The 225,420-nt window shown below is 59.1% G+C and carries 209 protein-coding genes, 4 tRNA genes and 1 pseudogene (1 of these 214 only partly in view); 105 read left to right on the top strand and 109 right to left on the bottom strand.

Translation table 11 applies throughout. The features are described from left to right. From ispA to exaC, 12 genes are all read right to left on the bottom strand, one after another. Nucleotides 1-834: the 5' portion of a (2E,6E)-farnesyl diphosphate synthase gene (ispA, locus tag ACZ3HH_RS19500; protein ID WP_465806849.1), read on the bottom strand. 54 nt of this gene lie to the left of the window's left edge; 834 of the gene's 888 nt are visible here — the first part of the coding sequence; it begins with the start codon at nucleotides 832-834; the stop codon falls past the left edge of the window. Then, nucleotides 831-1,073 carry an exodeoxyribonuclease VII small subunit gene (locus ACZ3HH_RS19495; RefSeq protein WP_007894317.1) on the bottom strand — a complete coding sequence of 81 codons (243 nt, stop codon included), beginning with the start codon at nucleotides 1,071-1,073 and terminating at the stop codon, nucleotides 831-833. The genes ispA and ACZ3HH_RS19495 overlap by 4 nt, the downstream gene beginning before the upstream one ends. Before the next feature lie 125 nt (nucleotides 1,074-1,198). Further along, nucleotides 1,199-2,338: a Fic family protein gene (locus tag ACZ3HH_RS19490; RefSeq protein ID WP_465806846.1), complete on the bottom strand. Its 1,140-nt coding sequence runs from the start codon at nucleotides 2,336-2,338 to the stop codon at nucleotides 1,199-1,201. A 537-nt stretch (nucleotides 2,339-2,875) separates the two neighbouring features. Continuing rightward, nucleotides 2,876-3,622 carry a S24 family peptidase gene (locus tag ACZ3HH_RS19485; protein WP_367373102.1) on the bottom strand — a complete coding sequence of 249 codons (747 nt, stop codon included), beginning with the start codon at nucleotides 3,620-3,622 and terminating at the stop codon, nucleotides 2,876-2,878. A 237-nt stretch (nucleotides 3,623-3,859) separates the two neighbouring features. Further along, a complete protein-coding gene (gene ppa, locus ACZ3HH_RS19480) occupies nucleotides 3,860-4,387 on the bottom strand; it encodes an inorganic diphosphatase (protein ID WP_007894323.1) in 528 nt (175 codons plus the stop codon). Nucleotides 4,388-4,510: 123 nt separating this feature from the next. Continuing rightward, on the bottom strand, nucleotides 4,511-5,323 hold the full coding sequence (locus ACZ3HH_RS19475; RefSeq protein ID WP_465806843.1) for a M90 family metallopeptidase: 813 nt from the start codon (nucleotides 5,321-5,323) through the stop codon (nucleotides 4,511-4,513). A 6-nt stretch (nucleotides 5,324-5,329) separates the two neighbouring features. Then, entirely contained in the window at nucleotides 5,330-5,986 is a 657-nt protein-coding gene (locus tag ACZ3HH_RS19470; RefSeq protein WP_367373100.1) for a DedA family protein, read from the bottom strand. A 352-nt stretch (nucleotides 5,987-6,338) separates the two neighbouring features. Then, nucleotides 6,339-6,800, bottom strand: a complete 462-nt coding sequence (locus ACZ3HH_RS19465) for a GNAT family N-acetyltransferase (protein ID WP_465806840.1) — start codon at nucleotides 6,798-6,800, stop codon at nucleotides 6,339-6,341. A 112-nt stretch (nucleotides 6,801-6,912) separates the two neighbouring features. Next, a complete protein-coding gene (gene eutC, locus ACZ3HH_RS19460) occupies nucleotides 6,913-7,737 on the bottom strand; it encodes an ethanolamine ammonia-lyase subunit EutC (protein WP_465806838.1) in 825 nt (274 codons plus the stop codon). Nucleotides 7,738-7,745: 8 nt separating this feature from the next. Then, nucleotides 7,746-9,140, bottom strand: a complete 1,395-nt coding sequence (locus tag ACZ3HH_RS19455) for an ethanolamine ammonia-lyase subunit EutB (RefSeq protein ID WP_465806836.1) — start codon at nucleotides 9,138-9,140, stop codon at nucleotides 7,746-7,748. A gap of 192 nt (nucleotides 9,141-9,332) precedes the next feature. Continuing rightward, entirely contained in the window at nucleotides 9,333-10,703 is a 1,371-nt protein-coding gene (gene eat, locus ACZ3HH_RS19450) for an ethanolamine permease (RefSeq protein WP_465806834.1), read from the bottom strand. A 266-nt stretch (nucleotides 10,704-10,969) separates the two neighbouring features. Then, entirely contained in the window at nucleotides 10,970-12,490 is a 1,521-nt protein-coding gene (gene exaC, locus ACZ3HH_RS19445) for an acetaldehyde dehydrogenase ExaC (protein ID WP_030129557.1), read from the bottom strand. A 482-nt stretch (nucleotides 12,491-12,972) separates the two neighbouring features. Here exaC and ACZ3HH_RS19440 point away from each other — a divergent pair, with 482 nt between their 5' ends. The 4 genes from ACZ3HH_RS19440 to ACZ3HH_RS19425 all read left to right on the top strand — a co-directional run bounded on the left by ACZ3HH_RS19440 (nucleotide 12,973) and on the right by ACZ3HH_RS19425 (nucleotide 17,300). Continuing rightward, complete coding sequence (locus ACZ3HH_RS19440) at nucleotides 12,973-14,886, top strand: sigma-54-dependent Fis family transcriptional regulator (RefSeq protein WP_465806831.1); 1,914 nt, start codon at nucleotides 12,973-12,975, stop codon at nucleotides 14,884-14,886. 158 nt (nucleotides 14,887-15,044) lie between these two features. Further along, nucleotides 15,045-16,394, top strand: coding sequence for a UDP-N-acetylmuramate:L-alanyl-gamma-D-glutamyl-meso-diaminopimelate ligase (gene mpl / locus ACZ3HH_RS19435; RefSeq protein WP_008009026.1), 1,350 nt, complete (start codon nucleotides 15,045-15,047; stop codon nucleotides 16,392-16,394). Beyond that, on the top strand, nucleotides 16,391-17,023 hold the full coding sequence (ubiX, locus tag ACZ3HH_RS19430) for a flavin prenyltransferase UbiX (RefSeq protein ID WP_030129554.1): 633 nt from the start codon (nucleotides 16,391-16,393) through the stop codon (nucleotides 17,021-17,023). The genes mpl and ubiX overlap by 4 nt, the downstream gene beginning before the upstream one ends. Then, a complete protein-coding gene (locus ACZ3HH_RS19425) occupies nucleotides 17,016-17,300 on the top strand; it encodes a YceK/YidQ family lipoprotein (RefSeq protein WP_465806828.1) in 285 nt (94 codons plus the stop codon). The genes ubiX and ACZ3HH_RS19425 overlap by 8 nt, the downstream gene beginning before the upstream one ends. Before the next feature lie 146 nt (nucleotides 17,301-17,446). Here ACZ3HH_RS19425 and ACZ3HH_RS19420 read toward each other — a convergent pair whose 3' ends face one another. The 3 genes from ACZ3HH_RS19420 to ACZ3HH_RS19410 form a co-directional block, all read right to left on the bottom strand. Further along, nucleotides 17,447-18,088: an oxidoreductase gene (locus ACZ3HH_RS19420; RefSeq protein ID WP_465806826.1), complete on the bottom strand. Its 642-nt coding sequence runs from the start codon at nucleotides 18,086-18,088 to the stop codon at nucleotides 17,447-17,449. A gap of 27 nt (nucleotides 18,089-18,115) precedes the next feature. Further along, entirely contained in the window at nucleotides 18,116-19,831 is a 1,716-nt protein-coding gene (locus ACZ3HH_RS19415; protein WP_465806824.1) for a C13 family peptidase, read from the bottom strand. A gap of 114 nt (nucleotides 19,832-19,945) precedes the next feature. Further along, on the bottom strand, nucleotides 19,946-20,401 hold the full coding sequence (locus tag ACZ3HH_RS19410) for a MaoC family dehydratase (protein ID WP_258617326.1): 456 nt from the start codon (nucleotides 20,399-20,401) through the stop codon (nucleotides 19,946-19,948). A gap of 196 nt (nucleotides 20,402-20,597) precedes the next feature. Between ACZ3HH_RS19410 and ACZ3HH_RS19405 the strand changes: the two genes are divergently transcribed. Genes ACZ3HH_RS19405 through ACZ3HH_RS19395 form a run of 3 tightly spaced genes read left to right on the top strand, consistent with a single transcriptional unit; the run spans nucleotide 20,598 to nucleotide 22,274 of the window. Continuing rightward, nucleotides 20,598-20,960: a CidA/LrgA family protein gene (locus ACZ3HH_RS19405; protein ID WP_465806822.1), complete on the top strand. Its 363-nt coding sequence runs from the start codon at nucleotides 20,598-20,600 to the stop codon at nucleotides 20,958-20,960. After that, nucleotides 20,957-21,673, top strand: coding sequence for an LrgB family protein (locus ACZ3HH_RS19400; RefSeq protein ID WP_465806820.1), 717 nt, complete (start codon nucleotides 20,957-20,959; stop codon nucleotides 21,671-21,673). Before ACZ3HH_RS19405 ends, ACZ3HH_RS19400 begins: the two co-directional genes overlap by 4 nt. 10 nt (nucleotides 21,674-21,683) lie before the next feature. Continuing rightward, nucleotides 21,684-22,274 carry an LON peptidase substrate-binding domain-containing protein gene (locus tag ACZ3HH_RS19395; protein ID WP_052967100.1) on the top strand — a complete coding sequence of 197 codons (591 nt, stop codon included), beginning with the start codon at nucleotides 21,684-21,686 and terminating at the stop codon, nucleotides 22,272-22,274. Between the two features lie 93 nt (nucleotides 22,275-22,367). On the opposite strand, the gene ACZ3HH_RS19390 is transcribed toward ACZ3HH_RS19395, so the two are convergent. Beyond that, nucleotides 22,368-23,684, bottom strand: a complete 1,317-nt coding sequence (locus ACZ3HH_RS19390; RefSeq protein WP_465806817.1) for a bifunctional DedA family/phosphatase PAP2 family protein — start codon at nucleotides 23,682-23,684, stop codon at nucleotides 22,368-22,370. Between the two features lie 207 nt (nucleotides 23,685-23,891). Beyond that, a complete protein-coding gene (locus tag ACZ3HH_RS19385) occupies nucleotides 23,892-24,590 on the bottom strand; it encodes a DNA-3-methyladenine glycosylase (protein WP_465806815.1) in 699 nt (232 codons plus the stop codon). Nucleotides 24,591-24,779: 189 nt separating this feature from the next. On the opposite strand from ACZ3HH_RS19385, the gene ACZ3HH_RS19380 reads away from it, so the two are divergent. From ACZ3HH_RS19380 to ACZ3HH_RS19320, 13 genes are all read left to right on the top strand, one after another. Continuing rightward, nucleotides 24,780-26,051 (top strand): glutamate-5-semialdehyde dehydrogenase, encoded by a 1,272-nt coding sequence (locus ACZ3HH_RS19380; RefSeq protein ID WP_465806813.1) that lies wholly within the window; start codon nucleotides 24,780-24,782, stop codon nucleotides 26,049-26,051. A gap of 1 nt (nucleotide 26,052) precedes the next feature. Next, entirely contained in the window at nucleotides 26,053-26,742 is a 690-nt protein-coding gene (gene nadD, locus ACZ3HH_RS19375; protein ID WP_465806811.1) for a nicotinate-nucleotide adenylyltransferase, read from the top strand. Nucleotides 26,743-26,814: 72 nt separating this feature from the next. Beyond that, nucleotides 26,815-27,309, top strand: coding sequence for a ribosome silencing factor (gene rsfS, locus ACZ3HH_RS19370; protein WP_367373085.1), 495 nt, complete (start codon nucleotides 26,815-26,817; stop codon nucleotides 27,307-27,309). Between the two features lie 9 nt (nucleotides 27,310-27,318). Then, nucleotides 27,319-27,786 (top strand): 23S rRNA (pseudouridine(1915)-N(3))-methyltransferase RlmH, encoded by a 468-nt coding sequence (rlmH, locus tag ACZ3HH_RS19365; RefSeq protein ID WP_003185785.1) that lies wholly within the window; start codon nucleotides 27,319-27,321, stop codon nucleotides 27,784-27,786. Between the two features lie 10 nt (nucleotides 27,787-27,796). Further along, complete coding sequence (gene mrdA / locus ACZ3HH_RS19360) at nucleotides 27,797-29,692, top strand: penicillin-binding protein 2 (RefSeq protein ID WP_123359090.1); 1,896 nt, start codon at nucleotides 27,797-27,799, stop codon at nucleotides 29,690-29,692. Between the two features lie 31 nt (nucleotides 29,693-29,723). Next, nucleotides 29,724-30,827 (top strand): rod shape-determining protein RodA, encoded by a 1,104-nt coding sequence (gene rodA, locus ACZ3HH_RS19355; protein ID WP_465806963.1) that lies wholly within the window; start codon nucleotides 29,724-29,726, stop codon nucleotides 30,825-30,827. A 17-nt stretch (nucleotides 30,828-30,844) separates the two neighbouring features. Next, on the top strand, nucleotides 30,845-31,855 hold the full coding sequence (gene mltB, locus ACZ3HH_RS19350; RefSeq protein WP_465806806.1) for a lytic murein transglycosylase B: 1,011 nt from the start codon (nucleotides 30,845-30,847) through the stop codon (nucleotides 31,853-31,855). Then, nucleotides 31,855-32,865 (top strand): septal ring lytic transglycosylase RlpA family protein, encoded by a 1,011-nt coding sequence (locus ACZ3HH_RS19345; RefSeq protein ID WP_465806804.1) that lies wholly within the window; start codon nucleotides 31,855-31,857, stop codon nucleotides 32,863-32,865. The genes mltB and ACZ3HH_RS19345 overlap by 1 nt, the downstream gene beginning before the upstream one ends. Before the next feature lie 182 nt (nucleotides 32,866-33,047). Further along, nucleotides 33,048-34,205 (top strand): D-alanyl-D-alanine carboxypeptidase family protein, encoded by a 1,158-nt coding sequence (locus tag ACZ3HH_RS19340; RefSeq protein ID WP_465806802.1) that lies wholly within the window; start codon nucleotides 33,048-33,050, stop codon nucleotides 34,203-34,205. Between the two features lie 80 nt (nucleotides 34,206-34,285). Further along, entirely contained in the window at nucleotides 34,286-34,561 is a 276-nt protein-coding gene (locus tag ACZ3HH_RS19335) for a DUF493 domain-containing protein (protein ID WP_465806800.1), read from the top strand. Continuing rightward, nucleotides 34,561-35,208, top strand: coding sequence for a lipoyl(octanoyl) transferase LipB (gene lipB, locus ACZ3HH_RS19330; protein ID WP_038981384.1), 648 nt, complete (start codon nucleotides 34,561-34,563; stop codon nucleotides 35,206-35,208). Before ACZ3HH_RS19335 ends, lipB begins: the two co-directional genes overlap by 1 nt. 1 nt (nucleotide 35,209) lies before the next feature. Further along, a complete protein-coding gene (lipA, locus tag ACZ3HH_RS19325) occupies nucleotides 35,210-36,232 on the top strand; it encodes a lipoyl synthase (RefSeq protein WP_007946663.1) in 1,023 nt (340 codons plus the stop codon). A 171-nt stretch (nucleotides 36,233-36,403) separates the two neighbouring features. Then, nucleotides 36,404-37,354 carry a S66 peptidase family protein gene (locus ACZ3HH_RS19320; protein ID WP_465806797.1) on the top strand — a complete coding sequence of 317 codons (951 nt, stop codon included), beginning with the start codon at nucleotides 36,404-36,406 and terminating at the stop codon, nucleotides 37,352-37,354. A 116-nt stretch (nucleotides 37,355-37,470) separates the two neighbouring features. On the opposite strand, the gene ACZ3HH_RS19315 is transcribed toward ACZ3HH_RS19320, so the two are convergent. The 5 genes from ACZ3HH_RS19315 to leuS all read right to left on the bottom strand — a co-directional run bounded on the left by ACZ3HH_RS19315 (nucleotide 37,471) and on the right by leuS (nucleotide 43,656). Further along, nucleotides 37,471-38,793 (bottom strand): lytic murein transglycosylase, encoded by a 1,323-nt coding sequence (locus ACZ3HH_RS19315; protein WP_465806795.1) that lies wholly within the window; start codon nucleotides 38,791-38,793, stop codon nucleotides 37,471-37,473. Nucleotides 38,794-38,855: 62 nt separating this feature from the next. Further along, nucleotides 38,856-39,020 (bottom strand): alternative ribosome rescue factor ArfA, encoded by a 165-nt coding sequence (arfA, locus tag ACZ3HH_RS19310; protein WP_094470475.1) that lies wholly within the window; start codon nucleotides 39,018-39,020, stop codon nucleotides 38,856-38,858. Nucleotides 39,021-39,277: 257 nt separating this feature from the next. Continuing rightward, complete coding sequence (gene holA, locus ACZ3HH_RS19305) at nucleotides 39,278-40,315, bottom strand: DNA polymerase III subunit delta (protein ID WP_460144444.1); 1,038 nt, start codon at nucleotides 40,313-40,315, stop codon at nucleotides 39,278-39,280. A 39-nt stretch (nucleotides 40,316-40,354) separates the two neighbouring features. Beyond that, complete coding sequence (locus ACZ3HH_RS19300; RefSeq protein ID WP_465806792.1) at nucleotides 40,355-40,960, bottom strand: LPS-assembly lipoprotein LptE; 606 nt, start codon at nucleotides 40,958-40,960, stop codon at nucleotides 40,355-40,357. An 89-nt stretch (nucleotides 40,961-41,049) separates the two neighbouring features. Continuing rightward, nucleotides 41,050-43,656 carry a leucine--tRNA ligase gene (leuS, locus tag ACZ3HH_RS19295; RefSeq protein WP_465806790.1) on the bottom strand — a complete coding sequence of 869 codons (2,607 nt, stop codon included), beginning with the start codon at nucleotides 43,654-43,656 and terminating at the stop codon, nucleotides 41,050-41,052. Between the two features lie 280 nt (nucleotides 43,657-43,936). Between leuS and ACZ3HH_RS19290 the strand changes: the two genes are divergently transcribed. Continuing rightward, the gene (locus ACZ3HH_RS19290) at nucleotides 43,937-44,257 is read left to right on the top strand and encodes a hypothetical protein (protein ID WP_465806788.1); all 321 of its coding nucleotides are present in this window, start codon (nucleotides 43,937-43,939) and stop codon (nucleotides 44,255-44,257) included. 106 nt (nucleotides 44,258-44,363) lie between these two features. Continuing rightward, complete coding sequence (locus tag ACZ3HH_RS19285; protein WP_465806786.1) at nucleotides 44,364-45,125, top strand: YdcF family protein; 762 nt, start codon at nucleotides 44,364-44,366, stop codon at nucleotides 45,123-45,125. A 158-nt stretch (nucleotides 45,126-45,283) separates the two neighbouring features. Here the strand turns inward: ACZ3HH_RS19285 and lnt are convergent, their stop codons facing one another. The 5 genes from lnt to miaB form a co-directional block, all read right to left on the bottom strand. Next, nucleotides 45,284-46,807, bottom strand: coding sequence for an apolipoprotein N-acyltransferase (gene lnt / locus ACZ3HH_RS19280; protein ID WP_465806784.1), 1,524 nt, complete (start codon nucleotides 46,805-46,807; stop codon nucleotides 45,284-45,286). A 14-nt stretch (nucleotides 46,808-46,821) separates the two neighbouring features. Beyond that, nucleotides 46,822-47,661 (bottom strand): HlyC/CorC family transporter, encoded by an 840-nt coding sequence (locus ACZ3HH_RS19275; RefSeq protein ID WP_007894419.1) that lies wholly within the window; start codon nucleotides 47,659-47,661, stop codon nucleotides 46,822-46,824. Between the two features lie 5 nt (nucleotides 47,662-47,666). Beyond that, complete coding sequence (gene ybeY, locus ACZ3HH_RS19270) at nucleotides 47,667-48,161, bottom strand: rRNA maturation RNase YbeY (protein WP_052967417.1); 495 nt, start codon at nucleotides 48,159-48,161, stop codon at nucleotides 47,667-47,669. Further along, on the bottom strand, nucleotides 48,154-49,170 hold the full coding sequence (locus ACZ3HH_RS19265) for a PhoH family protein (RefSeq protein WP_465806781.1): 1,017 nt from the start codon (nucleotides 49,168-49,170) through the stop codon (nucleotides 48,154-48,156). Before ACZ3HH_RS19265 ends, ybeY begins: the two co-directional genes overlap by 8 nt. A 268-nt stretch (nucleotides 49,171-49,438) precedes the next feature. Continuing rightward, nucleotides 49,439-50,767, bottom strand: a complete 1,329-nt coding sequence (gene miaB / locus ACZ3HH_RS19260) for a tRNA (N6-isopentenyl adenosine(37)-C2)-methylthiotransferase MiaB (protein WP_038983596.1) — start codon at nucleotides 50,765-50,767, stop codon at nucleotides 49,439-49,441. A 135-nt stretch (nucleotides 50,768-50,902) separates the two neighbouring features. On the opposite strand from miaB, the gene ACZ3HH_RS19255 reads away from it, so the two are divergent. Next, entirely contained in the window at nucleotides 50,903-51,232 is a 330-nt protein-coding gene (locus tag ACZ3HH_RS19255) for a DUF1820 family protein (RefSeq protein ID WP_007894425.1), read from the top strand. Between the two features lie 178 nt (nucleotides 51,233-51,410). On the opposite strand, the gene ACZ3HH_RS19250 is transcribed toward ACZ3HH_RS19255, so the two are convergent. The 4 genes from ACZ3HH_RS19250 to ACZ3HH_RS19235 form a co-directional block, all read right to left on the bottom strand. Beyond that, nucleotides 51,411-51,965 (bottom strand): tetratricopeptide repeat protein, encoded by a 555-nt coding sequence (locus ACZ3HH_RS19250; RefSeq protein ID WP_008070087.1) that lies wholly within the window; start codon nucleotides 51,963-51,965, stop codon nucleotides 51,411-51,413. 223 nt (nucleotides 51,966-52,188) lie between these two features. Continuing rightward, the gene (gene hemL, locus ACZ3HH_RS19245) at nucleotides 52,189-53,472 is read right to left on the bottom strand and encodes a glutamate-1-semialdehyde 2,1-aminomutase (RefSeq protein ID WP_367373070.1); all 1,284 of its coding nucleotides are present in this window, start codon (nucleotides 53,470-53,472) and stop codon (nucleotides 52,189-52,191) included. Between the two features lie 18 nt (nucleotides 53,473-53,490). Further along, nucleotides 53,491-54,114 (bottom strand): thiamine phosphate synthase, encoded by a 624-nt coding sequence (gene thiE / locus ACZ3HH_RS19240; protein ID WP_460144452.1) that lies wholly within the window; start codon nucleotides 54,112-54,114, stop codon nucleotides 53,491-53,493. A 32-nt stretch (nucleotides 54,115-54,146) separates the two neighbouring features. Next, the gene (locus tag ACZ3HH_RS19235) at nucleotides 54,147-54,944 is read right to left on the bottom strand and encodes a hydroxymethylpyrimidine/phosphomethylpyrimidine kinase (RefSeq protein WP_030129523.1); all 798 of its coding nucleotides are present in this window, start codon (nucleotides 54,942-54,944) and stop codon (nucleotides 54,147-54,149) included. Nucleotides 54,945-55,233: 289 nt separating this feature from the next. On the opposite strand from ACZ3HH_RS19235, the gene ACZ3HH_RS19230 reads away from it, so the two are divergent. From ACZ3HH_RS19230 to ACZ3HH_RS19215, 4 genes are all read left to right on the top strand, one after another. Next, nucleotides 55,234-57,612 carry a 7TM diverse intracellular signaling domain-containing protein gene (locus ACZ3HH_RS19230; protein WP_465806776.1) on the top strand — a complete coding sequence of 793 codons (2,379 nt, stop codon included), beginning with the start codon at nucleotides 55,234-55,236 and terminating at the stop codon, nucleotides 57,610-57,612. Nucleotides 57,613-57,687: 75 nt separating this feature from the next. Further along, complete coding sequence (locus tag ACZ3HH_RS19225; protein ID WP_465806774.1) at nucleotides 57,688-59,337, top strand: acyl-CoA dehydrogenase family protein; 1,650 nt, start codon at nucleotides 57,688-57,690, stop codon at nucleotides 59,335-59,337. Nucleotides 59,338-59,528: 191 nt separating this feature from the next. After that, nucleotides 59,529-61,028, top strand: a complete 1,500-nt coding sequence (gene amn / locus ACZ3HH_RS19220; RefSeq protein WP_162130612.1) for an AMP nucleosidase — start codon at nucleotides 59,529-59,531, stop codon at nucleotides 61,026-61,028. A 71-nt stretch (nucleotides 61,029-61,099) separates the two neighbouring features. Next, complete coding sequence (locus ACZ3HH_RS19215) at nucleotides 61,100-61,741, top strand: pseudouridine synthase (RefSeq protein ID WP_465806773.1); 642 nt, start codon at nucleotides 61,100-61,102, stop codon at nucleotides 61,739-61,741. On the opposite strand, the gene ACZ3HH_RS19210 is transcribed toward ACZ3HH_RS19215, so the two are convergent. After that, nucleotides 61,736-61,945 carry a DUF2788 domain-containing protein gene (locus ACZ3HH_RS19210; protein WP_007894445.1) on the bottom strand — a complete coding sequence of 70 codons (210 nt, stop codon included), beginning with the start codon at nucleotides 61,943-61,945 and terminating at the stop codon, nucleotides 61,736-61,738. The two genes, ACZ3HH_RS19215 and ACZ3HH_RS19210, sit on opposite strands and share 6 nt — an antisense overlap. Before the next feature lie 211 nt (nucleotides 61,946-62,156). Continuing rightward, entirely contained in the window at nucleotides 62,157-62,636 is a 480-nt protein-coding gene (locus ACZ3HH_RS19205) for an Lrp/AsnC family transcriptional regulator (RefSeq protein ID WP_007894448.1), read from the bottom strand. Between the two features lie 436 nt (nucleotides 62,637-63,072). On the opposite strand from ACZ3HH_RS19205, the gene ACZ3HH_RS19200 reads away from it, so the two are divergent. Then, nucleotides 63,073-64,161, top strand: coding sequence for a DUF6515 family protein (locus tag ACZ3HH_RS19200; RefSeq protein WP_465806772.1), 1,089 nt, complete (start codon nucleotides 63,073-63,075; stop codon nucleotides 64,159-64,161). On the opposite strand, the gene ACZ3HH_RS19195 is transcribed toward ACZ3HH_RS19200, so the two are convergent. Both ACZ3HH_RS19195 and ACZ3HH_RS19190 read right to left on the bottom strand, forming a co-directional pair. After that, entirely contained in the window at nucleotides 64,155-65,051 is an 897-nt protein-coding gene (locus tag ACZ3HH_RS19195) for a cation diffusion facilitator family transporter (protein WP_465806771.1), read from the bottom strand. The genes ACZ3HH_RS19200 and ACZ3HH_RS19195 overlap by 7 nt on opposite strands. A 41-nt stretch (nucleotides 65,052-65,092) precedes the next feature. After that, on the bottom strand, nucleotides 65,093-65,512 hold the full coding sequence (locus tag ACZ3HH_RS19190; protein WP_465806769.1) for a polyribonucleotide nucleotidyltransferase: 420 nt from the start codon (nucleotides 65,510-65,512) through the stop codon (nucleotides 65,093-65,095). A gap of 361 nt (nucleotides 65,513-65,873) precedes the next feature. Here ACZ3HH_RS19190 and hrpB point away from each other — a divergent pair, with 361 nt between their 5' ends. Continuing rightward, nucleotides 65,874-68,390, top strand: a complete 2,517-nt coding sequence (hrpB, locus tag ACZ3HH_RS19185) for an ATP-dependent helicase HrpB (RefSeq protein ID WP_465806767.1) — start codon at nucleotides 65,874-65,876, stop codon at nucleotides 68,388-68,390. A gap of 162 nt (nucleotides 68,391-68,552) precedes the next feature. Here the strand turns inward: hrpB and ACZ3HH_RS19180 are convergent, their stop codons facing one another. Together ACZ3HH_RS19180 and ACZ3HH_RS19175 are read right to left on the bottom strand one after the other, a co-directional pair. Beyond that, nucleotides 68,553-69,635 carry an endonuclease/exonuclease/phosphatase family protein gene (locus tag ACZ3HH_RS19180; protein ID WP_465806765.1) on the bottom strand — a complete coding sequence of 361 codons (1,083 nt, stop codon included), beginning with the start codon at nucleotides 69,633-69,635 and terminating at the stop codon, nucleotides 68,553-68,555. Nucleotides 69,636-69,709: 74 nt separating this feature from the next. Then, a complete protein-coding gene (locus tag ACZ3HH_RS19175) occupies nucleotides 69,710-70,384 on the bottom strand; it encodes a YciC family protein (RefSeq protein ID WP_465806763.1) in 675 nt (224 codons plus the stop codon). Nucleotides 70,385-70,561: 177 nt separating this feature from the next. Here ACZ3HH_RS19175 and ACZ3HH_RS19170 point away from each other — a divergent pair, with 177 nt between their 5' ends. The 3 genes from ACZ3HH_RS19170 to ACZ3HH_RS19160 all read left to right on the top strand — a co-directional run bounded on the left by ACZ3HH_RS19170 (nucleotide 70,562) and on the right by ACZ3HH_RS19160 (nucleotide 72,671). Continuing rightward, the gene (locus ACZ3HH_RS19170) at nucleotides 70,562-71,341 is read left to right on the top strand and encodes a DUF2076 domain-containing protein (RefSeq protein WP_465806761.1); all 780 of its coding nucleotides are present in this window, start codon (nucleotides 70,562-70,564) and stop codon (nucleotides 71,339-71,341) included. 216 nt (nucleotides 71,342-71,557) lie between these two features. Further along, nucleotides 71,558-72,037 (top strand): LabA-like NYN domain-containing protein, encoded by a 480-nt coding sequence (locus ACZ3HH_RS19165; protein WP_030129509.1) that lies wholly within the window; start codon nucleotides 71,558-71,560, stop codon nucleotides 72,035-72,037. Between the two features lie 22 nt (nucleotides 72,038-72,059). Further along, a complete protein-coding gene (locus ACZ3HH_RS19160) occupies nucleotides 72,060-72,671 on the top strand; it encodes a 3'-5' exonuclease (RefSeq protein ID WP_038981417.1) in 612 nt (203 codons plus the stop codon). 214 nt (nucleotides 72,672-72,885) lie between these two features. Here the strand turns inward: ACZ3HH_RS19160 and ACZ3HH_RS19155 are convergent, their stop codons facing one another. Further along, complete coding sequence (locus tag ACZ3HH_RS19155; protein ID WP_367373055.1) at nucleotides 72,886-73,341, bottom strand: Lrp/AsnC family transcriptional regulator; 456 nt, start codon at nucleotides 73,339-73,341, stop codon at nucleotides 72,886-72,888. A gap of 163 nt (nucleotides 73,342-73,504) precedes the next feature. Between ACZ3HH_RS19155 and yedA the strand changes: the two genes are divergently transcribed. Together yedA and ACZ3HH_RS19145 are read left to right on the top strand one after the other, a co-directional pair. Beyond that, on the top strand, nucleotides 73,505-74,431 hold the full coding sequence (gene yedA / locus ACZ3HH_RS19150; RefSeq protein WP_448094039.1) for a drug/metabolite exporter YedA: 927 nt from the start codon (nucleotides 73,505-73,507) through the stop codon (nucleotides 74,429-74,431). A gap of 65 nt (nucleotides 74,432-74,496) precedes the next feature. Further along, entirely contained in the window at nucleotides 74,497-75,831 is a 1,335-nt protein-coding gene (locus tag ACZ3HH_RS19145) for a DEAD/DEAH box helicase (protein ID WP_038981420.1), read from the top strand. A 149-nt stretch (nucleotides 75,832-75,980) separates the two neighbouring features. On the opposite strand, the gene ACZ3HH_RS19140 is transcribed toward ACZ3HH_RS19145, so the two are convergent. Both ACZ3HH_RS19140 and ACZ3HH_RS19135 read right to left on the bottom strand, forming a co-directional pair. Continuing rightward, entirely contained in the window at nucleotides 75,981-77,222 is a 1,242-nt protein-coding gene (locus tag ACZ3HH_RS19140) for a TIGR03862 family flavoprotein (protein ID WP_465806757.1), read from the bottom strand. Between the two features lie 295 nt (nucleotides 77,223-77,517). Beyond that, nucleotides 77,518-78,438: a histone deacetylase family protein gene (locus ACZ3HH_RS19135; RefSeq protein ID WP_305447001.1), complete on the bottom strand. Its 921-nt coding sequence runs from the start codon at nucleotides 78,436-78,438 to the stop codon at nucleotides 77,518-77,520. A gap of 93 nt (nucleotides 78,439-78,531) precedes the next feature. On the opposite strand from ACZ3HH_RS19135, the gene ACZ3HH_RS19130 reads away from it, so the two are divergent. The 3 genes from ACZ3HH_RS19130 (at nucleotide 78,532) to ACZ3HH_RS19120 (ending at nucleotide 80,667) form a co-directional block, all read left to right on the top strand. Then, entirely contained in the window at nucleotides 78,532-79,101 is a 570-nt protein-coding gene (locus ACZ3HH_RS19130) for a GNAT family N-acetyltransferase (protein WP_465806754.1), read from the top strand. Nucleotides 79,102-79,207: 106 nt separating this feature from the next. Then, nucleotides 79,208-80,077: an acyl-CoA thioesterase II gene (gene tesB, locus ACZ3HH_RS19125; protein WP_465806752.1), complete on the top strand. Its 870-nt coding sequence runs from the start codon at nucleotides 79,208-79,210 to the stop codon at nucleotides 80,075-80,077. Continuing rightward, nucleotides 80,074-80,667 carry an HAD family hydrolase gene (locus ACZ3HH_RS19120; RefSeq protein WP_465806750.1) on the top strand — a complete coding sequence of 198 codons (594 nt, stop codon included), beginning with the start codon at nucleotides 80,074-80,076 and terminating at the stop codon, nucleotides 80,665-80,667. The genes tesB and ACZ3HH_RS19120 overlap by 4 nt, the downstream gene beginning before the upstream one ends. Before the next feature lie 114 nt (nucleotides 80,668-80,781). On the opposite strand, the gene ACZ3HH_RS19115 is transcribed toward ACZ3HH_RS19120, so the two are convergent. The 3 genes from ACZ3HH_RS19115 to ypfJ (ACZ3HH_RS19105) form a co-directional block, all read right to left on the bottom strand. Continuing rightward, nucleotides 80,782-81,741, bottom strand: coding sequence for an alpha/beta fold hydrolase (locus ACZ3HH_RS19115; RefSeq protein WP_465806748.1), 960 nt, complete (start codon nucleotides 81,739-81,741; stop codon nucleotides 80,782-80,784). Continuing rightward, on the bottom strand, nucleotides 81,741-82,634 hold the full coding sequence (ypfJ, locus tag ACZ3HH_RS19110) for a KPN_02809 family neutral zinc metallopeptidase (protein ID WP_465806746.1): 894 nt from the start codon (nucleotides 82,632-82,634) through the stop codon (nucleotides 81,741-81,743). The genes ACZ3HH_RS19115 and ypfJ (ACZ3HH_RS19110) overlap by 1 nt, the downstream gene beginning before the upstream one ends. A gap of 127 nt (nucleotides 82,635-82,761) precedes the next feature. After that, nucleotides 82,762-83,622, bottom strand: a complete 861-nt coding sequence (gene ypfJ / locus ACZ3HH_RS19105; RefSeq protein ID WP_465806744.1) for a KPN_02809 family neutral zinc metallopeptidase — start codon at nucleotides 83,620-83,622, stop codon at nucleotides 82,762-82,764. A gap of 207 nt (nucleotides 83,623-83,829) precedes the next feature. Between ypfJ (ACZ3HH_RS19105) and ACZ3HH_RS19100 the strand changes: the two genes are divergently transcribed. Together ACZ3HH_RS19100 and ACZ3HH_RS19095 are read left to right on the top strand one after the other, a co-directional pair. Continuing rightward, complete coding sequence (locus ACZ3HH_RS19100; RefSeq protein WP_465806742.1) at nucleotides 83,830-84,606, top strand: IclR family transcriptional regulator; 777 nt, start codon at nucleotides 83,830-83,832, stop codon at nucleotides 84,604-84,606. 380 nt (nucleotides 84,607-84,986) lie between these two features. Further along, nucleotides 84,987-85,922 (top strand): DMT family transporter, encoded by a 936-nt coding sequence (locus ACZ3HH_RS19095; RefSeq protein ID WP_465806740.1) that lies wholly within the window; start codon nucleotides 84,987-84,989, stop codon nucleotides 85,920-85,922. On the opposite strand, the gene ACZ3HH_RS19090 is transcribed toward ACZ3HH_RS19095, so the two are convergent. Then, nucleotides 85,912-87,249: an MFS transporter gene (locus ACZ3HH_RS19090; protein ID WP_460144483.1), complete on the bottom strand. Its 1,338-nt coding sequence runs from the start codon at nucleotides 87,247-87,249 to the stop codon at nucleotides 85,912-85,914. The genes ACZ3HH_RS19095 and ACZ3HH_RS19090 overlap by 11 nt on opposite strands. A gap of 491 nt (nucleotides 87,250-87,740) precedes the next feature. On the opposite strand from ACZ3HH_RS19090, the gene quiC reads away from it, so the two are divergent. Both quiC and ACZ3HH_RS19080 read left to right on the top strand, forming a co-directional pair. After that, the gene (gene quiC / locus ACZ3HH_RS19085) at nucleotides 87,741-89,642 is read left to right on the top strand and encodes a 3-dehydroshikimate dehydratase QuiC (RefSeq protein ID WP_465806738.1); all 1,902 of its coding nucleotides are present in this window, start codon (nucleotides 87,741-87,743) and stop codon (nucleotides 89,640-89,642) included. Between the two features lie 103 nt (nucleotides 89,643-89,745). Beyond that, entirely contained in the window at nucleotides 89,746-90,423 is a 678-nt protein-coding gene (locus ACZ3HH_RS19080) for a TetR/AcrR family transcriptional regulator (RefSeq protein WP_367373043.1), read from the top strand. 115 nt (nucleotides 90,424-90,538) lie between these two features. Here the strand turns inward: ACZ3HH_RS19080 and ACZ3HH_RS19075 are convergent, their stop codons facing one another. The 3 genes from ACZ3HH_RS19075 to ACZ3HH_RS19065 all read right to left on the bottom strand — a co-directional run bounded on the left by ACZ3HH_RS19075 (nucleotide 90,539) and on the right by ACZ3HH_RS19065 (nucleotide 92,882). After that, nucleotides 90,539-91,393, bottom strand: coding sequence for a shikimate dehydrogenase (locus ACZ3HH_RS19075; RefSeq protein ID WP_465806735.1), 855 nt, complete (start codon nucleotides 91,391-91,393; stop codon nucleotides 90,539-90,541). Beyond that, nucleotides 91,390-91,839, bottom strand: coding sequence for a type II 3-dehydroquinate dehydratase (gene aroQ, locus ACZ3HH_RS19070; protein ID WP_465806733.1), 450 nt, complete (start codon nucleotides 91,837-91,839; stop codon nucleotides 91,390-91,392). Before aroQ ends, ACZ3HH_RS19075 begins: the two co-directional genes overlap by 4 nt. A 131-nt stretch (nucleotides 91,840-91,970) precedes the next feature. Further along, a complete protein-coding gene (locus ACZ3HH_RS19065; RefSeq protein ID WP_465806731.1) occupies nucleotides 91,971-92,882 on the bottom strand; it encodes a LysR family transcriptional regulator in 912 nt (303 codons plus the stop codon). Nucleotides 92,883-93,144: 262 nt separating this feature from the next. On the opposite strand from ACZ3HH_RS19065, the gene ACZ3HH_RS19060 reads away from it, so the two are divergent. Both ACZ3HH_RS19060 and ACZ3HH_RS19055 read left to right on the top strand, forming a co-directional pair. Beyond that, nucleotides 93,145-93,573, top strand: a complete 429-nt coding sequence (locus ACZ3HH_RS19060; protein WP_465806729.1) for a DUF4160 domain-containing protein — start codon at nucleotides 93,145-93,147, stop codon at nucleotides 93,571-93,573. Continuing rightward, nucleotides 93,570-94,016: a DUF2442 domain-containing protein gene (locus ACZ3HH_RS19055; RefSeq protein ID WP_465806727.1), complete on the top strand. Its 447-nt coding sequence runs from the start codon at nucleotides 93,570-93,572 to the stop codon at nucleotides 94,014-94,016. The genes ACZ3HH_RS19060 and ACZ3HH_RS19055 overlap by 4 nt, the downstream gene beginning before the upstream one ends. Nucleotides 94,017-94,070: 54 nt before the next feature. Here the strand turns inward: ACZ3HH_RS19055 and trmA are convergent, their stop codons facing one another. Both trmA and ACZ3HH_RS19045 read right to left on the bottom strand, forming a co-directional pair. Continuing rightward, nucleotides 94,071-95,150 (bottom strand): tRNA (uridine(54)-C5)-methyltransferase TrmA, encoded by a 1,080-nt coding sequence (gene trmA, locus ACZ3HH_RS19050; protein WP_465806726.1) that lies wholly within the window; start codon nucleotides 95,148-95,150, stop codon nucleotides 94,071-94,073. Then, complete coding sequence (locus ACZ3HH_RS19045) at nucleotides 95,147-96,442, bottom strand: NCS2 family permease (protein ID WP_460144496.1); 1,296 nt, start codon at nucleotides 96,440-96,442, stop codon at nucleotides 95,147-95,149. The genes trmA and ACZ3HH_RS19045 overlap by 4 nt, the downstream gene beginning before the upstream one ends. A gap of 226 nt (nucleotides 96,443-96,668) precedes the next feature. Here ACZ3HH_RS19045 and ACZ3HH_RS19040 point away from each other — a divergent pair, with 226 nt between their 5' ends. Both ACZ3HH_RS19040 and ACZ3HH_RS19035 read left to right on the top strand, forming a co-directional pair. Next, a complete protein-coding gene (locus ACZ3HH_RS19040) occupies nucleotides 96,669-97,124 on the top strand; it encodes a DUF4879 domain-containing protein (RefSeq protein ID WP_465806724.1) in 456 nt (151 codons plus the stop codon). Between the two features lie 67 nt (nucleotides 97,125-97,191). Then, nucleotides 97,192-97,743 (top strand): DJ-1 family glyoxalase III, encoded by a 552-nt coding sequence (locus tag ACZ3HH_RS19035; protein WP_465806722.1) that lies wholly within the window; start codon nucleotides 97,192-97,194, stop codon nucleotides 97,741-97,743. 22 nt (nucleotides 97,744-97,765) lie between these two features. On the opposite strand, the gene ACZ3HH_RS19030 is transcribed toward ACZ3HH_RS19035, so the two are convergent. After that, the gene (locus ACZ3HH_RS19030; RefSeq protein WP_465806720.1) at nucleotides 97,766-99,004 is read right to left on the bottom strand and encodes an MFS transporter; all 1,239 of its coding nucleotides are present in this window, start codon (nucleotides 99,002-99,004) and stop codon (nucleotides 97,766-97,768) included. A 525-nt stretch (nucleotides 99,005-99,529) separates the two neighbouring features. Between ACZ3HH_RS19030 and ACZ3HH_RS19025 the strand changes: the two genes are divergently transcribed. Genes ACZ3HH_RS19025 through ACZ3HH_RS19015 form a run of 3 tightly spaced genes read left to right on the top strand, consistent with a single transcriptional unit; the run spans nucleotide 99,530 to nucleotide 102,205 of the window. Next, complete coding sequence (locus ACZ3HH_RS19025; protein ID WP_465806717.1) at nucleotides 99,530-100,969, top strand: cytochrome ubiquinol oxidase subunit I; 1,440 nt, start codon at nucleotides 99,530-99,532, stop codon at nucleotides 100,967-100,969. A 3-nt stretch (nucleotides 100,970-100,972) separates the two neighbouring features. Next, nucleotides 100,973-101,980: a cytochrome d ubiquinol oxidase subunit II gene (cydB, locus tag ACZ3HH_RS19020; protein WP_465806715.1), complete on the top strand. Its 1,008-nt coding sequence runs from the start codon at nucleotides 100,973-100,975 to the stop codon at nucleotides 101,978-101,980. Between the two features lie 57 nt (nucleotides 101,981-102,037). Next, a complete protein-coding gene (locus tag ACZ3HH_RS19015) occupies nucleotides 102,038-102,205 on the top strand; it encodes a DUF2474 domain-containing protein (RefSeq protein ID WP_082239562.1) in 168 nt (55 codons plus the stop codon). Nucleotides 102,206-102,271: 66 nt separating this feature from the next. Here ACZ3HH_RS19015 and ACZ3HH_RS19010 read toward each other — a convergent pair whose 3' ends face one another. Next, complete coding sequence (locus ACZ3HH_RS19010) at nucleotides 102,272-103,396, bottom strand: methyltransferase (protein WP_465806713.1); 1,125 nt, start codon at nucleotides 103,394-103,396, stop codon at nucleotides 102,272-102,274. A 171-nt stretch (nucleotides 103,397-103,567) separates the two neighbouring features. After that, entirely contained in the window at nucleotides 103,568-104,275 is a 708-nt protein-coding gene (locus tag ACZ3HH_RS19005) for an autoinducer binding domain-containing protein (RefSeq protein WP_465806712.1), read from the bottom strand. Nucleotides 104,276-104,568: 293 nt separating this feature from the next. Between ACZ3HH_RS19005 and ACZ3HH_RS19000 the strand changes: the two genes are divergently transcribed. Continuing rightward, nucleotides 104,569-105,345: a ferredoxin--NADP reductase gene (locus ACZ3HH_RS19000; RefSeq protein ID WP_465806710.1), complete on the top strand. Its 777-nt coding sequence runs from the start codon at nucleotides 104,569-104,571 to the stop codon at nucleotides 105,343-105,345. 44 nt (nucleotides 105,346-105,389) lie between these two features. Here the strand turns inward: ACZ3HH_RS19000 and mscL are convergent, their stop codons facing one another. Continuing rightward, nucleotides 105,390-105,803: a large-conductance mechanosensitive channel protein MscL gene (gene mscL, locus ACZ3HH_RS18995; RefSeq protein ID WP_008010503.1), complete on the bottom strand. Its 414-nt coding sequence runs from the start codon at nucleotides 105,801-105,803 to the stop codon at nucleotides 105,390-105,392. A gap of 285 nt (nucleotides 105,804-106,088) precedes the next feature. On the opposite strand from mscL, the gene katB reads away from it, so the two are divergent. Genes katB through radA form a run of 3 tightly spaced genes read left to right on the top strand, consistent with a single transcriptional unit; the run spans nucleotide 106,089 to nucleotide 109,655 of the window. Next, nucleotides 106,089-107,630: a catalase KatB gene (katB, locus tag ACZ3HH_RS18990; RefSeq protein WP_465806708.1), complete on the top strand. Its 1,542-nt coding sequence runs from the start codon at nucleotides 106,089-106,091 to the stop codon at nucleotides 107,628-107,630. A 57-nt stretch (nucleotides 107,631-107,687) separates the two neighbouring features. Further along, nucleotides 107,688-108,242, top strand: coding sequence for an ankyrin repeat domain-containing protein (locus tag ACZ3HH_RS18985; RefSeq protein ID WP_465806706.1), 555 nt, complete (start codon nucleotides 107,688-107,690; stop codon nucleotides 108,240-108,242). A 45-nt stretch (nucleotides 108,243-108,287) separates the two neighbouring features. Next, complete coding sequence (gene radA, locus ACZ3HH_RS18980) at nucleotides 108,288-109,655, top strand: DNA repair protein RadA (protein WP_462019688.1); 1,368 nt, start codon at nucleotides 108,288-108,290, stop codon at nucleotides 109,653-109,655. Nucleotides 109,656-109,784: 129 nt separating this feature from the next. On the opposite strand, the gene ACZ3HH_RS18975 is transcribed toward radA, so the two are convergent. Further along, on the bottom strand, nucleotides 109,785-110,153 hold the full coding sequence (locus ACZ3HH_RS18975) for a PilZ domain-containing protein (RefSeq protein ID WP_465806704.1): 369 nt from the start codon (nucleotides 110,151-110,153) through the stop codon (nucleotides 109,785-109,787). A 156-nt stretch (nucleotides 110,154-110,309) separates the two neighbouring features. On the opposite strand from ACZ3HH_RS18975, the gene ACZ3HH_RS18970 reads away from it, so the two are divergent. The 3 genes from ACZ3HH_RS18970 to yjiA all read left to right on the top strand — a co-directional run bounded on the left by ACZ3HH_RS18970 (nucleotide 110,310) and on the right by yjiA (nucleotide 113,722). After that, on the top strand, nucleotides 110,310-112,376 hold the full coding sequence (locus tag ACZ3HH_RS18970) for a carbon starvation CstA family protein (protein ID WP_465806702.1): 2,067 nt from the start codon (nucleotides 110,310-110,312) through the stop codon (nucleotides 112,374-112,376). A 14-nt stretch (nucleotides 112,377-112,390) separates the two neighbouring features. After that, nucleotides 112,391-112,588, top strand: coding sequence for a YbdD/YjiX family protein (locus ACZ3HH_RS18965; RefSeq protein ID WP_007895266.1), 198 nt, complete (start codon nucleotides 112,391-112,393; stop codon nucleotides 112,586-112,588). A gap of 162 nt (nucleotides 112,589-112,750) precedes the next feature. Next, nucleotides 112,751-113,722 carry a GTPase gene (yjiA, locus tag ACZ3HH_RS18960; protein ID WP_465806699.1) on the top strand — a complete coding sequence of 324 codons (972 nt, stop codon included), beginning with the start codon at nucleotides 112,751-112,753 and terminating at the stop codon, nucleotides 113,720-113,722. Between the two features lie 103 nt (nucleotides 113,723-113,825). Here the strand turns inward: yjiA and ACZ3HH_RS18955 are convergent, their stop codons facing one another. The 5 genes from ACZ3HH_RS18955 to ACZ3HH_RS18935 form a co-directional block, all read right to left on the bottom strand. Continuing rightward, nucleotides 113,826-114,533, bottom strand: a complete 708-nt coding sequence (locus ACZ3HH_RS18955; RefSeq protein WP_465806697.1) for a GntR family transcriptional regulator — start codon at nucleotides 114,531-114,533, stop codon at nucleotides 113,826-113,828. Between the two features lie 26 nt (nucleotides 114,534-114,559). Beyond that, nucleotides 114,560-115,264: a FadR/GntR family transcriptional regulator gene (locus tag ACZ3HH_RS18950; RefSeq protein ID WP_465806695.1), complete on the bottom strand. Its 705-nt coding sequence runs from the start codon at nucleotides 115,262-115,264 to the stop codon at nucleotides 114,560-114,562. A gap of 67 nt (nucleotides 115,265-115,331) precedes the next feature. Then, a complete protein-coding gene (locus tag ACZ3HH_RS18945; protein WP_465806693.1) occupies nucleotides 115,332-116,645 on the bottom strand; it encodes a C4-dicarboxylate transporter DctA in 1,314 nt (437 codons plus the stop codon). A 276-nt stretch (nucleotides 116,646-116,921) separates the two neighbouring features. After that, complete coding sequence (gene glyA, locus ACZ3HH_RS18940) at nucleotides 116,922-118,175, bottom strand: serine hydroxymethyltransferase (protein WP_465806691.1); 1,254 nt, start codon at nucleotides 118,173-118,175, stop codon at nucleotides 116,922-116,924. 249 nt (nucleotides 118,176-118,424) lie between these two features. Continuing rightward, nucleotides 118,425-122,273: a sensor domain-containing protein gene (locus tag ACZ3HH_RS18935; RefSeq protein ID WP_465806689.1), complete on the bottom strand. Its 3,849-nt coding sequence runs from the start codon at nucleotides 122,271-122,273 to the stop codon at nucleotides 118,425-118,427. A 284-nt stretch (nucleotides 122,274-122,557) separates the two neighbouring features. Between ACZ3HH_RS18935 and ettA the strand changes: the two genes are divergently transcribed. After that, nucleotides 122,558-124,222, top strand: a complete 1,665-nt coding sequence (gene ettA, locus ACZ3HH_RS18930) for an energy-dependent translational throttle protein EttA (protein ID WP_367373017.1) — start codon at nucleotides 122,558-122,560, stop codon at nucleotides 124,220-124,222. Between the two features lie 175 nt (nucleotides 124,223-124,397). Here the strand turns inward: ettA and ACZ3HH_RS18925 are convergent, their stop codons facing one another. The 4 genes from ACZ3HH_RS18925 to ACZ3HH_RS18910 form a co-directional block, all read right to left on the bottom strand. Next, nucleotides 124,398-124,901, bottom strand: coding sequence for a GreA/GreB family elongation factor (locus ACZ3HH_RS18925; RefSeq protein ID WP_465806687.1), 504 nt, complete (start codon nucleotides 124,899-124,901; stop codon nucleotides 124,398-124,400). A gap of 70 nt (nucleotides 124,902-124,971) precedes the next feature. Further along, a complete protein-coding gene (locus ACZ3HH_RS18920; RefSeq protein ID WP_465806685.1) occupies nucleotides 124,972-125,328 on the bottom strand; it encodes a hypothetical protein in 357 nt (118 codons plus the stop codon). Nucleotides 125,329-125,530: 202 nt separating this feature from the next. Continuing rightward, nucleotides 125,531-127,384, bottom strand: a complete 1,854-nt coding sequence (locus tag ACZ3HH_RS18915) for an Lnb N-terminal periplasmic domain-containing protein (RefSeq protein ID WP_465806683.1) — start codon at nucleotides 127,382-127,384, stop codon at nucleotides 125,531-125,533. Between the two features lie 106 nt (nucleotides 127,385-127,490). Beyond that, entirely contained in the window at nucleotides 127,491-127,979 is a 489-nt protein-coding gene (locus ACZ3HH_RS18910; protein WP_007901840.1) for a DUF3015 domain-containing protein, read from the bottom strand. A gap of 276 nt (nucleotides 127,980-128,255) precedes the next feature. Between ACZ3HH_RS18910 and ACZ3HH_RS18905 the strand changes: the two genes are divergently transcribed. Both ACZ3HH_RS18905 and ACZ3HH_RS18900 read left to right on the top strand, forming a co-directional pair. After that, nucleotides 128,256-130,694 (top strand): Lon protease family protein, encoded by a 2,439-nt coding sequence (locus tag ACZ3HH_RS18905; protein ID WP_201062107.1) that lies wholly within the window; start codon nucleotides 128,256-128,258, stop codon nucleotides 130,692-130,694. Nucleotides 130,695-131,037: 343 nt separating this feature from the next. After that, nucleotides 131,038-131,379 (top strand): PA4575 family protein, encoded by a 342-nt coding sequence (locus ACZ3HH_RS18900; RefSeq protein ID WP_007901845.1) that lies wholly within the window; start codon nucleotides 131,038-131,040, stop codon nucleotides 131,377-131,379. 5 nt (nucleotides 131,380-131,384) lie between these two features. Here the strand turns inward: ACZ3HH_RS18900 and ACZ3HH_RS18895 are convergent, their stop codons facing one another. Continuing rightward, nucleotides 131,385-133,214, bottom strand: a complete 1,830-nt coding sequence (locus tag ACZ3HH_RS18895) for a hypothetical protein (protein WP_465806679.1) — start codon at nucleotides 133,212-133,214, stop codon at nucleotides 131,385-131,387. A 160-nt stretch (nucleotides 133,215-133,374) separates the two neighbouring features. Between ACZ3HH_RS18895 and ACZ3HH_RS18890 the strand changes: the two genes are divergently transcribed. From ACZ3HH_RS18890 to ACZ3HH_RS18880, 3 genes are all read left to right on the top strand, one after another. After that, nucleotides 133,375-133,863, top strand: a complete 489-nt coding sequence (locus ACZ3HH_RS18890; protein ID WP_007901849.1) for a TIGR00645 family protein — start codon at nucleotides 133,375-133,377, stop codon at nucleotides 133,861-133,863. Nucleotides 133,864-134,007: 144 nt separating this feature from the next. Then, nucleotides 134,008-134,301 carry a DUF6482 family protein gene (locus tag ACZ3HH_RS18885; RefSeq protein ID WP_367373011.1) on the top strand — a complete coding sequence of 98 codons (294 nt, stop codon included), beginning with the start codon at nucleotides 134,008-134,010 and terminating at the stop codon, nucleotides 134,299-134,301. A gap of 130 nt (nucleotides 134,302-134,431) precedes the next feature. Continuing rightward, nucleotides 134,432-135,049, top strand: coding sequence for an FKBP-type peptidyl-prolyl cis-trans isomerase (locus ACZ3HH_RS18880; protein WP_038981481.1), 618 nt, complete (start codon nucleotides 134,432-134,434; stop codon nucleotides 135,047-135,049). A 129-nt stretch (nucleotides 135,050-135,178) separates the two neighbouring features. Here ACZ3HH_RS18880 and ACZ3HH_RS18875 read toward each other — a convergent pair whose 3' ends face one another. The 3 genes from ACZ3HH_RS18875 to ACZ3HH_RS18865 form a co-directional block, all read right to left on the bottom strand. Beyond that, complete coding sequence (locus ACZ3HH_RS18875; protein ID WP_084319505.1) at nucleotides 135,179-135,436, bottom strand: PA4570 family protein; 258 nt, start codon at nucleotides 135,434-135,436, stop codon at nucleotides 135,179-135,181. A 206-nt stretch (nucleotides 135,437-135,642) separates the two neighbouring features. Further along, entirely contained in the window at nucleotides 135,643-135,984 is a 342-nt protein-coding gene (locus ACZ3HH_RS18870; protein WP_465806676.1) for a zinc ribbon domain-containing protein YjdM, read from the bottom strand. A 190-nt stretch (nucleotides 135,985-136,174) separates the two neighbouring features. Beyond that, entirely contained in the window at nucleotides 136,175-137,143 is a 969-nt protein-coding gene (locus ACZ3HH_RS18865) for a polyprenyl synthetase family protein (RefSeq protein WP_030129461.1), read from the bottom strand. A 240-nt stretch (nucleotides 137,144-137,383) separates the two neighbouring features. Between ACZ3HH_RS18865 and rplU the strand changes: the two genes are divergently transcribed. The 5 genes from rplU to ACZ3HH_RS18840 all read left to right on the top strand — a co-directional run bounded on the left by rplU (nucleotide 137,384) and on the right by ACZ3HH_RS18840 (nucleotide 141,143). Continuing rightward, entirely contained in the window at nucleotides 137,384-137,698 is a 315-nt protein-coding gene (gene rplU, locus ACZ3HH_RS18860) for a 50S ribosomal protein L21 (protein WP_007901869.1), read from the top strand. A gap of 35 nt (nucleotides 137,699-137,733) precedes the next feature. Next, entirely contained in the window at nucleotides 137,734-138,009 is a 276-nt protein-coding gene (gene rpmA / locus ACZ3HH_RS18855; RefSeq protein ID WP_007901871.1) for a 50S ribosomal protein L27, read from the top strand. Between the two features lie 191 nt (nucleotides 138,010-138,200). Continuing rightward, complete coding sequence (gene cgtA / locus ACZ3HH_RS18850) at nucleotides 138,201-139,424, top strand: Obg family GTPase CgtA (protein WP_465806671.1); 1,224 nt, start codon at nucleotides 138,201-138,203, stop codon at nucleotides 139,422-139,424. Nucleotides 139,425-139,547: 123 nt separating this feature from the next. After that, nucleotides 139,548-140,666 (top strand): glutamate 5-kinase, encoded by a 1,119-nt coding sequence (gene proB, locus ACZ3HH_RS18845; RefSeq protein WP_038981484.1) that lies wholly within the window; start codon nucleotides 139,548-139,550, stop codon nucleotides 140,664-140,666. Nucleotides 140,667-140,678: 12 nt separating this feature from the next. Then, complete coding sequence (locus ACZ3HH_RS18840) at nucleotides 140,679-141,143, top strand: CreA family protein (protein WP_095055696.1); 465 nt, start codon at nucleotides 140,679-140,681, stop codon at nucleotides 141,141-141,143. Nucleotides 141,144-141,328: 185 nt separating this feature from the next. On the opposite strand, the gene rpsT is transcribed toward ACZ3HH_RS18840, so the two are convergent. Further along, nucleotides 141,329-141,607 (bottom strand): 30S ribosomal protein S20, encoded by a 279-nt coding sequence (gene rpsT / locus ACZ3HH_RS18835; protein WP_007901883.1) that lies wholly within the window; start codon nucleotides 141,605-141,607, stop codon nucleotides 141,329-141,331. Between the two features lie 388 nt (nucleotides 141,608-141,995). Between rpsT and murJ the strand changes: the two genes are divergently transcribed. The 6 genes from murJ to ispH all read left to right on the top strand — a co-directional run bounded on the left by murJ (nucleotide 141,996) and on the right by ispH (nucleotide 149,595). After that, nucleotides 141,996-143,534: a murein biosynthesis integral membrane protein MurJ gene (gene murJ, locus ACZ3HH_RS18830; protein ID WP_367373009.1), complete on the top strand. Its 1,539-nt coding sequence runs from the start codon at nucleotides 141,996-141,998 to the stop codon at nucleotides 143,532-143,534. Nucleotides 143,535-143,663: 129 nt separating this feature from the next. Next, a complete protein-coding gene (gene ribF / locus ACZ3HH_RS18825; RefSeq protein ID WP_185047083.1) occupies nucleotides 143,664-144,614 on the top strand; it encodes a bifunctional riboflavin kinase/FAD synthetase in 951 nt (316 codons plus the stop codon). Beyond that, nucleotides 144,615-147,446, top strand: coding sequence for an isoleucine--tRNA ligase (gene ileS, locus ACZ3HH_RS18820; RefSeq protein ID WP_465806668.1), 2,832 nt, complete (start codon nucleotides 144,615-144,617; stop codon nucleotides 147,444-147,446). Then, entirely contained in the window at nucleotides 147,439-147,951 is a 513-nt protein-coding gene (lspA, locus tag ACZ3HH_RS18815; protein WP_465806666.1) for a signal peptidase II, read from the top strand. Before ileS ends, lspA begins: the two co-directional genes overlap by 8 nt. Before the next feature lie 7 nt (nucleotides 147,952-147,958). Next, a complete protein-coding gene (gene fkpB / locus ACZ3HH_RS18810) occupies nucleotides 147,959-148,396 on the top strand; it encodes an FKBP-type peptidyl-prolyl cis-trans isomerase (RefSeq protein WP_187326444.1) in 438 nt (145 codons plus the stop codon). A 251-nt stretch (nucleotides 148,397-148,647) separates the two neighbouring features. After that, nucleotides 148,648-149,595, top strand: a complete 948-nt coding sequence (gene ispH, locus ACZ3HH_RS18805; RefSeq protein ID WP_033054296.1) for a 4-hydroxy-3-methylbut-2-enyl diphosphate reductase — start codon at nucleotides 148,648-148,650, stop codon at nucleotides 149,593-149,595. On the opposite strand, the gene ACZ3HH_RS18800 is transcribed toward ispH, so the two are convergent. Then, entirely contained in the window at nucleotides 149,564-150,121 is a 558-nt protein-coding gene (locus tag ACZ3HH_RS18800) for a GspH/FimT family pseudopilin (protein WP_465806664.1), read from the bottom strand. The two genes, ispH and ACZ3HH_RS18800, sit on opposite strands and share 32 nt — an antisense overlap. A gap of 131 nt (nucleotides 150,122-150,252) precedes the next feature. Between ACZ3HH_RS18800 and ACZ3HH_RS18795 the strand changes: the two genes are divergently transcribed. From ACZ3HH_RS18795 to thiO, 7 genes are read left to right on the top strand one after another with little or no spacing between them, the layout of a single operon-like run. Further along, nucleotides 150,253-150,726, top strand: a complete 474-nt coding sequence (locus ACZ3HH_RS18795; protein WP_008008702.1) for a GspH/FimT family pseudopilin — start codon at nucleotides 150,253-150,255, stop codon at nucleotides 150,724-150,726. Then, complete coding sequence (pilV, locus tag ACZ3HH_RS18790) at nucleotides 150,723-151,172, top strand: type IV pilus modification protein PilV (RefSeq protein WP_367373005.1); 450 nt, start codon at nucleotides 150,723-150,725, stop codon at nucleotides 151,170-151,172. Before ACZ3HH_RS18795 ends, pilV begins: the two co-directional genes overlap by 4 nt. Then, the gene (locus ACZ3HH_RS18785) at nucleotides 151,169-151,882 is read left to right on the top strand and encodes a PilW family protein (RefSeq protein WP_465806661.1); all 714 of its coding nucleotides are present in this window, start codon (nucleotides 151,169-151,171) and stop codon (nucleotides 151,880-151,882) included. The genes pilV and ACZ3HH_RS18785 overlap by 4 nt, the downstream gene beginning before the upstream one ends. 11 nt (nucleotides 151,883-151,893) lie before the next feature. Next, the gene (locus ACZ3HH_RS18780) at nucleotides 151,894-152,373 is read left to right on the top strand and encodes a pilus assembly PilX family protein (RefSeq protein WP_465806659.1); all 480 of its coding nucleotides are present in this window, start codon (nucleotides 151,894-151,896) and stop codon (nucleotides 152,371-152,373) included. Beyond that, nucleotides 152,360-155,482: a pilus assembly protein gene (locus ACZ3HH_RS18775; protein ID WP_465806657.1), complete on the top strand. Its 3,123-nt coding sequence runs from the start codon at nucleotides 152,360-152,362 to the stop codon at nucleotides 155,480-155,482. The genes ACZ3HH_RS18780 and ACZ3HH_RS18775 overlap by 14 nt, the downstream gene beginning before the upstream one ends. 14 nt (nucleotides 155,483-155,496) lie before the next feature. After that, on the top strand, nucleotides 155,497-155,901 hold the full coding sequence (locus ACZ3HH_RS18770; RefSeq protein ID WP_465806655.1) for a type IV pilin protein: 405 nt from the start codon (nucleotides 155,497-155,499) through the stop codon (nucleotides 155,899-155,901). A gap of 57 nt (nucleotides 155,902-155,958) precedes the next feature. Continuing rightward, complete coding sequence (gene thiO / locus ACZ3HH_RS18765; RefSeq protein ID WP_465806653.1) at nucleotides 155,959-157,059, top strand: glycine oxidase ThiO; 1,101 nt, start codon at nucleotides 155,959-155,961, stop codon at nucleotides 157,057-157,059. A gap of 158 nt (nucleotides 157,060-157,217) precedes the next feature. Here thiO and ACZ3HH_RS18760 read toward each other — a convergent pair whose 3' ends face one another. The 7 genes and pseudogenes from ACZ3HH_RS18760 to ACZ3HH_RS18730 form a co-directional block, all read right to left on the bottom strand. Further along, nucleotides 157,218-158,558, bottom strand: coding sequence for a sigma-54-dependent transcriptional regulator (locus tag ACZ3HH_RS18760; protein ID WP_465806651.1), 1,341 nt, complete (start codon nucleotides 158,556-158,558; stop codon nucleotides 157,218-157,220). A gap of 2 nt (nucleotides 158,559-158,560) precedes the next feature. Further along, on the bottom strand, nucleotides 158,561-160,150 hold the full coding sequence (locus ACZ3HH_RS18755; RefSeq protein WP_465806649.1) for a sensor histidine kinase: 1,590 nt from the start codon (nucleotides 160,148-160,150) through the stop codon (nucleotides 158,561-158,563). Then, entirely contained in the window at nucleotides 160,140-160,373 is a 234-nt protein-coding gene (locus tag ACZ3HH_RS18750; RefSeq protein ID WP_465806647.1) for a PP0621 family protein, read from the bottom strand. Before ACZ3HH_RS18750 ends, ACZ3HH_RS18755 begins: the two co-directional genes overlap by 11 nt. Before the next feature lie 154 nt (nucleotides 160,374-160,527). Then, nucleotides 160,528-160,785, bottom strand: a complete 258-nt coding sequence (locus ACZ3HH_RS18745; RefSeq protein WP_465806645.1) for a bacteriocin immunity protein — start codon at nucleotides 160,783-160,785, stop codon at nucleotides 160,528-160,530. Beyond that, nucleotides 160,782-162,764: an S-type pyocin domain-containing protein gene (locus tag ACZ3HH_RS18740; protein ID WP_465806643.1), complete on the bottom strand. Its 1,983-nt coding sequence runs from the start codon at nucleotides 162,762-162,764 to the stop codon at nucleotides 160,782-160,784. Before ACZ3HH_RS18740 ends, ACZ3HH_RS18745 begins: the two co-directional genes overlap by 4 nt. Before the next feature lie 270 nt (nucleotides 162,765-163,034). Further along, a pseudogene (locus ACZ3HH_RS18735) lies at nucleotides 163,035-164,288 on the bottom strand (IS3 family transposase). 109 nt (nucleotides 164,289-164,397) lie between these two features. Beyond that, a complete protein-coding gene (locus ACZ3HH_RS18730; protein ID WP_367372996.1) occupies nucleotides 164,398-165,420 on the bottom strand; it encodes an outer membrane protein assembly factor BamD in 1,023 nt (340 codons plus the stop codon). Between the two features lie 151 nt (nucleotides 165,421-165,571). On the opposite strand from ACZ3HH_RS18730, the gene rluD reads away from it, so the two are divergent. The 7 genes from rluD to ACZ3HH_RS18695 all read left to right on the top strand — a co-directional run bounded on the left by rluD (nucleotide 165,572) and on the right by ACZ3HH_RS18695 (nucleotide 170,664). Further along, entirely contained in the window at nucleotides 165,572-166,534 is a 963-nt protein-coding gene (gene rluD / locus ACZ3HH_RS18725; protein WP_007901932.1) for a 23S rRNA pseudouridine(1911/1915/1917) synthase RluD, read from the top strand. Then, entirely contained in the window at nucleotides 166,531-167,256 is a 726-nt protein-coding gene (gene pgeF / locus ACZ3HH_RS18720; RefSeq protein WP_465806640.1) for a peptidoglycan editing factor PgeF, read from the top strand. The genes rluD and pgeF overlap by 4 nt, the downstream gene beginning before the upstream one ends. Before the next feature lie 130 nt (nucleotides 167,257-167,386). Continuing rightward, nucleotides 167,387-169,951, top strand: a complete 2,565-nt coding sequence (gene clpB / locus ACZ3HH_RS18715; RefSeq protein WP_465806638.1) for an ATP-dependent chaperone ClpB — start codon at nucleotides 167,387-167,389, stop codon at nucleotides 169,949-169,951. Nucleotides 169,952-170,250: 299 nt separating this feature from the next. Next, nucleotides 170,251-170,326: transfer RNA gene (locus ACZ3HH_RS18710), tRNA-Asn, on the top strand. 9 nt (nucleotides 170,327-170,335) lie between these two features. Continuing rightward, nucleotides 170,336-170,412: transfer RNA gene (locus ACZ3HH_RS18705), tRNA-Pro, on the top strand. Nucleotides 170,413-170,417: 5 nt separating this feature from the next. Then, a tRNA-Lys gene (locus tag ACZ3HH_RS18700) sits at nucleotides 170,418-170,493 on the top strand. 94 nt (nucleotides 170,494-170,587) lie between these two features. Further along, nucleotides 170,588-170,664: transfer RNA gene (locus ACZ3HH_RS18695), tRNA-Pro, on the top strand. A gap of 107 nt (nucleotides 170,665-170,771) precedes the next feature. On the opposite strand, the gene ACZ3HH_RS18690 is transcribed toward ACZ3HH_RS18695, so the two are convergent. The 4 genes from ACZ3HH_RS18690 to ACZ3HH_RS18675 all read right to left on the bottom strand — a co-directional run bounded on the left by ACZ3HH_RS18690 (nucleotide 170,772) and on the right by ACZ3HH_RS18675 (nucleotide 173,837). Then, a complete protein-coding gene (locus ACZ3HH_RS18690) occupies nucleotides 170,772-171,173 on the bottom strand; it encodes an HvfA family oxazolone/thioamide-modified RiPP metallophore (protein WP_465806636.1) in 402 nt (133 codons plus the stop codon). 339 nt (nucleotides 171,174-171,512) lie between these two features. Then, nucleotides 171,513-172,811, bottom strand: coding sequence for an NAD(P)/FAD-dependent oxidoreductase (locus ACZ3HH_RS18685; protein ID WP_465806634.1), 1,299 nt, complete (start codon nucleotides 172,809-172,811; stop codon nucleotides 171,513-171,515). A 60-nt stretch (nucleotides 172,812-172,871) separates the two neighbouring features. Then, complete coding sequence (locus ACZ3HH_RS18680; protein WP_050681443.1) at nucleotides 172,872-173,045, bottom strand: DUF3094 domain-containing protein; 174 nt, start codon at nucleotides 173,043-173,045, stop codon at nucleotides 172,872-172,874. A 165-nt stretch (nucleotides 173,046-173,210) separates the two neighbouring features. Continuing rightward, nucleotides 173,211-173,837, bottom strand: coding sequence for a DUF1780 domain-containing protein (locus ACZ3HH_RS18675; protein ID WP_123357369.1), 627 nt, complete (start codon nucleotides 173,835-173,837; stop codon nucleotides 173,211-173,213). Between the two features lie 128 nt (nucleotides 173,838-173,965). Here ACZ3HH_RS18675 and ACZ3HH_RS18670 point away from each other — a divergent pair, with 128 nt between their 5' ends. Next, nucleotides 173,966-174,433, top strand: a complete 468-nt coding sequence (locus ACZ3HH_RS18670; protein ID WP_465806631.1) for an FAD/FMN-containing dehydrogenase — start codon at nucleotides 173,966-173,968, stop codon at nucleotides 174,431-174,433. Nucleotides 174,434-174,444: 11 nt separating this feature from the next. Here the strand turns inward: ACZ3HH_RS18670 and ACZ3HH_RS18665 are convergent, their stop codons facing one another. The 4 genes from ACZ3HH_RS18665 to ppk2 all read right to left on the bottom strand — a co-directional run bounded on the left by ACZ3HH_RS18665 (nucleotide 174,445) and on the right by ppk2 (nucleotide 178,796). Next, complete coding sequence (locus ACZ3HH_RS18665; protein ID WP_465806629.1) at nucleotides 174,445-174,891, bottom strand: ion channel; 447 nt, start codon at nucleotides 174,889-174,891, stop codon at nucleotides 174,445-174,447. A 17-nt stretch (nucleotides 174,892-174,908) separates the two neighbouring features. After that, on the bottom strand, nucleotides 174,909-176,009 hold the full coding sequence (locus tag ACZ3HH_RS18660; protein WP_465806627.1) for an AI-2E family transporter: 1,101 nt from the start codon (nucleotides 176,007-176,009) through the stop codon (nucleotides 174,909-174,911). 131 nt (nucleotides 176,010-176,140) lie between these two features. After that, a complete protein-coding gene (locus ACZ3HH_RS18655) occupies nucleotides 176,141-177,922 on the bottom strand; it encodes a SulP family inorganic anion transporter (RefSeq protein ID WP_465806960.1) in 1,782 nt (593 codons plus the stop codon). 49 nt (nucleotides 177,923-177,971) lie between these two features. Further along, on the bottom strand, nucleotides 177,972-178,796 hold the full coding sequence (ppk2, locus tag ACZ3HH_RS18650; RefSeq protein WP_465806959.1) for a polyphosphate kinase 2: 825 nt from the start codon (nucleotides 178,794-178,796) through the stop codon (nucleotides 177,972-177,974). A gap of 337 nt (nucleotides 178,797-179,133) precedes the next feature. Here ppk2 and ACZ3HH_RS18645 point away from each other — a divergent pair, with 337 nt between their 5' ends. Further along, nucleotides 179,134-179,823 (top strand): energy-coupling factor ABC transporter permease, encoded by a 690-nt coding sequence (locus ACZ3HH_RS18645; RefSeq protein WP_460144576.1) that lies wholly within the window; start codon nucleotides 179,134-179,136, stop codon nucleotides 179,821-179,823. Nucleotides 179,824-179,886: 63 nt separating this feature from the next. Further along, a complete protein-coding gene (locus ACZ3HH_RS18640) occupies nucleotides 179,887-180,102 on the top strand; it encodes a hypothetical protein (RefSeq protein WP_465806624.1) in 216 nt (71 codons plus the stop codon). A gap of 9 nt (nucleotides 180,103-180,111) precedes the next feature. Here the strand turns inward: ACZ3HH_RS18640 and yacG are convergent, their stop codons facing one another. The 5 genes from yacG to pilB are packed head-to-tail and all read right to left on the bottom strand — an operon-like array spanning nucleotide 180,112 to nucleotide 184,723. After that, nucleotides 180,112-180,312, bottom strand: a complete 201-nt coding sequence (gene yacG / locus ACZ3HH_RS18635; RefSeq protein WP_465806622.1) for a DNA gyrase inhibitor YacG — start codon at nucleotides 180,310-180,312, stop codon at nucleotides 180,112-180,114. Next, nucleotides 180,309-180,932, bottom strand: a complete 624-nt coding sequence (coaE, locus tag ACZ3HH_RS18630; RefSeq protein WP_465806620.1) for a dephospho-CoA kinase — start codon at nucleotides 180,930-180,932, stop codon at nucleotides 180,309-180,311. Before coaE ends, yacG begins: the two co-directional genes overlap by 4 nt. After that, a complete protein-coding gene (locus ACZ3HH_RS18625) occupies nucleotides 180,929-181,801 on the bottom strand; it encodes a prepilin peptidase (protein ID WP_465806618.1) in 873 nt (290 codons plus the stop codon). The genes coaE and ACZ3HH_RS18625 overlap by 4 nt, the downstream gene beginning before the upstream one ends. Before the next feature lies 1 nt (nucleotide 181,802). Continuing rightward, a complete protein-coding gene (locus ACZ3HH_RS18620; RefSeq protein WP_465806616.1) occupies nucleotides 181,803-183,020 on the bottom strand; it encodes a type II secretion system F family protein in 1,218 nt (405 codons plus the stop codon). A gap of 2 nt (nucleotides 183,021-183,022) precedes the next feature. Continuing rightward, a complete protein-coding gene (gene pilB / locus ACZ3HH_RS18615; protein ID WP_465806614.1) occupies nucleotides 183,023-184,723 on the bottom strand; it encodes a type IV-A pilus assembly ATPase PilB in 1,701 nt (566 codons plus the stop codon). A gap of 226 nt (nucleotides 184,724-184,949) precedes the next feature. Between pilB and ACZ3HH_RS18610 the strand changes: the two genes are divergently transcribed. After that, nucleotides 184,950-185,366, top strand: a complete 417-nt coding sequence (locus ACZ3HH_RS18610) for a pilin (protein ID WP_465806612.1) — start codon at nucleotides 184,950-184,952, stop codon at nucleotides 185,364-185,366. 321 nt (nucleotides 185,367-185,687) lie between these two features. After that, on the top strand, nucleotides 185,688-186,044 hold the full coding sequence (locus ACZ3HH_RS18605) for a BON domain-containing protein (protein ID WP_465806610.1): 357 nt from the start codon (nucleotides 185,688-185,690) through the stop codon (nucleotides 186,042-186,044). A gap of 342 nt (nucleotides 186,045-186,386) precedes the next feature. Here ACZ3HH_RS18605 and ACZ3HH_RS18600 read toward each other — a convergent pair whose 3' ends face one another. From ACZ3HH_RS18600 to dksA, 15 genes are all read right to left on the bottom strand, one after another. Beyond that, nucleotides 186,387-186,683, bottom strand: a complete 297-nt coding sequence (locus ACZ3HH_RS18600) for a DUF2845 domain-containing protein (RefSeq protein ID WP_465806608.1) — start codon at nucleotides 186,681-186,683, stop codon at nucleotides 186,387-186,389. Continuing rightward, nucleotides 186,683-189,676 carry a DUF748 domain-containing protein gene (locus ACZ3HH_RS18595; protein ID WP_465806606.1) on the bottom strand — a complete coding sequence of 998 codons (2,994 nt, stop codon included), beginning with the start codon at nucleotides 189,674-189,676 and terminating at the stop codon, nucleotides 186,683-186,685. The genes ACZ3HH_RS18600 and ACZ3HH_RS18595 overlap by 1 nt, the downstream gene beginning before the upstream one ends. Nucleotides 189,677-189,737: 61 nt before the next feature. Then, nucleotides 189,738-190,754, bottom strand: coding sequence for a class I SAM-dependent rRNA methyltransferase (locus tag ACZ3HH_RS18590; protein WP_465806604.1), 1,017 nt, complete (start codon nucleotides 190,752-190,754; stop codon nucleotides 189,738-189,740). 240 nt (nucleotides 190,755-190,994) lie between these two features. Continuing rightward, on the bottom strand, nucleotides 190,995-192,932 hold the full coding sequence (gene acs / locus ACZ3HH_RS18585; RefSeq protein WP_465806602.1) for an acetate--CoA ligase: 1,938 nt from the start codon (nucleotides 192,930-192,932) through the stop codon (nucleotides 190,995-190,997). Nucleotides 192,933-193,165: 233 nt separating this feature from the next. Beyond that, nucleotides 193,166-194,830 carry a glucose-6-phosphate isomerase gene (gene pgi, locus ACZ3HH_RS18580; protein WP_038981528.1) on the bottom strand — a complete coding sequence of 555 codons (1,665 nt, stop codon included), beginning with the start codon at nucleotides 194,828-194,830 and terminating at the stop codon, nucleotides 193,166-193,168. A gap of 230 nt (nucleotides 194,831-195,060) precedes the next feature. Next, the gene (gene panD, locus ACZ3HH_RS18575; RefSeq protein ID WP_003228271.1) at nucleotides 195,061-195,441 is read right to left on the bottom strand and encodes an aspartate 1-decarboxylase; all 381 of its coding nucleotides are present in this window, start codon (nucleotides 195,439-195,441) and stop codon (nucleotides 195,061-195,063) included. 245 nt (nucleotides 195,442-195,686) lie between these two features. Continuing rightward, complete coding sequence (panC, locus tag ACZ3HH_RS18570) at nucleotides 195,687-196,547, bottom strand: pantoate--beta-alanine ligase (protein ID WP_465806599.1); 861 nt, start codon at nucleotides 196,545-196,547, stop codon at nucleotides 195,687-195,689. Beyond that, entirely contained in the window at nucleotides 196,544-197,344 is an 801-nt protein-coding gene (gene panB / locus ACZ3HH_RS18565) for a 3-methyl-2-oxobutanoate hydroxymethyltransferase (RefSeq protein ID WP_123361272.1), read from the bottom strand. The genes panC and panB overlap by 4 nt, the downstream gene beginning before the upstream one ends. Nucleotides 197,345-197,719: 375 nt before the next feature. Beyond that, nucleotides 197,720-198,205 carry a 2-amino-4-hydroxy-6-hydroxymethyldihydropteridine diphosphokinase gene (gene folK / locus ACZ3HH_RS18560; RefSeq protein ID WP_465806596.1) on the bottom strand — a complete coding sequence of 162 codons (486 nt, stop codon included), beginning with the start codon at nucleotides 198,203-198,205 and terminating at the stop codon, nucleotides 197,720-197,722. A gap of 2 nt (nucleotides 198,206-198,207) precedes the next feature. Further along, nucleotides 198,208-199,608, bottom strand: coding sequence for a polynucleotide adenylyltransferase PcnB (locus ACZ3HH_RS18555; RefSeq protein WP_465806594.1), 1,401 nt, complete (start codon nucleotides 199,606-199,608; stop codon nucleotides 198,208-198,210). Nucleotides 199,609-200,452: 844 nt separating this feature from the next. Further along, the gene (locus ACZ3HH_RS18550; protein ID WP_201062741.1) at nucleotides 200,453-201,889 is read right to left on the bottom strand and encodes a sigma-54-dependent transcriptional regulator; all 1,437 of its coding nucleotides are present in this window, start codon (nucleotides 201,887-201,889) and stop codon (nucleotides 200,453-200,455) included. A gap of 22 nt (nucleotides 201,890-201,911) precedes the next feature. Continuing rightward, on the bottom strand, nucleotides 201,912-204,866 hold the full coding sequence (locus ACZ3HH_RS18545) for a sensor histidine kinase (protein WP_465806592.1): 2,955 nt from the start codon (nucleotides 204,864-204,866) through the stop codon (nucleotides 201,912-201,914). Continuing rightward, complete coding sequence (locus ACZ3HH_RS18540; protein ID WP_003176118.1) at nucleotides 204,850-205,026, bottom strand: hypothetical protein; 177 nt, start codon at nucleotides 205,024-205,026, stop codon at nucleotides 204,850-204,852. The genes ACZ3HH_RS18545 and ACZ3HH_RS18540 overlap by 17 nt, the downstream gene beginning before the upstream one ends. Nucleotides 205,027-205,102: 76 nt before the next feature. Beyond that, on the bottom strand, nucleotides 205,103-205,999 hold the full coding sequence (gene gluQRS, locus ACZ3HH_RS18535) for a tRNA glutamyl-Q(34) synthetase GluQRS (protein ID WP_465806579.1): 897 nt from the start codon (nucleotides 205,997-205,999) through the stop codon (nucleotides 205,103-205,105). Nucleotides 206,000-206,237: 238 nt separating this feature from the next. After that, nucleotides 206,238-206,681 (bottom strand): RNA polymerase-binding protein DksA, encoded by a 444-nt coding sequence (gene dksA, locus ACZ3HH_RS18530; protein ID WP_030130357.1) that lies wholly within the window; start codon nucleotides 206,679-206,681, stop codon nucleotides 206,238-206,240. 333 nt (nucleotides 206,682-207,014) lie between these two features. On the opposite strand from dksA, the gene ACZ3HH_RS18525 reads away from it, so the two are divergent. Further along, a complete protein-coding gene (locus tag ACZ3HH_RS18525) occupies nucleotides 207,015-208,187 on the top strand; it encodes a pyridoxal phosphate-dependent aminotransferase (protein WP_465806576.1) in 1,173 nt (390 codons plus the stop codon). Beyond that, a complete protein-coding gene (gene sfsA / locus ACZ3HH_RS18520; RefSeq protein ID WP_465806574.1) occupies nucleotides 208,187-208,900 on the top strand; it encodes a DNA/RNA nuclease SfsA in 714 nt (237 codons plus the stop codon). Before ACZ3HH_RS18525 ends, sfsA begins: the two co-directional genes overlap by 1 nt. On the opposite strand, the gene ACZ3HH_RS18515 is transcribed toward sfsA, so the two are convergent. Then, nucleotides 208,897-209,214: a Rieske (2Fe-2S) protein gene (locus tag ACZ3HH_RS18515; RefSeq protein WP_465806572.1), complete on the bottom strand. Its 318-nt coding sequence runs from the start codon at nucleotides 209,212-209,214 to the stop codon at nucleotides 208,897-208,899. The two genes, sfsA and ACZ3HH_RS18515, sit on opposite strands and share 4 nt — an antisense overlap. A gap of 277 nt (nucleotides 209,215-209,491) precedes the next feature. On the opposite strand from ACZ3HH_RS18515, the gene ACZ3HH_RS18510 reads away from it, so the two are divergent. Genes ACZ3HH_RS18510 through ACZ3HH_RS18500 form a run of 3 tightly spaced genes read left to right on the top strand, consistent with a single transcriptional unit; the run spans nucleotide 209,492 to nucleotide 212,127 of the window. Beyond that, nucleotides 209,492-210,475 (top strand): FecCD family ABC transporter permease, encoded by a 984-nt coding sequence (locus tag ACZ3HH_RS18510; RefSeq protein ID WP_465806957.1) that lies wholly within the window; start codon nucleotides 209,492-209,494, stop codon nucleotides 210,473-210,475. Continuing rightward, nucleotides 210,475-211,242, top strand: coding sequence for a heme ABC transporter ATP-binding protein (locus ACZ3HH_RS18505; protein WP_465806570.1), 768 nt, complete (start codon nucleotides 210,475-210,477; stop codon nucleotides 211,240-211,242). Before ACZ3HH_RS18510 ends, ACZ3HH_RS18505 begins: the two co-directional genes overlap by 1 nt. A gap of 21 nt (nucleotides 211,243-211,263) precedes the next feature. Then, nucleotides 211,264-212,127, top strand: coding sequence for a ChaN family lipoprotein (locus tag ACZ3HH_RS18500; RefSeq protein ID WP_465806568.1), 864 nt, complete (start codon nucleotides 211,264-211,266; stop codon nucleotides 212,125-212,127). A 267-nt stretch (nucleotides 212,128-212,394) separates the two neighbouring features. Here the strand turns inward: ACZ3HH_RS18500 and ACZ3HH_RS18495 are convergent, their stop codons facing one another. The 3 genes from ACZ3HH_RS18495 to ACZ3HH_RS18485 form a co-directional block, all read right to left on the bottom strand. Beyond that, a complete protein-coding gene (locus ACZ3HH_RS18495; RefSeq protein ID WP_007902045.1) occupies nucleotides 212,395-212,667 on the bottom strand; it encodes a TfoX/Sxy family protein in 273 nt (90 codons plus the stop codon). Between the two features lie 241 nt (nucleotides 212,668-212,908). Beyond that, complete coding sequence (locus tag ACZ3HH_RS18490; RefSeq protein WP_465806565.1) at nucleotides 212,909-213,253, bottom strand: pentapeptide repeat-containing protein; 345 nt, start codon at nucleotides 213,251-213,253, stop codon at nucleotides 212,909-212,911. Nucleotides 213,254-213,344: 91 nt separating this feature from the next. After that, nucleotides 213,345-214,901, bottom strand: coding sequence for a bifunctional aminoglycoside phosphotransferase/ATP-binding protein (locus tag ACZ3HH_RS18485; protein ID WP_465806563.1), 1,557 nt, complete (start codon nucleotides 214,899-214,901; stop codon nucleotides 213,345-213,347). 118 nt (nucleotides 214,902-215,019) lie between these two features. Here ACZ3HH_RS18485 and mrcB point away from each other — a divergent pair, with 118 nt between their 5' ends. Genes mrcB through ACZ3HH_RS18470 form a run of 3 tightly spaced genes read left to right on the top strand, consistent with a single transcriptional unit; the run spans nucleotide 215,020 to nucleotide 218,424 of the window. After that, nucleotides 215,020-217,338 carry a penicillin-binding protein 1B gene (gene mrcB, locus ACZ3HH_RS18480; RefSeq protein WP_465806561.1) on the top strand — a complete coding sequence of 773 codons (2,319 nt, stop codon included), beginning with the start codon at nucleotides 215,020-215,022 and terminating at the stop codon, nucleotides 217,336-217,338. A gap of 16 nt (nucleotides 217,339-217,354) precedes the next feature. Further along, entirely contained in the window at nucleotides 217,355-218,089 is a 735-nt protein-coding gene (locus ACZ3HH_RS18475; RefSeq protein ID WP_465806559.1) for a tetratricopeptide repeat protein, read from the top strand. Continuing rightward, nucleotides 218,089-218,424, top strand: a complete 336-nt coding sequence (locus ACZ3HH_RS18470; protein WP_465806557.1) for a YqcC family protein — start codon at nucleotides 218,089-218,091, stop codon at nucleotides 218,422-218,424. The genes ACZ3HH_RS18475 and ACZ3HH_RS18470 overlap by 1 nt, the downstream gene beginning before the upstream one ends. Nucleotides 218,425-218,535: 111 nt before the next feature. Here the strand turns inward: ACZ3HH_RS18470 and ACZ3HH_RS18465 are convergent, their stop codons facing one another. Then, entirely contained in the window at nucleotides 218,536-218,958 is a 423-nt protein-coding gene (locus tag ACZ3HH_RS18465; protein ID WP_465806555.1) for a DUF4124 domain-containing protein, read from the bottom strand. Nucleotides 218,959-219,359: 401 nt separating this feature from the next. On the opposite strand from ACZ3HH_RS18465, the gene ACZ3HH_RS18460 reads away from it, so the two are divergent. From ACZ3HH_RS18460 to msrQ, 6 genes are all read left to right on the top strand, one after another. After that, nucleotides 219,360-221,084, top strand: coding sequence for an acetolactate synthase 3 large subunit (locus tag ACZ3HH_RS18460; protein WP_030130347.1), 1,725 nt, complete (start codon nucleotides 219,360-219,362; stop codon nucleotides 221,082-221,084). A gap of 2 nt (nucleotides 221,085-221,086) precedes the next feature. Next, nucleotides 221,087-221,578: an acetolactate synthase small subunit gene (ilvN, locus tag ACZ3HH_RS18455; protein ID WP_003176102.1), complete on the top strand. Its 492-nt coding sequence runs from the start codon at nucleotides 221,087-221,089 to the stop codon at nucleotides 221,576-221,578. Between the two features lie 48 nt (nucleotides 221,579-221,626). Then, nucleotides 221,627-222,643 carry a ketol-acid reductoisomerase gene (gene ilvC, locus ACZ3HH_RS18450; protein ID WP_007948647.1) on the top strand — a complete coding sequence of 339 codons (1,017 nt, stop codon included), beginning with the start codon at nucleotides 221,627-221,629 and terminating at the stop codon, nucleotides 222,641-222,643. Nucleotides 222,644-222,789: 146 nt separating this feature from the next. Next, entirely contained in the window at nucleotides 222,790-223,647 is an 858-nt protein-coding gene (gene pssA / locus ACZ3HH_RS18445) for a CDP-diacylglycerol--serine O-phosphatidyltransferase (protein WP_095055878.1), read from the top strand. Between the two features lie 63 nt (nucleotides 223,648-223,710). Continuing rightward, nucleotides 223,711-224,721 (top strand): protein-methionine-sulfoxide reductase catalytic subunit MsrP, encoded by a 1,011-nt coding sequence (gene msrP / locus ACZ3HH_RS18440; protein ID WP_465806537.1) that lies wholly within the window; start codon nucleotides 223,711-223,713, stop codon nucleotides 224,719-224,721. Continuing rightward, nucleotides 224,721-225,341, top strand: a complete 621-nt coding sequence (gene msrQ / locus ACZ3HH_RS18435; protein WP_465806536.1) for a protein-methionine-sulfoxide reductase heme-binding subunit MsrQ — start codon at nucleotides 224,721-224,723, stop codon at nucleotides 225,339-225,341. Before msrP ends, msrQ begins: the two co-directional genes overlap by 1 nt. The last annotated feature ends 79 nt before the right edge of the window (nucleotides 225,342-225,420 follow it).

Raw genomic sequence — 225,420 nt, 5'->3', positions numbered from 1 at the left:
CGCGTCAAACGGTCGCAGCGCGTGCAGGGCCTGGTCGCGCAGTTCCAGGGCATAGGCCTTGGCCGCGTCAAGACCAAGCAGAGCCGGGTAGGTCGGCTTGTCCCGGGCAATGTCGGCGCCCTGGCGTTTGCCGAGGGTTTCGGTGTCACTTTCGACGTCGAGAATGTCGTCCTGGACCTGAAATGCCAAGCCAATGGCCTGTGCATAACTCTGCAAGGACTTCAGTTCGTCCTTCGCGGCATGACCGCTGGCGAGGGCGCCGAGCTTGACGCTGACTTCAATCAACGCGCCGGTTTTGTGCCGGTGCATGTATTCAAGAGCTTTTTGATCGAGCTTCAGGCCCACCGAACCGAGATCGATGGCTTGCCCGCCGACCATGCCCGCCGGGCCCGCCGCCAACGCCAGGGCGCTGACCATCTGTAGACGGGTTTCGGCGTCACAACTGCTCAGGTGCGGGTCGAGGAGGGCGCTGAAGGCCAGACTCTGCAAACCGTCACCGGCGAGGATTGCACAGGCTTCATCGAATTTTTTATGCGTAGTCGGCTGGCCGCGACGCAGATCGTCGTCGTCCATGGCCGGCAAATCGTCGTGCACCAGCGAATAAGCGTGGATCAGCTCAACCGCACAAGCCGCGCCGTTGGCTTGCTCAGCCTTGCCGCCCAGCGCTTCGCATGCGGCGTAGGCCAGCAATGGGCGTACACGCTTGCCGCCATTCATCACGCTGTAACGCATGGCTTCGTAGAGACGTGCGAGTTCAGGGCCTGGCGCGTTGAACAGGGTTTCCAGTGCAGCATTGACGCGGGCCTGACTGGTCGCCGAATACGCCGCAATCATTCTGGCTGATCCGCGTCGAAGGGTTCCTCGGCCAGCTCACCATCACGCTCGAGCAGCACTTGAACCTTCTGCTCGGCCTGAGCCAGCGCCGCCTGGCAATCACGGGTCAGCCCGATGCCCTGCTCGAAAGCGGTCAGCGAGTCTTCCAGCGACAATTCGCCGTTCTCCAGACGCTCCACCAGCGTTTGCAGGTCAGCGAGAGATTGTTCGAAATCCAGTGCAGCTTTTTTGCGGGCCATGGCGGCTATTTCCGGTTGACGTTAAACCGGCGCGACACTAGCAGACATAGGGGTTATGGGCAAATGAGCGGGGCGTTTCGGGCAACGAGTTTTGGGAGTCAATGCGACCTCTGTGGCGATCATGATTAATGGTCATCGGGATAGCTGATTTGATATCGAGTACTGCGCCCGCCGCCGGGCAGGCGTTTCAGACAGCCCTTCTCCAGCAGTTCGGCCAGATGACGGGTTGCGGTGGCTTTGGAAACCTTTGCCACTGCCTGGTATTGAGCGGCGCTGATGCCATTATCGAAACCTCGTTCCCCGCCATCGAGCAAGCGATTCAGTACTTTGGTCTGCTCGGCCGACAGTTCGGATTCCCGATGTGCCTGCCAGAAACGCGCCTTGCCCAGTACCGGTTCGATCCGCGTCATGGCTTGCTGCAAGCTGCGCAACAAGGTTTGCAGGAACCACTCCAGCCACTCGGTGATATCCAGCGTGGCTTTCTGACTGGTTTCCAGCACTCGGTAATAGCCTGAACGATCATCCAGAATACTCGCCGACATGGCGTAGAAACGGATGGCCTGAGCCTCACCCTGAGCCAGGGCCAGATCAGTGATCGTTCGCGTCAGGCGACCGTTGCCATCGTCGAAAGGATGCAACGTCATGAACCAAAAATGCGCGACGCCGGCCCGCAGCAAAGGGTCGAGGCCGACCTGATTTCGGCTGGCTTCAAACCAGGTCAGGAAGGTATCGAGTTGTCGTTCAAGACCAAGGCGAGGCGGCGCTTCGAAGTGAACGGTCGGCCTGTCGAGTCGCCCCGAAACCACTTGCATGGGCTCGTCGCCGCGCAGGGCGCCGACACGGATCGACCGGGCGGCGAGATCCGTGTCTTGCTCAGGAAACAGCCATTGATGCCAATCCAGCAATCGCACCAATGTCAGTGGCTCAGCGAAATGCCGGGTCGCGTCGAGCATCAATTGCGCAAGGCCCTCACTGCGCTGGCTCACCTTATCGCCATTGACCAGGTCCAACCCCAACCGTCGCGCCAGAGAAGAGCGTACGGAGCCAACATTCAGCTGTTCACCCTCGATAGCGGACGAAGTCACGATGTTCTGCAACAACGCATCCAGTTCGTTTTGCGCGCTCAACGAACTGCCTACCGAACTGGCCATCCCCATCAACCGCCCCTGCGCCTGAACGCAGTCGCGCAAAAGTAGCGTCAAGCGCTCGGCTTGCCATTGGAAATTCGGCCAATCAGGCTGCTGCCAGATCCCGTGAGGTGCCATGGAATCGGTGCTCTTGGAATGAGTGAGCCGATTAAAAATGCTATTCGCCTCATATAGTGAGCCGAATATGACGCCTGTTCGGCTCACCGTCCAGTTGTCGGACAGCATGTCGCCTCACGTGCGGCTGCGATCGAATCGCACAGCATGTGGGTTGGCCGCAGGTCAATTGGTTGTTCAGGCTTTATTTTCAGGCATTAAAAAGCCGGCTTGTGGCCGGCTTCTCGGGGACTGGCTTGGTTTATTTTTGGTAAACCGCGCCAGCCTTCAAAACGTACACCCGGATCTTGCGTCCGGCTGTGGGACTTGGCGAGAAAGTCATCTGCCTTGTCGGTGCGATCTGAGCCTGAAGAAGGGTCGATGCGCAAATGTGGGGCGCAGCATACTGATTTTTTTGAGAAATTCCCAGCTTGGTATGCGGGGTAGGGCGATTGCGCTGAGGTGTAGCAGCTGCCGAACCCGCAGTGAATGGTTTTGCGACTGCTGCGCAGTCGAACGGGGGCAAGCCCCCTCGCCACAGTGGATCACAGGGTTACGTGCTTACAGGAAGGGCACGGACGGCCTGCGTTTGTTGAGCGTCGACCACCAGAATACCCATCCCAATACCCTTATGTTCTGCTTGTCGATCTGCTCGGCATTGAAGATCTCATCTGGATACTCGGCTTTGTTGTAACTGCGCAACCGCAGCGCATTTCCCGGCATTCGATGCAGGTATTTGATCCGTAGCATCCCGTCATGCTCGATCGCATAAATTTCCCCATCAATAACCTGAGTAAGCCCGCGGTCGATTGCAAGCGTCGAACCGTCTTCAATCTTTTCGGCCATGCTGTTGCCGATCATGTGGGTAAAAATAGCGTCGGCGTGGTTGATTTCCAGGGAGTCCAGATGGCTGCGGGGCAGGCGGATGGATTGGCTGGGGTCTTTGACGACGTGAGTTTTGTTGGAGCCCGGGGCGGTGGTTGTTTCTTTGTAGAAGGGCAGCTCGACGTCGATGGCCTCGATCACCGTGTAGATGCCGCGGATGGCCTGGGCGTCGAAGGTGTTGCCGGCCTCGTCGAGCACGCGCAGGCGTGAGGATTCTTTCGGGCCTTCGCCGGTCTTTAGCCAGTCGCTGTTTACAGACAGTAGTCTGGCGACCTCTTCCATGCGGTAGGCGGGCACACCTCGGGTGTACCAGTTGTGGATATTTTGCGCTTCCGTGTCGAAGAAAGCGGCAAATCCTGTGGTTGTGATTTTCGCTGCTTCGAGGAGTGCTTTAAACCGTGGGCCGCTAGTGTTTTTTTTCATAAACACGAGTTTACTGGCGCAGGATGGGGGTTTGAATAAACGATCCGTTCAAATTTCGAGGGAAATTTAAGACTGGATGTAAGACGCTTTTAGTGGAAATTAAACAGGAAAAAACCAAAGCCAAGAAGCGTTCCACGTACCGTTAAAGGTCAGTGTCTGAGCGGAGCGCCCACAAAAAACCCCGGATCAACCGGGGTTCTTCTTCAACCGTCGCAGCTAGAAGCTTACCGCGGCTTCTCAGCCTTTATAGGCAGCAACCGACTTGGTGATCGCGTCGCGGGCGGCATCTGCGCCGGCCCAGCCTTCGATCTTCACCCATTTGCCTTTTTCGAGATCTTTGTAGTTCGCGAAGAAGTGCTCGATCTGCTGAATCAGCAGCGCAGGCAGATCGGTGTATTCCTTCACGTCGACGTACAGCTGGGACAGCTTGTCGTGTGGAACCGCGATCACTTTGGCATCGCCGCCACCGTCGTCGGTCATGTTCAGGATGCCGACTGGACGCGCGCGGATTACCGAACCTGGAGCAACCGGGTAAGGGGTCACGACCAGCACGTCGAGGGGATCACCGTCGTCGGCCAGGGTGTTCGGGATGTAACCGTAGTTGGCCGGGTAGAACATCGGGGTGGCCATGAAACGGTCAACGAACAGGCAATCGCTGTCTTTGTCGATTTCGTATTTGATCGGCGCGTGGTTGGCCGGGATCTCGATCGCGACGTAGATGTCGTTCGGCAGGTCTTTGCCAGCCGGAATCTTGCTGTAGCTCATTGGGCGGTGCCCCCGTTAGTTGACCAAAAACACTTGGCCGGATTGACCAAAAAGTGGCGGCGATTATAGGCATATTCCGCCACCGTTGCCATGCGCCAGAGGTCGTAGAGACGCTGCCGGGCACTACTGGTGTGCCTGATAGACCGGGTTCTCGGCCAGAAGTTGCCGCAGACGTGCCAGTGGATCCTGCCGATAAAACAGCTTCAATTGCTCATAGACTTGTGGATAAGCGTCATGTAGCAAATCCGGGGCGCTGAAGAAGTATTCGCTGGTGACCGCGAAGAACTCGGCGGGGTTTTCTGCTGCGTACGGGTCGATGACGGTTTGCGCGTCAGGGTTGCGATCCAGTTGCCGATCGAGGTCGTCATAGGCCTCTTGCATGACTCTTGCCCAATCACTGACGCGCATATCGGCATGCAGCGGCGGCAGGCCATTGGCGTCGCCGTTGAGCATGTCGAGTTTGTGCGCGAGTTCGTGGATGACCAGGTTGTAGCCTTCCCAGCCACCGCTGGCCATCACGCCGGGCCAGGCGAGGATGATCGGGCCTTGCTGCCAGGCTTCGCCGCTGTGTTCGCCGTCCCATTCATGTTCAACGCCGCTGGCATCGCGATGGCGCTGGGGGCTGAGGAAATCGTCGGGGTAAAGGATGATTTCGTGAAAGCCCTGATACCAGTTCAGATCGCCCAGATGCAGCAGGGGCAATTGGGCTTGGGCGGCGAGCAGCAGGCGTTGCTCTTGGTGAAGCTCGACGCCGGGCAGGGCGGTCAGGTGCTTGTCTTGCAGGAACAGCACGCAGGCTTCGCGCAGCCACTGGTCTTCGGCTGCGCTGAGGCCATCGAGAAAACTCAAGTGATGGCGCACCCGTTGCCACATGTCGTCGGCAATCGGATGCCTGGCCAAGGTGCGCTGGCGTCGCCAGGCGCTAAGGGACCACATCGTGAGTCAGCGGGGTTCGGCTTTGGACGCAGCATGACCGAGGCGGCTGCGGATCACGCTGATGATCATCGGCAGCAGCGACAGCAGGATGATGCCCACTACCAGCAGCGACAGGTTTTTCTTGATGAACGGTACGTTGCCGAAGAAATAACCCAAGGTCACCAGGCCACCCACCCAGAGGATGGTGCCGAGGACGCTGAAGGCAAAGAATCGTGGGTAAGGCATTTTGCCAATGCCCGCGACGAAGGGGGCAAAGGTGCGGATGATAGGCATGAAGCGCGCCAGGGTCACGGTTTTGCCGCCGTGCTTGTCGTAGAAGTCGTGAGTTTGTTGCAGGTAGTCGCGGCGGAAAATTTTCGAGTTCGGGTTGCGAAACAACCGTTCGCCAACGGTGCGGCCGATCACGTAGTTGGTGCTGTCACCGAGAATCGCCGCCAGCATCAGCAGGCCGCCCAGCAGCACCGGGTCCATGCCGCCACCGGCCGCCACGGCGCCCGCGATGAACAGCAGGGAATCACCCGGCAGGAATGGCATCACCACCAGACCGGTTTCGCAGAAGATCACCAGAAACAGAATGGCGTAGATCCATGACCCATAGTTAGTCACCAGCAGGTCGAGGTAAACATCGAGATGCAGGATAAGATCGATCGGGTTGAAATCCATGGAAAGCACCTGTGGTGATGGCCCGACTCTGCAGGCCTGTGCGGATGGCTTCGCGTAAGACTACAGCTAAGTGTGATTTTTCTTACGAGCCGGAAGAATGGGCATTATACGGGGTGACAAGTGAAAAACGCGTCGAGTTTGTAGCGGGGGATGTCGATGGGTCGACCACAGTTCTGTTGGCTTTGCACAATCCACTGTGGTGAGGGGGCTTGCCCCCGTTCGGCCGCGAAGCGGTCGTCAATCAGCAAATGAGTTTCGCCAGACAAACCGGGTGCTCGGGTTTTGGGAGCGCTTCGCACTCCAGCGGGGGCAAGCCCCCTCGCCACAGGAGTCCAGCTCTTCTCCGAGGTGCTTACAGCCCGTCACTGATCGGTAATACGTAGTTCTTGAACTCGGTGTCTTCCTTGAACCCGATGGATTCGTAGGTTTTCTGCGCGACTTCGTTATCGCTGCTGGTGGAAACGCGCATGCGCACGGCATTGGTTTCCTTGGCCATTTTTTTCGCGGTGCGGATCAGGTTGTCGGCCACCAACTGGCGGCGGGCGTCTTCGGCGACGTAGATATCGTTGAGGATCCACACGCGTTTAAGCGAAAGAGACGAAAAACTCGGGTACAACTGACAAAAACCCATCAGTTTGTTGTTGTCGTCATCGGCCAGGGCCAGGTAGATCACCGATTCCTTGCGCCGCAGGCGTTTCTCGAGGAACGCCCGGGATGAGTCCGGATACGGCAGGGAACCGTAAAACTCACGATATTTGACGAACAACGGGGTCAGCAGGTCGAGGTGTTCGAGGGTCGCTTGAATAATCCGCATGGTAGGTCTCGTCTTCAAGTGGCTGTCTTGCGTGGTGACGGCGACGGGAAACCCTGGCGGCCGTGCATCGATCCTGCCTGAAACCTGAATAGAAACGCAATGCGGAAACGGTTCAGGTATCCGACGGGCTCAGTAGGAAATTACCTTTCATATCTGCACCAATATCCGACTCCAGCGTCTGAACCTGGGCTTCGTCCTTCAGACTGACCCCTGATAACTGCCGCCGACAGGCTTCGCGCATCAAATACAGCAAGCGGTGTGCCGCCATGCCGTAACTCAAGCCTTCGAGCCGAACATTCGAGATGCAGTTGCGATAGGCATCTGTCAGTCCGACTTTGGGATTATAGGTGAAATACAACCCTAGGCTGTCTGGCGAGCTCAAGCCGGGGCGTTCGCCGATCAATATGACCACCATCTTCGCGCCCAGCAGCTCGCCGATCTCGTCGGCCACCGCTACACGGCCCTGTTCCACCAGAATCACCGGCGACAGAGACCAGCCTTCAGCGGCTGTCTGTTCTTCCATGCGCGTCAGAAACGGTAAGGTGTGGCGATGAACGGCCAATGCCGAGAGGCCATCGGCCACCACAACGGCCAAATCCACCCCGCCAGGATGCCTCAGTGCGTAATCGCGCAAGGTCTGCGCCGACTCATCACTCAACTTGCGCCCCAAATCGGGGCGCTGCAGATAGCTGTTCCGGTCCGTGGCGGCGCTGTGCAGCAGCAAACTCTCACGTCCACGCTCGGCCAGTTGCGAACTGAGCCCCATGTGATCGAACGGCAGATGCACTGCATCTCGGGCCTGCGCATGGGCGTACTGAAAATCCAGCTGCGCGCTGGTCGGCATGCTGGTGCCGGTACGACCGAGGGCAATACGTGCCGGGGTCAGGCGCCGCAACTCCAGCAATGGGTTTTGCGGATCGACAGGTGGTTTATCCATCTCAATACTCATCCCAGTTGCGCCATGGCTTGGCGGAAGGCCGGCGGCAGGTTGTCGCCGAAGTGAATTTTTCCGTCTGCCTGGGTGAAGATGCCCATGTTCGCCAGCCACTGTTCAAACTCCGGCGCCGGTTTCAGGCCCAGGGTTTTCCGGGCGTAGAGGGCGTCGTGGAACGACGTGGTCTGGTAATTGAGCATGATGTCATCAGAGCCGGGGATGCCCATGATGAAGTTGATCCCGGCCACGCCCAGCAGGGTCAGCAGGGTGTCCATGTCGTCCTGATCGGCCTCGGCGTGATTGGTGTAACAGATGTCGCAACCCATTGGCACGCCCAGCAGCTTGCCGCAGAAGTGGTCTTCGAGGCCGGCGCGGATGATCTGTTTGCCGTTGTAGAGGTATTCCGGGCCGATGAAGCCTACGACGGTGTTCACCAGAAACGGTTTGAAATGGCGTGCCACGGCGTAGGCGCGGGTTTCGCAGGTCTGTTGATCGATGCCGTGGTGTGCGTTGGCCGACAAGGCGCTGCCCTGGCCTGTCTCGAAATACATCAGGTTCTGGCCCAACGTGCCGCGATTCAGGCTCAAGCCGGCGTCATAGCCTTCCTGCAAGACGTTGAGGTTGATACCGAAACTGGCGTTGGCCGCTTCAGTGCCGGCGATCGACTGGAACACCAGGTCCAGCGGAACACCGCGATTCACCGCCTCGATGGAGGTGGTGACGTGGGTCAGCACGCAGGCCTGTGTAGGAATTTCGTAACGCTGGATGATCGCATCAAGCATTTCCAGCATGGCGCAGATCGAAGCGATGCTGTCGGTGGCCGGGTTGATGCCGATCATTGCATCACCGTTGCCGTACAGCAGACCGTCGAGAATGCTCGCGGCGATGCCGGCCGGCTCGTCGGTGGGGTGATTGGGTTGCAGGCGTGTCGAGAGCCGGCCGCGCAGGCCCAGAGTGCCGCGGAACTTCGTGACCACGCGGATTTTCTGCGCCACTAGCACCAGGTCCTGCACGCGCATGATCTTTGACACGGCGGCGGCCATTTCCGGGGTCAGTCCCGGAGCGAGGGCGCGCAGGCTCTGTTCGTCGGCGGCGTCGCTGAGCAGCCAATCGCGAAAGCCACCGACAGTGAGGTGGCTGACCGCTTTAAAAGCCTGTTTATCGTGAGTGTCGATGATCAGCCGGGTGACTTCATCGGTCTCGTAAGGAATCAGTACTTCCTGCAGGAAGTGAGTCAGCGGGATGTCAGCCAAGGCCATCTGTGCAGCCACTCGCTCGCCATCATTGAGGGCTGCAACGCCGGCCAGAAAGTCCCCGGAGCGCGCCGGGCTGGCTTTGGCCATGACGTCTTTGAGACTGTCGAAGCGGTAGGTCTGGGCGCCGACGGTATGGGCAAATACGGCCATGGGACGGTGTCCTCCTGATGAACTCAAGTCTTGATAACACTGAGCATCCAATGTGGGCGCGGGCTTGCCCGCGATGCAAACAACTCGGTTCAACAGTTGCACCGCGGTGATGCAATCGCGGGCAAGCCCGCTCCCACAGGGTTTGCGCTGTATCAGGGCAGGCGCCGGGAATCAGCCCGGCGCCGGTGCAACTCAGACGCCTTCGAGCATCGCATCCGCCGGCGCGTCGAAACGCTGCTTGGCAGTCAGTTGGAAATACAGGTAACCGGCCGCCATGAACCCGAGGAACACACACCCGATCAAGGTGTTGAACCATGCCATCGCCACCAGGCACACCACGGCCAGAAACAGCGCGATCCCCGGTACGATCGGGTAACCCGGGGCGCGGAAGGTGCGTTCCAGGTTCGGCTCGGTTTTACGCAACTTGAACAGGCTCAGCATACTGATGATGTACATCACGATGGCGCCGAATACCGACATGGTGATCATTGCCGCCGTCAGCGTCATGCCCTGCAGGTTGACCAGGCCGTCGCTGTAGATCGCCGCGATGCCGATCACGCCGCCCGCCAGAATCGCCCGGTGCGGTGTCTGGAAGCGCGAGAGTTTGGCCAGCCCTTTGGGCAGGTAACCGGCGCGAGCCAGGGCGAAGAACTGTCGTGAGTAACCAAGAATGATCCCGTGGAAACTCGCCACCAGGCCAAACAGGCCAATCCACACCAGCATGTGCATCCAGGTCGAATTATTGCCGACCACGGCTTTCATCGCCTGAGGCAGCGGATCGTTGATGTTCGACAATTGACGCCAGTCGCCGACGCCGCCAGCCATCACCATGACGCCGATGGCCAGGAACACCAGGGTCAGAATGCCACTGACATAAGCCTTGGGAATTGTGCGTTTCGGGTCCTTGGCTTCCTCGGCGGCCATGGCGGCTCCTTCAATGGCGAGGAAGAACCAGATCGCGAAAGGTATCGCCGCAAAGATGCCGGGGATCGAGGCCATGGTGAATTCGTTGGAACCCGACCAGCCATTGAGTACGAAATTGCTGAAGCTGAAGCCTGGGGCGACCACGCCCATGAACACCAGCAACTCGGCGACCGCCAGCACGGTGACCACCAGTTCGAACGTGGCTGCGATGCTCACGCCGAGGATATTCAAGCCCATGAACACGAAATAGGCGCCAACAGCGGCGATCTTCGGGTCCAGTTCCGGGTATTGCACGTTGAGGTAGGCGCCGATGGCCATGGCGATGGCCGGTGGCGCAAAGACGAATTCGATCAGGGTGGCAATGCCGGCGATCAGTCCGCCTTTTTCACCGAAGGCCCGACGGCTGTAGGCAAACGGCCCGCCAGCGTGGGGAATAGCGGTGGTCAATTCGGTGAAACTGAAGATGAAGCAGGTGTACATCGTCGCCACCATCAAGGCGGTGACGAGAAAACCCAGGGTCCCTGCGGTGCCCCAGCCATAACTCCAGCCGAAGTACTCGCCGGAAATCACCAGGCCGACGGCAATGCCCCATAGATGCAGGGTGCCGAGTGTGGGTTTGAGCTGTGTAGTAGAAGTCATAAGTCCTCTCTGTCTTTTTTATTGTTTGATCTGTTGGACTTTCGGGTATGGCGTTTATGTGTGATGCGGGCACGCAAAGCCCATGCCAGACCAGCAGGGCGATGATTTACGGTGTATTTAAGGACGCCGTCGCGGGCAAGCCCGCTCCCACAGGGTTAGGTGGTGAATCCACTTTTGGGGGCTGACCCAAATCCAATGTGGGAGCGAGCCTGCTCGCGATGACCATCTGAAGGGCGATACAGAACTATCTGTATCGCCCCCGGTTTTTAGAAGAAGCCCAACGGATTGATGTCGTAGCTCACCAGCAGGTTTTTGGTCTGCTGATAGTGGTCGAGCATCATTTTGTGGGTTTCACGACCGACGCCGGACTTTTTGTAGCCACCGAACGCGGCGTGCGCCGGGTACAGGTGGTAGCAGTTGGTCCACACGCGACCGGCCTTGATGGCGCGGCCCATGCGGTAGGCGCGGTTGATGTCGCGGGTCCAGAGGCCGGCGCCCAGGCCGAACTCGGTGTCGTTGGCGATGGCCAGGGCTTCGGCTTCGTCCTTGAAGGTGGTGATGCTCACCACCGGGCCGAAGATTTCTTCCTGGAACACGCGCATTTTGTTGGTGCCCTTGAGCAGGGTCGGCTGGATGTAATACCCGGTCGCCAGGCTGCCCTCGAGTTTTTCTACCTTGCCACCGGTCAGCAGTTCGGCGCCTTCGCCCTTGGCGATTTCCAGGTACGAAAGGATTTTGTCGAATTGCTGCTCGGACGCCTGGGCGCCGACCATGGTGTCGGTGTCCAGCGGGTCGCCACGTTTGATTTGCAGGACTTTGTTCATGACGACTTTCATGAACTCATCGTAGATCGACTCTTGCACCAAGGCGCGGGAAGGGCAGGTGCAGACTTCGCCCTGATTGAAGAACGCCAGCACCAGGCCTTCGGCGGCTTTTTCGATGAAAGTCGGTTCGGCTTGCATGATGTCGGCGAAGAAGATGTTCGGCGACTTGCCACCCAACTCCACGGTGGACGGAATGATGTTTTCGGCGGCGCATTTCATGATGTGCGAGCCGACCGGGGTCGAACCGGTGAAGGCGATCTTGGCGATGCGCTTGCTGGTGGCCAGTGCTTCCCCGGCTTCTTTGCCGAAGCCTTGCACCACGTTGAGTACGCCGGGCGGCAACAGGTCGCCGATTAGTTCCATCAGCACGGTGATGCCCAGCGGGGTTTGCTCGGCCGGTTTGAGGACCACGCAGTTACCGGCGGCCAAGGCCGGGGCGAGTTTCCAGGCGGCCATCAGAATCGGGAAGTTCCACGGAATGATCTGTCCGACCACGCCCAGCGGTTCATGGATGTGATACGCCACGGTGTTGCCGTCGATCTCGGCGGCGCTGCCTTCCTGGGCGCGGATGCAACCGGCGAAGTAGCGGAAATGGTCGGCGGCCAGCGGGATGTCGGCATTGAGGGTTTCGCGAACGGCCTTGCCGTTGTCCCAGGATTCGGTGATCGCCAGCACTTCCAGGTTCTGTTCGATGCGATCGGCGATTTTCAGCAGCACCAGCGAGCGTGCCTGGGCGGACGTGGCGCCCCAGGCATCGGCGGCGGCATGGGCAGCGTCCAGGGCCTTTTCGATGTCTTCGGCGGTGGAACGCGGGAATTCGGCAATAGGTTGGCCGTTGACCGGCGATGTATTGGTGAAGTACTGACCTTTGACAGGCGCGACGAACTCGCCGCCGATGTAGTTACCGTATTTGCTCTTGAACGAAACGATAGCGCCTTCAGTACCGGGGTGAGCGTAACGCATGATGGGTTTCTCCTTGGCTTTTGTGCTTATAAGGGAGGACGCGCTAAAGCGCTGCATTAAGCGTAGAGCAAAGGTCGGGCCAGCGCCTTGCAGGTCAGGTAAATCAAGGCCTTGCGTGTTTTTTGTCGGACGGATGGGCGGTGTTTGTGACGCTTGCGGTACAGCCCCTGTGACACTTTGTACCGTTTATGGCGCAGGCTGTGACTGGCGGGTCTTGCCAGCATTGCAATGCGTCGATGGCTGGAGGATGCTGGGCCTCAAATTGCCACACAGGTAATCCTCTGTAGTGAGGCTTGTGTGTGAGGGGCTTGTGTGGCGAGGGAGCTTGCTCCCGCTGGGCTGCGAAGCGGCCCCAAAAATGTCTGCCGGTCATGATTTTTGGCGAGCGCTTCGCACTCGAGCGGGAGCAAGCTCCCTCGCCACAAGGTGTGTGCCAGCCTCGTAATGGAGGGCAGCACAGCTATCGGGGAGAATAATAAGAAATGCACGACAATCATTTGAGTCGCCATGCCCAGCAAGTGCTGACCGTGACCCAAGGCAAATCCCACCTGCACGGTCCTGGCAGCGATCCATCCATTGCCCGTTCCTGGCTGCGTTGTCTTGAGGACTATCACCTCGACCCGGCCCTGACCATGGCGCCGACGGTGCTGGAACATGGCCGCGTGCTGGAAAGCCGCGAACGTTTGCAGCAAGTGCTGCAGATCGCCGGCAACGAAATGACCAGCCTCCACCAGCAACTTTCCGGTGCCGGTCATGCGGTGCTGCTGACCGACGCCCGCGGGGTGATCCTCAACTGTGTCACCGCGCCTGCCGAACGGAAGATTTTCGAGCGTGCCGGCCTTTGGCTCGGCGCCGACTGGAGCGAGGCTTGCGAAGGTACCAACGGCATCGGCACCTGCCTGGTGGAGCGTCAGTCCCTGACCATCCATCAAGACGAACATTTTCGTGGCCGTCATACCGGCCTGACTTGCTCGGCGAGCCCGGTGTTCGATCCTCACGGCGAGCTGCTGGCGGTGCTCGACGTGTCTTCGGCGCGTCACGAGGTGTCGCGTCAGAGCCAGTTCCACACCATGGCCCTGGTCAATCTGTCGGCGAAGATGATCGAGAGCTGCTATTTCCTGCGTTACTTCGACAATCAATGGTTGCTGCGTTTTCACCTGCAGGCCGAATCCGTCGGGCTGTTCAGCGAAGGGTTGCTGGCGTTTGACGGGGAAGGGCGGATCTGTGCGGTGAACCAGAGTGCGCTGAATTTGCTGGGGCATATTCGTGGCGGGCTGTTGGGCAAGCCGGTGGAGGCGTTTTTCGATTGTTCGCTGGATGAATTGCTTGGCCGCGCGAGCCCTGGTGCCAGCGCCAGTTGGCCGTTGCGCACCCGTGACGGGCGGCGGCTGTTTGCCGTGTTGCGCGGGCAGCCGCGCAGCATTCCGGTGCCGATGGTGCAAAGCCCGATGGTTGCCGAGCGTCCGCGGTTGTCGGGCATTTGCCTGGGTGATGCCGCGTTGCAGGAGGATTTCCGCAAGGCCTTGCGCGTGTTTGAGCGGGATGTGCCCTTGCTGATCAACGGCGAAACCGGTTCCGGCAAGGAAGCCTTCGCCAAAGCCGTGCATCAGGCCAGTCAACGTTCGGAAAAATCTTTCGTCGCCCTGAATTGCGCGGCGATTCCCGAAAGCCTGATCGAAAGTGAGCTGTTCGGCTATCGCGGCGGCAGCTTCACCGGTGCCCGCAAGGAAGGCATGCGTGGCAAGTTGCAGCAGGCCGATGGCGGGACGTTGTTCCTCGATGAAATCGGTGACATGCCGCTGAGCATGCAGACCCGGCTATTAAGGGTGCTGGAAGACCGTCAGGTGGTGCCGATTGGCGGTGAGCCGGAATCGGTCAATGTGCGGATCATCAGCGCCACTCACCGCAATCTGCTTGAACGGGTGCAGGACGGCAGCTTTCGCGAGGATTTGTATTACCGGCTCAACGGGCTGGAGGTCGCATTGCCGGCGCTGCGTGAGCGCGCTGACAAATCACAGTTGCTCGACTTTTTGCTGGCCGAAGAGGCGGGCGGGGAGACGGTATTGATCGACGGGCCGGCGCGGCAGGCCTTGCTGGATTTTGCCTGGCCGGGAAACGTGCGGCAGTTGCGCAATGTACTGCGGACCCTGGCAGCGTTGTGTGATGGCGGGCGGATCGGGCTGGGGGATTTGCCGGCGATGATTCGCCAGGCCCGGCCGGTGACGGCGTTGGCGGTTGAGGAACCGTCCGAGTATCCGCTGGACGATGCCGAGCGGTTGGCGTTGCTGACTGTGCTCGAGCAGCAGCGCTGGCACATGACGCACACGGCTGAACAGCTGGGCGTCAGCCGCAATACCCTCTACAGAAAGCTGCGTAAACACGGTATCGCCCGTTAAACCGAGTCGCCGCCAATCGCGGGCAAGCCCGCTCCCACAGGGTCTGCGCTGCCCTTGTGGGAGCGGGCTTGCCCGCGATGGCGTCAGTATGGGCGAAACACAAGGTGCGATTTTCCCCTCCCTACGCTAACCTGCGGCCATGTTTTACGAGGTCGACTATGCACATTCATATTCTTGGTATTTGCGGCACTTTCATGGGTTCGATGGCGGTCCTGGCCAAAGAGCTGGGCCATCACGTGACGGGCTCCGATGCCAACGTCTATCCGCCGATGAGCACTCAGCTGCAAGCCCAGGGCATTGAGTTAACCCAAGGTTACGACCCGGCGCAACTCGATCCGGCTCCGGACCTGGTGGTGATCGGCAATGCCATGTCCCGTGGCAACCCGGCCGTCGAATACGTGCTGAACAAAGGCCTGCCATACGTCTCCGGCCCGCAATGGCTGGCCGATCACGTGTTGCAAGGTCGCTGGGTGCTGGCGGTTGCCGGCACTCACGGCAAAACCACCACCAGCAGCATGCTCGCCTGGGTCCTGGAGCACGCGGGCATGAGCCCGGGTTTCCTGATTGGCGGCGTGCCGCAGAATTTCTCGGTATCAGCGCGTCTGGGTGATACGCCGTTCTTCGTGATCGAAGCCGACGAATACGACAGCGCGTTCTTCGACAAACGCTCCAAGTTCGTTCATTACCGCCCGCGCACGGCGATCCTGAACAATCTTGAATTCGATCATGCCGACATTTTCCCCGATCTGCCGGCCATCGAGCGTCAGTTCCACCACTTGGTGCGGACCATCCCGAGCGAAGGCCTGGTGATCCATCCGACCACCGAGCCGGCATTGCTGCGCGTGATCGAAATGGGCTGCTGGACTCCGGTGCAAACCACCGGTGCCGGCGGCCAGTGGCAAGTCAAACTACTCAGTGAAGACGGCTCGAAATTCGAAGTGATGTTTGAAGGCGCCGTTCAAGGCGTGGTCGAGTGGGACATGACCGGTCAGCACAACGTCGCCAACGCCTTGGCCACCTTGGCCGCTGCACGTCATGTCGGCGTAGTGCCATCGATGGGCATCGCCGCACTGAGCGCGTTCAAAAGCGTGAAGCGCCGGATGGAGAAAGTCGCGGAAGTGCGTGGCATCACCATTTACGACGATTTCGCTCACCACCCGACCGCCATCGCCACCACCCTCGACGGTCTGCGCAAACGCATTGGCGACGCGCCATTGATCGCGATCATCGAGCCGCGCTCCAACTCCATGAAGCTTGGTGCTCACCGCGATGGCTTGCCGGAAAGCGTGGTCGATGCCGATCAGGTGATCTGGTATTCGCCAGCCAACCTCGGTTGGGACCTGGGCGCCACCGCCGCGTTGTGCACCGTGCCGTCGATTGTCAGCGATTCGCTGGAGGGCATCATCGAGCGCGTGAAGAGCCAGGCTCAGCCCGGCACTCACGTGGTGATCATGAGCAACGGCGGCTTCGGCGGCCTGCACGGCAAACTGGCCGAGGCGCTGCAATGAACAACGGTCCGGAACGCATCACGCTGGCGATGACCGGCGCTTCGGGCGCCCAGTACGGCTTGCGCCTGCTCGACTGCCTGGTGCGTGAAGACCGCGAGGTGCACTTCCTGATTTCCAAGGCCGCGCAACTGGTGATGGCCACCGAGACCGATGTCTCTCTGCCGTCCAAGCCGCAAATGATGCAGGCCTTCCTCACTGAATACACCGGCGCTGCTGCCGGGCAGATTCGGGTGTATGGCAAGGAAGACTGGATGTCGCCGGTGGCTTCGGGGTCTGGCTCGCCGGCGGCGATGGTAGTGGTGCCGTGTTCCACGGGGACCTTGTCGGCTATCGCGACCGGGGCCTGCAACAACTTGATCGAACGGGCCGCCGATGTGACCTTGAAGGAGCGCCGCCAGCTGATTCTGGTGCCGCGCGAGGCGCCGTATTCGAGCATTCATCTGGAAAATATGCTCAAGCTGTCGAACATGGGCGTGACGATTCTGCCGGCGTCGCCGGGCTTCTATCACCAGCCCCAGACCATCGATGACTTGATCGACTTCGTCGTGGCGCGAATTCTCAATCTGCTGAACATTCCGCAAGACATGTTGCCGCGCTGGGGTGAACACCATTTGAGCAGCGATGAATAAGCTGCTGATCATTCTGCTGGCAATGCAATTGGCGGGCTGCGCCACGGCGCGCACGCTCGATGCCGCCAAGCCTGGAGCGCCGGTGGTGTATTCGGGAACGCGCCTGGATTTGTATGCAATGAACGGCGGTTGCTGTGCCATGGACCGATTCGGCGCAGAAGCGCCGAGTTATCCGGGCATTGATTTGCCGGCCAGCGCCTTGCTCGACACGTTGCTGTTGCCGCTGTCGTTGTTGACGGTGATTGGCGTAAGTTTTCAAGCGACTGGCGGATTGTAGGAGAGCTGTGGCGAGGGGGCTTGCCCCCGTTGGGTTGCGAAGCAGCCCCAAAACCAGCCACCTCGATTTCCCAGATACACCGCAAGCTCCGGATTTACGACTGCTGCGCAGCCGAACGGGGGCAAGCCCCCTCGCCACAGGACGGGCTACTTACCTAACTTGCGCAACTCATCCGACTCGACAATCCGCACGCCATCCTGCTCTTCCAGTGCCAAACGCCACATGGCGCGGGCCAGTTGGCAGGCTTCGATGCCGTGGTATTTGCCCGGAATCAATCGCGACAACGGACCGGCAACCTTCTCGCCCAGTCGCGGCTCGATGCGATCGCCCAACAACAGCGAAGGCCGGCAAATGGTCAGCTGCGGCCAATTCTGTGCGCGCAATGCGTGTTCCATCTCGCCTTTGACCCGGTTGTAGAAAATCGAGGATCTGCGATCGGCCCCCAAGGCGCTGATCACGATCAAGTGCCGTGCGCCCATTTCCCGAGCACGTTTGGCGAAAGCCACGACCATGTCCAGGTCCACCGCGCGAAACGCTTCCTCGGAGCCGGCCTGCTTGATCGTGGTGCCCAGGCAGCAGTAGGCAATGTCGACGCGACCGTTCAATTGCGGCAAAAACACCGACGGGTCGCCGACCGGGTTTTCCAGGTGTGGATGCTCGGCCAGTGGCCGGCGTGAGGGGGCCAATACGCGTGTAATCGTTGGCTCGTTGAGTAGACGGTCGAGCAAATGTTCACCGGTTAAACCGGTAGCTCCGGCAAGCAGTACATGCTGAGGCGTCAAGTACATAATTATTCCCCCTTGATACTGTTCAGCTTAGTTGCTCTTTTCATCCTTGCTGATAGAGACACTTTGCAGTGCCTTTCGTGCCTGTTGTTTGCGCAACAGTTGCCAGTGGCTGAGAACGGTTTTCGGCGCCCAGATCTGTGGCTCGGAAGCTTCGAAGCTGTCGGCCAGTTCACGCTCGGCCACGGTGGCGCTGGCCAGTTTGAAGGCTTGCTCCAGATCGTCGGTCTGGTTCAGCGCCTGGGCGAACAACGCGTCGCCGAAATACGTGAAGTTGGCTTCTTCCGAACACCCAAAGGACACTCGATCGGCGCGCGAGGCGGTCATGATCAGGGTGCGTTCGTCCTTGAGGGCGGGGATGAAACCGCCGGAATAGCAAGACGAAATCACAATGATCTTGTCGCGCTTCTTCAGGGGCGCGAGGACGGCGGCGAGTTCGTCGGCCGGCAGGTCGGCCAATTCCATGCGTGGCTGGTCGAGCACCAGTTCGTGTTCGCTCGAACCATGGCTGGTCAGGTAAATGAACAGCAAGTCTTCCGGGCCACTGCGCTCTGCCAGGGTCAGGGCTGCGCGGCGCAGGTTTTCCCGGGTGGCCATCGGCCGGTCGCCCAGGTGGTCGCGATGATTGACCAGGCGGATCTGGCCAAAGGCGCCGAACCGGCTGGCGAGCATGTTGGCGACATAGTCGGACTCGCGCAGGAACACGCTCTGCTTGCCATCACCGCCCAGGGTCAAGGTGTACAGTTCGACCGACGGGGTCGAGGCCGGGACGTTGGCCAGTGCATCGTCGAGCAAGCGACCCTGAGCCAGCAAACCGAGTTCGAGTGGGTCGGGCAACAGCTTGCCGTCGGCGTCGCGCACGCGTTGACTATTGACCCAGGTGCCGCTTTGCACCGTGCCATCGGTCAGCACCAAAGTGCCTTGGCCCTGATAATTGTCGCCATCGAACTGGCCGACATAGAAACTGCCATCGGCCAGGTTCAAACGGCCCTGGCCGGTAAAACGCCAGTCGCTGAACTGGCCGATATAGTGACTGCCGTCGGCGCCGATCAACTCGCCTTTGCCGCTGAGCACGCCTTCTTTGAACTGACCCAGCCAGACATCGCCATCGGCGTTTTCGTAGCGACCCTTGCCGTGCAGTTGATTGTTCTTGAAACCGCCGACATAGATATCGCCATCGGCGCTGTTGAAGGTGCCGTTGCCTTCTAGTTGGCCGTCAGCGAAATGCCCGGTGAACTGGTTGCCACTGGCGTCGCTGCGCTGGCCTTCGCCGTTGGGTTTGCCGTGAGCGAATTGACCCTGGTACTGGCTGCCGTCTTCGAGTTCCAGACGACCGAGCCCTGAATATTGATCGGCCTTGAATTCGCCGCGGTAAGTCATGGCGTTTTCTTTGAGGGTACCTTCACCCTCGCGTCGACCCGCCTTGAAACCGCCGGTATAGCTGCTGCCATTGGTGGTCAGCGTGCCTTGGCCGTCGAACAGCCCTTGCTGGAATTGTCCGCGATAGACCTCGCCGTTGCTGCCATGCCATTCGCCCTGGCCATGCCATTGGCCTTTGTCGAACTGACCGGCGTACCAGCTGCCGTTCGGGTAATCGATGCGGCCTTCACCTTGCAGCAAACCATTGACCAGATCACCGCGATAACGTCCGCCGTCCGGCAGGCGGGCATCGGGGGGCAACAGCGATTCGCCGTCTCCGCAAGCGGTGAGCAACAGGGTCAGAGCAAGGAGTGCAAGTGGGCGCATAGCGGGATCCGGGCAATTAGGCGACCGAGTATGCCGCAGCTATGTGTCGCATTTATAGGGACACGGCAGAGAGACGGCGCGAAACAGCGTGAGCTGCTTCGCATCCGGGATGCTTTACACGAAGCAGAGGGACAGTGGCTCGGCGATATACGCCGGTTTGTCCGACCCTTCGATTTCAAGCGTGGCGGTGGCCTTGAGCAGCCATTGGCCGGGTTTCTTCTCGGTGACCTCGTTCATGTCGACCTTGAGTCGAACCCTGGAATTGACCTTCACAGGCTGGATGAAACGCACGCTATCCAGACCGTAGTTGACCACCATCTTCGCGCCTTCCGGCAGGATGAGAATGTCTTCCATCAGTTTGGGGATCAGTGACAACGACAAGAAACCATGGGCAATGGTGCTGCCAAAAGGTGTTTGCGCAGCTTTGACCGGGTCGACATGGATGAACTGATAATCGCCTGTGGCTTCGGCGAACAGGTTGATGCGTTCCTGATCGATGGTGAGCCACTGGGAACGTCCGAGTTCCTTGCCGACATAATCTTTGAGCTCCGCAACTGGAACATAGGGCATTGAGACTCTCCTTGGGTTCATCGGTTTTATTAGTTTTTCGAGCGGAGGGATGACCTCCCTTGCGAACCACTTTAGATCAACATGGCAAATTGTTCCGGTCAACTATCCATGCTTTTGGCGAATGCCGATTCATAGCGTTGGCGTGCTTATAATGTCGGGCCCCTTCTTTGTGGGGAGAGCACGTGGGAGATGATGGATGTTGTTACGTGGCCTGACCTGGCTGGTGCTTTTTCAATTGCTCGGCACCGCCCTCAACCATCTGTTTTTGCCGGTGCTGCCGGGGCCGATCATTGGCCTGTTGTTGCTGCTGGGATATCTGATTATCCGCGGTCAAGTCGGCGAGCCGCTGAGCCTTGCGGCCAGCAGCTTGTTGCGTTATCTGCCATTGCTGCTGGTGCCGCCGGCGGTGGGGGTGATGGTTTACGCCGCCGACATTGCCGCGGATTTCTGGGCGATCACTGGCGCATTGGTGTTGTCGTTGCTGTTGTCCATGGCTTTTGCCGGCGTGCTGATGCAGCGCATGGTCAAGCACCATGCCCATTCCGAGGACGGCCAATGATGTTCGATTGGCACGGCGCCTGGGCATCGGTGATTCATCATCCGTTGTTCGGCATTGGCGTGACGCTGGGTGCGTATCAGTTGGTACTGGCGGCCTTCGAGAAAACCCGCTGGATCTTTCTGCAACCGGTGCTGGTCTCCATGTTGCTGGTCATCGGTGTACTGGTGGGGTGCGGCCTGAGCTACGCCGAATATCGCAAGAGCACCGAGATCCTCAGCATCTTGCTCGGGCCGGCCACTGTTGCGCTGGCGGTGCCGCTGTACCTCAACCTGCGGCGGATCCGGCAGTTGTTCTGGCCGATATTTACTACGCTGGTGATAGGTGGCGTGGTCGCCACGGGGATGGGCGTATTGCTGGGCTGGTGGTTCGGTGCCGAACACATGATCCTGATGACCATGGCGCCCAAATCGGTCACCTCGCCGATTGCCATGCTGGTGGCGGAGCAGATCGGTGGCGTCGCGGCACTGGCGGCGGTGTTCGTGTTGATTACCGGGGTGATCGGGGCGATCTTCGGGCCGAGCCTTTTGACAAGGCTTGGTGTCCTCAGTCCTGAGGCACGCGGTATGGCGCTGGGCATGACGGCGCACGCGGTCGGCACTGCGGTGGCGATGCAGGAAAGTGAAGAATGCGGCGCTTTCGCGGCGCTGGCGATGAGTCTGATGGGTGTGGCCACGGCGGTGTTCCTGCCGCTGGCGGTGTCGATGGTGGTGTAAGGAAATGTCTATGAGTCTGCCGCTTTTTCCGCTGAACACGGTGCTGTTTCCGGACTGCATCCTCGACTTGCAGATCTTCGAGGCGCGCTACCTGGACATGATCGGTCGCTGCATGAAACAGGGCGGCGGCTTCGGCGTAGTGTGCATTCTCGACGGTGAAGAAGTTGGCATCGCCCCCGAAGGTTACGCACGGGTGGGGTGCGAGGCGCTGATCACCGATTTCCATCAGCAGGACAACGGCCTGCTGGGCATTCGGGTGAAGGGCGGGCGGCGTTTTCACGTTGTGCGCACCGAGGTGCAGCGCAACCAGTTGATCGTCGCCGAAGTCGAGTGGCTGGAAGACGAGCCCGAGCAACCGCTACAGGATGAGGACGCCGACCTGGTCGCGCTGCTCAAGGCTTTGGCGGAACACCCGATGGTCGAAGCGCTGAGCATGGGCACCGAAGCGACAGGGCAACAGTCGCTGGCCAACCAGTTGGCGTATCTGTTGCCGTTTGCCGAGGTGGACAAGATAGACCTGCTGCAACTTGATGATCCGCAGCAGCGGCTGGATGCGATTCAGGCGTTGCTGGATGAGTTGCAGGGTGAGTTGTTTGCCTGACGTCCGCCAGAAGATCGCCGCCTGCGGCAGCTGTCCCCAATTAATGTAGGCGCTGCCGAAGGCTCGGGCCGCGTTCGGACGATTTTTTGATCTTCAGTACGCATACCGCAACATCGCATGCGGCATGTGCCTCAACACAAAGAAACCGAACAACGCCACCAACGATGGCAACACCAGCCACCATATTTTCGGCGGCATGGCGTTGAGCGAAGTCTGGCGTTGCGTCAGCCATAGGCTAGCCGCACACACGCACGCCGCCAGCATTGCGCCGGCCAGTACATCGGTCGGCCAGTGCGCGCCCAGGTACACCCGTGACAGGGCAATCGTCAGCGCCGGCAAGCAGCCCACCAATAACCAGGTCAGGCGCATACGCGGTGGTTGTCCGCGACCGGCAAGCACCGCGAGCGTCAAGAACAGCGCGAAAGAGCCTGAGGCGTGGCCGCTGGGCATGCTGTAGCTGGTCAGTGGATCACTCAGCACTTCCGGGCGCACACGGGCGAAAAAGTGTTTGGTCGCAGTGTTGCCCAGCGCGGTGAACAGCAAGGTGCCACCAGCGAAGATCGCGTGTCGCCATTGTCGTGTCAGTAACAGCAAGACTGTCAGCAGGGCGCTGAGCATAAACATGTTGCGGAATTCGCCAATCAACGTGAACACCACAGCCACTTCATCGAGCACCGGGCTGCGGTGTTCCTGTATCAGGGTCATCAATCCTTGGTCGAGGGCGGTCAGGTGCGGGTAGCCGATGAACAGGCCGATCAGGATCAACAGACTCATGCTGCTGATCCAGATGGTCGCCCGGCGATGGCGGCGCAGGCTGCTGTTTGCGCTCAGGCCGACCATCGCCGCAATGCTCCCGGCGACGATCCCGGCTTCAAGCCAGAAACCTTCCGGCAATGGCAAGCGGATCGCCGCCCCGGTGGCCCAGCCCGGCAGGATATAGGCGAGGCTCCAGCCCGCGGCAGCCAACAGGCTGACGACGGCGAAGCGCGGGAACGGCATGTCGCACATCCCGGCAACCATCGGCAGCATCGGACGCAGCGGTCCGATAAAGCGTCCGACCAACAGGCTGGCGATGCCATAACGCTGGAAATACGCCTCGGCGCCGGCCATCCATTCCGGATGATGGCGCAACCCCGGCAAGCGACGGATGTTCTGGTGGAAATGTCGCCCTAAAAAGTACGAAACGATGTCGCCCAGCACACCGCCGAGAAAGCCCATCAATAGCGTTTCACCCAATGACAGCGCGCCACTGCCGGCCAGCACCGTCACGGCAAACAGCAACACCGTGCCGGGCACGATCAATCCGACAATCGCCAGGCATTCCATACAAGCCACTACGAACACTGCCGCGGCCAGCCATTGTGGATTGACCGTCAACCAACCGGTCACGCTATCGAGCCATGGGCCCATAAAAACAACTCCATCTGATTCAATTGGCCCATGGTGGGCGAATACAACTTAAACAACACCATAAAACCCTGTGGGAGCGGCGGTGCGGCGATCCGACTTGCCCGCGATGGCGCCGGGACAGTCAGCATTGATGTCGACTGGTAGGGCCCTATCGCGGGCAAGCCCGCTCCCACAGGGATTCCCGTTTACCTGTAGTCCGGGCACGTCTCAAGTCAACAAAAAATAATCTCGACCTTCGACTTGCCCCCGACGCAGCGGGTTACGCGTGCAGTAAAGTGCGTAAGTCGCATCAACAAAGCGGTACATCAAGTGTTCGTCTCGCCCGTGGGGAATGCCCAGGCGTGTGGTCTGGATGATATGGCCGGGCGCCGGTCCGAGGTCTTCCACCAGCAATATTTCGTGGTCGAAACGCTTGGCGTCCCAAACCGGCACCTTCAGACCCAGCGCCTTGCAGAGCAACGTCTGCCCGGCACACAGCTTTTGCGAGGGACGAGGGCGGCCCTGAGCATCAGGATTGTTCAAAAGCATCTGCGCCAGGCTTGCCGGCCCGCTCAATTCATCGACCCATGGATAGGCGGATTTGATCAATACCGCATTGCCCGGCCCCTGAGCGCTGAAGTTCAGGGAATCGCCGCCACGGGCGTAGTACATATAGATGTGGCCGCCATCCAGAAACAAAGCTTTACGCTTTTCTGTGTAGCCCAAGGAGGCGTGGCTGCCTTTTTCTTCGCAGTAATAGGCTTCGGTCTCGATGATCCGGGCACTGAGCCACAGGTCGCCGACCCGATGACGGATGATTTTTCCCAGTAAATCCCGGGCCAGTGTTTGGGCGTCGCGGTCGAAAAATGCATCCGGCAGCCCCTTTGGCGGGGGCGTAGTGGATGCACGAACAGTCAGATTAGTCATGATGAACAGCGTTTATCAGGGCTGATTGAGTCGTGATGATAACAATCTGCAGCTTAATCACGGCTGAACATCGGCAAATTACCCTCCATTTCGACCATCCGCCCGTCACCGCTGTTAGTCCCGGGACGCGACAGCTATAATCTGCCGCTTTACTCTTTACCAAGACCTTAGCAAAGACCATTGCAGACCATGACTGAGTCCGTTCTTGACTACATGACCCGTTTGGGTCGCGCCGCCCGCGAAGCTTCCCGCGTGATCGGCCGTGCCAGCACCGCGCAGAAAAACCGCGCCTTGCAGGCGGCTGCCACTGCGCTGGACGCTGCGCGCGCCGAGCTGACCGCAGCCAATGAACTGGATTTGGCTGCCGGCCGCGCCAATGGACTCGAGCCTGCTCTGCTGGAACGTCTGGCGCTGACTCCGGAACGCATCGACGGCATGATCGTCGGTTTACGCCAGGTCGCGGCACTGCCGGATCCGGTGGGTGCGATCCGCGACATGAGTTATCGTCCTTCTGGCATCCAGGTCGGCAAGATGCGCGTGCCATTGGGCGTAATCGGGATCATCTACGAATCTCGGCCGAATGTGACCATCGATGCCGCCAGCCTGTGCCTGAAGTCCGGCAACGCCACCATCCTGCGTGGCGGCTCCGAGGCGATTCATTCCAACCGTGCGATTGCCGCCTGCATCCAGCGCGGCCTGGCCGAGGCCGGTCTGCCGGCCGCCGTGGTGCAAGTGGTTGAAACCACCGACCGTGCCGCGGTTGGCGCGCTGATCACCATGCCGGAATACGTCGACGTTATCGTGCCTCGTGGTGGCCGTGGCCTGATCGAACGGGTCAGTCGCGATGCTCGCGTGCCCGTCATCAAGCACCTGGACGGCATCTGTCACGTCTACGTCAGTGCCCACGCCGATCTACCGAAGGCCCAGCGCATTGCGTTCAACGCCAAGACTTACCGTTACGGTATCTGTGGCGCCATGGAAACCTTGCTGGTCGATCAGGCAGTCGCCAAGGAGTTCCTGCCGTCGATGGCTGCCCAGTTCCGCGAAAAAGGCGTCGAACTGCGCGGTTGCGAGCGTACCCGGGCGATCATCGAGGCCGTAGCGGCCACCATCGAGGACTGGCACACCGAATACCTGGCGCCGATCCTCTCGATCCGGGTGGTCGACGGGCTGGATCAGGCCATCGAACATATTAATAAGTACGGCTCCCATCACACCGATTCGATCGTCAGCGAAAACCTGGCCGACACCCGGCGTTTCGTGGCCGAAGTCGATTCGTCTTCGGTGATGATCAACACCCCGACGTGCTTCGCCGATGGCTTCGAATACGGATTGGGTGCCGAGATTGGCATTTCTACTGATAAGCTGCACGCCCGCGGCCCGGTGGGCCTCGAAGGGCTGACCTGCGAGAAGTACATCGTGGTCGGTGACGGGCAGTTGCGCGGCCAGGAGTCGGTCTGACTTGGGCGACTTCGACCCGTCAGCCCAAGTGACCGCCAGCGAGTCCCAGCCTCGACGCATTGGCGTACTGGGCGGGACCTTCGACCCGGTGCACATCGGCCATTTGCGCGGTGCGCTGGAAGTCGCCGAATCGCTGGCACTCGATGAGTTGCGTCTGACACCCAGTGCCAGGCCGCCTCATCGGGGCACGCCGCAGGTGTCGGCGAAGGACCGTCTGGCGATGGTCAAGTGCGCGGTGGCCGGTGTGCCACCGTTGGTGGTGGACGCCCGCGAGTTGCAGCGGGACAAACCGTCCTACACCATCGACACCCTGGAACTGATGCGCGCCGAATTGGCCGCCCCAGACCAGGTTTTTCTACTTTTGGGCTGGGACGCATTTTGCGGCCTGCCCACTTGGCACCGCTGGGAAGAGTTGCTCCAGCATTGCCACATCCTGGTGCTGCAACGCCCGGATGCCGACAGCGAACCGCCGGATGCCTTGCGCAACCTGCTGGCAGCGCGCTCGGTGAGCGACCCGCTGGCCCTCAAAGGGCCGAGCGGACAGATTGCATTCGTCTGGCAGACGCCGCTCGCGGTATCCGCCACCCAGATCCGTCAACTGCTGGCCAGCGGTAAGTCGGTACGTTTCCTGGTGCCCGACGCGGTCCTGGCCTACATCGATGCGCACGGGCTTTACCGTGCGTCGAACTGAAAAAGGGTGCGCTTCAAGGCACGTGAATGCGTGTAGCGAAGCGCCCGAACATACGAGCAAAACGAGTTTTATATGACTGACAAAGACGTAAGCAAAGTAAAGCGCAAGGGCACGTTCAAGAGCGCCCCGCTGCCGGTAGAGGCCCCAACCGGGCCGGAGCTGCGTGGCGAAGAACTGGTCAAGGTTGCCGTAGCAGCCCTGGAAGACGTCAAGGCCCAGGATGTTCTGGTGATCGACGTTCGTGAAAAGCAGAGCATCACTGACTTCATGATCATCGCTACCGGTACTTCCAACCGCCAGATCGGCGCGATGCTGGATAAGGTCCGCGAGGCGGTCAAGGCCCAAGGCGTCAAGCCGTTGGGTGAAGAAGGCAAGGGCGACAGCGACTGGGTGTTGCTGGACATGGACGATGTCATCGTGCACATGATGACTGCCAGCGCTCGCCAGTTCTATGACCTGGAGCGTTTGTGGCAGGGTGCCGAGCAGAGCCGTGCCGGCAGCGCCGCGCATCACAGCCCGGAAAACACCCATGAGCATTTCATCAAGCTCAACAAAGACCAGCAATAAGGGACCGCTGTGCGACTGCGACTGATCGCCGTCGGTTCACGCATGCCCAAATGGGTGGAAGAAGGCTGGCATGAATATGCCAAGCGTCTTCCATCCGAGCTGGCGCTGGAACTGGTGGAAATTCCGCTCAACACCCGCGGCAAGAACGCCGACGTGGCGCGCTTCATCCGTCAGGAAGGCGAAGCCATGCTGGCCAAGGTCGGGCCGAATGAGCGCATTGTCACCCTCGAAGTCCACGGCAAGCCCTGGAGTACCGAGCAACTGGCGGTCGAACTCGATCGCTGGCGGCTGGACTCGCGCACGGTGAATTTCATGGTCGGCGGCCCCGAGGGGCTGGCGCCGGAAGTCTGTGCCCGGGCGGATCAACGCTGGTCGTTATCACCGTTGACGTTGCCGCACCCACTGGTGCGGATTCTGATCGGTGAACAGCTGTATCGTGCCTGGACAGTGTTGTCCGGCCACCCTTACCACAAGTAATTCTGCCCTCATGTCCCAGCCGATCCGCATCAAGGACCACGAAAAAGACGCCCGTCTGGTGCGTGGCCGCGTCGTGTTCGGGGCCATTGCGGTGGTAACGCTGATTGGCGTGCTGATCGCGCGGTTGTATTTCCTTCAGGTGATCCAGTACGAGTACCACTCGACCCTGTCGGAAAACAACCGCGTCCATGTGCAGCCGATTCCGCCGACTCGCGGGTTGATCTTTGACCGCAATGGCGTGGTGGTGGCCGACAACCGGCCCAGCTTCAGCTTGAGCATGACCCGCGAACGCTCCGGCGACTGGCAACAAGTGCTCGATGTGATCGTCGAGGTGTTGGAGCTGACGCCCGAGGATCGGGTGATCTTCGAGAAGCGCATGCGTCAGGGGCGCCGACCGTTTGAGCCGGTGCCAATCCTGTTCGAGCTGACCGAAGAACAGATCGCCCGCATCGCGGTGAACCAGTTCCGTCTGCCGGGCGTGGAAGTGGTCGCGCAGCTGGTTCGTCACTATCCGCAGGGCGCGCACTTTGCGCACTCGGTGGGATATATGGGGCGGATCAACGAGAAAGAGCTGAAGTCGCTCGATCCGGTGAGTTACAGCGGCACCCATCAAATTGGCAAGACTGGCATCGAGCGTTTCTACGAGCCCGAATTGCACGGTCAGGTCGGTTACGAAGAAGTCGAGACCAATGCCCGGGGCCGCGTGCTGCGGGTACTCAAACGTACCGAACCGATTTCCGGCAAGGACATCGTCCTGAGCCTGGACATCAAATTGCAGGAGGCCGCCGAAGCTGCACTCGGCGGTCGCCGTGGCGCGGTGGTGGCGCTGGACCCGAAAACCGGCGAAGTGCTGGCGATGGTCAGTCAGCCGAGTTTCGACCCGAACCTGTTCGTCACCGGCATCAGTTTCAAAGCCTATTCCGAGTTGCGCGATTCCATCGACCGGCCACTGTTCAACCGCGTGTTGCGCGGTCTGTACCCGCCGGGCTCGACCATCAAGCCGGCGGTGGCGATTGCCGGCCTGGATTCGGGCGTGGTCACCGCATCGACCCGGGTCTACGACCCGGGTTACTACCAACTGCCCAACTACGATCACAAATACCGCAACTGGAACCGCACCGGCGACGGCTACGTTGATCTGGACACGGCGATCATGCGATCCAACGACACCTACTTCTATGACCTGGCCCACAAGCTGGGGATCGATCGGCTGTCGGCGTACATGGGCAAGTTCGGCATCGGCCAGAAGGTTTCCCTGGACATGTTCGAAGAATCGCCGGGGCTGATGCCGTCCCGGGAATGGAAGCGCGCGACCCGTCGTCAGGCCTGGTTCCCGGGCGAAACGCTGATTCTCGGGATTGGACAGGGCTACATGCAATCAACACCCTTGCAACTGGCCCAGGCTACGGCGCTGGTGGCGAACAAGGGTGTCTGGAACCGTCCACACCTGGCCAAGACCGTCGAAGGCGAGCGGCCGAAGGATGAAAATCCGATGCCGGACATTGTCCTGCGTGACCCGTCGGACTGGACCAAGGTCAACCACGGCATGCAGCAGGTGATGCACGGTGCCCGCGGTACGGCGCGCAAGGCCTCCATCGGTGCTCAATACCGGATTGCCGGCAAGAGTGGTACGGCTCAGGTGGTCGCCATCAAGCAGGGCGAGAAGTACGACCGCTCCAAGGTTCAGGAGCGTCACCGCGACCACGCCTTGTTCGTCGGTTTCGCACCGGCCGACAACCCGCAAATCGTGGTGTCGGTGATGGTCGAGAACGGCGAGTCCGGTTCCGGCGTAGCCGCGCCGGTGGTGCGTCAAGTCATGGACGCCTGGCTCCTGGACCAGGACGGTCGACTGAAAGCCGAATACGCCAGCCCTATCAGTGCGGAGGCTACGGCCCGTGAAGAGTAATTTCGATCGCATCCTCTCCAGCGAGGATGTGATGCGTCGCCGTGCGACGTTGCTACAACGCATGCACATCGACGGCCCGTTGCTGATCCTGCTGTTGACCCTGGCTGCCGGCAGCCTGTTTGTGCTGTATTCGGCCAGCGGCAAAAGCTGGGATCTGTTGGCCAAGCAAGCCACTTCCTTCGGCATTGGCCTGGTATCGATGATCGTCATCGCCCAGTTCGAGCCGCGCTTCATGGCCCGTTGGGTGCCGATCGGTTATGTGATTGGCGTGCTGTTGCTGGTGGTGGTGGATGTCATGGGCCACAACGCCATGGGTGCCACGCGCTGGATCAATATCCCCGGGGTGATTCGCTTCCAGCCCTCGGAATTCATGAAGATCCTGATGCCGGCGACCATCGCCTGGTACCTGTCCAAGCGCACCTTGCCGCCGCAGCTCAAGCATGTGGGCGTCAGTCTGTTTCTGATTGGGTTGCCATTCATCCTGATCGTACGCCAGCCCGACCTTGGCACTTCGCTGCTGATTCTCGCCGGTGGCGCGTTCGTGCTGTTCATGGGCGGCCTGCGCTGGCGCTGGATTCTCAGCGTGATTGCCGCGGCTGTGCCGGTGGCGGTCGGCATGTGGTACTTCATCATGCACGACTACCAGAAGCAGCGAATCCTCACCTTCCTCGACCCCGAGAGTGATCCGCTGGGCACGGGCTGGAACATCATTCAGTCGAAAGCGGCCATCGGTTCCGGCGGCGTGTTCGGCAAAGGCTGGTTGCTCGGCACTCAGTCGCACCTGGACTTCCTTCCGGAAAGCCACACCGACTTCATTATTGCGGTAATGGGCGAAGAGTTTGGCCTGGTAGGCATCTGCGCACTGTTGCTGATTTATCTGTTGTTGATCGGTCGCGGACTGGTGATTACCGCCCAGGCGCAGACATTGTTCGGCAAATTGCTCGCGGGCAGCCTGACCATGACGTTTTTTGTTTACGTTTTCGTCAACATCGGTATGGTCAGTGGCCTGTTGCCGGTTGTGGGGGTGCCGTTGCCGTTCATTAGCTACGGAGGCACTTCGCTGGTGACGCTACTGTCAGCGTTTGGGGTTTTGATGTCGATCCATACCCATCGCAAGTGGATCGCACAGGTTTGAATAAGGTGAAGATTTCAATGCAAGTAGTGCGTGGCTGGGCGGCTCGATACGCGCCATGGGTCGGCCTGGTAAGCATCCTTGGTACCGCGCAGCAAGCGTTGGCCGGCGATTACGAAGGCTCACCCCAGGTGGCCGAGTTCGTCGGTGAAATGACCCGCGACTATGGCTTTGCCGGTGAACAGCTGATGGGCGTGTTCCGCGAAGCCGAGCGCAAACAGTCGATTCTGGACGCGATCTCCAAGCCCGCCGAACGGGTTAAACAGTGGAAAGAATATCGCCCGATGTTCATCACCGACGCGCGCATCGCCCGTGGTGTGGACTTCTGGCGTCAGCACGAAGCGGTCCTGGCTCGTGCCGAACAGGAATACGGCGTGCCGGCGCAGGTGATCGTCTCGATCATCGGCGTCGAGACCTTTTTTGGTCGCAATACCGGCAATTTCCGGGTGATCGATGCCTTGTCTACCCTGGGTTTCGACTATCCTCCCCGTGCCGAATTCTTCCGCAAGGAATTGCGTGAGTTCCTGCTGCTGGCTCGTGAAGAGCAGGTCGACCCGTTGACCCTCAAAGGCTCTTACGCCGGGGCCATGGGCTTGCCGCAGTTCATGCCGAGCAGTTTTCGCGCCTATGCGGTGGATTTCGACGGTGACGGCCACATTAATATCTGGAACAACCCGGACGATGCCATCGGCAGCGTCGCCAGTTATTTCAAGCGTCACGGCTGGGTCGCCGGCGAACCTGTGGTCAGCCGCGCCGATGTGCGTGGCGATCAGGTAGACGAGGGGTTGACCGCCGGCATCGAGCCGACGAAAACCGTCGGGGAGTTGCGGGCGCTGGGCTGGTCAAGTCATGATGCGCTGCGCGATGATATGCCGGTCACGGCTTTCCGCCTGGAAGGTGACAATGGCCCCGAATACTGGATGGGCCTGACGAATTTTTACGCAATCACGCGTTATAACCGCAGCGTGATGTACGCCATGGCGGTACATCAACTGTCTGAACAGCTGGTCCAAGCACGGGGCGTCAAGTAATGCGGGCATTGCCTATGAATAAACCCCTGAAGCTCATGGCATTTGCCGCGTTGGCGGTGCTGGTCGCCAGTTGTTCGACCAGCCGTTCGCCGACTCAGAAGTCTCCGACCGCCGTTCGTTCGGCGCCAGGCCTGGATATCAACCGGGCTCACAAGGATGGCGCACCCTGGTGGGACGTCGACGTTTCACGCATCCCGGATGCCACGCCGACCCTGCACAGTGGTCCTTATAAGGCCAACCCGTACACTGTGCTGGGCAAGACTTATTTCCCGCTGCAAGAATCCAGGACCTACGTGGCCTCGGGTACTGCGTCGTGGTACGGCACCAAGTTCCATGGCCAGAACACCGCCAACGGCGAGGTGTATGACTTGTATGGCATGAGCGCCGCGCACAAGACATTGCCACTGCCAAGTTACGTTCGGGTGACCAACCTGGACAATAACAAGAGCGTGATCCTGCGGGTCAATGACCGTGGGCCGTTCTACTCGGACCGGATCATCGACTTGTCCTATGCAGCGGCCAAGAAGCTCGGCTATGCCGAAACCGGTACCGCGCGGGTCAAGGTCGAAGGCATCGACCCGCAGCAATGGTGGGCACAGAAAGGTCGTCCGGCGCCGTTGATGCTCAACGAGCCGCAAGTGGCGCAAAATGCCGCGCCGACCGTGACGGCCTCCACCGGCACCGTCGAGCAATGGACGCCACCGCCGCAGCAACACGCCGCGGCCGTTGTGCCCGTGCAGATCGATGCAAAAAAAAACGCTTCTGTACCAGCCTCTGGCCAGTATCTGCAGGTGGGCGCGTTCGCCAACCCGGACGCTGCAGAACTCCTGAGATCGAAGCTCAGCGGGATGGTGAGCGCTCCGGTGTTCATCAGCTCGATCGTGCGTAACCAGCAGACACTGCATCGGGTGCGGCTGGGGCCGATCGGCTCGCCGGGTGAAATCCAGCAGGTGCAGAACAGCGTGCGGCTGGCCAACCTCGGTTCGCCGAGCCTGGTCAGCGCCGAGTAGTACGCAGTACTTGATTGACGGTTCGCTTGCGATTTGGGGGGCGAACCGGGTTGTTGGCTCGTTGAAGAACAAAAGCCCGGCAAGGGTTGCAGAGTGAGCAACTGAACACGCGACAGCTTTTTAGAAAGTTGTCTGATTAGTTTTGCCTTAGGGCAGTTTCCATTAGCGATTTCGAGAGACGGATGAATATCACCACCTTTGCCAAACGCCTGTGCCTGCTAGTCCCGCTGCTCCTCTCGCCTGCCGCTTTCGCGGTCGAGATGATGCCGTCGCCGCCGCAGTTGGCCGCCAAAGCCTATGTACTCATGGACGCCAGCAGCGGCAACGTGCTGGTGGAGAACAACGGTGACCAGCGTCTGCCGCCGGCCAGCCTGACCAAGCTGATGACCGCGTACATCGCGACCCTGGAAATCCGTCGCGGCCAGATCGGCGAGAACGATCCGGTGACCGTCAGCGAAAACGCCTGGCGTACCGGCGGTTCGCGGATGTTCATCAAGGTCGGCTCGCAGGTCACCGTCAGCGACCTGCTGCACGGCATCATCATTCAGTCGGGTAACGACGCCAGTGTTGCGCTCTCCGAGCACATCGCCGGCAGCGAAGATGCATTCGCTGACGTGATGAACAAAACCGTGGCTGACCTGGGCATGACCAACACCCACTTCATGAACCCGACCGGTCTGCCGAACCCGGAGCACTACTCGTCGGCTCACGACATGGCTGTGCTGGCCCGCGCGATCATCCACGAAGACCCGGCTCACTACGCGATCTACTCGCAGAAAGAGTTCTTCTGGAACGGCATCAAGCAACCTAACCGCAACCTGCTGCTGTGGCGCGACAAGACCGTCGACGGTCTGAAAACCGGCCACACCGACGAAGCCGGCTATTGCATGGTGTCTTCGGCTGTACGTGATGGCATGCGCCTGATCGCCGTGGTGTTCGGCACCAACAGCGAAGTGGCTCGCGCTGCCGAAACCCAGAAGCTGCTGACTTACGGTTTCCGCTTCTTCGAAACCCAGACCTTCTATCAGAAAGGCGCCGAGCTGGCTCAGGCCCCTGTCTGGAAGGGTGCTACCAATCAAGTCAAGGCCGGCCTGGCCCAAGACCTGACCATGACCCTGCCAAAAGGCCAGCTGAAAAAGCTCGCCGCCAGCATGACCATGAACCCGCAACTGGTTGCGCCTATCGCCAAGGGCGATGTGATCGGTAAAGTCGAAGTGAAACTGGACGACAAGGTGGTGCACAGCGCCGACCTGATCGCTCTGGACGCGGTCGACGAGGGTGGTATCTTCCGCCGCATGTGGGATAGCATCCGTCTATTCTTCTACGGCTTGTTCAACTGAATTAGTGTGGACCTGCATGGCCCTGTTCCAATCCGGAGCGGGGCCATGTCCGTTGCCACGGCTTACGAGGCCGTTACGCCATGACAGACACTGAAGTAAAGGCGCCAAAAATCGAATTCCCCTGCGCGGATTACCCGATCAAGGTAATCGGCGACACCGGCGTGGGTTTCAGGGACAAGATCATCGCGATCCTTGAGAAACACGCGACCGTTGACCACAAGACCTTTGCCGAACGGCAGAGTACCAACGGCAAGTACACGACTATCCAGTTGCACATCATCGCCACCGGCCAGGAACAGCTGTACGACATCAACAGCGAGTTGCGAGCTACCGGTTTCGTGCACATGGTGCTGTGATGTCTGGCACGCTGGGCTTTCGCGAGCTCGGCCAGATGGCTTACGAGCCGGTCTGGCATGCCATGCAGCGTTTCACCAACGAACGCGGTAGCGATGCCGCCGACGAAGTCTGGCTGGTGGAACATCCGCCGGTGTTCACCCAGGGCCAGGCCGGCAAGGCTGAGCATCTGCTGTTGCCCGGGGATATTCCGGTGGTGAAGGTCGACCGCGGTGGTCAGGTGACTTATCACGGTCCCGGCCAATTGGTGGCCTACCTGTTGCTGGACGTGCGCAAGCTGGGGTTCGGCGTGCGTGACCTGGTCAGCCGCATGGAGCAATGCCTGATCGAGCTGCTGGCCAGCTACGGCGTGACCGCGGTGGCCAAGCCGGATGCGCCGGGTGTCTATGTCGATGGTGCGAAAATCGCTTCTCTGGGTCTGCGGATCCGCCACGGTTGCTCCTTTCATGGCCTGGCCTTGAACGTGGATATGAACCTGGAACCGTTTCGACGGATTAATCCCTGCGGCTACGCCGGGCTGGCGATGACCCAGCTGAGCGATCACGCAGGATCGATTGAATTTGCCGAGGTAAGTGCCCGGCTGCGCGCGCAGCTCGTCAAACACCTCGACTATGCTGAGCAGACGACCCTAACGGGCGGAATCGACTGATATGACTACTGATGCAGTGCAAACCATGATCCCGACGCTCGATGTCACCGAGCGTCCGGCCCCGCGTGCCAAGGTTGAAGCCGGCGTCAAGCTGCGCGGCGCCGAGAAGGTTGCACGCATCCCGGTGAAGATCATCCCGACCACTGAACTGCCGAAGAAACCCGACTGGATTCGCGTGCGCATCCCGGTTTCCCCGGAAGTCGACCGCATCAAGGCCCTGCTGCGTAAACACAAGCTGCACAGCGTGTGCGAAGAAGCGTCCTGCCCGAACCTGGGCGAGTGCTTCTCCGGCGGCACCGCAACCTTCATGATCATGGGTGACATCTGCACCCGTCGCTGCCCGTTCTGCGACGTCGGCCATGGTCGTCCGAAGCCATTGGACGTCAACGAGCCGGAAAGCCTGGCCATCGCCATCGCCGACCTGAAACTCAAGTACGTCGTGATCACCTCGGTTGACCGCGACGACCTGCGTGACGGCGGTGCACAGCACTTTGCCGACTGCATCCGCGAGATCCGCAAACTGTCGCCGAACGTGCAGCTCGAGACTCTGGTCCCGGACTACCGTGGCCGCATGGACGTTGCGCTGGAAATCACCGCCGCCGAGCCGCCGGATGTGTTCAACCACAACCTGGAAACCGTGCCGCGCCTGTACAAGGCTGCGCGTCCGGGTTCGGACTACCAGTGGTCGCTGACCCTGCTGCAACGCTTCAAGCAGATGATGCCGCACATTCCGACCAAGTCCGGCCTGATGCTGGGTTTGGGCGAGACCGACGAAGAAGTCATCGAAGTCATGAAGCGCATGCGCGAACACGACATCGACATGCTGACCCTGGGCCAGTACCTGCAACCGTCCCGCAGCCACTTGCCGGTCCAGCGCTTCGTGCACCCGGACACCTTCGCCTGGTTCGCCGAGGAAGGCTACAAGATGGGCTTCAAGAACGTTGCTTCCGGTCCGCTGGTACGCTCCTCGTACCATGCCGATGAGCAGGCAAAACTGGTCAAGGCCGAGCTAATGTCGTCCTGATCCCGCTGTGAGAAAACGCCCGCAAGGATTTTTACCCTTGCGGGCGTTTTCATTGGCGTTGCCTACGGCCATTACCGTCTTTTCTGCAAGCCGTGGTACGACTGACCCTCTTCTGTTTATTCCCGTTCCTGACTACTGTGTGCTGAAGTATTCACGCAGGGAGAATCATGGATGACTGCTCGACCGACCCACACTCTTTGTCCTCACGCCCCCGTTCCGGCCTTGCCGCCTGCAGGGCTGATCGGCGTGATCGCGCCCGCCGGCCCCGCAGCGCTGGACACCGATAAAGCCATTGCCTGGATGCGCGCTCGCGGCTATTCGCTGCGGGTGTATCCCGGTGTTTATGAGAAAGATGGCTACCTGGCCGGCAGCGATAATGTGCGGCTCAATGACTTGCATGGCGCATTCGCCGACAGCGAGGTCGATGCCATCATTTGCCTGCGTGGCGGTTACGGTACGCCGCGTTTGCTCGATCGCATCGATTTCGAATTACTACGCAACAACGCCAAGCCGTTTATCGGCTACAGCGACGTCACTGCACTGCACTCGGCCATCAGTCGTTATGCCGGGTTCGTGACTTTCCATGGCCCGATGCTCAACGCTGACCTGCTGGGTGACAAGCAGCAACCCACCGAGTTCTCGTTTTTCAACATGCTGTGTGGGCAGGTAAAGGCGGGCAGTGTGCTTTCTCATCCGGTGGCCTGGCCGTTGACCACAATCGAGCCCGGCATTGCTCACGGGCGTTTGCTGGGGGGCAATCTGTCGATGATTGCCGCGACCATGGGCACGCCTTACGAGATCGATGCCGAGGGCATCATCCTGTTCATCGAGGACATTAACGAGCCGCTGTATCGCATCGACCGGCTGCTGACTCATTTGCGTCTGGCCGGCACGCTGCACAAGCTGCGTGGGGTTCTGGTGGGGGATGTGGCAGGGGTTGATGCGATTGCGCTGGAGAGGTTGCTCAAGCAGACCTTTGCTCCTTTGCGGATACCGGTGCTATCCGGATGGCGTAGCGGGCATTGTGATCCGAATTTGACGCTGCCGATGGGCGCGCTGGTCAGGCTGGATGCGGGGGACAAGACGTTGGTGTTGGAGCAGGATGTGGTGATCACGCGGTAGTTCGTTAGCGTCTGTTAGTCAGTCTTCGCGGGCAAGCCCGCTCCCACAGGATCAAGGTGTACGCAAATGTCACATTCACCTTTGAACTTGTGGGAGCGGGCTTGCCCGCGATGCTTTTAGCGGTTACGCAACCCTTCCAGCAACTTGTGCGTCGGATAACCATCCGCCGGCCAGCCAAACGACTGCTGGGCGCTGCGGATTGCTTTGCGGGTATTGGCGCCGATAATCCCGTCGGCGGTCCCTGCGTCGTAGTTCTGGGCACTCAGCAGGTTTTGCAGCTCGATTCGCTCGGTACGGCTTAGCGGCAAGTCATCTTTTGGCCATAGACCGCTGATCAGTCCACCGCCATTGAAACGCTCGGACAACAGACTCACGGCCAAGGCGTAGGACGAAGAGTTGTTGTACTTGAGGATCGCGCGAAAGTTATCGAAGACCAGGAACGCCGGGCCGCGATAGCCTGCCGGCAGCAGCAGGGCGGCCGACAGGTGTTCGGAGCCTGCCGGAACCTGAGCGCCATTGGGCAGGGTTACCCCCAATTGTCGCCATTCGGCAACGCTCTTGCGAATCGTGCCATCGGCCAGGGCGTAATTGAAGTCGCTCGGCAGCTGTGCTTCGAAACCCCAGGGCTGGCCTTTCTGCCAGCCGGAGCTTTGCAGGTAGTGCGCGGTCGAGGCCAGTGCATCTGCGGAGCTGTTCCAGATGTCGCGGCGGCCATCACCGTCGAAGTCCACGGCGTGGGTGTTGTAGGTGGTCGGAATGAACTGGGTCTGGCCCATGGCGCCGGCCCAGGAACCGAGCATGTTCTCAGGTTCGATATCGCCCTGTTGCAGGATTTGCAGGGCAGCGATCAGCTGTGCATGAGCAAAGCCCGGACGTCGACCTTCATAAGCCAGGGTCGCCAGGGAGTTGATCACCGACTTGTTGCCCTGGAACTGACCAAAGTTACTTTCCATGCCCCACACCGCAACCAGAGCCTGGCGGTCGACGCCATAGCGCTGTTCGATGCTTTGCAGGATGTCGGCGTACTGGCTGACCAGCGCCTGACCTTTGCGCACCCGCAACGGCGACAGCGCGCCATCGAGGTATTCCCACACCGGGCGAGTAAATTCCGGTTGGCTGCGATCGGCACGGATCACGCTGTCGTCCATGCTGACATTGGCAAAAGCACGGTCGAACAGGTCGGCGCGAATACCGGCGGCGAGGGCGTCGTTACGGAAACCCGCTTGCCATTCGGCAAAGGTCTGGGTTGGCTGGATGTCAAGATTCTCACCGTTTGGAACCACCGGCGGAATGATCGCAGGGGCCGTCGCAACGGTGCGGGTCTGAAGCGGTTGGGCGTCGGCGGCGGTGGGTTTTTCCGCGCAGGCGACAAGCAGAACGAGGCTGGAGGCAGCTATCAGTTGGCGAAGGTGCCAACGACGGGAAAGACAAAGGGGCATGCACAGGTCCAGAGGATACGAATCAGGTGCAGACCTTAACATGTTGAGCGATGGCTTGCCTTTCAGGCCGCCAGAAAGTAAGAAGCCTCCCAGCTATTAGACTGGAAGGCTTCGCGGCGGTAGCTGCCTTTGCCCTTGCCGGCTCGTTCCTGACGGCTGCGGAACAGTGGCTGGGCGATGATGGATTTGGCCTTGTTGGGGCCATTTTTAGATGGCTTTTTGCTCATGATGGTCTCTCGCAAGTGAGTGGGTTTTGCGGGGGGAATAATCTGCCGAAGTAGGGGTTCTGTCTAGTCCCTACATTGTGTAGGACCTTTCGACATTCTTTGTAGTGAGGTTGGTTTTTGTGGCGAGGGGGCTTGTCCCCGTTCGGCTGCGCAGCAGTCGTAAATCCGATCAGCGCGTTTTACCTGTTGTACCTCCACAGCCGGTTTTGGGGCTGCTGCACAGCCCAACGGGGGCAAGCCCCCTCGCCACAACAGCCTTACTCGGCAGGCAACGACAATCTCTGACCAGCCATCAACAGCGTCAACCGACTCAGGCTCATCCATGGAGAACCCGCTGCCTGGCCCTTGATCTGCGCGTCGATGCGCTGCGCTTCGAGCAGCAACTGCGCCCAGCGTTGCGCCGAGTAACGTTGTAGCGCCTTGCTCATCAGCGGTTTGCGTTTGTCCCAGATCGGCGGTCTGGCCTGGCTGAAGGCTTTGTCCAGCGGCACGCCCTGGCTGTATTGCAGCGACAGGTTGGCCAGCAGGCGCAGCTCCCGGGCCAGCGCCCAGAGAATCACCGGCGGTTCGACACCTTCGCCGCGCAACCCTTCGAGCATGCGCAAGGCGTGAGCAGCCTCGCCATTAAGAATCGCATCGGTCAGGCCGAAGACGTCGAAACGCGCGCTGTCGGCCACCGCCGCTTGCACGGTTTCGACGGTGATCTGGCCACCCTCGGCCATCAGCTTGAGCTTTTCGATCTCCTGGGCGGCAGCCAGCAGGTTGCCTTCGACTCGAGCGGCGATCAGTTCGACGGCGTCCTGACTGGCTGAAAGCCCGGCCTGGGACAGGCGTTGACGGATCCAGCTCGGCAACTGGTTGGTGTCCACGGGCCAGATCTGCACGAACTGGGTCTGCGGACCTTCGACCAGTGCCTTGCCCCACTTGGTTTTCTGCGCACTGCCATCAAGCTTGGGCAGGCTGATCAGCAACACCGTGTCTTCAGCCGGGCGCGAGCAATATTCGATGAGTGCCGCCGCGCCTTTGTCACCGGGCTTGCCGGAGGGCAGACGCAGTTCCAGAAGACGTTTTTCGGCGAACAGCGACATACTGGCGCCAGCCTGCAGCAGCGTGCCCCAGTCGAAACTGGCGTCGGCGGCAAAGACCTGGCGTTCATCGAAACCTTGCAGGCGGGCAGCCGCGCGAATGGCGTCGGCGGCTTCCTGACACAACAGTGGGTCATCGCCACTGATGATGTAGACCGGCGCGAGGGCGCCTTGCAGGTGTTTACCGAGTTGGGCGGGGGCGAGTTTCATAAGAAGAGGCGAACGGGGCGCCTGAGCGCCCCGTAAGGCTTATTGCTGCGGCAGTTCGACAGGCGACTGACGCGGCGTCTGCGCTTCAGCTTTCTGCGCCGCTTCCAGTGCGTCGGCTTCAGCCTTGGCCCTGGCGTCAGCGGTCTGTTGTAACTGTTCCAACTGAGTCGGGGTCAGTTGTTGCAGGCGCAGCATCATGCGTTGAACCAGTTCACGACGCATTTCCTTGCGGGCATCGTTGGCTTCCTGGTCGGAACCCACCAGGTTGTTGCCGTCATGGATGAAGACTTTCTGCACTTGCAGCTTGTCGCTGAGCAGTGGCAGGTTGCCCTGACCGCGGATGTCGTAGTTCAGCACCATGGTCATCTGATACTCGCCAGTACGGCCGGCACCGGCATAACTGAGGATGCGCTGGGTTTCCTGCTCGTCAGCCAGATACAGCTTGTAAGGCGCGCCGCTATAGACCTTGACGCCGCTGCTTTCCAGCACCTGACGCATTTGCGTCACGGTTTCGCCATAGGCATTGCGGGCGCTCAGATCGAGTTCCTTGATCGCCAGTTCGGTGGTGCCGGTGCCGCGCAGCTGGAAACCGCAGGCGCTCAGCAGGACTGCAAGGCCCATTACCAGCAAATTGCGTTTGATCATCTTGTTGCTCCCCTTGAAACCATGTGGGCCGTTCAAGCGGCCCGAAAGGTTTTACTCGGCGCCTGGCATGACCTGGCGCCCGATCCAATTTAGCTGGCGACGATATTGACCAGTTTCCCGGGCACTACGATCACTTTGCGAATAGTCAGGCCATCAACGAAGCGCAGGACGTTTTCGTTGGCCCGTGCGGCAGCTTCGACTTCTTCGCGACTGGCGCTGGCCGGCATTTCGATGTGGCCGCGCAGTTTGCCATTCACTTGAATGACAAGCTGCAGGCTGTCCTGCACCAGGGCGTTTTCGTCCAGTACCGGCCAACCGGCATCGATTACCGGGTCAGCATGGCCCAGTCGATGCCACAGTTCGTGGCTGATGTGCGGGGTGATCGGTGCCAGCAGCAGGACTACGGTTTCCAGACCTTCGTGAATCAGTGCGCGATCCTGTTCGGTGCCTTGTGCGGCTTTTTCCAGCACGTTCATCAACGTCATCACTTGGGCGATGGCGGTGTTGAATTTGTGGTTCTGGCCGACGTCGTGGCTGGCCTGCTTGATGGCCTGGTGGATCGAACGGCGAATGGCTTTCTGCTCGTCATTCAGGCCGGCGACGTCCAGTTTGCCCGGCAGGCCCTGAGTGACGTGGGCTTGAGCCAGACGCCAGACACGCTTGAGGAAGCGGTGCGAACCTTCTACGCCGGAGTCGGACCATTCCGCGCTCATGTCGGGCGGGGAGGCAAACATCATGAACAGTCGGCAGGTGTCTGCGCCGAACTGGTCAATCATCGACTGTGGGTCAACGCCGTTGTTCTTTGACTTGGCCATCTTCTCGGTGCCACCGATTTCCACCGGCAGGCCGTCTGCGATCAGCTTGGCGCTAATGACCTTGGCCTTGCTGTCGCGTTCGAGTTCTACGTCGGCCGGGTTGAACCACGTGTAGGCACCATTGGCTTCGCGACGATAGTACGTTTCGGCGATTACCATGCCCTGGGTCAGCAGGTTCTTGAACGGCTCGTTGGAGCTCACCAGGCCTTCGTCGCGCATCAGCTTGTGGAAGAAGCGCGCGTAGAGCAGGTGGAGAATGGCGTGTTCGATACCGCCGATGTACTGATCCACTGGCAGCCAATGGTCGGCAGCCGCTTTGTCTACCAGGCCACCTTCATAGTGCGGCGAGGCGTAGCGGGCGTAGTACCACGAGGACTCGACAAAGGTGTCCATGGTGTCGGTTTCACGCTTGGCCGCAGCGCCGCATTTCGGGCAGGTGCACTCGTAGAACTCGGGCATGCGCGCCAGCGGCGAACCGGCGCCGTCCGGTACGACGTCTTCCGGCAGCACCACGGGCAATTGATCTTCCGGGACCGGCACATCACCGCAGGTGTCGCAGTGGATGATCGGGATCGGGCAGCCCCAGTAGCGTTGGCGGCTGATGCCCCAGTCACGCAGGCGGAACTGAGTGCGCGAGGCACCGAGGTTTTTCTTGATCAGCGCCACTTCGATGGCGTCGAAGGCGCCGGCGAAATCGAGGCCGTCGAATTCGCCGGAGTTGATCAGCGTGCCGTGCTCACCGTACGCATCCTGCCAAGGGGCCGGGTTGGTGTCACCTGCACTGGTGCGCACCACGGACTTGATCGGCAGGTTGTACTTGGTGGCGAACTCGAAATCACGTTCATCGTGAGCCGGAACGGCCATCACCGCGCCATCGCCGTAATGCATCAGCACGTAGTTGGCGACCCACACCGGGAGTTTCTCACCGGTCAGCGGATGCTCGACGAACAGCGAGGTCGGCAGGCCTTTTTTCTCTTGAGTGGCGACGTCGGCTTCGGCGACGCTGCCGCCTTTGCATTCAGCGATGAACGCTTGCAGCTCAGGGTTGTTTTGCGCGGCCAGGGCAGCCAGATGGTGTTCGGCGGCCACGGCAACGTAGGTCGCGCCCATCAGGGTGTCCGGACGGGTGGTGAATACTTTCAGCGCGCCGGTTTCGCCGATGGAGGCGACGTCGTACGGGAACTGCACTTCCATGCCGCGGGATTTGCCGATCCAGTTGCGCTGCATGGTCTTGACCTGTTCAGGCCAGCCCGTCAGTTCGTCGAGGCTTTCCAGCAGCTCATCCGCGTAAGCGGTGATCTTGAAGTAGTACATCGGGATTTCGCGCTTTTCGATCAGCGCGCCGGAACGCCAGCCGCGACCGTCGATCACCTGTTCGTTGGCCAGAACGGTCTGGTCGACCGGGTCCCAGTTCACGGTGCCGCTTTTTTTGTAAATCACGCCTTTTTCGAACAGGCGAGTGAACAGCCATTGTTCCCAGCGGTAGTAATCGGGCTTGCAGGTGGTCACTTCACGGGACCAGTCCACCGCCAAGCCCAGGCTGCGCAGCTGGGTTTTCATGTAGGCGATGTTTTCGTAGGTCCACTTGGCTGGCGCTACGTTGTTCTTCATCGCGGCGTTTTCCGCCGGCATGCCGAAGGCGTCCCAACCCATGGGTTGCAGGACGTTCTTGCCTTGCATGCGCTGGTAGCGGGAGATCACGTCGCCGATGGTGTAGTTGCGCACGTGCCCCATGTGTAGCTTGCCGCTGGGGTAAGGGAACATCGACAGGCAGTAGAACGTCTCCTTGCCTGGCTGTTCACTGACTTCAAAGGACTTTTGCTCGTCCCAGAACGACTGGGCGGCGGCTTCGATTTCACGGGGCTGATATTGTTCGTGCATGGCTACTTTTGAACTGAATAGGGGTGGCCTAATCCTCTTCAATGCAACGCTGGACGGTGATAACGCCAAATCGACGTTTCGGTGTCCAGGCGAGCTGGAAGTGGAGTTACAGGAAGCGCCGTAGCATACATGACCGCGCTCTACCGAGGGAAACCCTGATTACACGCAAGGACGCAGCGAATACCCGTCCCGAGGGCCGTTGGTCGCGGCACTCAGCCGGTTTTTTCAGTGAAGCTAAGCTCTAAAAGGGGAGTGAGTCTTATCTTCAATGAGGTGATGGATGGTTGAGTCACAGCAAAAAGCTACAAAACCGGAGCTGTACGAAAAACTGATAGACCGTCTCGCAATGGCCTTGGATGTGGCCAAAACCGCCGGTCGGCTTCGCGATGAGCGCCCCCTGGAGCTGGAGCTGCGTGGCTTGAGCCCCGCAGAGTTTGAACTGGTCAAGGCGTACCTGGACCGAAGTGAGCGTGAGACGCACGGATGCTTGTCAGCAGCAGTGAAGCAACTCGAAGCACCACGTTCGGCCAAGATCATCTGGCTCAAGGACAAGGCACCCGGCAAAGGCTCGGTAAAGGTCCGGTCTTTGCAATTCAAGTAAGGGCACTTGAAGCCGTGGGATATGCTTTTTTGAAGCAAAGTCCTTCCACATTTGTTGTCGCATTGTGTCAATCCACCTAGGCTTCGGGCATCTATGGAGATGCCCGATGCCTTTTCGTTATTTCATTAAACAACTTCTGCTGCCACCCGGCATTTTATTGCTGTTGCTGGTGCTTGCCTGGTGGTGGCGCCGCTCAAGGCCGAAGCTGGCGGGGTTGTGTTTCGTCTTGGGCGTAGGCGGCTTCTGGTTGATGAGCCTGCCAGTGATGGTGGAGTGGAGTGCCAAGGCCCTGGAGCGCGAGCCGCCGCTGGCGCGCGAGGAATGGGCAACCTTGGGCCGACGGGCCGATGCGATCGTGGTGCTGGGTTCAGGGCGTGAGCGTGGCGACCCGGCCTGGGGTGTTGACCAGCCGACCGGCGTAGGCTTGGGGCGCGAGCGCTATGCCGCGCGCCTGGCCAAGGCGTCCGGCTTGCCGATTCTGACCAGTGGCGGTCTGCATTACGGCACGCCACCGACCGAAGCGAAGCTGATGGCGGACTCATTGCTCGATGATTTTGGCGTGACGGTGCGCTGGCAGGAAGGGCGCAGCCGCACGACCTGGGAAAACGCGCAACTCAGCGCCCAGGTGTTGTTGCCGGAGGGAATCAAGCGGGTGGTGGTCGTGACTCAGGCCTGGCACATGCCGCGAGCGGTCTGGAGTTTTCAGCAGGCCGGATTTGAAGTGGTGCCAGCGCCAGTGGGGTTTTTAGGCGTGGACAATGCCCGGCCACTGGGCGGCTGGATGCCGGAATTCAAATCGATCTGGCAGAGCGGGCAGTTGATGAATGAGGCGGTGGGGCAGATCGGGTATTCGTTGTTTTACCGATAGAAGTGCTGAATAAAGAACCTGTGGCGAGGGAGCTTGCTCCCGTTCGGCTGCGCAGCCGCCGCAATATGGGTTAATGCGGTGTGTATCAGCCAGAATTGGATTGCAGGGTTTGGGGCTGCTGCGCAGCCCAGCGGGAGCAAGCTCCCTCGCCACAGAACTTAAACGGTTTTCGCCATCCGGTTGGCCACTAACGCCCAACCAAACAACAACATGCAACTGATGATCAACGGCCACGAACGCCATTCCAGGTAGGGCGTCAGGTTATGCATCGGCACCACTTCGCCGTATAGAATGCCGCGTTCGAACTGCGGAATCTGCACAGTGATCTGGCCAAACGGGTTGATCAAACCGGTCACGCCGTTGTTGGTGGCGCGGATCATCCAGCGGCCGGCTTCAAGTGCACGCATCTGCGCCATCTGCAAATGTTGCAGAGGGCCGATCGAGGTGCCGAACCAGGTGTCGTTGCTGATGGTCAGCAGCAAATCGCTGCGGGCGGCGAGGCTGGCGGCGAATTCCGGGTAGACCACTTCGTAGCAGATGAACGGCGCAATCTGATAGCCCTTGGCTTGCAGCAGTGCTTGATCGGCCGGCCCACGGGCAAAGTCGGACATCGGCAGGTCAAAGAAAGCGATCAGGCCGCGCAAGACTTCTTGCAATGGAACGTATTCGCCGAATGGCACCAGTTTCTGCTTCAGGTAAGTGCCATCGCCTTCACCGACAACGGTAATGCCGTTGAAAAAGCGCTTCTCGTGATGGACTACCTGGCGAATCGGCACGCCGGTGATCAGCGCGGATTTACGCTCAGCGGCGAAGCTTCCCATCATGTTCAGGTAGCCCTCGGCGGACTCCTTGAGCACAGGGACCGCTGTTTCCGGCCAGATCAGCAGGTCGACGCGTTTGGAGCTGAAGCTCATGTCGCGGTACAGCGCCAACTGCGCATTGAGCTGCGACGGGTCCCATTTCATGCTTTGTTCAATGTTGCCCTGAAGCGCCGCGACGCTCAGTGGTGCGCCCGCCGGGCTGGTCCAGGCATGTTCCTTGAGCGCCGTGCCGGCCACCCATGGGCCAGCCAGCAGTAACACGCCGACAGCGATGAAGCCTTTACGGCCAGTACGCACCAGTCGCATAGCGTTGTAGAGCAGTGCAGCCGTCAGGGCCAGGGTGAAGGAAATCAGCCACATTCCGCCGACCGGCGCGAGTCCGGCCAGGGGGCCATCAAGCTGGCTGTAACCGGAATAGAGCCATGGGAAACCGGTAAGGAACCAGCCGCGAAAGGCCTCCTGACCCACCCACAGCGCCGCAAATGCCAAGGCATCGGCCAGCGGCGCTTCGTTACGGCGCAGCCAGCGTGCCCAAATCCAGGCGGGCAGGGCGAAGAACCAGGCGATTGCCGCGGTGAAGAGCAGCATCAAGAATCCGGCCAGCAGCACCGAGGCGCCGCCAAAGTTGTGGATGCTGTAATAGATCCAGCTAGTGCCCGCGGCAAACAGGCCGAAACCGAAACACCAGCCACGCCCCAAGGCTTGGCGGGGGCTCAGTTCACGCAAACCGGCGTAAAAGAAACCGACCGCCAGCAATGCCAGCGGCCAGATATCGAACGGCGCCAGGGCCAGGGTGGTGAGTGCACCGGCCGCCACGGCCAGCAGGTTACCGGGCCAGCCGGGGCGGGTGATACGGAGCATTTCAGTCCTTAGAATTACCGGGCGATAGGTGTCAAACGCAGCAAGTGAATCCGACGGCTGTCGGCGTTCAGGATGCGGAAGCGATAGGCGCCGATTTCAGTGATTTCGTTACGTTTTGGCAAGTGCCCGAACGCGCTCATCACCAAACCGCCGACGGTGTCGAATTCATCGTCGGAGAATTCGCTGTCGAAGAACTCGTTGAAGTTATCGATCGGCGTCAGGGCCTTGATCAGGAAGTCACCGCTGGGCAGCGGCTTGATGTAGCTGTCTTCTTCGACGTCGTGCTCGTCTTCGATGTCGCCGACGATCTGTTCCAGCACGTCTTCGATGGTCACCAGGCCGGCCACGCCGCCGTATTCGTCAATGACGATGGCCATGTGATTATGGTTGGCGCGGAACTCACGCAGCAGTACATTCAGGCGCTTGGACTCGGGCACGAACGTGGCCGGGCGCAGCAGATCCTTGATGTTGAAGCTGTCGCCGTTTTCCTTGAGGATCAACGGCAGCAAGTCCTTGGCCAGCAACACGCCCATCACGTCATCGTGGCTTTCACCGATCACCGGGTAGCGGGAGTGGGCCGAGTCGACCACGGCCGGCAGGAACTCGCGGGGTGTCTGGGTCGCCTTGATGCTGATCATCTGTGAGCGCGGGACCATGATGTCCCGCACTTGCAGGTCAGCAACCTGGATGGCGCCTTCGACGATGGCCAGCGCTTCGCTGTCCAGCAACTTGTTTTGATGTGCATCGCGCAGCAGCTCCAGCAGCTCCTGGCGGTTCTTCGGCTCGTGGGCAAAAGCCTGGGTGAGCTTACCCAGCCAAGACTTCTGCCCGTTGCTCGATCGATCTTCGCTCATAGCGATTACTCTGAATCCTTTGTTGTTACGATTGGGGATGTGTCTGTTTCGTCGTCCGCATAAGGGTCCGGATGACCCAACTCTGCAAGCAACGTTCGTTCCAGTGCTTCCATTTCTTCGGCTTCATCGTCATCTATATGGTCGTAACCAAGCAGATGCAAGCAGCCGTGAATGACCAGATGCGCCCAGTGGGCCTTTAATTCCTTGCCTTGTTCCGCCGCTTCGCGCTCGACCACTGCTACGCAGATCACCAGATCGCCGAGCAAGGGAATGTCGAGAAACTCATCGGGAACATCGGCCGGAAACGACAAAACGTTGGTGGCGTAGTCTTTCTGCCGCCAGGTGAAGTTCAGTTCGCGGGCTTCCTCTTCGTCGACCAAACGGATGGTCATTTCGGAGTCGGCAGTACGCTGGCGCAGGGCCAGTTCGCACCATTGACGGAACTCGGCTTCGCTTGGGGCAGACGCTTCGGTAGCCAGTTGCAGATCAAGCTCAAGCATCGGGGCGAGTGTCCTTGGGAGAGAACTTCGCCGGTTCGTCGGCTGTGCGATTTTCGAAGCGCTCGTAGGCCTCGACAATGCGCTGCACCAGCGGATGGCGCACTACGTCCTTGGGCATGAAGTGGGTGAAGCTGATACCCGGCACGTCTTTCAGCACCTCGATCACGTGATGCAGCCCGGACTTGGTGCCTTTCGGCAGGTCGACCTGGGTGATGTCACCCGTGATGACGGCGGTGGAACCAAAGCCAATCCGGGTCAGGAACATTTTCATCTGCTCGACGGTGGTGTTCTGGCTCTCGTCGAGGATGATGAAGCTGTTATTCAGCGTACGACCACGCATGTAGGCCAGCGGCGCGACTTCGATCACTTGACGCTCGATCAACTTGGCGACGTATTCGAAACCGAGCATTTCGTAGAGTGCGTCGTAGAGCGGGCGCAGGTACGGGTCGATTTTCTGGGACAGGTCGCCGGGCAGGAAGCCGAGCTTTTCGCCCGCTTCAACCGCCGGACGGACCAGCAGAATGCGGCGAATCTGCTCGCGCTCCAGTGCGTCTACCGCGCAGGCAACGGCCAGATAAGTCTTGCCGGTACCGGCCGGACCGATGCCGAAGTTGATGTCGTTACCGAGGATTTCCTTCACGTAGCGCAGCTGATTCAAGCCGCGAGGGCGAATCATGCCTTTCTTGGTGCGCAAGGCGACGGACGGTTCGGCGGGGGAGTGGTTGTCCAGTTCCTCGACGGCCGATTCCTGCAGGAACAGGTGAACCGTGTCCGGCGACAGCTCGGTACCTTTGGTTTCCCGGTACAAGCGGCGCAGCAGGTTTTCCGCGGAGGTGGTGTGCTTGGGCTCGCCGATCAGTTCGAACTGGTTTCCACGGTTGCGGATCTCGATAGCGAGGCGCTGTTCGATCAAGCGCAGATGCTCGTCGAATTGCCCGCACAAATTGGCGAAGCGGCGAGCTTCAAAAGGCTCGAGGATGAAACGATGTGGTTCTATGGGTGCGTTCAAGGTCGTATTTAGCCGCCCAGGGGCAATTATGATGAATCAAGGATAGCGCCAGTCGCCGGGGTGCGAAAGCTCTTAAACAGCCCAATCACTAACGGTCACTTCATGTCTGTGGCGAGGGAGCTTGCTCCCGTTGGAGTGCGAAGCACTCCCTTCCCGGTCACTGCAGTTTACAAGGTTGCATCGAGTCGCTTGATTTACGACTGCTTCGCAGCCGAGCGGGAGCAAGCTCCCTCGCCACACAAGCCCGCTCCCACAGGGAAATACGGTGTTATTGGATCAGCGAGCCCCGCAGCGAGTGCGGTTGCGCGGCATCGATGTGCACGTCGGCGAACTGGCCGATCAGGGTCGGATTGTCGCAGCGGAAGTTGACGATACGGTTATTCTCGGTCCGGCCTTGCAGTTCGCCGGGGTCTTTTTTCGAATAATCGGTTACCAGAATCCGCTGAATGGAGCCCACCATTTGTCGGCTGATCTCGAAGCCTTGCTGGTTCAGGCGATGTTGCAAGGCGTTCAGGCGTTCTTTTTTCAGTTCTTCCGGCGTTTCGTCAGCCAGATCGGCGGCCGGAGTGCCCGGGCGCTGGCTATAAACGAACGAGTAGGAGAAGTCGAAACCGACGTCTTCGATCAGCTTCATGGTCTGCTCGAAGTCTTTCTCGGTCTCGCCCGGGAAGCCCACGATGAAGTCTGAACTGATGCAGATTCCCGGCACGGCGGCCCGCAACTTGCGCAGTTTGGATTTGTACTCCAGTGCGGTGTGGTTGCGCTTCATCGCCGCGAGGATCCGGTCGGAACCCGATTGCACCGGCAAATGCAGGTGTTTCACAAGTTCTGGTACGTCAGCGTGGGCCTGGATCAGGCTGTCGGAGAATTCCAGCGGGTGCGAGGTGGTGTAGCGGATCCGGTCGATGCCATCGACCGCCGCAACCACCCGGATCAGTTCCGCCAGATCAGCCAGGCGACCATCGTGAGTGGTGCCGCGATAACCGTTGACGTTCTGCCCCAGCAAGGTCACTTCGCGCACGCCGTTTTCAGCCAAGTGAATGATCTCGGCAATCACGTCGTCGAACGGTCGGCTGACTTCTTCACCGCGCGTATAAGGCACTACGCAGAAGGTGCAGTACTTGCTGCAGCCTTCCATGACCGACACGTAAGCGCTCGGTCCATCGATGCGTGGCTCGGGCAAGTGGTCGAATTTTTCGATTTCCGGGAATGAGACGTCGACTTGCGGCAGTTTGGTCAGGCGCGCGGCGTCGATCATTTCTGGCAGGCGGTGCAGGGTCTGCGGGCCGAATACCACGTCCACGTACGGAGCGCGATCACGGATGGCCGCGCCTTCCTGGCTGGCCACGCAACCGCCGACGGCGATGACCATGTCCGGGTTAGCCAGCTTCAATTCGCGCCAGCGGCCCAGCTGGGAATACACCCGGTCCTGGGCGCGTTCGCGGATCGAGCAGGTATTGAGCAGGATCACGTCGGCGTCTTCAGCGCGAGCGGTGACTTCCAGGGCCTGATGTTCACCCAGCAGATCGACCATGCGCGAGCTGTCGTACTCGTTCATCTGGCAACCGTGGGTTTCGATGTAAAGCTTCTTGGCCATGGACAGAGTCATCACGTGATTCAAAGAACCGCGCATTATAGGGAACATGCACCAAGGTTCCTACCGTTGCGCGTCCGGCGGCTATGCTATAGTTCGCGCCCTCATTTTTATCCCCCGATGTGTTGCTCGCCCACCATGACCAAACGTGAAGCTCCAATCTACAAGGTGATTTTCCTCAATCAGGGCCAGGTGTACGAAATGTATGCCAAGCAGATCTATCAAAGTGATCTGTGGGGCTTCCTGGAAGTGGAAGAGTTCGTCTTTGGCGAGCGCACGCAAGTGGTCGTCGATCCGAGCGAAGAGAAGCTCAAGGCTCAGTTCGAAGGCGTTGTGCGCAGTTTTGTGCCGATGCATTCGATCGTGCGCATCGACGAGGTCGAGCGCCTCGGCACCCCGAAAATCAGCGAAGCCCGTGGCGCGGTCGGCAATGTCATGCCGTTTCCGATGCCGATGCCTGAGAAGTAAGCCACGGATTGAGTGACTAGTGGGGCTTGTTGTGGCGAGGGGGCTTGCCCCCGTTGGGCTGCGAAGCGGCCCTGAAATCAGCCACCGCTACCTTCCAGACAGACCGCGTGTGCTGATTTTACGACTGCTACGCAGCCGAACGGGAGCAAGCTCCCTCGCCACAGGGGGCCGTGTCAATTCAAGGCAGTGGCGAAAACGGCGTACGCCCATCGGCGCTCTGCAATTCCATCAGGTATTTACGGAAAATTTGCCCCAGCACCTGGGTAGCGACTTCCAGATCTTCGCGGGGCATTTTTTCGGCGACTTCGTCGGCGGTGTCCAGCGCCTCTTCGGCACCGTTGACCGCGGCCATTTTCAGCACGATATACGCCTGAACGTTATTGGCCGGTACGCCTTCGCCGTGGAAGAACATGGTGCCGAGTTTGAATTGCGCCTGAGCGTGGCCTTGCAGTGAGGCCTTTTCGAAGTAGCTCAGGGCTTGATTGAGGTCGCGCGGCGCGTTTTTGCCGTCGTAGTAGAACTCACCCAACTCGTATTGCGCTTGCGCATCCCCTTCATCCGACGCTTTCTGACAGGCGGCGAGCGCTTGCGTCAGGTCTTGCGGCTGAGTATTGAGGGTGCAGCGACCCATCGCCGGGATCAACAACGAGTTGCCGCCTGCTTGTGCGAGCGCGAGCAGGGGCTGAAGGAGCAACAGGCAGCCCAGTGCAAGGGTGCGGCCGGTGCGGTTCATGGGAATCGACTTACCTCTGAGGGGCGCGTGGACCCATCGAGGGATCCAATAAGCGCGCATTATGAAATAAGCAGGACCAACCTTACAAAGTCTTTACTCGTTTTTCTGCTGTGCGGGGAATATATCGGCCACTTTGCGCAGATTATTAGCAGATGAGTAGGAAAGAGGGCGGGAATGCAGATGAAAACTGACGCTGGCAATCGCCAACGTCAGCGTGACAGTTTTATTTCAGCGCGGCGAATGCACGCTCGGCGGCGTCCAGCGTCAGTTTCAACTCGGTTTCGCCGTGTGCGATCGAGGTGAAACCGGCTTCGAAGGCGCTTGGCGCCAGGTACACGCCACCTTCCAGCATCAGGTGGAAGAAGCGACCAAACAGGCCGGCATCACTGGCCATCACGTCATCGAAGGTCACGATGTCGTCGGCACCGCTGAAGTACAGGCCGAACATGCCGCCGGCCTGAGTGGTCACGAACGGAATACCGGCGGCATCGGCGCGCTGCTGCAGGCCATCGAGCAGACGGCTGGTGTAGTCGCTCAGCTCGGCATGGAAGCCAGGACGACTGATCAGGCGCAGGGTGGTCAGGCCAGCCGCCATCGCCAACGGGTTACCCGACAAAGTACCCGCCTGGTAGACCGGCCCCAGTGGCGCGATTTGCTCCATGATCTTGCGTTTGCCACCGAAGCAGCCAACCGGCATGCCGCCACCGATGATCTTGCCGAAGGTGCTCAGGTCCGGGGTGACGCCGTAGTGGGCTTGGGCACCACCGAGGGCTACGCGGAAACCGGTCATCACTTCGTCAAAAATCAGCACCACGCCGTGTTTGTCGCACAGGGTCCGCAGGCCTTCGAGGAAGCCCGGTGCCGGTGGTACGCAGTTCATGTTGCCGGCCACTGGCTCGACAATGATGCAGGCCACTTCCTGGCCGACTTCGGCGAGCATGGTTTCTACCGCGTCGATGTCGTTGAACGGCAGCGTCAGGGTGTGTTTGGCGAACGCCGCCGGTACACCGGCCGAGCTCGGCACGCCTTGGGTCAGGGCGCCGGAACCGGCCTTGACCAGCAGGCTGTCGGAGTGGCCGTGGTAGCAGCCTTCGAATTTGATGATGCTGTCACGGCCGGTGAAACCACGGGCCAGACGGATGGCACTCATGGTCGCTTCGGTACCGGAGCTGACCATGCGCACCATTTCCATCGACGGCACGATCGAGCAGACCAGATCGGCCATCTCGGTTTCCATCGCGGTCGGGGCGCCGTAGGACAGGCCGTGTTCCAGCTGTTTGCGCACCGCGTCCAGCACGTCCGGATGGCTGTGGCCGAGAATCATCGGCCCCCAGGAACCGACGTAATCCACATAACGCTTGTCGTCTTCGTCGGTGACGTAGGCGCCTTCGGCGTGTTTGAAGAACAGCGGCGTGCCGCCAACGCTCTTGAACGCACGAACAGGCGAGTTCACGCCTCCGGGAATGTGTTTCTGGGCATTGGCAAACAGGGTTTCGGAACGAGACATGATCGGGCTCTCAGAAAATCAGGATTTGAATAATTCATTAAAGGCGCGGGCACGGCGCGTTACTTCAGCCGTGCTCTCGGCGCCAAACAGACCATGCACCACCGCCAGCAGATCGACGCCGTGGGCCACCAGCGGCGCAGCGTTGTCCAGCGTGATGCCGCCGATCGCGCAGATCGGCAGGTGTAGTTTGCCGCGGGCCTGATCAAGCAGTTCAAGGCTGCAGGCCGGTGCGCCGGGCTTGGTGTTGGAGTTGAAGAAGCGGCCGAAGGCGACGTAGCTGGCGCCTTCTTTGGCGGCTTGTTCGGCGAGTTCGAGTTGCGCGTGGCAGGTCGAGCCGATGATTGCCTGACGACCGAGCAGTGCGCGAACCGGCATCAGCGGGCCATCGGTCTGGCCCAGGTGCACGCCGACATTCAGGCGCGCGGCCAGTTCGGCGTCATCGTTGATGATCAGCTGAGTCTTGTAGCGTTCGCACAGGTCGCGCAGAGCTTCGGCCTCACGCAGGCGGCGGGCCTCGTCGCTGCTCTTGTCGCGGTATTGCAGCAGGGTGACGCCGCCTTCGAGCGCCGCCTCCACGTACGAAAGAAATTTACCGGCCAGTAACTGGCTGTCGGTAATGGCGTACAGGCCACGTAGTTTCATCGGGCAAGCCTCTGCGCTTCACGCATAGAAAATTACGAACAGAAGTCCAGTGGCAAGCGGCGCGGCACGAACTGGCCTTTGCCCAGCTGCTCCGCATCACGCAAGGTGCGCCAAGTGTAGTCAAGCGCGCTCTGTACGGCACTGACGAGGTGTTCACCCTGGGCCAGGCGACCGGCGAGGGCGCTGGCCAGCGTGCAACCGGAACCGTGATAGCTGCCGGGCAAGCGCTGGCAGGTAAAGGTTTCGCGGCGACCGTCGCGGCTGTACAGGCGATTGTGTATTTCGTGTTCGTCGCCATGACCGCCGGTGATCAGCAGGTGTTTGACGAACGGCAGGAGTTTTTCAGCGCACTCGTCCGCAGTGCCTTCGGGCAGTTCGGCGAGGATCCGGGCTTCGGGAAGGTTGGGAGTGGCAATGATCGACAGCGGCAGCAGGCGTTCGCGCATGGCGTAGCCGACTTCGTCCTTGCCCAGTCGTCCGCCGCCGCCGGCGCGCAGCACCGGGTCGCAGACCACCGGCAAATGCGGGTGTGCTGAAAGCAGTTCGACCACGGTGTCGACCATTTCCAGGGAACCGAGCATGCCCAGTTTGACGGCGGCGACTTCGGAGTCGTTGAGCACGGCGTTGGCCTGGGCCAGCACCCACTCGCGATCGAGAACGCGGAAGTCAGTGACGTTGACGGTGTCTTGCACAGTCAGGGCGGTGACGGCCGGAGCCGCATGACAACCCTGAGCGAGCAGGGCTTCGATATCTGCCTGCAAGCCGGCGCCACCACTAGGGTCGTGGCCGGAGAGACAGAGGACAACGGGGCGAGAGCTGTAGATATTCATGGTGCGCGAGCTTACCACCAAACATGTTTTATCGGTGCGCGCGCGCATCGGAGCCGATTGCGCAACGAGCAAAAGATCTTTCTGACCAAGCCAACAGCTCTAACTCAATGTATAGAGCTGGAACGCTTGTTCTAGAGCCTTTGTAGGAAAAATTTCAATGGTGCTCAATGGCCATCAACGGCTATGCTAGAGTGGATCCAAACCAATAACAGGTAATACCGGTTTTACGTCTACTCAAAAGGAATGGGGGGCTTCCTGACAGAACCGGACAGGCCACGCTGGGGCTTAAATGCGCTATTTGCTGATGTTGCTGTTGTGCTTGCCCCTCCTGGCGAGCGCCGTCGAATTCGACGAGTTCACCCAGAGCCTTCCCCTGGGCCGAACGATGCAGGTTTATGAAGACGCGGGCGGTCAGGCGACCATCGCCGATGTCCGTGCGCAAGCGGCGGCCGGGCAGTTCAAGCCCCACGATAAAGCCACCCTCAACGCCGGTTATTCGCGTTCGGCGTTCTGGCTGAAGATCGACTTGCAGTACCATCCGACCAACCCGGCGGCACAACGGGCCTGGTTGCTGGAGCTGGCCTATCCGCCCCTCGATCACCTTGATCTGTACTTGGCCGATGCTGGCGGTGACTATCAATTGGTCCGACAGACTGGCGATGCGTTGCCGTTCGCCACTCGCGAGATCCGCCAGAACAACTATCTGTTCGATCTGAACTTTGCGCCTGGGCAGGCGCAAACCGTGTACCTGCGCCTGCAAAGCGAAGGGTCGGTTCAGGCGCCCCTCACCTTGTGGTCAAGCACCGCTTACCTCGAAGAGCAGCCGGTGCGGCTCTATGTGCTGGGGCTGATTTACGGTGTGTTGCTGGGGATGCTGGTCTACAACCTGTTCATCTTCCTCAGCGTGCGCGACACCAGCTATCTCTATTACATCGTCTATATCGCCTCGTTCGGCTTGTATCAGCTGTCGGTGAATGGCGCGGCGGTGGAGTATTTCTGGCCGAACAATCCGTGGTGGGCCAACGCCGCGACGCCGTTCTTCATCGGTTGTTCAGGGTTGTTCGGCAGCCAGTTCGCCCGAAGCTTTTTGCGGACGGCGACCCTCAGTCGCTGGCTCGACCGTTTGCTGCAGGCGTTGATTGTGTTCAGTGCGCTGGTGGTCGGGTTGTCATTGATGACCAGTTACGCCCTGGCCCTGCGTCTGGCGACGTTGCTGGCGTTGGTCTTTACCGTGGTAATTTTCGCCGCCGGGATTTTCGCCTGGTGGCGTGGCCTGCGGGTCGCTCGGTATTTCATCATTGCCTGGTCGGCGTTCCTGCTCGGTGGCATCGTCAACACCCTGATGGTGTTGGGTTACTTGCCCAACGTATTCCTCACCATGTACGCCAGCCAGATCGGCTCGGCGATCGAAGTGGCGCTGCTGTCTCTGGCCCTGGCCGATCGCATCAATGCCATGCGCGAGCAACAGGCTCAGACGCTGTTCGATGCCGGCCAGAAGCTCGAAGTGCTGAACCAGCAATTGGCTCACAGTAACAAGCTCAAGGATGAATTTCTCGCCACCCTGACCCACGAACTGCGCACGCCCATGAACGGTGTGATCGGCTCGCTGGAGTTGATGCAGACCGTCGAGATGAACCCTGAGCTGGAGCAATATCAACAAACGGCCGCCGGTTCGGCGCGGGACATGATGCGAATGGTCAACGGCATCCTCACCCTGACCGAATTGCAGGCCGGCAAGCTCAAGGTGTATCCGGACACGTTCAGTTTGCGCAGTGTGGTCGAGGCCTTGCGCCTGCAGTTCGATGGCAATGCGTCGAGCAAGTCGCTGGACTTCAAGGTCGAGGTTGCACCGGGGTTACCGGATCGCTTGCATGGCGACAGTGACAAGCTGACGCAATGTCTGGAATGCCTGCTGGATAACGCTATCAAATTCACCCGGATCGGCGGATTGGCGCTGAGGGTGACGGGTAAACCGGTAGCGCCCGATCGGCTGGCACTGTCCTTTGCGGTGATCGACACCGGCATTGGCTTTACCGATTTGGACGAGGCAACGCTGTATCAACGCTTCTTCCAGCTCGACGGCTCGATGACCCGTGAATACGGTGGTTTGGGCGTTGGCCTGGCTATTTGCCGACAGCTGGTCGAATTGCTCGACGGGCGCCTGAGTCACCGCTCGGAACCGGGACGCGGCAGTCGCTTTCAACTGGACGTCGAATTCGAACTGCCGGTGGTGGAATCTGCGCCCTCGATTATCCGGCAAACCTCCCACCTGCGTTTGCCTCAGGACTGCACGGTGTTGCTGGTCGATGACAACAGCATCAATCAATTGGTGATGCGTGGCATGTTGCTCAAGCTTGGGTTCCGCGTGCGCACCGCTGACAGCGGCGTCGCTGCGCTCGATCACTTGCAGCGCGAGGCCGTTGATGCCGTGCTGCTCGACGGTCAGCTGCCGCCACTGGGCGGGTCCTCGATCTGCCGCCGAATCCGCGCCTTGCCGGGTTGCGCCGAATTACCCGTGTTCATGATTGCCCTGAGCGCGGACCGGGCCTATTGCCCGAGCGACACCTTGGTCGACTACCTGAGCAAGCCGGTGAAATTCGAGGACTTGCAGGCGGCGCTCTATGGGCGGGTGCTCTGTCCAGGGCAAGGCGAAAGCGCCGACAGTTAGGCAGATATGCCACTTTGTTCAGCCTCGGGGCGGTGCTTAACTGAAAATCCCTTGGCTGACCAAAGGAGCCCTGTCATGAACCTGCATCAGTTCGCCGAAACCCACGAAGTCACCAACCAGCCACCGTCGCTGGACGGTACCAATCTCTATCGCATCGACCTGCCTTTGCAGGAGTGGTCGCGGCGTTTCGATGCCGGTTGGGCCGAGTCGCGGATCGACGCTTACGGCGCATTGGCCGGCGGGCCGCTGATGGCGGCGGGGTTTGTGGCCAATCAGAACAAACCGGTGTTCGTCAGCCATGACCGCTACGGCCATCGCATCGACCTGGTGGAGTTTCACCCGGCCTACCACGAGTTGATGCGCACGGCGGTGGAGCATGGCCTGACAGGCTTGCCCTGGACCGACCCGCAACCCGGCGGCCACGTTGCCCGCGCGTCCATGACCTATTTGCACAGTCAGGCTGAAGCCGGCAGCGGTTGCCCGCTGACCATGACCTTCGCCAGCGTCCCGGCGATGCGCCTGCAACCGGATCTGGCCGAGCAATGGCTGCCGAAAATCCTCGCCACCGAATACGACCCGCGCAACGTCGGCATGGCCCACAAGGCCGGGGTCACCATCGGCATGGCCATGACCGAGAAACAGGGCGGCACCGATGTACGGGCCAACACCACCAAGGCTTATCCGGTCGGCGCCAGTGGGCCCGGTCAGGCGTATGAACTGGTGGGCCACAAGTGGTTCTGCTCGGCGCCGATGTGCGATGCCTTCCTGACCCTGGCCCAGACCGACAAAGGCTTGACCTGTTTCCTGCTGCCGCGTCATCGCCCGGACGACACGCGCAATCAGTTCTACATCCAGAGGCTGAAGAACAAACTCGGCAACTGGTCCAATGCCTCCAGCGAGGTGGAATTGCGTGGCGCCCTGGCCTGGATGGTCGGCGAAGAGGGCCGGGGCGTTCCGACCATCATCGAAATGGTCGCCATGACCCGTTTCGATTGCATGGTCGGCTCCAGTGCGCTGATGCGTCAGGCGTTGACCCAGGCCAGCCATCACTGCGCCCACCGCAAGGTCGGTGGCAAATTGCTCAGCGAGCAACCCTTGATGCAAAACGTGCTGGCCGACCTGGCCCTGGAAAGCGAAGCGGCGTTGGCCTTGAGTTTGCGCATGGGTCGGGCGCTGGATCATCTGGATGACGAGCACGAAGCGAAATTCGCCCGACTGGTGACGGCGGTGGGCAAGTACTGGATCTGCAAACGCGCGCCCGCGATGATCAATGAGGCTGCCGAATGCATGGGCGGCGCCGGTTATGTCGAAGAAAGCATCCTGCCGCGGCTGTACCGTGAGGCACCCGTCAACTCGACCTGGGAAGGTTCCGGCAACGTGCAATGCCTTGACGTGTTGCGCGCATTGTCGAAAGAGCCGGGTGTACTTGATGTGCTGTTCGGCGAGTTGGGCGACGGTCATGGCGACAAACGTCTGGCCGCGCACATCAGCCAATTGCAGGCCGCGTTCAAGGATCCCGACGACATTCAATACCGCGCCCGCCAGCTCACCGAAGACATTGCCTTGGGGCTTCAGGCCAAGTTGTTGCTGGAGGCGGGGAATGCGGCGGTCAGTGATGCTTTCATCGCCAGTCGTCTCGGTTCGGCCGGTCGGGTGTATGGAACATTGCCTCGCGGGCTGGATGTGGAAGCGATTGTGGCCCGGTCGACCCCGCAAGGTTTCTGACCACAATTTGATCAACAGCACTGAAACCTGTGGGAGCGGGCTTGCCCGCGATAGCGGTTACACATTCAACAGAGATGTTGGCTGATAGACCGCTATCGCGGGCGAGCCCGCTCCCACAGGGTTTATCTGTGTCTCAGAATTGATGTGCAGCCAACACGCCACTGTTCCCGTGAAGCGACGATGCAGGCAAGATGAAGGTCTGCAAGTCAGAACACAGGAAGCTGATCGTGACCGAAGCGTTTATTGTCGTTCAAACCGCCGAGCAAGCCGTGGATCGGCTTGCTGCCTTGCACGAGCGTGCAACCACAGCGCTGAATCAAGCGCTCAAGCGTTATCTCAAGGATCGCGTCGAGCCGGACGCTGAACAGCGTGCTCTGTTTCGTTATCCCGAGTTGCGTCTGACCTACCTTTGCCAGGGCGAAGTCCCACAGACCACTCGCGCCTATGCCAAGGTTCAACTGCCGGGAACCTACAGCGTCACCGTCACTCATCCGGCAGCCTTCCGCAAATACCTGCTGGAACAACTCGTCCCGTTAATGCACGACTTCACCGTGACCGTTGAAGTCGGCGTCAGTCAGCAGAACATTCCTTATCCGTACGTGGTCGAGCAGGGCGATGAACTGGCCGGCTCCGGCGTCACGGCGGCGGTGCTGGCGCGAGTGTTCCCGAGTACGGATTTGTCGGCCGCCACCGATGGCATTGCCGATGGCTTGTACGATTGGGAAAACACCGACCCGCTGCCACTGGCCCTGTTCGACGCCGCGCGGGTGGACTTCTCCCTGCGCCGGCTGGTGCATTACACCGGCAGCGACTGGCGCCATGTGCAGCCGTGGATTCTGCTGACCAACTACCACCGCTACGTCGACCAGTTCATCGTTCATGGCCTGGAGCAACTGCGCAACGATCCGCGTTTTGTGCGCATGGTGTTGCCGGGCAACGTGATCATCGAAAAGGGCATGGACCACGGCGAAGCGTCGGCGATTGCCGCGGGCGTGGTCTGGCATCGTTACCAGATGCCGGCCTATCACCTGATCGCCAGCGACGGCCATGGCGTGACTCTTGTGAACATTGGCGTCGGCCCGTCCAACGCCAAGAACATCACCGACCACCTGGCCGTGCTGCGTCCGCATTGCTGGCTGATGATTGGTCACTGTGGCGGCTTGCGTCAGTCGCAGACCATTGGCGATTACGTGCTGGCCCACGCTTACATGCGCCGCGACGGGATTCTCGACCGCGTCGTGCCGCCGAACATTCCTATTCCAGCCCTGGCTGAAGTGCAGATGGCGTTGCAGCAAGCGGCGGCCAACATCACCGGTGAGAAGGGCGACGAGCTGAAGAAGCGCCTGCGTACCGGCACCGTGTTGACCTACGACGACCGTAACTGGGAACTGCGCTGGGCGCAGGAGCGTCCGCTGATCAACCTGTCCCGCGCCGTGGCGGTGGACATGGAGAGCGGCACCATCGCCGCGCAGGGTTACCGCTTGCGGGTGCCATATGGCACGTTGCTCTGCGTATCGGATAAACCGTTGCACAGCGAAATCAAACTGCCGGGTTCGGCCAACGCCTTCTATGAACGCGCGGTCAGCCAGCACTTGAAGATCGGCATCGAAGCGGTGGATCTGTTGCGCACCGAGCTTAACTCGCTGCACTCGCGCAAACTGCGCAGCTTCGACGAGCCGCCGTTCCGCTGATTGTTCTCATGGTCATTTAGCGGTCAGGGCACTAGCATGGTGAGCCCTGACCGTTAGATGTTCTTCTCGCCATGTCTCGTCCTCCACGTCCCGTTTCCCGCCGCCCTGGCGTGAAGCCTGCGCCATCCTCTTCAGCCCCGCGTCGTGTCGCCAAAGCGCCACCGGCCGAGCCGAAGCTGATTCTGTTCAACAAACCTTTCGATGTACTGACGCAATTCAGCGACGGCGAAGGGCGGGCGACGCTCAAGGACTTCATCGAGATTCCGGGGATTTACCCGGCAGGGCGGCTGGACCGCGACAGCGAAGGCTTGCTGTTGCTGACCAACGACGGCCAGCTTCAGGCGCGAATTGCCGACCCGAAACACAAACTGGCCAAGACTTACTGGGTGCAAGTGGAAGGTGAGCCAACCGCTGAGCAGTTGCAGCGCTTGCGCGATGGCGTCGAGTTGAACGACGGCATGACGTTGCCGGCCGAAGCGCGACAGCTGGATGAGCCTGAGCTGTGGCCACGTAACCCGCCAGTGCGCTTTCGTAAAAGCGTACCGACCAGTTGGCTGGAACTGGTGATTCGCGAAGGCCGCAACCGTCAGGTACGGCGCATGACCGCGGCGGTCGGCTTGCCGACGTTGCGTCTGGTGCGGGTCAGAATCGGCGACTGGTCGATCGAAGGGCTCGATCAGGGCCAGTGGAAGGAAGTGCCGGCGCGCTTATAGAGTGCCGGATTCGATCAGGCCGATGACGACGCTTTTGATCACGAACGCGGCCACGCCCAGCCCCAGTACGAAGAACAGAATGAACGAGCCGAAGCGCCCGGCCTTGGATTTTTTCGCCAGATCCCAGACGATGAAACCCATGAAAATGATCAGGATGCTGACCAGTCCAGTCATCATCCACTCTTCGAGTACTGCAGGATCCATTGAACATCTCCAGCGTGGGTGGGGCTAAAAGGCGCTGGAGTATACGCCATGGGGGATTGGCGGGGCATTGACCTGCGGCAGTGTGCCGCAGCTATTCGTCGCCTGTGGTGGCCCCTTCGCGGGCAAGCCCGCTCCCACAGGTTTTGTGTCGGTCACAATATTGCGGTCAATACAAAACCTTGTGGGAGCGGGCTTGCCCGCGATGGCGTCATCAGCTACGAAGATGAGTCAACGGCAGTTCAGTGCTGTTGAGCACCTGATTCAACACAAAACTCGACCGCACACTCGTCACCCCTTCAATCCGGGTCAGATGCCCCAGCAGCAGTTTCTGATAGTGGTCCATGTCCGGCACTACCACTTTGAGCTGATAGTCTGCATCCATCCCCGTCACCAGGCTGCATTCCAGTACCTGCGGCAAGGTGCGAATGGCGGCTTCGAAGTTCTCGAAACGCTCGGGAGTGTGGCGGTCCATGCCGATCAGCACGTAGGCGGTCAGGCTCAGGCCGAGCATCTTGCGGTCCAGCAGGGCGACCTGACGGGTGATGTAACCGTCGTCTTCCAGTTGCTTGACCCGCCGCGAGCAAGGCGAAGGCGACAGGCCGATGCGTTCAGCCAACTCCTGATTGGAGATGCGCGCGTCGCGCTGTAATTCCGCCAAAATGCTCAAGTCGTATCGGTCGAGTTTGCTCATCAATCAGGCCTTTGTCATAACTATTGCGGCGGATTATCTATCCTGAGTTAAAAATTGCGCAAGTGATGTTTATTTGAGCAATCTTCGCAATCCTCTGTCGTCGCTCCGGGCCTATTCTTATCACCAGAATCACTGCTCGGACAAACAGTCCAATGCGGCTCGCCCAATCAGGCCAGCTGCGGTCGCCACCCCCACCGGGGATGTGTCGGCCCCCGAGCTACACACTGTCCAGAAGACGGCGTGAGGTGAGCCGACGTCATAAGCGTCGAGCACGGACGAAGTTCTCAAAGGGAGGCCGACGGGTCTCCCTTTTTTATTGCCCGGAATTTGGCAGCGACCTTCAATAAATAAGTTGCGTGACTGATAACCTGTCACAGAACCCGGCTTGCACTTTCCCAGTCTTACGTACAGGCCCTAACCCGCAGTGAGGAAAAGCATGAAGTCGCGCATCTGGCGTTTGACCGGTGTTGGTTTGCTGTGTGTGAGTGTCACTGCGCAATCGCTGGCCGATGAGCCGCAATATCGTGGTCCCGATAGCGGGGAGCGCGGGGCGGATCATCAGGGCAAAGGTCAGGGTCATGACGGTAACAATCAGCCTCGCCAGCAGAACAACGAAATCATTCGTGGCGACAACAGCCGCAAGTTCGAGCTCCACGACCAGAATCAGGGCGGCGAGCGTCAGAACCGTCCCTCGCACGATCCCAATACTCAGGGTGGCCAGTGGCAGAACCGTGCGCCGCACGAATCCAACAATCAGGGTGGCCAGTGGCAGAACCGTGTACAGCACGACGCCAATGTTCAGGAGCGAGCGCCGCAACAACCCAGTAACAATCTGCCGATCCAGGGCCGGCCCGACACCGTGCGCCAGACCCAGGAACCCCGGCGTGGCTACTATCAGGACGAACCACGGCGCAACAATGACAACCGCAATTGGCAGACTGGCGGTCAGGGCTCACGTCATGATGACCGTCGCTGGCCCGGTCGCCCGGATGGGCACGGCAATGGCTGGGGTTCGGGCCCGCAATATCGCCCAGGGCATGTGATCGATCGCTTCCCGGACCGCAACTTCCGCGTGCCGTATCGTGGGCAGGATTTTTTTTATTCCGGCGGTTACTGGTATCGCCCGCAAGGCCCGCGTTATGTGGTGGTTCAGCCGCCTCGCGGGATTCGTGTCAGCTACTTGCCCGATTACGCGCGTGAAGTATGGATCGGCGGCGCGCTGTTGTTCCTGGCGGCCGGCGCGTATTACGCCTATCAGGAGAGCACTCGGGATTACGTCGTGGTCGAACCACCGGTGCAGCCGCAACCGGTGGGCAGTGGTTATGACGTGGTGGCGTATCCGGCCAACGGCCAGTCGCCAGAGGAGGTCAGTCGGGACGGTTACGAGTGCTATCGCTGGGCCGTGGAGCAGAGCGGTTTCGATCCCCGCGCCGTCACCTATCAACCGGATCCGTCGGTGGTGCAAGCCTACCGACAGGCCCAAGGCAACTGCCTGAGCAGTCGCGGTTATCAGGTGAGTTACTGAGCCCTGGCGGCGTTCACCACTTCCTGCGGGTCGGCGTGCACCAGCACTTCGGCTCGCGGATAGGCGGTGTGAATTGCATCGGCGGCTTGATCGCTGATGCCGTGGGCGACTGACAGCGTCAGCTCCCCCGGCAGTTCCAGATGCAACTGCACGAACCACTGGTTACCGGAAATCCGCGTGCGCAGGTCGTGTGCGCCCAAAACCCCCGGTACGCTGCAAGCCAGTTCAAGCATGTGCTGGCTGACATCCGGCGGCAGTTCTTCATCCATCAGCACCGCAAAACTTTCCCGGGCGATATGAATGGCGCTCCAGAGGATGTAGGCGGCGATCCCCAAACCGAACCAAGGGTCGACTTGATGCCAGCCAAACCCGGCCAGCACCAGCGCCACCAGAATGCTGCCGTTGAGCAGCAGGTCTGAGCGGTAATGCAAGGAGTCGGCACTCACGGCGTTGGAACCGGTTGCCTTGATTACCCGATGCTGCAACATCAGCAGGGCCACGGTCAGGGCGAGGGAGAACACAATCACCCCGATGCTGAGCCACGCTGCGCCTATCGGCTCCGGATGTTTCAACCGTTCGATCGCCTGCAAGGCAATCAGCACCGCACTGCCGCCAATGAACAGCGCCTGAGCCATGCCCGCCAATGATTCGGCCTTGCCATGCCCGTAACGATGATCGTCGTCGGCCGGGCGCAAGGCGTAATGCACGGCCAAAAGATTGAGCAGCGAGCTGACGCCATCGAGTGCCGAGTCGGTCAGCCCGGCGAGCATGCTCACCGAACCGCTCAGCCACCAGGCGATGGCTTTGGCGACCATCAACGTGCACGCCACCGCCACCGAGGCGCGCGTCGCCAGCCGCAGCAGGCGGGCGTGTTCGGTACTGGTGGTCATAGGTGCGGCTTTTCCTTTAAGTGTCCCTTCGAACGCATGAATTATGCGGCCGGTTGCAGGCCGAACATGGCCAGTTGCTGGGCGCTGCCCTTGTGCTGGATCAAGCGCGGATCGTCCAGCGGGAAGCTGCGGCCCAACTCAGTTTCGAGAATAGTCTGCAACTTGTGGTTATCGACCTTGCCGTCAGCGCCGATGGCTTCCTTGAGTTTTTCCGGAGCCACCTGAGCAGTCCGGCCTGGCTCGAAGTATATGGCGCCCGTGGCGAAGTCCACCGCAAAGGCGATCAGGCCGGGGATGATATAGAACAGCAGACCCACGGCATCCAGTGCGGCGATGGCCGGGTCGATCTTGCCATCGATCTGACCGCGACGATCCGGGTAGAAAATCGAGCCGCAGGCCGTTACCTGGGTCAGCAAGGTCGCGACCAATACACCGCCGATCAAGCGAAAGGGAGCACGCATGTGAAATCTCCTGGGTCATCTGGAAACGAAGGGACGTCTGTATGAATTAGGACCGCGACAAACGCCGAGCAGTTCGCCGTTATACTCGCCGCGGCAGGACGTGCCCACAGTAAATTGCGGCCGCGTCTCACCCCCACCGGGATAGTTGAGTATTGAAGTTGTTTTTTCCAGATCGACCACGCGTAACGGCTAATAAATTTTATAGGGGGTCGGCCCTCCGGGCTGAAGCTGTGGGCGCGCCATGCTGCGTTGTGGGACTTGGTAAGGAAACGACCCTTACCGGCGTCCCGCGCCTTGCCTGGCACGCCCACAGCTTCAACGCGACTCGCAATTTACTGTGGGCACGCCCTGGGGAGCCAGCATGATTTCTTTGCCGATTGATGAAGTTTTACCCGCCCTGCGTGAGGCCCTCGCTACACGCCACGAAGCCGTGCTCGAAGCACCGCCCGGCGCCGGTAAAACTACCCGCGTGCCCTTGGCCTTGCTCGATGAGCCGTGGTTGGCCGGGCAGACCATTCTGATGCTCGAACCGCGCCGCTTGGCAGCGCGGGCGGCAGCGGAGCGCTTGGCCAGTGAACTGGGTGAGAAGGTCGGCGAAACCGTTGGCTACCGCATTCGTCTCGACAGCAAAGTCGGCCCCGACACCCGCATCGAAGTGGTCACCGAAGGCATCCTCACCCGGCGCTTGCAGGATGACCCTGCGCTGGAGGGCGTGGGCTTGCTGATTTTCGATGAGTTCCACGAACGCAGCCTCGACGCCGATCTGGCGTTGGCCCTGAGCCTCAATGGCCGGGAGCTGTTTCGTGACGATCAACCGCTGAAAATTCTGTTGATGTCGGCAACCCTGGAAGGCGAACGTCTGGCCGGGTTGCTGGACGATGCGCCGATTCTGCGCAGCGAAGGTCGCATGTACCCGGTGGCAATGCGTTGGAGCCGACCGTTTCAGTCCGGTGAATTTATCGAGCCGAGGGTGGTGCAGACTATTCTCGACGCGCTGAACGATGAGACCGGTAGCCTGTTGGTGTTTCTGCCGGGGCAGGCGGAGATTCGTCGGGTGCATCAGCAATTGGTCGATGCGCTGGGCGAGGGCACGTCTGTGTTGCTTTGCCCATTGCACGGCGAACTGGATCTGGCGGCACAGCGTGCGGCGATTGATCCGGCGCCCGCCGGCAAACGCAAAGTGGTGCTGGCGACCAACATCGCCGAGACCAGCCTGACCATCAACGGTGTGCGCGTGGTGATCGATGCGGGGTTGGCGCGTGTGCCGCGTTTCGATCCCGGCAGTGGCATGACCCGCCTCGACACCCAACGCATTTCCAAAGCGAGTGCCACGCAGCGCGCGGGCCGGGCGGGGCGCCTGGAGCCCGGCGTGTGTTATCGCCTGTGGTCGCAGGATCAGCATGAGCAACTGGCGGCTTACGCCAGTGCGGAAATTCTCTCGGCGGATCTGGCCGGGCTGGCCTTGCAACTGGGGCGTTGGGGCGTGACGCCGGGGCAGTTGGTTTGGCTGGATGTCCCTCCGGCAGCGGCTTATGCACAGGCTCAGGATTTGCTTGAACGTTTGGGCGCGCTGGAGGGCGAAGCGCTGACCCGTCATGGTCAGGCGATGGCTGAACTGCCGGCTCACCCTCGCATCGCGCATTTGCTGTTACGCGGTCAGGCGCTCGGCTTGGCGGACATGGCCTGTGATGTCGCGGCCTTGCTCGGCGAGCGAGATATTTTGCGTGGCGCCGGGGCGGATCTGCATAGCCGATTGGTGCTGTTGTCCGGCGAAGAGCGGGCCGCACGCGGTGCGCAGGGCGGTGTTCAGCGTGCCCGGCAACTGGCGCGGCAGTATCGCGGTTATCTGCGGGGCAAAGCGTCGGAGCCGGTCAGCGATCCGGATCATCCGCGCTGGCTTGGTGCGTTGCTGGCGTTGGCTTATCCCGATCGCGTCGCCCAACAGCGGCGGGCCGGTGGCGCTGAATATCGATTGGCGAATGGTCGTGCGGCGCTGTTTGCCGAAGCGGACAGCTTGATGAAGCAAACGTGGCTGGTGATCGCCGATCTGGGCAGTCGTCAGGGGCAGCGTGAAGAGCGGATTTATCTGGCGACGGATTTCGATCCCGCGTTGTTCGATTCAGTGCTGGCCGAGCAAGTGCGTTGCGTCGATCAACTGGATTGGGATGAGCGCGAAGGCGTGCTGCGGGCCGAGCGTCAGCGCAAGGTCGGCGAATTGATTCTTAGCCGTGAGCCGCTGACCGGGCTCGATGAAAACGCTCGCAGTCAGGCGCTGGTGAACCTGGTGCGGCGCAAAGGTCTGGAGCTGTTGCCCTGGACGCCAGAGCTGCGTCAGTGGCAGGCGCGGGTGGCGTTGTTGCATCAGTTGGATCTCGCTGGTAAAGGCGTGAACGAATGGCCGGATGTCAGCGACGCTGCATTGCTCAAAAGCCTCGAACACTGGTTGATGCCGTATCTGGGCAAAGTCTCGCGACTCAGTCATTTCGCCAATCTGGACTTGTCGAGCATCGTCCATAACTTGTTGCCGTGGCCACTGCCGCAACGGCTGGATGAGCTGGCGCCACATCATTTGAGCGTGCCGTCGGGCTCATCGATTCGTCTGGATTACAGCGAACAGCCGCCGATTCTGGCGGTGCGTTTGCAGGAGTTGTTCGGCCTGGCCGAGACACCGCGCATTGCTGGGGGCCGGCAAGTGGTGAAACTGCATCTGTTGTCACCGGCGCGGCGACCGGTGCAGGTGACGCAGGATCTTGCGAACTTCTGGCGCAGCACCTACGCCGAGGTGAAGAAAGATTTGAAGGGGCGTTATCCGAAACACTACTGGCCGGACGATCCGCTGGTGGCCGAGGCAACCGCGCGGATCAAGCCGCGTAAATAGTACCAATGTGGTGAGTTCACTTTCTGTGGCGAGGGAGCTTGCTCCCGTTGGGCTGCGAAGCGGCCCAAAATCCTGTCACCTCTTTTCTTCAGATGTACCTGGTCAGCTGGTTTACGACTGCTGCGCAGCCGAGCGGGAGCAAGCTCCCTCGCCACAGTTGACCTATAGCGCGGCCGGCAACAGAAACCGCGCAATCACCGGCAAGTGATCGGAAATCCGTAGCGTATCGTCCTGCCGCACCCGCGCTTCGACCCGTTTGAGGTGCGGGCTGTAAAACAGGTAGTCGACGGTCCGGTCCGGGCCGTTCAAGCCTGGGTCATTCGGGTAATGGGTCAGCCATTGCGCGCGGTCGATACCGCTGGCTTCGTTGTTGGTGGGGATCATCGGGTATTTGTCCCACAGCACATGCAGCGCGCTGTCGGCGGAGTAGGGCGTGCGTTGCTCGGCGGGCAGGCGTCGATATTGGCCCAACGGCAACAGGTTGAAGTCTCCACCGATCAACCACGGCATGCCGCGGCTTTCATACTTGTCGAGGACCTTGGCCACGGCTGTCACCTGGCTTTGCAAGGTTTCGTCGAGCGGGGTGGTGGCACGGTCCAGATGGGTGTTGAACACGGCTATTTGGCCGCCGTTGCTCAATGGCAGGTGAGTGACCAGCAAGGCGTTTTTCGGCTTGAACTGACGGCTGATGACGTTGGCCGGTGCGACCGGTAATTGCAGGCGTTCGGCGTGTTCGATCTGGTAGCGGCTCAGGGTTGCCAATTGCCGGCCAACGCTGCCGTAGATGTGCGGTTCAGGCACGAAGTCGGCTTTCCAGTCAAAGGCCTGCGCGCTGCACGGATACAGGTCGGTGACTCGATCCTGAAGCAATTTGAACTGGTTCTGGTAGTCACTGGCCTTGGCGCCGTCATCGAGTTCCTGCAACAGCACGATGTCCGGTTGCTCGTCGCGAATCACCCGCGCCACTTCGTCGAGGCTGAAGGCCATGTCTTCAGGTGTAGGGCTCTCGTCGTTTCCTGCGGCCAGGTCGTTCCAGAACACGTAGCGCTTGCCTGCCAGGTACTGGACGTTCCAGGTCATCACCTTCAGCGCCTGGCCGGGCACCAGCGTCGGCGCCTGGGCGTTGCAACTGACTGGCAGCACTTCCTTGGCCTGGGGGCGCCAGGTCAGGCTGTAGATCAGCAATGCAATCAGGCCAATGGCAATCAGCACGCACAGCAGGGTGTAGCGCAGTAGACGGGTCATGGCTCGGCTTATAGCGTTACAAAATTGACCCCGAGCATAACCGAGAGCAGCGCCCAAGCCCAAGGGTAGAGCGCTCAGAGCCGCTCATCAGATTTCTCGGGCGCATCGGCGATCAGCATGAACAAGCGAAACAGCACCACGCTGGTGAACAGTTGCAGAAAGCTGTGGGCGCTGTCGATCAGTAGCGAGATCACCGGGTTCTGCGGATCGGGGTAAACCGCCAGCGTCGCCCCCTTGAGCACCCACAGCGGGCCCATCACGCACAGAATGCACACCAGAATGCGCAGGAAATTCCCGCGGGTCAGGCGCAGGCTTTCCTTCATCGCCGCCAGCGGTGCCAGGCCGCGCAGCACCAGCAGGTACTCGCCGAACGCCAGCGTCACCATCAACCAGATCCCCGGCAGGAAATACAGCGACAGGCCGATCAGGATCAGCAGTGTATTGAGGGCGGTCAGCACGGCGAAACGCGGCCACAAGGTTGCGGAGGTCGCCAGCAAGTCGCGGGTGCGCGGTGATTCGCCACGGCTGCGGGCATCGAGAAACAGGATCAGCGCGGCGGTGTACAGCGGATACACCAGCAAGCCGACAATCACACTGATGCCGGGGAAGCTGTCCGGCTCCGTGGAGTGATCGACCACTTGTTGCAGCAATGCCTCGAAAATCACCAGCGGCAGGCACAGCTGCACGATCTGGCGCAGATTGCGCTTGAAGAAATACAGAGAGTCACGCAGTACATCGAACGGATTCATCAGTCGGTATCGCAGGTTGAAAGCAGTGCCTCACTTTAACCGATGAAACCCGTTGGGGCGCAAACGTAAACGTTCGGTAAAGGTCATTGAAACATCCTGTATCAGCCCCATTACTGGTGAGCACCTTATCCACCGTGGATGAGGGCGACGATATTCCCGGCAATCTATGAGGTCGCCATGAACAGCGAAGAACAAACCCTGATCGATGGACTGTTTTCCCGGCTGCAACAGGCCGAAACGGATTCAGCCCCCCGCGACGCCCAGGCCGAAGCGCGGATCAAGGAACACCTGACTCGCCAGCCAGCGGCGGGCTATTTCATGACCCAGGCGATTCTGGTGCAAGAGGCAGCCATCAAGAGCCTCGACGAACAGAACAAGCAACTCACTCAGCAAGTCCAGCAATTGCAGGCCGAATTGCAATCGGCCAAGGCTCAGACGGCGGCTCCGGCGCCGAGCGGCGGTGGCTTTTTGTCGAGCATCTTCGGTGGTGGCTCCCGTGATCCGCAGCCTGCGCCGACTCAAAGCGCAGCCCCGTCGAATGGCGGCTGGCGTGAACCGGGGCGGCCGTCGTTCAACTCGCAGCCGCCACAGCAAAACTTCGGTGCGCCGGCTGCTCAGCAGAACTTCGGAGCGCCGCCTCAGCAGAACTACGCCCCGCAACAACCGGTCGGCAGTGGTTTCCTCGGCGGCGCGTTGAAAACTGCAGCGGGTGTGGCCGGTGGCGTGATGTTGGCGCAGGGCATCAGCAGCCTGTTCCAGCACCATCAGCAGCCGGAAGTGGTTGAAGTCATCAAGGAAGAACCGGCTCAGGTCAACGATCAGAGCGACAGCGGCAATGGCTGGGGCGAGGATCAGCGTGTGGCTGACAATTCCAGCGATCAAGGCGGATTCGCCGACGCCGACTATAGCGATGAAAGCTCATCGTTCTTCGGTGGCGACGACGATTCCTTCGTCTGACACATCTGTGGCGAGGGAGCTTGCTCCCGCTGGACTGCGTAGCAGGCCCCTTGGGTTTTAAAGCAAGGGGACCGCTGCGCTCCCCAGCGGGAGCAAGCTCCCTCGCCATATGGCCGATTATTCGCGGAACAATCCTTCGGGCTGGCATACTGGGCAACTTTTCGGGCCTGGTGCCTGATCCTGCCCCGCGCTTCGGCACGCTAATGAGGATGTACGGTGAAAAAAATCGCAGTGTTCGCCGATGTCCAGAACCTCTATTACACCGTGCGTCAGGCTTATGGTTGCCACTTCAACTACGCCGCGCTGTGGGCTGACGTCAGTAAAGAAGGGCAGATCGTCGAGGCCTATGCCTATGCGATCGATCGTGGCGACAGCAAGCAGCAGCAGTTTCAGCAGATCCTGCGCAATCTCGGTTTCATCGTGAAGCTCAAGCCCTACATCCAGCGCAGCGACGGTTCGGCCAAAGGTGACTGGGACGTGGGCATCACTCTCGACATCATGGACGCCGCCGACCATGTCGACGAAGTGGTGCTGGCCTCCGGCGATGGTGATTTCGACATGCTGCTGGAACGCATCATCAGCAAGCACGGCGTGCAAGCGGTGGCCTATGGCGTACCCGGTCTCACCGCCAATTCGCTGATCCGCGCCGCCAGCCGTTATGTGCCGATCGAAGGCGCGTTGCTGCTCAAGAATTGATTTTTACGGAGTTGAAACAGGTTTGGAACGCATAGCAGTCATCGACTTTGAAACCACCGGACTCTCCCCGAGCAGCAGCTGCCGGGCCACGGAAATTGCCGTGGTGATTCTTGAACAGGGGCGCATTGTCGAGCGTTATCAAAGCCTGATGAACGCCGGCGTGCGGGTGCCGGCCTTTATCGAGCAACTCACCGGCATCAGCAACGCCATGCTGCGCACCGCGCCCTCGGCCGAGCAGGTGATGAACGAGGTCAATGAATTCGTCGGCATCACACCGCTGCTGGCGCACAACGCTGCGTTCGACCAGAAGTTCTGGGACTACGAGCTCGGGCGAATCAAACGCACACGCTTGCAGAACTTTGCCTGCTCGCTGTTACTCGCCCGCCGCCTGATGCCCGCCGCGCCGGACCACAAACTCGGCACCCTCACCACGTTCGCCAGCCTGCCCAATACCGGCAAGGCTCACCGGGCCATGGCCGATGCGGAAATGGCCGCCAACCTGACGGCGCACTTGGCTGAAGAATTGCGGCGCAAGCATGGGTTGCGGGAGTTGTCCCATGATCTGCTCGTCAGTTTGCAGAAAGTGCCGGCGGCGAAGATCAATGAGCATTTGAAGCGGCATCGTGGGTTCTGACAGAAACACCGCCGATCTCCTGTGGGAGCGAGCCTGCTCGCGAAAGCGGTGTGTCAGTCGACATTAATGTTGAATGATAAATCGTGGGTTTTAAGACCAACCACAAATCCTGTGGGAGCGGGCTTGCCCGCGATGAGGCCATCACATTCAACATCTTTGTTGACTGACAGTCCGCTATCGCGGGCAAGCCCGCTCCCACAGGGGCCGTGCAACATCACGATTTGCCATTCCCTTCCAACTGCCCCAACGGCACCCGCTTCTCGATAGCGCTGGACAACACGATCGAGGTCTTGCTGAATCCGAACGTGGCGATCCGGTTGATCAACTCTTCCAGCTCCGGCATCGAGCCCACCGCCGCTTGCATGATCACGCACGGGTCGCCGGTGACGCGATGGCATTCGGTGAGCTGTGGGATTTTGATCAGTTCGTCGTAGGCTTTCTGGTTGCCATGCTGGTTCAAGCGCAGTTCGATGACGCACTGGATTGGCAGGCCGAGCTTGGCCATGTCGACTTTCGCCTGGTAGCCGGTGATCACCCCGCAGGCCTCAAGTTTGGCCACGCGCTCGGCCACCGCCGGAGCGGACAGGTTCACCTTGCGCGCCAGTTCGGCGTAAGACGCACGACCGTTTTCCAACAGGGCGCTGAGGAGCATGCGGTCGTATTTGTCCATCGTGGCATTCCTGAAAAAAGACTGACTTTCGAAAACACGGTTTATAGCGCTGAACTCCGTGTTTTGAAAAGTGTACCGGCGCTATAAACAGGTTTTGTAACTTATTTTCCGCCGCTGGCCTTTCTAGAATAGCTGCTCTCTTTGTCTTGTTCACGAGCTGCCCATGCCTGGCATACGCCGTTTTTCCTTACCGCTGATCGCTGCTTTTTTCGCGCTGTACGTGATTTGGGGATCGACCTACCTGGTGATTCGAATCGGCGTGCAGTACTGGCCGCCGTTATTGCTCGCCGGTATTCGTTTCGTAATCGCCGGGACGTTGATGTACGCGTTCCTGCGCTGGCGCGGGGCACCGGCACCGACGTGGGCGCAATGGAAAGCGGCGGGGATCATCGGGATTTTGCTGCTGACGTGCGGTAACGGTGCAGTGAGCGTGGCTGAACACACCGGTGTCGCCTCCGGCGTTGCCGCGTTGGCAGTCGCGACGGTGCCACTGTTTACTTTGCTCTGCGGATATTTCTGGGGTGCGCGTAATACCCGTCTCGAATGGGCCGGGATTGTGCTCGGGCTGATCGGTATCGCCATGCTCAACCTCGGTTCCAATCTGCAGTCGAGCCCGTTGGGTGCGGCATTGCTGGTGTTCGCGGCAGCGTCCTGGGCTTTCGGTTCGGTGTGGAGCAAACACTTGCCGTTACCGCAGGGCGCGATGGCCAGTGCCGTGGAAATGCTGGTGGGCGGCGTGGTGTTGTTGATCGGCAGCGCGGTGAGCGGCGAGCATCTGGAAAGCATGCCTCCGATCGAAGGCTGGGCGGCGCTGGCGTACCTGACCGTCTTCGGCTCGATCATCGCCTTCAACGCCTACATGTACCTGTTGAAACATGTGCGTCCGGCGGCGGCCACCAGTTATGCCTACGTCAACCCGGCGGTGGCGGTGTTGCTGGGTATCGTATTTGTTGGCGAGACCATTGGTATTGAAGAAGCGCTGGCCATGACAGTGATCATCAGTGCCGTGGTGTTGATCGGGTTACCGCAGTGGCGCCGAGGTGCGGATCGGCCTGCGGTAGTTGTGCCAACAGAATCCCGAGCGAATTAGGGTAAACTGCGCGCCATTGCACACTCGTTTTGCACAACCGCGCTGAATTTTCCTACGGTACTCCCATGACTTTCGCCACCCTTGGCCTGATCGAACCCTTGCTGCGCGCTCTCGAGACGCTCGGCTACCAGACCCCTACGCCGGTGCAGACACAAGCGATTCCGGCGGTGCTGGCCGGTCGTGACCTGATGGCAGCAGCCCAGACCGGCACCGGCAAGACCGCCGGTTTCGCCTTGCCGCTGCTGCAATTGCTGGCCATGGAAGGGCCGAAAGTCAGCGCCAACTCCGTGCGCGCACTGATCCTGGTGCCGACTCGCGAACTGGCTGAACAGGTTCACGAAAGCGTGCGTCAGTACGCCGAGAACCTGCCGTTGAGCACTTATGCGGTGTATGGCGGTGTCAGCATCAACCCGCAAATGATGAAGCTGCGCAAAGGCGTCGACCTGTTGGTGGCGACTCCGGGCCGCTTGCTCGACCTGTTCCGTCAGAACGCGCTCAAGTTCAACCAGTTGCAAACGCTGGTGCTGGACGAAGCCGATCGCATGCTCGATCTGGGCTTTTCTGAAGAGCTGGGCAACATCTATAAAGCCTTGCCGAAGAAACGTCAGACGCTGTTGTTCTCCGCGACCTTCTCCGACGCTATCCGCACCCTGGCCGGGCAAATGCTCAACGACCCGCTGAGCATTGAAGTCAGCCCGCGCAACGTCGCTGCCAACACCGTCAAGCAATGGGTGGTGACGGTGGACAAGAAGCGCAAGTCGGAGCTGTTCGTTCATTTGATGCGCAAAGGCAAGTGGAAGCAGGTGCTGGTGTTCGCCAAGACCCGTAACGGCGTAGACGCGCTGGTGGAAAAACTCCAGGGCCTGGGCATCAATGCCGACGGCATCCACGGCGACAAACCTCAGGCGACCCGTCAGCGGGCACTGGATCGTTTCAAGGCCAGCGAAGTGCAAATCCTTGTAGCCACCGACGTGGCAGCGCGTGGTCTGGATATCGAAGATTTGCCATTGGTGGTCAACTTCGACCTGCCGATCGTGGCGGAGGACTACATCCACCGTATCGGTCGTACCGGCCGTGCGGGCGCAACCGGGCAGGCTATTTCGCTGGTGTGCGCCGATGAGGTGAATCAGCTGTCAGCTATTGAGATGTTGACTCGTCAGACGTTGACTCGCCAGATGGAGCAGGACTTCGAGCCTGAACACCGCGTGCCGGATACCGACGCCAGCGGTCAGGTTGTCAAGAAGCCGAAAAAACCGAAGAAGCCAAAAACTTCGAGTGGCGGCAAGCGCAACCTGGGCAAGTGGGTCGAGAGCGGTGATGCTTCGGCGCCGGAGCCTTCGATCAAGCCTGTGCGTAAAGTGCCGGTGTTTAATACCGGGCCGCGTAAGCGTAAGCCTTGATTAGCTGCGGCGCCTCTTAGGCCGCCATCGCGGGCAAGTCGAATCGTCGCACCGCCGCTCCCACAGGGATCTTCAGTGAACACAGAATTTGTGTAAAACGGAGATCAAATGTGGGAGCGAGCCTGCTCGCGATGGACGCGCCTCGGTCTTCAATCCTTGCGCCGCAACCACTCCACCATCCCCAGCCCAGCCGCTCGCCCACTGGCGAAACACGCGGTCAGCAGATAGCCGCCGGTCGGCGCTTCCCAATCGAGCATTTCACCCGCGCAGAACACGCCGGGCAGTTGCTTGAGCATCAAACGTTCATCCATTGACTCGAACATCACGCCCCCCGCGCTGCTGATGGCCTCGTCCAATGGCCGGGTTTTCACCAGCGTCAGCGGCAATGCCTTGATCGCCTTGGCCAGCAATGCCGGATCGGTAAAGTAGCCGGCGGGTGTCAGTTCCCGTAACAACGCCGCTTTCACGCCATCAAGCCCAAGCTGACTATGCAGGTGCTTGGCCATGGAGCGTGAGCCGCGCGGTTTGCTCAGCGCAGACTGGATTTTATCCACAGGCTTGCCCGGCAACAGATCGAGGTGAACAGTTGCCGAGCCGTGTTGATTGATCGTTTCGCGGATCGGTGCCGACAGGGCGTAGATCAAACTGCCTTCAATCCCCGTGGCAGTGATCACACACTCCCCGAGTCGCGGCACATCGTCATTGAGGCCAATGGCGATGTTTTTCAGCGGGGCGCCTGCGAATTTGCTGACCATCAATTCGCTCCAGGCCTGCACCTCGAAACCGCAATTGCTCGGTTGCAGCGGCGCCAGTCCTACACCGCGTTGTTCCAGCGGCAGCATCCAGGCACCGTCCGAACCGAGGCGCGACCAACTGCCGCCGCCGAGGGCCAACAGGATGGCGTCGGGTTGAATGGTTTTTTCACCCTCTGGACTGTCGATGCGCAAGTCACCGTTGCCATCCCAACCGAGCCAGCGATGGCGGGTGTGGATAACGACGCCGGCATCGCGCAGGCGCTTGAGCCAGGCACGCAGCAGGGGCGCGGCTTTCATGTCGGTAGGAAACACCCGGCCGGAACTGCCGACAAAGGTTTCGATACCGAGGTCATGAATCCATTGGCATAAAGCGTCGGCACCGAAGGACCGTAACAACGGTGCAATCTGCGGCGCCCGTTCGGCATAGCGTGAGAGAAACGCCGGATAGGCCTCGGAATGGGTGATGTTCATGCCGCCGACCCCGGCGAGGAGGAATTTTCGCCCCACTGAAGGCATGCCGTCGTACAGGTCGACCTTGATCCCGGCCTGGCTCAGCACTTCAGCCGCCATCAAACCGGCGGGGCCGCCGCCGATGATGGCGACGTGAGGGGGGAGGGAAGTGGAGGGCTGGGTCATGGCGAGAGCTGCGGCGTGGCGGAATAAGCCGCGCATTCTAGCAGTGCACGATAACTGTGGGAGCGGCGGTGCGGCGATCCGACTTGCCCGCGATAGCGGACTATCAGGCAACAAAGATATTGAATGTGCCGACCTCATCGCGGGCAAGCCCGCTCCCACAGGGGGCATTGGTGTTTTCAAAGGTGGTTAAAAAACAACCACCGCTCTGTAGCCTATATCCCGCATGGCCTGCAGCCCCTTTCACTCAGGTTATCCACAGGCGGTTCCACAGGCATTGTGGGTAAAGACCCATAGATCAATGACAACCTGATGACTGCCAGACCCGTTGGGCGCTGTGATGGAGGATGCCATGACGGCGCGCCAAAGCCTTGCGGTCCTTGCTGTAGCCGCCGCCAATCACCCCGACCACCGGAATATCGCGGCCCAGGCAATGGCGCATCACGCTTTCATCACGAGCGGCGACGCCTTCGTCTGTCAGCTTCAGATAACCCAGGGCGTCATCCTTATGCACATCGACACCGGCGTCGTACAGCACCAGATCCGGTTGGTAGAGCGGCAGCAAATAGTTGAGCGCGTCGTCCACCACTTTCAGGTAATCGGCATCGCCCATGCCCATCGGCAACGGAATGTCCCAATCACTTTCGGCTTTGCGTGCAGGAAAATTCTTTTCGCAGTGCAGGGAAACGGTCACTGCTTCCGGAGTGTTGTGCAGAATCCGTGCAGTCCCGTCACCCTGATGTACATCGCAGTCGAAGATCAGCACCCGATTCACCCGGCCACTTTCCAGCAGGTAATGGCTGATCACCGCCAGGTCATTGAAGATGCAGAATCCGGCGGGATGATCGTAATGCGCGTGATGAGTACCGCCGGCCAAGTGACAGGCCAAACCATGCTCCAGTGCCTGTTCCGCCGCCAGCAGCGAGCCACCGACCGCTCGCACCGTGCGCCGGGCCAGCGCTTCGCTCCAGGGCAGGCCGAGGCGTCGCTGATCTTCGCGGGACAACTCGCCGCCCATATAGCGTTCGATATACGCAGGGTCATGGGCGAGGGCGAGAATCTCTGGTGGGCAGAGGTCCGGGCGCAGCAAGTCGGTGTCGCGGGCCAGGCCACTGTCCACCAAGTGATCGCGCAACAGGCGAAACTTGTCCATGGGGAAGCGGTGATCCGCCGGGAACTCGGGGCTGTAGTCTTCGTGGTAGATCAATGGCAGGGGCATGGCTGATTTATACAGAAAGGCCTGTAGGAATGAGTGAAGGATCCTACCAGCGATGTAGACTTGGCGGCATGAAAACGGAGGGGCGGGGGCACGATGGAGCCAATACTGGAACTCGAAAGCGCACGGCTGTTGTTACGGCAGTGGCGTGATGAGGATTTGCCGGCGTTTGCGGCGATGTGCGCCGATCCACAAGTGATGCGTTATTTTCCGGCACCCTTGAGTCGACTGGAAAGTGCCGCGTTGATCGGACGGGTTCGCGGGCATTTTGCCGAGCATGGTTTCGGGCTCTGGGCACTGGAGCGCAAGGACACCGGGGCGTTCATCGGGTTTACCGGGCTGGGTGTGGTCGGCTTCGACGCCCCGTTTACACCGGCCACTGAAATCGGCTGGCGCTTGGCACGCGAGCACTGGGGGCTGGGTTATGCCAGTGAAGCGGCGTGGACCGCTCTGCGTTGCGGGTTTGATCGATTGCCGCTGAAAGAAGTGGTGTCCTTTACCGCCGAAACCAACTTGCCGTCGCAGAAAGTCATGCAGGCCATTGGCATGCACCATGATCCGGCAAATGACTTCGACCACCCACGACTCGACGCCGATCACCCGTTGCGTCGGCACGTGTTGTACCGCATCACCCGTGAGCAATGGCTGCAAACCTTGCATGGATAAGCAGGCGCGGACGTTTACAATGGCCCTCATGTTGAACCGGGCCATAAACTGAATCGACCGCCGCAGCCCAGACTGCGCGGCATTGCGTTGTGTGAGGAGAGTCTGAATGAGCCAAGTGTTGGAAGATCTGGTAGACCTGCTGACCCTGGAACCGATTGAAGAAAACCTGTTCCGTGGCCGCAGCCAGGACCTGGGGTTTCGTCAGTTGTTCGGCGGCCAGGTACTCGGCCAGTCCCTGTCGGCGGCCAGTCAGACCGTCGAGGCGGCGCGCCATGTGCATTCGATGCACGGATATTTCCTGCGCCCGGGCGATGCCAAATTACCGGTGGTGTATCAGGTCGATCGGGTGCGCGATGGCGGCAGTTTCAGCACGCGCCGTGTGACGGCTATTCAGAAGGGCAACCCGATTTTCACTTGCAGTGCCTCGTTCCAGTACGACGAAGAAGGCTTCCAGCACCAGAGCGAAATGCCGCAAGTGGTCGGCCCGGAAAACCTGCCGTCTGAGCTGGAACTCACCCAGCAGCGCGCGCACCTGATCCCTGAGCACATGCGCGAAAAACTGCTGTGCCCGAAACCGATCGAATTCCGGCCGGTGACTGAAAAAGACCCCTACAACCCGCAGCCTGCCGACCCAGTCAAATATGTCTGGTTCCGTGCCGATGGTGCCTTGGCCGATACCCCGGCGCTGCACAAATACCTGCTGGCCTACGCGTCGGACTTCGGTCTGCTGACCACCTCGATGCTGCCCCACGGCAAATCGGTCTGGCAGAAAGACATGCAGGTCGCCAGCCTTGATCACGCATTGTGGTTCCACGCCGACCTGCGCGCCGATGACTGGTTGCTGTATGCGATGGACAGCCCATGGGCTGGCAATTCGCGCGGATTCTCCCGTGGCAGCGTGTTCAACCGTGCCGGGCAACTGGTGGCTTCGGTCACTCAGGAAGGCCTGATTCGTCATCGCAAGGATTGGGCATGAGCCTGGCCGAGGTGCGGCACTGGGTGTTCGACATGGACGGCACCCTGACGGTGGCCGTGCATGACTTCGCGGCGATTCGCGTGGCCTTGGCGATTCCCGCCGAAGACGACATCCTCACCCACCTCGCTGCGCTGCCGGTCGATGAAGCCGCGGCCAAACACGCGTGGCTGCTGGAGCACGAGCGGGATCTGGCGTTGGGTTCGAAGCCGGCGCCGGGCGCGGTGGAACTGGTGCGTGAGTTGGCCGGGCGCGGTTATCGTCTGGGCATCCTCACGCGCAATGCTCGCGAGCTGGCGCATGTCACGCTGGAGGCCATCGGCCTGGCCGACTGCTTTGCGGCAGAGGATGTATTGGGCCGCGATGAAGCACCGCCCAAGCCACATCCTGGTGGATTGCTGAAACTGGCCGAAGCCTGGAAAGTGCCGGCGAGCGAAATGGTGATGGTTGGTGATTACCGCTTTGATCTGGATTGCGGCCGGGCGGCGGGGACACGGACGGTGCTGGTGAATTTGCCGGATAATCCGTGGCCGGAATTGACTGATTGGCATGCTGCCGATTGCGTGGCGTTGCGGCAGATGCTTTTGGCTTGAGGGATTGTCGTCTGATTAACCGCTATCGCGGGCAAGCCCGCTCCCACAAGGATGGTGCATAACCCTGTGGGAGCGAGCCTGCTCGCGAAGGCGTCAGATCAGGCACCACAAAACTCACTGACCAAACAACACCTTCTGCCCCTCAGGCGACGTAAACATCCCATCACCATCATGCCCGACCCCGGGCACCTCGATCAGCTGCTGACTCAACCCTTGAGAATGGCGTCGCTTCAGATAATTGAAATAGTTGCGCCCACGAATCAATCGAGAAGCACCCTGGGCTTTGGCTTCACAACCTTTATCCAGCGCCGGATGATTCGGGTCGGTGTCCTGCTGCCCGAGTAAATAAACGATGTCACGTTTGACGTAGTTTTCTTCAAGTTGCGCAGGTGTTTGCCCATTGGCATAGGCGGGCAGATCCGCCAGCCCGTACTTCCAGCGATTGAAATTCGGACACCCCGCGTGACTGAACGCCACTGGCCGTTGCTCATTGAAGTAGGCATACGACGAAGGGTTGGCGATCACATAGCGCACTTTCACGCCCTCGGTATCGAGGGCTGGCTGAGGGTGACCCAGCAAGGCATAACGCTGAACCACCTGAGCGCCGCCGGAGTGACCGGCGATGATGATTTGCTTCACATCCGGAAACTGTCGCCGATCGCCCAGTCGCGCGATGATTTCGTCGAGCGCCGCATAGGAGCTCAGCGTAAACGGGGCGGTGGATAAGCCGCCGGCCATCCAGTCATTGCCTTGCCAGCGTAAAACGCTGTCAGGCACCGTATGGCTCGCAATGTCGGTTTCGTTGAGAAACTGCGGGGCGAGTACCAACGTGTTTGCGCTTTGCCCGGCCTGCTCGGCTGCGTGTTCGGCGCTTTGGCGGTAGGTTTCAGCATTGCGTAATCGACCATGGACGATGATCAGCACGCGTTCGATTTTCTCCGGTGTCGGGCCAATGCTCACCGCGATTTCCCCGGCGCTCAACAGCAAGCGCCCGGAACTGATCGCCTTGACGCCCTGCTCGGCAGCCTGGGTGCTTGCGCAGGTGATTAATAGAACCAGCAGCCACTTACGCATCACAGATTCTTCGCGGCAAAGGTGTCGCACTGGCCAACCTGGCCTTGTGCGAACCCGGCCTTGAACCAGCGCACCCGCTGGGCCGAAGTGCCGTGGGTGAAGGAGTCGGGCACCACGCGGCCCTGACCTTGTTGTTGCAAGCGATCGTCGCCGATGGCGTTGGCGGCGTTCAAGGCTTCTTCGATGTCACCGGGTTCCAGCCAGTTCAGACGTTTTTGCGCATTGTTGGCCCAGACACCGGCCAGGCAATCGGCCTGCAGTTCCTGGCGCACCAGCAAACCATTGTCGCCCTCCATCTGCCGGCCCTGTTGGCGAGCGGTCTGAATCTTCGCTGAAACACCGAGCAAGGTCTGTACATGGTGTCCGATTTCGTGAGCGATCACGTAGGCTTGGGCGAAGTCGCCCGCGGCGGAAAAACGTTGGGACATCTCTTGGAAAAAACTCATGTCGAGGTAGACCTTCTGGTCAGCGGGGCAATAGAAGGGGCCGGTCGCCGAAGTCGCCAGGCCGCAGGCCGAGTTGACGCGATTGCTGAACAGCACCAGGGTCGGATCTTTGTATTGCCGATCGGCCTGCTGGAAAATCTGGCGCCAGGTGTCTTCGGTATCGCCAAGGATCGAGCGCACGAATTCGGCCCCTTCATCATTGGCCGGTGGCGCCTTGCGGGTTTGGGTGGTGGCCGGAGCCGATTGCTCGCTCATCTGCCCGGTCAGTTGGCCGAGGATCTGCAGCGGGTCCTGGCCGGTGATCCAGCCGATCCCGACGATCAACAGGATTGCCGTCAGGCTCAGGCCCTTGCCTCCACCGAAGCGCATCCCACCGCCCCCACCACCGACATCATCGCCACGGGCATCAACCACGTTGTCGCTGCGTCGGCCTTTTTTCCAAAGCATGGGGGGAATCCTCGTTGAACATGGTGATGAGTGTTGCTGGTGAGTGAGAGCGGCGCCAGTCCGGTCGTCTGACAGCCCTGAGCGACGAGGGTTCGGTGACCTTGGCTGTTTCGTCGACGCGAGGTAATTACAGGTCCACCGCAACAAAGGTATCGCAGGCGTCGATGCGACCGGCGACGAAACCGGATTTGAACCAGTTCGCACGCTGCGTGGAAGTGCCGTGGCTGAATGTTTCTGGCTGTATCGCAGCGTTACGGGATCGTTGCAGGTAATCGTCACCGAACACGGCTGCGGCATGCAGGGCCGTGTCGACATCGCCGGGTTCCAGCCAGTCATGGCGTTTCTGTGCATGGTGCGCCCAGACCCCGGCCAGACAGTCGGCTTGCAGCTCGACTCTAACCTCCAGGCCTCCATCTCCAATGACGGGCTGATTGTCGGTCAAGGCTTTCTCGAAAGGATCGGAGAGTCCCAGTTCCAGTTGCACGTGATGTCCGATTTCGTGAGCGATGATGTAGGACTGTGCGAAATCGCCGGTCACCGAAAACTGCCGGGCCATGACGCGAAAGAATTCCAGGTCCAGATACACCTGGCGATTGGTCGGGCAATAGAACGGGCCGCTGGCTGAGTTTGCGAAGCCACACGCCGAGGTCACTCGTTCACTGAACAGGGTCAGCGTGGGTTCCGGGTAATGGCGGCCGGTTTGTGCAAAAAGTTGTTTCCAGGTGTCTTCGGTATCGCCCAGTACGGACTGAATGAACATCAGCTGGGGATCTTCAGCAACCCTGGCAGCGGATTGATGAGGCGGTATGTCTGACAGGGTGGGAGCGTCATCCGGCGTCGTACTCTCCGTTGAATAAAGTCCGGCGCCTGCCAGGAGGGTGACGACGGCCACCGTGGCGCCAATTATTTTTCCTGTGGTTTTGCGGGCATCCTTGCCCTCCCGAGTGTCATTTACGTTGTCGCTGCGTCTTGCTCTGTTCCATAACATGTTTGCGCTCTCTCATAGATTGATTGGGCGTGTATCGCCGCGTCTATGAATAACCGCACTGGCAAAGAGGCGTGGATGAAATGTGTAAGGGGTCGTGAAACCACATGCTTTTGGCGTGCAAAGGGGGCGGTTATCGGGCATGGGTTCCAGATTTCGCATTCAGCGAGTTGTCTTCTAGAATCGGGCAAATTTCATGTGGAACTTCCCATGGCCGGCAGTCAGATCGAACGTGTTTTCAGCGTATTGGAAAGCCTCTCCAGTGACCCTCGTGGCTTGCCGATGCAGACGTTGGCAGAGCAACTGGATATCCCCAAGAGCGCGACCCATCGCTTGCTCGCCGAGCTGATTCGGCTGGGCTACGTGCGGCAGAATCCAGAGAACCTGCGTTACCACTTGTCGACCAAGTTGGTGGCCCTGGGTTTCCGCTACCTGTCGAGTAGCGGCGCGGATATCGTTCAACCGGTGCTTGATCGCCTCGCCCATGAAACCGGTGAGCTGGTGCGCCTTGGAGTGATTGAAGGGGAGCGGCAGATCTGGATCGCCAAGTCCCAGGGCGCCCGATCCGGCTTGCGCTACGACCCGGACATGGGCCGCGATGCACCGTTGTTTTACACCGCGTCGGGGCATGCGTGGCTGGCGTGCATGAGCGATGCCGAGGCGTTGTCGCTGGTGGAACGCCAGGGCATTGAGCGGCCCAAGGACCTCGGGCCGAATGCACCGCGCTCCAACATCGAATTGCTCGAACGCCTGCGTCTGGCCAGGGAGCAGGGCTATGCCTGGGTCGAGGAAAGTTCGGCGGTAGGGACGTCGGCAATTGCAGCGGTGGTGCGGCATCCGGGTGATGGCCGGGTGATCGGCGTACTCAGCATCGCCGGGCCGAGTGCGCGGATGCCGGGGGCGCGGTTGCATGAACTGGCGCCGCTGTTGCTGAAGTTTGCAGAGGAATTGTCGGCGGCGAGTCTGGCGTCGGAATTGTTCGTTTAATTCAGCCTGCACAGAAAAACAGTGTGGGAGCGAGCCTGCTCGCGATAGCGAACTTTCAGCCAGTACAGATGTTGAATGTCAGTCCGTTATCGCGAGCAGGCTCGCTCCCACATTTTATAGGTGTGAACTATGCGAATCCGTGCGCTGATCGAACACAATTTGCCGTTACTCCTGTGAGAATCTGGAACCAGGTTCTAAATTATTGGAACCCATCCCGGCAACAATAATCACAAGAGACCTCGCCTTGACTTCAGCCCCTTCGTATTGCCCTGATCGGTGCTGACAACAATGGGCCAACAGCATTACCTGCATCTGCAATCCGTGGCCGACGGTGCTGGAGTTATCGCCGCTTTTGATCTCAAGACACCAAGGGATACCCCATGACCCTCAGCACTCCGCTTTCCGGTGTCAATCAGCCCTTCAAAGGGATTCTGCTGATCGTCGTTGCCACCTTCTTGTTTTCCAGTCACGACGCTTTGTCGAAATACCTCTCGGGGTTCTATCCGGTGATCATGGTGGTTTGGGCCCGCTATGTGGTTCACACGTTACTGATGGCGGGGATTTTTCTGCCGCAGTCCGGGTTGCGTGTCCTACGGACCAAACGGCCATTGCTGCAACTGTTGCGGGCGTTGTGCCTGCTGGGGACCAGTTTGCTGTTCACGACCGGTTTGCTGTTCATCCCGTTGGCGGAAGCCACGGCGGTCAATTTTCTCGCACCGGTATTGGTGACGGCGCTGTCGGTGCCGCTGCTCGGTGAACAGGTGACGCGCGGCCAATGGCTGGCGGTGATGTGTGGATTTATCGGGGTGTTGATCATCGTCCATCCCGGCGGCGAACTGTTCACGCCTGCGGTGTTGCTGCCATTCTGCTCGGCGCTGTTTTTCTGTTTCTATCAATTGCTCACCCGCAAACTCAGTGAAATCGACAGCCCGACCACCAGCAATTTTTTCGCCGGGCTCTGCAATACGTTGGTGATGAGCGCGCTGGTGCCGTTCTTCTGGCAAGTTCCAAGCCTTGGTCATGGGGTTTTGATGGTGGCGCTGGGGGCGTGCGGGATGACGGCGCATCTGTTTCTGACCCAGGCCTTCCGGCACGCCGCGCCCGCGTTGTTGGCGCCGTTCGGCTATTGCCAGATCGTCTTTGCCGGTTTGCTGGGCTGGTTGCTGTTTTCTCACACGCCGACCCTGACCACGGTGATCGGGATCGCGGTGATTTGTTGCAGCGGGTTGGCAGCGGCGTGGCAACAACGGCGTCGACAGGAGGAGGGAGGCAGGCCTGGAATCAGGCCTGCCGAAGGAAGGGATTTCAGTCGGTGACGGTAGGAATCTTGCGCGGTGCCATGAAGTACATCCAGGTCAGCGCGATGAAGTACATCGCGGGGATCATGGTGAACAGCACGGTGTAGTTGTTGTTGGTGATCGTCAGAATGTGGCCGACCAACTGGGTCATGAACATCCCGCCGATTGCCGCGCACATCCCGCCGAAGCCGAACACCGTACTCATCATGTGCTTGGGCGTGTAGTCCATCACCAGGCTCCAGATGTTCGCGGTCCAGGCCTGGTGAGCGCCGATGGCCAGGGAGATGGCAAACACCGCGAGCCACAGGCTGCTTGAGCCGGCGGCCATGACCACGCCGATGATGCAGCAGGCGAACAGGAACATGGACATCAGTCGTGCCTTGATCGGATTGACCCCGCGACCGATCAGGAACGAGGACAGAATCCCGCCACCGACACTGCCGAAGTCAGCGGTGAGGTAGATGATGATCAGCGGGATACCCATCTGGGTCACGTTGATTCCCAGGTTGTATTGCTGATTGAGGAACGGCGGCAGCCAGTACAGGTAGAACCAGAACACCGGCGCGGTGATCGAGTAGGCGAGGGCGAAGGCCCAGGTGCCACGCATGCGCAGGATTCGCGAGAACGGTACGCGGGACTGTTCCGGCTCGACTTCCTTCTGGATGTAGTCCAGTTCCGATTGTTTGACGCTCGGGTGATCTTCCGGGTTGAAGTACTTCAGACCCCAGAACAGCAACCAGATGCCACCCAGTGCCGACATGCACAGGAACGCGGCTTGCCAGCCCCAGACGTGGAGGATCAGCGGCAACAGCATCGGCGTGAACATCGCCCCGACGTTGGTCCCGGCGTTGAAGATGCCAGTCGCTACGGCGCGCTCGCCAGCGGGGAACCACAACCGGGTGGTTTTCACACAGGCTGGGTAATTCGCCGCTTCGGTCAAACCGAGAATGAACCGGCAGACCATGAAGCCCACTGCCGAAGTGGCCAGGCCATGAGCGCCGGTGGCCAGGCTCCAGAGCAGCACCGCGCAGAAGAACACGCGTTTAACGCCGACCCGATCGATCAATCGGCCCTGCAGCACAAAGCCGATGGCGTAGCCGACCTGAAACCAGAAGTTGATGTTGGCGTAGTCCATCGCCGTCCAGCTCATTTCCTTGGCCAGAATCGGCTGCATGACGCCCAGGGCGGCACGGTCGATGTAGTTCAGAGTGGTGGCGAAAAACACCAGCGCCAGCATCCCCCAACGGGTTTTGCCGACCGCCATGGCGCCGCGGATTTTGTCGCCGATACCGCCGGTGGCGACGCCCATGGCCGGAGCCACGCGAGAGCTTTGAGAAGGAAACATGTAGGTGCCATCCGTTCAATGACTGACAAGCGAGGCTTGTCGGGACTTCAAGGGCGCGTGATCAATCGACGGCGCCAGGCGCGGGTGTGATTGATCGGCTGAGGTGTTTTCGTCGGACTGACGACAACGCGTTATTCAGCGAGCGGCACGGTTCGGCCGAGAGGGCGCAAGGTTCGGATGGATGCCAGGTACGGCGGGAGGACGGTGGAGCAAGCAAACAAGGCGTTGAATGAGCGCATGAGCGTGTACCCGTTTTTTGAAATTTTTATGTGGTGTTCAGGGTCTTCGGTAACCGAGTCCATGGGGGCGTGGCCGGACTCAATGTGGTGTCGATGTTGCGCAGTGGACGAAAAATCGTCAATTCGCCAACCGCCATTGTGTTCGATAATCGCCCGCAAAACTAACTGGGTAGTACACTTTGAATTGCTGTGTGGATTCGTCAAGCCAATAATTTGCCCAACAAGAATGTCCCCACCACCGGGAGTCGACACATGCAGCGTTCCATTGCCACCGTTTCCTTGAGCGGCACCCTGCCGGAAAAACTCGAAGCCATCGCCGCCGCCGGTTTTGACGGGGTGGAGATTTTCGAAAACGATCTTCTCTACTACGACGGCAGCCCGCGGGAAATCAGACAGATGTGCGCCGATCTCGGGATCGCGATTACGCTGTTTCAACCCTTTCGGGATTTCGAAGGTTGCCGCCGCGATCGCTTGCCACGCAATCTGGAGCGGGCCGAGCGCAAGTTCGATTTGATGCAGGAACTGGGCACCGACCTGGTGCTGGTGTGCAGTAACGCCTCGGCCGATTCGATCGGTGATGAGCAGATCCTGATTGATGATTTGCACCAGCTCGCAGAGCGGGCCAGCATTCGTGGCCTGCGGATCGGCTATGAAGCGCTGGCCTGGGGCCGGCATGTGAACACGTACCAACAGGTGTGGAACATCGTTCGCCAGGCCGATCATCCAAGCCTCGGCGTACTGCTGGACAGTTTTCATACGCTGTCGCTCAAGGGCGACCCGAGCGCCATCGCCGAGATTCCCGGCGACAAGATTTTCTTCGTGCAAATGGCCGATGCGCCGATCCTGGCCATGGATGTGCTGGAGTGGAGCCGACACTTCCGCTGCTTCCCGGGCCAGGGCGAATTCGATCTGCCGGGATTCCTCGCGCCGATCATCAAAAGTGGCTACACCGGGCCGCTGTCGCTGGAGATCTTCAATGACGGCTTCCGCGCTGCACCGCCACGGGCCAACGCCGCCGACGGTTTGCGTTCGTTGCTGTACCTGGAGGAGAAAACCCGTGAGCGCCTGGAACAGGAAACCACGCCCGTAGCCAATTGCGACATTCTGTTCGACACCCCCAGCGCCAGCGAATACAACGGCATCGAGTTTCTTGAATTCGCAGTGGACGAAAGCCTTGGTGCCAAGCTGTCCCATTGGCTGGAGCGACTGGGTTTCGTCAAGGCCGGGCAGCACCGTTCCAAGAGCGTCAGTCTGTTGCGTCAGGGCGATATCAACCTGATCCTCAACTCCGAGCCTTACTCCTTCGCCCACAGTTTTTTCGAGGCTCACGGCCCATCACTGTGCGCCACTGCCGTGCGGGTCAAGGACAGCGGCAGTGCGCTGGCCCGTGCCATTGCGTACAAAGGCCAGCCCTATCGAGGACTCGTAGGCCCCAATGAGCTGGAGCTGGCAGCGGTGCGCGCGCCGGACGGCAGCCTGATTTACCTGGTGGACCAGGACGCCGACGTCTACGGCACCGACTTCAATCTGCAACCGACGGCCGTGGCCAGCGGTGGTCTCAAACGCATCGACCACATGGCAATGGCGTTACCCGCCGACAGCCTCGACAGTTGGGTGCTGTTCTATAAAAGCCTGCTGGATTTCGAAGCCGACGATGAGGTGGTGCTGCCTGATCCGTATGGTTTGGTGAAGAGCCGTGCATTGCGCAGCCGTTGCAGTTCGATCCGCCTGCCGCTGAACATTTCCGAGAACCGCAACACCGCCATCTCACACGCGCTGTCGAGTTATCGCGGTTCCGGCGTGCATCACATCGCTTTCGATTGCGACGACATCTTTGCCGAAGTCAGCCGCGCCAAGGAAGCGGGCGTACCGCTGCTGGATATCCCGCTCAACTACTACGATGACCTCGCCGCGCGGTTCGATTTCGACGATGAGTTCCTCAGCGAACTGGCCTATTTCAACGTGCTCTACGACCGCGATGCTCAGGGCGGCGAGCTGTTTCATGTGTACACAGAGCCGTTCGAAGGACGGTTCTTCTTTGAAATCATCCAGCGCAAAAATGGCTACGCGGGTTATGGCGCGGCCAACGTGGCAGTGCGACTGGCGGCCATGGCTAAATCGCGAACTGGTGGCGTACGTCAGGCAAAGTTGTAGGAAAATCGTAAACACGGGTACAAAACCGCTGCCTCGCGACTTCCTTCACTGTGCGCGGCAGCCCATAATCACCAGCGTGTGCAGTGATGGCCGTGAGCCCGCAATGACAATAATTTCAGAACTCTCCGTAGCGCCCGAAAAGCCAATTGCCGAGCCTCGCAAGAGTCGCAAGAACAACCCGGAAAAAACCCGCGAGAACATCCTTCAAGAGGCCATTGTCGAGTTCGTTCAGCAGGGGCTTTCCGGTGCGCGCGTCGATGCGATCGCCGAGCGCATCCACACCTCCAAACGCATGATCTATTACTACTTCGGCAGTAAGGAACAGCTCTACGTCGAGGTGCTGGAGAAACTCTATGGAGATATCCGCAGCACCGAAAACCGTTTGCACCTGGCCGAACTGGCGCCGGTGGAAGCGATTCGGCGCCTGGTGGAATTCACCTTCGATCACCATGATCGCAATGTCGATTTCGTGCGTATCGTCAGCATCGAGAACATTCACAACGCCGAGTATGTGAAGCGCTCCGATGCGATCAAGGCGATGAACAACACTATCCTCGATTCACTGGGCGAGATCTTGCGGCGCGGGGCGGCAGAGGGTGTATTCCGCAGCGACCTCGATCCGCTGGATGTGCATCTGTTGATCAGCTCGTTTTGCTTCTATCGCGTGTCGAACCGTCATACCTTCGGTGAGATCTTTCAGATCGACTTGCCGGACGAAAGCATCAAGCAGCGTCATCGGGAGATGATTTGCGAGTCGGTTTTGCGGTATCTGCAGGCCTGATTCATTTTTAAAAGATCGCAGCCTTCGGCCGCACCTACAAGTTCGGTGTATCCCGGAATGTCCGGCTACACACCGGCCTCTGTAGGAGCTGCCGAAGGCTGCGATCTTTTGATCTTCAAGCATTCATGCTTTGAAAATGCGCCAGCATTCGCTGAGCATCCGGCGCCACGCCGCTGAACAGTTCAAACGCCTTCGCCGCCTGGAATACCGCCATGTTGCCGCCATCCAGGGTTCGGCAACCCAGCGCGCGAGCGTTGCGCAGCAGTTCGGTTTCCAGCGGGAAGTAAACGATCTCCGCAACCCACAACTGCGCCCGAAGCAACTCCACCGGCACCGGCATACCCGGCAGTTTTTTCATGCCCATTGGCGTGGTATTCACCAGCCCGTCAGCCTGGCCCAACGTACCTGGCAAATCATGCCCAGCCACAGCGCGACCGAAACCAAAATGCTGATTGAGATTGTTCGCCAGCGACTGAGCGCGACTTTGATCCACATCGAAAATGCTCAGCAGCTGTACGCCTTCGCTCAATAGCGCGTGGGCCACTGCCGCGCCTGCGCCACCGGCACCCATTTGTACGACGCGTTCAAGGGCAACGCCCTGCAAGCCACGGCGAAACCCTTCGGCAAAACCCAGGCAATCAGTGTTGTGGCCGATGCGTTTACCGTCCTTCAGCACCACCGTATTCACCGCGCCAATGCCACTGGCCTCTGGCGACAATTCGTCAAGTAACGGGATGATCGTCTGCTTGCACGGGAAGGTGATGTTCAGCCCGGTGAAATTCATCCGTTCGGCGGCCATCAGCAAGTCGGGCAGGGCGTTGCTGTCGAGTTTCAATTGATCCAGATCGATCAACCGATACAGGTAACGCAAACCCTGCGCATCGCCTTCATGCTCGTGCAGCGCGGGGGTCCGGGAAGCTTGAATGCCGGCACCGATCAGCCCGGCCAATACCACGGTGTTCTGTGTCATGACGCTAAACCTTCCAAACGTTGGCTGAAATGCTCCAGCGCCAAACGATAGCCGTGGCTGCCGAAACCGCACATGACCGCGATGGCGATGGACGAAACAAAGGAGTGATGCCGGAAGGGTTCGCGGGCATGGACGTTGGACAGGTGTACTTCAATCACCGGCAGTTCACTGGCGACCAAGGCATCGCGAATGGCGACCGAGGTGTGAGTCCAGGCGGCCGGGTTGATGACGATCCCGGCGCAGCGGCCACGGGCGGCGTGAATCCAGTCGAGCAGTTCGCCTTCATGGTTGGTCTGGCGAAACTCCACTGCCAGGCCGAACTCTTCGGCAGCACGACCGCACAGCGCTGAAATGTCCGCCAGGGTTTCGTGGCCGTAAGTCGCCGGTTCACGGGTGCCCAGCAGGTTCAGGTTCGGGCCGTTGAGCACCAGAACGATAGGGGACATCGGGTCTCTCCACATATTATTTTTGGCATTGGCCGAGGGTTTCAGCCTGTGGGGAGAAATTGTACCAACTGGTTAATAAGGTCAATTGAAGAGGGCGTCTGGCCAGGATTATTTGTGCGGTGATCGGACATTCAGCGCGGCAGATGTTCTAGCAGAAAATCGATAAACGCCCTGAGTCGCAACGGCACATGACGGCTTTGCGGGTACAGCAGAGTGAAGGGGCGGGAGCGTCCGCCATAGGGTTTGAGCACTTCCACCAGCGAACCGTCCGCCAGTTCGTTTTCGACGATGAAGCGATAGGTTTGAAATAACCCGGCGCCGTGTTTCGCCAGAGTCACGCCACCCAATACATCATCGGAGCAGCAGTAGTTGCCCTCGGCCAGAATCTCCAGTGGCACGCCGTTGTCGTTGAACAGCCAGGCAATTCGCCGGCCGCTGCTGGGCAGTTCGTACTGAATGCATTCGTGCTGAGCCAGGTCATCCAGGGTCTGCGGGGTGCCGGCGCGCTTCAGGTAATCAGGGCTGGCAATCATCACCAGCGCGGCATCCTCCAACGGCCGGGCAATCAGCCCGGAGTCGGGAATGGCCCGCACACGGATTGCCATGTCATAGCCTTCGCCGACGAAATCGATGTTGCGATTGCTGATATGCGCCTCGACCTTCACGGCAGGGAAGCGCGCCCGAAACGCAGGCAGCAAGGGCAGGATTCGATGATGGGCATAGGTCGTGGGAATGCTGATGCGCAAAGTGCCGGAAGGTTCTTGCTGCTGCCCCATCACCTCGCGCTGGGCCTCGACCAGTTGTGCGAGAGCCTCGCGACACTCTTCGAAAAAACGCCGGCCACTGTCAGTCAGCTTGACGCTACGGGTGGTACGCGCAAACAACCGCACACCCAAACGTTCTTCCATACGCGACACCGAGCGGCTGACGGCGGCCGGGGTCACCCCCGCCACCAGAGCCGCAGCAGTAAAGCTGCCGGCTTCGGCGGCCAGGCAAAACAGTTCGATGCTGCCCAGCTGAAGATCGTCGAAATGTCGCTGCATGATTGATTACACCGGGAATCAAATGAAGTGTCTGAGTCTGTATTTATCAAATAAGAGCGCATAAATACAGGGCCGGGTTCAGCACCGGCCAATGTTGGTAATGAAAGGATTGCTTACTCTTTTTTGCCTTGATCGGCAGACCCCTATCGACCTGGAACGCTAGGCTCAAACGTGGCCGGTTGATCAAGCGATCAGTGCCAGTTATCGGATTCTTCAAGGAATGGTGAATCTTCGGATTCTACAACCTAACGGATGGGTTAGCATGAATGTATGCCGCTACAAAGGGTTTTCGTTGGTGGTCATGTTGCGTGATGAGCATTGTCCACCGCACGTTCACGTCGATGCAGGCACATGGAGCGCACGCTTCACGTTCAGCTTCTGGCACAACGGCGTCGAGCTGTGGGATGTCGTCCCTCATTCGCATCGACCTCCTCTGGCTGTGTTGGAGGGATTGCGTCAGGCGCTCAGGCAACCTGCCCATTTACGGCGAGCCCGTGGCATCTGGTGGAGCAAATTGCAGACGGCTTGCCTCGACAATCAGTTATGGGATTGGCAGGGCAATGAAGTGGTCGTGATGAAGAGGATTGCCAGCACGACTTACATGATTGGTTCGGCTCGCTATGAGCCTGAGAGCAACAAGACCCTGCTGACCCTGATGGGAGCACCGGAGGGGGTGGAGATCGAATTATGAAAACGATAAGCGCAAAAATGCAGGTCGATCACCCCGTAACCGAAGGCGCTCTGGACGAAGCGATCGAGCGTGGTGAGGCACGCCGTCGTGCCGGATTGAATGCGACGACGGTGATCTTTCTTGATCCATGTCTCGCCGTCGGATTCGAGGATGGCAGCGGTGTGTTGTTGCCAGTAAAAAACTATCCGGAGTTCGATGGTTTTGAGACCGAGGATTTCGCCGGGCTGAAAGTCGGTTTCGCCGGAGCCGCGCTTTGTCATGAAGACAAGGATCTGCAGGTGTCTATCGCCGGTCTGATTTCGGCGAGCAAACCGCTGATGGATATGGCGGCCTCGGTGATCGCTTCGCGCAATGGTCGTCAGAGCAGCGCCGCCAAGGCCGAGGCTGCGCGGGCCAACGGCAAGAAGGGTGGTCGCCCGCGCAAGGTCGATGCGACTCGTTGACCGCCCACAAAAAAGCCGTCCAGTGGACGGCTGATTTGTAGGTGGAGGCTGCAATCAACGACGGGTCAACAACACCCCGGACTCCATGTGATGGGTCCACGGAAACTGGTCGAACATCGCGCATTGGGTAATGCGGTGAGTGTCGTGCAGTTGGGCGATGTTGGCCGCGAGGGTTTCCGGGTTGCAGGAAATGTAGAGGATGTTGTCGAAGCGCCGGGTCAGTTCGCAAGTGTCCGGGTCCATGCCGGCGCGGGGCGGATCGACGAACACGCTACCGAACTCGTAGCTCTTGAGGTCGATGCCGTGCAGGCGACGGAACGGGCGAACTTCGTTCAGGGCTTCGGTCAGTTCTTCGGCAGACAAACGCACCAGCGTGACGTTATCCACTGCGTTTTCACTCAGGTTGCTTAGCGCTGCGTTGACCGAGGTCTTGCTGATTTCAGTGGCCAGCACTTTGCGCACGCGGGTCGCGAGCGGCAGGGTGAAGTTGCCGTTGCCGCAATACAGCTCCAGCAAATCGTCGGAACGATCGCCGAGGGCGTCGTACGCCCAGTTGAGCATTTTCTGGTTCACCGTGCCGTTGGGTTGGGTGAACGCGCCTTCCGGCTGGCGATAGCTGAAGGTGCGGCCGCCAACTTCGAGTTTCTCGACCACGTAATCGTGACCGATCACTTCGCGTTTGCCCTTCGAGCGACCGATGATGCTGACGTTCAGGTCGGCTGCCAGTTTCGACGCCGCTGCGTGCCAGTGCTCGTCCAGCGGGCGGTGATAGCACAGGGTGATCATCGCATCGCCAGCCAGGGTGGTGAGGAACTCCACCTGAAACAGCTTGTGGCTCAGGGCTGCACTCGCTTGCCAGGCCGCCTTGAGCTGCGGCATCAACTGGTTGATGCGCAGGCTTGCGATCGGGAACTCTTCGATCAGGATCGGCGTACGTTTGTCTTCCAGGGAAAACATTGCGTAGTGGCGCTCGCCGGCTTCACGCCACAGGCGGAATTCGGCACGCAGACGGAAGTTTTTCAGCGGCGAATCGAACACCGCAGGTTCGGGCGCACCGAACGGGGCCAGCAGGTCACGCAGGCGCGTGACCTTTTCTTCGAGCTGAACGGCGTAAGCCTGGGAATCAAAAGTCATGCGTTGAACCAACCCAACTTGATCACGAACAGAATCGACAGAATCACCAGCGCCGAATTCAACTCACGGCCGCGACCGGACAACAACTTGATGGCAGTCCAGGAGATGAAACCGAAGGCGATGCCGTTGGCGATGGAATAAGTGAATGGCATGGCCAGGGCGGTGACCACGACCGGCGCGGCGACGGTGATGTCGTCCCAGTCTATTTCCGCCAGGCCGGATGTCATCAGTACGGCGACGAACAGCAATGCAGGCGCGGTGGCGAACGCTGGAACGCTGGCCGCCAATGGCGAGAAGAACAGCGCAAGCAAGAACAGGATCGCGACCACGACGGCGGTCAGGCCGGTGCGGCCACCGGCACTCACGCCAGCTGCGGATTCGATGTAGCTGGTGGTGGTCGACGTGCCCAACAAAGAACCGGCCATGGCCGCGGTGCTGTCGGCGATCAGGGCGCGGCCCATTTTCGGCATGTGGCCGTCCTTGCCCATCAGGCCGGCACGCTTGGCAACGCCGATCAGCGTGCCGGAGTTGTCGAACAGATCGACGAACAGGAAGGCGAAGATCACGCTGACCAGACCGATGTCCAGTGCGCCTTTGATGTCCAGTTGCAGGAAGGTCGGTGCCAGCGACGGCGGCATCGACATCACGCCACCGAACGGGGTGAAGCCCAACAGGATGGAGACGATGGTCACCGACAGAATGCCGATCAGGACTGCACCGCGTACTTTCAGGGCTTCGAGAGCAACGATCAGGGCAAAGCCGAGGGTCGCGAGAATCGGCGCCGGTTGCTTCAAGTCGCCGAGGCCGACCATGGTCGCCGGGTTGCTGACGACGATGCCGGCGTTGTGCAGGGCGATCAGCGCCAGGAACAGGCCGATACCGGCAGCAATCGCCGAACGCAGTGGTAACGGGATGCTGTTGATGATCCATTCACGGATGCGGAAGATCGACAGCAGGAAAAAGCACACCGCCGAGATGAACACCGCGCCCAGCGCCACTTGCCAGGTGTGGCCCATGTGCAGGACCACGGTGTAAGTGAAGAAGGCGTTCAGGCCCATGCCCGGCGCGAGGGCGATCGGGTAGTTGGCGATCAGGCCCATGGTCGTCGAGCCAATGGCGGCTGCCAGACAGGTCGCGACAAACACCGCGCCCTTGTCCATGCCTGTCTCGCCGAGGATGCTCGGGTTGACGAACAGAATGTAGGCCATGGCCAAAAAGGTCGTGACGCCCGCCAGAATCTCGGTCCGCACGTTGGTGTTGTGTGCCTTGAGTTGAAACAGCCTTTCCAGCATGTCTGCTCCCCGTGGCGCGCCCGGCGCCGTGAATGTATCGACCTCAACAGCAAAGCACAGACCGCTGCAGGCGCCTGGGTATTTTCTGTGGGTCGGAAAAAGCCGCGCATCATACCAGCAGCGTGGGGCTATGGCTGCTTATGGCAGCGATCGTCGTCGATGTTTTGCACAAAAGGGAACTGCGCCATACTGCGCGCTGTTTTTTTGGGGGAGGGAGGGGGTAGATATGTATTGCATTAATAAGCGTGTGATTGCGGCATTTGGATTGCTGTTCACCTGTTTCATGGGAGCGCAAACAGCCATTGCAGCCACGGCGCCACCGTTGAGCCAGGTGAAGGTGCTCAAAGTCGAATCGCCATCCTGTGGATTTGAAAGTATTGCGGACGGTCAGGACCAGACACGCTGCAACCACAGTGGCCCGAACATCAAGGTCTACGTGCTGGAGGTCGGCTACGGTCGCGAACCTCATGTTGCGCTGGACGGATTCAAAGTGGACGGCACCCGAACCCCTGTCTGTGCTTTTGATACCGGCAACCTGACCGAGTGCTCCGCCGGGAAAAAAACCGTCGGCTATTTGTACATCTTCAACCTGGCAGGCAAGCAGGACGGCATCTTCACGTTCAGCGACACCTCGATCAACGCCCCCGGCAATACGCTGTCGACGCAGCTTTACATCAAGTAGCGGCTGGGCTCGAACAAGGGTCAGGAAAGCTGACTACGCTTTAAGGATCATCCTGTGGACCGCGCCCATGACCTTTAGAGCTCTGATTACCCTCGCCGAGGGCATCGACGATCTGCAAACCGTGACTCTGATCGATGTGCTGCGCCGCGCCAAGGTTGAAGTGGTGGTGGCCAGCATCGAGGCACGGCGCATGCTCACCTGCGCGCGCGGCACCCGCTTGACCGCTGATGCGATGTTGGTGGATTTGCTCGCCCAACCCTTCGACCTGATCGCTCTGCCTGGCGGTGCTGTGGGGGCGCAGCATTTGGCGGCCCACCAACCCCTGCAGCAATTGATCAAGGACCAGGCCGCCGCCGGGCGTCTGTTCGCCGGTATTGCCGAATCTCCGGCACTCGCGCTGCAAACCTTTGGCGTTTTGCGTCAGCGGCGCATGACTTGCCTGCCCACGGTCAGCAATCAACTGTCAGGCTGCAACTTCATCGATCAACCGGTGGTGGTCGATGGCAACTGCATTACTGCTCAGGGTTCAGGGGCGGCGTTGCAATTCGCCCTGACGCTGGTGGAGCAACTCTGCGGTAAGGCTAAGCGAGCGGCGGTGGCGGGGGAGTTGGTGGTTTAGAACGTTCCCCAGACAAACTGCTTCAGACCTTCACTTCTTCCACCGGCACATGCATGCGGTCGCGGTTGGCCAGGGTCGGGAACAGCTTGATCCAGGCCCCGGTAACCATCAGTGTGCCGATGCCGCCCATGACCACTGCCGGCACGGTGCCGAACCAGTGGGCCGTCAGGCCGGACTCGAACTCGCCGAGCTGATTCGAAGCGCCGATGAACAAGCCATTCACAGCGCTGACCCGGCCGCGCATTTCGTCGGGGGTTTCCAGCTGCACGAATGAGGCGCGGATCACCATGCTGATCATGTCCGCTGCGCCCAACACCACCAGCACGGCGAGAGAGAACCAGAACGAAGTCGACAGGCCGAAAGCGATGGTCGCCACGCCGAATAGACCCACGGCCGTGAACATGACCCGCCCGACGTTTCGCTCCACGGCAAATCGCGCCAGAAACAGCGACATCAGCAGCGCACCGACTGCAGGGGCCGAACGCAGCAGGCCCAGACCCCATGGGCCGGTCAACAGAATATCTTTGGCGAACACCGGCAGCAGCGCGGTTGCGCCACCCAGCAGGACAGCAAACAGATCCAGGGAAATCGCCCCGAGAATGTCCGGGCGACTGCGAATGAAGCGGATGCCCGCCAGCAGTGAATCCAGGGTGGCCTTGCCCTTGTTCAGCGGTGTCTGCCGGGCTGGGAGGTTGAGCATCAGCGCACAAGCGATAAGGTAAAGGATCACCGTCGGGCCATACACCCAGACGCTGCCGAAGGCGTAGAGCAAACCGCCCAGCGCCGGAGCGACGATGGTCGCTGATTGTTGGGCAGATTGCGCGGCGGCAACGGCACGGGGAAATAACGCGCCGGGCACGATGCTCGGCAGCAGTGCCTGAGTGGTCGGCATTTCGAAGGAGCGGGCGGCGCCGAGCAGGAACGCGAGGATGAAGATCATCTCCCGGGTGACATGATCGGTCGCGCTACCGATGGCCAGCGACAGGGCGATCAGCGCTTGCAGGAACTGACAGATCGCCGCGACCTTGCGCCGGTCATAGCGGTCCGCGACATGCCCGGTGTGCAGCATGAACAACACACGGGGAACAAATTCCACCAAACCTACCAAGCCCAGATCGAGCACATTGCCGGTCAGTTGATACAGATTCCAGCCGATGGCCACGGTCAACATCTGAAAACCGCTGGCGGTGAACACCCGAGCCAGCCAGAACGCGATAAACGGGCGGTGATGACGTAACAGCAAGGGCGCTTGGCTGGGCATCTGAAGGCCGGTCTGGGGAGAGGGAAGGGCGAGATTATCACCGACCTGTAACCAGAAGTTGCGAGCGCGACAAATTTAGTTAGCTAAACACCGATCTACGCAGCCCTAAATCTCCTGTGGCGAGGGAGCTTGCTCCCGCTGGGCTGCGAAGCAGTCCCGAACCTGCTACCCCATTCCCACAGGCATATCGCATCACCCGGTTTTACGACTGCTGCGCAGCCGAGCGGGAGCAAGCTCCCTCGCCACGGGAATGTATTGCAGCTCATGACAAAACCCATGAGGCAACCTGTCACGCGGCAAAAGACCACACCGTCCATCGGCAAAAATGCGACTACTCTTTCAACGTTGCTTGATCCAGATCAAGACCCTTCGTGGAAATGATCCGGCGGCCAGATGGCCAGACTCCCTACGTTTGTGATGATGGTACAAAAAGAACGAATTCGAATTCGCCACACTCCATATCCGTGGGGGCAGTGGGTGTAGGCCGCAAGCCTTCAGCCGGTATTACCTGACAGAGGAAGACTTATGTTCGGTTTGGAGGCACTTGATCTCGCCCGGATTCAGTTCGCATTCACCATTTCGTTCCACATCCTGTTCCCGGCCATCACCATTGGCCTGGCGAGTTACCTGGCGGTGCTCGAAGGCCTGTGGCTGAAGACGCACAACGACACTTACCGCGATCTGTACCATTTCTGGTCGAAGATCTTTGCCGTCAACTTCGGCATGGGCGTGGTTTCCGGCTTGGTCATGGCCTATCAGTTCGGCACCAACTGGAGCCGTTTTTCGGACTTCGCAGGTTCAGTGACCGGGCCGTTGCTGACCTATGAAGTGCTCACCGCTTTCTTCCTCGAAGCCGGTTTCCTCGGCGTCATGCTATTCGGCTGGAACAAGGTCGGGCGCAAGCTGCACTTCTTCGCTACCGTCATGGTGGCCATCGGCACCCTTATTTCGACCTTCTGGATTCTGGCCTCCAACAGCTGGATGCAGACCCCGCAAGGCTACGAGATCGTCAACGGCCAGGTCATTCCGGTGGACTGGCTGGCGATTATCTTCAACCCGTCGTTCCCCTACCGCCTGATGCACATGGCCACGGCGGCGTTCGTTGCGACCGCCTTCTTCGTCGGTTCATCGGCAGCCTGGCACTTGCTGCGCGGCAAGGACAACCCGGCAATCCGCACCATGCTTTCGATGGCGATGTGGATGGCGCTGATCGTTGCTCCGATTCAGGCGGTTATCGGCGACTTCCACGGCGTTAATACGCTCAAGCATCAACCGGCGAAAATCGCCGCGATCGAAGGCCACTGGGAAAACGTCGGCGATGAGCCGACCCCGCTGATCCTGTTCGGCTGGCCGGACATGAAAGCCGAGAAGACCAAATTCGCGGTAGAAATTCCGTACCTCGGCAGCCTGATCCTGACCCATACCCTGGACAAGCAAGTGCCGGCGCTCAAGGAGTTCGCGCCTGAAGACCGGCCGAACTCGACCATCGTCTTCTGGTCGTTCCGGGTCATGGTCGGCCTGGGCGTGCTGATGATTTTCACTGGATTGTGGAGCCTGTGGCTGCGCAAGCGCGACAGGCTGTATACCTCGCGGCCGTTTCTGTACCTGGCGCTGTGGATGGGCCCGTCCGGCCTGATCGCGATTCTCGCCGGCTGGTTCACCACTGAAATCGGCCGTCAGCCATGGGTGGTCTACGGCTTGATGCGCACGGCAGACGCGTCCTCCGGGCACAGCTTCGTGCAGATGAGCATCACCTTGATCATGTTCGTTGTGGTGTATTTCGCGCTGTTCGGTGCCGGTCTTGGCTACATGATGCGTCTGGTGCGCAAAGGGCCGAAGATCGACGAAGGCAAGGAAACCAACGAAGGTGGTCCTGGCCAGCAACGCACACCGGCCCGTCCGTTGTCTGCCGCTGATGACAATGGTGACGCTGATCACAACCACAGCCTGAACAAGGAGATTTGAATCATGGGTATTGATCTTCCGCTGATCTGGGCCGTGATCATCATCTTCGGCATCATGATGTATGTGGTCATGGACGGCTTCGATCTGGGAATCGGGATTCTCTTCCCGTTCATCAAGGGCAAGACCGACCGTGACGTCATGATGAACACCGTCGCCCCGGTCTGGGACGGCAACGAAACCTGGTTGGTATTGGGCGGCGCAGCCTTGTTCGGCGCCTTCCCGCTGGCCTATTCGGTGGTGCTCTCGGCGCTGTACCTGCCGCTGATTTTTATGCTGATCGGGCTGATTTTCCGCGGTGTGGCCTTCGAGTTCCGCTTCAAGGCCAGGGACGACAAGCGTCACCTCTGGGACAAGGCATTCATCGGTGGCTCGATCGCCGCTACCTTCTTCCAGGGCGTGGCATTGGGTGCCTTCATCGATGGGCTACCGGTAGTCAATCGTCAGTTCGCCGGTGGTTCACTCGACTGGCTGACACCGTTCACGATGTTCTGCGGTGCGGCGCTGGTGGTGGCTTATGCGCTGCTCGGTTGCACCTGGCTGATCATGAAAACCGAAGGCAAATTGCAGGAGCAGATGCATGACCTGGCGCGGCCATTGGCCTTCGTGTTGCTAGCGGTGATTGGCATCGTCAGCATCTGGACGCCGTTGGCTCACGCTGAAATCGCTGCACGCTGGTTCACCTTGCCGAACCTGTTCTGGTTCCTGCCAGTGCCGATTCTGGTGCTGGTGACCCTGTACGGTCTGATTCGCGCGGTGGCCCGCAATGCGCATTACACGCCGTTCCTGCTGACCCTGGTGCTGATCTTCCTCGGCTACAGCGGCTTGGGTATCAGCCTGTGGCCGAACATCGTGCCGCCGTCGATCTCGATCTGGGACGCCGCGGCACCGCCGCAAAGCCAGGGCTTTATGCTGGTAGGCACGCTGTTCATCATCCCGTTCATCCTGGGTTACACCTTCTGGAGCTACTACGTGTTCCGCGGCAAGGTCACCCACGAAGATGGTTACCACTAGCCCACACGACTACGGCGCAGGATTGATACCTGCGCCGTTGCAGAGGAGAAAGCGATGATGGCTGGCAAACCTACGTTGCAGGAAATCGAAGCGGCCGAGAAAAAGCCGCTCTGGCAGCGACTCGGCTGGCTGGCGATGATCTGGACCGGCAGCGTCGTGGCACTGTTCATCGTCGCCACGCTGATGCGCATGTTCATGAATGCCGCCGGTTTGAGCACCCACTGAAATTCCCATCCCGTTGCCTTGCGGCGCGGATTTATAACCCTCCCGATGGAGGGTTTTTTTTCGCTTTTATTTACGTGCTTTGAGAATGACGAACTTGGGGGTGGCCGCGACTTGCTCGACGCCGCGGAACAACCGCGCCAGTTTGCTGTGATAACCCAAATGACGATTGCCGACGATGTACAGCGCGCCGCCCACCACCAACGATTCGCGCGCCTGCTGGAACATGCGCCAAGCCAGGAAATCGCCGACCACTTGCTGTTGGTGAAATGGCGGATTGCACAGCACTACGTCCAGGGATTGAGGTTCCTGCTCAGCCAAACCATCGCCGGCCCGAACGATCACGTCACGATCACCCAGCGCCGCACGCCAGTTTTCAGCGGCCGATTGCACCGCCATGAACGACTCATCCACCAAGGTGTAGTGGGCCTCAGGGTTTTGCAGGGCACTGGCAATCGCCAACACGCCGTTGCCACATCCGAGGTCGGCAACTCGCGCTGCGCCGAGGTTCTTCGGCAAGTGCGGCAAAAACGCCCGCGTACCGATATCCAGCCCTTCGCGGCAGAACACATTGGCGTGATTGAGCAGTTCGATTTCAGGGGCGTCGAGTCGATAGCGGGTCGGGTAGGGGGAGTTCGCAGGGGCTTTGGCTTCGGCAGTGGCGATCAGCAGCCGAGCCTTCTTCACGGCCAGTGAGGCTTGCACCGGGCCGATGTAACGATCCAGCAGATCGCCCGCAGCGCGTGGCAAATGCTTCACCATTGCGGCCGCAATCACTTGAGCGCCGGGAGCCAGTTGGCCCTGTAGCCGGATCAGTTGCTCTTCCAGCAAGGCCAGGGTTTTCGGTACCCGGATCAATACCCGGTCAAACGGCCCGATGAACGCTTCGCTGGCAGGCACCTTCGGCACTGCATCAAACGCCAGGCCGTTGCGTATCAGGTTTTTTTCCAGCCCCTGAAAAGCCAGAAACGAATCGCCGCTGCTGGTCACCCGAACCTTGCCCACCAGGCTGGCGGCCAAAGCACCGAAGCTGTCGTTGAGCACCAGCACTCGGGTATCGGCTGCCGGTTGTTGCTCGGCCAGATGAGTAAGCAGGTATTCGTCTGCGGCATCAAATGCTTGCAACGGTTCATTCTGCTGTTCTGGCTGGCGGATCAGATCGAGTTGAGCGAAGGGGGTTTCGAGCAGAGGCATGAGGCGGGGCTCTGGGTAGTCAACGGAGGAAAATCATCAAGGGCTTGTAGCGGGCGAACCATCCGAGTGGACGGCGTCATGGAGTTTCAAACGGCATCACTCAGGATGGGTCGCAGATGGTACGGTTTTTTCGTCTGGATTACTCGCGCGGATTAGCGGATTCAAACAGATTCAGATGACGCCCACTCTCGCGGCTCTGATCACCGCCGCAATCTTGTTGTTTACGCCGAATTTTCGGATGGCACCGCGGATATGGAACTGCACCGTGCTTTCACTCAGGCTGAGGATGATCGCGATCTCGCCTGCCGTCTTGCCGTCGGCTGAATATTTCAACACCTCGATTTCTCGGGATGATAAATGCACTGTGCCCGGTTTAGAGGACGCAGGCAGTTCTTTCGCGACAAGCTGATGCAGGTGGCGGCTGATGAACATCGCATAGCCCAGATTCTTATACAGATCATGCGTAGTAATCGGGCAGTGGCTTCTGGCCAGGCTCAGCATGCTGCAAAGCCCGTTCTGATCATGAACGGATTGAGACCAGCCATAGTGCAAGCCTTGCTGTTTTTGTGCTTGCCGCAGCGTCGGTGTTTTTGAGAAGACCTCTTCCTGCCAAAGAATCGGCATTTCGGAATGAATGCAATGGGCTAGTATCGGGTCGACTTCACTGAAGTGCTCTTGTTCATATTTCGTGTTCCATTCGGTGGGGTAGTTATTCAGATTGATCGTATGGCGGTGCATCTCCCTTGTGTTGGATGTTATTGAAAATGCGCAGAAACTGAAGCCCAGGTTCTTAACGAGATTGAGAGAAATCTCGTAAGCGGTCTCCATTTTTTTTGCATAAGAAAGCTGCGTTAACTGTGATTCCTTCCACACTTTCATTGGGTAACTCCTGGCGGACTTACTTGAATGGGGGGCTTATTGGATCCAGGATCCAGCACGCCAAGGAGTGTAGGAGAATTCCTACATACATGCTGGATTTTTTCGCTCTTGAAAAATCCTCTAACTGCATAACCGGTTCTTAAGCGTTTTACCAAGAAAAACAGGATAAACGACGGCATTGTAATATTTGTATTCGAACTATTAGTGGGGGGGACGAAAGCCATTACAAATCACCAGTGTTTAAGCCGCCTGCTTTGCGGGACACTGACCCCATCTGTTGAATGGAGCAACCCATGACTGTCAGTGCAGAAAAATTCACGCGCCAGACATTGCTTGATGTCCAGCCATTGACGCCAAACCTGTTCACTCTGCGGACTACCAGGGATCCGGGATTTCGTTTTCGCGCAGGGCAATTCGCCCGGCTGGGTGTGACCAAGGCGGACGGCAGTACGGTGTGGCGGGCTTATTCAATGGTTTCATCACCCTACGACGAGTTCCTGGAGTTCTTTTCCATTGTCGTACCGGGAGGGGAGTTCACCCGTGAACTGAGTCGGCTGCAAGTCGGCGATACACTGCTGGTCGACCGGCAGGCCTTTGGTTATCTGACGCTGGATCGCTTCGTCGATGGTCGTGATCTCTGGTTGTTATCCACAGGCACGGGGCTGGCGCCGTTTTTGTCGATCTTGCAGGACTTCGAGGTTTGGGAAAAATTCGAGCGCATCATCCTGGTCTACAGCGTGCGCGAAGCGCGGGAATTGGCGTACCAGGAGCTGATTGCAGGGCTGGCACAGCGCGATTATCTGGCCGAGTACGCGCACAAGCTGCAGTTCATCGCCACCGTCACCCGCGAGCAGCATCCGGGTGCCTTGAATGGGCGGATCACGACGCTCATGGAAAGTGGCGAACTGGAGCGAACGGCCGGTGCAGCGCTGACAGCCGAGCATTCGCGGGTGATGCTCTGCGGTAATCCACAGATGATCGATGACACGCGCAAGTTGCTCAAACAACGGGACATGCACTTGAGCCTCAGTCGACGACCCGGCCAGGTGGCAGTGGAAAACTACTGGTAAACAAACGGCGCCCCGAGGGCGCCGTTTCTTGGGGCAATCAGTTATCAGGGCCGATTATTCTGAGCCTTGAGCAGATCACGAATCTCTTCCAGCAGCTCTTCTTCCTTGGTCGGAACCGGCGGCAGGGTGGGCGCAACGGCCTCTTCGCGCTTCAGACGGTTGATGGCCTTGACGCCCATGAAGATCGCGAAGGCGACGATGATGAAGTCGATCAAGCTCTGGATGAACTTACCGTAGGCCAGCATCACCGCGGGGACATCACCGTTGGCAGCCTTGAGCGTAATGGCCAGGTCACTGAAGTCCACCCCACCGATCAGCAGGCCGATTGGCGGCATCACCACGTCGCCGACAAACGACGAAACGATTTTGCCGAAGGCCGCGCCGATGATGATACCGACGGCCATGTCGACCACGTTACCTTTGACCGCGAAGGCCTTGAACTCACTTATCACGCCCATAGGTTATTTCCTTGTTACAGATGAGGTTGGTGAACGCAGTGTAAATCAGCAAAACGACTCCTGCTCGAAACACCGTCTTACAATGCCCGCTCCTATCGACACATCTTCCGGCAATTAGTTTACAAAGTGCCACCAGTCGCGCGCGATTACCCGCTCTAGACCGGGCTTTCCAGAACCTTTTCGCTATCGGCTCGGTACGGGATTTCTATTTATGTTTTGGCCTTTGGGTCACTAGCCTCTGTGGGGCGCACCTGGATGCGCCTTATAAAATCAGAGGAAACTTCCATGACAACTCCCCTCGGCTTCGGGGCTTTGCCCCTCCGTCGTACGTTTGGCGTTCTGACCGCCAGCCTGCTGTCCTTCTCCGTCAGCGCGGCGACGTTGACCCGCGATAACGGCGCCGCCGTCGGCGACAACCAGAACTCGCAAACCGCTGGCGCGACCGGGCCGGTGCTGTTGCAAGACATACAACTGATCCAGAAACTCCAGCGCTTTGACCGTGAACGCATTCCCGAACGCGTGGTGCATGCCCGTGGCACTGGCGCTCATGGCACGTTCACCGTGACCGACGACCTCAGCGACCTGACCAAGGCCAAGGTATTTGCCAGCGGCCAGAGCACGCCGGTATTTGTGCGTTTCTCCGCTGTGGTCCATGGCAACCATTCGCCGGAAACCTTGCGTGATCCGCGGGGGTTCGCGACCAAGTTCTATACCGCAGACGGCAACTGGGACCTGGTAGGCAACAATTTTCCGACCTTCTTCATCCGTGACGCGATCAAGTTTCCAGACATGGTCCACGCCTTCAAGCCAGACCCGCGCACCAACCTTGACGACGATTCCCGTCGTTTCGACTTTTTCTCCCATGTTCCGGAAGCCACGCGTACCTTGACCGAGTTGTATTCCAACTCCGGCACACCGGCCAGTTATCGGGAAATGGACGGTAACGGTGTACATGCCTACAAGTTAATTAACGCCAAAGGTGATGTGCACTATGTAAAATTTCACTGGAAAAGTTTGCAGGGGATAAAAAATCTTGACCCTAAAGAAGTGACGGGTGTTCAAGGTAAAGACTACAGTCATATTACTAACGACTTGGTTTCACATATTAACAAGGGTGACTTTCCGAAATGGGACTTGTACATCCAGGTTGTAAATCCACAAGACTTGTCCAAGTTTGATTTCGATCCATTGGACGCCACCAAGATTTGGCCTGGTATTGTTGAGCGAAAAGTTGGACAAATGGTGTTGAACCGTAATCCGGCGAATGTGTTCCAGGAAACCGAACAAGTGGCCATGGCCCCGGCTAATTTAGTTCCGGGTATCGAACCTTCGGAAGATCGCTTATTGCAAGGACGAGTGTTCTCGTATGCCGATACCCAACTGTATCGTCTGGGAGCCAACGCTCTGCAGTTGCCGATCAACGCACCCAAAGTCGCCGTGAATAACGGTAATCAGGATGGCGCAATGAACATCGGCGCCAGCAGCACAGGTGTGAATTACCAGCCAAGTCGCCTGCTGGCCCGTGAAGAGCCGCAAGCCGCGCGTTACAGCCAGTCGACCCTGTCGGGCAGCACGCAGCAGGCGAAGATTCAACGTGAGCAGAACTTCAAGCAGGCCGGCGATCTGTATCGCTCGTTCAACCCGAAGGAACGTCAGGACCTGATCGACAGCTTCGGTGGCTCGCTGGCCACCACCGATGACGAGAGCAAGCACATCATCCTGTCCTTCCTATACAAGGCCGACCCGGAATACGGGACCGGGGTGGCCAAAGTAGCCAAGGGTGATCTGGCTCGGGTCAAGGCGCTGGCGGCCAAACTGGTCGACTGATCCATCTGCCTGAAGCGGGATCTCATGCGAGGTCCCGTCTGATCAAGGAGTTCCGCCATGCGTTTTTATCTGTCTGTGTTTCTGGTGTGCTGGTCAGTCAGTGTGTTCGCCGGGCCTGACGTGCAAGCCTCGAAAGACCCTGCGGCGCTGAAAGCCCAATTAGAGGATTACTATTTCGATGCCGCTCGACGCGGTGATGTGCCGATGCTCGAGACCTTCATCGAGGCTGGCTATTCCCTCGATACCCGTGACAGCAAGGGGTACACCGCACTGATTCTGGCCGCCTATCACGGCCAGGGCGCCGCAGTGGGGCGTTTGCTCGCTGCCGGGGCGGACGCCTGTGCGCAGGATCAACGCGGCAACACGGCGTTGATGGGCGCGATTTTCAAAGGCGAAATGCAGATCGCTCGAACCCTGCTGGCGGCCAATTGCAGTCCTGACCAACGCAATGGCGCGGGGCAGACTGCCGCGATGTACGCCGGCCTGTTCAAGCGCGTCGAGTTGCTCGACGAACTCAAGGCCAAAGGCGCGGACATGAACGCCGAAGATCCGCTGGGCAACAGTGCCGCGCGTCTGGCCAGCGGTGAAATCCACACGGCGGCGCCGCGCTGATCCGCGCCAGCTGAGCTATCATCGCGGTTTTTGCCGGGAGTTCAGATGGCCAAGGCCAAGCGCATGTACGGCTGCACCGAGTGTGGCTCAACCTTCCCCAAGTGGGCCGGCCAGTGCGGCGAATGCGGGGCCTGGAACACGCTGACCGAAACCATGGTGGAGAGCGGCGCCGCCGCAGCCCCCAGCGGTCGCACCGGTTGGACCGGCCAGCAGGCGCAGATCAAGACCCTGGCCGAAGTCAGCGTTGAAGAGATTCCGCGTTTCTCCACAGCGTCCAGCGAGCTGGATCGCGTTCTGGGCGGCGGCCTGGTGGATGGCTCGGTGGTGTTGATCGGTGGTGATCCCGGCATCGGCAAGTCGACCATTTTGTTGCAAACCTTGTGCAACCTCGCCAAGAGCATGCCGGCGCTGTATGTCACCGGCGAAGAATCCCAGCAACAAGTGGCCATGCGCGCCCGGCGCCTGGGCTTGCCTCAGGATCAGTTGCGGGTGATGACCGAAACCTGCATCGAAACCATCATCGCCACGGCCCGGCAGGAAAAGCCCAAGGTGATGGTGATCGACTCGATTCAGACGATCTTCACCGAGCAACTGCAATCGGCACCGGGTGGCGTCTCCCAGGTGCGCGAAAGTGCAGCGTTGCTGGTGCGTTACGCCAAACAAAGCGGCACGGCGATTTTCCTCGTGGGCCATGTCACCAAAGAAGGCGCGCTGGCCGGCCCTCGAGTACTGGAACATATGGTCGACACCGTTCTGTATTTCGAAGGTGAATCCGATGGGCGCCTGCGTCTGCTGCGGGCGGTGAAAAACCGTTTCGGCGCGGTGAATGAATTGGGCGTGTTCGGTATGACCGACAAGGGCTTGAAAGAGGTCTCCAACCCCTCGGCAATTTTTCTGACTCGCGCTCAGGAAGAAGTCCCGGGCAGTGTGGTCATGGCCACGTGGGAAGGCACCCGGCCGATGCTGGTGGAAGTTCAGGCATTGGTGGACGACAGTCATCTGGCCAACCCACGCCGGGTAACGCTCGGTCTGGATCAGAATCGCTTGGCCATGTTGTTGGCGGTTTTGCATCGCCACGGCGGCATACCGACTCACGATCAGGACGTGTTCCTCAACGTGGTCGGTGGAGTGAAGGTGCTGGAAACAGCGTCCGACCTGGCGCTGATGGCGGCGGTCATGTCCAGTTTGCGCAACCGGCCGCTGCCCCATGATCTGCTGGTGTTCGGCGAAGTCGGCTTGTCGGGTGAAGTGCGCCCGGTGCCCAGTGGCCAGGAGCGCTTGAAAGAGGCGGCCAAGCACGGCTTCAAACGCGCCATCGTGCCTAAGGGCAACGCGCCGAAAGAGGCGCCGCCGGGGTTGCAGATTATTGCCGTGACCCGTCTCGAACAGGCGCTGGACGCGTTGTTCGAATAGCTGCAAACAACACACAATCCTGTGGGAGCGGGGCTTGCCCGCGATAGCGGTTAGTCAGTCGACATTTGTGGTGGGATTAAAATCGCCATCGCGGGCAAGCCCGGCTCCCACAGGTATTGCGTCGTGTCTTCAGATTTCGATCAGGGCGCCCAATTCGCGCTCCAGTTCCTCGGGGTCGCCCAGGTTGAACTCGATCAATCGCCGCAGCCGTTCAATCGATTCCAGGCTGATGTGTTTGCAGACAAACCCGAGTTGACCATGGTCATCGTGGGTCAACATCACATCCATCTTGATCTCTACGTCTTCGTTAAGATGAATATCAACCAGGAAATGCCAGTCTGGATTACCCAGCCACGGCTCGGGCCTCTCGATAAGCAGCCCCTTGAGCGACAGGTCGATCAACTTCACCGGCCAGATGAATTCCCCCTGGCTCAGCTCGGTTCGGGCATCGAACGCAATACGTTTGAAGCGGCGGCGATCAGCAGGGTGGTCACTCATGGCGCAATCCTCTGAATGTCCGCTGACTATAGACCCGCATTGTTAAAGCCTGCCAGCAAGACAGGGTCCAGACCAATGTTGGGGGTGGTCTTTGAGGCCAGTAGCGCTAAACTCGGGATGGCTGTCTTTCTTGTCCACTCTGGCTGGAATCATAAAATGAAAAATAATAATAGCCTGCTACGCCACCTACCCTGGCTGCTGCTGGCAATCCTGGGAGCGTGCGCCCTGGGCGTAGTGGCATTGCGCCGAGGCGAGGCGATCAACGCCTTGTGGATAGTGGTCGCCGCCGTGGCCATTTATCTGGTCGCTTACCGCTACTACAGCCTGTTCATCGCTAACAATGTGATGCAACTCGATCCGCGTCGGGCTACACCCGCCGTGCTCAACAATGACGGTCTGGACTATGTGCCGACCAACAAACACATCCTCTTCGGTCACCACTTCGCAGCCATCGCTGGCGCGGGGCCGCTTGTAGGCCCGGTTTTGGCGGCGCAGATGGGCTACCTGCCCGGTACGCTGTGGCTGATTGCCGGGGTGGTGCTGGCCGGTGCGGTTCAGGACTTCATGGTCCTGTTCATGTCCACCCGCCGCAACGGTCGTTCCCTGGGCGATATGGTCCGTGAAGAAATGGGCCGCATCCCCGGGACCATCGCGCTGTTTGGCTGTTTCCTGATCATGATCATCATCCTCGCGGTGCTGGCGCTGATCGTGGTCAAGGCCCTGGCCGAAAGTCCGTGGGGGATTTTCACGGTGATGGCGACCATCCCGATCGCGATGTTCATGGGCATTTACATGCGCTACATCCGCCCGGGTCGCATCGGTGAAATCTCGGTGATCGGCGTGGCGTTGCTGCTGGGTTCGATCTGGCTGGGCGGGCAGATTGCCGCTGACCCGGTCTGGGCCAAGGCGTTCAGCTTCACCGGGATCCAGATCACCTGGATGCTGATTGGCTACGGTTTTGTGGCGGCAGTGTTGCCGGTGTGGCTGATTCTCGCCCCTCGCGATTACCTGTCGACCTTCCTCAAAATCGGCACCATCGTTGCGCTGGCGATCGGCATTCTGATCACCATGCCTGAGCTGAAAATGCCGGCATTGACCCAGTTCATCGACGGCACCGGACCGGTGTGGAAGGGCGGTCTGTTTCCGTTCCTGTTCATCACCATTGCCTGTGGCGCGGTGTCGGGTTTCCACGCACTAATCTCCTCCGGCACCACACCGAAACTGCTGGATAACGAGGTCAACGCCCGTTACATCGGTTACGGCGGCATGCTGATGGAATCCTTCGTGGCGATCATGGCAATGGTTGCCGCTTCGGTGATCGAGCCAGGCGTGTACTTCGCCATGAACAGCCCGGCGGCGGTCGTCGGCGGTGACGTGGTGGCTGTGGCACAAGCTGTCAGCGGCTGGGGTTTTGCGATTACCCCGGAAGCGCTGCAAGCGGTGGCCAAGGACATTGGTGAAACCACCATCCTGGCCCGTGCCGGCGGTGCGCCGACCCTGGCGGTCGGTATCGCGCAGATCCTGCACAGTGTGCTGCCCGGTGAAAACACCATGGCGTTCTGGTACCACTTCGCGATCCTGTTCGAAGCGCTGTTCATTCTGACGGCGGTGGATGCCGGTACCCGTGCCGGACGTTTCATGCTGCAGGATTTGCTCGGCTCGTTCGTGCCGGCGCTCAAACGCACCGAATCCTGGACCGCCAACCTGATCGCAACCGCCGGTTGCGTGGCGATGTGGGGTTATCTGCTGTATCAAGGCGTGATCGACCCACTGGGCGGCATCAACACCTTGTGGCCGCTGTTCGGCATCTCCAACCAGATGCTGGCGGGTATCGCGCTGATGTTGGCGACCGTCGTGCTGATCAAAATGAAACGCCAACGCTACATCTGGGTGACCATGCTGCCAGCCGTTTGGTTGCTGATCTGCACCACCACCGCAGGCTTCATCAAGCTGTTCGACGCCAACCCGGCAATCGGTTTCCTGTCGCTGGCGAAGAAATACAGCGATGCGTTGGCCAACGGGCAAATCCTGGCTCCGGCCAAGAGCATCGAGCAGATGCAGCATGTAATCTATAACGCCTACACCAACGCAACGCTGACCGCATTGTTCCTGTTCGTGGTGTTCAGCATCCTGTTCTATGCGCTCAAGGTCGGCATTGCCGCCTGGGGTACCAAAGAACGTACGGATAAAGAATCGCCGTTCCAGGCTCAGCCGGATGCGTAATCGAGGATTGCACCATGTTCAATGACCTGAGTCGCCTCGGTAAATACCTCGGTCAGGCCGCGCGCCTGATGGTCGGCATGCCCGACTACGACAACTACGTCGAGCACATGCAAACCAAACACCCGGACAAACCGGTGATGAGCTACGAGATGTTTTTTCGCGAACGTCAGGAAGCCCGTTACGGTGGCAAGGGTGGGCCGAAGTGCTGTTGACCCGACAGAGAAGTTGATGCAATCCCTGTGGGAGCGGGCTTGCCCGCGATGGCGGACTATCAGTCAACATTGATGTTGAATGGTAAATCGCTATCGCGGGCAAGCCCGCTCCCACATTTGTTTCGTGTTCCTTTAATTTTTTTGAAAACAGGAGACTTGTCTTTGTCCTCTCCCATCCCTGTCACGATCCTCAGCGGCTTTCTAGGCGCCGGCAAGACCACATTGCTGCGCCATCTGCTCAAAGCCGAGCACGGCCTGAAAATCGCCGTGATCGAAAACGAATTCAGTGACGCCGGTATCGACACCCAACTGTTGGGCTTTGATCCGGTGCAAGTGATGACGCTGTCCAACGGCTGCGTCTGCTGCACCATCCACACCGATTTGACCAAGGCGCTGTACCTGCTGCTCGAACGCCTGGACAGTGGCGAAATCGCCTTCGATCGTCTGGTCATCGAATGCACCGGTCTGGCCGATCCGGCCCCAGTGGCGCAAACCTTTTTCATCGACGAAGAACTGCGCGAGCGCTACATCCTCGACGGCATCATCACTCTGGTCGACGCCAAACATGCTGAACATCACCTGACCCAGACCATCGCCCAGGCGCAGATCGGTTTCGCCGACCGTTTGCTGGTGAGCAAGCGGGATCTGGTGGACGAACCGACCTTCACCACCCTTAGCGAGCGTCTGACCCGCATCAACCGTCGCGCGCCGATTCGCGTGGTTGATCACGGCAAGATTGATCTGGCCGAACTGCTCGACGTGCGCGGCTTCAACCTCAATGCCGACCTCGGTGGTGGCGTGAGTTTGCGCCCGGTGAGCAAGGCGCCCTCCATCGATCGCATTTCCAGCCTGGTATTGCGCACCGACAAGCCGCTGGATATCGACAAGCTCAGCGAGTTCATGAACGAACTGCTGGAAGACCATGGCAAGCAACTGCTGCGCTACAAAGGTGTTTTGAACATCCTTGGCGAGCCGCGGCGCATGGTGTTTCAGGGCGTGCTGAAGTTGTATGGTTTCGACTGGGATACCGAATGGGCCGATGATGAAACACGCGAAAGCGTGATCGTGTTCATTGCCGATGAGTTGCCGGAAGAGAAGATTCGTGAGGGGTTTGCGCGGGTTGCAGCGGAGTAAGCCCCGATATTTTCAGCGGGCCTGATGCCGCCATCGCGAGCAGGCCCGCTCCCACAGGGGGATGCATTTCAAATGTGGGAGCGAGCCTGCTCGCGATGGCGATCTAACCGGCAACACGATTTTGGCTGACTGCCGATCCAGAGTGCAGTAGCGCCTCCTCAAGGCGATCCAGATGCCGGGTCATCAACCTCTCGGCCGCCGTAACATCCCCATGCTCCACTGCATCGACAATCTCCGCGTGCTTCTGCCACGCGCAATCACCGCCTACCTGCGCATCACACTGCGCAATCGCCAGCGAAGTCAGCGGCACCAGACTGCCAAGAAAATGCGCCAACGGTGCGTTCCCCGCCATTTCGGCCAGTTGCAGATGAAATTCCCCTGACAATCGAATGGCCGGACCACGCGCCGTGCATTGGCGTTCGCTGTCGATCAAGGCGCGCAGGCGTTTCAGGTCTTGTGGGCGAGGTTGCTGGCAGGCCAGTCGAGCCAGCGTGATTTCGGTCAGTCGTCGGGCATGCAGCGTCTGCCGAGTCTGCTCGACATCGGGCGCGGCGACTCGGGGACGATGGTTGGTGCGAAGGATAATGATCTGCTGATGAGACAACTGCGTCAGCACGCCACGAATGTCACTGCGTCGAGCGCTGAACATCTGCGCCAGGCTGTCTTCAGTAAAACGACTGGCTGCATGGATGCGCTGTTCGAGAATGGCGTCGAAGATCCGTGAATAGAGATCGTCCGCTGGCGGTTTCCCGGTGTCCGTTCGGGAGAAGGGCAGGGCAGTGAATATCTGTGGTGAGGCGAAGCTGTTCATGGCCTGTCTCCTGTTCGAAGAGGGGATCAACTGTTGAGGTGATCGTCCGGAATATTCAATTCGATGCCCATCCGTTGGCCTTCCCGAAGGATGTGCCGACGCATCTCGGCGCTGGCTTGGGCGCTGTTCTTGCTGCGGATGGCACGCACCACGGCTTCGTTTTCTTCAAGGCGTTCAGCCAGGTGCTCTGGAGAATTGCGCAGCACATCGGCGCTTTGCTTGAGGGCATTGCTGGTCTGCTGCACCACGCTCTGGAAAATCGGGTTCGAGGTCAGGGCGAACAGCTCCTCGTGGAACGCGATATAGGCATTCACGCCGGCCTCGCTGTCGTTGGCCTCAAGGGCTTCGCGCATGTCCATCAAGGTCAGACGCAGTTGGCCGACTTCCTTGCTGCTTATCGACTGTGCAACCAGGCCTACGATGAAGGGTTCGAGGGTGTAGCGCAGTTGCAGCACGTCTTCGAGGCTGGCCCCGGCTACCGCGCTGTCGTGGCTTTGGCTGTCGCTGAGGTTGGCCTCCAGCACTACCACGCCTTTGCCCGGCATGGAGCGCACCAGCCCGAGGGTTTCCAACACGATGACCGCTTCGCGCAGGCTCGGGCGGCTGATGCCCAGTTGTTCGGCCAGCTCACGCTGGCCCGGCAGCATTTCGCCGGAACGCCACTGACCACGGGCCAGAGCGGCCCGAAGTTTTTCTACGACTGAATTTACAACGGTTGACGAGGTAATCACTGTTCGCTCCATGAGCATCCATAACGATTGGTGGCCGTGCCTGCCCTCGGGCAGGCACGGCGATTATTCAGAATTCCTGCTGATGGGCCGGGGCAACCGGTTTTCTCGGCTGGAAGGTATAACCCTGCTGGCCGGACAGCACCTTGTTTGCCCGTTGGATATCGATGTCTTTTTCCCAACGGGCGATGGCCACGGTGGCGACGCAGTTGCCGATCAGGTTGGTCAACGCCCGGCCAATGCCCATGAACCAGTCCACCGCCAGCACCAATACCAGGCCGACCACCGGAATTGCCGGGATCGCCGTCAGTGTTGCCGCGAGAATTACCAGTGCCGAGCCGGGAATCCCGTGGGCACCTTTGGAAGTGATCAGCGACACCAGCAAAATTGTCAGCAGGTCAGTCATGGCCAGCGGCGTGCCGGTGGCATTGGCGATGAACACGATGGCCAGGGTCAGGTAGATCGAAAAACCATCAAGGTTGAACGAGTACCCGGTCGGAATCACCAGCCCGACCGTGGAGCTACCAATGCCCAGGTGCTCAAGCTTGCGCATGATTTGTGGCAGCACGGCGTCGGAAGAGGCGGTGCCCATGACGATCAGCAGTTCTTCGCGCAGGTACTTGAGCAGAGGCCACATCTTCAGGCCCGAAAGGCGCATCACCAGGCCGAGAATCAGCGCCACGAATGCCGTGCAGGTCAGGTAAAACAGGCCGACCAGGCTACCCAAGTGCTGCAGCGAATCCAGGCCATATTTGCTGGTGGTGAAGGCAATCGCCCCGAACACGCCGATCGGCGCCAGACGCACGATCATGCCCATGATGCGGAAGATCACGTGGCTCAGCTCATTGATCAACCGGGAAATACCCGACGCCGCTTCGCCCACCAGGTTCAGCGCACTGCCGAACAGCACCGAAAACAGCAGGACTTGCAGAATGTTGTTTTCCGCGAAGGCGCCGATCACCGAAGTGGGGATCAGGTTCATCAGGAACTGCGTGGTGGTAGCCATGTGCTGACCGCGTTGGGCGATGTCGCCCATGTCTGCGGCGGAGAGTTGATCCAGATGAATGTTCGCGCCGCTGCCGATGCCGGTCGTGAAGGCGAATACCAGGCCGATCACCAAGGCAATGGTGGTCAGCACTTCGAAGTAGATCACCGATTTCAGGCCGATGCGTCCGACCTTCTTCAAGTCGCCGGCACCGCTGATGCCGCTGACCACCACGCAGAACACGATCAGACCGATGAGCATCTTGATCAGTTTGATGAAACCATCGCCGAGAGGTTTGAGCTGGGCGGAGTATTCGGGAAGGGTCAGCCCACAGACGATGCCGAGCACCAGTCCGAGAACCACTTGAAGGAAGATTGAACGTGAGCACCATCTGAGCATGGGAGGAATCCTGGTCGGTGTCCTGGCTGCCGTGCGCTTCGCGCATCAGATTCAGGACTTAATTATTGTGGTCTTACCGGTATGTCCAGTGCAGGCGCAGTCTAGGCGCTGCTTTTGGATGATCGCAAGCAAATTTTGAGTAATTGGCATGACCGGTCTTACCAGTTGGGCGCAATGCCCCGACCTTGAGCCTTTTCGCGTTTTGAAAAAAATTGCGGACGAAAAAAAACCGGCCATCACTGGCCGGTTTTTCATTGCTGCGGTTTAGCGGGCTGATTAAGCGCCGTATACCGGCAGCTTCTTGCAGATGGCCTTGACCTTCTCACGAACGGCGTCGATCACCGCTTCGTTGTTCAGGTCCGCCAGGATGTCGCAGATCCAGCCGGCCAGCTCTTTGCACTCTGCTTCCTTGAAGCCGCGAGTGGTCACTGCCGGCGTACCGAAACGCAGACCGGAGGTGACGAACGGGGAGCGTGGATCGTTTGGCACGGAGTTCTTGTTCACGGTGATGAACGCTTTGCCCAGAGCGGCGTCAGCGTCTTTACCGGAGATTTCCTGCTTGATCAGCGACAGCAGGAACAGGTGGTTCTGAGTACCGCCCGACACCACGTCGTAACCGCGCTCGATGAACACGCCGGCCATGGCCTGGGCGTTTTTCACCACTTGTTGCTGGTAGGTCTTGAACTCAGGCTGCAGCGCTTCCTTGAAGCAGATCGCCTTGGCAGCGATCACGTGCTCCAGTGGGCCGCCCTGGGCGCCCGGGAATACCGCGGAGTTCAGCTTCTTCTCGATGTCGGCGTTGGCGCGAGCCAGGATCAGGCCGCCACGTGGACCGCGCAGGGTCTTGTGCGTGGTGGTGGTCACGACGTCAGCGAATGGAACCGGGTTCGGGTAGACGCCAGCGGCGACCAGACCGGCCACGTGAGCCATGTCGACGAACAGGTAAGCACCGACTTTGTCAGCGATTTCGCGGAAACGCGGGAAGTCGAGGATCTGCGAGTAGGCAGAGAAACCGGCCACGATCATTTTTGGCTTGTGCTCAACCGCCAGACGCTCGACTTCGTCGTAGTCGATCAGGCCGTTGGCGTCGATGCCGTACTGAACAGCGTTGTACAACTTGCCGGAGGACGAAACGCTGGCACCGTGGGTCAGGTGACCGCCGTGCGCCAGGCTCATGCCCAGGATGGTGTCGCCCGCTTGCAGCAGGGCCAGGTAAACGGCGCTGTTGGCTTGCGAACCGGCGTGTGGCTGAACGTTGGCGTAATCGGCGCCGAACAGTTCTTTGGCGCGGTCGATGGCCAGTTGCTCAACCACGTCGACGAACTCGCAACCACCGTAGTAGCGCTTGCCCGGGTAGCCTTCGGCGTACTTGTTGGTCAGTACCGAGCCTTGAGCTTCCATCACCGCAGGGCTGGTGTAGTTTTCCGAAGCGATCAGCTCGATGTGTTCTTCCTGGCGCTGAGCTTCTTGCTCCATGGCGGCAAAAAGGTCGGCGTCGTACTTGGCAATAGTCAAATCACGGCTGAACATGGCGGTCCTCAAGGATCGGGGCAGAAAAGGGAGGCATTCTAACCCAATGGGTTTTAGATGGCATATGAAAGGACATCATGTCGCAGACAAGTGGTGTTCATGCGGGGATCAGCGGTGATCGTGCTGGCCCCATCGCGAGCAGGCTCGCTCCCACAGTGGATTTTCGGTGCTTACAAATTTTGTGTACACCCCAAAACCCTGTGGGAGCGAGCCTGCTCGCGATGAGGCGATCAGCCTCTCTGCAAGACTTCAGTCAAGCATGAACAACGCATCATTGCTGAACTGCGCCTCAAACCGACTCGCCGGCATCGGACGCCCGAACAGATACCCCTGAACCTCATCGCAACCATGCTCACGCAGGAAGTCGAGCTGCTCGTGGGTTTCCACGCCTTCGGCGATCACCGCCAGATTGAGGCTATGGGCCATGGCGATGATCGCCCGGGCAATTTGCGCATCCTGTTCACCCGAGGGCAGGCCATCGACGAAGGTGCGGTCGATTTTCAGCACGTCGATCGGGAATTGCTTGAGGTAATTGAGCGATGAATAGCCGGTGCCGAAGTCATCCACAGCAATGCTCAGGCCCAGATTCTTCAACCCGGCGAGGATCTGCATCGCCTCGCTGACTTCGCGCATCAGGATACTTTCGGTCAACTCCAGCTCCAGGCACGCCGGCGGCAGGCCGGTTTCCTTGAGGATGGTGGCGATCCGCGTGCCGAGCTGCCCGTCGGAGAACTGCCGGGCCGAAATGTTCACCGAAACCTTCGGCACTCGCACCTTGGCCTGGTGCCAGGTCTTGAGCTGACGGCAGGCTTCGCTGATGACCCAGTCGCCGACATCGACCACCAACCCGAGCTCCTCGAGCACCGGAATGAAATCCCCCGGGGGCACCAGGCCGCGTCGTGGGTGGCGCCAGCGCAACAGGGCTTCGGCGCCGGTCAGGCGTTTGCCGTCGCCGCTGAATTGCGGCTGGTAGTACAGCACGAATTCGTTTTGTTCCAGGGCATGGCGCAAGTCGCTTTCCAGCTCCAGACGCTCCAGGGCACTGGCGTTCATGTCGGCCTGATAGAACTGGAAGTTGTTCTTGCCGCGCTCCTTGGCGTGGTACATCGCGGTGTCGGCGTTCTTCATCAGCTGACTGAGTTCGCTGCCGTCCTGAGGGCTCAGGGCGATGCCGATACTGGCGGTGACAAAGAACTCGCGGCCTTCCAGCACGAACGGTTTCACCAGGCTGGCGAGGATCTGTTCGGCCACATGAATCGCCCGGTTCAGCGCGATCACCCGGTTGGCCCGCGGTTGCAGCAGCAACGTGAACTCATCGCCGCCCATGCGCGCCACGGTGTCGTCATCGTCGACGCAACCGAGCAGGCGCGTGGCCATTTCCTTGAGCATACGGTCGCCGGCGGCGTGGCCCAGGGAGTCGTTGATCGGCTTGAAACGGTCCAGGTCGAGGAACATCAGCACCACCCAGGACTTCTGCCGTTCAGCCGATTGCAGCGCGGTGTGCAGGCGATCCTGGAACAGCGTGCGGTTAGGCAAGTGAGTCAGGGCGTCGTAATAGGCGAGACGGTGAATCCGTTGCTCACTGGCCTTGCGTTCGCTGATATCGCTGAAGAAACACACGTAGCTGGCCAGATCGCCTTCATCGTCGAGCACCGCGGTAATCCCGACCCAGGCCGGGTAGTGCTCGCCATTGCGTCGCTTGAGCCAGACTTCGCCTTCCCAGGTGCTGTGCTGATGCAATTGCTTGAGCACATAGCGCAGATGGGCTTCCTGCTGCTCATCGACAGTGAGCATGTTCGGTAACTGGTCGAGGACCTGGGCCACCGCATAGCCACTGACGCGACTGAAAGCCTCGTTGGCCTGGACGATGTAGCCCGCCGGGTCAGTGATCAGAATCGCCGAGGTCGAGTGCTCGAATACCGTGGCCGCCATGCGCAAGTCTTTCTCGGCCCGGCGTTGCTGGCTGATGTCGCGACCAACCCCGAGCACGCCTTCGAAGGCACCGTGTTCGTCCCACACCAGCACCAGGCGCAACTCGATGGGAATCTTGCGCCCGTCGGCCCGCAGGCAGTCGAACAGAAACAGCTGGGTCTGCACCTGACTGCGCAGCAGCGCCAGTTGTTCGGGTTTATTCAGCGCTTTGCTGACCCGGTCCATCAGGCTGTAGATGCCGGTCAGTTGTTGCGGGTTGGCGATGGTCGATTGCCAGCCGTTCTGGAATATCCAGTCGGCGTCGAAGCCCAGCACGGCCTGCACCGAGGGGCTGACGTAATTGAGCGACATCTTGCTGTCGGTGGAGAAAATCACGTCGCTGATGCTTTCGGCGAGCATCCGGTAGCGCTGCTCGCTGTCGCGCAGGGACTCGCTGGCTTCGATCTGGTCGGTGATGTCCTTGGCCACGCCGATGATGCGGGTGACTTGATCGTGCTTGTCCCGCGCCAGAGCCTGTTCGCGAATATCGAAACGCCGCCATTTGCCATCGCGATGGCGAAAACGCAGCTGGCATTGCAGCAATTGGGTGTAACCCGCGTGACGTTGGGCCTGACGTGATCGGTGGTAGTAATCGGCATCCTCGGGGTGCAACAAGATTTCCCAGAAATACTCGCCCATCTGGTGCAGTTCGGTGCGGTTGTAACCCAGTGTCTGCCCCAGGTGATGGTTGCTGAAGATCATCCGCTGGCTGACCACATCCTGCACATACAGATGATCCGGCACGGTGCGCACCACGTCGGACCAAAACCCTTCACGCTCCAGCAGTGACAGCTCGACAAGCTTGCGGCTGGTGATGTCGCTGATGCTCAAAATCACCGCTTTATAGTCGGTCTGATCTTCCGGCAGGCGCAGCACCAGCCAAAAATGCTGGTCGCGGCCATTGGCGTCCTGAAGCTTGATTTCCAGCTCAAGCTGTTTCTGCTGGTGGAGCACCGCATCGAGCACTTGATTGCCGATGGCTGTGCAGTCCAATGGGCTGCCGTCGATCAGCAGTTTCCAGGCTTGATCGCAGGAATTGACGTTGAGCAGTTGCAGGGCGACTTGGTTGACCTCGGTAATGCGCAGTTCCTGCAGCAGTTGCTGGCGTTGCTCCGGTGTCTCGAGCCAGGCCTTCAACTGTTCACTGCTGTTGAGTTGAGCCCTGTCGAAGACACTTTTGAGCCCGGACAGGTCGAGCACGCACAGCGCAACGCCGGTGCCTTCGAAAATGTCCTGATAGCGTCGACGACCCTCGTGCAATTGACGTTGACGGCGACGAATGTTCAGCAGCGCGATGAATGGCAACAAGGAGAGGGCCAGGCCCAGCAGGCATTTGCCAATGAACGTCGGCAGCAGTTGTTCGATCACCCGTTGCCGGTCGAACACCCCGCGCAGCTGCCAATCGCTGCTGCTCAAAGGGATTGTCAGGACGCTGTTGGCCAGCTCATCAGATGTCAGCACGGCCGGTTTGGCCGAAGGCTGGGCGTCATCGCGGCTGATGATCTGATGATTGATGCGGTTTTCCACCAGCCATTGGGGGCGGATGCCACCGTCGCCTTGTTTGGTCAGTGAGGAGAAAAACGTCGGCGTCAGGCGCAGGACCCAATAGCCGCGGCTGCTGCCGCTGGCCTGATGCAGAAGCAGGTGCAACACCGAACCGTCGTCGGCATTGCTGAAGTAGTGGGCCTGGGCGTGGCTGCGCTGAACCAGTTCGCTCAGGTAATTGGCGTCTGGGCTGTCGGTGGCACTGTCGCTGAGGATTTTTCCGGTGGGACTGAGCAGCGCCAGACTGCGCAGGTCCGGCAGCGATTGTTGCAGCTTGTGCAGCAATGCCTGCTGTTCGTCGGGGCTTTGCGGTTGTTCGATGATCGGTAGCAGATTAAGAGCGATCTGGGCATTGAGTGCCATGTTGAGGCTGACTTGCGCAGCCAGATCGGCGGAATAGTCGATGGTGTATTGGCGCTGGTTTTTCTGGGTTTCGCCAAGCTGATCCAGCAGCTGCCAGAACAGCAGTGCGAGCAGCAACAGCACGAGGGTCGCCAGCGCGCCCTTCAAGGTTCCGCGCAGGGGCGAGCCGGTCGCAGGATTGAGTGCGCTCACGGACGATGGCGGAGAGACATTGGACAAACTGTAATCCTGCGGTTTGGCTGGACTGGCGCGACGTGCACTATAAGCCGGACGCCCGAAGGGCGGCTAGCATGCCTTGAGTTGTGGCGAAGTGCCAGTCCCGCTCGGCTGGACTGCCTTCTATCAATAAGGTAGCTTTGCCGGTTACGCGGGAGCGTTCCAGCTCCTAGAAAGGTTTTTTTCAGCGCGCACGCTTTGATACCCATCAAACGAACGACGCGCATGGCCTGGCCGGGCATCGCCTGCGCTCCAATCATTCATCAGTCACTGACCCAAGGTTCTCCATGGCTCAATACGTCTTCACCATGCATCGGCTGGGCAAAGTTGTTCCGCCGAAGCGGGAAATCCTGAAAAACATTTCGCTGTCGTTCTTCCCGGGCGCCAAAATCGGCGTACTCGGTCTCAACGGTTCGGGTAAGTCCACGCTGCTGAAAATCATGGCTGGCGTCGATACCGAGTTCGACGGTGAAGCCCGTCCGATGCCGGACCTGAACATTGGCTACCTGCCGCAAGAACCGATCCTGGACCCGACCAAAACCGTTCGAGAAGTGGTCGAGGAAGCGGTCAGCGTGATCAAGGACGCTCAGGCGCGCCTGGACGAGGTTTACGCAGCCTACGCTGAACCGGATGCAGACTTTGACAAACTGGCCGCTGAACAGGCCAAGCTTGAATCCATCTTGCAAGCCAGCGACGGTCACAACCTGGATCGCCAACTGGAAGTCGCCGCCGATGCGCTGCGTCTGCCTGCGTGGGATGCCAAGGTCGAATTCTTGTCCGGTGGTGAAAAGCGTCGTGTGGCCCTGTGCCGCCTGCTGCTGTCCGCACCAGACATGTTGCTGCTCGACGAACCGACCAACCACCTGGACGCCGATTCCGTCGCCTGGCTGGAGCACTTCCTGCACGATTTCCCGGGCACCGTGGTTGCGATCACGCACGACCGTTACTTCCTGGACAACGTCGCCGGCTGGATCCTCGAGCTCGACCGCGGCGCCGGTATCCCGTACGAGGGCAACTATTCGGGTTGGCTTGAAGCCAAGTCCGATCGTCTGGCGGCCGAGTCCAAGCAGCAGTCGGCTCACGAAAAAGCCATGAAGGAAGAACTGGAGTGGGTGCGCAAAGGCGCCAAGGCCCGCCAGTCCAAATCCAAGGCTCGTCTGCAACGCTTCGAAGAAATGCAATCGCAGGAATTCCAGAAGCGCAGCGAAACCAACGAGATCTACATCCCGGCCGGTCCGCGCCTGGGCGACAAGGTCATCGAGTTCAAGAACGTCAGCAAGGGCTACGGCGATCGCGTGCTGATCGACAACCTGTCGTTCTCCATGCCTAAAGGCGCCATCGTCGGCGTGATCGGCGGTAACGGTGCTGGTAAATCGACTCTGTTCCGCATGCTGATGGGCAAGGAAACACCGGATTCGGGCTCCATCGAAGTCGGCGAAACCGTGCAATTGGCGTGCGTCGATCAGAGCCGTGAAGACCTGGACGGCAGCAAGACTGTGTTCCAGCAGATCTCCGAGGGTTCCGATCAGATTCGCATCGGCAACTACGAGATCCCGTCGCGTACCTACGTGGGTCGCTTCAACTTCAAGGGCGGCGATCAGCAGAAGTTCGTCAAGGACCTGTCCGGTGGTGAGCGTGGTCGCTTGCACCTGGCGCTGACCCTGAAAGAGGGCGGCAACGTCCTGCTGCTCGACGAACCGTCCAACGACCTCGACGTTGAAACCCTGCGTTCCCTGGAAGAAGCCCTGCTGGACTTCCCGGGCGCCGCCATTGTGATCTCCCACGATCGGTGGTTCCTTGACCGTGTCGCGACTCACATCCTGGCGTACGAAGACGACTCGCAAGCTGTGTTCTTCGAAGGCAACTACACCGAGTACGAAGCCGATCGCAAGAAACGCCTCGGCGAAGCGGCTTCCCAGCCGCACCGTGTACGGCACAAGAAACTGGCCTGATTTCAGGTTGGTTGAATAAAAAACGGAGCCTTCGAGGCTCCGTTTTTTTATGGGCGTTCAGTAAGACCGAGGCGCGGCTATCGCGGGCAAGCCCGCTCCCACAGGGATCTGTTTCAGGCTCGGATTTTGAGAGCGCTTGAGAACCCTTGTGGGAACGGGCTTGCCCGCGAAGGCGTCATCGAACTCCCCCGGCCTCGATGGCCAACACCTCAATCACCAAATCCCCCGCCGGTCGCTTCCACAACACTTCATCGCCCACCTGCGCCCCGAGCAACGCCCGCCCCAGCGGCGAACTCCAATTGATCAAGCCATGGGCAGCATCCGCCTGGTCTTCTCCGACCAATTGCACACGCTGCTGATGATCGTGTTCATCGGCAAAGGTCACCCAGTTGCCGATCTGCACTTTATCGGCCGAGGAGGCCTGCGCGACCACCTGGGCGCTTTGCAGGCGCTGCTTGAAGTAGCGCCAGTCGCGATCGAGGTCGGCCTGGCGCTGCTTGTCGGCCAGCTCGCCTTTGGCGCTTTCCTGATCAAGCAGGCTTTGCAGCTCGGCGACTTTCGCCTGAAGCTGCGCCAGGCCCACTGGCGTGACGTAATTGGGCTGCGCGCTGACCTGCCGTTCGACTGGCTGATCGGCTTGCGCGGCGGCGTTATCTTCATTGACGAAGGCGCGACTCATGCTGTTCTCCCGTTATAGGGTTTGGGCCATGGTCGCAGGCTTTAAGTTTCGACGAATGTCTGTAAACGACTTATTGCGAGCGATAGGCTCGCGCGGCGTCCCTGTCTTTCTCTTGTTGCCAGGCCCGTTCGCGCTCGTCCCAATGGCGGTCCTTGTACTCGTTACGATCCTCGTTTTCACGCATGGCCTGGCACTGACGGAAGCCATCGGTCCAGCCTTCGGCGTATTGCTTGTCCTTGAGGTAACGCGGGACATTTTTGCGAAACTCGCCGGTGATCGCCCCGGCGGCTTGCCGGCCACTGCTGCAACCGTCATCGAAGCCATCGGCGAATGCTGGCGGATAACCCTTGGCGATCAGATCCTCGTGGGTCGACTGGCACCCCGAGATCACTACCAATAACCCCAGCACACCCACGCAACGCCACATCTCGGACTCCTGGACCGTTCAACGGCCTGTAAGGGAAGTCTAGAAGCGGATTTGTCGGGTGTATGTGAAAGGCTTGTGATTAATCTGTGGGGCGCAAATCCCTTGTGGGAGCGAGCCTGCTCGCGATGGCGGTGGAACAGGCAGCATGGATGTTGAATGTGATGGCCTCATCGCGAGCAGGCTCGCTCCCACAGGGGGCAGGTCAATAGTGATACCACTTCACCTCAAGCATCACTTCGTTTTCGGGCGAAGCCAGGTGGCTGAATTCGCGTTGAGCACTCAGGCGCACACCCAGATTGCGCGACAGTTCCCACTGCTGATTCAGGCTCACACTTCGGCGCACTTCGCCATTGGTGAAGTAATCACCCTTGGCTTCCAGGCTGAAGTTGCCCAGCGGGTTTTTCCACAGCAGGCCGCTGTTGAAGCCCGCCGCCGGAGCGATGAAGCCCGCGAAGTCGTTGTTATGCTCCACACGCACGGTGCCCAAGGCGAAACCGAGCATGTCCTCACCCAGTTGCCAGGTCCCGCCGCCGCCACCGTTGACATGGCTGACCAGGGTTTCGTCATCATGCTTGCCCGGTACGCGCTCAAGGCCACCGGTGACTTGCCATGACAGCGGCTGCAACAAATCATTGCGAGGCGTCAGCGAGCGGATGGTCGCCAGGTCCAGTTGCTGTAACTGCCAGTCATTGCCTTCGTATTGACGCAGCTTCATCTGCAGAATTTCGATCTGCGCACCGAGGGGGAAGCTTTCCATGTTGTCATTAAGGTCGTGATAGGCCATCCGCAGGCCATATTCGCCGAATGCACGATCGCCCCGGGTGCCGACACCGGCCTGCCAGGTGCGGGATTCGTGACCGTCCTCGGGCAAGCCAGGTTGCGGAATTTCCAGCTCCGGGGGCGGGTTTTGATTGATTGCGCGTAGCAGTTCGAAACTGCGTTGAGCCCGTTGCGGGTCACGCTCCTGACCATTGGCGCGATAACGCTCCAGACGATAAGCCGCATCGATGATCAACGCCTGACGGTCGCGAGGTTGAGCCTTGAACGCCGGGTCCTGCAATTGCTTCTGATCGGCGCTGACTTTCAGCACCCACTCCTGCTCTTCGGAGGTTAATGGCTCGGCACGGCTTAGCAGTTCGCGCTCACGGGACGGGCGATACTCGATCGACTCCACCAGCCCGGCTTCTTTCACCGCTTTGACCGTGTCGGTGGGGATGGCCGTCAACGGGAATTGCTCGGTCAAATGCAGGCTCGGCCGCGCCACTTGCAGCAGTTCAAGCAGGCGGTAGGAGCAGTTTTCGTCGAAGAAGAAGTAGTCGAACTGGATCTGCTTGAGTTCCCAGACGTGCTCGACCATGCGCTCGGTTTCCTGCTGGGTCAGATTCAGGCGGTACTCCCACAGGTCGCGGTTCTCGAGGCTGCGGTATTCCGAGAGTTTTTCCTGATACGGCACCAGTGCGAACAGCCCTGGATAGCCGCCCATCAAGCCTTTCCAGGCATACAGAATGCTGTTGTCCGAACCTTCGATGTAGGCGCCGAAGTTGATTGCGTAACTGAGCAGCGAGGTCTTGTCGCTCTGCACATTGGCCTGATCGATGCGCAGCAAGGTGTGGCCAAACATCGACGATGGGCTGTTCAGGTAAGCCGCCGGGAAAATCATCACCGCGCTGTGGGGCGAAACATCCTTGAACCATTGCTTGAACTCGGCACAGTCCGGCGTCGGCAGATCGCTCAGCTCAAGTTGCGCCTTGAGCCAGCGGGTGCGGGCCGGATAGACGCATTGGGCATGCTGCTCGCTGGCACTGGCCGGGGCATACAGTGCCTGCACGGTCGCCGCCAGTTCGCGGTCGGGGTGTTCGTTGCCATCGGGGGCGAGAAAGAATTTCTTGTCGCTGACATAGCTGCGCCAGCCACCGAGCTTGGCGGTTTCGTAATGCCCCAGGGAAATCCAGAAGGGGTCGTTGGCCAGTTGCTGCAAACGTTGATTGTCGATGTGTGGCGCGGCGGACAGCGGGGCGCAGACACAGAGCGCCAGCCAGGCAAGGCGTTTGAGCATAGTGAGCAACTTAAGCAGAAAGAAACAAAAGACCCAAAGGGGCAGGCCAAAAGGGCCAGGCTCAAAAAATAAAACCCGCTCCCCAAAGAGAGCGGGCCGGTCGAGCTTAAGCTTGAGTGGCGTACTTGGCCAGACGAGGGTCGCTTTTCAGCACGGCCAGGGTGTTGGTATGCACGTCATCGGCGGTCACGTCAGCTTTGCTGAAGATCTGCTGGAAGTGCTGATGAGTCACAGCGGCGAAGTGCGCACGGTCTTCCGGCGCCACGCCCAGTACCACGGCGTAAGTGGTCAGCGCTTCGCCCTGACCTTTAGCCATGTCTTCAGACAGCTCGTTCATCATGCCATTCATGGCGATCCAGGATTTGCCGCCATAGGTCAGCGACGCATTGGTCGAGCAACCGTTGGTACCGGAGGTCATACCGAACGTTGCGTTACCGGAAGTGCCGTTGGTGGTGGATGCCAGGAAGTGTGCCGGGGTGCCACGCTGACCTTCGAACAGCATGTTGCCCCAACCGCAGTCTGGACCGCCAGGCGCCTGTGCCATGGCGTTGATGGATACAGCGGTGAAGAGAGTACCGAGAAGAATCCGTTTCATAGCTATGTTCTCTTTGTGTGCATTCCAATGGACAGGGTGCTGGCCCCTAATGGTGCCAGTGGGCCGGTTATTAGTTCCAGCCGCGCAGCATGGAGTTTAGGCATGTTCCGGGGGTTCCGTAATCTTTTGCGAAACATTCCTTGAAAACACTGATTTTGACCTGCTCGGCCCGGGGCTGACGCTTTGTCTAAACTTTGGCTTGAGGCGCGCCTTGCCAGTGAGGTACAGGCAGCGCCAGAATGCCGCTATCTGCCCCGCCTGATGTAAGGAAGCCCGATGCCTGATCCTGTTGCTGCCAGCTTGCGTCTAGCGCCTGAAGCGCTGACCCGTCCGTTTTCCGCTGAACAGTTCAGCTTCTCTACCACCAATGATCTGGAGCCCTTCCGCGGTGTGCTTGGCCAGGAACGCGCGGTCGAAGCCTTGCAGTTCGGTGTGGCCATGCCACGCCCCGGTTACAACGTATTTGTCATGGGTGAGCCCGGCACCGGCCGGTTTTCGTTCGTCAAACGCTACCTCAAGGCCGAAGGCAAACGCCTGCAGACCCCGGCGGACTGGGTTTACGTCAATAATTTCGATGAACCGCGCGAGCCTCGTGCGTTGGAGTTGCCGTCGGGCACCGCCGGTGCCTTCATCGGTGACATCAACGGCTTGATCGACAACCTGCTGGCGACCTTTCCGGCCGTGTTCGAGCACCCGTCCTATCAGCAGAAGAAAAGCGCCATCGACCGCGCTTTCAACCAGCGTTATGACCGTGCACTGGATGTGATCGAGCGTCTGGCGCTGGAGAAAGAGGTCGCGCTCTACCGCGACAGCAGCAACATCGCTTTCACGCCGATGAGCGAAGGCAAGGCACTGGATGAGGCTGAGTTCGCCCAGTTGCCCGAAGCCGAACGCGAACGCTTTCATGACGACATTTCCGGGCTGGAAGAGCGGCTGAACGAAGAACTCGCCAGCCTGCCGCAATGGAAGCGCGAGTCGAGCAATCAACTGCGTCAGCTCAACGAAGAAACCATCACCCTGGCCTTGCAGCCATTGCTCGCTCCGCTGTCGGAAAAGTACGCGGAAAACGCAGGCGTTTGCGGTTACCTGCAAGCGATGCAGGTTTACCTGCTCAAGACGGTGGTCGAGCAACTGGTGGACGACGGCAAGACCGACGCCATCGCCCGTAAAATGCTCGAAGAGCAATACGCCCCGAGTCTGGTGGTCGGTCATCCGGCCAACGGCGGCGCGCCCGTGGTGTTCGAGCCGCACCCGACCTACGACAACCTGTTCGGCCGCATCGAATACAGCACCGATCAGGGCGCGCTCTACACCACCTATCGACAGCTGCGACCGGGTGCGTTGCACCGGGCCAACGGCGGTTTCCTGATCCTCGAAGCGGAAAAAATGCTCAGTGAGCCGTTCGTGTGGGATGCGCTCAAGCGCGCCTTGCAATCGCGCAAGCTGAAAATGGAATCGCCGCTGGGTGAGTTGGGCCGTCTGGCCACCGTGACGCTGTCACCGCAACACATTCCGTTGCAGGTCAAAGTCGTCATCATCGGTGCCCGGCAGCTGTACTACACGTTGCAAGACCTCGATCCGGACTTCCAGGAGATGTTCCGTGTCCTGGTGGATTTTGATGAAGACATCCCGATGGTCGACGAGAGTCTGGAGCAGTTCGCCCAGTTGCTCAAAACCCGTACGTCCGAGGAAGGCATGGCGCCGCTGACCGCCGATGCGGTGGCGCGTCTGGCGACTTACAGCGCGCGTCTGGCAGAACATCAGGGGCGTCTGTCGGCGCGGATCGGCGATTTGTTCCAACTGGTCAGCGAGGCGGATTTCATTCGTGACCTGGCGGGTGACGACATGACCGACGCCGGACACATCGAGCGTGCGCTCAAGGCCAAGGCGACCCGCACCGGGCGCGTTTCGGCACGGATTCTCGATGACATGTTGGCGGGGATCATTCTGATCGACACCGATGGCGCAGCTGTCGGCAAGTGCAACGGGCTGACGGTGCTGGAAGTCGGCGATTCGGCCTTCGGGATACCGGCGCGAATTTCCGCCACGGTTTATCCCGGCGGCAGCGGCATCGTCGACATCGAACGCGAGGTCAACCTCGGCCAGCCTATCCACTCCAAAGGCGTGATGATCCTCACCGGGTATCTGGGTAGCCGTTATGCCCAGGAATTCCCGCTGGCGATTTCCGCGAGCATCGCCCTGGAGCAGTCCTACGGTTATGTCGACGGTGACAGCGCGTCTCTTGGCGAAGCATGCACGCTGATCTCGGCCTTGTCGAAAACCCCGCTCAAGCAGTGCTTTGCGATTACCGGTTCGATCAACCAGTTCGGTGAAGTGCAGGCGGTGGGTGGGGTCAACGAGAAGATCGAAGGTTTCTTCCGACTCTGCGAAGCCCGTGGTCTGACGGGGGAACAAGGGGCGATCATTCCTCAGGCCAACGTTGCTACGCTGATGCTCGACGAGAAGGTGTTGGCGGCCGTGCGCGCGGGGCAGTTCCATGTCTACGCGGTGCGCCAGGCCGACGAGGCTCTGAGCCTGTTGGTTGGCGAGCCGGCCGGTGCGCCGAATGAGAATGGCGAATTTCCTGAGGGCAGCATCAATGCGCGGGTAGTGGAACGCTTGCGGGTGATCGCGGAAATGATCAGCGAGGAAGACCTCAAGGAAGCCGAAAAAGAGTTGGCGCAGGAAGCCATGCTGGAAATCAAACCGGCCTGAGTTGTCCGCAAAAAGAAACAAGCTCCCTGTGGCGAGGGGGCTTGTCGGAACGCCGCACCGCCCCGTTCGGCTGCGAAGCAGTCGTAAAATCGGTTAATACGGTCTTTCTAATAAACCGCGTCAGCCGCTTTCGGGGCCGCTTCGCAGCCCAACGGGGGCAAGCCCCCTCGCCACAAATATGGCGTCAATATTCACACGGTGACCACTCGGCACCTTCTGGTCTTGGTTCGCGTGCGAACCAGACTTTTCTTCTATTATCTGCTCAAGGATATCGACAGTAATCACTGGATCGAGACAGCCTTCCCGTGGAGGCTGAATACCGGATCTACCGAGGGTCGCCGCCATGTCGCGCAACCTCTGCCTCACCCGTCAATGCCTGGGTCTTGTGACCCGTATCGAATGTGCCATCCGCCCGCTGGCGGGAGATACGGGCATGTGGACCTTGCTCTTCGCCGCCGGAATGGCTGGCGAGCAGCCTTCTGCCATCAAGGCCCAAGGCCCGTTCCGTGGGCCTGTCGTGGCTGAATCGATCCTCGACACTATTGTTGAAAGTCTGACCTTGCATGGTTACGAGCTGGCCGACGACCCGCAAATCTGGTGTCTGCATCTGCAAGCCCAGTTGCGAGAGATCAATGGCGGTCGTTATCGCAACCTTAGCGGTCCCGAATTTCGTCCCGAGCACTGAACAGACTATTGATCAAGGTTGCCTGGCTCAGCCTTGTCGAGTTTGACCTCGAACCCATACTGCACAGTGGTGAGGTTGGTTCGCTGATAAGTTTCCAGACGTGTGGGCTGGCCATAGAAGTAATGCACTGCAAATAACGCCGGGCCTTGCGCGCTCGCGTCGTGACTGACCGAAAGAATCTCCTTTAAATAGTTGCCACTGTCGTCCTTGGCGAAAAAACGCCAGTCCTGGGCTGGAAACAGCTTCAAATCCACGACCAACGCGTTCCCTTTGAACTCCAGGCCTTTGGGCAATTGGCGGGAATCGTACGTTTGCTGGTCGACAGTCGCCAGGTACTGCGGCATGGAGCCCACGGCGTAGGCCGGGTTTTCCGGAAACAGATTCAGATCATAGGTGATGGCGCCGCGTATCGGATCGACCTGATACGCCTCCGGCGGCAGCTCGATCGGCCCATCACGCCGGCCATTGCGGTCTTGGGTAAAGAACGTCACCGGGCTTTCGCCGGGATTGAAAGAGGTGCCGAGCAGTTCGTCATTGAAGCTTCTGGGGTGGTCGAATTCGATGCGCGCGGCACTCGGGTCATCCACCGACTGACTGATGCTGATGCTTTTTTTCAGTTGTTCCTCGCCCAGCGTTGCGCCTTTGAGCCAGGTCGCGGCCTGGTCGTCATACACCACCACCGGCAAGGTCAGTGGCTGGATGGCTTTTTCCGTGGTGTGCGGGTCGAAGCGGCGTATCGGCAGGTTCAGGTCCTTGTGGGTCACCGTGACCGCCGAGAAGTCCAGCAAGCTGACTTCGATGGTATCGATGGGCCCGTTGAAGTAGACCTTGGTGTAATGCCGGGTTTGTTGCTTTTCAAATGCACGCTGCTCGTCATCGAGCTGCTTTTCGAATGCTTCGTTCCAGGCCTTCTGCTGTTGCATCTGCGCCAGTTGTTTTTGATAAAACGCAATTTGCGCGGCGGTTTCGTTGATCGCCCCTGCGCGAGAGAGGAATTGCCCGGTGGCATCCCTGGCCTGAACGATCAGTGGGTTGAGTGATATGTCACGTATCTCGGGGGCCAACGGCGCGCTGTTACTGAATTCGATTTCGGCGTAGTTATTGGCCAGTTTCAATAAGGTGACACTGAGGTTGTCGTTAGTGCGAGTCTGGCCAACGTCCTTTTTCGTCAGGTCGAAACTGTAGAGCCGGCGTGGGGCGATGACTTCCACCTTGCCTTGCAGGCTCACCGGTTGTGGCTGGCTCTTCTTATCCACATCCAGGCCTTCGATGAAGGGGTAGGTCACCGTCAAATCATCGGGGTTGGTCAGGTTGGCGCTCGACGGGCTCAACTGAATGCCGGGATCGGTTTCCGACCATTCCGGCTGGAACGCGATGACGCGCTTGTTGCTCAGGGTCACCGATTGCCATTCCAGGCCATGAGGAAAAAGGAATGCGCCCGGAATGTTGAAGTTGAAGGGGAATACCGGCTGCAGATCGGTCAGGTAATCCGAGCTGGACTCCTTGTGCAGCACGAACAGACCGTTGATGTAAGTGTCGACCAGCGCCTGGGGCGTGGGGTAGTGCTTGAGCACGGCGAGAGCGTCTTCGCCGTATTCGGTGACCACTGGTTTGGTGTCGAGCTTGAGTTGCGCGCGCTCGAGCAGCAGCAGTGAGCCGCCGAGCTCAGCCACGGCATCTTTGAGTTTTGGATCCTTGATCGTTTCCAGGGACTGTTCGAATTGCGCGGTCTTTTCTTCGAGGCTGGCCTGGCGTTTCTCATCGCTGGGTGAACAACCACCCAGTAACAACGTGAGGCAAAGTCCGGCACTCGTTAAAGGCAATCGCACATCCATTTCCAGTCTTCCTGTCCAACGTCGCTGACCTGTCAGTGATCTGGACACTAGCAGAAAAACTTTGTCACACACACGCAGGTTGCGGATTTTCCGACGGTTTCTGGGTGTAACAGGTGGCTGTTATACTCGCCGCCATTTCCAGCCCCTTGTGTGAGATTCAATGGAACGCTTTATCGAAAATGCAATGTACGCCTCCCGCTGGTTACTGGCGCCGATCTATTTCGGTTTGTCCCTGGGCTTGCTGGCGTTGGCACTGAAATTCTTCCAGGAAGTCTTCCACGTCATCCCTAACGTGTTCTCGATGGCCGAGTCGGATCTGATTCTGGTACTGCTGTCGCTGATCGACATGGCGCTGGTGGGCGGCTTGCTGGTGATGGTGATGATCTCCGGTTACGAGAACTTCGTTTCCCAACTGGATATCGACGACAGCAAGGAAAAGCTCAACTGGTTGGGCACCATGGATTCGTCTTCGTTGAAGATGAAGGTCGCGGCGTCCATCGTGGCGATTTCGTCCATCCACCTGCTGCGGATTTTCATGGATGCCAAGAACGTCGATCCCGAGCATTTGAAGTGGTACGTGGTCATTCACATGACCTTCGTGGTGTCGGCGTTTGCCATGGGCTATCTGGACAAGCTGACCAAGCACTGATCGACTGATCCTTGCGGGAGCGTGGCTTGCCCGCTCCCACAGAGTTGCCAAAACAGACGGGCGGTGTTGTTTGTAGCTTGTACTTTGGCCCGTCGAGGCATATCCATGTAGAGATCCTGGCTCGCCACCGCGTGAGGTGCGCTCATGACTCTGCAAGAATTGAATGCGTATGCCGTCGCCGGAAAGATCGATGAGCTGAACCTGATCTCGATGGAAGGCGTGTTCTACGTGCTGGAAGCTCGGATGCATGGCGCGGCGTATCCATTGCTCGATGCCCATGGCGAGATATTGCAGCTGCGCTCGGTCGAGCATGCGCGTGAAGTGCTTCACGCCTGTCCCAAGTCATTCAACGTTGTACATACCCCGGCTCATGACGAAATGTGCGGTGCCAGCGCCGAGGAAAGTCCGAAAGTACCGAGCACTTTCCGTTCTGTGTAACAGCGCTGACGCAGCTCAAACGTGACGGCATCTGTGCTAGTCTGCTCGCCCTTTTGATTCCGGGCGCGTTCCGGGACGCGCTGTGCACGCACGGCAAGTTCCAGGGCCGTCCGCACAGCGGAGCAGTGTCATGTCCGAAGTAAATCTGTCCACCGACGAAACCCGCGTCAGCTACGGCATTGGCCGTCAGTTGGGCGACCAGCTGCGTGACAACCCGCCGCCGGGCGTTAGCCTGGACGCAATCCTGGCAGGTCTTACCGACGCTTTCGCCGGCAAGGAAAGCCGTGTGGGTCAGGAAGAAATGTCCGCCAGCTTCAAGGTGATCCGCGAAATCATGCAAGCCGAAGCCGCAGCCAAGGCTGAAGCCGCTGCTGGCGAAGGCCTGGCTTTCCTGGCTGAAAACGCCAAGCGCGAAGGCATCACCACGCTGGCTTCCGGCCTGCAATTCGAAGTGCTGACTCAAGGTGAAGGCGCCAAGCCAACCCGTGAAGACCAAGTGCGCACTCACTATCACGGCACCCTGATCGACGGCACTGTGTTCGACAGCTCCTACGATCGTGGTCAGCCTGCAGAATTCCCGGTTGGCGGCGTTATCGCTGGCTGGACCGAAGCCCTGCAACTGATGAACGCCGGCAGCAAATGGCGTCTGTACGTGCCGAGCGAACTGGCTTACGGCGCTCAAGGCGTTGGCAGCATTCCGCCACACAGCGTACTGGTATTCGACGTCGAGCTGCTCGACGTTCTGTAATGCCCGGCCTGTCGTTATGACGGGCTAATGTGGGAGCGAGCCTGCTCGCGATGCAGTCAACTCGGTTTTCTGTGAAACCGAGGTGATGCCATCGCGAGCAGGCTCGCTCCCGCAGTTTTTTGCGTTGTCTCATACTTCGATCTTATGGTTCAGATCGCTGGTCGGGCGCAACGCCCGGGCATAGCAGAACAGAAACAGATTGCGCACCAGTTCCTTGAGCACCACCGGCTCGCTGGAACTCAGGCCATTGACGTCCAGATCACCCTGATCCTGTAGCTCGTTCAAGGCTTCTTCTTCAAGCACTGCACAGACTTCCCCGGTTTCCCGATGCAGGATTCTGAGGTAGGGGTGCGGGCGGTCCAGCCAGGCATCGATCAAATAAGTCATGACGCTCATCTCCATTGACGGGTTTCAATGAGAATAATTCTTATTCATCAAATAGCAAGGGCCTATTGGCGGTTTGTGTTCTTTTCTGCGGGGAAATTGCTGAGCGTCAAAACGACTGGCGTTTGGCTACTGCGCGGGAATGCTGGTTGATGCGGGGAAGGGCGAAGCACCATCCCACGCCAGGCGCGGGATGGAATACAGCAGATTCAGACTTTTCTGACGAACTCGGATTTGAGTTTCATCGGGCCGATGCCATCGATCTTGCAGTCGATGTCGTGGTCGCCATCGCACAGGCGGATGTTCTTGACCTTGGTGCCGACCTTGACCACCAGCGACGTGCCTTTGACCTTGAGGTCCTTGATCACGGTAATGGTATCGCCGTCCTGCAGGACGTTGCCGACCGAATCCTTTTTCACGGTGTCATCGGAGGCTATTTCGGCTTCACCACTGGCGGACCACTCGTGGGCGCACTCCGGGCAGATCAGCTGTGCGCCGTCTTCATAGGTGTATTCGGAATTGCATTTCGGGCAGGGTGGCAACGTGCTCACTAAAGCTCCTTGGATTCAGGATGGCTAAAAAGCGCACATTATATAGGGTTTTATGCGGGGAGGGGGACAACACTACCCTGTGGGAGCCGGGCTTGCCCGCGATGCAGGCGCCCCGGTGTTTCAGACGCACCGCAGTGATGCCATCGCAGGCAAGCCAGCTCCCACAGGAGCCGGTCCTTGCAAGAGGGTGTCAGTGCGTACGGGCTACCGCAAACTCGCTCAATTCCACCAACGCATCGCGGTATTCGCTGGCAGGCAGGGCGTCGAGGCACTTGATCGCGCGGGCCACGTAGTCGCGGGCCAGTTGCGCGGTGTAATCCAGCGAGCCGGAAGCCTCAACGGCTTCGCGAATGCTTTCCAGATCTTCGATGCCACCTTTCTGGATCGCCTGACGAACCAGTGCGGCCTGCTCCGGAGTGCCTTCGCGCATGGTGTAGATCAGCGGCAGAGTCGGTTTGCCTTCAGCCAGATCGTCGCCGACGTTCTTGCCCAGGGTTTCGGCGTCGCCACGATAATCCAGCAGGTCGTCGACCAATTGGAACGCCACCCCCAGGTGATCGCCGAAGGTGCGCAGTGCTTCGCTCTGTTCCGGTGAGGCACCGGCCAGGGCCGCGGCACTGTGGGTCGAGGCTTCGAAGAGCATCGCGGTTTTGCCGCGGATGACTTCCATGTAGGTTTCTTCGGTGGTGCTGGCGTCGCGGACCTTCGACAGCTGCAACACTTCGCCTTCAGCGATGATGCGCGTGGCTTGCGAAAGGATCTTCATCACCGGCATGGAGCCCAGTTCGACCATCATTTCGAAAGAACGCGAATACAGGAAGTCGCCCACCAGCACGCTCGGCGCGTTGCCCCACATGGCGTTGGCGGTCGAGCGGCCACGGCGCATGCCAGACATGTCGACGACGTCGTCGTGGAGCAGGGTGGCGGTGTGCAGGAACTCGATGGTCGCCGCCAGCAGGCGCAGGTCATCGCCTTCGCGGCCCAGTGCCTTGCCGCACAGCAGTACGAGCAACGGGCGCAGGCGTTTACCGCCAGCCGAGGTAATGTAGTCGCCGATTTTCGATACCAGCGGCACTCGGGAAGTCAGCTGTTTCTTGATGATGCCGTCGACGGCGCTAAAATCGTCCGCCACCGCGCGGTAGAAAGCTTGGGGTTGCATCAGCGACAGTTGCTCCAGAAGGGTTGCGCGGCATGCTAGGACCCACGTCGGCAGGTGTCAAGGCACGATGGACAGCCTCTTGCATCGCCCCGGTAGCTTGCGTACAATCGCGCACCCTGAACTTCCTGGGCAGCACCTGCCTTACGCAATTGCAAACAGGCCTTCCAGCCTTATGCAGCCATGCCAGCCAATACCTCTTCTTATAAAGAGCTGGGTGAGCAGGATTATCGGAGAAATACCATGTCTTATGCAGTAATCGTTACTGGTGGCAAGCAGTACAAAGTTGCTCCAGGTGAATACCTGAAGATCGAAAAACTGGAAATCGCTACCGGCGAATCCGTTACTTTTGATCGCGTTCTGTTGGTTGCCAATGGCGACGACGTGAATATCGGCGCTCCAGTTGTTCCTGGCGCTACCGTTGTGGCTGAAGTGATCTCCCAAGGTCGTCACGATAAAGTCCGCATCATCAAGTTCCGTCGCCGTAAGCACCACATGAAGCGTATGGGCCACCGCCAGTGGTACACCGAGATCAAAATCACCGGTATTCAGGCTTAATTTCAGCCTAATTCCTCACTAGGAGAATTGAACTCATGGCACACAAAAAAGCTGGTGGTAGTACCCGTAACGGTCGCGACTCAGAAGCCAAACGCCTTGGCGTGAAGATGTATGGCGGCCAGGTTATCATTCCGGGCAACATCATCGTGCGTCAGCGCGGCACCCAATTCCACGCTGGCTACGGCGTTGGCATGGGCAAAGATCACACTCTGTTCGCTAAAATCGACGGCGTGATCAAGTTCGAAGTAAAAGGCGCCTTCGGTCGTCGTTACGTAAGCATTGTCCCGAAGACTGACGTCGTCGCGGCATAATTACGTAGTTGCTGGAAAAGCCCTGTCTTGCGACGGGGCTTTTTCGTTTGTGGGGTGAGTCTCTTGCAAAGCTGTTTGTGATGGGCTCCAGCGCTGTATTGGCGGTCTGATTGAGGTCGCTGCGCTCATTTTTGCAAGAGTCTTATGTCTAGGTTTTTTCGGCTCGTCCGTATGGCGAGAGGCGTTTTGTTATGAAGTTTGTTGATGAAGTATCGATTCGAGTAAAGGCCGGGGACGGCGGCAACGGTTGCATGAGCTTCCGTCGCGAAAAATTCATTGAAAACGGCGGCCCGAACGGCGGTGACGGTGGTGATGGCGGCTCGGTCTACATGGTTGCCGACGAAAACCTCAACACCCTGGTGGACTACCGTTACACCCGGCACTTCGATGCCGAGCGTGGTTCCAACGGTGGCAGCACCGACTGCACCGGCAAGAAAGGTGAGGAGCTGGTGCTGCGCGTTCCGGTCGGTACTACCGTCATCGATTCCGCAACTCAGGAAGTGATCGGTGACCTGACCAAGGCCGGTCAGAAACTGCTGGTGGCTCACGGCGGCTGGCACGGTCTGGGTAACACTCGTTTCAAATCCAGCACCAACCGGGCGCCGCGCCAGACCACGCCGGGCAAGCCGGGTGAGCAGCGCGACCTGAAGCTGGAAATGAAGGTGTTGGCAGACGTCGGTCTGCTTGGTTTGCCGAACGCTGGCAAAAGTACCTTCATTCGCTCGGTATCGGCCGCCAAGCCGAAAGTCGCTGACTACCCGTTCACCACTCTGGTGCCGAACCTGGGTGTGGTCAGCGTCGATCGCTGGAAGAGCTTCGTGGTGGCGGATATTCCGGGCCTGATCGAAGGTGCTTCCGACGGTGCGGGTCTGGGGATTCGTTTCCTCAAGCACTTGTCGCGTACCCGTCTGCTGCTGCACCTCGTCGATATGGCGCCGCTGGATGACACCAGTGCTCCGGATGCCGCTGAGGTAATCGTCAGCGAGCTGACCAAGTTCAGCCCGTCCCTGGCTGAGCGCGATCGCTGGCTGGTGCTGAACAAATGCGATCAGATCCTTGAAGAAGAGCACGACGCTCGCGTCAAGGAAATCGTTGATCGTCTGGAGTGGACCGGTCCGGTCTACGTGATCTCCGCTATCGCCAAGCAAGGTACTGAGCGTCTTTGTCATGACATCATGCGTTACCTGGAAGATCGTGCCGATCGTCTGGCTAACGACCCGGCCTACAAGGAAGAGCTGGCCGAGCTCGATCAGCGCATCGAAGACGAAGCCCGTGCTCAGTTGCAGGCCCTGGATGACCAGCGAGCCCTGCGCCGTAGCGGCGTGAAGTCCGTCCACGACATCGGCGACGATGATTGGGACGAAGAAGATGTGGATGACGAAGACGGTCCGGAAATCATTTACGTGCGTGACTGATTCGTTGCAGTAAACTTAAGCGCCGCTCATTCGAGCGGCGTTTTGGTATCTGGAAATCGGTAGTCACGAATAACGTTACGGGCAGCGCTGGGTCGTGCTGTCCTCAAGCTAAGGTTGAAGATGATGCGGAGCAAGGTGACAGGTGCGCAGCGTTGGGTCGTGAAGATCGGCAGCGCTTTGCTGACGGCGGACGGCAAAGGCCTGGATCGCGCGGCAATGGGTGTCTGGGTCGAGCAGATGGTTGCCCTGCACGAGGCGGGTGTTGAGCTGGTGCTGGTGTCCTCCGGGGCAGTGGCGGCGGGTATGAGCCGTCTGGGCTGGACCGTACGACCCAGTGCAATGCACGAGTTGCAGGCCGCTGCCGCCATCGGTCAGATGGGGTTGGTACAAGCCTGGGAGTCGAGCTTTGCCGAGCATGGCCGGCATACCGCGCAGATTCTCCTGACCCATGACGATTTGTCCGATCGCAAGCGTTACCTGAACGCTCGCAGTACGCTGCGCGCGCTGGTCGAGCTCAAGGTGATCCCGGTGATCAACGAGAACGACACCGTGGTCACTGACGAAATCCGTTTTGGCGATAACGATACGTTGGCGGCGCTGGTGGCGAACCTGGTCGAAGCCGATTTGCTGGTGATCCTCACCGATCGCGACGGTATGTTCGATGCCGATCCGCGCAACAACCCTGACGCCAAGCTGATTTACGAAGCGCGTGCCGATGATCCGGCGCTGGATGCGGTGGCTGGCAGCACGGGCGGTGCGCTGGGTCGTGGCGGTATGCAAACCAAGTTGCGCGCTGCGCGTCTGGCGGCGCGTTCCGGTGCGCACACCATCATTGTCGGTGGGCGCATTGAGCGAGTGCTGGATCGTCTCAAGGCTGGCGAGCGCATCGGCACCTTGTTGTCACCTGAGCGCGGCATGCTGGCGGCGCGCAAGCAATGGCTGGCCGGGCATCTGCAAACCCGCGGAACGCTGGTGCTGGATGCGGGGGCGGTGACGGCGTTGTCCCAGGGCAACAAAAGTTTGCTGCCGGTGGGCGTCAAACTGGTCCAGGGCAGTTTCCGTCGTGGCGAAATGGTGGTTTGCGTGGCGCCGGACGGTCGTGAAATCGCCCGTGGCCTGGCTAACTACAGTGCTCTGGAAGCACAAAAAATCATCGGTCAGTCGTCTGAGGCGATTGTCGGTCTGTTGGGGTACATGGCGGAGCCGGAACTGGTTCACCGCGATAACCTGATTCTGGTCTGAAGGAATACCTGAATGCGTGTGGCAAAAGGATTATTGGGCTTGTTGTTGGCGATGCCGCTACTGGCCTCAGCTGATGAAATTGGCCAGGTGTCGACGGTGTTCAAATTTGTTGGCCCGAACGACCGTATCGTTGTCGAAGCGTTTGATGATCCGAAAGTGGATGGCGTGACTTGCTACCTGTCGCGCGCCAAGACCGGCGGCGTAAAGGGTGGGTTGGGTCTGGCTGAGGATCGCGCTGAAGCGTCTATAGCGTGTCGTCAGGTCGGGCCGATCAACTTCAAGGGTGAGCTCAAGGATGGTGAGGAAGTGTTCAAGGAGCGCACGTCCTTGGTGTTCAAGACCATGCAGGTGGTGCGATTCCTCGACAAGAAGCGCAATACGCTGGTGTACCTGGTTTATAGCGATCGTTTGATCGAGGGCAGCCCGCAAAATGCGGTGACGGCGATTCCGATTCTGCCGTGGACGCACGCTCAATAAGCTAGTGAAGATCCAAAATGTGGGAGCGGGCTTGCTCGCGAAGACTGACTGACATTCAGCACCTATGCTGGCTGTTACGCCGCCTTCGCGAGCAAGCCCGCTCCCGCATTTTTTTGCGTGGCGTTTGCCAAATCGCAGGCAATAAAAAACCGACCCTGAGGTCGGTTTTTTAATGAGCGTGTCGCTTAGGCAGCAGCGGCAACGTTCAGGGCCTTTACGTGGCCATTCAGGCGGCTCTTATGACGAGCAGCTTTGTTCTTGTGGATGATGCCTTTATCGGCCATACGGTCGATAACTGGCACAGCCAGAACGTAAGCAGCTTGAGCTTTAGCAGCGTCTTTTGCGTCGATGGCTTTAACTACATTCTTGATGTAGGTACGAACCATGGAACGCAGGCTGGCGTTGTGGCTGCGACGCTTCTCAGCCTGTTTTGCACGTTTTTTGGCGGAAGGTGTGTTGGCCACCGTCGAGCTCCTCGAAAGACTTTTTAGGAAATAGCAAACAAAATAGGCCGCGAATCATGCCGATGAGTTGATGTCTTGTCAAGGGCGGGAGAAACGTTCCGCTAAGTGGCCGGTTCAGGCCCCCATGAAAACTACTGCGCTCGGCAATACAGCGTTGAAAACAGACTCGAAATGCTCATTGACTAACGTCAACTGCGCTTTCTCGCTTGCTTTCGCCTTGTCTTGCCTTCGCTCGCTACGTTTTCAAGGGGGCGGTGAGCTGGATATTTCTTTCCGGCGTGCGACCTGTAAACTCGCGAGCTTTGGCTCTGTGCTGTTGCGGCGCGGAGTATCGCATAAGTGGGCGCGTTGTTCGCCTGCTGTTTATCGACAGGCAAAAACTCTTTCAATGAATCTGCTCAAATCGTTGGCCGCTGTCAGCTCTATCACGATGCTTTCCCGGGTGTTGGGGTTTGTTCGTGACACCCTTGTCGCACGTGCATTTGGCGCCGGAATGGCGACCGACGCCTTCTTTATCGCCTTCAAACTGCCCAATCTGCTGCGACGGATCTTCGCGGAAGGGGCTTTTTCCCAGGCTTTCGTGCCAATTCTCGCCGAATATAAAAGCCAGAAGGGCGAGGAGGCGACGCGAACGTTCATTGCCTATGTCTCGGGCCTGCTGACGCTGGTGCTGGCGCTGGTCACCGCGCTGGGCATGCTCGCCGCGCCTTGGGTCATCTGGGCCACGGCGCCGGGTTTCGCCACTACCCCGGAAAAATTCGAGCTGACTTCCGATCTGCTACGGGTCACTTTTCCTTATATATTGCTGATCTCCCTGTCTTCATTGGCCGGAGCGATCCTCAACACTTGGAACCGCTTCTCGGTGCCGGCCTTCGTGCCGACCCTGCTCAATGTCAGCATGATTATTTTTGCGGTGTTCCTGACGCCGTATTTCGATCCGCCGGTGATGGCGCTGGGTTGGGCTGTTCTAGTGGGCGGTCTGGCGCAATTGCTGTTTCAGCTGCCGCACCTGAAGAAGATCGGCATGCTAGTGCTGCCGCGTCTGAATCTGCGCGATAGCGGTGTCTGGCGAGTCATGAAACAGATGTTGCCGGCGATTATCGGCGTTTCGGTCAGCCAGATTTCGCTGATCATCAACACCATATTTGCTTCATTTCTGGTGGCCGGTTCCGTGTCCTGGATGTATTACGCCGACCGCTTGATGGAGTTGCCCTCTGGTGTGCTGGGAGTGGCGCTGGGCACGATTCTGCTGCCGACCCTGGCCAAGACTTATGCCAGCCAGGATCGTCACGAGTACTCGCGGATTCTCGATTGGGGGCTGCGCCTGTGCTTCATGCTGGTGTTGCCATGCGCCCTGGCGCTGGGGATTCTGGCTGAGCCACTGACTGTTTCGCTGTTCCAGTACGGCCAGTTCAGCGCTTTTGATGCGGCTATGACGCAGCGCGCGCTGATTGCTTATTCAGTCGGCTTGCTGGGAATTATCGTGATCAAAGTGCTGGCACCGGGGTTTTATGCGCAACAAAACATCCGGACCCCGGTAAAAATCGCGATTTTCACCCTGATCGTTACCCAGTTGTTCAACCTGGTATTGATCGGTCCGCTGGCGCACGCCGGTCTGGCCTTGGCCATTAGCGCTGGCGCCTGCATCAATGCCGGGCTGTTGTTCTATCAACTGCGCAAGCAGCAGATGTATCAGCCGCAGCCGGGCTGGGCGAAGTTCGGGCTCAAATTGTTGGTGGCGGTGGCGGTGATGTCCGCGGTATTGCTGGGTGCAATGCACTTTATGCCGGCTTGGGGGGAGGGGCATATGCTTGAGCGTTTGCTGCGTCTGGGTGCATTGGTGATCGCCGGCGTGGTGGTCTATTTCGGCATGTTGCTGTTGATGGGCTTTCGTTTGCGCGACTTCAATCGCAAAGCGCTGAGCTGAGGCTTTTGTCTCGATAAACACGGGCGGGCCGGCGGTTTTGTCGGCTCGATCACTTTGGGTTACGGTGTTGCCTGTCGTCGGCCGCCGGGTGTGGTTATAATCGACCACTTTATGAGCAAGAAGCGCGTTATGCAGCTGGTTCGAGGCCTCCACAACCTGCGCCCCCAGCATCGGGGCTGTGTCGCCACTATTGGCAACTTTGACGGTGTTCACCGTGGTCACCAGGCTATCCTGGCCCGGCTGCGTGAGCGTGCGCTCGAGTTGGGCGTGCCCAGCTGCGTGGTGATTTTTGAGCCGCAGCCGCGAGAATTCTTCGCCCCGGACACCGCCCCGGCCCGTCTGGCCCGCCTGCGGGACAAATTGCAGCTGCTGGCCGTAGAGGGTGTCGACCGGGTGCTGTGCCTGGCGTTCAATCAGCGCCTGAGCAAACTCAGCGCCAGCGAATTCGTCGATACCATTCTGGTGGACGGCCTCGGCGTACAGCATCTGGAAGTCGGCGACGATTTCCGTTTCGGCTGCGACCGGCTAGGGGATTTCGATTTCCTGCAACAGGCTGGCGTCCTTCAGGGGTTTACCGTCGAAGCGGCGCAGACCGTCGAACTGGACGGCATTCGTGTCAGCAGCACTCAGGTGCGTAACGCCCTGGCCGCTGCAGATTTTGCCTTGGCCGAGCGGCTGCTCGGTCGTCCGTACCGGATTGCCGGGCGGGTCCTGCACGGCCAGAAGCTGGCGCGTCAACTGGGTACGCCGACCGCCAACATACAACTCAAGCGTCGTCGTGTGCCGCTGTCCGGGGTTTATCTGGTCAACGTCGACATCGACGGTAAAACCTGGCCAGGCGTCGCCAATATCGGCGTTCGGCCAACGGTCCAAGGTGATGGCAAAGCCCACCTCGAAGTACACCTTTTAGATTTTGCCGGCGATCTGTATGACCGGCGTTTGACGGTGGTTTTCCACCACAAGCTGCGTGAAGAGCAGCGTTTCGCCTCTCTGGAGGCGCTTAAGACGGCGATCAATGCGGATGTCGCCGCCGCCCGTGCCCTGTCGCACCTAGCGCCAATCGCTAATGAAGAGCCTTAAATGACCGACTATAAAGCCACGCTAAACCTTCCGGACACCGCCTTCCCAATGAAGGCCGGCCTGCCTCAGCGCGAACCGCAGATTCTGCAGCGCTGGGACAGCATTGGCCTGTACGGTAAGTTGCGCGAGATTGGCAAGGATCGTCCGAAGTTCGTACTTCACGACGGTCCTCCGTACGCCAACGGCACGATTCACATCGGTCATGCGCTGAACAAGATTCTCAAGGACATGATCATCCGCTCGAAAACCCTGTCGGGTTTCGACGCGCCTTATGTTCCGGGCTGGGACTGCCACGGTCTGCCGATCGAGCACAAAGTCGAAGTGACCCACGGCAAGAACCTGGGCGCGGACAAGACTCGCGAACTGTGCCGTGCCTACGCCACCGAGCAAATCGAAGGCCAGAAGTCCGAATTCATTCGTCTGGGCGTGTTGGGCGACTTCGCCAACCCGTACAAGACCATGGACTTCAAAAACGAGGCCGGTGAAATCCGCGCCCTGGCGGAAATCGTCAAGGGTGGCTTCGTGTTCAAGGGCCTGAAGCCTGTGAACTGGTGCTTTGATTGCGGTTCGGCCCTGGCTGAAGCGGAAGTCGAGTACGAGAACAAAAAATCCGCAACCATCGACGTGGCTTTCCCGATCGCTGATGAAGCCAAACTGGCTGCCGCGTTCGGTCTGCCGTCGCTGGGCAAACCCGCCTCGATCGTGATCTGGACCACCACCCCGTGGACCATCCCGGCCAACCAGGCGCTGAACGTTCACCCGGAATTCAACTACGCCCTGGTCGACGTCGGCGACAAACTGCTGGTGCTGGCTGAAGAGCTGGTCGAGTCGTGCCTGGCCCGTTACAGCCTGGAAGGTTCGGTCGTTGCGACCACCACCGGTAAAGAACTGGAACTGATCAACTTCCGTCACCCGTTCTACGACCGTCTGTCGCCGGTTTACCTGGCCGAATACGTCGAACTGGGTGCGGGCACCGGCGTGGTTCACTCCTCGCCAGCCTACGGCGTAGACGACTTCGTGACCTGCAAAGCCTATGGCATGGTCAACGACGATATCCTCAATCCGGTGCAAAGCAACGGCGTGTACGCGACATCGCTGGAGTTCTTCGGCGGCCAGTTCATCTGGAAGGCCAACCCGGCCATCGTCGACAAACTGACCGAAGTCGGCGCGCTGCTGCACACCAGCATCATCGAACACAGCTACATGCACTGCTGGCGTCACAAGACCCCGCTGATCTACCGTGCCACCGCACAGTGGTTCATCGGCATGGACAAAGAGCCTGCGACCGGCGAAACCCTGCGCAAGCGGGCGATCAAAGCCATCGAAGAGACCAGGTTCGTTCCGGCCTGGGGCCAGGCGCGCCTGCACTCGATGATCGCCAACCGTCCTGACTGGTGCATCTCCCGTCAGCGTAACTGGGGTGTGCCGATCCCGTTCTTCCTGAACAAGGAAAGCGGCGAGCTGCACCCACGCACCGTCGAGCTGATGGAAATCGTCGCCCAACGCGTCGAAGTCGAAGGCATCGAAGCCTGGTTCAAGATGGACGCCGCCGAGTTGCTCGGTGAAGAAGCACCGCTGTACGACAAGATCAGCGACACCCTGGACGTCTGGTTCGACTCGGGCACCACGCACTGGCACGTCCTGCGCGGTTCGCACTCGATGGGCCACGAGACCGGTCCACGTGCCGACCTGTACCTGGAAGGTTCGGACCAACACCGTGGCTGGTTCCACTCGTCGTTGCTGACCGGTTGCGCCATCGACGACCACGCCCCGTACCGCGAGCTGCTGACCCACGGCTTCACCGTTGACGAGTCCGGCCGCAAAATGTCGAAGTCCTTGGGCAACGTCATCGCGCCGCAGAAGGTCAACGACACCTTGGGCGCCGATATCATGCGTTTGTGGGTCGCTTCTACCGATTACTCGGGTGAAATGGCGGTTTCCGAGCAGATCCTGCAACGCAGTGCGGACGCCTATCGGCGCATTCGTAACACCGCGCGCTTCCTGCTTTCCAACCTGACCGGTTTCAACCCGGCCACCGACATCCTGCCGGCCGAAGACATGCTGGCGCTGGACCGTTGGGCCGTGGATCGCACCCTGCTGCTGCAACGCGAGCTGCAAGAGCACTACGGCGAATACCGCTTCTGGAACGTCTACTCCAAGATCCACAACTTCTGCGTGCAGGAGCTGGGCGGTTTCTACCTCGACATCATCAAGGACCGTCAGTACACCACTGGCGCCAACAGCAAGGCCCGTCGTTCGGCGCAAACCGCGCTGTACCACATCAGCGAAGCGCTGGTGCGCTGGATCGCGCCGATCCTGGCGTTCACCGCCGACGAGCTGTGGCAGTACCTGCCGGGCGAGCGTAACGAGTCTGTGATGCTCAACACCTGGTACGAAGGCCTGAGTGAATTGCCGGAAGGCTTCGAACTGGACCGCGCCTACTGGGAGCGGATCATGGCGGTGAAGGTGGCGGTCAACAAGGAAATGGAAATCCAGCGCGCGGCGAAGGCCGTCGGTGGCAACCTGCAAGCCGAAGTGACGCTGTTCGCCGAAGACGCGCTGAGCGCCGACCTGGCCAAGCTGAGCAACGAACTGCGCTTCGTGCTGATCACCTCGACCGCTACCGTTGCGCCGTTCGTTCAGGCGCCGGGCGATGCCGTGGTCACCGAAGTCGGCGGTTTGAAACTGCAAGTGGTCAAGTCGAGCCATGCCAAGTGCGCCCGTTGCTGGCACTGCCGTGAAGACGTCGGCGTGAACCCGGAGCATCCGGAAATCTGCGGTCGTTGCGTAGACAACATCAGCGGCGCTGGCGAGGTTCGTCACTATGCCTAATGCCGTTGGCCGTTTCGGACGGCTGAGCTGGCTCTGGTTGAGTTTGCTGGTCCTGGTCATCGACCAGGCCAGCAAGTTCTACTTCGAAGGCAAGCTCCAGATGTACCAGCAAATCGTGGTGATCCCCGATTTGTTCAGCTGGACCCTGGCCTACAACACCGGCGCGGCGTTCAGTTTCCTGGCTGACAGCTCGGGCTGGCAGCGCTGGCTGTTCGCCCTGATCGCGGTGGTGGTCAGTGCGGTGCTGGTGATCTGGCTCAAGCGCCTGGGGCGCAACGAAACCTGGCTGGCAGTCGCCTTGGCGCTGGTGCTGGGTGGCGCGTTGGGTAACCTGTACGACCGCATTGCGTTGGGCCATGTGATCGATTTCATTCTGGTGCATTGGCAGAACCGCTGGTATTTCCCGGCGTTCAACTTTGCCGACAGCGCAATTTCTGTCGGTGCCGTGATGCTTGCACTCGATATGTTCAAAAGTAAAAAGACCGGAGAAACCGTTCATGACTGAACAGGTATTGGCTGAACAACGCATCGGCCAGAATACGGAAGTCACTTTGCACTTTGCATTGCGTCTGGAGAACGGTGACACCGTCGACAGCACCTTCGACAAAGCCCCGGCGACCTTCAAGGTTGGCGACGGCAACCTGTTGCCAGGTTTCGAAGCAGCGCTGTTCGGCTTCAAGGCCGGCGACAAACGCACCCTGACCATCGAGCCGGAAAACGCCTTTGGTCAGCCGAACCCGCAAAACGTGCAGATCATCCCGCGCTCGCAGTTCAAGGATATGGAACTGTCGCCTGGCTTGCTGGTGATCTTCAACGATGCGGCCAATACCGAGCTGCCCGGTGTGGTGAAAGAATTCGATGACGCCCAGGTGACCATCGACTTCAACCACCCGCTGGCCGGTAAAACCTTGACCTTTGACGTCGAGATCTTCAACGTCAAAGCGCTGTAACAGACCGAACCCGGTCCAATGTGGGAGCGGGCTTATGTGGCGAGGGGGCTTGTCGGAACGCCGCATCGCCCCGTTGGGGCGCGAAGCGCCCCTGAAACCAACCGCTGCGATCTTGAATGAGAAAGTGGTGACCGGTTTACGATTGCTGCGCAATCGAACGGGGGCAAGCCCCCTCGCCACAAAAGGCTCGCTCCCACAGTAGTTTTTTCACTGTTTTCGCTATTTCTTGCGCGCAAGACACGAGGCACAGCATGCAAATCAAACTCGCCAACCCCCGTGGCTTCTGCGCCGGTGTGGACCGGGCGATCGAAATCGTCAACCGCGCCCTGGAAGTCTTCGGGCCGCCGATCTACGTGCGCCACGAAGTGGTCCACAACAAATTCGTCGTCGAAGACCTGCGCGCCCGCGGGGCGATCTTCGTCGAAGAGCTGGATCAGGTGCCGGACGACGTGATCGTGATCTTCAGTGCCCATGGCGTTTCCCAGGCCGTGCGCACCGAAGCCGCAGGCCGTGGCCTGAAGGTGTTCGACGCTACCTGCCCGCTGGTGACCAAGGTGCACATCGAAGTTGCGCGTTACAGCCGCGATGGTCGTGAATGCATCCTCATCGGCCACGCCGGTCACCCGGAAGTCGAAGGCACCATGGGCCAATACGATGGCAGCAATGGTGGCGCGATTTATCTGGTCGAGGACGAGAAAGACGTCGCCGCGTTGCAGGTGAACAACCCTGAAAAACTGGCTTTCGTCACCCAGACCACCCTGTCCATGGACGATACCAGTCGCGTGATCGACGCCCTGCGTACTCGGTTCCCGGCAATCGGCGGTCCGCGCAAGGACGATATCTGCTACGCCACGCAAAACCGTCAGGACGCCGTCAAGCAGCTGGCAGACGAATGCGATGTGGTGCTGGTGGTCGGCAGCCCGAACAGCTCTAACTCCAATCGTCTGCGTGAACTGGCTGAACGCATGGCCACCCCGGCCTATCTGATCGACGGCGCTGAAGACCTGCAAAAGAGCTGGTTCGACGGTGTCGAGCGGATTGGCATCACTGCCGGAGCCTCCGCACCGGAAGTGCTGGTGCGTGGCGTGATCCAGCAATTGCAGGCCTGGGGCGCCACCGGGGCCGATGAACTGGCCGGCCGCGAGGAGAACATTACGTTCTCCATGCCTAAAGAGCTGCGCGTGCGTTCGTTGCTGTAACACCTTTCGCCTTTCGACACAGCGCCTGCTCAGCCTTATCCTTGGCCAGGCGCACTCGACCGCTCGCCGCCAGCACTACCTGGAGCAGGCTGACCGGCTCGCGAGTCGCGCAAATGTGCAGTCTCCCTGCCTGAAATGCCCCGTCGGGCATCTGCGGTTCCCCCAGACTGCTGAACCGTACAAAACGTCTTACCCACCAATTACCGACAATCGGCGTCCGTGCATCACTCGCGCGCTCGACCAACAGCGGGTTGCTGCTGTCCTCCGGCCCTTTGCCACTGATGTCCAGAATGATTCGCCAGCCTTGGCTCCAATCGCCATTGATGCCATGAATGACTACGCTCTGGTTGCGGGTGATGGCCAGGGTTCTGGCGTGCCGGATCCCGCTGATCAGCGACTCGGCCGCCTGTTGTCGATGGTTCGATTCTGTGAATGCAGCGAACGCCGGGCTGACCAGTTGCAGAACAATCCCGACAATTGTCAGTCCCATGAGCAGTTCGATCAGGCTGAAACCTTGCTGATGCATGTCATTTCCTTCCCTGGAGTGCTGCAGCCCGCACGATCCCTGCGCGAGTAATGGCAAAACAACCGTACATCCGCCGGTCGAATGTTCTAGCGTGTAGAAGCAGGTATAGCCGACGGCAACGGAGGGCACCGATGGATCATCGTACAAAAGGTTTCACGCTGATCGAGCTGCTGATCACGCTCGCCGTGTTTCTGATCCTGATCAGCCTGGCTGTTCCGGCGTTTACCCGCTCGGTGCAAAGCACCAAGGCCGATACCGAGATTGGTGATCTGCAACGCGCGCTCAATTACGCGCGGCTCGAGGCGATCGACCGGGGCATTACCACCCGGGTTCGCCCGACAGCAGGCGGAAGTGTCTGGACCGGCGATCTGACCGTTTATGACGGTACCGGCAACCCGGCCAATGTATTGCGGGTTGTTCCAGCGATGAGCAGTGGCGCCACTCTGACGCTAACCTCAGGAGTGACCGCAATTGATTTCAACAATCTGGGCGGTTTGTCGGCGCCGTCCACGGCCGTCGTGATCAGTTATGTACTGGGGGCACAGAGCAGGACGCTGAATGTGTGTTTGAACGGACGAATTCTATTGGGTGGAAGTTGCGGATGAGGGGTTGGAGCAAGCGTGCACAGGAGGGCATGACGCTGATCGAGGTACTGGTCGCGTTGTTGGTTCTGGCCGTGGGGTTATTGGGCGCGGCGGCGATTCAGCTCAATGCGCTGAAGTACACCGACAGCTCGCGGATGACCAGTCAGGCGAGTTTTATCGCCTACGACATGATGGACCGCATTCGCGCCAACTCCGGCGCCGATTACACCGTCACGCCACCGACCTCGGGCAATTTGAGCGTGGCCCGGGATCAGGACCTTTTCGACTTCACTCGCAACATCGCCAGTTTCGGCGGCGCCACGGCGACCGGCAGCATCACCCGTAACCAGCGGGTATACACCATCACCATTACCTGGGACGACTCAAGGGCCGCCAATACCGCCGACTCGCGCCGTAGTTTCGTCGTTGTCAGCCGCGCCACCGTTGATCCGGCGACGACACCATGATCAGAGCCAATAGAGGTTTCGGCCTGATCGAGTTACTGATTGCCCTGGCGTTGAGTCTGGTCGTGGTGCTTGGCGTGGCGCAGATCTTCATCGCAGCTAAAAATACCTACGTCAGTCAGAACACCGCCGCCGGCATGCAGGAAGATGCACGGTTTGTCCTGAGCAAGATGATTCAGGAAATCCGCATGGTCGGCATGTTCGGTTGCCTGGGCACGATTATCGACGCCAGCTCGGCAGGGAATTTCAATGCCAGTCAGATCACGCCGATCAGTTGGGACAATGCCAACCTCAAATTGACTTTGGTCACCGCCGATGTCGGCGGCAGTGGCGGGGTGCCAACCTGGACGGTGTTTTCCGACTGCCGCAATACCGCGACGGCTTACTCCGGTGCACCTGCGCCGCCGTCGGGACAGTTGGCATTTCCGATTCGGCGATTGATCTACAGCTTCAGCAACAACCAACTGCTGATGGGTTCCGGTGTTGGTACGCCGACGCAGCAGGTGCTGGTGAACAATGTCAGTGAGTTCAATGTGAGCTTCGGCCTTGCCAGTTCGGCCACGGATACGGCCGCCTCCAGCTACAGCAGCAACCCGTCCGACCCGGCGCGAATCCGCAGCGTGCGACTGACGCTGACGCTGATCGACCCGAACAACCGGGTACGCGAACAAACCTTCAACGTGGTTGCCGCCTTGCGCAACCGGTTGCCATGAGGGGAGGGCCGATGAATATTTCTCCCATGCCCCCTCACGCCCAGCGCGGCATGGCGCTGTTGGTCAGCCTGGTATTTCTTCTGGTACTGACATTGATCGGTCTTTCGTCGATGCAGAGCGCTACGTTGCAGGAAAAAATGGCCGGCAGCGTGATTCTGCGCAACCAGTCGTTTCAGGGGGCGGAAGCGGTGTTGCGCGTCGGCGAAAGCGCGGTGCAACTGAATAGCTATTCATTACCGGTTTGCAGCGGTACCAGCCAATGCGCGCCGCCAGCCGAAGCGTCGGTCATTACCGCCGCCGGGTTCAACTCCACCTCGGGGGTGACCTGGATTGCCTCCGGCAGTGGTTTTTACGGGGTGCAGAACATAGGCACCACCCTGACGGCCGTGAACGTGCCGAGCAACACCTCGGCAACGCTGTACCGGGTGACCGCCGTGGGCATCGCGGGCAACTCACGTAGTGTGGTGGAGAGTATCTATGCGAAGTACTGAGACCCCCACAGGCTGGCACCGTTGGTTGTTGCAGGTGTTCTGCGGCGCGGCGTTGAGTCTTTATCTGACAGCGCCGGCTTATGCCTTCACGCCCTCGGATTCGCCGCTGTTGAACGCCGCTGCCGTGGCGCCCAATGTGATGTTGTTACTCGATGACTCGAAGGGTATGAACAGCATTATCTGGGCGGCAGGCTTCGACCCGACGGTCGCACGTACCCCGGTGACTATTTGCCTCTCCAATGGTTCGTGCAACAAAGGCCGCGACCTTGACATGACCGATACCAATATTGCTTTGTCGAGTTTGAATCATGGGACGTGTTCGAAGGCCGGATGGTACGGTTTTTATATGAACAGCGTTTCCGGTCTGGATTCGCTTTGCCTGAAGCTTCCTGATCCGGTGGGGAGCGAGGACACCCTATATACGGCGAATTACCTGTCCTATCTAATAAGCTTGGCGAACAATGCTGACCGGGATTTCACTGATGGTTCTATCCCCAATGATTACCGGATGAATGTGGCGCGCAACGTCTTCAAGACGTTAGTGACCAGCAACCGTTCGCTGCGCATCGGCTTGGCAACGTTCAACCTGGCTGTTGGCAACCGTAAGGATGACGGCGGTTACATCGTCCGTTCGATCAGTGATTTGTCGGCAGTCAGCGGCACTGTGACCCAGGCTCAGGCCGATACCAACTACAACGCATTGATCGCCGGAATCGACGAGCTGAGCGCACAGGCCAATGCACCGTTGGCTGAAGCCTATTACGAGATCACCCGTTATTTTCGTGGCATGACGCCCTACAACAACTCGATAGTCAACACCTACACCAGTCCGATTCAGTATCGCTGCCAGAGAAATTACGGGGTGGTGATCACCGGTGGTCTGCCGACCTTCGATCGCACCTTTCCCACCGACGATCCGCAGGGCCTCAGCCGCTTACCGAACTGGGACGGTATCAGCGGTAACGATGGCGCCAACCCCGTCGGCGACAAAGAGGGCGACACCTTTTATCTGGATGACATCGCCAATTTCGCCTTCGATATTGACATGCGCTCCACGGGTACTGACACGACAGGCAAAAGCTGGAACGCCCTGGATTTTCCCAAGCAGAACCTCAACACCTATACCGTGGGTTTCACCGTGGCAAACCAGATGTTGTCGGATGCCGCCAGCTATGGGCAAGGTAAGTACTATCAGGCGACCGATAGCGCGGGGCTCAACAGCGCATTGTCTTCAGCCTTGAGCGATATCACTTCCAAGGCAGGCTCCGGTGGCAGCGGCGTGACCAGTGGCACGACCCTGACCAGCAACTCGAGCTACTTCCAGACCAGCTATGACCCCAAGGACTGGCGGGGCACCATAAAGTCCTTTGGTTTCACATCGGCGGGAATAGTCAATACGGCCACAGTGCTGTGGACCACCGATACCACCATCGTGCCCGGTGCCACCGCGCCGACCTACCAGTCCTGGAACACGCAGACCAACGCGGCTGTCACCTTGGCCTACAGCAATTTCTCGTCGGCCCAGCAGACATCCCTCAGCCAGGGGCTGCCTACCGGCATTACCGGCAGCGATCTGGTGGAGTGGAGCAAGGGCACCAACAAAACCGGGTTGAAAGCGCGCAGCGTATTGCTCGGCGACATCATCAATTCGCCACTTGTGCTGGCCGCGCCCACGGACCAAACCGCGTCCGATCTGGTGGGCGACACCAGTTACAGCACTTATCTCACCACCAAAGCCGCCAATATGAACTCCAGCCTGGTGGTGAATGCAAACGACGGTTTTGTAAACATCATCAATTCCACCAACGGGGCCAGACGCTACGCCTATATGCCCGCCAGTGTGCTGCCGTCATTGCGCTACATTGCTGACTCCACTTACATCAATGGTGTGAGCCACAAATATCTGGTCGACGGCCAAGTCGGTGTGTTTGATGCCCAACTCAACGGCGCCTGGAAAACCCTGGCGATTGGCGGAACAGGGGCGGGCGGCAAAACCTTCTATGCGCTGCAACTGTTCGACGCCTCGGCCGGTAACGTGACTAACGCGTTGTGGGAAATCAGTGCGCCGGCCACGGCCAGTACTGCGAACGATTTCAATGATCTGGGTTATGCCTATGCGCGCCCCGAAGTGGCACGCTTGGCCGATGGTCGCTGGGCCGCGTTCATCTCCAACGGCTATGGCAGCAACTCCGGGGTGGCAGCGCTGTATGTGGTGGATATTAGCGACGGCTCGCTGATCAAGAAAATCGTGGTCGATGGTACGCAAACCACTAATGGTCTGTCGTCGGTAAAGCTCAGGGTCAACTCACAGAATGTGGTCCAGGCCGCCTATGGTGGCGACCTGAAAGGACAGTTGTGGAAGTTCGATTTGAGCGGCACCAGCCCCGACACCTGGGGTGTGGCGTTTTCCGGCAAGCCGTTGTTTACCACGGCCGGCGGCGCGACCCAGCCAATCACTGTGCAGCCATTGCTGGCTGATCACGCATTGGGCGGCAAAGAAGTGTTTTTCGGTACCGGCAAACTCAATGAGGCCGCCGACAAGACCAACAAGGACGTGCAGGCGTTCTACGCGGTATGGGATGCGGAGGGGGGCGCCGGCCAAATTACCGCGTCCAGCTTGCAGGCGCAGGCGGTGACTGGCGTATTTTCGGGCAGCACCGGACAATTCATCACCACCAGCCAGAATGAAGTGACCTACCCGGCAAAGAAAGGCTGGTACTTGCCCTTGGTGTACAACAACGTGCTGACGGGGGAGCGGGTACTCAATCAGGCCAGTCTGGTGTCAGGGCGAATCGTCTTTACCACGGCCAGTATGGATACCATAGACCCCTGTACCAGCTTCGGCACTGGCAAACTGGTCGAGCTCGATGCGTTCAGCGGTAAGATGCTCAATTACGCGGTGCTCGATACCAATGGCGACGGGACGGTCGACAGCACTGACACGATTTCCAGCGGGGTGATCTTCACGGGCGGTATTCCGACCTTGAACGCGGTCGTCAATGACGCAACCCGCAAAGTGGTGAACGATTCCGGTGGTGGCGTGACCACTCTGGTGGAAAAGTCCGGTGGCGGCAGCGGCCGTCGCATCATGTGGCGACAAATACAGTAAGTGAGAGTTGAGGCATGCGCAGATCCAACCGAGGTTTTACCCTGATCGAAATCATGATCGTGATAGCGATCATCGGGATCGTCATCACCATTGGCTATCCGAGCCTCACCGAGTATGTAAAAAAGGGCCGTCGTACTGAAGTGGCTGGGCTGCTTTCCGAGCAGGCGCAGATCCTTGAGCGCTTCTATTCGAAGAATAATTATGTCTACACCAATGCCATCGGCCTGAGTGCCGGCAATGATTTCTATACCATCACCCCGACCCTGACCGATCAGACCTTCCTGCTGACAGCAACACGCAAGGCCGGATCGAGTATGGCGAGCGACAAGTGCGGGGACTTCACCCTTACCAACACCGGCGTAAGAAGCATGGTCAATGCAGCGTCCGGCCTGACCACCAAGGATTGCTGGGGTCGCTGAGTTTCTTTATTCGGGCGCTCTTTGCGCCTTCTGCCTATTGAGCGGTTGGATCAGAACATGAGCAAGCAACAGCAAGTGGTGATTATCGGCGGCGGGGTGATTGGCCTGCTGACGGCGTTCAATCTCGCGTCCGAAGTGCAGAGCGTGGTGCTGCTGGACCGCTCGAATGTCGGTCAGGAGTCGTCCTGGGCCGGTGGCGGGATCGTCTCGCCGCTCTACCCGTGGCGCTACAGCCCGGCGGTCACTGCGCTGGCTCATTGGTCCCAGGATTTTTATCCACAGCTGGCGGAACGTTTGTTCGCCGCCACGGGTGTCGATCCTGAAGTCCACACCACCGGGTTGTACTGGCTGGACCTGGATGACGAGGCCGAAGCGCTCGCCTGGGCCAAGCGGGAAAACCGTCCGCTGCGGGCTGTGGATATCTCTGCGGCACATGATGCGGTGCCGGTGTTGGGCGGCGGTTTTTCACGGGCAATCTACATGGCCGATGTGGCCAATGTGCGTAATCCACGACTGGTGAAGTCCCTCAAGGCAGCGTTACTGGCGCTGCCAAACGTGACGATTCACGAGCAATGCGAGGTCAGCGGGTTTATCCGTGAAGGCGCTGCGGTGGTCGGGGTACAGACTTCGATGGGGGCCATTGCGGGTGATCAGGTGGTTTTGACGGCCGGGGCCTGGAGCGGTGACTTGCTGAAAAGCCTGGGCCTGGTACTGCCGGTCGAGCCGGTCAAAGGCCAAATGATTCTCTACAAGTGCGCGGCGGACTTCCTTCCAAGCATGGTTCTGGCTAAGGGGCGTTATGCCATTCCTCGGCGTGACGGGCACATTCTGATCGGCAGTACGCTGGAGCATGAAGGCTTCGACAAGACGCCGACCGACGCTGCACTGGAAAGCCTGAAGGCCTCGGCGGTGGAGTTGATTCCGGCGCTGGCGGATGCCGAGGTAGTGGGGCATTGGGCCGGGTTGCGGCCGGGGTCGCCGGAAGGGATTCCCTATATCGGTCGGGTGCCGGGTTTTGACGGGCTCTGGCTCAATTGCGGGCACTACCGCAATGGGTTGGTGCTGGCTCCTGCGTCGTGTCAGTTGTTTGCGGATGTGATGCTGGGGCGGGCACCGATCATTGATCCGGCACCGTATGCGCCAGCCGGGCGCATCTGACCGAGCGATCTTTGTTGTTGGTCAGATCACCTTCGCGGGCAAGTCGGATCGTCGCACTGCTCGCTCCTACAAGTATGTGTCGTGCCCAAATCATGCGGCACACATAAACCCTGTAGGAGCGAGCAGTGCGACGATCCGGCTTGCTCGCGAAGGGGCCCTCAATCCAGCCCCAATTTCTTGAGCCTGTAACGCATCGACCGAAACGACAGATTCAACCGCTGAGCCGCCGCCGTGCGGTTCCAGCGGGTTTCTTCCAGGGCCTGGAGGATGAGTTTGCGTTCGACGTTTTCCAGATAGGCTTCCAGATTGTCGATTTGCGTCAGGTCCGGCACACCGCCGTCCGGGTTGCAGTTACCTTCAGCCAGGCGCAGGTCGCAGGCTTCGATCTGTTTGTTCTCGCACAAGGTGTGGGCTCGCTCGAGCATGTTCTCCAATTCCCGCACGTTCCCTGGAAACCGATAATTTTTCAGTGCATCGAGGGCTTGCGGGTGGAGTTTTGCAGCGGGCTGGCCAGTGCCAGTCGCCAGTCGCTTGAGCATATTGTTGGCCAGAAGCTCAATGTCGTCGCGGCGTTCGCGCAAGGGCGGCACCCGCAACTCGATCACATTGAGGCGGTAGTACAAATCCTGGCGAAAGCGTTCGGCGGCGACTTCGGCATTGAGATCCTTGTGCGTGGCGCAGAGGATGCGCACATCAACCACGGTTTCCTGCTGCCCACCGATGCTGCGAACAGCTTTCTCCTGAATCGCCCGTAGCAGTTTGACCTGCATGGCCAGCGGCAAGTCTGCGACTTCATCAAGGAACAAAGTGCCGCCCTGAGCGGCCTGGAACAGCCCGGGTTTGTCTTCTATCGCGCCGCTGAAACTGCCTTTGCGATGGCCGAAGAATTCGCTTTCCATCAATTCCGACGGAATAGCCCCACAGTTCACCGGCACGAACGGTCGGCTGGCGCGTGGACCTTGGTCGTGGATCAGTCGGGCGACCAGCTCCTTGCCGCTACCGGACTCGCCGCTGATGTACACCGGGGCCTGGCTGCGGGCCAGTTTGTCGATTTGTTTTCGCAGGCTGCGCATCGGCAGTGAGTCGCCCAGTAGCCGACGGTCGATGGCGCTGCTGGCGCCGCCTGGCGCAGGCAAACTCAGCGCGCTGACCACCAGTTCGCGCAGGCGGGTGAGGTCGACCGGTTTAGTCAGAAAGTCGAAGGCGCCAGCCTTGAGCGCGTTGATTGCCGTCTCCAGGCTGCCGTAGGCGGTAATCATCGCTACCGGCACTTGCGCATAGCATTGTTGGATGTGCTGAACCAGGGCAAGACCGGTGCCGTCGGGCAGGCGCATGTCGGTCAGGCACAGGTCGAACGTCTCCCGTGCCAGCAGTGCTTGCGCTTCTGCGAGGTTGCGGGCGCTGAAGGTGTCGAGTTTCATCCGTCCCAGGGTAATTTCCAGGAGTTCGCGGATATCCGGTTCGTCGTCGACGATCAGGATTTTTTGCCGTGGGCTCATGTTCAACTTTGTTTCCGTCCGTGAGCAAAAGTGATGCGAAAGCAGCCGCCGCCTTGGCGTGGTTTGAAGTCTAGGCGGGCCTGATTGCTTTCGCACAGCTCACGGGACAGATAAAGCCCCAGGCCAGTACCCTGGCTGCTGGTGGTAAAGAACGGTTCGAACAAGTGCGAGCGCTGCTCCGGCGCTACGCCGGGGCCATCGTCCAGGACTTCAAGGGTCGGCAACTGGCTGTCCGGGTCAATAAACAACTTGAGCCAGGCCTGCGCCCGATCATGGTTCAGGGCGCTATGGCGCCAGGCATTGCGTAATAGATTGTCGAGAATCTGGGTCAGTTGATTCGGATCCATCAGGGTTTTGAAGTCTCCGGAACTGATGTGCAGGTGAATTTGCTGACGTTCGGTCGCCCCTTCGCGGGTTTCAGCGACGAAGTGCTCCAGCCACGGCCGCAGATCCAGCCGTTGCGGCACGGTTTGCTGGCGACGGGACAGTTGCAGGACGTTCTCGATTACCCGATTCATTCGCTGAGAGTGATCTTGAATAATCTGCGTCAGACGCCGATCCGCGCCGTTCAGTTCCTCGGATTCCTGCAGTAACTGCGCGGCATGACTAATGGCGCCCAGTGGATTGCGGATTTCATGGGCAATACCGGCAGTCAGGCGGCCCAAGGCTGCGAGTTTAAGTTGCTGCGCCTGTTGGGCGATTTGGGCGAGGTCTTCGAGAAAAACCAGCGTCTGGTGGTGTGGGCTTTGGTCCAGGGCAATGAAACTCGGTTGCAGCTCAAGGCCATTGCTGGCGATTTTCAGGCTTTGCGGGCGCAAAGTCGGATTGTTGAACCATAGTTGGAGCCGCTCGACCAACGGCATCGAATGATCGTCGATCATCTGGCCGTCCAGGTTTTCCTGCCCCAGCAAGGTCAAGGCACTGTGATTGGCCAGTTGCACGCGCCGTTGGTCGTCGAGCACCAGAATGCCCGTGCGCATGCGTTGCAGGATCAGTGCGTTGAGGGCTTCGAGGCCGAGCACTTCGCTGGCCCGCTGCTCGGCCAGGGTTTCGCTGACTTCCAGTCTTCGGATCAAGCCTTGCACCAGCAATGCAGCGGCAAAACACAGGGCGCCGAGAGTGCCTATTTGCAGGTAATCGTTGGGACTGGTGGGATGGCTGAAGCTCAGAAGGAAGCTCAGACCCACGATGCCGAGGGCGCCAACTGCCGCAATAAGCAGGCCGATACGCCCGCGCAGCAGGGTGTTGCTGATGACCACCGACACGATCAAAAGGTTGCCGATGGCGCTGGGCATGCCGCCAGCGGCATAGAACAGGCCGCATAGCAGCAGGACATCGACCAACGCCAGGCTGAACAACTGCGCCGGGCGCCGGGTGTTCTCCAGAAAGACCACCAGCAGGATATTCAGCACCAGGTACAACCAGCTGCCATTGCGCAGCAAATCGTCATTGGCGAACTTCAGCAACTGGTTGTCCATGTTGCTGGAGATCAACAGCACCAAGGTGATGCCGATGCTTAAACGGTAGAGGTGATAGAGGCGCAGCAATCGCTGAGCCTGTTTGTGGCCGGGATTGGGGGTCTCAGCGATCACTGGAGCCCGGGCCTTGCTCAAGGTGAGCCTGGCTGCAATACCACTGTTGTTCGAGTTTCAGTGCGCGGTCGCGGGGCAGGTGTACGCCGCAATGGGCACAGCGCACCATGGGCGGGGCATCCTGTTCGCGCGGTGTTTGAGTGGTGGAGGCAGGCGTCTTGAGTTTGCGCCATAGCCATACCGCAGCGGCAATCAGGGCGATCCAGAACAATAAACGAAGCATGGTGAGCTGCTTTTTGAGTAGTGAATTGGCAGTTTAGCCAAGGACGGAGCAGGCGCACAGCCTAATAAAACGTTGAAATAAAAAGGCAGCTGCAAAGGCAGCTGCCTTACACGAGGCTTTCGGTGTGACTTGACGCTTTATCAACCTTTCTTGGTTACTCGGGTTTGAAACCGGGTTTTCCGTTGGCGGCTCGCCAGTCTTTCACTTTTTTGATGATGGCCTCAGGTGTTGCGTCTTCGTCAGAGTCTGTGTAGTAAATCAAGTCGGATCCGTCTGGATGTTCTGTCAATTTTTTAAATAGAAGTATTGCATCTATATGCTCTTTTTCAGTTGGGTAGTCTGCTCTGCAGATTTTTGTTGTTAGTTCAAGAAACTCTGCTTCTGTATAGGCTGATATGTTAGTTTGGTTCATTGTAGTCGGCCCTTTTTGTGTATTTCCGAATGTCTTCTAGGGGTGATAACTCTGATGTTGTCGATGTCATATATGGCACCACCTTCGGAAACAGGTTCTATATGGTGTAGTTCAAATTTTATGTTGCTGCCAAGATGGTCTTCTTCGCGTGAAGACGGTGCATGCCCTTTCTTCATTGCCTCTATATTGTTAGGTCTGAACTGTTTGGCCAAGTCAATATCATCTGTGATAGCTCTCCATAGGTTTTCCCGAAACAATCTGAAATTCGAAAACTCCTTCCCTCTGAGCTTATCTGCAATCTGCTTCGGGATGGCTGCACCTTCTCCTTGTGAGGCAACTCCCAGCCAGACACCTGAAACCACCTCCCCATAACCACTGGCCACACCCGGCTCATTACGCCGATCCCTGAACATCGTGAAAACAGGTGGCATCCCCGAATCAGCCGGAAACACCGTGATAAAGCCACCAAAACTGTAGAGATCCAGCTCGGGGAACCTATCGATCCTTCCTTCAAGAGCCGTCACGGTAGTGCCGTCGTAAACGGCTACGTTCATCTCGCTCGCCGGGAGGGAGGTTGATGCGTTGTTCGGCTGGACTATCGGCGTCCAGGTCATGCCGATGGACGGAACATCCGGGTTGTAGGACCTATAAACGTTCAGTGCCGGGTCGAGAGTGGCGAGTCGCACCGGCACTTTGGAGGGCACTGTCGTTCCGTGAGTGGCCGCAACAAAGAACTCCGTGGTATTGCCCACAGTCCTTGAGCCCATCGCGACCGGCAATTCGATGTCTCCATTAGCCTCGGCAATAGCGTGCAATTCAGGGAGGCCATCGGGCAGAAGATCCGAGAGCGGGACGCTCAAGGCATGAAGATCGTCAGGCTCGTATTTCGAGAGTGAGAGGCTCCAGTTATGAAGATCATCCGGCACCAGATCCGAAAGCGGCGGGATGCTCATTTCGCTGTTACCTAATGGCGAGGGAAACAGCAACGCCGCGAACCCGACCATCACCGCGCTTGCTGACGCGGTGCCTGCGGCAATCACTGCGGCTATTGCAGTCTGCAGAGACGCCCTGATTGCCTGGGTGGTGGCTGGATTAGTGGCGAGACGACCTGTTGCCAAGGAGAACACCGGGCCAACTGCCACAGCTGATCCCGAAACGGAAAATGGCCGATTGGCGCTGGCTGCGTCCATGGAAGCTATCAAGGCATATAGTTCTTTGAGCTGGGCGTCCGTTTCTGCACGCCTTTTCTCAGCCGCCTCCTCTTGTGTTTTAGCTTCTTTAGCTTCTTTGGCTTTGCGTGCGGTTTCAGCAGCCAGGCGCTGTGCTTCTTTCTGCGCCTCTTGCGCTTTGCGTGCCGCTTCAGCAGCCAGATATTGCGCTTCTCTCTGGACCTGTTCCTGGGCTTGCACTGCAGCCAGCCAGTTCAGTACGTTAACTTGCTGCTGGTTGAGCATCTGGATGGTTTGTGACAGCAGCCTGGCCTCGTATGCCGCTTTGTACGACGCGAGCCAGGCCTGCATCGCGATACCATTCGGGCGGACCGGATTTTCCAGGGTCACGGCTTTGGGGTAGAACGCCGGCCAACGCCGACCAATGGGGTCAACGCCATAAAAACGATTGGCGAGTGCCGTTTGGTGGTGAAATTCCGCTGTCTTGCGTGCCAGAAGCGTGTTGCGCACACCCAGTTCGCGAATGATTGCTTCCGAAGGGGGAAGCGGGTGAGTGGATCCTTCGAGTCTGGTGGCGGCCAGTTCTTGCTCGATGGTTTGCGGTAATTGACTGGATCTAACTTGATACTCCTGTTCTGAAGTTTTGATGGTGGTCTTTAAGACGTTCAGAACACTCTCGACTACCGGCCCGTATGCGAAAAGGCCGTTCTCATGATGAGATGAAGTTGCGCGTATGGAGGTTACGCCCGGAGGCGCCGTTGCTGTAATACGTATGTGTTGATCCAATTCCCATGGTGGAGGCTTTTGCATATTCATATCCTTTTGAATGTGCGTTGTATTCAGGGCAGTATTTTAGTGAGCGATTATTTCGCACCCTTTAACGTTACAGCAGAAGTCGCAGGTATGAGTCTGAGAGTGTTGTAAGGGATTACATATAGAAAAGAGAGAAGTTTCGGAGGGCTAAAAGTAAAGGCAAGATGTTCTTTTACATAAAAAGACTCTTCCCATGCTGTTGCAGGAAAAGCCTTTCAGAAGGGTCTTAGCAGAAGCATTTTTCGCGGTCGATGAAAAACACCATGTCTAGTCCTGAAATAGGTTTACACCTGTTTCACTTCAACGCCCGATGCACCGCATCGGGCGTTTTGTATTTCAAAGACAGGTGCGGTCGCTCGCGGTTATAGATCGATACCGACTCACTCACCATCTTCTTCGCCTGCGTCAAATCCTGCGGTCGCTGGAGCATAAGCTCTGTCTTTAATATCCCGTTGACCCGCTCTGCCAATGCGTTTTGGTAGCAGTCATAGCCGTCCGTCATAGAACACCGGATGCCGTGTTTCGCGTGCAGTTCCTGGTACATTCCCGAGCAATACTGGCTGCCTCTATCCGAGTGGTGGACCAGCGACTGCTGCGTTCGACGGTGTTTCACCGCCCGGCGCAACGCATGCGCTACCGACTCGGCGTGCAGGCTTTCATGGACGTGATAGCCCACGATCTTTCGCGAAAAAGCATCCGTCACAAGGCTCAGATAGGCCACACCTTCCTGAGTTGGCAAATAGGTGATGTCAGCCACCCAGACTTGTTCCGGGCCGCTTGCAACAACCTGATCAGGACCGGGCTTGAGCAGGTTCGGATGGCGTCGAAAGCGATGATGGCTGTCGGTCGTCTTGTGGTAAGCCCGCCTGCGGGTCACCAATAAACGCCTTTCGCGCAGAATCGAAAACAGCCGATCTCGACCCACTTGCAGCTCAAGTTGAGGCTGGCAATGCAGCAAGTAATGCAGCTTTCGGGTGCCCAGACGTGGCTGCCGCTGACGCTTTTGCTGAACGTAATCGGCAACTTTCTGATCCAGAACGAGACGAGCGGCATCGGCGCGATTGCGTTTGTAGTAAGCCTGTCGGCTTATCCCCATGAACTGGCAAGCCCTGCTGATACTCAGGTTTTGGACTCGCTTTTGCGCGAGGACTTGCCGGGACGCTTTTTTATGACAGAGAGGCCGTAGTCATTCTTCAAGACATCCACGACAGCTTCGAAAAACTGCGCTTTCTGATTGGACAGAGCCAATTGCTCTTCAAGTTCTTTGATGCGTTGCTCTGGCGTCAATGGTCGGTTTTTGTCGGGCATAGACCCCATCCTCGGCGAGCCAATGTATGTGCCTGGGCTCCAATCTTGCCGACCATGCTTGCGTAACCACGTCAGAACGGTCGTTTTGCCTTGAATCCCGTAGCGCTCCTGAGCCTCTTTATAACTCAGCTCGCCTTTTTCGACCTGGTCGACGACCGACAATTTAAAAGTCAGCGTGTAGTCTCGCTGACTACGCCTTTTTGCTGATTCCATTACTCCCTCCTGAAAATAGATCAGAAGGTGTAAACCTTATTCAGGACGGGACACCACCCATAAAAAAAGGAGACTCGAAAGTCTCCCTTTTTATGGACAACCCGAGGCGTCAGTCGAACACGCCAAAGGTCATGTGGCTGAACCACGAACGGTCGGCGTTGTTGGCTTCGGAATCGTGTTCCTCTTCTTCGATCACATCGCCATTTTCATCTTTAGGCTTGAGTTCGTTCGGAATCGCGTCCTTGGCATCCTGGAACTGCTTTTGCACGTCCTGGTTGGCGCGGGTTTCACCCGGCGGCAGCGGCGGACGGGATTCGATCAGGCCCAGGGTGGCCTTGCTCAGCCACGAACGGTTGTCGGCTTCGGCCACCGATGGCACGAACTGACCGTCCACCAGGCTTGGGTGGTTCGGGTAGTTGAGCTTCAGGGTTTCGAGACTGGTTGCGGCCAGTTCGTCCAGGTGCAGACGCTGGTAGGCTTCCGTCATCACCGCCAGGCCATCACCGACCGACGGGGTTTCCTGGAAGTTTTCCACCACGTAACGACCACGATTCGCGGCGGCGACATAAGCCTGACGGGTCAGGTAATAGTCGGCAACGTGAATCTCGTAGGAAGCCAGCAGGTTGCGCAGGTAGATCATGCGCTGCTTGGCATCCGGCGAGTAACGGCTGTTCGGGAAGCGGCTGGTCAGCTGAGCGAACTCGTTGTAGGAGTCGCGAGCGGCGCCCGGGTCACGCTTGGTCATGTCCAGCGGCAGGAAGCGCGCCAGCAGGCCGACGTCCTGGTCGAAAGAGGTCAGACCCTTGAGGTAGTAGGCGTAATCGACGTTAGGGTGCTGCGGGTGCAGACGAATGAAACGTTCGGCGGCGGACTTGGCAGCCTCAGGCTCGGTGTTCTTGTAGTTGGCGTAGATGAGCTCGAGTTGAGCCTGATCGGCGTAGCGACCGAACGGATAACGCGACTCCAGGGCCTTCAGCTTGGCTGTGGCACTGGTGTAGCTATTATTGTCCAAGTCGGCCTGCGCCTGCTGGTACAGCTCGACTTCGCTCAGGTTTTCGTCTACGACTTCCTTCGATGAGCAAGCAGCGGTCAATGCGAGGATGGCGATCAGCAGCAGGTGTTTCACTTGCATGGCGGCTTGCGTCCCTATGACGGCCGCTGTCTTGGGCGGGGCCGTCCTGTTATGATGAGCGCCCCGATTAAAAGCCTCGGGGCAAAAGACGCCGTATTTAACCACAAGCGCGCAGCCGAAACCAAAGGCTGTGCCGACGCCTAGTCTGAGCATGTCCGATAAAATTGAACTTCGCGCAGAGGTGCCGTCCGAATTGGGCGGCCAACGCCTCGATCAAGTCGCCGCACAATTATTCGCTGAGCACTCGCGCTCGCGCCTTTCCGCCTGGATCAAAGACGGCCGCCTGACTGTGGATGGGGCGGTTATCCGCCCGCGAGACATCGTTCACGGTGGCGCCATTCTTGAGCTGACTGCCGAGCAGGAAGCTCAGGGCGAATGGATCGCTCAAGACATCGAGCTGGACATCGTCTATGAAGACGACGACATCCTGGTGATCAACAAGCCTGCGGGCCTGGTGGTGCATCCTGCCGCCGGTCACGCTGATGGCACCTTGCTCAACGCCTTGCTGCACCACGTGCCGGACATCATCAATGTGCCCCGCGCCGGTATCGTGCATCGCCTGGACAAGGACACCACCGGTCTGATGGTGGTGGCCAAGACCATTCAGGCGCAGACACAGCTTGTCACGCAATTGCAGAGCCGCAGCGTAAGCCGGATCTACGAGTGCATCGTGATCGGTGTGGTGACTGCCGGCGGCAAGATCAACGCGCCGATCGGTCGCCATGGCCAGCAACGTCAGCGCATGGCTGTGATGGAAGGTGGCAAGCAAGCCGTCAGCCATTACCGCGTGCTCGAGCGTTTCCGCTCCCACACTCACGTGCGGGTGAAGCTGGAAACCGGTCGTACGCATCAGATTCGCGTGCACATGGCGCACATCAACTACCCGTTGGTCGGAGACCCTGCCTATGGCGGTCGCTTCCGTATTCCGCCGGCCGCCAGTGTGACCATGGTCGAATCCCTGAAGAATTTCCCGCGTCAGGCGCTGCATGCGCGTTTCCTGGAGCTGGATCATCCGACCACTGGTAAACGCATGAGCTGGGAATCGCCACTGCCGGACGACTTCGTCTGGTTGCTGTCGCTGCTCAAGCAAGATCGTGAGGCGTTCATCGGATGAATGACTGGCTGATTCCCGACTGGCCTGCGCCTGCCGGGGTGAAAGCCTGCGTCACCACCCGTGCGGGCGGCGTCAGTCTGGCGCCGTTCGACAGCCTCAATCTGGGCGATCATGTCGACGACAGCCCCGAAGCTGTCGCCGAAAACCGCCGTCGCCTCACCGATCATTTCTCTATTCAACCGGCCTGGTTAAAGCAGGTTCACGGCATTGTCGTGGCCCACGCAGACCCAAGCCTTACGGCCACTGCCGATGCCAGCTGGACGGCAACGCCCGGTATCGCCTGCACGGCGATGACCGCGGATTGCCTGCCGGCATTGTTTTGCGACCGTGCCGGCACTCGCGTAGCGGCGGCCCATGCCGGTTGGCGCGGGTTGGCGGCGGGTGTGCTGGAAGCGACTCTAGACACGCTGGCTGTGCCGCCAGAAGAAGTGCTGGTCTGGCTCGGTCCGGCCATTGGCCCTCAAGCCTTTGAAGTCGGCCCGGAAGTGCGCGAAACCTTCGTCCAGCAATTGCCTGAGGCCGCCAAAGCCTTTGTGCCGAGCCAGAATGCCGGCAAGTTCATGGCCGACATCTATGAGCTGGCGCGTTTGCGTCTGGCCGCTCGCGGCGTTACCGCTGTTTATGGCGGCGGTTTCTGCACCGTGACCGACCCTCGCTTCTTTTCTTACCGCCGCAGTCCACGTACCGGTCGGTTTGCTTCCCTCATTTGGCTCGAACGCTAAACTTCTCTGATCTGCATCAACTGAGCGACGCTTGAAACTCCCAGAATCGACCGCATCTATAACGGTATCTGGCAGGCTTCTTCATTCAGGATGTTTATAGGTCCGGCCTGCTCAAAAGGAAGGTGACCCCATGCGTATAGACCGTTTAACCAGCAAGTTGCAGTTAGCCTTGTCCGACGCCCAATCCCTGGCCGTCGGCCTCGACCATCCGGCCATCGAACCGGCGCATTTGATGCAGGCTATGCTTGAACAGCAGGGTGGTTCGATCAAACCCCTCCTGATGCAGGTGGGTTTCGATGTCAACAGCTTGCGTAAAGAGCTGTCCAAAGCCCTCGATCAGCTGCCGAAAATCCAGAACCCGACCGGCGATGTGAACATGTCGCAGGATCTGGCGCGCCTGCTCAACCAGACTGACCGCCTGGCCCAGCAGAAGGGCGACCAGTTCATCTCCAGCGAACTGGTGCTGCTCGCCGCCATGGACGAGAGCAGCAAGCTGGGCAAATTGTTGCTGGGCCAGGGTGTGAGCAAGAAAGCCCTGGAAAACGCGATCAATAACCTGCGCGGTGGTGAGGCAGTCAATGATGCCAACCACGAAGAATCGCGTCAGGCGCTCGACAAGTACACCATCGACCTCACCAAACGCGCCGAAGAGGGCAAGCTCGATCCGGTAATCGGCCGTGACGACGAAATTCGTCGCACCATTCAGGTCCTGCAACGCCGCACCAAGAACAACCCGGTGCTGATCGGTGAGCCTGGCGTGGGTAAAACCGCCATCGCCGAAGGCCTGGCCCAGCGCATCATCAACGGCGAAGTGCCGGATGGCCTGAGAGGCAAGCGTCTGTTGTCTCTGGACATGGGGGCGCTGATTGCCGGTGCCAAATACCGCGGCGAGTTCGAAGAACGCCTCAAATCCCTGCTCAATGAACTGTCAAAGCAGGAAGGGCAGATCATTCTGTTCATCGACGAACTGCACACCATGGTCGGCGCCGGCAAGGGCGAAGGCTCGATGGATGCCGGCAACATGCTCAAGCCTGCGCTGGCTCGTGGTGAATTGCACTGCGTCGGCGCGACCACGCTCAACGAGTACCGCCAATATATAGAGAAGGACGCGGCCCTTGAGCGGCGCTTCCAGAAAGTCCTGGTGGATGAGCCGAGTGAAGAAGACACCATCGCCATCCTGCGTGGCCTGAAAGAGCGTTACGAGGTTCACCACAAGGTGGCGATCACCGACGGAGCAATCATCGCCGCGGCCAAGCTCAGTCATCGCTACATCACCGACCGTCAGTTGCCGGACAAAGCCATCGACCTGATCGACGAAGCCGCCAGCCGCATCCGCATGGAAATCGACTCCAAGCCGGAAGTGCTGGATCGTCTGGAGCGTCGTCTGATTCAGTTGAAGGTGGAGTCCCAGGCGCTGAAGAAAGAAAGCGACGAAGCGGCGATAAAACGTCTGGAAAAACTGCAGGAAGAAATCGTTCGTCACGAGCGTGAGTACTCGGACCTCGAAGAAATCTGGAACTCGGAAAAAGCCGAAGTCCAGGGTTCGGCGCAGATCCAGCAGAAGATCGAACAGTCCCGTCAGGAACTGGAAGCCGCACGCCGTAAAGGCGACTTGAATCGCATGGCCGAGTTGCAATACGGGGTGATCCCGGACCTGGAGCGCAGCCTGCAGATGGTCGACCAGCACGGCAAAAGCGAAAACCAGTTGCTGCGCAGCAAGGTGACTGAAGAAGAGATCGCCGAAGTCGTGTCGAAGTGGACCGGCATTCCTGTGTCGAAAATGCTCGAGGGCGAGCGCGAAAAACTGATGAAGATGGAAAGCCTGTTGCACCAACGTGTGATCGGTCAGGACGAAGCGGTGATCGCGGTCTCTAACGCGGTGCGGCGTTCCCGCGCCGGGTTGTCCGACCCGAATCGCCCGAGCGGCTCGTTCATGTTCCTCGGCCCGACCGGTGTCGGCAAAACCGAGCTGTGCAAGGCGCTGGCCGAGTTCCTGTTCGATACCGAAGAGGCGATGGTGCGGATCGACATGTCCGAGTTCATGGAGAAACATTCCGTGGCTCGACTGATCGGCGCGCCACCGGGCTATGTGGGGTATGAAGAGGGCGGTTACCTGACCGAGGCGGTGCGTCGCAAGCCTTATTCGGTGATCCTCCTGGACGAGGTCGAGAAGGCCCACCCGGACGTGTTCAACATTTTGCTGCAAGTGCTTGAAGATGGCCGTTTGACCGACAGCCATGGCCGCACGGTGGATTTCAAAAATACCGTGATCGTCATGACCTCCAACCTCGGATCGGTGCAGATTCAGGAACTGGTAGGGGATCGCGAGGCGCAGCGCGCGGCGGTGATGGATGCGATTTCCACGCACTTCCGGCCGGAGTTCATCAACCGAGTCGACGAAGTGGTGATTTTCGAACCGCTGGCTCGGGATCAGATCGCCGGCATTACCGAGATCCAGTTGGGTCGCCTGCGTAGTCGCCTGACCGAGCGCGAGCTGAAGCTTGAGCTGAGTCCGGAAGCGATGGATAAACTGATCGCTGTCGGTTACGACCCGGTGTACGGCGCACGACCGCTCAAACGGGCGATCCAGCGCTGGATCGAGAACCCGTTGGCACAGCTGATTCTGTCAGGTCGTTTCATGCCCGGCGATACCGCCAAGGGTGTTGTGGAAAACGACGAAATCGTTTTCGTCTGACGCTCGGCGGCAGTGCAGTAAAAGAAGGCCTCGCATTGCGAGGCCTTTTTTTCGCCAGGCTGTTGAACTCAAAGGAAAAGGCTTGTAAAGTGCGCCCCGCAGTAAGTCGCCCTGAAGGGTTTCTGCTCCCCAAGCAGGAATCTGAAATAAGTTGCAAATCATTAACTTGAAAGCAATTTAGGGGGTTGACAGAGGTGCTTAAGATTGTAGAATAGCGCGCCTCAGACACACGAACGCAGCGATGCGAACGAGTCGAAGAGGTGAAGCAAGCTTCAGAGTTGTAAATTGAAATATGTAGTTCCGTGATAGCTCAGTCGGTAGAGCAAATGACTGTTAATCATTGGGTCCCAGGTTCGAGTCCTGGTCACGGAGCCAATTTCAAGCCGGGGTATAGCGCAGTCCGGTAGCGCGCCTGCTTTGGGAGCAGGATGTCAGGAGTTCGAATCCCCTTACCCCGACCATTTTTGGGTCGTTAGCTCAGTTGGTAGAGCAGTTGGCTTTTAACCAATTGGTCGTAGGTTCGAATCCCACACGACCCACCATTTTTGAAACCAGTTAGCGCTGGAATCGAATCTTAAGATCAGAGGCCAAAAGCGCTGATCGAAGAAGGCGCCTTTCAAAGGTGCCTTTTTTTACCGGGGTATAGCGCAGTCCGGTAGCGCGCCTGCTTTGGGAGCAGGATGTCAGGAGTTCGAATCCCCTTACCCCGACCATATTAAAAATCCTCGTATCGAAAGATACGGGGATTTTTTTTGTCTGCGGTAAATGCAAAAAAAGCCCCGCTTCTCGATGGAGAAGCAGGGCTTGGGCCTTCAGAGGCTTAGCTATTGTCTTTCAGGTGCTCGAACAAGCCCTTCGGCATTTTTTTGCCATTGGCTTCGTAGTTGGCTTTCACGTTATCGAAAGCCTCTTGTTCGTCGATTTGGCCGTCATGGTTGGTGTCGATCTTGTCGAAGTCAGCCTTGGGTGCCACATTCAGGAATTCCGCGCGGGATACCTTCCCGTCATCATCGGTATCGGTTTTGGCCATAGAGGCATCGCCGCACTTGCCTTCGCCACATTTACCTTCAGGCGTCTTCACGACCTGTTCGACCGAGGCCAACAGGTAGCCTTGAGTCAGCGGTTGCGAAGCGAATACAGAACCGGACAACATCATGCCTCCGGCCAGGACAGCGCCGAGCAGGCCGGCGGTGTTTTTGCTGAGAGTAGTGGTACGGGACATTACAAATCTCCTGGGTTGCACGACACAACCGCTCGATAAAGGACGCCACGGGAGTGCGGCGATGACCGAAGCAGGCAGTGCCTTGCTCGGGTGTGGCCATTTAGCGGGCGTGGTGTATCGCTACTGTGTCGTGCAAGGGGGGGCTTTGTAAGCGAAGGGATGGAATCGGTGGGGAGATACAGAGAGACACACAAGTGTCCGCAGGTTGGACCGAGGCGCCTGCATCGCGGGCAAGCCACGCTCCCACAGGTTATGTGTCGACCATGGAATCTGGGTACGACACATAACCTGTGGGAGCGTGGCTTGCCCGCGATGAGGCCCTAGTTGACGCCGAAGATCTTAATGCAGCTTCAGCCGCGGCTCAGTCCCGCGCCCAATCTTGCTACCCAGCATCAACATCGCCGTGCGGAACGCGCCATACAGCGCCATCTGGTGCATGCGGTACAGCGACACGTAAAACATCCGTGCCAGCCAGCCCTCAAGCATTACGCTACCGGTGAGGTTGCCCATCAAGTTACCCACAGCCGAAAAACGCGACAGCGAAATCAGCGAACCATAGTCGGTGTACTTGTACTCCGGCAGGGATTTGCCTTCGATCCGCAGTTTCAGCGATTTGGCCAGCAACGATGCCTGCTGGTGCGCAGCCTGCGCGCGCGGCGGCACATTACGGTCGGTGCCCGGTTGTGGGCAGGCCGCGCAGTCACCGAAGGCGAAGATGTTCTCGTCGCGGGTGGTTTGCAGGGTCGGCAGCACTTGCAGCTGATTGATGCGGTTGGTTTCCAGGCCATCGATGTCCTTGAGGAAACCCGGCGCACGAATCCCGGCGGCCCAGACTTTCAGGCTGGCGTTGATCACTTTGCCATCGGCGGTAATCAAGCTATCTGCCGTCACTTCGCTGACTGCAGCGTTGGTCATCACGTTGACCCCGAGTTTCTCCAGGGTTTTATGCACAGGCCCGCCGATCCGCTCCGGCAGAGCAGGGAGCACCCGTGGACCGGCCTCGATCAGGGTGATATGCATGTTTTCCGGTTTGATCCGATCCAGGCCGTAGGCCGCGAGTTCATGGGCGGCGTTGTGCAGTTCCGCTGCCAGTTCGACCCCGGTGGCACCGGCGCCGACGATGGCCACACTGATCTGCTGCACCGCGTCAGTTTGCCCGGCGTGGGCGCGCAGATAGTGATTGAGCAGTTGCTGATGGAAGCGCTCGGCCTGTTTGCGGGTGTCGAGGAACAGGCAATGCTGCGCCGCGCCCTGCGTGCCGAAATCGTTGGTGGTACTGCCGACGGCAATCACCAACGAGTCGTAAGGCACTTCGCGCGCCGGCACCAGTTCCAGGCCCGCCTCGTCATAGGTGGCGGCCAACTGGATTTTCTTCTGCGCACGATCGAGCCCGCTCATGCGCCCCAGCTGGAACTCGAAGTGGTTCCATTTTGCCTGGGCAACATAGTTGAGTTCGTCCTCGGAAGAGTTCAGGGAACCTGCCGCCACTTCATGCAACAGCGGTTTCCAGATATGGGTCAGGTTCGCGTCGACCAGCATCACACTGGCCGTGCCGCGCTTGCCCAGAGTCTTACCCAGACGGGTAGCCAACTCCAGACCGCCGGCGCCGCCGCCAACGATGACAATACGATGAGTCATGGGGATATCTCGCAAGGCTAAAAGAAATCGGTGCAATTACCCGAGCGAGCGCGATGCAGCTCATAGCGTCAGGTAACTGATAAGTCGGCTCAACAGGCCTAGACCAATGGTCACTGCCAACACCAGCACCAGGAGCATCCACGGCCGGAAAGGCCGGCGCTCGACTTGGTGCTGGGACAGGCGCAGGTACTCTTCGACATGCTTTTGGTCGTCCGGGTTCAGGCGGCTGGTCATATTGGGCCTCGTCAGGTAGACGTTGCTGAATGTTTAGAAGCTACAGCGGGGGGATCCTGCGTTGAGCGGAGCATAGTCGCTGGCTGGAATGGCTCGACATTTACCGTATCGTGCAGGCGAATAATTCCACTTTGTAACACTCGGCGATCAACTCCTGCAACGGACTCACAGGCTGATTCCGACGTCGAAGACGATGCTGCGACCCAGGTTGCTCCGCAGAAAATCCGGGGCATCCGGGTGGGCGAATAGCACTCGGGCGAAGGTCGGGCCGACCAGCGACAACGAGCGCCAGCCCTGACGCAAGTATTCGGTGGGCGGCGGAAAGTGGCTGTTGAGGTCCAGCACTTCGCGCTTGAGGCTGGCGAAGGCGATGATGTCCAGCTCCCCCAGGTCCATGCCGCGCTCTTTGTAGTTGTGGGCTTTTTTGCGCAAGGTCGGCGCCAGCCTCAGTAGAAATTCATTGGCCGGGATCCGCCGGGGCTTGGCCTCGCGGCGCACCAGTTGGCTCAGGGAAAACGCGCTGCGCCGACGTTGCAGCTCATCGCGCCATTCGTCGTTGAGGCGCCGGCCTTCGTCGAGCACGAAAAATACCTCGAAATTCGCATCGCGGAACAACACGTCCGGCGGCTCTCCGGCGGGGGCAAATTCATCGGCGCGATAGGGAATGTTCAGGCCTTGCAGCAGGCGCTGGCAAACCCAACGCTCACGCTCCCATTTGCGGGCATTGGACAGGAACGTGTTGGCTTGCTCGGCCGCAATGGTCAGCAGGCGTAAATAATCTGAGTCATCCATAGGCCCAAGCTTAGCGTTCATTTGCGACAAGCAGAAAGCGTGAAGCGGTAAACGGGGCGCTGGGCACTCGGAACGGACGGTGTAGACTGACGGGCATTACGCATATGCGCTCAAACAAGGAGTAGAACGTGAAATATTGGCCGGTGTTATTGCTCAGTCTTCTGCCTCTTTGGGCCCAGGCACTGGAGGTTGGCGAGCGCCTGGCGCCGTGGACCTTACTTGATCAGTTCGATCAGGCCTTCACGCTCGATAACCAGACTCAGACGCTGCTGGTGGCGCGCAGCATGGACGCCGCCAAGCTAATCGGCGCCGCTCTGCAGGACCAGCCCAAGGGCTACCTGGAGGCTCGGCACACGGTATTTGTCGCAGACATCCAGCGCATGCCTCGACTGATCGCGAAGATGTTCGCAGTACCGGCCATGCGCGATTATTCCTATCGAGTGATGCTTGACCGTGATGGTCGCGTGGCGCCGCGCTACCCCGGGGCCGTGGATAAAGTGCTGTGGCTGCAGCTCAAGGACGGTCAATTGGTGGGGCAGCACGAATACGCCTCGGCGGCACAATTGCGTGAGGCACTGGAGAAGGCTCTGCCATGATCGGCGTATGCCTATGGGCGTTCACGCTGCTGTAGCCTTTCCATGTTGTGTTTTATGACATCCATCACCGCAGCGGTCATCACTGAGGTGGAGACACCAAACATCAGGATTCCGTTGGCTGCCTCCAATGGGCCAAGCAGACGCCAGCGAGAGGACATGACGATGTCGCCGTAGCCCAGCGTGGCGAAGTTGACCGCCGAGTGATACAGCGCGATGGCGAATTCGTCGAACTCATCAAGCAGCGTGAACAGCGTGGCCCAGATGGCAATCTGCACGAAATTACTCAGCAACATCAGCAGCATGACCATCGATAACAACAGGATATTCAGCCATTGCGATTCAGCGGGTTGGGCATGCCTGAAATGCACGTATTGGCGCAGGCATATCGTCACGAAAATGGCTTGCAGTATCAGGCAGAACAGCATCACGGGAAGGCCGGTCAATAGATTCAACAGCATGGGAATATCCTCTGCCGTCAGGTCTGTCCCTGGTTGTCTGGCCCGGGTTCTTGCACTTGATCCACCCATTCCCAGAACAGCTGATAGCCGACCGCGAGTATCACTGGGCCGATAAACAGGCCGAGGATACCGCCCGTGACCATGCCGCCCAAGGCTCCGATCAGCACCACCGGCATCGGTACATCGACGCCACGACCCAGCAGCAACGGTTTGAGGACGTTATCGACCAATCCCGCGATGAAGAGATAGACGGCAAACACAATAGTCGCCGTACTGGCACCTTCGCTCATGAAAACAAAGACAATGACCGGAAGGGTAATCAGGGTCGCCGGTAATTGCATGATGCCAAGAAGCAGCACCGCCAAGGCGAGAAGGCCGGCACCGGGGACGCCCATGAACACAAAGCCGATGCCCACCAACAGCATCTGGATGAAGGCGATACCAACCACCCCCAACGCCACTGCCCGGATGGTGGCGGTGCACAGATCGGCGATTTTCGGTCCGTTGATCGGACCGCTGAAGCGCGAAACGATTCGCACCGCGCTGCGGTGGCCGCTTTCGCCATACGCTAAGAAAATACCGGCAATAATCAGGGCGACGATGAATAAAAGGAGCCCCATGCCGACACCCGCAAGCTTGCTCAGCAGGGAGAGACTGACACCTTTGATCTGCGGTATGAACTTCTGTGCCAGATCGGGCAGGTCAGTGGTGGCTTGGGACCATAAGTTATAAAGAGGTTCTCCCACCAGTGGCCAGCTGGCTACCGCATCGGACGGTGGCGGAATATGGAAATTGTCGGTTTTGACCATGGTCATGACCCTCTCCACGGAATCCGCAAGCGAGGCTCCCAACAAATAAACAGGCACGATAAGAATACTGATGGCGATCAATACGATCAGCGTCGCAGTGATCCCTTCTTTGTTTCCCAGCTTGCCTTTGAACCTGACTTGCAAGGGGTAGAGGGTGATTGCCAGGATCACCGACCATAGCATCAGATCGAGGAACGGGCTGAATATCTGAAAGCAGAACATCACCAGAACGGCAATCACTCCGGCACGAATCAGTATGTCGAGCAGGTCTCGGGAAAAAATCTTTTCGAGCATGGGCGTGGGAACCATTGATTACCTCCAGTAGAGAGTGGCAAAGGCTGCGTTCGGTAAGTCCAGCATAGACGGGCTGGCGACGTGCTGGCCGCAGGAGAGCCTGTAAACATTGATGAAGATCAGTCGCTGAGTGTTTCCGCTGCCACTCAGCGATCCTGGTCCTCCCAATCCACCGGATGAATCATCAGATAGCTGTCGACTGCAGTGCCTATTGTCGGAAAGAACGCCGTTTCGCCAAGCCGCGCGAAAAGCCCGAATCGCTTCAGCTTGTCCTTGACCGGGTCCTTCATCTCGGCCACGCACAACTTGATGCCCGCCGCGTGCAAGGTTTCGTCCAGTTCCACCAGCATGTCGGCAGAGGTCACGTCCACGCTGGTGACGGGTTCCGCCGCGACGACCAACCAGCGCACTGGCGTGGGCGACGCAGCCACTGCGTCGAGCACTCGGTCATGGAACAGCTCGGCGTTGGCGAAAAACAATGGCGCATCCCAGCGAAACAGCACTAGGCCGGGTACAAGGCGCGCGTCGGGATAGCGCTTGATGTCGTGATAACCTTTGACGCCTTCCGCGCGTCCCAGAACGGCAGAGTAAGGACGCCAGCCATCCCACAGAAATTCGATGACGGCGATCACGATGGCCAGGCCGATACCTTCAATCGCGCCCAGCACGGCCACGCCGACGGTACAGACGATTGACAGCCAGAACTCCCAACGCTGGATTCGATAAATTCGTCGCAGGTCGGTGACTTCGATCAGGCCGATGGCTGAGGCGATCACCACCGCAGCCAGTGCGCTGGTAGGTAAATCCTTCAACAGGTCCGGTGCCACCACCAGCAGTAAGGCAACGGCAAGCGCGCCGATGATTCCGGTCAACTGGGTTTTGGCGCCTGCAGCCTCGGCCACGGGCGTACGTGACGAACTACTGCTGATCGCAAACCCCTGAAAAAATCCGGCGGCCAGGTTGGCGACGCCGAGGCCCACCATTTCCTGGTTCGGGTCCACATAGGTGCGGGTCCGCGCCGCATAGACACGCGAGAGCACGCTGGTATCGGCGAATGAAACCAGGGCAACGGCGCAACCGCCGATCAGGACGGGGACGATATCGGCGCGAGTGATCCAGGGGATGGCGAACGCAGGCAAGCCTTGTGGAAGAGAGCCGAGGACCGATATTCCAGCGCGCGCTGCAAGGTCCAGCACACCCACGGCGACGGTCGCCCCTGCCACGGCGATCAGAATGCCCGGCACGCGCTTGTTGCCCTTGAGCAGCATAATCACCACCAGAGTAGCTGCGCCGACCATGAAGGCGGTCCAGTTGGTTTTCCCCTCCATTACCGCTGTAGCAATCGCCCACAGGTTTCTCAGCGGGCCGTCGGATTCAATCGAAAAACCGAAAAACTTGGGCAGTTGGCTGATCAATACCGTCAGCGCGATTCCATTCATGTACCCGTAGCGGATCGGTTTGGAAAGAAGCTCCGTGACAAAGCCCAGGCGCGCTATGCCGGCCAGGATGCACACCACCCCCGATACGATCGCCATCATGCTCGCAAGGGCGATGGCACGATGCGGATCACCGCCGGACAGTGGCAGCACGACGGCGAGAATGACGGCAGCCAGCGAGGAATCCGGCCCCAGCACCAGAATCCGGCTGGGGCCGAACAGCGCATAAGCGAGCAGCGGAACGATGGTCGCGTAAAGGCCATAGATGCCAGGTACGCCCGATGCCACCGCGTAGGCGATGCCGACAGGCACCAGCATCGTGGTCAGTACCAAACCGGCCACAAGGTCGTGCCTCAACCAGGCTATTTTGTACCCGCGTAGCGTGCGCAGTCCCGGCAGCCAGCGATCCCAACCGGCCTTGTCGCCGCCGGTATCCCGATGGGCAATCCGGCCCGGTTCCGGGACGGGAGGCGAAGCATCCGAATGGCTCATAGGACTGTGGCCCTTTGGTGTACAGCGCAGATCCGCTTGAACGTGCCGGTCAGAATTTTTCTGGAATTCGCCGCAGCGGATGATTCGGTTCACGATAGCCGCCTGATTTCTGCCGTTTGGGCAAAATCACCTTCTCGCGCGGTACATTCTTGTACGGAATGCGGCTGAGCAAATCAGAGATGATGTTGAGGCGGGCCCGTTTTTTGTCGTTCGAGTTGGCCACAAGCCACGGAGCATGATCGGTGTCGGTCGCCTTGAACATGTCGTCGCGTGCGCGCGAGTAGTCATACCAGCGGCTGTATGACTTGAGATCCATTGGCGTCAGTTTCCAGATTTTACGGCCATCCTTGATCCGTGCTTCGAGCCGACGGGTCTGCTCCTCTTCGCTGACTTCCAGCCAGTACTTGAACAGCATTACGCCCGAGTCGACCATCATGCGTTCCATGAGGGGGGCCAGGCTCAGGAAACGGGTCACCTGCTCATCGGTACAAAATCCCATCACACGCTCGACCCCTGCGCGGTTGTACCAACTGCGATCGAAGATCACCACTTCGCCAGCCGCTGGCATGTGCGCCAGGTAGCGCTGCATATACATCTGGCTCTTCTCGCGATCGGTCGGTGCAGGTAGCGCCACCACTCGAAAGACACGCGGGCTCACCCTCTCGGTGAGTGCCTTGATCGTCCCACCCTTGCCGGCGCCGTCGCGTCCCTCGAAGACGATACAGATCTTGATGCCCTTTTGTTTCACCCATTCCTGCAACTTGACCAGTTCGACATGCAGCCGGCGTAACTGCTCAAGATAGTCTTTGTTCTTCAGTTTCAAGGGTTCAGCGGTGTTACGTTTAACAGGGGTTTTCTTCTTGTCCTTTGCCATGACCAAAGCCTCACAAATGCCAGTCGCATTGCTTCGAGCAAAACTGGCGTCAGTCGTGGACGGCCCTCTGCTCTTGACGTTCAACTCCATACCAACCGCGTGAGTCTAGTCCATGGTTCAACCTCCATTTCCTTGTCGTCACCGAACAGTGAAGAATTCGGATAAACCTCTACCTTGACCTCGGATTCTCTACTCGGGGTAAACGCACGACACGGCCAGTCAGAAACGCCGGTATAGACTGAGCGCTATCACGATGGGAGAAACGCGTGAAATATAGAACGGTGTTGCTGCACACTCTTGCGCTTATGTGGGCCCAGGCGCCGGCAAAGGCACGCCCATGATTGGCGCCGAACTGCTGTCATCGCAAAGCCTCACAGTCGGCTGGCTGATTTACGTGCCGGTGGTGATCTGGGCTGTCTGTCGAGCGCCCTGGGTTGAATTGTTCAGCGATAGCCGCCGCCAGCATCTGCTGTTCGGCACGGTATTCGCGCTGTTCATGCTCTGGCTGGTGCGACGGGACTTTGATACCGGCGTGTCCTATCACTTCATCGGCATGACGGCGGTGACGTTGCTGCTGGATTGGCCGTTGGCGATTGTCGGCGGGTTGGTCGCGCAAACGGGATTGGTGCTGCTCGGGCGGCAGGACATGGCGGCCATGGGGGTCAACGGCGCGCTGCTGATTCTGCTGCCGGTGCTGATTACCGAGTGCTGCGCCATCCTGGTCGAGCGCGCGCAGCCGCGTAATCCCTTTGTGTACATCTTCTGTTCCGGCTTTTTTGCCGCTGCGTTGTCGGCCCTGTTGTGTTTGATTCTGGCGCTCACGCTACTGTGGTACGACGAACGTTTCGCCATGCCGTATTGGCTGGAAGATTTTGTCGGCTATCTGTGGCTGCTCATTTTCCCCGAAGCGTTTATCAACGGCATGGTGGTCAGCGCATTGGTGGTGTTCTGCCCTGAGTGGCTGGAGACATTCAATCGCACGCGCTACCTTTCGGCGCCCTGGAAAGACGACGATCCCAAATCTTGATCCACATCAAATCCAAAAAACGTTGCCGAATCCATGCTCTGGAAAACCTTCAGGAGCAATGGCATGAGTGTGTATGAGTGGGCCAGGCAGGAGATGCGTCAGAGTCTGGATGTGGCGCAAGAGGTGGGCTTCGATCCGGGGTTGAGCCTGCGCGCCTTGCTCAGTGCGGTGGTGCAGCAGAGCAAGGCGGTACGCAATATAGAAGACCTGGCCGATGAGTTGCGGTTTCTCGCCGAGAACCTCGACGAGGGCCAGGATTATGGCTTTATGCGGCCCTGAGGGTCGGGATCAGTGGCGCGGGTCGAAGTCTTCGCTGAACATTTCGTCTTCGGCATCCGGGCTCACCGGGATCTTGTGCTCTTCCGACGCCCAGGCGCCCAGGTCGATCAGTTTGCACCGGTCCGAACAGAACGGCCGGAACTTGCTCTCCGGGCTCCATTCGACAGGGGCGCCGCAGGTTGGGCATTCGACGGTTGGGGTTTGGCTCATGACTGGCCTCCACGCAAAGTAAGGTAAAAGTGATGCAGTCGTTCGACCTCGCTGTGCAGCCAGGCGAGGTCGCGGTCGTTGACCACCACATCGTCGGCGTGGTTCACGCGGTCCTGTCGGCTGGACTGGGCCTTGAGGATCGCCTGGACCTGCTGTTCGCTGGTCTGGTCACGTTGCAGGGTGCGTTCGATCTGTAACTGTTCCGGGGCATCGATCACCAGGACCCGTTGGGTCATGGCGTACTGCCCGGACTCGATCAGCAGCGGCGAAACCAGAATCGCGTAAGACGATTGTGCCTTGGCCAGATGGTGGGCTATTTCTTCGGCGATCAGCGGATGCAGCAGTGCTTCGAGCCAGCGGCGTTCATCCGCCACTTCGAAGATCAGCTTGCGCAGCGCCGCGCGATTCAGTTGACCGTCTGCTTGCAGCACGCCGGGGCCAAAGTGCTCGGCGATCTTCGCCAGTGCCGGGCGACCGGGTTCCACCACCCAGCGAGCCGCATGGTCGGCGTCCACCACATGCACGCCCAGATCGATGAAGTGCTGGGCTGCCGCGCTTTTGCCGCTGCCGATGCCGCCGGTCAGGCCGAGAATCCAGGGTTTTTCCACAGGGGTATTCATTTCAAACCGACAAACTGCCAATAGAAGCCGGTTATTTGACCACCCCAGAGCAAGGCAATCCAGCCGGCAATGGCCAGATAGGGGCCAAAGGGCAGCGGAGTCGAGGTTTTTGCGTCCCGCAGGCGCAACAAAATTACCCCGATGATGGCGCCCAGCAGCGATGACAGCAGGATGGTCAGCGGCAGGATCTGCCAGCCGCCCCAGGCGCCGAGCATCGCCAATAGCTTGAAGTCACCATAGCCGATGCCGTCCTTGCCGGTGATCAGCTTGAACAGCCAGAACACGGTCCACAGCGCCATGTAGCCGGCCACCGCGCCCCAGAGCGCGTCATGCAGTGACACGAAGAGCCCGAAACTGTTGACGATCAACCCCAGCCATATCAACGGCAGCACCAGCACGTCCGGCAACAGCTGGTGTTCGGCGTCGATCAGGCTCATCGCCAAAAGGCCCCAGCTCAGGACCAGCACCATGCAGGCCTGCCAACCGAAACCGAAATGCCAGGCGACGAACGCCGACAGCGCGCCACAGGCCAGTTCGGTCAGCGGGTAACGTTTGCTGATCGGCGTCGCGCAGTTCGAGCATCGCCCACGTAAAAACAGGTAACTGAGCACGGGAATGTTTTCCCACGCTCGAATCCGATGGCCACAGTCTGGGCACTCGGAGTGAGGCAGTATCAGGTTGTAAGCCGGGCCGGGGGCTTCGGGTGGCAAATCCAGTACGTCATGGGCCTGCAGGCGCCATTCACGCTCAAGCATTTTCGGCAAGCGCCAGACCACCACGTTGAGAAAACTGCCGATCAGCAAGCCGATCACCAATGCGGTGATCGTGAAGGCCAGTGGGTTGAGACTCAAAAAATCGTTCAAGGACATATCAGATCGCTGAGCCGAGTTGGAAGATGGGCAGGTACATCGCAACGACCAGGCCGCCGACGACAACCCCCAGTACCACCATAATGAACGGCTCCATCAGACTGGTCAGGTTATCGACCATGTTGTCCACCTCAGCCTCGTAGAAACTCGCGACCTTGTCGAGCATGTCGTCCAGAGCGCCGGACTCTTCGCCAATGGCCGTCATCTGAATCGCCATGTTCGGAAAGATACCGGAGGTGCGCATGGAAAAATTCAGCTGCATGCCGGTGGAAACGTCCTGCTTGATACGTAACACCGCTCGCTTGAACACGATGTTGCCGGTCGCGCCCGCCACTGAATCCAGGGCTTCGACCAATGGCACCCCGGCGGCAAACGTCGTCGACAAGGTGCGGGCGTAACGGGCCACGGCGGACTTGTACATGAGCGCGCCAACCAACGGCAGTTTCAGCAGCCAGGTGTCCATCCGGTCCCGCAGACCCGGGGACTTTTTCAACGCGTGACGTACGCCGAAGAATGCTCCAGCCAGCACGCCGAGCAGCATCCACCACCAGGCCTGCATGAACTCCGACAAGCCGATGACCATCACGGTGAATGCCGGCAGCTCGGCGCCAAACCCGGAGAATACCGACTCGAATTGCGGCACCACCTTGACCAGCAGAATCCCGGTCACGATGATCGCGACGAACACCACGGCCAGCGGATAGGTCATGGCTTTCTTGATCTTGGCCTTGAGGCTTTCACTCTTTTCCTTGTAGGTCGCCACCCGTTCCAGCAGGGTATCCAGAGCGCCGGCCTGTTCGCCGGCATCAACAAGGTTGCAGTACAGCTCATCGAAATACTGGGGTTTTTTGCGCAGGGCAGCGGCGAAGCTGTTACCGGCCGCGACTTCCTGTTTCACCTCGTCCACCAGCTTGCGCATGTTCGGGTTATCGAAGCCCTCGCCGATAATGTCGAACGATTGCAGCAACGGTACGCCGGCTTTCATCATGGTCGCCATCTGCCGGGTAAACAGGGCAATGTCCAAGGGCTTGATGCGTTTGCCGGCACTGAAAATGGATGCGGTTTTTTTTCGCACCTTGCCCGGGTTGATGCCTTGCTTGCGTAACTGCGCCTTGATCAGCGCGGGATTTTGGCCGGTCAATTCGCCGGTCATTTTTGTGCCTTTTTTGTCTGTGCCTTCCCAGGCATATACGCTGATTTTCGCTGCTTTGACCGCCATGTTCAGTCCTTGGTGACCCGGTTGATTTCTTCAAGGCTGGTGATGCCTTGCATGGCCTTGAGCAGGCCCGAAGTACGCAGGTCGTTGAAGCCGTCCTTACGCATCTGGATGTCGATTTCCAGTGAATTGCCTTCGGCCATGATCAGCCGTTGCAGGTCCGGGGTGTTCTTTACCACTTCATAAATCCCTACTCGCCCTTTGTAACCGCTGTTGCATTGATCGCAACCGACCGGTTCATAGATCGTGAACGAGCCGATGCGTTCCTCGGGAAAGCCTTCTTTGAGCAACGCCTCGCGGGGAATGTCGATGGGCTTTTTGCAATGACTGCACAGTTTGCGCGCCAGGCGCTGGGCGATGATCAGGCTGACCGAGGTCGCGATGTTGAATCCCTGAATCCCCATGTTGTGCAAGCGGGTCAGGGTTTGCGCGGCGCTGTTGGTGTGCAGGGTGGAAAGCACCATGTGTCCGGTCTGGGCAGCCTTGATGGCGATTTCGGCGGTTTCGAGATCGCGGATTTCACCGACCATGATCACGTCCGGGTCCTGGCGCAGAAACGAGCGCAGCGCCTGGGCGAAATCCAGTCCCTGCCTGGGATTGACGTTGACCTGGTTGATGCCTTCCATGTTGATTTCTACCGGGTCTTCGGCAGTGGAGATGTTGATGTCGACGGTGTTGAGGATATTCAACCCGGTATAGAGCGACACGGTCTTGCCCGAGCCGGTGGGGCCGGTTACCAGAATCATCCCCTGTGGCTGCTTGAGGGCGGCCATGTACAGGTCTTTTTGCTCGGGTTCGTAGCCGAGGGCGTCGATGCCCATTTGTGCACTGGAAGGGTCGAGGATCCGGATTACCACCTTCTCGCCCCACAGGGTCGGCAGGGTATTGACCCGGAAGTCGATGGATTTGCTTTTGGACAGATGCATCTTGATTCGCCCGTCCTGGGGTTTGCGCCGCTCGGAGATGTCGAGACTGGCCATGACCTTCAGTCTCGAAGCAATGCGGTTGGCCAGTTGCGTCGGCGGCCTGGCGACCTCCCGCAGCATGCCGTCGGTGCGCATCCGCACGCGGTAGATTTTTTCATAGGGCTCGAAATGCAGGTCGGAAGAGCCGCTCTTGATCGCATCGAGTAGCATCTTGTGGACGAAGCGAACCACGGGCGCGTCATCGGTATCTTGCCCTGCAATGGGGTCCTGTTTCTGCTCATCGACCGACTCGATGTCCAGCCCGTCGAGGTCGACATCGGCCATGTCTTCGAGGCCGGTGGAGTGGTTGTCGAAGAATTTTTCGATGGCATCGCTGAGCTTGTCTTCCTCCACCAGGATGGCTTCGGTGCTCAGCCCGGTGCTGAACTGGATGTCGTTGATGGCTTGATGATTGGTCGGGTCGGAAATCCCCACGAACAGCTTGTTACCACGCCGCCAGAGGGGCAGGGCATGGTGCTGACGGATCAGCTTCTCGCTGACCAGTCCTCGGGGTTGGGTGTCCTTGTCCAGGCAGTTGAGGTCCAACAGGGCCATGCCGAAATGCTCCGAGGCCACCTCGGCGACCTGCCAGCTTTTCAGCAGTTTGTTTTGCACCAGATAGCTGACCAGAGAAATTCGATTGCGTTGGGCTTGTTGATACGCCTGTTGCGCACTTTGGTCAGTGATCAGCTCGGCCAGTACCAATTGCTTGGCCAGACCGCTAAGGGCAATGTCATTCATTGGGATTCCGGACGCAGGCAGTTAATGACTTATAGCCTAGTCAAGCTGTGGAACCAAACCAGCCGGTGTGAGGTGACAAAAAGTGTCAGATAGTGCGGATCCTTGGAGTAGGAAAGGTCTTTACCGCGATCTCGCGCCCCGCAGGCAGGGGCGCACGCGGCTTGGCATGACCTGTGCTGTGCCTTGTTCAGATCATGAGATATCGACTCATGCATGGAGCCTGTCTATGAAAAATCAAAATGGTTTTACCTTGATCGAACTGCTGATCGTCGTGGCGATCATCGGGATTCTGGCGACGTTTGCGTTGCCGCAGTATTCGAAGTATCAATCGCGGGCGAAAGTAACCGCTGCTCTTGCAGAGATTTCGGCATTGAAGGTGCCTTTCGAAGACATTATGAATCAGGGCACAGATCCTACCCTCACATCGATCGGCGGTACGGCGACTACAGGTAACTGCACGATTACGGCATCGGGTACCTCCTCTAGCGGTGTGGGCACTATTGCCTGCACGATCCTCAATGCTCCAGGGCCTGTGCTCAGCAAAACCATTACGCTTTCGCGTACCCTCGCCGGTGGCTGGACATGTGGCACCACGGTTGCGCCGGAGTACAGTCCAAAAGGCTGCACCGCCAGCGGCACCTGATTCACTTTGCCAGGCATACCCAGTGCCCCGCCTCTCACGAAGCGGGGCATTTTTTATGGGGCATTTTGGAGGGCGTCGGATAATCAGGAAAACTCCGACAATTCATGGCTTTAGGCCTGCGCTAAAACCCGCAAGTTGCATGTCGATAATTTTGTACTCATGCATTTTGCATGATTTCGAAAATTGTCATTGTTATTAAGTTATTGATTTATATGTATTTATTTTTTATCGAACAGTTGGCACAGCGTTCGCACTCTCTCAGGTAACCCTGCTGACAAGACGACACGCAGCAGACTTTCCAGAAGAACAGGAGTTACTCGTATGAAGAAGTTCGCGATCGCTGCCGCTACTGCTACCGCGCTGACCCTGACAATGGCCAGCGCTGCATTTGCACAGACCACCCAAACCACCCAGGCTCCCATGACGCTGGCTGCCGGTGAAGTGACCAAAGCCAAAGAAGCTACTTCCGATACCTGGATCACTACCAAAGTCAAAGCAGACCTGGTGACCGAAAAAGGCATTCCAGGCACCGACATCAAAGTCGAAACCAACAAAGGCGTAGTGTCGCTGTCGTCCACCGTTGCGGTGACTGACGCTCAGAAAGCAACCGCGGTGGCCATCGCCAAGAAAATCAAAGGCGTCCAAGCGGTGTCCGCTGACGGCCTGAAAGCCGAGTAAGGCAAGGCTTCTCGCCTGGACCGGGAGAAGGTGCGGTAGACGGGCCGAGTCATACGTCTGCCGCGACTTGAGAGTTCATGCGAAAGGCCACAAGGACGTGGCCATTACAGGCCCCGGCATTCGTGTCGGGGCCTGTTCTATTGGGAGCAATGCAAAAACAACTGTGGGAGCGAGCCTTTGTGGCGAGGGGGCTTGCCCCCGTTGGGGGTGCGGAGCGCCCCTGAAACCAGGCACCGCGATCTTGAATGGGAATGCGATGACCGATTTACGATTGCTTCGCAATCGAACGGGGGCAAGCCCCCTCGCCACAAAGGCTCGCTCCCACATTGGTTTGTGGTGGCTTCAATTCCCACGCTTGCTGGTGATTCGAACCAACCGGTTTCCTTCAAAGCGCAGGTACTGGTACATCCCGCTGTTGGGGCCGTAGGTCCACTCCTCGACCTGAAACTCTTCCCTCCGATTGGCGCTGCGCTTGTAGCCCAACACGTCACGAGCAACGGGCTCTCCGCATTTCTGCAGCACTTCGCCGGACCTGTCCCCGACGCTGATCAATTGACTGCCGCAGCGCAAGGTATCGGCCGCCGCTGCCTGGCCGGCAGCCAGCGCCAGGGTCAGGCTCAGAAGCCAGCGTGCGCCCATCACTCGGCATCCAGGTGCAAAGGCGTGATAACCCGGCCATCGCTTTCTGCCTCACCGAGGCTGGCGTCGATGAAGTACACACGGTCATCGGCCAACTGACCTTTGTCCACCAGATAATCCTTGATGCTGCTGGCCCGCTCTTGCCCCAGTTGACGCAACAGCACCTCGCTGGAGCTCCAGAACGCGATCACACCTTCACGCATTTTTTTACTGCGTTCTTCCTTGCCCAAGTCCTTCCATTCGGCGGGCGGCTGGATCTTGAGGCGTGTGCGGTAGATCCCTTCAAGCAGCGGGCCTTTTTCGTTGTCCGGTACGTCCAGCAACGAGGCCTGGGCCGGCACTTTGTCACCGCGACGCTGGAGCATTTTGTAGTAGTTGTACTGGTATTCCCGCTCCAGGCGCTGCTCGGCAATCAGCGGGCCATCGCTGCTCTTGGCGGCGGTGCCTTCGATTTCCAGGCGCAGGGCTGGACGCTCCTTGAGCGCTTGGGACAGTTTGACCAGCGCCGTTTCGGCGTCTTTGCTCAGGTCGCTGGAACCCGGTGCGAACGCCACCGTGCCCAAATCTTCCGAACCGCCGCCGCCGCTGACCAGACCGCCAATCATTTTGAATGGCGCTGCGGCCGCTTTCACAATCAGATTACGCAGGGTCTGCCAGATAATCGGCATGACACTGAATTGCGGGTTGTTCAGGTCGCCACTCACCGGCAGCTCGATGGAAATCTTGCCGTCGACATCCTTGAGCAAGGCAATCGCCAGTTTCAGCGGCAGGCTCACGGCGTCTGGGCTGTCGACCTTTTCACCCAGTTGCAACTGCTCGACCACCACTTTGTTTTCGGCCAGGAGCTGGCCGTTGGTGATCTTGTAATGCAGGTCGAGATTGAGCCGGCCCTTGCGGATACGGTAACCGGCGAACTTGCCGGAGTAGGGCGTCAAGGTCGTTAATTCCACTCGTTTGAAACTGGTGGCGATGTCCAGGCTGGCCATCGGATCGAACGGGTTGACCGACCCCTTGATGGTCACTGGCGCATAGCGGTCGACCTTGCCTTTGACGTCAACGCTGGCCGGTTTTGCCTGTCGGCTGTCGATGGTGCCGATCTTACCGTTGAGCTGTTGAATGGCGGTGGCGAAATTCGGGGTCAGACTGAAGTCGGCGAAGTTTGCCGAACCGTCATTGATGGCAATGCCGCCAATGTGGATGCCCAGCGGTTTTTCTTTTCCGGCTGCCGGTTTGGCCGCAGTGGTGGTTGTGGTGCCGGAGTCGGCCGGTTGCGGGATCAACAGGTCATCGACGTTGGTAGTGCGATCATCGTTGATCATGAAGCGTGCATAAGGCTGGAACAAGTTGACCTTGTCGATCGACAGGCTGTCGCCATGTTGATAATTCAGGCCTTCGAGCACCAACTGTTGCCACTTGAGGAAGTCGCGGGTTTTCAGGGTGTCGAGGGTATGCAGTTGATCGACCTGGGCGCGACCTGTGACATTGAACGCCAGCGGCTCGGTGCTTTTCAGGTCGACCGCCAGATCACTGCCCAACATGCCGCTGCGCAGTTCAAGACGAATGAACGGGTTGATGTAGGACTGGGCAATCCGCAGGTCGATGTCCTTCGTCTGCACGTTCAGTTTGGCGCTGATCGGGGCCAGATTGACCACGCCATCCGCGGTGATCTTGCCTTGCTTACCCACGCCGGTGTCGAGCTTGAGGTTGAAAGGTGAGCCATTGAGGCTGTCGAAGTTTTGCAGGTCCAGGTTCAGCGGACCCAGCTCCAGGGCCACCGCCGGTTGTGCCTTGCGGTCGGCCAGGTGCACTTGATAATTGCGCAATTGCACGTCTTTGAGCAGCACCTGCCAAGGCTTGCTCGGCGTGGTCGGTTCAGGCTTCGGCGAATCGGCAGCTGCCGGTGTGCTGGTCGGCTCGGCACTGGCCTTGGCGGCCGCTTTGGATGGCTGACTGGCGAACAGTTTTTGCCAATCGAGTTGCCCGTCGGCTTCGAGGGCGGCCCAGGTTTCCAGTTTCTGACTGCGAATTTTGCCGACCACCACTTGCTGTTTGGCCAGGTCTACGGTGGTTTCGCTGATGTCCAGCCGCTCGAGCTTCGCCAGCGGTCGACCATCTGGAGTCTTGATGGCGAAAGGCGCAACGCTGACGGCAACGTTGCTCAGCAGCAGTTCGGTTTCCTTGGCCAGGTTGAGTTTGTAGTCGGTGCTGAGGCTGACCACGCCATCTTCGAGTGCAAGTGGCACAGCATCGCGCACATAGGGCCAAAAGGATTTCATCTTGCCATCGGTGATTTTCAGCTTACCTTCGGAGGCGATCGGGATCAGGCTGAAGTTACCGGTCCAGTCGATCTGTCCACCTGCCGGGCCGATGGCCACCAACGTCATGTCGGCACTGTCTTCGGGCAGGGTACTGAGGTTTTTCAGTTCGAAATCGAGTTTGTCGTAGAGGAATTCGATGGGTTCGCTGGGCCGTGCATCCTCGAAATGTACGGAGCCGCCGGCCAGTTTGATCCGCTCCACGCGCAGCGGGAATGGTTTGGCGTCCGGATCGACCGGGGTCGGTTCGCTGGCGGGGATTTTGAACAGGCCGAGCAGGTTGAGTTTGCCGTCCTTGCCGAAGAGGATTTCGGTCTTGGGTTTGTCCAGTTCGATATCGGACAGGTGCAAGGCCTTGGTCCAGAGGCTGTCGATCTGCAGGTTGGCGTATAGACGTTCGAAGCCCACTTGCTCCTTGCCCGGCTCGCCGATGACCAGGCCCCAAAGGGTGACTTCAAGGCTGAACGGGTTGAGTTCGATCCGCGAAATCGTGGCGGGCGTCGTGGCGTAGTTGGCCAATTGTTGGTTGGCGATTCGCAACGCGATGCCCGGCAAAATCAGAAACCCCAACAGGCTATAAAGAGCCAGGGCAGTCAACAAGGCGCCGATAGCGCGAATCAATCCTTTGGGCATGTGCGGCTTCATCTGTCGGAATCGGAGTGCCTTGGAGTATGGCATGCGTTTACGGTTCCGAAGCAACCAGGCTCTATAGGATTTATCTGATTATCGGTGCGAATTTTCAGAGCTGCAGGATCAGCGTTTTCAGCGGCGGCTGCTGATCCATCGACGGGAAATCGTTGCCCGGCGTCAGCACGCTCCACTCTCGCACCGGGCGCCCGGCCTTTTCTGCGCAGCGCAGAACCTGTTCACGCCAATCGTCCATGCTGACCTTCGCCAAGTTGTTGCAGCAGATCAGCACGCCGTCGTCGGCGGTGGTCAGCAGCGCCGGTTTGAGCAGGCTCTGGTAGTCACGCAACAGGTCGACCGTGCCGAAAGCACTCTTGGCCCAGGCCGGAGGATCAAGCAGCACCAAATCGTACTGACGCGGGTCCAGACGTTGATAGCTCGGCAGTTTCTGGCCGCGACGCTGGCTGATCGGCAGTCCGGCCAGTTGACGAATCGCCGGGAAGTAATCGGACTGGATGAATTCCATCGTCGGCAATTGCGGGTTGAGCAGACCGTTCTCACGACCGACCGCCAGATTACCTTCGGCAAAGTCCAGGTTACACACCTCGCTCGCACCTCCAGCCGCAGCGCTGAGGCCAACGCCACAGGTGTAAGCAAACAGGTTCAGCACACTTTTGTTTTTGCTGTGCGCCTTGACCCAGCCGCGAGCGTTGCGCAGGTCGAGAAACAGCAATGGGTCCTGGCCGGCATGGCGCCCGCGAACCCGGTAGTTCAGTCCCCATTCGTGGCCGATCAAATCTTGCAGGGCGGCTTCGTCGGCGCGGTAGACGGTGTCTTCGCGGTCGATGCGCGAGTTGCCACGGGAACGGTCGTTGTAGACCAGCAGGGTGTCGAGGCCCAGCTGTTGATTGACGATCTCGTGCAGTTGCAGCAGGGCGTCACGCTCCAGCGCCTGATGAAAACTCTGCACCAACAGTTGCGGGCCGTAGCGGTCGATGGTCAGGCCGCCGGCACCTTCCTGGCTGCCGTGGAACAGCCGATAGCAATCGGTGCCCTGCTGATGCAGCTCGGCAAGCAGGTCCTGACGATGATCGAGGGCGGCGCGCAGCGCCTGATTCAAGGAAGACATGCTGAGCGCCTTGCAGGAGGGAATTGGGGGCGCGGGAGTTTAACAGCTATGGGCTTTGAGTTTTGTGGGCAAATCTGAGGGATGTGATGGCGGTGAGGCCGCCTTCGCGAGCAAGCCCGTTCCCACACTGGATTTTTGCCGTTCATAAATCCAGTGTGGGAACGGGCTTGCTCGCGAAGCTTTTAAGCTCTTTGGCTCGCCAGTGCTACGCCTTGGCCTCCGCCGATGCACAACATGGGCTCATTGGTTCAGGCGTCGATCGATCAGCCCCTGCACCACGCTCGGGTCGGCGAGGGTCGAGGTGTCACCCAGACTGTCCAGTTCGTTGCAGGCGATCTTGCGCAGGATTCGTCGCATGATCTTGCCCGAACGGGTTTTCGGCAGGGCCGGAGCCCACTGGATCAAGTCCGGTTTGGCGAAGCTGCCGATTTCCTTGCTGACATGCGCCAGCAATTGTTTCTTCAGTTCGTCGTTGGGTTCGGTGCCATTCATGGGTGTGACGAAGGCATAGATGCCCTGGCCTTTGACGTCGTGGGGGTAACCGACCACGGCGGCCTCGGCGATGCTGTCGTGCAGCACCAGCGCGCTTTCGACTTCGGCCGTGCCGATGCGGTGCCCGGAGACGTTGATCACGTCGTCGATGCGCCCGGTGATCCAGTAGTCGCCGTCCTCGTCGCGACGTGCGCCGTCGCCGGTGAAGTAATAGCCGGGGTAGGGCTTGAAGTAGGTTTCGATCATCCGTTTCGGGTCGCCGTAGACGCTACGGATCTGCGCCGGCCAGCTGGACTTGATGGCCAGTATGCCGCTGCCGGCGCCTTTGATTTCCTTGCCATGTTCGTCGAGCAACACCGGCTGCACGCCGAACATCGGTTGGGTAGCGCAACCGGGTTTGATCCGTTGGGTGCTGACCAGCGGGCTGAGCATGATGCCGCCGGTTTCGGTCTGCCACCAGGTATCGACAATCGGGCAGCGCTGCTCGCCGACCGTATTGAAATACCACTCCCAGGCTTCCGGGTTGATCGGCTCACCGACGGTGCCGAGTAACCGCAGGCTCTCGCGGGACGTTTCCTTCAACGGCTCGGGGCCTTCACGCATCAGCGCACGCAACGCGGTCGGAGCGGTGTAGAAGATGTTCACATGGTGCTTGTCGATCACCTGCCAGAAGCGCGAGGTGCTGGGATAGCTCGGCACGCCTTCGAAGATCAGCGTGGTCGCCCCGTTGGCCAGCGGCCCGTAAACGATGTAGCTGTGGCCGGTGACCCAGCCGACATCGGCGGTGCACCAGAAAACCTCACCGTCGCGATAGTCGAGGACGTACTTGAAGGTCATGGCCGCCTGCAACAGATAGCCGCCGGTGGTGTGCAGCACGCCTTTGGGTTTACCGGTGCTGCCAGAGGTGTAGAGGATGAACAGGGGGTCTTCGGCGTCCATCGGCTCTGGCGGGCAGTCGTCGCTGACGTCGCGCAAAGCCTGGTGGTACCAGATGTCCCGATCATCGACCCAGTTAACTTTGCCTTGGGTGCGTTCGACCACGATTACGGTATTCACGTCGGGGCAGCTTTGCAGCGCAGTGTCGACGTTCTGTTTGAGCGGCACGAATTTACCGCCGCGCACGCCTTCGTCGGCAGTGATCACGGTGCGGCAATCGGCGTCGAGGATCCGGTCACGCAGCGAGTCCGGGGAGAAGCCGCCGAACACCACCGAATGAATCGCGCCGATCCGCGCGCAGGCGAGCATGGCGTAGGCGGCTTCGGGGATCATCGGCATGTAGATGCATACGCGGTCGCCTTTCTTCACGCCACGGCTTTTGAGCACGTTGGCCAGTCGACAGACGTGGTGATGAAGTTTTTTGTAAGTGATCTGGGCGGATTCGGCGGGGTCATCGCCTTCCCAGATAATCGCGATTTGATCGCCGCGTTTTTCCAGGTGACGGTCGATGCAGTTGTAACTGACGTTTAACTTCCCTCCAGCGAACCAGCTCGCCTCACCGGTTTTCAGGTCGTAACGCTGGACGGTTTGCCACGGCGCGCTCCAGTCGAGAAAGCGTGTGGCCTGTTCGGCCCAGAAGGTGCTGGGGTGTTCGATGGATTGGCGATACAGGCGTTGGTAGTCGTCTTGACTTAACTGTGCAGCCCGGCGGACGGCATCGGCTTTGGGGAACGTGCTGATATCGAACATGACGGTTCCTTATTCTTGTTGCGACAAGTAATAAAGATGCGCCGAGTGGGGAAAGGGTTCAAGTCAGCTGCCGATCGGTGTGGAAGGGGCCTTGCCGAAAAGTTTGTGACCGACACAAACCAATGTGGGAGCGAGCCTGCTCGCGATGGGGCATGACATTCAATATCAGTTTGAATGTCAGACCGCTATCGCGAGCAGGCTCGCTCCCACAAGGGCAACCGGGTGGCGTCAGATCAACCGCGGTGACGACCGCGGAAGTAGTTGATCAAGCCTTGGGTGGAGGCATCGTCGGCCGGGGTTTCTTCGCTGCCGACCAAGCGGTTGTAGACGCCTTTGCCCAGCTCTTTACCCAGTTCCACGCCCCACTGATCGAAGGCATTGATGCCCCAGACCACGCTTTGTACGAAGACTTTGTGTTCATACAGCGCAACCAATGCGCCAAGACGACGCGGGCTGATGCGTTCGACCACCAAGGTGTTACTCGGACGGTTGCCCGGGATCACCTTGTGTGCCGCCAGCTTCTGCACTTCGTCCTCGCTCATGCCTTTGTCACGCAGCTCGGCTTCGGCCTCGGCGCGGGTCTTGCCCAGCATCAGCGCCTGGCTTTGCGACAGGCAGTTGGCGTACAGCCACTGGTGGTGGTCGGACACCGGGTTGAAGCTGACGATCGGCACGATAAAGTCGGCCGGAATCAGCTGGGTGCCTTGGTGCAGCAACTGGTGATAAGCGTGCTGACCGTTGCAGCCGACGCCGCCCCAGATCACCGGGCCGGTATCGGTGGACACTGGCGTGCCGTCCTGACGCACGCTCTTGCCGTTGGATTCCATGTCCAGCTGTTGCAAGTGTTTGGTGATGTTGCGCAGGTAGTGGTCGTACGGCAGGATCGCGTGGCTTTGCGCACCCCAGAAGTTGCCATACCAGACGCCGAGCAATGCCAGCAGCACTGGCATGTTCTGTTCGAATGGCGCGCTCTGGAAGTGCTGGTCCATGGTGTAGGCACCGGACAGCAGCTCTTTGAAGTTCGACATGCCGATGGCCAGTGCAATCGGCAGACCGATGGCCGACCACAGCGAGTAACGCCCGCCGACCCAGTCCCACATCGGGAAGATGTTTTCTTCGCGAATACCGAATGCTACCGCCGCCGCGTTGTTACTGGAAACGGCGATGAAGTGACGGTACAGCTCGGCTTCCGAACCACCTTGAGCCAGGTACCAGGCGCGTGCGGCCTGGGCGTTTTTCAGGGTTTCGAGGGTGTTGAAGGATTTCGACGAGACGATGAACAGCGTGGTCTCGGCGCGCAGCTTCATGGTCAGTTCGTGGAATTCACTGCCGTCGATGTTCGCCAGGTAATGGCAGCGCACGCCTTTCTGGGCGTAGGACAGCAGCGCTTCGGATACCAACTCAGGGCCGAGGAACGAGCCACCAATGCCGATGTTCACCACGTCAGTGATCGGCTTCTCGGTGTAACCGCGCCACAAACCATCGTGGATGCGGCCCACGAGGTCGGTGATCTGGTTCAACACCTTGTGCACATCGGGCATCACGTTGACGCCGTTGACCGACAACTTGTCGCCCACCGGGCGGCGTAGTGCGGTGTGCAGGGCAGGACGGCCTTCGGAGGAGTTGACGATTTCGCCATCGAACAGCGCTTTGATCGCGCCTTTGAGGTCGACTTCGTTGGCCAGGCCCACCAGCAGGTTGCGGGTCTCGGCGTTGATCAGGTTTTTCGAGTAGTCGAGAAACAGGCCGCAGCTGCTAAGGGTGAATTGGGTAAAGCGCTGCGGATCGGCATTAAAGGCTTCGCGCATGCTGAAATCCTGCATGGCTTGGCGGTGGTCATTCAACGCTTGCCAGGCGGGCAGAGCGGTAACGTCGTGAGGAGTGCGGTAGTACGCCATCGCTGCGGTTTTCCTTTTTACTTGAACAGCCTTTTGAACACTAAAAATCCCGGAGAGCCGCGGGTGGGCTTCCGGTCAACTGCGTCGACACGATTTCTGGCGCAGGGCGAATACAGTAAACCTCGCGCTGCAATCTGTCTTGACTTTGTCTGACCTGCTCCCGGTACTTTTTTAACATTTAAGCAGGGAGCGGTCCGACAAACGGAAGGCTGGCAGAGGGGGCGGCTCGATCAGGCGACCTGAACCGGAATGGCATTACTGGTGTGGCTCAGCTCGTTACCTGGCGCCATGTAGAGCATGCGCGGCTTGAAGTTGAGCAGTTCGGCTTCGCTGTAATGGGCGTAAGCGCAGATGATCACGCGATCGCCGACCTTGGCCTTGTGCGCTGCGGCACCGTTGACCGAAATCATGCGCGAACCTTCTTCACCACGAATCGCGTAGGTGGTGAAGCGTTCGCCGTTGTCGACGTTGTAGATCTGGATCTGTTCGTACTCACGGATGCCGGACAGGTCCAGCCATTCGCCGTCGATGGCGCAAGAGCCTTCGTAATCGAGTACAGCGTGGGTGACTTCGGCGCGATGCAGCTTGGCCTTGAGCATGATGGCGTGCATGAGTGTTTCCCCAGGTCGGAATCGAACGGCGGGCAGTTTGCCCGAAGGCTTTAGTGGCAGCAATACGATGTAAGAACTGTCGCAGATCCAATGTGGGAGCGGGCTTGTGGCGAGGGGGCTTGCCCCCGTTGGGCTGCGAAGCAGCCCCAAAATCTCTGATGTACCAAAGATCTTGTGAGTGCTATGCACTCAAACGGGGGCAAGCCCCCTCGCCACAGGCCTGCTCCCACAGGGTTTGGTGGTGTTTATGCGGGCGCGTCGAGATTCAGATGCAAGTTGTCGATCAACCGCGTCGTGCCCAGGAACGCCGCCACCAGAATCACCAGATCCCGATCTTCCGCCGTCGCCGGACGCAACGTCAGCGCATGGCGAATTTCCAGATAGTCCGCACGCAGGCCAGCGGCTTCAAGCTGTTTGGTCTGCTCGTTGATCAACGTCGGATAATCGCGCTCGCCCTGTTTGATCGCGTCGCTGATCCGGGTCAGGGTGCGATAGACCGCTGGCGCGATGGCCCGCTGTTCTTCGCTGAGAAAGCCATTGCGCGACGACAGGGCCAGACCGTCGGCGGCGCGTACGGTAGGCTCACCGATGATCTGGATCGGCATGTTCAGGTCATGCACCAGGGCACGAATCACCGCCAGTTGCTGGAAGTCTTTCTGGCCGAAGATCGCCAAGTCCGGCTGGACCATGTTGAACAGCTTGCTGACTACGGTCGCCACCCCTTCGAAATGCCCCGGACGGCTGGCGCCGCACAGGCCTTCGGACAGTTGTGGAACGCTGACGCGGGTCTGGCCGGCCATGCCGTCGGGGTACATTTCTTCGACGGTGGGGGCGAACAGCAGATGGCAACCGGCCTGGAGCAGTTTCTCCTGATCGGCGGCCAGGGTCCGCGGGTACTTGTCGAGGTCTTCGCCGGCGCCAAACTGCAGCGGGTTGACGAAAATGCTCGCGACCACGAAATCCACCCGTTGTGTGGCTTTGGTAATCAGCGCGATATGTCCGCTGTGCAGGTTACCCATGGTCGGCACGAAGCCGATGCGTTTGCCTTCGCTGCGGGCACGAGCCACGGCGGCCCGCAATTCGTGTACGGTTTTTACGGTGTTCATGCAGAGAATCCGTGTTCGATGCCAGGGAAAGTCGCCGCTTTGACTTCAGTGACGTAAGCGCTCAAGGCAGCTTGAATGCTGGTTTGGCCAGTCATGAAGTTCTTCACGAATTTTGGCACGCGGCCGGTAATGGACAAGCCAAGCATGTCGTGCAGGACCAGTACCTGGCCGTCGGTGCCGCTACCAGCGCCGATGCCGATCACCGGGATCTTCACCGCCTGGGTGATTTCTTCGGCCAGTTCGCTGGGCACGCATTCGAGCAGCAGCATGGCCGCGCCGGCCTGTTCGAGGGAGATGGCATCGGCACGCATTTGCCGCGCCTGGTTCTCGTTGCGGCCCTGGACTTTATAGCCGCCAAGGATGTTGACCGATTGCGGTGTCAGCCCCATGTGCGCGCACACCGGGATGCCACGTTCGGCCAGCAGACGGATCGAGTCCGCGAGCCACAATGCCCCTTCAACCTTGACCATGTGTGCACCGGCCTGCATCAACAGGGCGCTGTTGGTCATGGTTTGTTCGATGGTGGCGTAGGCCATGAAGGGCAGGTCGGCGAGGATCAGGGCATCGGCGTTGCCACGTTTGACGGCTGCCACGTGGTAGGCCATTTCAGCGGTGGTCACCGGCAGGGTGCTGTCGTGACCTTGCAAGACCATGCCGAGGGAGTCGCCCACCAGCAGCACTTCAACCCCGGCCTCATTACAGGCATGGGCGAAGGTCGCGTCATAGCAGGTCAGCATGGTGATCTTTTCACCTTTCTGCTTGAGGCTCTGGAGCGTGGTCAGGGTGATGGCTGGCATGAAAAAATCCTCATTACAGGCGCTATGGAAACTACTGCGAGTAACGCGCGTGATTCGTCATTTATACAGGCGCACCTTCTTTCGTGGTGCTTGTAAGGCCTGGATTACGCCCTTTGGCGCCGCGTTGGCGGCAGCGGGACGCCTATAGTCGTGAGGAGAACCCGGGAAGTCAATTGCGTGTGTTACCGCGTTGTTACGTGTGGGGTGTTACCGGTGTTACTGATGCGATTCAGCAGGTTTTTGTTGCTGCAAATCTTTGATACGACAGAAATCATTGTGGGAGCGGGCTTGCCCGCGATGGCGGGCTATCAGTCAACATTGATGTTGAATGTAAAGTCGCTATCGCGGGCAAGCCCGCTCCCACAGGGTTTTTTGTCAATTTTGGGAGAGGCGTTCCAACCCGACGAACGGGCAGGCCGCGAGCAATTCTGTGAGGGTGCGACCATCAGCCAAACGCAGATCAGCCGGTGCCAGCTCGGCCAGCGGATAGAGCACAAAGGCCCGTTCCTGCAGGTGATAGTGGGGGACTTTGAGGCGAGGTTCGTCGATCAGTCGATCGCCAAACAGCACGATGTCCAGATCCAGCGTGCGCGGGCCCCAGCGTTCAAGGCGCTCGCGGCCTTGGTCGTTCTCGATGGCTTGCAACGCATCCAGCAGCTCCAGCGGCGCGAGGCTGCTGTCGAGCGCGGCGACCGCGTTGGTGTAACGCGGTTGGCCGGGCAGCAGCGAGTCGCTTTGATAAAACCCGGAAACCCCAATCAGTTCGGTCTGCGGCAACTGCGCCAGCGCCTCGACAGCGCTGCGCAACTGTTCGGCGGGGTCAGCCAGATTGCTGCCCATGCCGATGTAAATGCGTTCCATGCTTACTCGCCTGTAGCGCTCGGTGCGCCGGCCGCGCGCTTGCGCTTGGCGCCGCCGCTGCGGCGACGTTTGCGTGGAGCGCCAGTACCGTCGTCCTTGCCGCTGAGGTCGCGGATCATGTCCCGGCGTTCGCTGTCGTTGGCGTCCTGATAGTCGGTCCACCATTCGCCCAGGCCATCGGTCTGCTCACCGGCGCTTTCACGCAGCAGCAGGAAGTCGTAACCGGCGCGGAACCGCGGGTTGTCCAGCAACAGGTCGGCGCGTTTGCCGCTGCGCCGTGGCAGACGCTCCTGCATGTCCCAGATCTCGCGGATCGGCATGGTGAAGCGTTTCGGAATGGCGATGCGCTGGCACTGTTCGGCGATCAACTCGTGAGCGGCTTCCTGCATCGCCGGAATCGGCGGCATGCCGCGTTCTTGCAGGCGCAACACACGGGCCGGCAGGGCTGGCCAGAGCAGGGCGGCAAACAGGAACGCCGGAGTGACCGGTTTGTTCTGCTTGATCCGCAGGTCCGTGTTGATCAGCGCTTCACTGATCAGCGTGTGCGTGTAGGTCGGGTTGTACTCCAACGCTGCCGCACTGGCCGGGAACAGCGGATCGAACAACTGCAGGTCGACCAGCATTTCGAAGGTGTCCGCGGCATAGCCGGAGAGGAACAACTTGAGCACTTCTTCGAACAGACGAGCCGACGGGATCTCGCGTAGCAACGGCGCCAGCTCGCGGATCGGCGTGGCGCTGTGTTTTTCGATGCCGAAATTCAGCTTGGCGGCGAAACGCACGGCCCGCAGCATCCGCACCGGGTCTTCCTGGTAGCGTTGCTTCGGATCGCCAATCAGGCGGATCAGATGATTGCGGATGTCGTGTACGCCGTTGGCGTAGTCGAGAATGCGTTCGCTGACCGGATCGTAATACAAGGCGTTGATGGTGAAGTCGCGACGTTGCGCGTCTTCTTCCAGAGTGCCGTAGACGTTGTCACGCAGAATGCGCCCGCTTTCATTACGAGACGATTGGTTGCTGTCTTCGTCCTCGTCGTTTTGCGGGTGATTGGCGCGGAAGGTCGCGACTTCAATGATTTCGCGGCCAAAGTGGATATGCACCAGTTTGAAACGCCGACCGATAATCCGCGCGTTGCGGAATTCGGCGCGTACCTGTTCAGGCGTGGCGCTGGTGGCGACGTCGAAATCTTTCGGTGTGATGCCGAGCAGCATGTCACGCACACAGCCGCCGACCAGGTAAGCCTGGTAACCGGCGTTCTGCAGGCGTTCGACGATATTCACCGCGTAACGGCTGAACCGTGCCTTTTGCAGCGAATGTTGGCCGCTGTTGAGCACTTCAGGCGTACTGCGAATGTGTTGCGTATGACGCTTGGGAGAACGGAATGACTGGAACAACTTCTTCAGCATGGGATGCACTGTTTGAAGGAATGTTCGGCCATAACGAAGAATGACCGCATGATGGGCGGGGATTCTAGCATTTAGTCGGGGGATGGTGTAGGAAGCTGCGCAAGTGCTTGAAGGAGATGTCTGGCATGGGGTTTTGTAGCAACTGCCGTGTGGCGAGGGGGCTTGCCCCCGTTCCAGTGCGCAGCACTGGCATGATTTCGGAAACGCTCAAGAGCTTGGGGCTGCTTCGCAACCCAACGGGGCGATGCGGCGTTCCGACAAGCCCCCTCGCCATAAGAAACCACAAGGGGAGCCGAAGCTCCCCAAGAAGTAGTTGCGTGCTCTATTTTTATTATTGGTTTCGGGCTTTTTGTTTTTGTTGAGTGCCCTCGCCATGAAGTTTTCCTTCATGACCCTCCCAATCGGGAGCCAAGAGCAAACGGATTGCTTTGGTCGCTGTGTTGCTGTGATCGTTCGATCCAACCAGTTCAGGCACTGTCTTGAGACAGTTTTTTATTATTCTCGGCCTGGTCGTGGGGCAAGCCCCAAATGCAACGCCTCTCCAAAAGAATCAGTTAGCTACGCCTCTCGCCGTCTTGTTTTTATTGTGCGTGAGTCGATTCGTCTTATTTTTATTGTCTTGTACTTTGCTTGTTATTGTTCTTGTACTAAACATATAGCAGGGTGCGTGCCAACTTTTGTGAAGGCCAGTAAAACAAGGGGTTAGGCGGGCTGATGGTGTTTTTCGAAGCCCAAAAAAACCGGGGCTTCGTTACCGTAAGCCCCGGCTTCTGTTACGCGAAAAAGCTGAGGTAACAGTTTTTTCACAATGTCATGTGTTACCCGCACATCCGACAGGTGCGGTTCAGCTCTCGCTGGCCACTCCGGTCTTGCGCCGCGGAATGCCCAGGCGCTGACGGCGTTCCCACAGACATTTGCGACTGACCCCGAGTTTGCGGGCCAGTTCGGTTTCGGTCATGTGGTCCTGATGCTCGAGAACGAAATGCTGGAAGTAGTCTTCCAGGGACAAATCTTCGGTCGGTTCGTGGCTGGTGTTACCGGCGCCATTGCCCTGCTGGGGCGCCAGGCCAATGAAGTCGTCGTCATCCAGATCGCTCAGTTCGATGTCGATGCCCAGCAGCTCTGCGGAAATCTCCGGGCTTTCGCACAGGATCACCGCGCGCTCGACTGCGTTTTCCAGTTCGCGAACGTTACCCGGCCAGGAGTAATGCCGAATCGCCTGTTCGGCATCCAGGGCGAATTTCAGATCGGTACGGTTGACCCGTGCGCTCTGCCGCGCGAGGAATGCCGTGGCAATTTCATTGACGTCCGCCCCGCGCTCGCGAAGGGCCGGCAGCTTCAAGGCGATCACGTGAAGACGGTAATACAAGTCTTCACGGAACTGGCCAATCTTCGCCAGGCTCTTGAGGTCCCGGTGGGTCGCGGCAATCAGGCGTACATCAACCTTCTGCGACTGTACCGAACCGACCCGGCGGATTTCTCCTTCCTGCAACACACGCAGCAGGCGGGCCTGGGCTTCCAGTGGCAATTCGCCGATTTCATCGAGGAACAAGGTGCCGCCATCCGCCGCTTCCACCAACCCGGCACGCCCGGCACTGGCGCCGGTAAACGCGCCTTTTTCGTGGCCGAACAGTTCGGACTCGATCAGGCTCTCCGGAATGGCCGCGCAGTTCACCGAGATCATCGGCGCCTTGGCGCGTTTGGACAGGTTATGCAGGGCGCGTGCTACCAGTTCTTTACCGGTACCGGATTCACCCTGGATCAGGACGTTGGAATCGGTCGGCGCGACTTTACGAATCTTGCTGTACAGGTCCTGCATCGGTGGGCAGGAGCCAATAATGCCGATTTCGCCGTTGCTGTTGTCGACACCGTTTTTCGCGGCGCCATTGGTCGTTTTGCCGACGACCGGTTCACCGCTGGCTTGCGCCGATTGACGGTCACGCAGAATTCGCGCGACGGCCTGGAGCATTTCGTCGTGATCGAAAGGCTTGGCGATGTAATCCACCGCGCCCATCTTCATTGAGTCGACGGCCGAACGCAGACTGGCGTAGCTGGTCATGATCAGCACCGGAGTGCCCTGGCCAAGTTTGATCAACTCGGTACCGGGTGCGCCCGGCAAACGCAGGTCGCTGACGATCAAGTCAAATGTGGGGATGCTGAAACGCTCTTGTGCTTCCTGCACGGATCCGGCTTCGCTGACCTGGTACTGGTTACGTTCCAGCAGACGGCGCAAGGCGGAGCGGATAATTGTTTCGTCTTCGACGATCAAAATGTGCGGCATTGATTCGATACTCTCGACGGTCTCAGTTCACAGCGGACGTCGCTTCGACATGACGCGGCAAAGTTACCCGGATACGGGTGCCGCGTTGGCTTTGAACATCAGCCGGGCTGTCGATGGTGATTTGTCCATAATGCTCTTCAACGATGGAATAGACCAGTGCAAGGCCCAGACCGGTGCCTTCGCCAGGGTCTTTGGTGGTGAAGAAAGGTTCGAACAATCGGTCCATGATGCTCGAGGGAATACCGCTGCCTTCGTCTTCGACGATCAGGTCGACCGTGTGTTCGCCGGCTTCGCTCTTGACTCGCACCGCACTACCTGGAGGCGAGGCATCGCGTGCGTTTGAGAGCAGATTGATCAATACCTGGGCCAGACGCTGCGGGTCGCCTTCGACCCAGTGATCAGGGTCGCACAGGTTGTAGAACTGTACTTCGAAATTGCGCCGGTTCAGGGCCAGCAGGCCGATGGCATCCTGGGCCACTTCCGCCAGACAGACGGGCTCGTCGCTGTGCTGATGACTGCCGGCGTGGGCGAAGCTCATCAGCGACTGAACAATGCGTGATACGCGTTTGGTCTGCTCGAGAATCTGCCCACTGATCTCCGTGAGTTCGGCATCTTCCTCACGCTCTTCGCGCAAGTTTTGCGCGAGGCAGGCAATGCCGGTGATCGGGTTGCCGATTTCATGAGCCACGCCGGCTGCCAGTCGACCGATGCTGGCCAGGCGCTCGGAGTGCACCAGTTTGTCTTCGAGCATCTGGGTTTCGGTCAAATCTTCCACCAGCAGCACCAAGCCGCTGTTACCTGGCGCCAACGGTTCATCGATCGCCGCTTTGTGCAGGTTCAGCCAGCGCGTCTGACCGTCGAGGGCCAGATGCTGTTTGTGCAAATGCTCGTCCGGCAGATTGATGAAGCCTTGCAGCAGTTCTTTCCACGGATCGCCAATGGTGCTCAGGCGCGAACCGACCACACGCTGCGCCGCAATCCCGGTCAATTCCTCCATGGCTTTGTTCCACATGAGGATTTCCTGATCCTTGGCCAGCGAGCACACGCCCATCGGCAATTCCTGCAAGGTCTGGCGGTGGTAGCGGCGCAGGGCATCGAGTTCGGCGGCAAGGCCGGTGAGGCGCGAGTGGTAGTCCTCAAGGCGGCTTTCGATGAAGTGGATGTCTTCGGTGACGTAGTTTTCGCCACCAGCCTTGTAGGGCAGAAAGGTTTCGACCATGTCCTGCGCCACGCTCGGCCCCATCAGGCCGGAGAGGTTGGCTTCGATACGGTCACGCAGGCGGCGCAAGGCGTATGGCCGGCGTTCATCGAACGGCAGATAGAGGTCACGCAGCGCCTGTTCGACTTCTTTCTGCGCGGCCTTGGCGCCCAGCGGCTTGGCCAGTTGCGTGGCAAATTCCTGAGGCGAGGCGGCATGCAGTTCGCGGCGTTGCGGGCGGCGAACGTTGTCCACCGCGCAGGCTTCGGCGGCGCTGGCCTCTTCGGGGCTGGCGTTGGTGAACAACGAGATCAGGGTGAACATCAGCACGTTGGCGGCCAGCGAGGCGATTGCTGCCATGTGCCAACTGGTGTCGTCCAGCACATAAATCATGTTCAACAGCGGAATGTAGAAGCCTTGCAGATTGCCGACCAGCGGCAGCAGCATGGTTACCAGCCATACCAGAATCCCTGCCAGTAGGCCGGCGATGAAGCCGCGACGGTTGGCGGTCGGCCAGTACAGCACCGATAACACCCCCGGCAGGAACTGCAACGTGGCGACGAAGGCGACGATGCCGAGGTTGGCCAGATCCTGCTCGGCACCCAGCATCAGGTAGAAACCGTAACCGGCCATGATGATCGCGACGATCAGCGCCCGGCGGGTCCATTTCAGCCAACGGTAGATATTGCCTTCGGCCGGCGGCTGGTAGAGCGGCAACACCAGATGATTCAGCGCCATGCCGGACAGCGCCAGCGTGGTGACGATGATCAGGCCACTGGCCGCCGATAATCCGCCGACATACGCCAGTAGCGTCAGGGCTTTGCTGTTGGCGGCGATGCCGATGCCCAAGGTGAAGTATTCCGGATTGGTCGTGGCGCCGAGTTTCAGCCCGGCCCAGAGAATCAGCGGCACCGCGAGGCTCATCAACAGCAAAAACAGCGGTAAACCCCAACTCGCACTGACCAGCGAGCGCGGGTTGAGGTTTTCGGTAAAGGTCATGTGGTACATGTGCGGCATCACAATCGCCGAGGCGAAGAACACCAGCAGCAGTGTGCGCCACGGGCCTTCCTGCAATGGCGTGTGCAGGGCGGCGAGGGCGGTCTGGTTTTGCAGCAGCCACAGTTCCAGCTGCTGCGGGCCGTCGAACACGCCATACAGCGCATACAGACCGACGCCGCCAATCGCGATCAGTTTGATCACCGACTCGAAGGCAATCGCGAACACCAGGCCTTCATGTTTCTCGCGGGTAGCGATGTGGCGTGAGCCGAAGAAAATCGTGAACAGCGTAATCAGTGCGCAGAAACTAAGGGCTACGCGATGCTGCACCGGCTCGCGGGTCAGGATGCTGATGGAGTCGGCCACTGCCTGAATCTGCAACGCCAGCAACGGCAGCACGCCGATCAGCATGAAAATCGTCGTCAATGCGCCGGCCCAGGTGCTGCGGAAACGAAACGCAAACAAGTCGGCCAGGGACGAGAGCTGATAAGTGCGGGTGATTTTCAGGATCGGGTACAAAAGCACCGGCGCCAGCAGAAAGGCCCCGGAAACCCCGAGGTAGCTGGACAGAAAACCATAGCCGTACTGATAGGCCAGACCCACCGTGCCGTAAAACGCCCAGGCACTGGCGTAAACGCCCAGCGACAGGGTGTACGTCAGCGGGTGGCGAATGATCGCCCGGGGGATCATGCCCCGTTCGCTGATCCAGGCCACGCCGAACAGCACCGCCAGGTACGCGGCGCTGATCAGGATCATCTGGGTCAGGCTAAAGCTCATCGGCATCTTTTTGGCTCTGCAGAATGAAGGTCACGACAATCAGAATCAGCCAGAGCAAATAAGGGCGATACCAGGCGCCCGTGGCGTCGATCCACCAATCCATGATGGCCGGGGAAAACAGATAAATCCCCACTACCAGGAGCAGGACCAAGCGATAGATGTACATCCCGGCCTCTTTTTTTATGCGCGTGCCCGAAAACGTGCGGCGATGGTAACGGATGGGCGCGCCACTGCAAGTGGCATCACTGCAGTTGCGCTTCAGGCAGCGTCAGTGTGCGCGGGATCAGCGATGCATCCCAGTGGGCAATTCCCCAGTTCAGCACTTCCCGTGGCGCGGCGTCATTCAGTTCGGTCACAGGTGTGTGCCCCAGCGCGCGCAATGCGCGCAGCAACAGCGGCGTGGCCTGATCTTCGGTCAGCGGCGGCGAGCGGTAGGATTTGCCGAGTTTGTGGCCGTCCGGCTGGGTAATCAGCGGGATGTGCAGGTAGCGCGGTTGCGGCAGGCCGAGCAGTTCTTGCAGATAGAGTTGGCGTGGCGTGGAATCCAGTAAATCGGCACCGCGCACGATATCGGTGATGCCTTGCCAGGCATCGTCCAGCACCACCGCCAATTGATAGGCGTAGAGCCCGTCGCGGCGGCGGATCACGAAATCGCCGACTTCCCGGCCCAGGTGTTGACGGAATTCGCCCTGCACCCGGTCGATGAAGTGATATTCCAGCTCAGGTACACGCAGGCGGATGGCCGCGTTCTCGGTGCCGTGCCCCGCGTTGCGGCAGAGTCCGGGATAGATGCCGTGATACGGCTCCAGTTGCTTGCGCGAACAGGTGCAAGCGTAGGCCAGGCCCTGATTGAACAGGCGATTGATGACTTCGTCATAGGCCGCGTGCCGGTCACTCTGTCGGACCATGTCGCCATCCCACTCGAACCCGTAGCTTTCCAGCGCCTTGAGAATCGCCGCCTGAGCGCCGGGCTCTTCCCGTGGCGGATCGAGATCTTCCATGCGCACCAGCCAGCGGCCGCCGACCGAACGGGCGTCGAGGTAGGAGGCCAGTGCTGCGACCAGCGAACCAAAGTGCAGATGCCCGCTGGGCGTGGGAGCGAAACGCCCGATGTAGAGAGGGGAAGTCGTGGCAGTCATGGACGAATGTTACTTTCTCTGGTCGTGCGCAAGTCCCTGTGGGAGCGAGCCTGTGTGGCGAGGGGGCTTGCCCCCGTTGGGCCGCGCAGCGGACCCAGGATCTGCGAGTGCTACGCACTCGGACGGGGGCAAGCCCCCTCGCCACAAAGCTCGCTCCCACAGGTTCTCTGCCGAGGCGAAATTCAGAAACAAAAAACGGAGCGTTCGCACGCTCCGTTCTTCGTTCAAGTCGCAAAGATTACTTGCCGACTTGCTTTTCCTTGATTTCCGCCAGGGTCTTGCAGTCAACGCACATGTCGGCGGTAGGGCGGGCTTCCAGTCGCTTGACGCCGATTTCGACGCCGCAGGACTCACACCAGCCGTATTCTTCGTCTTCGATCAATTGCAGGGTTTTGTCGATTTTCTTGATCAACTTGCGCTCGCGGTCGCGGGCGCGCAATTCGAGGCTGAATTCTTCTTCCTGGCTGGCACGATCTGCCGGATCCGGGAAGTTGGCCGCTTCGTCTTTCATGTGATCAACAGTACGGTCGACTTCCTGCATCAAGTCCTGTTTCCACTTGTTCAGGATCTTGGTGAAGTGAGCGCGCATGGGCTTGCCCATGTACTCTTCGCCCTTAACTTCTTTGTAGGGTTCGAAGCCGCTGATCGACTGGTTCTGCTGTTGCTTTGCTTGGGTGGGCATGAAATGGACCGCCTCTACTCTTGTAATCCATTGCGCAGGATTGCTCCATCACCGACACCTGCCGGCCCTGCGGCTGCAAGCGGGCGAACTTACCAGATCAAATCGGACCGCGCTACTCCCGGATGTCGAGCCCGCGGCCCGTGGCGCTTGCAAAAGATTGCAAAGCCTTGCCTGGCGGCTCTGGAGACCTGATCAATTATTGATTTTAGTCAAACCTGGAGCATACGCTTGAACCGTTTGAGACCAGCGTTATATGGGCTCTGACCGCTTTAGGTTCTCGCTCGTTCCTGCGCTTGGGTAGAATCGATCTTTTCCCCGTTGTAAGGAAGGCTAATGGCTCTGTCCTACAGTGCGCGCAGTCGCGCTATCGAACCGTTTCACGTCATGGCCCTGCTGGCGCGGGCCAACGAGCTGCAAGCAGCCGGCCACGACGTGATTCACCTGGAAATCGGCGAGCCGGACTTCACCACCGCCGAGCCGATCATCCAGGCCGGCCAAGCCGCGCTGACGGCGGGGAAGACCCGTTACACCGCTGCCCGTGGCATTCCCGAGCTGCGCGAGGCCATTTCGGGCTTCTATCAGCAGCGTTACGGGCTGAACATCGATCCGCAACGAATTCTCATCACGCCCGGTGGTTCAGGCGCGTTGCTGTTGGCCAGCGCTTTGCTGGTGGACCCAGGCAAGCACTGGCTGCTGGCAGACCCGGGTTACCCGTGCAACCGGCATTTCCTGCGGTTGGTGGAAGGCGCGGCACAGCTAGTTCCTGTCGGTCCGGACGTGCGTTATCAGCTGACCCCGGACCTGATCGCGCGTCATTGGGATCATGATAGCGTCGGCGCCCTGGTGGCATCGCCGGCCAACCCGACCGGGACCATCCTGACCCGCGACGAATTGGCCGGGCTCTCTGCCGCGATCAAGGCCCGTCACGGCCATTTGGTGGTCGACGAGATCTATCATGGCCTGACTTACGGCACGGATGCGGCCAGCGTGCTGGAAGTCGATGACGGCGCTTTCGTCCTCAATAGCTTTTCCAAGTATTTCGGCATGACCGGTTGGCGCCTCGGTTGGCTGGTAGCGCCTGAAGCGGCGGTCGGTGAGCTGGAGAAACTTGCCCAGAACCTCTATATCAGCGCACCGAGCATGGCCCAGCACGCCGCATTGGCTTGCTTCGAACCCGCCACTATCCAAATTTTCGAGGAGCGCCGAGCCGAGTTCGGTCGACGTCGTGATTTCCTGTTGCCCGCCCTGCGGGAATTGGGCTTCGGAATCGCAGTGGAGCCGGAAGGCGCGTTCTACTTGTACGCCGATATCAGCAAGTTCGGCGGCGATGCCTTCGCGTTCTGCCGGCACTTCCTCGAAACCGAGCACGTTGCGATCACCCCGGGTCTGGACTTCGGGCGCTATCAGGCGGGGCATCATGTGCGATTTGCCTACACCCAAAGTCTTCCACGCCTGCAGGAAGCGGTTGAGCGGATCGCTCGTGGTTTGCGGAGCTGGCAAGGCTGATGCGTTTTCATCCTCCCCTCGAAGAAGGTCGCTTGATTCGTCGCTACAAACGTTTTCTCGCTGATATCGAAACCGTTAGCGGCGAGTTGCTGACCATTCACTGCCCGAACACCGGTTCGATGCTTAATTGCCAAGTCGAAGGCGGGCAGGTCTGGTTCAGCCGTTCCAACGACCCCAAGCGCAAGTTGCCCGGCACTTGGGAAGTCGGCGAAACCCCGCAGGGGCGGCTATTCTGCGTAAACACCGGGCGCGCCAACGGTTTGATCGAGGAGGCGTTGCGGGCCAATGTCATCACCGAGCTGAACGGCTTTACCGAACTGAAGCGCGAAGTGGCCTACGGTCAGGAAAACAGCCGCATAGATTTCCGTCTCGACTACCCGAGCGGGCCTGCGTATGTGGAAGTCAAAAGCGTCACCCTGGGCTTCGATGGCTCGTTGGTGGCGGCATTTCCCGACGCGGTGACCCAGCGCGGGGCCAAGCATTTGCGGGAGTTGGCGCATTTGGCCCGGGACGGAATTCGTGCCGTGCAGCTGTATTGTGTGAACCTGACGGGCATCGACTCCGTGCGTCCTGCGGAAGAAATCGATTCGGCCTACGCGGCGGCGTTACGCGAAGCGGTGGCGTGCGGGGTCGAAGTGCTGGCGTATGGCGTGCACTTGACCCACGAAGAGATGGTGGTCGATCGGCGGCTGGATGTTTTGTTGAACGGTTAAAGCGTGACCCAGATCCCTTGCTCGTCTTCGCGGCAGGGAATGGTGGTCAGGGATTGCCCGGCGCATGGGCCGGCGACGCATTCGCCGTCTTCGATCAGAAACAGCGCGCCATGGGTGGCGCACTGGATCAGGCTGTTGCTGGGGTCGAGAAACTGGTCGGGTTTCCATTCCAGTCCGACGCCCCGGTGCGGGCAGCGATTTTCATACACATACACCCGACCACCCCGGCGCACGGCCAGAAGCTTCTGACCGTCGACGTCGAAACCGCGACTGCTGGCGTCAGCCAATTCGGCGCCTGTGCAAAGAAACTTCATGTCTATCCTCAAAGTCCCGCAGCTCGTGACCTGATAGGTCCGAGCTTGACGTTCAAATGCAAGCAATTATCAAATGGCTGCTCACCCACAGGGCGAGCGCCGGATGCCGAGGATACTTGGCCTGCCCTCTCGATGCCCGGGAAAACCTTTAAAGGAAGCTGTTTATGCGCCTGAGTACCCGCGTTGCTGCGCGCTGTGCGTTCTATCCCGGTACGACCGGCCAATGATCCTTCTGGTTAAACCCCGTGCATTATTCATTGGCCTGAGCCTGCTGTGTTTGCTGGCGATCTGGCTGTCGCTGGCGTTGGGGCCGGTGAGTCTGCCGTTGTTCGATACCTTGCGCGCGGCGTTGCGGATGATTGGCTTACCCATCGCGCCCGACGGGCTGGAGCAGGCCGAGCTGATTCTGGGGCAGATTCGCTTGCCACGCACCTTGCTGGGCTTGGCAGTGGGCGGTGTGCTGGCGCTGTCCGGCGTGGCGATGCAGGGCTTGTTTCGCAACCCTCTGGCCGATCCGGGATTGGTAGGAGTCTCCAGTGGCGCAGCATTGGGTGCCGCCATCGCGATTGTCGGCGGCTCGGTGTTCGGCGGTCTGCCTGAATCCTTCGGTCCTTATCTGTTGTCGGTGTGCGCGTTTCTCGGTGGGCTGGGTGTGACGGCGCTGGTCTATCAATTGGGGCGACGCAATGGCCAGACCAACGTCGCCACCATGCTGCTGGCCGGTATTGCATTGACTGCCCTGGCCGGTTCGGCGGTAGGGTTATTCACCTATTTGGCGGATGACGCGACCCTGCGAACCCTGACCTTCTGGAACCTGGGCAGCCTCAACGGCGCGAGTTATTCGCGACTTTGGCCGTTGTTGCTGGTGAGTGCCGGTGTGGCGCTGTGGTTGCCGCGTCGGGCCAAGGCCTTGAATGCATTGTTGCTGGGGGAGTCGGAGGCCGGTCACCTGGGCATCGACGTCGATGGCCTCAAGCGCGAACTGGTGTTCTGCACGGCGCTGGGCGTCGGCGCGGCAGTCGCGGCAGCGGGGATGATCGGGTTTGTCGGCCTGGTGGTGCCGCATCTGGTGCGGTTGCTGGCCGGCCCCGATCATAGGGTGTTGTTGCCTGCGTCGATATTGGCGGGGGCCAGTCTCTTGTTGTTTGCCGATCTGGTGGCGCGGCTGGCCCTGGCACCGGCCGAGTTGCCCATTGGGATCGTCACGGCCTTCATCGGCGCACCGTTCTTTCTGTATCTACTGCTCAGAGGGCGTGCCTGATGTTGCGAACGCAGAATCTGCAAATCCGGCGCGGTCGAAAGATTGTTCTCACGGACATCACGCTTGAACTCAAACCGGGCGAAGTCCTCGGCGTGCTGGGCCCCAACGGGGCCGGCAAAAGCACATTGCTCGGCGCTCTGTGCGGCGAACTGCATGCGGACCACGGCAGTGTCTGGCTCGATGAGCGCGAGCTGAGTCATTGGGCCGGGACGCAGCGAGCCCGGCGTTTGGCGGTGTTGCCGCAGGTGTCGACCCTGGATTTTGCCTTTCGCGTCGAAGAAGTGGTCGGCATGGGCCGTTTGCCTTATCAAAGCGGGCGGGTCCGGGATGACGAAATCGTCGCCGCCGCGCTGGACGCGGCCGATGCGGGGCACCTATTTGGACGCAGCTATCTGGCACTTTCTGGCGGCGAGCGTCAGCGGGTGCATCTGGCGCGGGTGCTGGCGCAACTCTGGCCGGGGGAGGCGGGGCAAACGTTGTTGCTCGATGAACCGACATCGATGCTCGACCCGCTGCATCAACACACTACTCTGCAAGCGGTGCGCGAGTTCGCTGATCGTGGCGCCGCGGTGCTGGTGATCCTGCATGACCTGAATCTGGCGGCACGTTATTGTGATCGTCTATTACTGCTCGAAGAAGGGCGGCCCGTGGCGCTGGATACGCCGGAGCAGGTGCTACGCCCGGAACCGCTCAAGTCCGTGTTCGGGCTGGAAGTATTGGTGCAGCCGCACCCGGAGCGTGGGCATCCGTTGATCATCGCCCGCTGAGCATTCCATCGAGGTGAGAACATGCATGTGATGATCCTGGCTGTGCTGTTACTGAGTGCCTGTCAGCATGTGCCGGTGGTACCGCCACCCGTCAGCGGCGAGATCCGGGACCTGCGTAGCGGTCAAGCCCTGACAGCGCAGGAACTGCTTGCGCGGTTAGCCAAGCCTTCGCGATTGATCGTCGGCGAGCAGCATGACAATCGTGATCATCATCAACTGCAACTGTGGTTATTGCAGGCACTGAATGAGCAGCGGCCTCAAGGCAGTTTACTGCTGGAAATGCTCACGCCGGATCAACAAGTGCGCGTCGATCACGTTAGGCACTCTTCATCGCTACCCGCTGACTTGCCCAATGCATTGGCCTGGCAACCGGGTTGGGACTGGAATCTGTATGGGCCGATCGTCGGTATTGCCCTGACTCAGCCGTACCCGTTGCTGGCGGCCAATCTGGATGCGCTTGAAGTCCGTACTGTCTATGCCAAACCGCCGACATTGAGCGGTTCGCGCTCCAACGCCCCGATGGTCAAGAAGACGTTGCTGGCACAAATCAGCGACTCCCACTGCGGCTTGCTACCCACATCGCAAATGCCTGCGATGCTGGCCGTCCAGCAACAGCGTGATAGGCGGATGGCCGGGCGATTCCTGGCCGCACCGACGCCTTCACTGCTGTTTGCCGGCGCGTACCACGCACGCAAGGATGTCGGGGTGCCGATCCATGTGCTGGATCTGGGTGAACCTGAAGCACCAACGGTATTGATGCTGGCAGAGGAGGGCGCTGAGATTACGCCGGCCATGGCCGATTACGTCTGGTTTACGCCCGCCACGCCACCGCAGGATTATTGCGCGCAAATGCGTAAACAGTTCGGCAAGCAGTCAGGACAGTAAACCTGGCGAGTTTTCCACAGGCAAAAAAAGACCCGGCAAGAGCCGGGTCAAATAACCGTGATTAGCCTGATGAGGAGATAATCTGAGAGTCCGAACCAAGGGCTTTTCAGAATATCGACCAGTCTCGCGACCAGTTGTGATAATAATAGCGATTCTCATTATCAAGTCAACCGCTGATTTCTAATTTCTGTGGATTTCACCAGTTCCCTTGGTGAAGGCCCTGCAATCATTAGTCTTCAGGATGTGCTCAAGCGAAATTACATCCGTTCAAATCTTGTGGCGTGACGAGATAGCATCCAGCTGTTTGTTCAAGGCTTCCTTGCGTTCGGCGGGAATGTCGTTCCAGTGAACATCCATCAGTGCGCCTTCAATCGCATACAACAACACCTTGGAAGCCCGAAAACCGCGCGTGCGCACGGCCCGATAAGCATCCACAGCTCCCAGCCGGCGCAAGTCCGAGGCACTGTGGATGCCCACGGCATGCAGCCATTGCGCCGACGTCTTGCCAAGATTTTTCAGGTGTTGCAGTTCATCATTCATCAAGCCTCCTTGCGACAGCCGAACGGTGCGTGGGCGAGCCTCTCAGCAGTGTAGCCATCAGTAGGAAAAGCGTGATTGTTTGGTCGGTTTCGACGCAAAAGCTTCTAAGAGGCGGGCTCAAGAAGCGGCGTGAAAAAGCTGCGAGTGCAGTCAGAAGACGGGCGGAGAATTGAGTTTTAGGGGAAAAAAAGTACAGAGTCCAGCGCAAAGCAAGGGCGCCGGACTTGATAGAACGTCGCTTTTAGTGGGTGCGATAACGCAGTCGCGTCCCGAAATTCATCGACATCAGAATCTCATCGGCACTCAGTTCGGGCGGGAAGTAGGCACCTGAGATCTGCGCGTGAGCCAGGCTCGCACCTTCCAGGGATGAGTTGCGAAAATCGATGCCACGCAAGTCGGCAGAGCGGAAATAGGCATCTGTGAAGTCGACGCCGTCGGCGTTCAATTCACGCAGATCGAGACCACGGAAGTCGCCACCGACCATGTCGATAGGTCCGTCTTTCGGGCGTTCATTGTTAAAGCCTGTGATGTTGTCTTTGTGCAGCAAGGCATAAAGCGGGGTGTCGAGAAGTTTCGGCTGGCTCATGTCACATCACCTGATGGTTTTATGACGCCAGTATAGTGCCACTATTTGGCGGCCGTGAAGCCGGTGAAGGCTTCACGGTTGAAATAGTTTTTTACAGGCCTGGCAGGCGTTGGCGAATCTGCGCAACGACGGTATCGAGCGTGCCACTTTCATTGGTCTGGACGCGTTTGCTGCACAGAATTTCTGCTGGCGTCAGGGCCTCGCGGCTGGCTTGCTGGGCGGCGATAACGGTCAGGCTGGCGTCGGACGGATCGTTATTGTCTGCCTGACGTTGCTTCAACCAGCTTTCGATCACCGCTTGTGGTGCGTCGCAGTCGAGGATCAGGAACGGTGCACCAGTGGCTTCGGCGATTTTTGCCGCGCCGTCGCGTTGGTCGCGCTTGAGGTACGTGGCATCGACCACTACCGGGAAACCGGCTCGCAGAATTACACCGGCAACTTCATGCAGACGGTTGTAGGTAGCAGCGCTGGCGTCCGCACTATAAATGCCGGCCTGCGGGTCGTTCGGTACGGTTTGCTCGCCGAACATACGCTTGCGCTCGACATCGGAACGCAGGCGAATGGCGCCCAGCGCTTCCACCAGGCGCATGGCCACGTGACTCTTGCCGACAGCGGAAACACCGTGGGTAATCGCCAGGAAGCGCGAAGGAATGGTGCTGTAGCTTTCCGCCAGGTTGGCGTAGTTGCGGTACTGGCGCAGGGTGGTGGCGCGCTGCACCGGATCGGCCTCGGCGGGCATGCTGAACAGGCTGACCTTGGCGCGAACCAGTGCGCGGTAGGCTTTATAGAAGTTCAGCAGCTCAAGGCCCTGATAGTCGCCGGTCAGCTCCAGGTATTGGCTGATGAAACGGCGCGCCAGACTCTTCAGGCCACGGTCTTCCAGGTCCATCGCCAGGAAACCGGTGTCGGCGTAAACGTCGGTGAAGCGGAATGGTTCGTTGAACTCGATGCAGTCGAAGATCACCACGTTGCCGTCGATCACGGTGGCGTTGCCCAAGTGAATGTCACCGTGGCATTCACGAATGAAACCGTCGGCCTTGCGCTGGGCGAACAACGGCTTGAGGCGTTCGAAGCTGCTTTCGGCCCAGGCTTGCAGCGCCTCGAGTTGCAGCAGATCGGCCTTGTCGCTGAGGAACGGACGGATCTGCTCGAAGTTCTGCCGTACCGGCGCCATGACGCTGTCCGGCGTGCCGGCTTCGTGTTCGGCAGGCACTTTCGGCGCGCTGAGGTGGAATTGAGCGATCTGCGCAGCCATCTCGTCGATGTGCGTGGTGGTCAATTCGCCGTTGGCTTGCAAGGTGCTGAGCAATTGGCTTTGTGGGAACTGACGCATTTTCAGGGCGTAATCGACAACCGGGCCATCGCCGCCCAGTTGTGGCGCCTCGGCGCTGCCAGTAATTGGCAACACTTCAAGATACAAATCATGGGTAAGGCGCTGGTTCAGGCGCAGTTCTTCAGCGCAGAAATGCTCGCGAGCCTCGAGGCTGGTGAAATCGAGGAAGCCGAAATTCACTGGCTTCTTCACTTTATAAGCATAGGACCCGGTGAGCAGCACCCAGGAAATATGGGTCTCGATGACCTGGAACCCTTCTACGGGATGGGGGTAGAGGGCCGGGTTTTGCAGGGCAGCGATCAGGGACTGGCTCACAGGCGATCCTTCAGAGTCTGGGGAAAATTCAAGGCCGCCATTATGGCCGCAAGTCCGCCCGACGCAAACCTCAGCGGGCTCCTGTTGAGGATGAATAAAGTGCGTATAATCCGCCGCCATGACTCGTACTCGATCCCCCCGCACCCCCAAAAAACCACCTTCCAAGGGCTTGCGCCCCTGGCTGGGCTGGGCCCTTAAACTCAGCCTGGTCGGCCTTGTGGTGCTTGCCGGGTTCGCGGTTTACCTCGACGCTGTGGTCCAGGAGAAGTTTTCCGGCAAGCGCTGGACCATCCCGGCCAAGGTGTACGCGCGCCCGCTCGAGCTGTTCACTGGCCAGAAACTGAGCAAGGAAGATTTCCTCACCGAGCTCGATGCCTTGGGCTACCGACGCGAAGCCGTCAGCAACGGCCCCGGCGCGGCGGCGGTCAATGGCAATACCGTCGACTTGAATACCCGAGGCTTCCAGTTCTATGAAGGCATGGAGCAGGCCCAGCCCGTGCGTGTGCGCTTCTCCGGCGATTACGTGGCCGAGCTCTCGGCGACCAACGGTTCGAAGCTTTCTGTGGTGCGGCTGGAGCCGCTGCTGATCGGCGGGATTTACCCGAAAAACCTTGAAGACCGCATCCTGATCAAGATCGATCAGGTGCCGCCGTATTTGCTCGAAACCCTGGTTGCCGTAGAAGACCGGGATTTCTACAGCCACTGGGGCGTGTCGCCGAAGTCGATCGCCCGAGCCATCTACGTCAACACCTCGGGCGGCAAGATGACCCAGGGCGGCAGTACGCTGACGCAACAGTTGGTCAAGAACTTCTACCTCACCAGCGAACGCAGCCTGACCCGTAAGCTCACCGAAGCCATGATGGCGATGTTGCTTGAGCTGCATTACGACAAGCGTGAAATTCTTGAGGCTTACCTCAATGAAGTGTTCGTCGGCCAGGATGGCCAGCGCGCGGTGCACGGTTTCGGTCTGGCCAGCCAATTCTTCTTCGGGCAGCCATTGTCCGAACTGAAACTGCATCAAGTCGCTTTGTTGGTGGGGATGGTCAAGGGGCCGTCCTATTACAACCCGCGTCGCAACCCTGAGCGGGCGCTGGAGCGGCGCAATCTGGTGCTCGATGTTCTGGGGGAGCAAGGCGTTGCTAGCGCCGAACAGGTTGAGGCAGCGAAGAAAATGCCACTGGGTGTAACCACTCGCGGCAAGTTGGCCGACAGCTCGTTCCCGGGCTTCCTCGACCTGGTTAAACGTCAGTTGCGCGAAGACTATCGCGATGAAGACTTGACCGAAGAAGGTCTGCGGATCTTCACCAGTTTCGACCCGATCCTGCAGATGAAAGCCGAAGCGTCGGTCAACGACACGTTCAAGCGTCTGTCTGGGCGCAAAGGAGCCGATGAGGTTGAGGCGGCCATGGTCGTGACCAACCCGGAAACCGGAGAAGTCCAGGCCATGATCGGCAGCCGTCAGGCAAGTTTTGCCGGTTTCAACCGGGCGCTGGACGCGGTACGACCGATCGGGTCGTTGATCAAACCGGCGGTTTATCTGACAGCCCTTGAGAAGCCGAGCCAATACACGCTGACCAGTTGGCTGTCGGACGACTACTTCTCGGTCAAAGGTGCGGACGGTCAGGTCTGGAAACCACAGAACTATGATCGCCGCTCCCACGGTACGGTGTTCCTTTATCAAGGGTTGGCACATTCCTACAACCTGTCGACCGCGCGTCTCGGCTTGGCGGTTGGCGTGCCGAATGTCTTGAAGACCCTGGCACGTCTGGGGGTGAGTCGCGAATTCCCGGCGTTCCCGTCGATGTTGCTCGGTGCCGGCGGTATGACCCCGATCGAAGTGGCGACCATGTACCAGACGCTGGCCAATGGCGGGTTCAATACACCGATGCGCGGGATTCGCAGCGTACTGACGGCCGAGGGCGAGCCGCTCAAGCGTTATCCGTTCCAGATTCAGCAGCAATTTGATCCGGCGTCCATTTACCTGATCCAGAACGCCATGCAGCGCGTCATGCGTGAAGGCACCGGCAGTTCGGTTTACAACGTGTTGCCGAAAACCCTGACCCTGGCCGGCAAGACCGGTACCAGTAACGATTCGCGGGACAGCTGGTTCGCCGGTTTCAGTCAGGATCTGCTGGCCGTGGTCTGGCTGGGGCGCGATGATAATGGCAAGACACCGTTCACCGGTGCCACCGGTGCGTTGCAGGTCTGGACCAGTTTCATGCGCAAGGCCGATCCGCTGCCGCTGGACATGCCGCAGCCGGACAACATTGTTCAGGCCTGGGTCGATTCGCGCACCGGGCAAGGTTCCGAAGGCAGTTGCCCAGGCGCGGTGCAGATGCCGTATATTCGCGGCAGCGAACCGCCTCCTGGCGCCGCTTGTGGTGGTGAAAACCCTGCTGAGTCGGTGATGGATTGGGTCAAGGGCTGGATGAATTAAGCAAAGAGGGTTTCAAGTGAACAAGTGGTTGATTCCAGCAGTGACCGCCGTGGCTTTGCTCAGCGGCTGCTCCACCGTACAGCGTGGTTCGATTCCGGTTGTGGATTCCGGCAGCGCCGTTTCGAACAGTGAGCGGATACAGGCGAATGGCGGTTACCGTCAGACGACAGTAAAACGTCCTGTGCAAGGCCAGACTCAGGCAATCCCGCAAGGTGACACTGGCGTTGTGGTGATGGTGCCGGGTGGTGGCGCTGTTTCCTCTGCTCCGATCAGCACTTCGCCGATTACCCCGGGCCCGATCACTCCGGGGCCGATTGATACCTCGCCGGTCCAGTCGGCACCGATCAACCAGGGCAGCTACAGCATGCCATCGACGCCAAGCGGGATTCCTTCGGCGAACGCCGGTGGCCTGTCTGCCGATGAGCAACTGGACGGTCCTGTCCTGGCGTTGTTGACCACTGCCCAGCAGCAACAGGCCAGCGGCGACCTTAATGGCGCGTCCTCCAGTCTCGAGCGCGCCCAGCGTGTCGCGCCGCGTGAGCCGCAAGTGCTTTATCGCCTGGCCCAAGTGCGTATGGCCCAAGGCGATGCGGCACAGGCCGAGCAATTCGCTCGCCGTGGTCTGACGTTCGCCAGTGGTCGTCCGGCCCTTCAGGCCAGTCTGTGGGAATTGATCGCCCAGGCTCGTGAGAAACAGGGTGACTCCGCTGGTGCAGCGTTGGCTCGTCAGAAGGCCAAGGTCTCGCTGTGATGGATGCACGCTTCCCGAAGATTGCCGAGCAGTTGCTGTTGATCGAACGCGAACTGCGTGTCCAGGGCTGGTGGGACGAAGTTCCGCCGTCCGCTGAAGCGCTATCCAGTGTCGAGCCGTTTTCAGTGGATACGCTGGATTTCGAGCAATGGCTGCAATGGATTTTCCTGCCGCGGATGAAGACCATCCTTGAACAGGATCTACCGCTGCCCAATGCATCGGGGATCCAGGAGATGGCCGAAATGGTCTTCGCCGCTCGCAATGTCCAGGGCAAGGATCGGCAGCTACAGGTCTTGCTCAAAGAGTTCGACCTGTTGATCACCGCCTCCCTCTGACCCCGGTCCGTTGTAGGAGCTGTCGAGTGAGGTTGCGATTTTTTGACTTTGTTTTTAAAAGCAAAATCAAAAGATCGCAGCCTCGTTTCACTCGACAGCTCCCACAGGTACCTACTGGCAGTTTTTCGTAATCTGTTTCTGTGCTTCGGTCATGCGCTCCTGACGTTGTTGGTCGGTCAGACGGCGCGTCTCGCCGTCGACCTCCTCCCGTAGTCGCGGATTATTCTGCAGTTGAGCCAGGTTCGTTCGGGCCTGTTCGCAGAATACTTTTAGCTGGGCTTGCTGCTCGGCGACCTGCTTTTTCACTTTGTTGTCGACGGCCTGTTGATCGCCTATCACGTTGCTGCGCGTTGGTGTACTTGGTTTGCCGACGGGCGGGGCGGGCGTCACCACGAGGGTGGGCTCGTGGCCTGGGGGCGGTTGCGCATCAAAATGGGTAACGCCCTGGGCGTCGACCCATTTATAGATCTGACCCGCCATGCACAAAGGGCTCAGGCTGATCAGCAAGCCGGCGGTAAAGAAGAACGTTCGCATGCCATTTCCTTGTCATGGGTGCGCAATCGAAGCTAACACAGTTGCGGTTTAAAGGTTTTTTCTTGCGTTCTCATGCGCTTAGTTCGAATAAAGCACATTGACGGCTTGACTTGCGATGGGCGAAACAGAAGAATCCAAAGTCCGCTGTAGAGGGACTGCCAGAAGCAGACCCACTCGGTAGATCATGAGGCGCACATCCGCGCCGACCTGTTACACCCGCAACGCGTTACCTCGCGCTGGGTGGGAAAGGCCCGCAACACTTGGGACGATCCCAATACTTGCTCAGTCAGTGCTGACGTAGTCGGCGACCACCGTCGCTCATGCTCTGCCGAGAAGTAAACCTATTAAGACCCGTCCTCTGTGTATGTGGGCGGTATTCTGGCGTTTTAGAGGTGAACAACGTGGAGCTTTTATCTGGCGGTGAGATGCTCGTCCGCTTTTTGCGTGACGAAGGCGTCAAATATATCTACGGGTACCCGGGTGGTGCTCTTCTTCATGTCTACGATGCCCTGTTCAAAGAACCGGAAGTGACTCACATCCTGGTTCGTCACGAACAAGCGGCGACCCATATGGCTGACGGCTACGCCCGTGCCACCGGTAAAGCCGGCGTGGTACTGGTAACCTCCGGCCCGGGCGCAACCAACGCCATCACCGGTATTGCCACGGCCTACATGGACTCCATTCCGATGGTGATCATTTCCGGCCAGGTGCCTAGCACCATGGTAGGCACCGATGCATTCCAGGAAACCGACATGATCGGTATCTCCCGGCCAATCGTGAAGCACAGCTTCATGATCAAGCATGCGTCGGAAATCCCGGAAGTCATGAAGAAAGCGTTCTACCTGGCGCAATCCGGTCGTCCTGGTCCGGTCGTTGTCGATATCCCGAAAGACATGACCAACCCGGCCGAGAAGTTCGAATACATCTTCCCGAAAAAAGCCAAGCTGCGTTCCTACAGCCCGGCCGTTCGCGGTCACTCCGGGCAAATCCGCAAGGCAGCCGAAATGCTCCTGGCGGCCAAGCGTCCTGTGCTTTATGCAGGCGGCGGCGTGATTCTCGGTGGTGGCTCCGCGCCGCTGACCGAACTGGCGAAGATGCTCAACCTGCCTGTGACCAATACCCTGATGGGTTTGGGTGCCTACCCTGGCACCGACCGTCAGTTCATTGGCATGCTCGGCATGCACGGCAGCTACACCGCCAACCTGGCGATGCACCATGCCGATGTCATCCTTGCAGTCGGCGCGCGTTTCGATGACCGCGTGATCAACGGCCCGGCCAAGTTCTGTCCGAATGCCAAGATCATTCACATCGACATCGACCCGGCTTCGATCTCCAAGACCATCAAGGCAGACGTTCCTATCGTCGGTCCGGTCGAGAGTGTCCTGACCGAAATGGTCGCGATCCTCAAGGAAATCGGTGAGACCCCGAACAAGGAGTCCGTTGCCAGCTGGTGGAAGCAAGTCGATGAGTGGCGCGGTGACCGCGGCCTGTTCCCTTATGACAAGGGCGACGGCAGCGTGATCAAGCCGCAGACCGTGATCGAAACCCTGTGCGAAGTGACCAAGGGCGACGCCTTTGTGACCTCCGACGTGGGTCAGCACCAAATGTTCGCTGCGCAGTACTACACGTTCAACAAGCCAAACCGCTGGATCAACTCCGGTGGCCTGGGCACCATGGGCTTCGGTTTTCCGGCGGCCATGGGCATCAAGCTGAGCTTCCCGGATGATGACGTCGCCTGCGTAACGGGCGAGGGCAGCATCCAGATGAACATTCAGGAACTGTCGACCTGCCTGCAATACGGTTTGCCGGTGAAGATCGTCATTCTGAATAACGGTGTACTGGGTATGGTTCGCCAGTGGCAGGACATGAGTTATGGCAGCCGCCACTCGCACTCCTACATGGAATCATTGCCTGACTTCGTCAAGCTGGCCGAGGCCTATGGTCACGTTGGCGTGCGCATCACCGAATCGAAAGATTTGAAGTCGAAGATGGAAGAGGCGTTCGCCATGAAAGATCGCCTGGTGGTTATCGATATTTCGGTCGACACCAGCGAGCACGTCTACCCGATGCAGATCAAAGACGGCTCCATGCGCGATATGTGGCTGAGCAAGACGGAGCGTACTTAATCATGCGGCACATTATTTCCTTGCTTCTGGAAAACGAACCGGGCGCTCTGTCTCGTGTAGTCGGCCTGTTCTCGCAGCGCAACTACAACATCGAAAGCCTGACCGTGGCACCCACCGAAGACCCGACCCTGTCGCGTCTGACGCTGACCACTGTCGGCCATGATGAAGTCATCGAACAGATCACCAAGAACCTGAACAAGCTGATCGAAGTGGTAAAACTGGTCGACCTGTCGGAGAGTGCTCACATCGAGCGCGAACTGATGCTGGTCAAGGTCAAGGCCACCGGCGCCCAGCGCGCCGAGATCAAGCGCACCACCGATATTTATCGTGGGCAGATCGTTGATGTCAGCGCTAGCGTGTATACCGTTCAATTGACCGGTACCAGCGATAAGCTCGACAGCTTCATTCAATCGATCGGGACTGCCTCGATTCTGGAAACCGTACGCAGTGGCGTCACCGGGATTGCCCGCGGCGACAAAGTACTGAGCATCTAAACCAAATTAGCGAATGGCCTGAACGGCCAGGATATAGAGGGGAATTTCATGAAAGTTTATTACGAAAAAGACTGCGACCTGTCGATCATCCAGGGCAAGAAAGTTGCCATCATCGGTTACGGTTCCCAGGGCCACGCTCAAGCGTGCAACCTGAAAGACTCCGGCGTTGACGTTACTGTTGGTCTGCGTAAAGGTTCGGCTACTGTTGCCAAAGCTGAAGCTCACGGCCTGAAAGTGACTGACGTTGCTTCCGCCGTAGCGGCTGCCGACCTGGTCATGATCCTGACCCCGGACGAGTTCCAGTCTGCCCTGTACAAGAACGAAATCGAGCCGAACATCAAGAAAGGCGCCACCCTGGCCTTCTCCCACGGTTTCGCGATTCACTACAACCAGGTTGTGCCACGTGCTGACCTCGACGTGATCATGATCGCGCCGAAAGCTCCGGGCCACACCGTGCGTTCCGAGTTCGTCAAAGGCGGCGGCATCCCTGACCTGATCGCTATCTACCAGGATGCTTCGGGCAACGCCAAAAACGTTGCACTGTCCTACGCTGCTGGCGTTGGTGGCGGTCGTACCGGCATCATCGAAACCACCTTCAAGGACGAGACCGAAACCGACCTGTTCGGCGAACAAGCCGTTCTGTGCGGCGGTACTGTTGAGCTGGTAAAAGCCGGTTTCGAAACCCTGGTTGAAGCTGGCTACGCGCCGGAAATGGCCTACTTCGAATGCCTGCACGAACTGAAGCTGATCGTTGACCTCATGTACGAAGGCGGTATCGCCAACATGAACTACTCGATCTCCAACAACGCCGAGTACGGCGAGTACGTGACCGGTCCGGAAGTGATCAACGCCGAATCCCGTCAGGCCATGCGCAACGCCCTGAAACGTATTCAGGACGGCGAATACGCCAAGATGTTCATCAGCGAAGGCGCCACCGGCTATCCTTCGATGACCGCCAAGCGTCGTAACAACGCCGCTCACGGTATCGAAATCATTGGTGAGCAACTGCGCTCCATGATGCCGTGGATCGGTGCCAACAAGATCGTCGACAAAGCCAAGAACTAAGTCCCGAGCTTGTACGGAAAACGCGGCCTAGGCCGCGTTTTTTCGTTTGGATCCGCCGGTTCTGGTATAAAGCTGCATTGTTTGTGGCCGAACCGTCGTCCCAGACACCTGTCGAAACTTTCCACCCCGTTGCAAGGTAAATGTCCATGAGCGAACGTCCCGAAGAGCCAAAGCAGGCTTCTGACGCCGAAAGCCTTCTGCCTATCGATGAACACATCGAAGAAGGGCATGACGCTGAAGGCCGTAAAGTCCGGCATCGTGGTATCTATCTTCTGCCGAATCTGTTCACCACTGCGAACCTTTTCGCAGGGTTCTATTCCATCATCAACTCGATGAGCGCCCAGAGTGCCTTGAGTGCCGGTGATGCGATCGGCGCGAGCAAATATTTTGCGTTTGCCGCGATCGCGATTTTCGTCGCCATGGTACTCGACGGCCTCGACGGTCGCGTTGCCCGTATGACCAATACCCAAAGCGCTTTCGGTGCCGAGTACGACTCGCTGTCGGACATGGTTGCCTTTGGTGTGGCGCCGGCATTGCTGGCATTCGGCTGGGCCCTGGGTGACATGGGCAAGGTCGGCTGGATGGTGGCCTTCATCTATGTAGCGGGGGCGGCATTACGTCTGGCTCGTTTCAACACTCAGGTCGGCACCGCAGACAAACGTTACTTCATCGGTCTGGCCAGCCCGGCTGCGGCCGGTGTGGTCGCGGGCATTGTCTGGGCATTCAGTGATTACGGCATTCAGGGTTCCAAGATGTCGTTCCTGGTTGCACTGATGGTTGCCGCTGCTGGCATGCTGATGGTCAGTAATATCAAGTACAACAGCTTCAAGGAGCTGGACTTGAAGGGGCGCGTTCCCTTTGTCGCGATCCTCGCTGTGGTATTGGTATTCGCCGTTGTGTTCAGTGATCCGCCGCGTATCTTGCTGCTTGTTTTCCTCGGCTATGCGGCTTCCGGGCCGGTCCAGTACCTGTTGCGCCTTCGTCGGCACAAAAAAGCCGAGTGATGTAATTTCCCTCATACTCCGCAGTCTATGGGTGCATCTGTCCTCCAAAGCTGCGGAGTTGTCATGCTGATCAAAGTCCCCAAAGCGTCTGACTGTCATGAGTCGGACGTCACGCCTGAATCCCTCTACCTTTCTCGTCGCAGTGTATTAGGTGCCGCCGCCGGTTTGGCGGTGAGCAGTCTGCCGCGTTGGGCGAGTGCCGACGATGTTGCGCGTTATGCTGATGTCGAGCCTGGCAAGGCGCCCTCCTGGTTTGCCGAAAAGCTTCCTTCTACCAAATGGGGGGCGGTCAACGTCAAAGACGAGGCGATCACACCTTTCAAGGATGCGACCCACTACAACAACTTCTATGAGTTCGGTACCGATAAAGGTGATCCCGCGGCCAACGCAGGTGCGCTGAAAACCGAACCCTGGAGCGTGGTGGTGGACGGGGAGGTGGAGAAGCCGGGGCGGTATGCGCTGGAAGACTTCATGAAGCCTTATCAACTGGAAGAGCGCATCTATCGTCTTCGCTGTGTGGAAGCCTGGTCGATGGTCATTCCGTGGATCGGTTTTCCTGTTTCGGCTTTGCTCAAGGAAGTCGAGCCGACATCCAAAGCCAAGTTCATTCGCTTCGAAACCTTGCAGGATCCCAAGAGTATGCCCGGACAGCGTTCCGGTTTTGCCTTGATTGACTGGCCTTATGTAGAAGGGCTGCGTCTGGATGAGGCGATGAATCCGTTGGCGATTCTTGCTGTGGGCATGTACGGGCGTGAGTTGCCCAATCAGAACGGTGCGCCGCTACGACTGGTGGTGCCTTGGAAGTACGGCTTCAAGAGCATTAAATCCATCGTGCGGATCAGTTTGGTCAGCGAGCAGCCGAAAACTACCTGGCAGAGTATCGCCTCGGATGAGTATGGCTTTTATGCGAACGTGAACCCGACAGTCGATCACCCGCGTTGGACCCAGGCGCGGGAAAGGCGTTTGCCGAGCGGACTGTTCAAGCCCAATGTGCGGGACACGCAAATGTTTAATGGTTACTCGGATGAAGTCGCCTCTCTATATACAGGGCTCGATCTGCGGAAGAATTACTGATGCAATATCCGTTCTGGCGTATTGGCGTCTTCATCGCTGCAGCGATTTGGCCGCTGCTTTGGTTGTATCAGGCCTTGGGAGATGTCTTGGGGCCAGATCCGGGCAAGGTACTGGTTGATCGCCTAGGGCTGGGGACGCTTGTCCTGCTACTCATTACATTAAGCATGACGCCCTTGCAGAAGCTCACTGGTTGGGCGGGGTGGATTGCTGTTCGACGGCAGTTGGGGTTGTGGTGCTTCGCTTATGTGGTTCTGCATTTGAGCGGTTACACCGCGTTCATCCTTGGCTTTGATTGGTCGCAGCTGGGTATCGAGTTGCGCAAGCGGCCGTACATTATTGTCGGGGTCCTGGGATTTCTCTGTTTGTTGGCATTGGCGGTTACCTCCAATCGCTACAGTCAGCGGCGTTTGGGTTCTCGCTGGAAGAAGTTGCATCGGTTGGTCTATGTGGTTCTCGGGCTTGGATTGCTGCATATGTTGTGGATCGTGCGTGCCGATCTGAAGGAGTGGGCGATCTATGCTTCTATAGGTGCGTTGTTGTTGGTGTTGAGATTGCCGCCTGTAACCCGCCGGATTCCACGTTTAACAGCCAAAAAGGCACCTTCTGCCAGAAAGGCGTAATTAGGGGTTGACGGCAGATTCTGGAAGTCTATAATTCGCCCCACTTCCGGCGCAGTCGAAACGGAAAACTCCTTGGTAA

Source organism: Pseudomonas sp. PME37.24/025 (genome assembly GCF_055556615.1).
The sequence above is the reverse complement of the archived record's forward strand: the minus strand, read 5'-3'. Positions and strand labels throughout refer to the sequence as shown.

Coding starts and splice junctions, on each gene's coding strand:
- ACZ3HH_RS19495 (WP_007894317.1), bottom strand. CDS start 1,073: ATGGCCCGCAAAAAAGCTGCACTGGATTTCGAACAATCTCTCGCTGAC.
- ACZ3HH_RS19490 (WP_465806846.1), bottom strand. CDS start 2,338: ATGGCACCTCACGGGATCTGGCAGCAGCCTGATTGGCCGAATTTCCAA.
- ACZ3HH_RS19485 (WP_367373102.1), bottom strand. CDS start 3,622: ATGAAAAAAAACACTAGCGGCCCACGGTTTAAAGCACTCCTCGAAGCA.
- ppa (WP_007894323.1), bottom strand. CDS start 4,387: ATGAGCTACAGCAAGATTCCGGCTGGCAAAGACCTGCCGAACGACATC.
- ACZ3HH_RS19475 (WP_465806843.1), bottom strand. CDS start 5,323: ATGTGGTCCCTTAGCGCCTGGCGACGCCAGCGCACCTTGGCCAGGCAT.
- ACZ3HH_RS19470 (WP_367373100.1), bottom strand. CDS start 5,986: ATGGATTTCAACCCGATCGATCTTATCCTGCATCTCGATGTTTACCTC.
- ACZ3HH_RS19465 (WP_465806840.1), bottom strand. CDS start 6,800: ATGCGGATTATTCAAGCGACCCTCGAACACCTCGACCTGCTGACCCCG.
- eutC (WP_465806838.1), bottom strand. CDS start 7,737: ATGGATAAACCACCTGTCGATCCGCAAAACCCATTGCTGGAGTTGCGG.
- ACZ3HH_RS19455 (WP_465806836.1), bottom strand. CDS start 9,140: ATGGCCGTATTTGCCCATACCGTCGGCGCCCAGACCTACCGCTTCGAC.
- eat (WP_465806834.1), bottom strand. CDS start 10,703: ATGACTTCTACTACACAGCTCAAACCCACACTCGGCACCCTGCATCTA.
- exaC (WP_030129557.1), bottom strand. CDS start 12,490: ATGCGTTACGCTCACCCCGGTACTGAAGGCGCTATCGTTTCGTTCAAG.
- ACZ3HH_RS19440 (WP_465806831.1), top strand. CDS start 12,973: ATGCACGACAATCATTTGAGTCGCCATGCCCAGCAAGTGCTGACCGTG.
- mpl (WP_008009026.1), top strand. CDS start 15,045: ATGCACATTCATATTCTTGGTATTTGCGGCACTTTCATGGGTTCGATG.
- ubiX (WP_030129554.1), top strand. CDS start 16,391: ATGAACAACGGTCCGGAACGCATCACGCTGGCGATGACCGGCGCTTCG.
- ACZ3HH_RS19425 (WP_465806828.1), top strand. CDS start 17,016: ATGAATAAGCTGCTGATCATTCTGCTGGCAATGCAATTGGCGGGCTGC.
- ACZ3HH_RS19420 (WP_465806826.1), bottom strand. CDS start 18,088: ATGTACTTGACGCCTCAGCATGTACTGCTTGCCGGAGCTACCGGTTTA.
- ACZ3HH_RS19415 (WP_465806824.1), bottom strand. CDS start 19,831: ATGCGCCCACTTGCACTCCTTGCTCTGACCCTGTTGCTCACCGCTTGC.
- ACZ3HH_RS19410 (WP_258617326.1), bottom strand. CDS start 20,401: ATGCCCTATGTTCCAGTTGCGGAGCTCAAAGATTATGTCGGCAAGGAA.
- ACZ3HH_RS19405 (WP_465806822.1), top strand. CDS start 20,598: ATGTTGTTACGTGGCCTGACCTGGCTGGTGCTTTTTCAATTGCTCGGC.
- ACZ3HH_RS19400 (WP_465806820.1), top strand. CDS start 20,957: ATGATGTTCGATTGGCACGGCGCCTGGGCATCGGTGATTCATCATCCG.
- ACZ3HH_RS19395 (WP_052967100.1), top strand. CDS start 21,684: ATGAGTCTGCCGCTTTTTCCGCTGAACACGGTGCTGTTTCCGGACTGC.
- ACZ3HH_RS19390 (WP_465806817.1), bottom strand. CDS start 23,684: ATGGGCCCATGGCTCGATAGCGTGACCGGTTGGTTGACGGTCAATCCA.
- ACZ3HH_RS19385 (WP_465806815.1), bottom strand. CDS start 24,590: ATGACTAATCTGACTGTTCGTGCATCCACTACGCCCCCGCCAAAGGGG.
- ACZ3HH_RS19380 (WP_465806813.1), top strand. CDS start 24,780: ATGACTGAGTCCGTTCTTGACTACATGACCCGTTTGGGTCGCGCCGCC.
- rsfS (WP_367373085.1), top strand. CDS start 26,815: ATGACTGACAAAGACGTAAGCAAAGTAAAGCGCAAGGGCACGTTCAAG.
- mrdA (WP_123359090.1), top strand. CDS start 27,797: ATGTCCCAGCCGATCCGCATCAAGGACCACGAAAAAGACGCCCGTCTG.
- rodA (WP_465806963.1), top strand. CDS start 29,724: ATGCGTCGCCGTGCGACGTTGCTACAACGCATGCACATCGACGGCCCG.
- mltB (WP_465806806.1), top strand. CDS start 30,845: ATGCAAGTAGTGCGTGGCTGGGCGGCTCGATACGCGCCATGGGTCGGC.
- ACZ3HH_RS19345 (WP_465806804.1), top strand. CDS start 31,855: ATGCGGGCATTGCCTATGAATAAACCCCTGAAGCTCATGGCATTTGCC.
- ACZ3HH_RS19340 (WP_465806802.1), top strand. CDS start 33,048: ATGAATATCACCACCTTTGCCAAACGCCTGTGCCTGCTAGTCCCGCTG.
- ACZ3HH_RS19335 (WP_465806800.1), top strand. CDS start 34,286: ATGACAGACACTGAAGTAAAGGCGCCAAAAATCGAATTCCCCTGCGCG.
- lipB (WP_038981384.1), top strand. CDS start 34,561: ATGTCTGGCACGCTGGGCTTTCGCGAGCTCGGCCAGATGGCTTACGAG.
- lipA (WP_007946663.1), top strand. CDS start 35,210: ATGACTACTGATGCAGTGCAAACCATGATCCCGACGCTCGATGTCACC.
- ACZ3HH_RS19320 (WP_465806797.1), top strand. CDS start 36,404: ATGACTGCTCGACCGACCCACACTCTTTGTCCTCACGCCCCCGTTCCG.
- ACZ3HH_RS19315 (WP_465806795.1), bottom strand. CDS start 38,793: ATGCCCCTTTGTCTTTCCCGTCGTTGGCACCTTCGCCAACTGATAGCT.
- arfA (WP_094470475.1), bottom strand. CDS start 39,020: ATGAGCAAAAAGCCATCTAAAAATGGCCCCAACAAGGCCAAATCCATC.
- holA (WP_460144444.1), bottom strand. CDS start 40,315: ATGAAACTCGCCCCCGCCCAACTCGGTAAACACCTGCAAGGCGCCCTC.
- ACZ3HH_RS19300 (WP_465806792.1), bottom strand. CDS start 40,960: ATGATCAAACGCAATTTGCTGGTAATGGGCCTTGCAGTCCTGCTGAGC.
- leuS (WP_465806790.1), bottom strand. CDS start 43,656: ATGCACGAACAATATCAGCCCCGTGAAATCGAAGCCGCCGCCCAGTCG.
- ACZ3HH_RS19290 (WP_465806788.1), top strand. CDS start 43,937: ATGGTTGAGTCACAGCAAAAAGCTACAAAACCGGAGCTGTACGAAAAA.
- ACZ3HH_RS19285 (WP_465806786.1), top strand. CDS start 44,364: ATGCCTTTTCGTTATTTCATTAAACAACTTCTGCTGCCACCCGGCATT.
- lnt (WP_465806784.1), bottom strand. CDS start 46,807: ATGCTCCGTATCACCCGCCCCGGCTGGCCCGGTAACCTGCTGGCCGTG.
- ACZ3HH_RS19275 (WP_007894419.1), bottom strand. CDS start 47,661: ATGAGCGAAGATCGATCGAGCAACGGGCAGAAGTCTTGGCTGGGTAAG.
- ybeY (WP_052967417.1), bottom strand. CDS start 48,161: ATGCTTGAGCTTGATCTGCAACTGGCTACCGAAGCGTCTGCCCCAAGC.
- miaB (WP_038983596.1), bottom strand. CDS start 50,767: ATGGCCAAGAAGCTTTACATCGAAACCCACGGTTGCCAGATGAACGAG.
- ACZ3HH_RS19255 (WP_007894425.1), top strand. CDS start 50,903: ATGACCAAACGTGAAGCTCCAATCTACAAGGTGATTTTCCTCAATCAG.
- ACZ3HH_RS19250 (WP_008070087.1), bottom strand. CDS start 51,965: ATGAACCGCACCGGCCGCACCCTTGCACTGGGCTGCCTGTTGCTCCTT.
- hemL (WP_367373070.1), bottom strand. CDS start 53,472: ATGTCTCGTTCCGAAACCCTGTTTGCCAATGCCCAGAAACACATTCCC.
- thiE (WP_460144452.1), bottom strand. CDS start 54,114: ATGAAACTACGTGGCCTGTACGCCATTACCGACAGCCAGTTACTGGCC.
- ACZ3HH_RS19235 (WP_030129523.1), bottom strand. CDS start 54,944: ATGAATATCTACAGCTCTCGCCCCGTTGTCCTCTGTCTCTCCGGCCAC.
- ACZ3HH_RS19230 (WP_465806776.1), top strand. CDS start 55,234: ATGCGCTATTTGCTGATGTTGCTGTTGTGCTTGCCCCTCCTGGCGAGC.
- ACZ3HH_RS19225 (WP_465806774.1), top strand. CDS start 57,688: ATGAACCTGCATCAGTTCGCCGAAACCCACGAAGTCACCAACCAGCCA.
- amn (WP_162130612.1), top strand. CDS start 59,529: ATGAAGGTCTGCAAGTCAGAACACAGGAAGCTGATCGTGACCGAAGCG.
- ACZ3HH_RS19215 (WP_465806773.1), top strand. CDS start 61,100: ATGTCTCGTCCTCCACGTCCCGTTTCCCGCCGCCCTGGCGTGAAGCCT.
- ACZ3HH_RS19210 (WP_007894445.1), bottom strand. CDS start 61,945: ATGGATCCTGCAGTACTCGAAGAGTGGATGATGACTGGACTGGTCAGC.
- ACZ3HH_RS19205 (WP_007894448.1), bottom strand. CDS start 62,636: ATGAGCAAACTCGACCGATACGACTTGAGCATTTTGGCGGAATTACAG.
- ACZ3HH_RS19200 (WP_465806772.1), top strand. CDS start 63,073: ATGAAGTCGCGCATCTGGCGTTTGACCGGTGTTGGTTTGCTGTGTGTG.
- ACZ3HH_RS19195 (WP_465806771.1), bottom strand. CDS start 65,051: ATGACCACCAGTACCGAACACGCCCGCCTGCTGCGGCTGGCGACGCGC.
- ACZ3HH_RS19190 (WP_465806769.1), bottom strand. CDS start 65,512: ATGCGTGCTCCCTTTCGCTTGATCGGCGGTGTATTGGTCGCGACCTTG.
- hrpB (WP_465806767.1), top strand. CDS start 65,874: ATGATTTCTTTGCCGATTGATGAAGTTTTACCCGCCCTGCGTGAGGCC.
- ACZ3HH_RS19180 (WP_465806765.1), bottom strand. CDS start 69,635: ATGACCCGTCTACTGCGCTACACCCTGCTGTGCGTGCTGATTGCCATT.
- ACZ3HH_RS19175 (WP_465806763.1), bottom strand. CDS start 70,384: ATGAATCCGTTCGATGTACTGCGTGACTCTCTGTATTTCTTCAAGCGC.
- ACZ3HH_RS19170 (WP_465806761.1), top strand. CDS start 70,562: ATGAACAGCGAAGAACAAACCCTGATCGATGGACTGTTTTCCCGGCTG.
- ACZ3HH_RS19155 (WP_367373055.1), bottom strand. CDS start 73,341: ATGGACAAATACGACCGCATGCTCCTCAGCGCCCTGTTGGAAAACGGT.
- yedA (WP_448094039.1), top strand. CDS start 73,505: ATGCCTGGCATACGCCGTTTTTCCTTACCGCTGATCGCTGCTTTTTTC.
- ACZ3HH_RS19145 (WP_038981420.1), top strand. CDS start 74,497: ATGACTTTCGCCACCCTTGGCCTGATCGAACCCTTGCTGCGCGCTCTC.
- ACZ3HH_RS19140 (WP_465806757.1), bottom strand. CDS start 77,222: ATGACCCAGCCCTCCACTTCCCTCCCCCCTCACGTCGCCATCATCGGC.
- ACZ3HH_RS19135 (WP_305447001.1), bottom strand. CDS start 78,438: ATGCCCCTGCCATTGATCTACCACGAAGACTACAGCCCCGAGTTCCCG.
- ACZ3HH_RS19130 (WP_465806754.1), top strand. CDS start 78,532: ATGGAGCCAATACTGGAACTCGAAAGCGCACGGCTGTTGTTACGGCAG.
- tesB (WP_465806752.1), top strand. CDS start 79,208: ATGAGCCAAGTGTTGGAAGATCTGGTAGACCTGCTGACCCTGGAACCG.
- ACZ3HH_RS19120 (WP_465806750.1), top strand. CDS start 80,074: ATGAGCCTGGCCGAGGTGCGGCACTGGGTGTTCGACATGGACGGCACC.
- ACZ3HH_RS19115 (WP_465806748.1), bottom strand. CDS start 81,741: ATGCGTAAGTGGCTGCTGGTTCTATTAATCACCTGCGCAAGCACCCAG.
- ypfJ (WP_465806746.1), bottom strand. CDS start 82,634: ATGCTTTGGAAAAAAGGCCGACGCAGCGACAACGTGGTTGATGCCCGT.
- ypfJ (WP_465806744.1), bottom strand. CDS start 83,622: ATGTTATGGAACAGAGCAAGACGCAGCGACAACGTAAATGACACTCGG.
- ACZ3HH_RS19100 (WP_465806742.1), top strand. CDS start 83,830: ATGGCCGGCAGTCAGATCGAACGTGTTTTCAGCGTATTGGAAAGCCTC.
- ACZ3HH_RS19095 (WP_465806740.1), top strand. CDS start 84,987: ATGACCCTCAGCACTCCGCTTTCCGGTGTCAATCAGCCCTTCAAAGGG.
- ACZ3HH_RS19090 (WP_460144483.1), bottom strand. CDS start 87,249: ATGTTTCCTTCTCAAAGCTCTCGCGTGGCTCCGGCCATGGGCGTCGCC.
- quiC (WP_465806738.1), top strand. CDS start 87,741: ATGCAGCGTTCCATTGCCACCGTTTCCTTGAGCGGCACCCTGCCGGAA.
- ACZ3HH_RS19080 (WP_367373043.1), top strand. CDS start 89,746: ATGACAATAATTTCAGAACTCTCCGTAGCGCCCGAAAAGCCAATTGCC.
- ACZ3HH_RS19075 (WP_465806735.1), bottom strand. CDS start 91,393: ATGACACAGAACACCGTGGTATTGGCCGGGCTGATCGGTGCCGGCATT.
- aroQ (WP_465806733.1), bottom strand. CDS start 91,839: ATGTCCCCTATCGTTCTGGTGCTCAACGGCCCGAACCTGAACCTGCTG.
- ACZ3HH_RS19065 (WP_465806731.1), bottom strand. CDS start 92,882: ATGCAGCGACATTTCGACGATCTTCAGCTGGGCAGCATCGAACTGTTT.
- ACZ3HH_RS19060 (WP_465806729.1), top strand. CDS start 93,145: ATGAATGTATGCCGCTACAAAGGGTTTTCGTTGGTGGTCATGTTGCGT.
- ACZ3HH_RS19055 (WP_465806727.1), top strand. CDS start 93,570: ATGAAAACGATAAGCGCAAAAATGCAGGTCGATCACCCCGTAACCGAA.
- trmA (WP_465806726.1), bottom strand. CDS start 95,150: ATGACTTTTGATTCCCAGGCTTACGCCGTTCAGCTCGAAGAAAAGGTC.
- ACZ3HH_RS19045 (WP_460144496.1), bottom strand. CDS start 96,442: ATGCTGGAAAGGCTGTTTCAACTCAAGGCACACAACACCAACGTGCGG.
- ACZ3HH_RS19040 (WP_465806724.1), top strand. CDS start 96,669: ATGTATTGCATTAATAAGCGTGTGATTGCGGCATTTGGATTGCTGTTC.
- ACZ3HH_RS19035 (WP_465806722.1), top strand. CDS start 97,192: ATGACCTTTAGAGCTCTGATTACCCTCGCCGAGGGCATCGACGATCTG.
- ACZ3HH_RS19030 (WP_465806720.1), bottom strand. CDS start 99,004: ATGCCCAGCCAAGCGCCCTTGCTGTTACGTCATCACCGCCCGTTTATC.
- ACZ3HH_RS19025 (WP_465806717.1), top strand. CDS start 99,530: ATGTTCGGTTTGGAGGCACTTGATCTCGCCCGGATTCAGTTCGCATTC.
- cydB (WP_465806715.1), top strand. CDS start 100,973: ATGGGTATTGATCTTCCGCTGATCTGGGCCGTGATCATCATCTTCGGC.
- ACZ3HH_RS19015 (WP_082239562.1), top strand. CDS start 102,038: ATGGCTGGCAAACCTACGTTGCAGGAAATCGAAGCGGCCGAGAAAAAG.
- ACZ3HH_RS19010 (WP_465806713.1), bottom strand. CDS start 103,396: ATGCCTCTGCTCGAAACCCCCTTCGCTCAACTCGATCTGATCCGCCAG.
- ACZ3HH_RS19005 (WP_465806712.1), bottom strand. CDS start 104,275: ATGAAAGTGTGGAAGGAATCACAGTTAACGCAGCTTTCTTATGCAAAA.
- ACZ3HH_RS19000 (WP_465806710.1), top strand. CDS start 104,569: ATGACTGTCAGTGCAGAAAAATTCACGCGCCAGACATTGCTTGATGTC.
- mscL (WP_008010503.1), bottom strand. CDS start 105,803: ATGGGCGTGATAAGTGAGTTCAAGGCCTTCGCGGTCAAAGGTAACGTG.
- katB (WP_465806708.1), top strand. CDS start 106,089: ATGACAACTCCCCTCGGCTTCGGGGCTTTGCCCCTCCGTCGTACGTTT.
- ACZ3HH_RS18985 (WP_465806706.1), top strand. CDS start 107,688: ATGCGTTTTTATCTGTCTGTGTTTCTGGTGTGCTGGTCAGTCAGTGTG.
- radA (WP_462019688.1), top strand. CDS start 108,288: ATGGCCAAGGCCAAGCGCATGTACGGCTGCACCGAGTGTGGCTCAACC.
- ACZ3HH_RS18975 (WP_465806704.1), bottom strand. CDS start 110,153: ATGAGTGACCACCCTGCTGATCGCCGCCGCTTCAAACGTATTGCGTTC.
- ACZ3HH_RS18970 (WP_465806702.1), top strand. CDS start 110,310: ATGAAAAATAATAATAGCCTGCTACGCCACCTACCCTGGCTGCTGCTG.
- ACZ3HH_RS18965 (WP_007895266.1), top strand. CDS start 112,391: ATGTTCAATGACCTGAGTCGCCTCGGTAAATACCTCGGTCAGGCCGCG.
- ACZ3HH_RS18955 (WP_465806697.1), bottom strand. CDS start 114,533: ATGAACAGCTTCGCCTCACCACAGATATTCACTGCCCTGCCCTTCTCC.
- ACZ3HH_RS18945 (WP_465806693.1), bottom strand. CDS start 116,645: ATGCTCAGATGGTGCTCACGTTCAATCTTCCTTCAAGTGGTTCTCGGA.
- glyA (WP_465806691.1), bottom strand. CDS start 118,175: ATGTTCAGCCGTGATTTGACTATTGCCAAGTACGACGCCGACCTTTTT.
- ettA (WP_367373017.1), top strand. CDS start 122,558: ATGGCTCAATACGTCTTCACCATGCATCGGCTGGGCAAAGTTGTTCCG.
- ACZ3HH_RS18925 (WP_465806687.1), bottom strand. CDS start 124,901: ATGAGTCGCGCCTTCGTCAATGAAGATAACGCCGCCGCGCAAGCCGAT.
- ACZ3HH_RS18920 (WP_465806685.1), bottom strand. CDS start 125,328: ATGTGGCGTTGCGTGGGTGTGCTGGGGTTATTGGTAGTGATCTCGGGG.
- ACZ3HH_RS18915 (WP_465806683.1), bottom strand. CDS start 127,384: ATGCTCAAACGCCTTGCCTGGCTGGCGCTCTGTGTCTGCGCCCCGCTG.
- ACZ3HH_RS18910 (WP_007901840.1), bottom strand. CDS start 127,979: ATGAAACGGATTCTTCTCGGTACTCTCTTCACCGCTGTATCCATCAAC.
- ACZ3HH_RS18905 (WP_201062107.1), top strand. CDS start 128,256: ATGCCTGATCCTGTTGCTGCCAGCTTGCGTCTAGCGCCTGAAGCGCTG.
- ACZ3HH_RS18900 (WP_007901845.1), top strand. CDS start 131,038: ATGTCGCGCAACCTCTGCCTCACCCGTCAATGCCTGGGTCTTGTGACC.
- ACZ3HH_RS18895 (WP_465806679.1), bottom strand. CDS start 133,214: ATGGATGTGCGATTGCCTTTAACGAGTGCCGGACTTTGCCTCACGTTG.
- ACZ3HH_RS18890 (WP_007901849.1), top strand. CDS start 133,375: ATGGAACGCTTTATCGAAAATGCAATGTACGCCTCCCGCTGGTTACTG.
- ACZ3HH_RS18885 (WP_367373011.1), top strand. CDS start 134,008: ATGACTCTGCAAGAATTGAATGCGTATGCCGTCGCCGGAAAGATCGAT.
- ACZ3HH_RS18880 (WP_038981481.1), top strand. CDS start 134,432: ATGTCCGAAGTAAATCTGTCCACCGACGAAACCCGCGTCAGCTACGGC.
- ACZ3HH_RS18875 (WP_084319505.1), bottom strand. CDS start 135,436: ATGACTTATTTGATCGATGCCTGGCTGGACCGCCCGCACCCCTACCTC.
- ACZ3HH_RS18865 (WP_030129461.1), bottom strand. CDS start 137,143: ATGCAACCCCAAGCTTTCTACCGCGCGGTGGCGGACGATTTTAGCGCC.
- rplU (WP_007901869.1), top strand. CDS start 137,384: ATGTCTTATGCAGTAATCGTTACTGGTGGCAAGCAGTACAAAGTTGCT.
- rpmA (WP_007901871.1), top strand. CDS start 137,734: ATGGCACACAAAAAAGCTGGTGGTAGTACCCGTAACGGTCGCGACTCA.
- cgtA (WP_465806671.1), top strand. CDS start 138,201: ATGAAGTTTGTTGATGAAGTATCGATTCGAGTAAAGGCCGGGGACGGC.
- proB (WP_038981484.1), top strand. CDS start 139,548: ATGCGGAGCAAGGTGACAGGTGCGCAGCGTTGGGTCGTGAAGATCGGC.
- ACZ3HH_RS18840 (WP_095055696.1), top strand. CDS start 140,679: ATGCGTGTGGCAAAAGGATTATTGGGCTTGTTGTTGGCGATGCCGCTA.
- murJ (WP_367373009.1), top strand. CDS start 141,996: ATGAATCTGCTCAAATCGTTGGCCGCTGTCAGCTCTATCACGATGCTT.
- ribF (WP_185047083.1), top strand. CDS start 143,664: ATGCAGCTGGTTCGAGGCCTCCACAACCTGCGCCCCCAGCATCGGGGC.
- ileS (WP_465806668.1), top strand. CDS start 144,615: ATGACCGACTATAAAGCCACGCTAAACCTTCCGGACACCGCCTTCCCA.
- lspA (WP_465806666.1), top strand. CDS start 147,439: ATGCCTAATGCCGTTGGCCGTTTCGGACGGCTGAGCTGGCTCTGGTTG.
- ispH (WP_033054296.1), top strand. CDS start 148,648: ATGCAAATCAAACTCGCCAACCCCCGTGGCTTCTGCGCCGGTGTGGAC.
- ACZ3HH_RS18800 (WP_465806664.1), bottom strand. CDS start 150,121: ATGCATCAGCAAGGTTTCAGCCTGATCGAACTGCTCATGGGACTGACA.
- ACZ3HH_RS18795 (WP_008008702.1), top strand. CDS start 150,253: ATGGATCATCGTACAAAAGGTTTCACGCTGATCGAGCTGCTGATCACG.
- pilV (WP_367373005.1), top strand. CDS start 150,723: ATGAGGGGTTGGAGCAAGCGTGCACAGGAGGGCATGACGCTGATCGAG.
- ACZ3HH_RS18785 (WP_465806661.1), top strand. CDS start 151,169: ATGATCAGAGCCAATAGAGGTTTCGGCCTGATCGAGTTACTGATTGCC.
- ACZ3HH_RS18780 (WP_465806659.1), top strand. CDS start 151,894: ATGAATATTTCTCCCATGCCCCCTCACGCCCAGCGCGGCATGGCGCTG.
- ACZ3HH_RS18775 (WP_465806657.1), top strand. CDS start 152,360: ATGCGAAGTACTGAGACCCCCACAGGCTGGCACCGTTGGTTGTTGCAG.
- ACZ3HH_RS18770 (WP_465806655.1), top strand. CDS start 155,497: ATGCGCAGATCCAACCGAGGTTTTACCCTGATCGAAATCATGATCGTG.
- thiO (WP_465806653.1), top strand. CDS start 155,959: ATGAGCAAGCAACAGCAAGTGGTGATTATCGGCGGCGGGGTGATTGGC.
- ACZ3HH_RS18760 (WP_465806651.1), bottom strand. CDS start 158,558: ATGAGCCCACGGCAAAAAATCCTGATCGTCGACGACGAACCGGATATC.
- ACZ3HH_RS18750 (WP_465806647.1), bottom strand. CDS start 160,373: ATGCTTCGTTTATTGTTCTGGATCGCCCTGATTGCCGCTGCGGTATGG.
- ACZ3HH_RS18745 (WP_465806645.1), bottom strand. CDS start 160,785: ATGAACCAAACTAACATATCAGCCTATACAGAAGCAGAGTTTCTTGAA.
- ACZ3HH_RS18740 (WP_465806643.1), bottom strand. CDS start 162,764: ATGCAAAAGCCTCCACCATGGGAATTGGATCAACACATACGTATTACA.
- ACZ3HH_RS18730 (WP_367372996.1), bottom strand. CDS start 165,420: ATGCAAGTGAAACACCTGCTGCTGATCGCCATCCTCGCATTGACCGCT.
- rluD (WP_007901932.1), top strand. CDS start 165,572: ATGTCCGATAAAATTGAACTTCGCGCAGAGGTGCCGTCCGAATTGGGC.
- pgeF (WP_465806640.1), top strand. CDS start 166,531: ATGAATGACTGGCTGATTCCCGACTGGCCTGCGCCTGCCGGGGTGAAA.
- clpB (WP_465806638.1), top strand. CDS start 167,387: ATGCGTATAGACCGTTTAACCAGCAAGTTGCAGTTAGCCTTGTCCGAC.
- ACZ3HH_RS18690 (WP_465806636.1), bottom strand. CDS start 171,173: ATGTCCCGTACCACTACTCTCAGCAAAAACACCGCCGGCCTGCTCGGC.
- ACZ3HH_RS18685 (WP_465806634.1), bottom strand. CDS start 172,811: ATGACTCATCGTATTGTCATCGTTGGCGGCGGCGCCGGCGGTCTGGAG.
- ACZ3HH_RS18680 (WP_050681443.1), bottom strand. CDS start 173,045: ATGACCAGCCGCCTGAACCCGGACGACCAAAAGCATGTCGAAGAGTAC.
- ACZ3HH_RS18675 (WP_123357369.1), bottom strand. CDS start 173,837: ATGGATGACTCAGATTATTTACGCCTGCTGACCATTGCGGCCGAGCAA.
- ACZ3HH_RS18665 (WP_465806629.1), bottom strand. CDS start 174,891: ATGCTGTTGAATCTATTGACCGGCCTTCCCGTGATGCTGTTCTGCCTG.
- ACZ3HH_RS18660 (WP_465806627.1), bottom strand. CDS start 176,009: ATGGTTCCCACGCCCATGCTCGAAAAGATTTTTTCCCGAGACCTGCTC.
- ACZ3HH_RS18655 (WP_465806960.1), bottom strand. CDS start 177,922: ATGAGCCATTCGGATGCTTCGCCTCCCGTCCCGGAACCGGGCCGGATT.
- ppk2 (WP_465806959.1), bottom strand. CDS start 178,796: ATGGCAAAGGACAAGAAGAAAACCCCTGTTAAACGTAACACCGCTGAA.
- ACZ3HH_RS18645 (WP_460144576.1), top strand. CDS start 179,134: ATGATTGGCGCCGAACTGCTGTCATCGCAAAGCCTCACAGTCGGCTGG.
- ACZ3HH_RS18640 (WP_465806624.1), top strand. CDS start 179,887: ATGAGTGTGTATGAGTGGGCCAGGCAGGAGATGCGTCAGAGTCTGGAT.
- yacG (WP_465806622.1), bottom strand. CDS start 180,312: ATGAGCCAAACCCCAACCGTCGAATGCCCAACCTGCGGCGCCCCTGTC.
- coaE (WP_465806620.1), bottom strand. CDS start 180,932: ATGAATACCCCTGTGGAAAAACCCTGGATTCTCGGCCTGACCGGCGGC.
- ACZ3HH_RS18625 (WP_465806618.1), bottom strand. CDS start 181,801: ATGTCCTTGAACGATTTTTTGAGTCTCAACCCACTGGCCTTCACGATC.
- ACZ3HH_RS18620 (WP_465806616.1), bottom strand. CDS start 183,020: ATGGCGGTCAAAGCAGCGAAAATCAGCGTATATGCCTGGGAAGGCACA.
- pilB (WP_465806614.1), bottom strand. CDS start 184,723: ATGAATGACATTGCCCTTAGCGGTCTGGCCAAGCAATTGGTACTGGCC.
- ACZ3HH_RS18610 (WP_465806612.1), top strand. CDS start 184,950: ATGAAAAATCAAAATGGTTTTACCTTGATCGAACTGCTGATCGTCGTG.
- ACZ3HH_RS18605 (WP_465806610.1), top strand. CDS start 185,688: ATGAAGAAGTTCGCGATCGCTGCCGCTACTGCTACCGCGCTGACCCTG.
- ACZ3HH_RS18600 (WP_465806608.1), bottom strand. CDS start 186,683: ATGGGCGCACGCTGGCTTCTGAGCCTGACCCTGGCGCTGGCTGCCGGC.
- ACZ3HH_RS18595 (WP_465806606.1), bottom strand. CDS start 189,676: ATGCCATACTCCAAGGCACTCCGATTCCGACAGATGAAGCCGCACATG.
- ACZ3HH_RS18590 (WP_465806604.1), bottom strand. CDS start 190,754: ATGTCTTCCTTGAATCAGGCGCTGCGCGCCGCCCTCGATCATCGTCAG.
- acs (WP_465806602.1), bottom strand. CDS start 192,932: ATGTTCGATATCAGCACGTTCCCCAAAGCCGATGCCGTCCGCCGGGCT.
- pgi (WP_038981528.1), bottom strand. CDS start 194,830: ATGGCGTACTACCGCACTCCTCACGACGTTACCGCTCTGCCCGCCTGG.
- panD (WP_003228271.1), bottom strand. CDS start 195,441: ATGCACGCCATCATGCTCAAGGCCAAGCTGCATCGCGCCGAAGTCACC.
- panC (WP_465806599.1), bottom strand. CDS start 196,547: ATGAACACCGTAAAAACCGTACACGAATTGCGGGCCGCCGTGGCTCGT.
- panB (WP_123361272.1), bottom strand. CDS start 197,344: ATGCCAGCCATCACCCTGACCACGCTCCAGAGCCTCAAGCAGAAAGGT.
- folK (WP_465806596.1), bottom strand. CDS start 198,205: ATGGAACGCATTTACATCGGCATGGGCAGCAATCTGGCTGACCCCGCC.
- ACZ3HH_RS18555 (WP_465806594.1), bottom strand. CDS start 199,608: ATGCTGAAGAAGTTGTTCCAGTCATTCCGTTCTCCCAAGCGTCATACG.
- ACZ3HH_RS18550 (WP_201062741.1), bottom strand. CDS start 201,889: ATGCCGCACATTTTGATCGTCGAAGACGAAACAATTATCCGCTCCGCC.
- ACZ3HH_RS18545 (WP_465806592.1), bottom strand. CDS start 204,866: ATGCCGATGAGCTTTAGCCTGACCCAGATGATCCTGATCAGCGCCGCG.
- ACZ3HH_RS18540 (WP_003176118.1), bottom strand. CDS start 205,026: ATGTACATCTATCGCTTGGTCCTGCTCCTGGTAGTGGGGATTTATCTG.
- gluQRS (WP_465806579.1), bottom strand. CDS start 205,999: ATGACTGCCACGACTTCCCCTCTCTACATCGGGCGTTTCGCTCCCACG.
- dksA (WP_030130357.1), bottom strand. CDS start 206,681: ATGCCCACCCAAGCAAAGCAACAGCAGAACCAGTCGATCAGCGGCTTC.
- ACZ3HH_RS18525 (WP_465806576.1), top strand. CDS start 207,015: ATGGCTCTGTCCTACAGTGCGCGCAGTCGCGCTATCGAACCGTTTCAC.
- sfsA (WP_465806574.1), top strand. CDS start 208,187: ATGCGTTTTCATCCTCCCCTCGAAGAAGGTCGCTTGATTCGTCGCTAC.
- ACZ3HH_RS18515 (WP_465806572.1), bottom strand. CDS start 209,214: ATGAAGTTTCTTTGCACAGGCGCCGAATTGGCTGACGCCAGCAGTCGC.
- ACZ3HH_RS18505 (WP_465806570.1), top strand. CDS start 210,475: ATGTTGCGAACGCAGAATCTGCAAATCCGGCGCGGTCGAAAGATTGTT.
- ACZ3HH_RS18500 (WP_465806568.1), top strand. CDS start 211,264: ATGCATGTGATGATCCTGGCTGTGCTGTTACTGAGTGCCTGTCAGCAT.
- ACZ3HH_RS18495 (WP_007902045.1), bottom strand. CDS start 212,667: ATGAATGATGAACTGCAACACCTGAAAAATCTTGGCAAGACGTCGGCG.
- ACZ3HH_RS18490 (WP_465806565.1), bottom strand. CDS start 213,253: ATGAGCCAGCCGAAACTTCTCGACACCCCGCTTTATGCCTTGCTGCAC.
- mrcB (WP_465806561.1), top strand. CDS start 215,020: ATGACTCGTACTCGATCCCCCCGCACCCCCAAAAAACCACCTTCCAAG.
- ACZ3HH_RS18470 (WP_465806557.1), top strand. CDS start 218,089: ATGGATGCACGCTTCCCGAAGATTGCCGAGCAGTTGCTGTTGATCGAA.
- ACZ3HH_RS18465 (WP_465806555.1), bottom strand. CDS start 218,958: ATGCGAACGTTCTTCTTTACCGCCGGCTTGCTGATCAGCCTGAGCCCT.
- ilvN (WP_003176102.1), top strand. CDS start 221,087: ATGCGGCACATTATTTCCTTGCTTCTGGAAAACGAACCGGGCGCTCTG.
- ilvC (WP_007948647.1), top strand. CDS start 221,627: ATGAAAGTTTATTACGAAAAAGACTGCGACCTGTCGATCATCCAGGGC.
- pssA (WP_095055878.1), top strand. CDS start 222,790: ATGAGCGAACGTCCCGAAGAGCCAAAGCAGGCTTCTGACGCCGAAAGC.
- msrP (WP_465806537.1), top strand. CDS start 223,711: ATGCTGATCAAAGTCCCCAAAGCGTCTGACTGTCATGAGTCGGACGTC.
- msrQ (WP_465806536.1), top strand. CDS start 224,721: ATGCAATATCCGTTCTGGCGTATTGGCGTCTTCATCGCTGCAGCGATT.